A 230,686-nucleotide genomic window follows, 5' to 3' on the forward strand; every position below is an offset into this window, starting at 1 on the left:
GTACTTTTGTCTAAAGTCTAAAGTCTAAAGTCTAAAGTCTAAAGTCCAAAGTCCAAAGTCCAAAGTCCAAAGTCCAAAGTCCAAAGTCCAAATTTCTAGCTTTGTATGAGATAAAAGGGGTGCTATCGTTCTTTATAATAGTAGTTTGTTTGATTTAACACTCAACACTCAACACTCAACATTCAACATTCATAATTTATAATAGATTCATCTTTTCCTGAATTTTATCCAAGCTTTATATTATGCTTTATTTTATTTTTTACCTGTACTGTTTGTAGTTCTTGTTGTATTTAATGATGTGAAACTTTCCTCATTTGATAAGGTTTTAGCGGCCGGAGTTGCAATTTTTACAGGACTGTTTTTTTCGTTGTTATTGAATATTAGTTCAAGGATAAGGATTGAAAAGAGTAATATTAATATTGATGAAGATTCTTTTAGAAGGTATAAAAATAGCATGAAACAAATAGCAAATATTACCCTTTACATAATTTCTTTAGGAATATATGTAGTAATGCTGGTATTACTTAATTATTTGATAAGAGATTTTAACGAATATATTGAAACTATTATTACTTCGTTAGCTTTTTTCATTCTAACTAGATATTTATTGTCGATTTTATTCATGATACAAAGGTTTAAGTATATTATAAGGGATGAAATTGAAAATATTCTATAGTTCAATAAAATTATATTTTGAATAAGGGATATAAACTAAAAAAAGCAAGACCTATCTATTTAGAATCTTGCTCTTCTGCTAATAATGTACTTTTGTCTAAAGTCTAAAGTCTAAAGTCTAAAGTCTAAAGTCTAAAGTCTAAAGTCCAAAGTCCAAAGTCCAAAGTCCAAAGTCCAAAGTCCAAAGTCCAAAGTCCAAAGTCCAAATTTCTAGCTTTGTATGAGATAAAAGGGGTGCTATCGTTCTTTATAATAGTAGTTTGTTTGATTTAACACTCAACACTCAACACTCAACACTCAACATTCAACATTCATAATTTATAATAGATTCATCTTTTCCTGAATTTTATCCAAGCTTAAATTATGAATACTTCCTGAGTGACTATGTTTTTTAGAAGTATCGGGAACATAGGAACCATCTGAAACTTCACCACCTATTTTTTTATAAGCGTCTCTAAAACTCATACCTTTCTCTACTAGAGTATTGATATTATCAACCGTAAATAAATATTTATATTTATCATCATTCAGGTCAATATCTTTAACAATAATCTGTTGAATGGCATAATCAAAAATATCGAGTACATCTTTTAAATCTTCGAAAGCATACAAAATATTTTCTTTTAATAACTGATAATCTCTATGGTAACCACTTGGCAAATTATTCGTTAATAATAATGTTTCGGTATATAAAGCCTGAATTTTATTACACTTACCTCTAATCAACTCGAAAACATCAGGATTCTTTTTATGAGGCATAATGCTACTACCAGTGGTTAGTTCATCTGGAAAAGTGATAAAACCAAAATTCTGACTCATATACAAACAAACATCCATCGCAAAACGAGACAAGGTATTTGCTAATCCACCTAAAGCCATGGCTACTGTTCGCTCACTTTTTCCTCTGCTCAATTGTGCTGCTACTACATTGTATTTTAAGGAGTTAAAATTAAGTTCTTTTGTCGTAAACTCCCTGTCAATAGGAAAGGAGCTACCATAACCTGCTGCTGAACCTAAGGGGTTTTGATCCACTGTTTTTAAAGCTGCTTCCACCAAATATAAGTCGTCAATTAACAATTCGGCATAAGCCGAAAACCAAAGTCCAAAAGAGGAGGGCATAGCAACCTGTAAATGTGTATAACCAGGTAATAAATGATCTTTATACTGCTCAGCAAGTTGCAATAAGGTACCAAAAAGTGTTTTTGTTTTTTTAATAAGTATTTCAAGGTTATCCTTATAATACAATTGTAAAGCGACTAAAACCTGATCGTTCCTTGAACGAGCCGTATGTATTTTTTTACCCACCTCACCATATTGTTTGGTAAGCTCATATTCAATTTTCGAGTGTACATCTTCAAACTCAGAATCAATAATAAAAGTACCCTCTTTTATTTGCTGTTTCAATTTTTCAAGCCCTTCAATAAGCTGAGTTAATTCTTCTTTTGATAAAATGCCAATGCTGTTTAACATTTTGGCATGAGCCGAAGAAGCTTGTACATCATAAGAAGCAATAAATAGATCTATTTCTCTGTCATTTCCAACGGTAAAACTCTCTATTTTTTTATCGATGCTTACGCCTTTATCCCAAAGTTTCATATTTGTCTTTAGTTTTTAATGCGGATTATTTAGCTATGAATAACATAAATATCCAGTCTATAATGTAATTATTCATAAAGTTTCATTGTATTCAGTATCACGTTGGATTACTTCGACCCTGTACGAATAACTTACTTTTATTTTTTAAAAAGCATTAAACTTCGAATAGTTGTACTAATTGTGTTGTACCCTTCTAAAACAAACAAAATTCTATCTATTCTCCGTTTAATGCTTACACTAATTCAAGCATTAATGCAATATGAGTGTCTTTAATCGAACAAAGTTTTAATCATTTTTTTTCACTCATCATTGTATTAATATTTTTAATTCTTGTATTACTTTTCTGCTGTGTTTAAAGCAACAGCTTTTTCTTTTAGTACTTTACTTAATAGTTGAATATACAAATCAATACCCTCTTCGATTTCATTTACATATATAAATTCATCGGCAGTATGTGAACGTGTACTATCTCCAGGACCTAGTTTTAAAGATGGACAGCTCAGCACCGACTGATCTGATAAGGTAGGAGAGCCATAGGTTTCCCGACCAAGTTCAATTCCAGCCTGTACCAATTCATGTTCTTTCGGAATAGAAGAGGAGTTTAAATTTAATCCTCTTGGTGTAATTGAGCTGCATGGAGCGTTATTTTGTAAGTAATCGCTAATTTCTTGATTGGTATATTGATCATTTACACGAACATCAACTACTAAAGAGACATTGGCAGGTACTGCATTATGTTGTTTTCCAGCATTGATTTGTGTTACCGTTAATTTTACGTCACCTAGAGTCTCAGAAGTTTTATCAAAACGTACATTTTTAAACCATTCCAACACTTTAATAGTATTATAAATGGCATTATCTGTGTTTGGATGGGCAGCATGACTTGGTGTTCCTTTGACTTCAGCGTCGAAAACAACCAACCCTTTTTCGGCTATAGCTAATTGCATTAATGTTGGTTCTCCTACAATAGCAACATCAATTTTTGGTAATGTTTTTAATAAGCCATTTAGTCCATCAGGGCCACTACTTTCTTCCTCTGCTGTTCCGGCAAATACAAGATTATAAGACAAGTTACTTCGTTGGTAAAAATAGGTGTATGTAGCTAGTAAAGAAACCAAACAACCTCCCGCATCGTTACTTCCTAAGCCATAGAGTTTTCCATTCTCAACAATTGCCTTAAATGGGTCTTTTGTATATCCATTATTGGGTTTTACGGTGTCATGGTGTGAGTTCAATAATAGGGTAGGTTTCGAAGGGTCAAATTCCTTGTGAACAGACCAAACATTGTTTTGAGTTCGTGTATATGGAATCTCATAGTTTTTAAACCATGCTTCCAATAGTAAAGCAGTATTGTCTTCTTCGGAAGAGAAAGAAGGGGTTTCTATTAAGTTTTTTAATAGTTCAATTGCTTTTGTGGTGAGTTTTTGTATCATTATAATTGCAATAATGTATGTTTTGTTTGTTGATTAAATAGCATGTCGGTTTTTCCAATATGTACTTGATAAACGTTGTTTTTAAGTGCGTGAAAACAATTATCTAACTTCGGAATCATCCCTTCAAAAATCACCTGTTCACTTTTTAATGCTTGATAGGTGTTTAAATCGATTTCTTCAATAACAGAATCGGGGTTGTCAATATTTCTTAAAACACCATCTTTCTCAAAACAATAATAGAGTTCTGTACTATAATTTTGACCGAAAGCAATGGCTAATTCAGAAGCAATGGTGTCTGCGTTTGTATTCAATAGATTCCCTTCTATGTCATGAGTTATGGCACAGAAAACAGGAGTAATTCCATTATTTAATAATAACTCTAATGTTGAGGTGTTTACTTTCACTATATCGCCAGCATATCCGAAGTCAATAGGTTTTGAAGGTCTTTTTACGGAAACAATGGTTTGAGCATCGGCACCAGTAAATCCTAAAGCATTTACCTTATTAGCTTGTAATTTTGCTACAATGTTTTTGTTGATTTTTCCAGCATATACCATTGTAATAATGTCGAGTGTAGCTTCGTCAGTAACTCTTCTACCATCAATCATTTTTACAGGAACCTCCATTTTTTTAGCTAATTCAGAGGCTAGTTTTCCACCACCATGAACCAATACTTTAGGACCAGTAATTTTAGAAAAGTTCGCTATAAAGCTATCGAGCGCTTCGTTATTATTAATGATGTTTCCACCTATTTTTACGATCTTTATTGTTTCCACTCTATATGGTTTTAATTTTAAATTTTTAATTCTAAATTTTGAGTTTTAAGTAAAGAATTGAATCTTACAACACTCAACACTCAACACTCAACACTCAACACTCAACACTCAACACTCAACACTCAACACTCAACACTCAACACTCAACACTCAACACTCAACACTCAACACTCAACACTCAACACTCAACACTCAACACTCAACACTCAACACTCAACACTCAACACTCAACACTCAAAATTTATAAATTACTTCAACTGAGTTAATAATTCTTTTAATACTATCTGTGCCGCATAGGTTCTATTGTTCGCTTGTTCTATAACTAAAGAGTTATTTCCGTCTAAAACGGCATCTTCAGCAACAACATTTCTACGAATGGGCAGGCAGTGCATAAACTTGGCGTTTCCCAATTTTTCTTGCGTAATCATCCAGTCAGTATTGTTTTGGAGGATTTTACCATAATCAGAAAATGAGCTCCAATTTTTCGTATATATAAAATCAGCATTTTTAAAAGCTTCGTCTTGGTCGTATACAATTTGAGCGTTTTTGGTAACGTTAGGATCTAGTTCATACCCCGAGGGATGTGTAATTACAAAATCAACATCAACCTTATTCATTAAATGAACAAATCCATTGGCAACCGAATGCGGCAACGCCTTTGGATGAGGTGCCCATGACAATACTACTTTTGGCTTTTTTTTAGATTTCTGTTCTTCTAAAGTAATTCCGTCGGCCAGAGCTTGTAAAGGATGATCTGTGGCACTTTCCATGTTTACAATTGGAACTGTAGCATATTTTTTGAAACTATTGATAATTAATTCTGAAGTATCTTTTGCTTTATCCGTTAATGTTGGAAAAGCTCTTACAGCAATAATATTGCCATATTGAGATACTACTTCTGCCGCCTCTTTAATATGTTCCGAAGTATTTAAATTCATAACAGTACCATCTTCGAATTCCATGTTCCAAGCATGTGAAATATTTAAAACACTTACTTCCATACCCAGATTTTTTGCAGCTTTTTCAGTACTCAATCTTGTACGTAAACTAGCATTAAAGAAAAGCATTACTAAGGTTTTATTTTTACCTAAGTCATTATATTGAAAGGGATTCTTTTTTAATTGAATCGCTTTCTCAATAATTGAATCGAGGTTTTGAATATCATCTAGGCTAGTATAATGTTTCATAGGGTGACAGCTTTTAGTTCCTTTTGTAAGGCATTAATAAAAGTATCTACATGTTCTTTTTGTAAAGTCAATGAAGGGAGTAATCTCAATAAATTCGGATTTTTAGCACTTCCTGTAAAAATATGCTGATCAAATAATAGTGATTTTCTTAGCGATGCTATCGGGTAAGAAAACTCTATACCTAACATTAATCCTCTTCCTTTAATTGCTGTTACTTGCGGAATTTCTTTCAACTTTTCAATGAAATATGCTGATATCTCTTTTACGTTATTTATTAAGTTTTCTTCTTGTAAAACGTTTACAACTGCTAAAGAGGCTGCGCAGGCTAAGTGGTTTCCTCCAAAAGTAGTACCTAAAAGACCGAATGAGGCTTCAATTTTTGGATGGATCAAAATACCTCCAATAGGAAAACCATTCCCCATTCCTTTTGCCATTGAGATAATATCAGGAGTAATACCGTGCTTTTGGAAAGCAAAGAAGTCTCCAGTTCTTCCGAAACCAGATTGAATTTCGTCAGCAATTAATAAAGTATTGTATTCTTTACATAATCTTTCTAAACCTTGATAAAAATGAGTTGAAGCCTCGTCTAAACCACCAACTCCTTGAATAGTTTCTATAATAACAGCACAAACATCATTCGTTTGCAAAGCTTTTTCGACTCCTACTAAATCTTCAAATTCTAAAAAAGCGACCTCTTGTTGTGCATTAATAGGAGCCACAATTTTAGGATTGTCGGTTGCCGCTACTGCCGCGGAAGTTCTACCATGGAATGAATTTTTAAAAGCAATTACTTTCTTTTTATTCGTATGGAAAGAGGCTAATTTCAATGCATTTTCATTGGCTTCAGCTCCAGAGTTACATAAGAATAAATGATAGTCATGACAATTGGAAATTGAAGTAATTTTCTTGGCAAGTTCTACTTGTAAAGGATTTTGAATAGAATTACTATAAAACCCAAGAGCATTTACTTGGTCGGTAATAGCTTTTGTATAGTTAGGATGAGCATGACCGATTGAAATAACCGCATGACCTCCGTATAAATCTAAATATTTAGTATTGTCGGTATCGTAAACAAATACATCTTTTCCTTTTACAGGAGTTACATCGAAAAGAGGGTATACATTAAACAAACTCATATTTGTTCTTTTTTTATCGTGTTAATTTTGTTGAACGAGGCTACCATTCCTTGAATTAAAGCGGCGCTTAATCCTTTGTGTTCCATTTCATTTAAGCCTTCAATAGTGCAACCTTTAGGAGTGGTAACTTTGTCTATTTCTTCTTCTGGATGATTTCCAGAAGTAATTAAAAGATTGGCTGCACCTTCGCTAGTAAACATGGCTAATTCTTGTGCTTCTTTTGCATCAAAACCAAGTTGTATAGCGGCTTGTGTGGTGGCCCGTATCAAACGCATCCAAAAAGCGATTCCACTTGCACAAACTACAGTTGCGGCTTGCATTTGATTTTCTGGAATGACTAAACTATTTCCCAAAACATTAAAAATAGAGGTGGCAATTTTTACATGACCATTGGCGTGTGAATTACTACAAATGCAAGTCATAGATTTACCCACAGCTATCGCCGTATTTGGCATTGCTCTAAGAATATTGTTTTTCTCACCTATGGTATCTTCAATTTTCTGTATTGAAAACCCTGTTATGGTTGAAATGATAACGTGTTTTTCAGTAAGTACTGTTTGAATATTTTGTAGTATTTTTTCAAAATGTCTCGGTTGAACAGCAAAGATTAGTACGTCCGAATTTTTTACTGCCTTGAGGTTGTCGGTACCTAAGAAAACGTTTTTAGTATTGTTAAACTCCTGTAGTTCGTCTAAATTTCTTTTTGTTAAATAAAGACTCTCAAACGCATTATTCTTAATCAATCCTTTTGCAATTGATTTTCCTAAATTTCCCGTTCCTATAATGGCTATTTTCACTTGAGTATTTTTAGTTTGTTTATGTTTTGTATATCTATTCTCTAATAGATTTAGAAATAATTGGCTTTCAATTGTAATCCGGTTCCTTCAGGAAGGTCAAACAATAGATTCATGTTTTGAACAGCTTGGCCAGAAGCTCCTTTCAATAGATTATCAATAATACTGGTAATTAAAAGCTTGTTATTGTGTTTATGTAAATGGATTAAACATTTATTCGTATTCACTACTTGCTTTAAATGAATTGGTGTGTCAGAAACATGGGTGAAGGGTGCATCTTTATAAAAAGAAGTATACAATTCTTTAGCTTCTTCAATTGTTCCATTGAAATTAGTATACAATGAAGCAAATATTCCTCTTGAAAAATTACCTCTATTAGGTAAAAACAGGATATCCGATTTAAAATCTGATTGTAGTTCTTTTACCGTTTGGTTGATTTCTCCTAAATGTTGATGCGTAAAAGGTTTATAAAAAGAAAAGTTATTATCTCTCCAAGTAAAATGGGTAGTTGCTGATAAGGAGGTTCCTGCTCCGGTAGCCCCAGTAACCGCATTAATATGAATATCATTGCCTAACTTTTTAGCGTTGGCTAATGGTAAAAGAGCTAACTGAATGGCAGTAGCGAAGCAACCTGGATTCGCAATATAACTGCTCTTTTGAATAGTTTCTTTTTGGAATTCTGGTAAGCCGTAAACAAATTCCTTACCATCATGCATATGGTCTTGTGTTAACCTGAAATCGTTGCCTAAATCAATAATTTTGGTTTGTGAAGAAAAGCCGTTGCTGTTCAAAAACTTTTTCGAGTTTCCATGTCCTAAACACAAAAACAAAACGTCTATATTCTCATTGACTTCTTGAGTGAATTTTATATCGGTACTTCCTTCTAAATCCTGATGAATGTGTGAAACTTTATTACCTGCATTAGAGGTGCTATACACGAAATTGATGGTTGCATTTGGATGTTGCAATAACAATCTAATTAATTCTCCTGCTGTGTACCCAGCGCCTCCTATGATTCCTACTTGTATCATGTTGTTTTGTTAATTCTGATTTCGAATTATTAACTGATCATTGATAATTGATCACTGATAATTGCTACCTATTGATTTACTTGTTGGTATATTTTATTTTGATTCCCTAATAGTTTGATAAAACCCTTGGCTTCATCGGCAGTCCAACCTTTATTCATTTCGCCATAACTTCCGAATTTTGCATTCATTAAATCATGTGGTGATTGTACACCATCTAAAGAAAAGTGATACGGCTTTAATGTAACAAATACATCTCCAGTTACTTTTGATTGACTGGTTTCCAAGAAAGATTCAATATCTCTCATTACTGGGTCTAAATACAAACCTTCATGTAAATGCATTCCGTAAAAGTTTGCTAAATATTCTTTGTGTTGCAATTGCCATTTTGTTAGCGTATGTTTTTCTAACAAATGATGCGCTTTTATAGTTATTAATGCCGCAGCGGCTTCAAAACCAACTCTCCCTTTTATTCCAACAATCGTATCACCTACATGAATATCTCTACCAATTCCATATGCTGAAGCAATTGAGTTTAATGTTTCAATATTGGTAACAGGATCATTTCTAAAACCGTTAATAGCAGTAAATTCACCTTTTGTAAAACTTAATTTTATAGCTTCGGGCTCCGTTTTTGTTAATTGAGAGGGGTAGGCATGTTCGGGTAAAGCTTTTTCTGAAGTTAAAGTTTCCTCTCCACCAACACTTGTTCCCCAAAGCCCTTTATTAACAGAGTATTTTGCTTTCTCCCAAGAAAGATCTACACCGTTCGCTTTTAAATAATCGATTTCCTCTTGTCTTGAAAGTTTTAAATCTCTAATTGGAGTAATAATTTCAATCTCGGGAGCAATCGTTTGAAAAATCATATCGAACCTTACTTGATCATTTCCAGCTCCCGTGCTTCCATGAGCAATATATTTGGCATTAATACTTTTTGCATAAGTAATAATTTCTATAGCCTGAATAATTCTTTCAGCACTAACAGAAAGTGGGTAAGTATTGTTTTTTAATACGTTTCCAAAAACTAAATATTTAACTACTTTTTCGTAAAAATCATTAACAGCGTCGATGTTTTTGTAGGTTGTGACTCCCATGGTATAGGCATTTTCTTCAATTCTTTTAATTTCTTCTGAAGAAAACCCGCCAGTATTCACGCTTACAGCATGAATTTCATATCCTTGTTTTGCAAGACTAACGGCACAATATGATGTGTCTAAACCGCCGCTATATGCAATAACTAATTTTTCCATTTTTTTTATATTTTTAAGAGTTTTTCCATGTTATTTAACTAAGAATCCGTTTAAATGGAGTCTAATTATGAAAAAATGCTTCTATACGTTTGTTTTGAATTTCTTTGATTATCCTTTTTATTATTTTCAACCTTTTTCTTCTCCTTTTTTAAATACATTCCTTCTTTAATTCTCTTAAGTCTTTGAAAAACTTTTTCTTTAACTTTTGTTTTTTTAGATACAGCACTCTCAGGATCGTACAACATTCCAGTACATAAACACATTTTTCTTTCTGTTCTTTTTAAAACATCGTAGTTTATACAGGTTTGACATCCTTTCCAAAAGGATTCGTCTTCTGTTAATTCGCTAAAAGTTACTGGTTTGTATCCAAGATCACTATTCATTTTAATAACGGGTAACCCTGTGGTAATACTAAAGATTTTGGCTTCAGGAAACTTGGTTCTTGATAAATCAAAAATGTGTTTTTTAATTTTTTTTGCCAGCCCAATACCTCTATAATCTGGATGAACAATAAGACCAGAGTTTGCTACAAATTTTCCGTGTTCCCAAGATTCTATATAGCAAAATCCTGCAAACTTATCTCCATCTAAAGCAATTACAGCATTACTTTGTTCTATTTTAGAAATAACATAATTAGGGTTGCGTTTCGCAATTCCAGTACCTCTTTTTTGGGCAGCCTGCTCAATGGTGTTACAAATAATTGAAGCATATGAGCTATGTGATGCATTTGCAATAACAATTTTCATTGTACTAATATTTAGTGAAAATTATTTTTTCTTAACTTATTGGTTAAATTGATTCTGAGTTTTAAGAGAAGAGCCGGACTCACCTGAGCTCCATAATTAAGTGTCACCCTTACGGGCGAGGTCGGATAGGAAAGAAAGTGCGAGTTACTATGTCGTTCGAAACGACAATTTGTTTAACTACGATAAAAAAATATATGATTGATTTCAAAACTTGAAAATAAAATGATACAAAAACTCAGTTCACAAAAGCGAAGTAATAGTGTCGGTATTAGCACCGCACTAACAAACTGGGTATGATATTGTATATTCTATTTGTTTGCATAATATGGCAAATCTATAAATTAATTTTAAAAAACAAATATAAATCGTGTTTTTTTTAAGTTAAACATTTTTAGTAGGTTATAAGGACATGTAAAAAGTGGGTAAGAAAAATAAAAAATGGAAATAATTTGTAGAAATCGAAAAAAAATTAAATATTTGCCAATAGAATGAGTAAACAAGTATTAAATATTGTCTCTATTATTATTGTCATTGTGATTATTTCGCAAGGATAAGGGAAGTGATATTTATAATAAAAATATAAGAAAAGGCTTCCAATTTTGGAAGCCTTTTTTAGTTAGAATTAAAATGAATCAAGTTTTAAACATCGTAATTATCGTCATTATTAGCTCATCACCGAGTTGATACGGATAGCTATTACGTTGTAAAAGAGGCCTGTATCAATTGAGTGATACAGGCTTTTTTTTTGACATATGACTATCATGGATGGTTGAATTGTAAAATACTGAAAAACAATAGGTTATGTTAAAAATATGAGGATTGAGAATCATTTAATTCGAATCTATAGAAGAAAAACAATAAAACAATAAAATAATTTCGAAAATAAAAAGGGTAAAAGATGTATTACAAAGAAGAATCTGTAATTTTTTACAATGGAGAATTTGTTAAAGCCAAAGAGGCTTCAACAAGTACCTATGGGCAAACATTACACTATGGTAATGGGGTGTTTGAAGGTATTCGTTCTTATGGTACAACAGAAGGAACAAAAATCTTTAAATCTAAAGAACATTATGAGCGTTTAAAGTTTGGGGTTGAAGTCATGGATATTGATTTTGACTATTCTGTAGAAGAATTAACAGAGATCACGTATGAATTGCTTAGAAGAAATAATGTATCAGATGCTTATATAAGACCGATTGTACTTACGGGAGAAAACATGGGAGTTTTCTCAGCAAAGGGTTCTGATTTGATAATACAATGCTGGGAGTGGGGGAAACTAATGGGAGATAAACTTTTACGTGTAAAAACTTCTAAGTTTCAGCGTCCAAATCCGAAATCGTGTTTTGTGGAAGCAAAAGTGACAGGACACTATGTCAATTCCATCTTAGCAAGTAATGAAGTAAAAAAAGTAGGTTTTGATGAAGCTTTACTTTTAGATATGAATAATAATGTTGCCGAATGTTCTGGTGCCAATATATTTATGGAAAGGACAGGTGTACTGTACACACCTCCAAGAGGACATATAATGGCTGGAATAACAAGGGCTACTATTATTGAATTATGTAAAGAGGAAGGAATTCCAGTTCATGAAAAGCATTTTACACTAGATGAATTGAAATATGCAGATAGTGCCTTTTTTACTGGAACGGCTGCTGAGGTAGTTGGATTACAGTCGATTGATGAATATGAATTTCCTTTGGATTGGGAAAAGTCTCAGGGACAAAAATTAATGAAACTATACAAACAAGAAGTGTTAGGACTTCGTGAAAAATGCTTAACAAACTAACAAATGGAGCTAAATAAATTTAGTAAAAGAGTAACTCAAGACGATACCCAACCAGCAGCACAGGCCATGTTGCATGCCTTGGGATTAACTAACGAAGATTTAAAAAAGCCTTTCGTTGGAATCGCAAGTACAGGGTATGAAGGAAACCCGTGTAATATGCACCTGAACGATCTGGCAAAATTGGTGAAAGAAGGAACACAGAATGAAGATTTAATAGGATTGATATTTAATACTATTGGAGTTTCTGATGGAATATCAATGGGAACTCCTGGAATGCGATTTTCACTACCGTCAAGAGACGTTATTGCTGATTCAATGGAAACTGTAGTACAAGCCATGTCGTATGATGGCTTGGTAACTGTGGTTGGATGTGATAAGAATATGCCTGGTGCATTAATGGCAATGTTGCGTTTAGATAGGCCAGCAGTATTAGTATACGGAGGAACAATAGAGTCAGGCTGTCATGAAGGAAAGAAACTAGATGTGGTTTCGGCTTTTGAGGCTTGGGGAGAAAAAGTAGCAGGTAAAATAGATAATAAAGAATATCAAAGTGTTATCGAAAAAGCTTGCCCTGGAGCGGGCGCTTGTGGTGGTATGTATACTGCAAATACAATGGCTTCTGCTATTGAAGCTTTAGGAATGAGTTTGCCATACAATTCTTCAAATCCTGCAATTAGTGAAGATAAAAAAGAAGAAAGCGTTAGAGCTGGAGAGGCTTTACGCGTTTTGTTAGAGAAAGATATTAAACCTTCTGATATCGTGACGAAAAAATCGCTTGAAAACGCGGTACGATTGGTCACGGTGATGGGAGGTTCTACCAATGCAGTATTACACTTTTTAGCCATAGCGAAAGCGGCTAATGTGGTATTTACTTTAGAAGATTTTCAGAGAATATCAGACAATACCCCATTTTTGGCGGATTTGAAGCCAAGTGGTAAGTTTTTAATGGAAGATGTTCACCGAGTTGGAGGAATTCCGGCGGTATTAAAATATCTTTTAGAGAAAGGATTATTACATGGTGATTGTTTAACCGTTACAGGGAAAACATTAGCAGAAAACTTAATAGAAGTGCCTAGTTTAATCGAAGGACAAGAAGTTATAAAAGCTGTTGAGTCGCCAATTAAAAAAACGGGACATTTAAGAATGTTGTATGGAAATTTAGCAGAAGAAGGTTCAGTAGCGAAGATAACAGGAAAAGAAGGGCTAGTTTTTAAAGGAAAAGCAAAAGTATTTGAAGGTGAATACGAGGCTAATGATGGAATTAGAGACGGTAAGGTTGAAAAAGGTGATGTTGTTGTAATTCGATATGAAGGACCTAAAGGCGGACCAGGAATGCCCGAGATGTTAAAACCAACGGCAGCCATAATGGGAGCTGGATTAGGTAAAGACGTTGCATTGATTACAGATGGTCGTTTTTCGGGAGGAACTCATGGTTTCGTAGTTGGTCATATTACACCAGAAGCTCAAGAAGGAGGAGCAATAGCCTTAGTTAAGGATGGAGATATAATTTCTTTAAATGCTGAAACAAATACAATCAATGTAGAAATTTCAGAAAAGGAATTAGAAGAAAGAAGAAGAAACTGGCAAGCACCTCCGTTAAAGGTAAGCAGAGGAGTTTTGTATAAGTATGCGAAAACAGTTTCATCAGCATCAAATGGATGTGTTACAGATGAATTTTAGAAAGAAGATTAAACGAAAGCTAGCAAATAAATAGAATTAAAAATGGCAACAAAAACACAAGAAAAAATGCAAGATACTGTAAAGGTAAAAGAAACCATTACCGGAGCTGAGGCAGTGATTAAATGTTTGTTGGCAGAAGGTGTGGATGTTCTTTATGGATATCCTGGTGGAGCAATTATGCCGGTATATGATGAGTTTTATAAATACCAAGACAAGATTCATCATGTTTTAACCCGTCACGAACAAGGAGCAACACATGCTGCTCAAGGATATGCAAGAGTCTCTGGAAAAGTTGGAGTGGCAATAGCTACTTCTGGACCTGGAGCAACAAATTTAATTACCGGTATCGCAGATGCTCAAATCGACTCTACTCCTATGGTTTGTATTACGGGGCAGGTAGCTGAGCACTTATTAGGAACGGATGCTTTTCAGGAAACAGATATTGTTGGAATATCAACACCTGTTACAAAATGGAACTATCAAATTACGAAGGCTAGCGAAATTCCTGAGATAATGGCGAAGGCCTTTTATATAGCAAAATCGGGAAGACCAGGACCTGTGTTAATTGATATTACAAAAAACGCTCAGTTTGAAGAGTTCGATTTTGAATATAAAAAATGTACTTCGGTAAGAAGTTATGCGCCAAAAACTCCAGTTGTAAATGAGAAGTTGAAAGATGCTGCTGAATTAATAAATACAGCAAAAAAACCAATGGTGGTTTTTGGTCAAGGGGTTATTTTAGGAGAAGCGGAAGCTGAGTTCAAGGCTTTTATTGAAAAGGCTGGTTTACCATCTGCTTGGACAATTTTGGGATTATCTGCACTACCTACCTCTCATGAACTGAATGTTGGAATGGTGGGAATGCATGGAAACTATGGGCCTAATGTATTAACTAATGATTGTGATGTGTTAATTGCCGTAGGGATGCGTTTTGATGATCGTGTAACTGGTGATTTAAGTAGGTATGCCAAGCAGGCTAAAGTAGTTCATTTTGAAATAGACCCTGCTGAGGTAGATAAAAATGTTAAAACTGAAGTAGCCGTAATAGGAGATGCTAAGGATAGTTTAGCACAAATATTACCGTTGATCAATAAAAACTCTCACACAGAATGGTTAGAAGAATTTAGAAATCATGATGCTATTGAATATGATAAGGTCATAAAAGGAGTGTTGTATCCAGAAAAAGATGGATTAACCATGGGAGAGGTGATGAAAGAAATAAATAATGCTTCTGGTGGTGATGCTGTAATTGTTTCTGATGTTGGGCAACATCAAATGTTTGCTTGTCGTTATGCCGAATTCAATCAATCAAAAAGTAATATAACTTCTGGTGGTTTAGGAACCATGGGATTTGCTTTGCCTGCTGCTATTGGAGCAAAGATGGGAGCGCCTGAGCGAGAAGTGGTAGCGGTTATTGGTGACGGAGGATATCAAATGACAATTCAAGAACTTGGAACCATATTGCAAACAAAAACAGCGGTTAAAATTGTTGTTTTAAATAATGAGTTTTTAGGAATGGTGCGTCAATGGCAACAGTTATTTTTTGATAAACGATACGCGTCAACTGAGATGGTAAATCCAGATTTTGTTACGATTGCAAAAGGATATCAAATAGAAGCAAAAAGAGTTACTAAAAGGGAAGATTTAGCGAGTACTGTTCAAGAAATGATGCGGTCGAAAGACGCTTACTTTTTGGAAGTGTGCGTTGAAAAGGAAGATAATGTATTTCCTATGATACCAACAGGTTCATCAGTGTCAGAAATAAGATTAGAGTAATTATGGAAAATAAGCAAACATATACCATATCAATTTATACAGAAAACAACGTAGGGTTGTTAAATAGGATTTCTTCGATATTTCAAAGAAGACATATTAATATCGAAAGTGTTAATGTTTCGAAGTCAGAGATTAAAAGTGTTTCAAGATTTACGTTACTCGTGAAACTTTCAGAAGATCAGGTAAAGAAGATTTTGGGGCAACTTGAAAGACAAGTGGAAGTAATTAAGGCATATTACCATAGAGATGAAGAAACAATTTATCAAGAATCTTGTCTCTTTAAATTAAGTACCGACTTGTTAACAGACAACGACGAAATTCAGAATGTTATTAATGGTAGTAAGTCGCGTGTAATTAATATTAATAAGGACTTTTTCGTTTTAGAGAAATCAGGTTCAAAAGAAGAGTTGGAAGAATTGTATCATACTTTAGATAAGCATGGAATAATGCAGTTTGTTAGATCTGGAAGAATAGCAATTACTAAAACAGCAATGCCAGTTTCGCAAATGCTAAAAACTTGGGAGTAAAAAATAAACAACATAAACTTTATAATAAAAAAATGGAAAATTATTTTAACCAATTATCACTGAGAGAACAATTGGCTCAATTAGGAAAGTGTAGATTTATGGAGTCTTCAGAATTTGAAGATGGAATAAAGGCGTTAGAAGGAGCCAAGGTGGTAATCGTTGGGTGTGGAGCTCAAGGATTGAATCAAGGATTAAACATGCGCGATTCTGGTTTAGATATTTCTTATGCATTACGTCAATCAGCAATTACAGAAAAACGTCAATCATATAAAAACGCAACTGAAAATGGATTCAAAGTTGGGACTTACGAGGAGTTAATTCCAACAGCCGATTTAGTGTGTAATTTAACACCAGATAAGCAGCATACTCAAGTAGTAAGAGCTGTGATGCCATTAATGAAGGAAGGAGCAACTTTAGCCTATTCTCACGGATTTAATATTGTGGAGGAAGGAATGCAAGTTCGTAAAGATCTTACCGTAATTATGGTTGCACCTAAGTGTCCTGGTTCAGAAGTTAGAGAGGAGTACAAAAGAGGTTTTGGTGTTCCAACTTTAATTGCTGTTCACCCAGAAAACGATCCTCAAAGTAAAGGCTTAGCAGAAGCAAAAGCATATGCTTACGCAACTGGTGGACATAGAGCTGGAGTATTGGAGTCTTCTTTTGTAGCAGAAGTTAAATCTGACTTAATGGGAGAGCAAACTATTCTTTGTGGAGTTCTGCAAACGGGGTCTATTTTATCATTTAATAAAATGGTTGAAGAAGGAATTGAGCCTGCTTATGCTTCTAAATTAATTCAATATGGATGGGAAACCGTAACAGAAGCTTTAAAGCATGGAGGAATCACCAACATGATGGATCGATTATCAAATCCTGCAAAAATCAAAGCTTTTGAATTATCGGAAGAGTTAAAAGATATCATGCGTCCATTATTCCGCAAGCATATGGATGATATTATGTCTGGACATTTTTCGAAAACTATGATGGAAGATTGGGCAAATGATGATAAGAATCTATTAACATGGAGAGCAGAAACAGGAGAAACCGCTTTTGAAAAAACTGCAGCAACAAGTAAAGAAATTTCTGAACAAGAATATTTTGATCATGGTGCATTAATGGTTGCTTTTGTTAGAGCTGGTGTTGAATTGGCTTTTGAAACAATGACTGATGCAGGGATTATTGAAGCATCGGCATATTATGAATCTTTGCACGAAACACCATTGATTGCAAATACAATTGCTAGAAAGAAATTATTCGAAATGAATCGAATTATTTCTGATACAGCGGAGTACGGATGTTATTTATTTGATCATGCTTGTAGACCTTTATTAACGGATTTCATGAAAACTGTATCAACAGAGGTTATCGGAAAATCTTTTGGTACTTCAAATGGAGTTGATAATCAAACGTTAATTGCTGTTAATGACGCAATCAGAAATCATCCAGTTGAACAGTCAGGGAAGGTTTTACGTACTGCTATGACAGCAATGAAAATAGTAAAAACAGAGGCTAGTGAGCCTGTTTTAGCATAATAATGGAGGTAGATACAAAAACATATTATCCAAAATTAATAGATATAAAAAAGGCAGCAGCCACCTTGAAAGAGGTGGTCGCTGTTACACCTTTGTTGTCAAATTATACCTATTCTAAGAAGTATGGTGCTAACGTTTTTTTAAAGCGTGAAGATTTGCAACAAGTTCGCTCGTATAAAATTAGAGGGGCCTATAATAAAATTAGTTCTCTTTCTAAAGAAGAGCTTTCCAATGGTATTGTTTGTGCTAGTGCAGGAAATCATGCACAAGGAGTAGCTTTGGCTTGTAGTAAGAAGCAAATTTTCGGAACTATATTTATGCCAACTCCTACACCAAAACAAAAAGTAGAACAGGTAAGAATGTTTGGAGGTGAATTTGTGGATATTCAGTTGTCTGGAGATACTTTTGATGATGCCTATAATGCGGCTAAATATGTGAGTGATAGTTTAGGGAAAACCTTTGTACATCCTTTTAATGATGCAAAAATAATTGAAGGACAGGGCACTGTTGGTTTAGAGATTATTGAACAATCTGAGCAATCTATTGATTATGTTTTTGTTCCTGTTGGAGGAGGAGGTTTAGCTTCTGGCCTTTCATCAGTGTTTAAAATAATATCACCGGAAACCAAAGTAATTGGTGTAGAGCCTGAAGGTGCTCCATCTATGAAAACTGCGTTTGAGAAAGGTGATAATCTAAAATTGGAAAGCATTGACAAATTTGTTGATGGTGCCGCTGTGCAACAGGTTGGAGATCTTACTTATAAGATTTGTAAAGAGAATCTTACTGAAATGATAACCGTTCCTGAAGGTAAAGTATGTCAAACCATTTTAGATATGTATAACAAAGATGCTATTGTAGTTGAACCTGCGGGAGCACTTACATTGGCAGCATTAGATTTATATAGAGATAAGATTAAAGATAAAAATGTTGTTTGTGTGGTAAGTGGTAGTAATAACGATATTACGAGAACTGCAGAAATAAAAGAAAGAGCCTTATTATTTAATGGCTTAAAGCATTATTTTATCATTCGCTTTCCTCAAAGAGCTGGAGCATTAAAAGAATTTGTAATAGATGTTTTAGGAAAGAATGATGATATTACATTTTTTGAATATTCTAAAAAAACAAGTAGAGAAAATGGACCTGCTGTGGTGGGGGTAGAAATCGAAAGAGTGGAAGATTTACAGCCTTTAATTAACAGAATGAAAGAACGTAATTTCTATGGAGAATATTTAAATAACAAACCGAATTTATTTGAATTTTTAGTATAAATTCCAAAGCTATATATAGCTTTTGTTTTCTTTAAAATTAAGAACTCGAGCAAGTTATTGTTCGGGTTTTTTAGTGGTTTAATGAAATTAACGTGTTGAGATTGGATTTCTGGGGTACTTCCGTTAGGGAACATCTATTTGATTTCAGACTTTTTTAAACTCTCAATAATATTATTTAACCTCTCTAACGATTCAGTAAAATTTTTAGTGAGTAACTTTTTAGCAAAGAACAAGATTATCATCTTTTTGATGAAAGATTTTGGTTTCCAGTAAAACTCTACTTCTAGCTTCGTTTCATAATTTGAAATGGGAGTAATATTAAAGAATTGATAAAGCTCTTTAAATAATGGAGAATCAATGTTTTTTTCACCGTAGATGAGTTCGTCGTTTTCGTTTTTCTTGGTTACAACTTTAAAGTTAAGATGCTTTCCACCTATAACACAAGCATGTTCCGTTCCAAGTCGAGTAACCTCATTTATAGTAAACTTGATATCGTCAACACCTTCACTCCAAAAATTTCGGTATTTATAATTGGTAATTACTTCAAGGAGTTGGTTCGAAGTAGTTTTAAAAACTCTTTTAAAGGTCATATTAGGTCTCCTGTTGATTTCTAGATGACTTTCTTCAAGAAAAGGTTTTAGTGTTAGATTTTCGGTGTTAATTTCAGAAAAAACATAATGAATATTTTTACCGTCAGAGTCGCTTCCTTGTTGAAAATTAAAAAGTGAAGTTTTATAGGATAATGACATATGGAGTTCTTTCATTAAATCGTTACTTATCAAAACGTAATTGTCGCTTTTTACCTTATTTTTCAGCAGTCGGTGAACTTGAATAACGGACTCTCCAAAAGGTTTTCTGTTGTTTTGAACTTTTAAGAATTGTAAATCTCCAGCATGAGCCACAATTTTTAATTGAAGGTTTATAGCACTTGAACAAGCCATACAAGGACAGATTCTGTTTTTTTCCATCATTTTTAGATGCCCGTAAAATGAGGTATACATGGTTTCAATTTGTGCTAATAGCTTTTCTTGAGAAGGTACTTCATTTTCTTTATAAAAGAAAAGTGCATCTCCTTCAATTTCAGCTAACGATAATTTTTGCGTGTTGGCTGCAATAAGTACTTCTAATAATTCAGCAATTACATGTTGACTGTGTTCTACTTCAGTATTTTGTACAAAATGGGTAAAACCAGAGATGTCAGGAATAAAAAGTAAAGATTTAGCCATATGCAAATATAGGTAGGATAATCAATGAAAAAAATTGCTTAAGTTGATTACTTTTTTTGTGATATTGTATTTAGATATAAGGATGAAATTTTTTCTTGATTGATTATTGGTCTAACAAAACCGAAGTTTTTTCATAATTAAAAAGCCTAAACAAACGTGTTTAGGCTTTCAAGGTGGTGCCTCCAGGAATCGAACCAGGGACACAAGGATTTTCAGTCCTTTGCTCTACCAACTGAGCTAAGGCACCAGTTGCAAATCGAAGTAGCTTAAGTAAAATAAAACTCGCACGACTTATGCGAGCTTTATTTTTTGTGGTGCCTCCAGGAATCGAACCAGGGACACAAGGATTTTCAGTCCTTTGCTCTACCAACTGAGCTAAGGCACCAGTTAGCTACTTTCGCTAAGCGGATGCAAATATACAATCGTTTTTTAATTTACCAAAAGAAAAGAAATAAAAAAAGTATAGTAATTTTGAACTTTTCTAAAAATATAGAGATGAACTTAATTATTGATGTAGGTAATACAAGGGTTAAAGTAGCTGTTTTTGAGAGTGGTAAAATACTTGAGGTTTTCGTTTTTCAAAAAGAAAAATTACTGGAAAATTTAAATAAAATTCTTCAAGATTTTTCTGTAGAGCATACTATTGTTTCTTCTGTAGCTAGTTTCACGGATAAAGAAATTGAAAAAATAGATCAATTATTGAGTCCATTATTTTTGAACTCTGAAACGAAAGTGCCATTTAAAAATAATTACGATACTCCAAAAACATTGGGTGTGGATAGAATTGCTTTGGCGGCTGCAGCCGTAGATCAATATCCAAATGAGAATGTATTGGTAATCGATGCGGGTACTTGTATTACTTATGAATTTATAACAAAGAACAAGGAATATTTAGGCGGAGCTATTTCTCCAGGAATAAAAATGAGGTATAATGCGCTTCATACATTTACATCAAACTTACCGCTACTAAAATCGAGTCAAATAAACAGTTTTATTGGAACGAATACCAATAATTCTATTCATTCTGGCGTTGTAAATGGAGTATACAATGAAATAAAAGGACTTATTAATCAATATACAAGTGAATTTCAAGATTTAACAGTTGTTTTAACAGGAGGTGATACAAAATTCTTGGAAGAACAATTAAAAAGTGTCATATTTGCCCAACCGAATTTTATTTTGGAGGGATTACACACTATTTTGATTTATAATTTAGCGGATGATTAAGAGGTTTATATTAGGAATATTAACATTAGGAACAACAACAATAGTAGCACAGCGTAATAGCGCATCGCCATATTCTTATTTCGGAATAGGAGAAAATTTTGAACAGTTAACAGTCGAGCAATCTTCTATGGGTGGCATAGGAGTCGCTATGAAAGATCATTTCCACTTAAACTTTACAAATCCTGCTGCAAATGCTGATTTAAAAGTAGCAACATATGCAGTTGGAGGAAGTTTTAGCTATTTAACATTAAAGGAATCCAATGGATCGGCTTCTGGTAAATCAACAAGCTTAAGATACATAGCTTTAGGTTTACCCGTAGGAAAGAAAATGGGTATTACCGTAGGACTACAACCCTATTCATCGGTTGGATATGCCTTATTAAACAGCAGTTATTCTGGGGAAGAGTTATTAGAGATATCAAGATTCAGTGGAAGCGGAGGAACAAATAGATTATATGCTGGATTTGGAGCTTATATTTTTAAAGGTTTTTCTGTAGGAGCGGAAGCTAGTTTCATTTTTGGAAATTTAGAAAATAATATTTTTAATCAGAAAAATAACGTCTCTCTTGGAACCAAATACGAAGAAGAGGTGAATATTAGAGGAGGTCAGTTTAAGTTTGGTGCACAATATGAAACTGAACTAAAAAATAAATTAAAGTTCAACACAGGAGCTTCAGTTGTAATGGAGAGCGACTTATCTGCTACAGGTTCTGAAAGATTATACTCTTTAACCTTAGGTAGTTCGGGTATTGAGCAAGGAAGAGATACTTTGTATGCAAGAAGCATATCTGGAAATATAACAATGCCATATAAAGCTTCAGTTGGGGTTGGTTTAGGGAAAACTGATAAATGGTATGTTGGAATCAATCAAGAATTTAGAGAAGCAATTTCCACATCGAATGGAATTAATACAGCGGCTGACGGCTACCAATATGAAAGTGGAAGAAAATTTTCGATTGGAGGATTTTATATACCTAAAATAAACTCAATATCAAGTTATTGGGATAGAGTAACCTATAGAGCTGGTGTACGTGTTGAAAAGCTCGGAGTTTTAGTTGATGGGTTAGGTACAGGTCAAAATTTAACATCGATTGACGACTTTGGCATAAATATTGGATTCGGATTACCGTTACCAAAATTATTATCTAATGTAAACCTTGGTTTTGAATATGGTCAACGAGGAACAATTAGTAATAATTTAGTCAAAGAGAACTATTTTAATGTGAAGTTGAGTTTATCACTAAACAGTATAAATTGGTTCGTTAAAAGAAAGATAGATTAATATAAAACTGATAAATGATGAAAAAAATTACGTATTTACTAACAGGAGTACTTTTGTTTGTAGCCGTAAATGGGGTTAAGGCACAAGCAGGTCAAGAATGTAATATAAAATATAACCTGTTTAAAGGAGATGTTACGAATAAAAAATATGATGCGGCGAAAACCAATTTGGAATACTTATTAACCAATTGCCCTTCATTATCAGTTAATATTTATAAATATGGACAGAGGATAGCTGAGAATAATGGAGATCATGTTTTAGCAAAAAGAATATACGAAGGTAGGTTAGCTAACTTTCCTAAGAAAAGCCCAGCAAAGGTTCATGGAGATTACGCTAATTACATGTACAAGAATAAATTGGGGACTAATGATGAGATTTTTGGTATACTAGATAAAGCTTTTAAATTAGGTGCTAAGAATATGGGAGTAAAGAATATCTTAAGATATTTTGAACTTGTTGTTGAAAAGTATAAAGATACCGATCCTCAGAAAGTTTTTGATACGTATGATGAGGCTGTAGAGTCAGTACAGGAGAAGTTAGATGATTATGGTAAAAGACTTAAGGTTTTATTACCAAAAGAAGAGGCTGGTACTTTAGATTCTAAGGAGAAAAAGAAATTAAAAGTAGCTAGAGTAAATTCAAGTTCTTTAGGACAGGTTGAAGGTGGTTTGGATGCTTTAATATCAAAAATAGCCACTTGTGAAAGATTAATACCTATTTATACGAGAGATTTCGAAGCTAATAAAACCAATGGAGTTTGGTTAAGAAGAGCGGTGTCTCGTATGTACAACAAAGGATGTCAAGAAGATCCATTGTTTGAAAAATTAGCATCAGCTTATGCAGATGCAACACAATCAGCAGATGCATTTAACTTTGTTGCTGGAGTTTTGGAAAAGAATGGAGATAAAGCAGGAGCCGCTGATATGAGAAAAAAGGCCTTTGATTTAGAAACAGATCCATTAAAAAAGGCAAAACTTAAATTAAGAGAAGCTCAAGGAGTAAGAGGAAGTAGAGGTAGAGCTTTAGCATTAGAAGCATTAAAGTACGATCCTAACTATGGTAAGGCTTACTTATACATTGCAAGTTTATATCAAAAGAGTGCTAACTCTTGTGGTAGCGACGAATTTGAAAAGAGAATGGTATACGTAGCAGCGTTAAACAAAGCGCAAAAGGCTCAAAGAGTTGATCCGGGTTGTGGTGCTGGTAGATATATCAGAAGCTATAGAGCAAACATTCCTTCTAAGAAATTGGTTTTTCAAAAAGGTGTTGCTTCAGGTTCATCTCACAGAGTTGGATGTTGGATAGGAGAAACAGTTCGTGTTCCATAATATATGTTGAATACAAATAAAATATTGATAAAATGCATTGCTACCATTGGTTTGGTGGCAATGTTTTTTTCATGTACAAATACGAAGAAAGAGGTGCAAGATTTTCTTGCAGATAAAAACCTGCCAATTGCTGTAGGGAAAAATATAAATCATGTTTACAAAGACTCTGGTAAGGTAACTTCAAAGTTAATAACTCCAGTATTGCATGATTTTACAAATAGAAAAGAACATCCGTATAATGAGTTTCCTAATGGAATTGAAATAGTTTCTTACGAAAATAATGGAAAGGATTCGGTAACAATAACCGGAAACTATGCACGTACTTATGGTAAAACGAGTATTTCGGAAATTAGAGATAATGTGGTAATTATTAACCACAATGAAAACTCTAAGCTAGAAACGAATCAATTGTTTTGGGATCAAAAAGAAAAGTATTTTTTTACTGAAGATGGCTTTCGCTTAACAAATCCTACAGACACCATTAATGGCTATGGTTTTGAGTCTAAACAAGATTTAACAAAATGGATAGCCAAAGACATTACGGGTGAAATACAAACAAAAGAAGAAGAATTATAATGAATACACTTTGGAAATATTTACAGTATGGTTACTTAGTGGTAGCGGTTATTTTTTTGGTTGAAGGGATATTAAAAATAAATTCTGACCTTCCAGAGGCATTAATAATGTTTGGTTTTGCTATATTTATCCTACTAATTTTTTTATTTAAAAGGCGCTTTAGAAAAAAAGTTATTGATAGAAACAAGTAAAACTAACCCTACAAATGCAATTTGAAATTATTATTATTTTCTTTTCTGTGCTGTTTTCTGCATTTTTTTCAGGAATGGAAATAGCATTTGTGTCTGCAAATAAGCTTCATATTGAGTTAGAAAAAAAACGTGAGGGCTTTTTAGCTAAAGTTCTTAGAACTATCACAGAGAAATCATCAAGATTTATTACTACGATGCTTGTGGGTAATAATGTAGCTTTGGTGGTTTATAGTTATTTCATGGGAGAGCTTTTAATCGAATGGTTTCAAATGTTCTTACCTTCTGAATATGTAATTCTGAATTACCTATTGGTAGATGCTAAATTACTGACGCAAACATTAATTTCAACATTAGTGATTTTAGTAACCGCTGAGTTTTTACCAAAAGCGATTTTTAGAATTTATGCCAATGAAACGCTTAAAATTTTTGCAATTCCAGCCTACTTTTTCTATTATATATTTTTTATCCCAACATGGATTACTAGTAAGATATCGGATTTTTTTCTAAATGTTTTGTTTAAAACCAAAGAAGATTCAGAACAGAAGGAATTTAGTAAGGAAGAATTAGGAAATTATATATCTGAGCAGTTAGATGGAGGAAATAATGAAGAAGAGGTTGATTCTGAAATTCATATTTTCCAAAACGCGCTGGAGTTCTATAAAGTGAAGGCACGTGAAATTATGGTGCCAAGAACTGAAATAATAGCGGTCGACATACATAGCACGGTAACTTATTTAGGTGAGCTTTTTATTGAAACAGGACTTTCAAAAATAATTGTTTATAAAAATTCCTTAGACGAGATTTTAGGATATGTCAATGCTTTCGAGTTGTTTAAAAAACCTCGAAGTATTAAATCTATTTTACTTCCTGTAGAATTTGTTCCAGAATCAATGATTAGTAATGATATTTTAAATTCTTTGATAAAAAAACGAAGAAGTATAGCGGTAGTGGTTGATGAGTATGGAGGTACTGCGGGTATTATAACAGTGGAAGATATTGTGGAGGAGTTATTTGGTGAAATTGAAGATGAACATGATAGTATTGAACTTCTTGAAGAACAAATTGGTGATAAGGAATATCATTTTTCTGCTAGATTGGATGTCGATTACTTGAACGAAGAGTATGACTTGAATATTCCAGAGGAAGACGCTTATGAAACTTTAGGAGGATTTATTATAAATCATACCGAGAATATTCCTGAAAAAGACGAGGTTTTAATCATCGATAATTTTCAAATTAAAATACTGAAAGTTAGTGCATCCAAAATCGATACAATAAGTTTCGAAGTGTTAATAGAGGAATAAGCGCTATTATAAGAAAAACTACCTTAAAACAGCCAAAAAAACGTTGCATTATTAAATGTGAAATTGTATTTTCGCCCCTGTTAATTAAATAAAATGACGTATGGCAATTTTATCGAAGATTAGAGAACGCTCAATGTTCTTGATACTTGTTGTTGGTTTGGCGCTCTTTGCATTTGTGTTAGACCCATCTACTATTTCAGATTTTTTCAATTCAACCAAAGTAAATGATATTGGATCCGTGAACGGTGAAACAATATCACGTCAAGAGTTTTCTGACGCTTTAGAAGCATACAAGCAAAATTCAGGTGGTAGAGTTTCTGAAATGCAAGCAGCAAAAAATGTATGGAATAGCTTATTACGTCAAAAAATTTATGAAGCTCAATTAGAAAATGCAGGTATAACTGTTGGTGAAGCAGATATCATGAATGCTTTAATAGAGTCTTCTGGTGTTCAAAACCAAGAGAGATTTCAAACAGAAGGTATTTTTGATAGGTCTAAGTTCACTGAGTTTTTAGCAACTATCAAAGAAGCGAATGGAGACGAGTGGAGAGCTTGGCAAGGTTATATGGGATCTCTTAAAAGCAATTTAGAGAAAACAACATATGATAACTTGGTAACTTCTGGTTTAGGAGCTTCTTTGAAAGAAGGTGAAAACAAGTACCTTACTGAAAACACTAAAATTTCTGGTAAATATGTTTACGCTCCTTATACATTAATAGCGGATAGTTTAGTTACTGTAACGAAAGGCGATGTTAAGAAGTATATAGAATCACACGCTTCTGATTATGAAGTAGAGGCTTCAAGAGATGTTAAATTTGTGAAATTCGATATCAAACCTACTTCAGAAGATGAAGCAGTAATAGAAAAGAATGTTGCTTCATTTATTGAAGATTCTGAAAAGAATGGAATAAAAGCAATTGGATTAAAAAATACAACTGATTATTCTGAATTTTTCGACGAAAATGATTCGGATGTAGCTTATGATGATAAGTTCCAATTTAAAGTTCAAGTACCTCAGGTAATCGCGGATAAATTATTTGAAGGGAAACAGGGAGATGTATTTGGACCTTATAAAGATGGGAACTTCTTCAAATTATCAAAAATTACCGAAGTAACTCAATTACCTGATTCAGCTCAGGCAAGACATATTTTAGTTCCTTTCGTTGGAGCTTCAAGTGCTGATCCATCAATAACAAGAACCGAAGAAGAAGCTAAGGTATTAGCCGATAGTTTAATGGCAGCTGTAAAACAGTCTCCTTCGAAGTTTGCTGATTTAGCAAAGGATTTTTCTTCTGATAAAGGTTCGGCTTCTAAAGGTGGTTTTTACGATTGGTTCGGTTATAATAGAATGGTAACTGAATTTAGAGATTTCGTATTTAAAGGAAAGAAAAATGATATTGGTGTTGTAAAAACAGTTTTTGGTTTTCACGTGATTAGAACCGAAGATCAAAAGAACTTTCAACCTGTATTAAAATTAGCAACTTTCGGTAAAGAGATCGTAGCTTCTGAAGCAACAGAAAACACCATTTACCAAGGAGCGGAGTTATTTTCTCAGGATTTGGCAAACGGTAAGAGTTATGATGAAGTATTGAAAGAAAAGAGTTTAAAATCGTTACCAGCAGTTGGATTAAAGGCTTTAGACGAGAATGTTCCTGGTTTAGGAAATGAAAGAGATATCATCACTTGGGCATTTGAAAAGGATGTGAAAGTAGGAGATTACAAACGTTTTGATATAGAAGGAGGATATGCTGTTGCCGTTTTAACAAATAAAACATCAAAAGGATTAATGTCTGTAGATAAGGCTACTGCCTCAATAAGACCAATTTTAGTAAAAGAAAAGAAAGCTAAAATGTTAGAGGATAAAATGACCGGATCTACTTTAGAAGATATCGCTAAAAATGCTGGTCAGACAGTAAGAAATGCGAACAAAGTTAATTTGCAATCGCCTACATTAGCAGGAGTTGGTTATGAACCAAAGATTATTGGAGCTATGTTAAGCGCAAAAGAGAATACGATGTTTAACAATGTTGTTGGAGATAGAGGAGTGTTTGCTTTTTCTGTTGAATCAAAAGAATTACCAACGGCTTTACCGAATTACGATACGTATAGAAAGAGATTGGCTAACGATCGTAAGAATAAATCATTCCAAATTTTTGAGGCGATTAAGAAAGCTTCTGAAATTGAAGATAACGTAGGTAATTTCTACGGTATTCAGCAATAAGAAAGGAATTTAAAAGACCATATGAAGCAAAAAGCCCGAGAGTAATCTCGGGCTTTTTTTACACTAATTGTGATTCTAAACACTCTACTATTTATATCTTAAGTTTCTTTAAATTCTTAGTTTCGTAATAGTCAATGGCTTTTTAAATAGCTAAAATTATTGCTTAACTATTTTAAAGCTTTTTAGTTTTCCGTTTAAATCTACCTGTACGATATATAGTCCTGAATGTAATTCCTCAACATTAACCTCGAAATTTTTAGAACGAATTTCTTCAGTTCTTTCAATTACTTTCTGACCATTTAAGTTAAATACATTAATTCGATAATTAGTAGCTGTATTGTAATTCTCGAAGCCAGTGAGATTAAATTTCAAATAGTGTTCAACCAAAGTGTTCTGTAGTTGTAAAGTTAATTTATTGGTTGATTGTATGGTTGTTTTGTTGGCAAATGAGGAAATGTCTAACTTCCCTACGGTAAATCCTGATATAATATTTCTTTTAAAATCTTCATGATTAGCTGAAATATATACACTGTATGAACCGTTGTCGAAAACGGAAGTGTCAAGAACAAAGCTTTCGCTATTCTCATTATAATCTAATGTTTTTATAAAGGTATTGCCAGTTATTTTGTTGCCTGCTAAATCTGCTGTTTTCGATATTACAGCCGAAATGTTTGTTGCATGAATAGGGTTTTTTGTATTAACGAAATTTACCCTAATAAGGTTTGATGAGTGATCATGATTATAGATCATTTTAACGCCATTCGGTTGGTGTAAATAGGCAACATATTTAGAGTTCGAAGAAATATCAATCTTATTATTTTCTGATAAAAGATTGTAAGAACTAACATGATTATTAATATCGTTTGACTTCTTGGAACAAATGAATTTATTTTCTGAAAGAGAACTATTATTCGATTTTAGCTTAAATGAGCTCTTTTTACTGGGATGAAAAACAACTAAACGTGCTTTTGAATTATCTATATCTAATGTTAATTGATCATAACTGTTTTCTGAATGTACTATTTGATAGTCGCTTGATATTTCAGATTCTTTATGAGAGTTTCCTTTTCTATTAATAGCGTTTCTAGGCGAGTTTCCTGACAGAATGGGCTCTATATAGTTCCATACGTATTGACCCAAAGCAACGTCGATATGATCAAGCCTAAGTTCGTTTTTATTAAACAAAAAGTTACCATTTGGTCTTAGAGTACTATTGTAAGAGGCAACACCATCGTTTGTACCTTCTCTTGTATATAAAATAGCACCACTAGTAAACATTAAAGGAGCCAGAATCGTATGACCACTAGCAAATCCTGAACCTCCAATTATATAGAATTTATCGGGTTCGTTATTGGGGTGATTATCGAAATAGGGTCGAACAATATTTCTACAATAATAGGTTGTTGATGTGGCACTGCCTTCATTGAGGCCAGTATGACGCCATATCCAATTAAACCACCACTGTTGAGAGAGATCTGCTAAATAGGTTCCCCAGTAGGGAGTTCCTAAAGCAAATACTTTATTTACCTTATTACTTTTATTATATGCATACATAGCAACTTCACTGGCTTTACCACCATTACTATGTGCAACAATGTTCAGATTATTAACATTGTATTTATTACATATTATATCAATAGATTCGGCCAATAACTGTCCGTTTTTCCACATACCTTCTCCTCGAGTTGTGGCAACAAATACCACCTGATAGCCAGCATTATAAGCTTCTTGATAAAACGTATTATTCGTGAAGAAAAGTTGGTTTAAGTCTATATATCCATGATTGAATAGAATAACTTTTCCATTAAAGTTATTGGGAACTGCACCATAATGAATGGTAGAGTGTATTAAAGGACCAATAAATAATGAACTTAAATTGTCGGGAGTTGGAAGTTGTTTTTCATGAAAGTTTTGAGAAAACAATATATTCGAATAGAAAATAAGAATAAATAGTTTCAATAATTTTAATTTCATTGTAAGGAGGGTTTTTAATTGGAAATTAAATTATCGAAAAAAAACAGGACTAACCTTGTGAATTTTAAAGTTTTATGGTTTTTATTTTGATAATAATACAAAATGAAAAAGCGGCTCCAATTTCTGGAGCCGCTTTTAATATCATATAATGTCTGTTATTCTTAAGCGTTTAAAGGCTTTCCATCCCAAGCAGCTTTTGCCGCTTCTTTAATTGCTTCTGAATAAGTAGGATGTCCATGACATATTCTAGCAATATCTTCTGCAGAAGCTCTAAATTCCATCGCTACTGCCATTTCCATAATTAAGTCAGCAGCACGGGCTCCAACAATATGTACACCTAATACTTCATCAGTAGTTTTATCAGCCAAAACTTTTACAAAACCATCCAAATCTCCACTAGCACGAGATCTTCCTAACGCGCGCATTGAAAATTTACCAGCTTTATACTCGATCCCTGCATCTTTTAGCTCTTGTTCAGTTTTACCTACAGCGGCAACTTCAGGCCAAGTATATACAATACCAGGAATTAAATTATAATCAATATGAGGTTTTTGACCAGCTAAGTATTCAGCAACAACAACTCCTTCCTCTTCAGCTTTATGAGCTAACATTGCTCCTTTAACCACATCACCGATAGCATAAATAGTACTAACATTTGTTTGTAAGTGGTCGTTTACTTCTACTTGCCCTCTTTCAGATACTTTTACACCTGCCTTTTCAAGAGCCAATCCATCGGTATATGGGCGACGTCCAACAGCTACTAAACAGTAATCTCCGTTGAATGTAACTTCCTCACCTTTTTTATTTGTAGCTTTCACAATAACCTCGTCTCCATTTCTTTCAACAGAAGTTACTCCATGACTTACATTAAACTTAACACCTTGTTTCTTTAAAACTTTTGTCAATTCTTTAGAAACATCTTTATCCATTGTAGGAGTAATCGTAGGCGCATATTCAATTACGGTAACATTCGCTCCTAATCTTTTATAAACTGAACCTAATTCAAGTCCAATAACACCACCACCAATAACTAATAAATGTTTAGGAACTTCTTTTAATTTTAAAGCTTCAGTTGAAGTGATAATGCGTTCTTTATCAATGGTGATAAAAGGTAAAGAAGATGGTTTTGAACCAGTAGCAATTATAATATTGGTACCTTCAATAACTTCTGAAGATCCATCGGTTTTCGTAATTTTTACGTGAGTTGCATCTTCAAATGAACCAAGACCTTCATATACTTCAATGTTGTTCTTATCCATTAAGTATTTGATACCTCCAGTAGTTTGTTCAACTACAGAAGCTTTTCGTCCAACCATTTTTGAAAAATCGAAAGTAGGTTTCTCAACAGAAATTCCATGCTCTTCAAAATGATGAACTGCATCATAATAATGATGAGAAGAATCTAATAAAGCTTTTGAAGGAATACATCCAACATTTAAACAAGTTCCACCTAAAGTCGAATATTTTTCGATAATAGCAACTTTAGACCCTAATTGAGCAGCTCTGATTGCAGAAATATATCCACCAGGACCAGAACCAATAACGATTAAATCGTATTTCATTTTTATGCGTTTTTAAAAGCGTGCAGCTTAGATTATTTAGTTCTTTTTAAGAAGCACAAATGTACGATTATTTGTGATATTATACCTTTATACTAAAGAATTACTATTTTTAGAGAGCAAAAACAAACAGAATAAAATCGTCATGTTTAAAATCGTTATCATACCAGTTATTTCAATTGGTAAATGGTAGTATTAATATAAAGTAAACGTTATTTTAAACTTGAGGAATTAAAATTAAGTACGTAACAAAAATAATAGAGAAATGAGTATACTAAAAAAAGTAGGGGTAGTAGCACTAGGAGGGGTATTAATAGCACAGTTCTTTCAACCAGAGCAAAATTTAGGTGAGTATGAAAGTGTAAAAGTTTTTTTAGCGGAAACTAAAACGAGTGCAGAAGTGGAAACAATACTTAAAAAAGCATGTTTTGATTGCCACAGTGCGAAAACAAATTATCCATGGTATGGGAAAATTACACCTATAAATTATTGGATGGCGCATCATGTCGAAGAAGGAAGAGAACATCTTGATTTTTCTAACTGGAGCAATTATAGTTTAAAAAAGAAAGAACATAAAATGGATGAAGTTCATGAAGAGGTTGAAGAAAAGCATATGCCGTTAAAGTCATACACAATTACCCATGGAGACGCTAAGTTAACAGAGGAAGAAATTAAAACGTTGGTCAATTGGGGGAAAACAGTTCAGGGAGAATATAAAATGATTTTAGAGAAATAGTATCATTAAATATATTTTAGAGTTGTGGAAAACAAAGTACCTTTGATGTGTTATTTAAAGGTTCATAAAAAGGTGCTGTAGAACCAGGAGTTACCTTGGAATTCTTTAGGACCTTTAAATTAGAAAGGAATACGATAAATTTATATACGAAAGGTTATTGAAAAAGCACATTGTAATAATTGGGTATGTTTGGGTTGAACCCAATTCTTCAGCAGCAGGAAGCAGAATGCTTCAACTAATAGAAATATTTTTGAAGAATAAGTATTCTGTTACTTTTGCATGCCCCGCTCAAAAAACAGAACGATCAATAGATTTAAATGAATTAGGTGTAAAAGAGGAGGGAATTACGTTAAACTCCTCTTCTTTTGATAATTTTATTAAGGAAGAATCCCCTTCTATCGTAATGTTTGATAGGTTTATGATGGAAGAACAATTCGGATGGAGGGTAACTGAAAACTGCGCGAAATCCTTGAAAATTCTTGATACAGAAGATTTACATTGTTTAAGAAAAGTGCGTCATCAGGCTTTTAAAAAGCAAAGAGAATTTGAACTTTCAGAATTGTTAAGTTCAGATTTGGCTAAAAGAGAAATTGCTTCAATATTAAGATGTGATGTCTCATTGATTATTTCTGAGTACGAAATAAAACTACTAAAGGAAGTTTTCAAGATTGATGAAAAACTATATATCCATTTACCTTTTTTACTCAATAAACTTGAACCAAATCATGTAGATCATTGGCTTTCTTACAATAATAGAGTTGATTTTGTTTTTATTGGTAACTATTTACATGCTCCGAATGTGAATGCGGTTGTGGAATTAAAGAAGAGAATATGGCCTTTGATTAGAAAAGAGTTACAAAATGTGCAATTACATATTTATGGAGCTTATCCACCTGATCATATTTTACAAATGAATAATGCTAAAGAAGGCTTTATAGTAAAAGGAGCAGTTGACAATGCTTTAGCAGTAATTGAGAAAGCTAAAGTAATGTTGGCTCCGTTAATGTTTGGAGCGGGTATTAAAGGAAAACTAACAGATGCTATGTTAGTAGGAACTCCAAGTGTAACTACCGAGATAGGCGCAGAAGGGATGAGAGGGCATTTACCATGGAATGGATTCATTGAAAACGATAGTGCTGATTTTGCGATAAAGTCGGTGAAATTGTATACGGACAATCAATTATGGAAAGAAAAACAAGGGAATGCAATTGAGATTATAAATTCAATATACGATAAAGAAAAACTAGAAATAAGGTTTAGTGAAGAAATAGAGAATAGATTGTTACATCTTGATGCTTATAGGAACAACAATTTTATAGGGAGTCTTTTGAATTTTGAAACCATACGAGCAACCAAATACATGAGTAAATGGATTGAAGAGAAGAATAAATAAATAGTGGTTCTTTTTTAAAATAGTAATATATTTGCAACTTAGTTGCGTTAAAATATTATTATGATCCGGAAACTTACTATCGACTCTAATAACATTGGGATAATTAGTTCATCTTTATGTTTTGTACATTGTTTAGCTACACCATTTCTTTTTTTGGCAAAAACATGTTCAGTAACTTGTTGTGAGTCCAGCCCAGTATGGTGGAGATTAATTGATTTTTCATTTTTATTGGTTTCTTTTTATGCAGTGTATTCTGCATCTAAAAGTACGAGTAAAAACTGGATTAAAGTTGCTCTTTATTTAACATGGATTGTATTGTTTGCAATTATCTTAAATGAGTACTTTCATTTTATACCTTTATTTGAAGAGGCAATTTATTTACCATCTTTTTTATTAATAGGCTTGCATTTTCATAACAAAAAACATTGTAAAGATGATAATTGCAATGTTTAAGGAATTATTCACAATAAAAAAAACACCCGTTATTTGATTAACGGGTGTTTTCTATTTTAGAATCATTTTGAAGGTTATTTATTCCAAAGATTACATATGTATAATGGTACCTTTTTTCAATTTTAATTTAAAAGTAGATATACTAATTAGAATAATACCCAATGAAAAGATAAAAAGCGGAATTAGAGCTTTAGGAACTGAGGTTGATTTGGGACTACTAAAAGTAAATTGAGGTAAGTCCTTAAATTTCTCCGTTGAAAATTTTTCATTTTTATAAAGCATCGGAACAAAATAATTTCTCCACTCTTTAGCATACACACTTACTTGTTGCCTATAATTTTGATAATCTAAAGTAGAGGTTCCTGCAATAGAGTTAAATGCTTGTTGAAGTATAATCGCTGGCGAAAAGTATTGCCATTTTTTTACCCAGTTTTGCTGTTCTTTTAATTGTTCTTCATAGGTTTTAACTAAAGGAGCTAATTCATCCTCGATTATGTCTTGTGAAGCTAAATACTTATGCCAAAACGAATAATTTGTCCCGTTACCATTGTCGGCATACTCAGGATGATCTCTCAAGAAATTGTCCAAAATTTTATCCTGTTTTTTAGAAATTTCTTCTTTAAATTCACGTACCTCTGTTATTAACTTGGTTCGAGAAGGAACTGGGTATAATGAATTACCGAACTGACTTATCGTAGCCGGGATGATTAGAATGATTACTACCCATATGGCTAATAAAGACACCGCATTCTTTGCTGAGTTATTAACAAAAATATTAACTGAGAATACAATTGAAAACCAGAAAGTGATGTATGCGAAGATCAATAAAAACATTGAAATGAAACTAGAAAAGTTTTGAGCGAAATCAAAACCATTAATAGCAAATGTTACAATTAAAATGAGTAATGTAATAAAGACTAGCCATGCATAACGAATTCCTATTTTTTGGAGCGCCCATTGTATTACTGAGATTGGCTGAGATGCGATTAACTTTAAGGATCCAAATTCTTTTTCAGCTGAAAAAATATTAAAGCTAAATGCTATTATTATTAATGGGATAATGTAAATAATTACAAAGGCTAAATCAAAACTTCCAAACAATAACTGAACAGGGTTTGATAATTCAGAATAATTAAATAAAAAACTGTCTCCATAGGCTCTTGGTTGAACGTAATGAGTGAATAAATCGCTTTGTCCTTGAGAAATAAAACTTAATACCTTAGGAGGCATTGCAGCAACTCTAGGATTAGAATACCCAATAGTCATTGGTCTTTGAGGACTTTTCCATGAACTTATGTTCATTTCATGTCCTTTTTCCAAAGAGTCTAGAATTTGCAGTATTTTTTGATCCTTTTCTATGACAGTATTTTTGATCTTCTCAATATCAGCAGTACGCCTATTTACTTTTTGTTGACCATTATATCCCGCAAAGAAAATAACAATAAACATTGTAATAAAAAGTAATATTAACCACTTACTTCTTAATAATGTTTTTAATTCATATTTAAAATTGTGTGCAAACATTCTTAGTATTTTTTATTGGTTAATAATAAGATCAAACTTGAAACTCCAAACCATAATAAAAGAATTATAAATAGTGAAGAATTACTTGGAACCACCGTCGAAAATGAAGCTTTTTCGTATTCGAACTCTGGTAGTTTAGACCAAATATCACTTGAAGCCACATAGCGCTCACCATATTTAGAATTTCGCTCCTCAGTACCATTTAAAAAGCGTTGTGCTTCGACTCTATATTTTTCGGCAGCTTCTGCAAAATTTCTATGACTATTATAATCAGTTTGTGCAATTGCCATTGAAAGAAAACGGGTAGGTAAAAATGGAGAAATCACTGAAATAGTTTTATAAACTCCATGTTGATTTTGCGCTTGCTTTTTTATGTAATCATAATGCTTAGCATATACGGCAGCTTGGTATTCCTCACCTTTTTGCATTCTATAGGCACTAAAATTAAAAGGAAGTTTATGCAAGCTATCTACTCCATATTTTTCAAGGACTTCTTTCTCTAATTTTTGCGCTTGCTTATTCCATGGGTTATGTCCGTCTAATCCTTTTTTGTTTTCTTCCTCAATTCTTTTTGAAAATTCCTGATGTGTTGGGAATGGATATTGAGTTTCGGCTAAATTGCTAGCAATTTTAGGAGCAACAAAACAGGCTAACACCCAAAAGAATAAATTGATAACTAACGAGATACCTGATTTTTTTGCTAATGAAGAAATAAGCAGGACAATATTGGTAAAAACTATATAATAAAAACAATAAGTAAAAAACAAAGTTCCTAAAGCATATAAATTTAAAGAACCAAAGTCATCAATGCTTGTTAATAATATACCGCTAATTAAAAATAAAATGGTGGTAATAACTATTGGTGGAATTAATGTAGCAAACCACTTACCAATGAGTAATTTCCAACCTACAATACCTTGACTTTTTAGAATTTGAAAAGTATTACCTTCAATTTCTTTGGTAAAACTGTTATAACCAATAAGTATAATTATTAAAGGAAGTATGTATAGAAGAATGAAATCAATAGTGAGCTCACCAAAACGAGATAGTGCGGTTTGATCGGAAGCATTGCTAAATTGAGCCTCATTCCTTTTATGAGCTTCTAAAAAGATGGAAATTCCAGTATATTTATTAACTCCTTGATCAATTAGTGATAAGGGAGATTTAGGCTTGAAAACATAGTTCCCATAATGGGCAGCGGAGTGAGGCGTTTTTTCGCCTTGCGATTCCCAAGATTTTCGTTCCTTTTGTTTCGCTTCTTGATGTTGATTATTAACAGTTTTGTATTGATTGGATGTAATGAACAAAGCTGATATGGCTAGTAGTACGATTATCAGAGAAGCTATTTTAAACCGACCATCACGAAAAGTTTCTTTGAACTCTTTCTTTATTATGTGGCTTATCATAGGGCAGGTTCTTTTAAAATCATAGTATCTAAATACAATTCTTCTAATTCACGAAGAGAAATATTGTCAGAAGGTATATGATGTCTTAATGTACCTTCTTTCATAATTCCAATATTAGTTCCTATCTCTTTTGCTCTAAAAATATCGTGAGTGGCCATCAGAATAGCAACGCCTTCATCTCTCATTTTTTTTAGCAGTGCTCCAAATTCATTACTAGATTTTGGATCTAAACCAGAGGTTGGCTCGTCTAATAATAGTACTTTAGCTTCTTTTGCAATAGCCAGAGCAATGCCTACTTTTTGACGCATACCTTTTGAAAAAAACTGGACTCTTTTATGAAAAGCTTCATGTTGTAAACCAGCTTCTTCTAAATACAATTCTAAATCAGTTTTAGAAAATTTCTTACCGCTAATTCCTAAAAAATAATCTAGGTTTTCAACAGCGGTTAATGTAGGGTACAACATTAAATTTTCAGGAATATATGTTAAAAACGACTTTGATTGAGTCGCATTTTCAGTAACATCCAAACCATTAATATATGCTTTACCTGAAGTAGGAGCGATAAAGTTTAATAAAAGATTAATTGTTGTCGATTTTCCTGCTCCATTTGCACCAAGTAAACAAAGAATCTCTCCTTGTTCAACACTTAAGTTCAAATTTTGTAGAGCCGTAAAATCGCCATAATTTTTTGATAAGTCTTTAGTTAAAATCATAAGGCATGTCTTAATTAAGTTATTATTGAATTTTTATATCGATAGACGTTCTACTTTGCCACCCTGTAACGTCAATCACGGAAATTTGACAATGATAATCTCCAGAATCAATATCATTAGGAATGTTTATTTCCTGATTTATTTCGTATTCTTTAGGCGTATTTTCAATTGAAAAGTTTTGCATATAGATTAAGGGAGTTACAGGCGTTTTTATTGGGGCTAGTTCACATTGAGCTCCTTGATCGTCATGTGTATGATGATCAAAGTTGTGATGAATATCAATGGCATACGTGGCTAAAGCGATATTATCGGAAACTTTAACTTTAACAGTATATTGCTTTCCCTTTTCTAAAATATCACAAGATTTAGGAAAACCTGCATCATATTGAACAGTAATCGTTGGTTTCGTAGTATCTGGTTCGTCATTGTCGCTATTGCAGGCAATGGCTAATAATGTAAGTAAAAATAGTAGTCCTAATTTTTTCATTGTTTTCATTTTATTAAATGTGTTTCAAATTTAAATAGAATTAGATTAAATAAAAAAAAGAACTTGATATTATCAAGTTCTTTTTTTTATCGCTACTGTATTCTAAATGGCACCGACAGTTTTACGGCTTCACTTTCTCCACTTTCTTTAACATAAATGTTAAGCCAATATCCTCCAGCTGGTGATTCTGGAATCAGGTCATAATGATAATGAATTTCTGGATTTCTTACGTTTTCATATAAGTTGGCAGGTAGTATAGTGACTACGTTATCCCATTTTCCAACTTCAACATTTTGTCCTTCTCTCCATTCCTTAAACCATAATTGGTATTTAATTTCGGTAACAGTATTGTTTCCAGAAATATATTGGTATTCTGTATGAAGTTCATCTGCTCCTATCGCTACAACATTATTTTCACCAATTTCCATGTTTTTGAACTTTTTAATAATGTGAAGCTCTTTAGTTATTGCACTTTTCGATCCATCCTCATGCTCAACTGTAATTTTGAATTTATAAATACCTTCTGCAGGTCTAAATGAAGGTTCATATCTGTTTTCTTCATCAAAGTATACATGATAGTGAATATGCGGATTCAATTGTCCTTCATAGCTATCAACAGGTACTAAATGATCTTTTAATTCCCATGCAACTTCCCCCGCTTGAGGTGTTGAAATGTTATGAGGTTTTACATTGAAGTAAATTTTAGTAACCTTGCTTGTACCTAGATAATCGAATTCAGTATGCACGTCAATATTAGATTGAGGAAGAACTAGTTGCGAATTCCCTAGTTCAATCCCTGTAAATCTTTCTGTATTAATGTTTTCATCAAACGATGATGGTAGCGTTTCTTCATCACTACATGAAACCATGACAATACTTAATAATAGTAGGATTAGTGTTTTAAAATTGTTTTTCATGAATAAAAATTTAAAATGTTTGTATTAGTGTAATTGAAAAATTTCTTCCAGGTTGAGGAACTTCTATCAGCCTATAAAAACTTGTATGATCAAATGCTTTTCTATTGAAAAGGTTGTTTATTTTTCCTTGAATTTTGAGCGGATTTATTTTTGAAAATGCCAGTACATTGGTGCGTAAGCCTAAACTAAATAAAGAGTAGCCTTCAGTGGTTTTTTCTGGTGGAACGATCTCGTTCTGGTCTGAAGCAAATCTACCACTGGCAAAGAGATTAATATCATTAAAATAAGACCAAGGCTTTAGGGTATATTCTAAGGATAAAACTCCAGTAAGAGGTGGCGAAAAAGGTAACGTAAAGTTCTTTTTTCTACCGCTAAGTTGCTTAGCTTTTACATATTCTAAAGACCCTGACAAAGTAATCGAATTTGTAGGTCTATAATGCGCCAGAATTTCACCACCATATCTGAATACTTCACTTTGTTGATATTGGTATTTTTGTAATGTTTGATAATATTCTGAGGATGGACTCAAATAGATATAATTATCAAAATAGTTGACAAATGGTGTTAGTTGAAAATCTACTTTATTAAAGTTGGTTTTAAATTCAGCATCTATTTGATAAGAACTTTCGGGATCTAAATCCAAAGAGCCTTCTTCATAACGATACATATGGTAGTTTACGCCATCTGAAGCTAATTCATTAGCCAAAGGAATTCTGAAACTTTTGCCAATATTTATTTTATAAGAGGTGTTTTCTTTTATGTAGCTTATTCCTGCAGAGGCACTGAAATTGCTAAAGTTTAAATTTCTTTCTTCTGCACGTTGGAGTTTTTGTTGAGTAGTATTCCCATTTTGATCAATTACAGGAGAATAAAACCATTCATAATAAGGTTGTGTTTTAAGGGTACCGTAATCATATCTGATACCTCCATCAACATATAGGTTTTTATTTAGTTTTACTTGGTCGTAAACAAATGCACCAACTGTTAAACGATTATAAGCAGGAATTAAAAATCCCCATCCTGAAATATTATTATCTTGATATTCAAGGTTAATTCCCGTGGTTATGTTATGATTTTGAAAATAAGAGATTTGATCTTTAATATTTAGTGTATAGGTTGATTTCTCAAATAGACGCTCCATTGAATGATCGGGGGCTGGCATATAACCATGCGGAACTGGCTCAGAATGCTCTTCCCTATGGTTTTTTTGATATCCGAGTTCAATATCTAAACTGTTGTTTTCAAAAGATATATTTGTATTGTTTGTTATTTTGAAATGATTTACTTTATGAAAAGGCAAATCAATATCTCTATTACTTTCATCATAGTTAATACGGGAAGTTCGTACCTCTAGGCCATGGGCATTCGCAAAAAAGCCATTTTTCGCATTAATATTACTAAAGGTTGTAATAGAGGTTATATTGTGATGAACATATCCTAATGAAAAACCAATATTGTGATTGTATCCAGCGGTATTTCGAAGGTAATTCTTATGAAGATTAAAAATATAATTGTCGTAATTTATTTTAGTTGTAGGAACTTTAAAGTCGCCATAATCCTCGTGAGTTATTCTAGCCTTATAAAACCAATGATTATAACGTTGTTTTATACCTACAGAAATACCATAAAAATCGTTGTTACTTCTATTAGTTAAGTTGAGTTCACCAGAGAAACTATTAATATTTGGAATACTATTGTTTTTTAAATTAATGACTCCTGAAATTGCATCTGAACCATAAAGTAATGAAGAGGCTCCTTTAATAACTTCAATGTCTTCGACGTTATATTGATCTATTTCTAATCCATGATCTGCTCCCCATTGCTGTGCTTCGTGTTTTATTCCGTTCTCAACGACAACAACTCTATTGAAACCTAATCCTCGAATAGTTGGTTTAGATTGTCCGGAACCAATAGTAATAGCGTTTACTCCAGGGATGTCACGTAGTGTTTGCATTAAACTATTATCTCTGTTCTTTTCTAGATAATTATTATTGACTTTAGAGGTAATGGCAGAAACTTTACTCAGTTTTTTTCGTGATTTTTTTGAAATTACTACTTCACTTAAAGTTGCGTTATTTAGCGTAAGAGCAAGAATGATGATCTCTTTTGTTGGAATTGAAATACTTTTATTTAAAGTTGTATAACCAACATGTGTTACCACTACCTCTTTAGAGCCAAAGGGGATGTTAGAAAGAAAGACCTTACCGTTTGATTTGGCATAAGCATGTTTTTTACCAATACTAACATGAGCATAAGGAATTTCTTTCTTCGATTTGGAATCGATTATTTTAAGAGTAACATTTTGAGTGTTTTGACTATAACTTAATGTATAGAATAAGACACAAAATAAATAGCTTAAGCTTTTATTTATCATTTAAAATAGAATTATAAACAGTCTGGAGTAATCAAATAATACATACCTGATTGTGTTCCAATATTTTCCTAAGAGGACTTCTTAGAAATGATATTGAAGAGATGTTGTGATTAAATAGTTTTTGGAGGGGCTCGTAAATGTAGATTTGAGCCATAACAATCAAATAACCAGTTTGGTTGGTAGTTATTGATTACTACATTCAATATTACAAGAAGTAATACTAAATCAAATAATGGAAATGTTGGTAGTTGAAAAGTTGGTATAGAAAATGAACAAATATTACAATGATCAGCTGTTGATTGGTAAATTTGAGTTACTTCATTAGAAGAGTTATAAGAGCTGTCATCATGATGATGTATCGCCTTCAAAACAATAGTACCTAACAATAGCATCAGTAAAAATACTGATGTAGCTTTTAGTAGATTTTTTTTGTTTTGTGGAGTCATTTTAAATTATTGCAACCAGATGGCAAAAGTAAATTTAAAGTGACGTTTTGAGACCTGAATTTTGTTAATGTTTTCAAAAAATACTCTTAAAGAGATAGCCATGAATTAGGTTCAAAGTATTACCATATTATTGCAAGAGAACAATACTAATAATACCTTTTATTTTCTTAAACATTAACTCTATTTGCCAACGTTTTTTATAGAGATTTGCAATATTTTCAGCAGGTTCATCAAATAAATTGGTTAGAAAATAATAAGCCTTGTTCTTTTCTTGATACTAAAAGCTTACCAGCCTTAGTTCCACCTCTTTTTCTATAGGCTATATTCTATAAAATGACTTAATTAAATTGTGTTTTAGAGAAAACTATAAGCAATGATTCCACAAGATTTTTCAGATTATTTTCAAGGGCTTGATATTTTAGTGCGTAAGCAAATTGTAGACGAACTATTATTAATGATTTCATACTCATTAGGAGATAATAATTTACTGCTATCGAGTGTGAAATCAAAAACTTGTGTGAGTTGTCCCAATTGTGGCTGCAATGATGTTCGTGCTAACGGAAAACACAAAGAAGTACAGCGTTATGATTGTAAGACTTGTAAGAAATATTTCAGAGATACTACGGGTAAATTGGTTTTTGGTCTAAAGAAACCAGAACTCTTCCCTACCTATTTATATCATATGTTAATGGGTCTTTCCATTGAAAAGTGTGCAAAACAGACAGGTATTTGTGTACAGACTTCCTTTGATTGGCGGCATAAGGTATTAAGTTCTTTTGATCAGGCTTGTCCAGAAGGTTTTCAAGGAATTGTAGAGAGTGATGATATTTTCTTTTTGGAATCTGGAAAAGGCAGCAGGGATTTGGAGAGAAAAGCACGAAAATGAGGAGGTAAAGCCACCAAGCGAGGAATTAGCAATGAGCAAATTGCCGTTGTTGTAACTTGTGACAGAGCGGATAATAAAGAGTTAAGAGTAATTACAAGAGGACCTATAAGTAAGAAAGATTTGGATAAAGTGTTTGAAGGAAAACTCGATAAGATGGAAACCCTTTGCACAGATACCCATCGATCCTATACAGCTTTTGCTAAAAGCAAGGAAATAGATCATCAAAAATTTAACGCATCAAAGGGACACGCGTAAAAAACAAAGTGTATCATGTCCAAAACGTAAACAATACGGCAGCAAGGCTAAGAAAATGGATGAGCCCGTTTAATGGTTTAGCTACAAAATATTTGCAAAATTATATGAACTGGTTTATGGTTCTTGAACGCATAAAGCAAAACAATCAACGACTAAAAGCTTTTGCTAATTATGCCTTTGCAGGGAAATTCGCATGGGAAATATGGAAGAATGGAACTAATTCAGTCGTACTTTAGAATAAAGCCTTTCTATATCATCATCTTTATATTTTAAGCTACTTTGGCATCTCTCAAGATATTATCTGGTGTAGCTTCCTCTAAGTCAAATTCTTCTATAAAACGTTCTTTGGCATTGTTTTTTAAACGGATTACAAAACAAATATCATTATTGTTACACTTATCAAATAAAGCATAGTTATTGTAGGCTTTAGCAAACAGTAACACCTCCCCAGGGTGAGCAACACCCTGATGTTATATAAATAAAGAATCGTGTTCTTTGGCATCGCTATGATAAGCTTTAACAGCAATACCTGCCTGCATATCTAGTTTTTGATAACTTTTTATACCTCCTTTTCGTTTGCCGTTGCTTGGATTACGACCCACACATTTAAAAATAGGCTGAAACAAACTAATTGTGGTAGAATCTATACTATGTACTTTTTTGTCGATAACTAATTGTTGGTGGCTGTCCGATAAATCTGGATAATATATCCCTACCAAATCATAATAGATATCTTCAAACACTTTATAATCTCTTCTTTTATTTGCATCAGATAAAGTGCTTTTATTGGGCGTGTAATCAAATTTACAATGACTTATTTTGTCTCCATAACGTACTATGCGTGAACACAGTTCACGCATATATGTACAACCTGAAGTAACTCCGTAAAGTAACGTAATTAGATGCTGAAAGGTGCTGAATCGCTTACAATAACGGCCAGATTTATGAGTTTCTGATTGAGATTCTACTTTCTCTTTTGGTATCAAATTTATAAGCTGACTAAAAATGGGCTGTCCGAAAAAAGTTGTATTTCTACTCATGGTTGGTTTTTTGGTGACATATTAAACCAACTCTACGAAAAAAACCTAATTTTTGATGTTTTTTTATCGGACACTAATGAATTTAAAAATTAATAAAGGATCCAAACCTAATTCCTAAAGTACGCGTCTGAGTGTATTTTTTTATCTAGTTTTTTTGGATGTAACAAACTTATGTAAAAGGTTTATCGAAAGAGATGAATATAGAATAAACTAGTAAACTCGATAATTAGGTTTTTTAAGAGAATATTGAAGAAACCTTAGTTTTTGTGTTAAATAATTAATTATATTCCTAGTGTGTGTTGATGTGTTTGTTTTTTTTTTTTAAAAAAAGTGTAAAAACAAATAAATATTTCATGTTTTATATATATATTAGCAGCGACTAAGAGTTTTGCACAAACGCTTTTTGTGTCTGTTGTAAGATTTAAATCATATTTAACCGTATGGAGTAGTTTACCTAAAAAACCAAAAAAATAGCCAAAAAATAACTTGACCTAATAGTTAAGTTATTTATCTTCTTAAAATGTATGTGCCTTGGTAATATTTAATTATCAAGAATTAAATTGGATTAATGTTTTCCTCGTGGTAGGTCGGCTTTAATTTTTTTTACTTCGAATTTTGAAAACATACATCTTTTATCATAGTTTTTATAAAAGTCAAAACCAATTTTAACTGATTTCTAATAATGAAATTTTTTATTCACATGATTAATTGTGAGTTATTAGTGTGATTTAATTAAAAAAAAATGATGATAGGTATGTATAGAGGGATAAAGTGGGCTGAGGGAAAGTTATGGTACGTTTTTATAGGAGTTTTATTTAGTTATAATATGTATTCTCTTTCTGGAAAGGAAAATATTTATGAATTTTCTAATGAAATTTTTTACGTTGATACAGCACTGGAAGAGTCGCATCTACTGTTTAAAGAGATCAAGAGAAATTGTAGTAAAAAGAACGATAATGCCTGTTTATCAAAATCTAAGAGAGTACATGTTTTTAGTCATGCAAAACCAGGTATGCTCTTTTTAGAGGGAAGATGGATAGAAAAAGAAGAGATATCTGAATGGTTAGTGAAAAGTGGAGTGTTAGAATCTAATGTACGAGAGTTCGTTTTTTACGGATGTGAGTTTGCAAAAGGAAACAAAGGATTAGAGGTAATACAGTATTTAGAAGATGAATTTCAAATCGAAATTTTTGCATCTAAGGATATCACAGGAGGTTCTCACAATTGGATAATGGAGTATGGTCAAGGGCATGTGTTTTTTGAGTCTTCCGAGTATCCATATACTTTGCAGGGGTGTAAACAAACTGAAATTACCCCAGTCAGTGTTCAAAATATTCCTGGAGCTCCTTTTTTTATCGATTGTAATAATCAGGGAAATCTTAATCAATTAATAGACAATAACGAAGATACTTTTGGTAATGGATGTATTGATACCGATTGGAGAAACGACGACAACAATAAGGGCAATGGATTAAGATTTGATCTAGGTGAAGCTTATAGTGGGGTGTCCGATTTTTATTTGGTAAATGATGTGAATGTAACCGGAGGGCGAAATGATGGTATTAGAAATTTTGAAATAAAGTTATATGATCCAGCAGGAAACGTAATAGGAGTTGAAACTGGTTTTGAGGCTTCTTCTCAAGGAACCGCAAAAGAGGTATTCAAATTTTCAAAGAGTTATGAATGTGTTCTTTATTTTGATTTGGTCATAATCAATACATGGACAAGAAGACCATTGCAAATAAGAGAGGTCGCAATCGGAGGAGATCGAGTAGGAAAAGCTCCTAAAAAAACAATTTGTAGCAGAGGAGATTTAAATATTAATCTTCAAGATAATTTTGATGAAACAGGAATGTCGTTTCGATGGGTGGCAAGAGATCAACCTTTTGTAACAGGAGAAACATTAATCCTAACAAATTCTCCAATTATTGGAGATGAGCTCATAAATAGAAGTTCTGAGAAAAGAACCGTAATATATGATATTTCTCCTTTTTATTCGGATGGTTGTGAGGGAAATCCTCTTACTTACACAATTACGGTAAACCCAGAACCTGCTGGTCTCGAAACAAATAAAGCTATATGCGATGGTGATCGTTTATCGAAAGATTTAAATACGACTGTTGATTTAACGGGAGTTAGTTTTACTTGGCAGGCATCAGAAAATAGTAATGTTACAGGTGAAACTGTAATGACATCTACGAGTACTAATATCACAGATGTTTTAGTAAACACAACTGACATTGCTCAAGAGGTGGTGTATACAATTAGCCCTCGCAGTGCTTTAGGCTGTTTGGGTGAATCATATCGTTATGTAGTTACGGTAAATCCACAACCGGTAGGAACAGAAAGCACTGAAGTAATCTGTAGTGGTGATCGTTTATCCAAAGATTTATCAAGAGATGTTAATACATCAGGAGTTAGTTTTACTTGGGAGGCAACAGAAAATAGTAATGTAACAGGCGAAACCGTTAGTTCGACAAGTACTAATGAAATTACAGATACCTTAGTAAATACAAGCGGGGTAGTTCAAGAGGTAGTCTACACAATAATACCACGCATTGGTTCAGGATGTTTAGGTACTCCCTACCGCTATGTAGTTACAGTAAATCCAGAGCCAGTAGGAACAGAAACCACCGATGTTATCTGTAGTGGCGATCGTTTATCCAAAGATTTATTAAGAGATGTTTCTTTAACAGGAGTAAGTTTCACTTGGGAAGCAACAGAGAATAGTAATGTTACAGGTGAAACAGTTAGAGCAACAAGTACTAATGAAATTACCGATACACTGATAAATAAAAGTAGTACTGTTCAAGAGGTGGTGTATACGATTACCCCTCGCAGTGCTTTAGGTTGTTTGGGTGCCTCGTATCGTTATATCGTTACGGTAAATCCAGAGCCAGTAGGAACCGAAACCACTGAGGCCATTTGCAGCGGTGATCGTTTATCCAAAGATTTAACAACAACTATTGACTTGGCTGGAACAAGTTTTACTTGGCAAGCTATGGAAAATAGTGAAGTGATCGGTGAAACTATAATAGCAATGAGTACAGGAAACATCACGGATATTTTAAGTAACAAAAGTGGTGTTGTTCAAGAAGTGGTATACACTATAACACCTCGTAGTGCTTTAGGCTGTTTGGGTGAATCATATCGTTATGTAGTTATGGTAAATCCTGAACCTGTTGGAGTGGAAACCAGTGAGGTTATTTGTAGTGGTGATCGTTTATCCAAAGATTTAACAAGAGACGTTGATGTGTCAGGAGGTGATTTTACTTGGGAAGCTTCAGAAAATAGTAATGTCGAGGGAGAAACCGTTATTGCAACTGGTAGCAATGAAATTATGGATACTTTAATTAATAAAAGTGGTATTGTTCAAGAGGTGGTGTATACGATTACTATTCGCAGTGCTTCAGGCTGTTTAGGGGAATCGTATCGTTATGTAGTTACGGTAAATCCTGAGCCAGTTGGTGTAGAAACTACTGATGTTATTTGTAGTGGCGATCGTTTATCCAAAGATTTAACAAGAGATGTTGATCTAGCTGGAGTAAGCTTTACTTGGGAAGCAACAGAAAATAGTAACGTCACAGGAGCCACGGTTATTGCAGCAAGTACGAATGAAATTACCGATACACTCGTCAATAAAAGTGGTGTTGTTCAAGAGGTGGTGTATACGATTACTCCTCGTAGTGCTTTAGGTTGTTTAGGAGCATCGTATCGTTATATCGTTACGGTAAACCCTGAGCCTGTTGGAGTAGAAACTACTGAGGCTATCTGTAGTGGTGATCGTTTATTCAAAGATTTAACATCAACTATTGACTTGGCTGGAACAAGTTTTACTTGGGAAGCTTTAGAAAATAGTGATGTCATCGGTGAAACTGTAGTAGCGATGAGTGCAGGAAACATCACAGATACGTTAATTAATAAAAGTGGCGTTGTTCAAGAAGTCATATATACGATTACTCCTCGCAGTGCTCTAGGATGTTTAGGGGAATCGTACCGTTATGTAGTTACAGTAAATCCAGAGCCTGTAGGAATAGAAACCACAGATGTTATTTGTAGTGGTGAACGTTTATCCAAAGATTTAACAAGAGACGTTGATGTGTCAGGAGTTGATTTTACTTGGGAATCTTCAGAAAATAATAACGTCGAAGGAGAAACCGTTATTGCAACTGGTAGTAATGAAATTACGGATACTTTAATCAATAAAAGTGGTGCTGTTCAAGAGGTGGTGTATACGATCACTGCTCGCAGTGCTTCAGGTTGTTTAGGAGAATCGTATCGTTATGTAGTTACGGTAAATCCTGAACCAGTTGGAGTAGAAACTACTGATGTTGTTTGTAGTGGCGATCGTGTATCCAAAGATTTAACAAGAGATATTGATCTAACTGGAGTAAGCTTTACTTGGGAAGCAGCAGAAAATAGTAACGTTACAGGAACCACGGTTATTGCAACAAGTACGAATGAAATTACGGATACACTCGTCAATAAAAGTGGTGTTGTTCAAGAGGTCGTGTATACGATTACCCCTCGTAGTGCTTTAGGATGTTTAGGAGCATCGTATCGTTATATAGTTACGGTAAATCCTGAACCAGTTGGAGTAGAAACTACTGATGTTATTTGTAGTGGCGATCGTTTATCCAAAGATTTAACAACAACTGTTGATATATCAGGTACAACGTTTACTTGGCAGGCAATAGAAAATTTGAATGTGGTAGGAGAAACGATTACGGCAACAAGTACGAGTGAAATTACAGATACTTTAATTAATAAAAGTAGTATTGTTCAAGAGGTGGTGTATACGATTACCCCTCGCAGTGCTCTAGGCTGTTTGGGAGCATCGTATCGTTATGTAGTTACAGTAAATCCAGAGCCAGTAGGAATAGAAACCACAGATGTTATTTGTAGTGGCGATCGTTTATCCAAAGATTTAACGAGAGACGTTGATGTGTCAGGAGGTAGTTTTACTTGGCAGGCAATAGAAAATACAAATGTGATAGGAGAAACGACAACGACAATGAGTACCACAATTATTGCAGATACTTTGGTAAATACTAGTGGAGTCGTTCAAGAAGTGGTGTATACAATTACTCCTCGCAGTACTTTAGGCTGTTTGGGAGCATCGTATCGCTATGTAGTTACGGTAAATCCCGAACCTGTTGGAGTAGAAACCACGGATGTTATCTGTAGCGGCGATCGTTTATCGAAAGATTTAAGCGCAACAGTTGATTTATCAGGGGGTAGTTTTACTTGGGAAGCAGCGGAAAATAGTAACGTAACCGGAGCGATGATTATTGCAACAAGTACAAGTGAAATTACCGATACACTCGTCAATAAAAGTAGTACTGTACAAGAGGTAGTGTACACGATTACTCCTCGTAGTGCTTTAGGTTGTTTGGGAGTATCGTATCGTTATGTAATTACGGTAAATCCCGAGCCTGTTGGAGTAGAAACCACCGATATTATCTGTAGTGGCGATCGTTTATCAAAGGATTTAACAACAGCTGTTGATTTATCAGGAACAAGTTTTACTTGGCAGGCAATAGAAAATACAAATGTGACAGGAGAAACGACAACGACAATGAGTACCACAATTATTGCAGATACTTTGGTAAATACTAGTGGAGTCGTTCAAGAAGTGGTGTATACAATTACTCCTCGCAGTACTTTAGGTTGTTTGGGAGCATCGTATCGCTATGTGGTTACGGTAAACCCAGAGCCAGTAGGAGTAGAAACCACGGATGTTATTTGTAGTGGCGATCGTTTATCGAAAGATCTAACAAGAGATATTGATGTGTCAGGTGGAGATTTTACTTGGAAAGCACTAGAAAATAGTAACGTAACCGGAGCGACGATTATTGCAACAAGTACAAGTGAAATTACGGATACACTCGTCAATAAAAGTGGTACTGTTCAAGAGGTGGTGTATACGATCACTCCTCGCAGTGCTTTGGGATGTTTAGGCGCCTCGTATCGCTATGTGGTTACGGTAAATCCTGAACCGGTTGGAGTAGAAACCACGGATGTTATTTGTAGTGGCGATCGTTTATCCAAAGATTTAACAACAACTGTTGATATATCAGGCACAACGTTTACTTGGCAGGCGATAGAAAATTCGAATGTGGCAGGAGAAACGATAACGGCAACAAGTACGAGTGAAATTACGGATGCTTTAATTAATAAAAGTAGTATTGTTCAAGAGGTGGTGTATACGATTACCCCTCGCAGTGCTCTAGGCTGTTTGGGAGCATCGTATCGTTATGTAGTTACAGTAAATCCAGAGCCAGTAGGAAGAGAAACCACCGATGTTATTTGTAGTGGTGATCGTTTATCGAAAGATTTAACGAGAGACATTGATGTGTCAGGAGGTAGTTTTATTTGGGAAGCTTCAGAAAATAGTAACGTCGAGGGAGAAACCGTTATTGCAACTGGTAGCAATGAAATTACGGATACTTTAATTAATAAAAGTGGTGTTGTTCAAGAGGTGGTGTATACGATTACTCCTCGCAGTGCTTTAGGATGTTTAGGGGAATCGTATCGTTATGTTGTTGCGGTAAATCCTGAACCCGTTGGAGTAGAAACGACAGATATTATATGTAGCGGAGACCGTTTATCAAAAGATTTGTCACAAACAGTTGATTTGACGGGAGTAAGTTTTATCTGGCAAGCAGCTGAAAATAATAACGTAGAAGGTGAGAGTATAACAATAAATAATACGAATGAAATAAAGGATGCTTTAGTCAATAGAAGTGGTGTTATTCAACATGTTGTTTACACAGTTACCCCCAGAAGTAGCTCAGGGTGTGTAGGAGCACCCTACAGCTACACTGTAACCGTTAAAGCTGAACCCGTTGGAGTAGAAACGACAGATATTATATGTAGCGGAGACCGTTTGTCAAAAGATTTGTCACAAACAGTTGATTTGTCGGGAGTAAGTTTTATCTGGCAAGCAACTGAAAATAATAATTTAGAAGGTGAGAGTTTAACAACAAATAATTCCAATGAAATAAAGGATACTTTAGTCAATAGAAGTGGTGTTATTCAACATGTTGTTTACACAGTTACCCCCAGCGGTAGCTTAGGGTGTGTAGGAGCACCCTACAGCTACACTGTAACTGTGAAACCCGAACCTGTAGGAGTTGATACGAGTGAGGCAATATGTAGTGGCGATTCTTTATCAAAGGATTTAGCAAATGATATTGATTTATCAGGAGCAAGCTTTACTTGGGAGGCAGAAGATAATAGTAATATTGAAGGTATAACTCTAGGACAAACAACAACAGCTACCATCACAGATACTTTAATTAACAGTAGTGCGAGTATCCAGGAAGTTGTTTATCGTATTACGCCACAAAGTTCAGAAGGATGTATAGGAGCATCTTTTACCTATACGGTACAAGTTTCACCAGAGAATTATGTGACGGAAGTTTTGAATACAACGATATCCAATGGAGAGAATGTAAATTATGATTTGCTCTCAGATGTATTACCTGAAAATACTGAGTTTAGCTGGATTGCCGATAGTAACGATTTCGTTGAGGGTGAGAGCACTGAACTTATCGAAGGTAATATTATAACAGATATACTCACAAATACAACTACTAACAATCAGACTATTCGATATGTTATATATCCAAAAAGTAATTCGAACTGCCAAGGTACATCATATGTTTTGTTAGTAACTATTGAAACAGAATGTTTTACAATATATAATGAATTTAGCCCAGATCAGGATGGTCAGAACGATACATTTATTATTACTTGTATTGAGGATTATCCTAACAATACGCTTGAGGTTTTTAATCGTTGGGGAAATACAGTATATAAAAAACAAGGATATATGAATGAGTGGGATGGAAGTTCGGAAGGAAGGTCAACGATAGCGGCTGAATCAGGGTTGCCTTCGGGAACCTATTATTATATAATAGATTTAGGTAACGGTGATGATGCAAAAGTAGGATGGCTATACATAAATAGGAGATGATTTAAAGTGTAAGAGATAAAAAACTTAAAAGTCAGGAAAGGACTTAATTTTAGTAGAGAAGGGTTTGGCACATGCATAAAGCTAAATTAGGTCTAAAATTCCTGATGAATAAAAAAGAGTTTTGTTTAATTATTTAAAGATGAATAAATGATTTAGTATTAAGGTTTAGAAGAAAAAAAAATAAAAGTCAGGAAAGGATTTAATTATAGTAGAGAAGGTTTTGGCACATACATAATACTATATTAAGTCCTATGCTCCTGATTAATATTAGGTTGTTTGAGTTAGTTGTTATACGTATGGCATAGAATATAGGTTTAATTTTAATAAATAAAAGAATAATAAAATAAGGGAATAAGAGTGGCTAAAACTTAGTTTCTTAATTCGGTATTATAGTTTGAAATAAGGGAAGTAGTGGATTTATTATAAGATAAATGGTTTACTTAATAATAATGGAGATTGATATAAATAGTTTTAAATACGGAAATAAAGGGGTAAATATAGAAGAGGTAATAATGGGGGTATAAAATTTAAAGATTATAAGTAAGATACTATTATTTAAAAATAATAATATTAAGAGCCTCAAGTAGTGAGGGTTTAACCTATTTTATTTTTTGAAACAGGAGGGGCTTAAAAGTAGCAAAGGAAGATTTGGCACATACACAAAGCTATATTAAGTCTTACCCTCCTGTTAAAAAAAATAATAAAGTAAAGTTAAAACAAAATAACCAATGAAAATATTATGTTTTTTTGGTTTTTTGCAAAATATATTCTGTTTTCATGGATATATTGTGACCTTATTTGAGTTTTAGTGTCTTATAAATAAAACTTACTGGATCAATAATTTTGGTTTTTAGAGAATAAGCTCTGTCCTTCAAAAGAGTTAATAAAATACCAAATGATTCTATTCTTGATTTATCCAAAAACTATTAAATAGAACCTCCTAACGCTTGATGTTCTTGCAATTAATTTAAAAATCATTTTTAAAAGAAAAAAGGATTCATTTTTTATGTAAAAATGAAGTGATAAATGTTAAAATAAATATTTGAGTAATGGGTAAAAAAGTAAGGTTGAAGTTAATATTTAGTATTATTTATTGTGGGATTTTTTGTTTATCAAAGGTAGTAGGACAACAAGATCCTCAATATACTCAATACATGTTTAATACAATGAGTGTAAACCCTGCGTATACAGGGTCAAAAGGACATAAAGTTTTGAATTTTTTAATGAGAAGCCAATGGGTTGGTGTTGAGGGGGCTCCTTCGACTCAAACTTTTTCGTATGATTCTCCAATAGGTTATTCAGGTTTAGGGTTAGGAGTTAACTTAGTTAATGATGTCATAGGACCTGCACGTGAGGTATATTTTGATGTTAATAGTTCTTATAAGGTAAGAATGAGCGAAGAAGCAAATTTAGCATTCGGATTAAGGCTCGGAGGAAGGTTTTTTAGCGTTGATTGGAGTAAAGGTATATACAGAGACCAGGCTGATAATCAATTTTCGGAGAATATTAGTAAGATGTTACCAACAATTGGTTTAGGGATGTATTATTATACTGATAAATATTACTTTGGTTTGTCAGTACCTAACATATTAAGAACCGAGCATTATGACGATGTGTCAAATGGAGGAGAAGTGTCTGAAGAACGTTTACATTTCTTCTTGATAGCAGGGTATGTTTTCGACTTAAATCAAAATATAAAATTTAAACCAGCTTTTTTAACAAAAGTTGTTGCTGGTGCTCCTCTTTCAATTGATTTATCTGCAAATTTCTTGTTTAACGAGAAATTCAGGGCTGGTGTTTCATGGCGATGGGATGACTCTATAAGCGCCTTATTAGGGTTTCAAGTCAGTGAAACTTTCCAGATTGGCTACGCGTATGATTTAACTACGTCAAATTATAGTAATTATAATTCAGGATCACATGAATTAATGTTGAGGTATGAGTTGTTTAAAAAAGGAGTTATTACATCTCCAAGATTCTTTTAAAATTATTTTATTATGATAAAAAAAATACTATTTTTAATTTTAGTTTTATCCGTTTTTTGTTCGACCGTGGGTCAAAGGAAGTTTGCTGCGGATAAGTATTACGAAGAATATGCATTTTCTAAAAGTGCTAAATTATATCAGAAGTTAAGAGATAACGATGATACCTCCTATAAAGTCCTTCAAAGGTTAGCTGATTCATATTATTATAATTCAAACTTTGAAAAGGCTGAATCGGCATATAAAGATTTTTATAAGTATCACAAAGACTTTTTTACACCCGAACATATCTACAGGTACTCACAAGTACTTAAGAGTAATGGTAAAGTTAAGCAGTCTGATAAATGGTTGCTTAAGTTAAAAAATAAAGAAGTATATCAAAAATTAGTACATTCTTTAGAATTAAATAGAGGGTATTTTACTGATTATACGAATAGGGAAAAATCCTATATTAATGTCAATAGTTTTTCTATAAATAGCCCTAATTCCGATTTCGGAGGTTATATATTAAATGATACACTTTATTTCGCTTCATCTAGAGATTTTAAAAAGAATAAAGGGGTTTATAAAAGAACAAATCAACCATTTTTAAATGTATACAAAACTCCGATAATAGCAACAGATACTGCCTATATTACTAATGAAAATCCACAGATTGTAAAAGGAATGTTTTCAAGATATCATGAGTCTAATCCTATAATTACAAAAGATGGAAGCACGATGTACTTTACACGTGATAATGTCGATGGTAAAAAGTTAAAAAGTGATAAAAAGAAAACTACTCATTTGAAAATATACAGAGCAACAAAACTTGAAGATAATACATGGGGAAATATTGAAGACTTAAGTTTTAATAGTGAAGATTTTTCAAACGGTCATCCGGCATTGAGTACCGACGAGAAAACACTGTATTTTGTATCTAATAGAAAAGGAGGATATGGAAAAACTGATATTTACAGCATTAGTATAAATAATGATGGAACCTTTGGAGAGGTTCTAAATGCAGGTGAGAAAATAAACACTGAAGGAAGAGAAATGTTTCCATTTATATCAAAAAAAAGGAAAATGTTCTTTTCAAGTGACGGTCATCTTGGTTTAGGAGGATTAGATGTTTTTGAAGTTAATATACAAGAAGATGATTTTATAGAGCCAACGAATATCGGAACTCCGGTAAATAGTAGTGTAGATGATTTTGGTTTTTACGTAGATGAAGAAAAAAGATTAGGGCTAGTTTCATCAAATAGAGTAGGAGGTAAAGGTGATGACGATATTTATGCATTTAAATTATATACTTGTAAAACTCGCATACTGGGAAAAGTAACGGATGCCGTAACCAAAAAGGAAATAGTGAAGGCTACAGTCCATTTGATTAACGAAAGAGGAGATCGTGTTGCTGTTACAAAAACAAACAATCAAGGTGATTATTTATTTGATGATGTTTTATGTAATAAACAATATACACTGGCTGTGTTTAAAGACGATTATAGAGATAAAAATCAAAAACTAACAACAACTAATATAGATAATGTTGACAATCGTCAAGATTTTGAATTGGATCCTTTAATTCAGGAGAATCAGATTGTTATCAAACCTATTTATTTTGATTTTGACAAATCAAATATTAGAGAAGATGCTGAATATGAACTTGAGAATATAATTACGGTTTTAGAAGATTACCCTGATATGGTAATTAAAATAGAGTCTCATACCGATAGCAGAGGAAGTGCCCAGTATAATAGAAAACTTTCTGATCGACGTGCAAAATCAACAAGAGATTATTTGATTACGAGAGGGATAAATTCTAATAGAATTGAAAGTGCCATTGGTTATGGTGAGTCACAACTACTAAATCACTGTAAAAATGGGAATAAAAGTAATTGTTCCGAAGAAGAACATCAGTTAAATAGAAGATCATATTTCTATATTGTCAAAGGAGGGGGGGAAAATATAAAGGTTAATCAAGTTGAAAAATAGATAGGTAGTAGGTTAAATATATCTAAAATAGAGACAGTTCATTGCATAAGTAGAAATTTAGCTAGTTATTTCAATGAAGAAACAATCATAGACTTTTATTGAGACTAATAGAGAGACCCATGGATATGAGTTTCTGTAAAATTAAACACATAAAATTTAACGTAAAGACTTAACATCAGATGGCTTTATCTAACTTAAATATGGAGAAAAAAATACTAAGGAACGTTTTATTAATATTTCTATTCTTAACCGCAAGTAAGGCTTTTTCAAAAGTAGAAAGTGAATATAATTATTTGAGTTTTTTCAAGTCAGGAACGGACTTAATCATAGTAGACAAACAACTAACGGATGTTATAAATTATGTTAAGTCCGCTTTTCCTGTTCAAAATGAAATGCTCTTTCAACAATTACTTAAAGAAGTTGAATCTGTAGAAAATATCCAGGTATTTACACATGGTAGATCAGGAGAGCTATATATCAATAAGCACTGGGAAACTTCAGACTTTATCCTAAAGCTGATAAAAAAAATGAACTTTAAATCGTTAGAAAGTTTAAAGCTTTATGGCTGTAATTTTGGCAAAGGTATAAAAGGTAAAAATGCGGTAAGCACTTTAAGAAATGAATTAAATATTTCTGTCTCGGCTTCTAATAATATAACAGGCAATTTAGGTGATTGGGTTTTAGAAATAGGAGATTATTATGAATTAAAAAATTATCCGACAAATAATAATATTAATCTGCAAGTTTTTGAAGAAAGAACATTGATTGATATTTCTTCCATACCTATTAATACTTACTTAAGTAATCAGCTTGACAATACTTATGGCATTATGTTTTACTCGCTAAGTGGTTATTCTGGTGTTTTTAGATCGACTCATCAAGGGTTTTTAAATAATATAGCTTTAGGTGGAGTTAATTTTATTGGAGGTTTAAATTGGTCAGGAATAGGAATGTCTTTTAGCGAAAATATTAATTATGTCGAAATACATGGAGATCCTTCCGGAAATGGAGGGATTATATATTTTAATGTATATGATTCAGAAGGTAATCTGCTGCATTCTGATTTAGCTCCAGATGGAGGAACAGTTTTTAACTATGAACGGCCAAGTAACGAAATAGCTAAGGTTGAGATATATAAGAATAATAAGGATACACGACAAGATGCAGCGTTTGGAGATATTTATATAAAGAGGACTGCTCAAGACTCAGACAATGACGGTGTTTCGGATGCTGAGGATTTAGATGATGATAATGATGGAATATTTGATACTGTTGAATGTGAAAATGCTGTTACCAATTCGAATTTTGAAAATGGTTTTGGTGGTTGGACTCAAAGTGGTGCTAATGGGTGGAGAGTGGTTAATGGTCAGGCAAGAAATGAACAAGACAACGGAATACATAATTTAAATCAAGTGATTAATGTAGTTCCCAACGAACCCAATATTTTGGCTTTTGATGTAGGTGGATTAAATACGAATCCAAGAAACGCAACCCTGAATGTATTTGCGGAAGGTGTTATGTTATATTCTCAAGTTGTCGAAAATATAGTCAATGAGGCTGGCGGAAGATATACGATGATAAGTAAAGAACTGCAATTTACACCAACTTCTGATACAATTACAATAACATTTAGTTTTAATCCAACGGGTGGGGTATGTGATGATGTTGCTGTTGATAACATATTCGTTTACGGTTTGGGTAATGATACTGATGGTGATGGGATTTTAAATTGTTTTGATACAGATAGCGATAATGATGGCTGTTTTGATGCCATTGAAGGTGCTGGAAATGTTGACGAATCAAATTTATTGGGAAATGGAAGTATTAAATTTTCGAATACAGGTGATGTGGATGCAGATGGTGTTCCTAATCTTGTTAATGCAGATGGGGGAGCAGATATTGATGGAGCACAAGCACAGGACTCAAGTAATGAAATAGTACCTACAAAAGTTGAAGTAGTAGAGGATCCTACAAATCAAATAATTTGTGAAAAATCGGATGCTGTTTTTAAAGGAAGAGCATTGTCATATACAACCAATGAATATAAAGGAACAGCACCTGATACAGAGCCTGATTATAGTAATTCAACACCTAATACAAATGGATTATTATATCAATGGCAGGAGAAAATATCAGGAGCTAATACATGGAATAATTTATCGGATAATGCCGTATATAAGAATACAGGTACAAACCAACTAACGGTAAAACAACCTAATATTGCATTGTCGGGTAATAGGTATCGATTAGTCGTTACGAGTACGCAAAATGAGTGTGTTGAAATTTTTAGTGCAGCAGCACTATTAACAATAAATCCAGGTCCTGTAGGTATTGATATAAATGAAACGATTTGTAGTGGAGATCGTTTATCAATGAATTTGAATACGACTGTAAATGTTACTGGAGGAAGTTTTACGTGGAGTGCTAATGATAATCCAAACATATCAGGAGAAACAACATCGTTAACGAGTACGAATAGAATTAATGATGTATTAGTTAATAAAAGTGGAGCTCCTCGAAATGTTACCTATATCATAACTCCTCGCAGTTCTTCAGGGTGTATAGGAGAATCTTACCGATATGTTGTTCGGGTAAATCCAGAACCAGTGGGGGTTGAAGCTAATGAAACAATATGTAGCGGAGAGCGTTTATCAAAAGATTTAAGTGATGATATAGATTTAGGAGGTGTAAACTTTACTTGGCAAGGAACTACAAATGATCGTGTTTTAGGAATCACAAATACAGTTTCAAGTACGAGTGAAATTACCGATACACTAGTAAATAAAAGTGGCGTTGCTCAAGAGGTAGTGTATACGATTACCCCTCGCAGTTCTTTGGGCTGTTTGGGCGAATCATATCGTTATGCAGTTACAGTGAATCCAGAACCTGTAGGAGTCGATACGAGTGAAACCATTTGTAGTGGCGATCGTTTATCAAAAGATTTAGCAAGGGATGTTGATGTCTCAGGAGGTAGTTTTACCTGGCGGGCATTGGAAAATCAAAATGTTACTGGGGAGACAGTTACGTCAACAAGTACCAGTGAAATTACCGATGTTTTGGTAAATACAAGTGGGGGTGTTCAAGAGGTGGTGTATACGATTACTCCTCTCAGTGTTTTGGGGTGTTTAGGGGAATCATTTCGCTATGTGGTTATGGTGAACCCAGAACCAGTTGGAGTTGAAACTACCGATGTTATTTGTAGTGGCGACCGTTTATTCAAAGATTTAAGTACAACTGTTGATTTAACGGGAATAAGTTTTACCTGGGAGGCATCTGAAAATAGTAATGTTGAGGGAGAAACCATTATTGGAACAAGTACGAGTGAAATTACCGATACACTCGTCAATAAAAGTAGTACCGTTCAAGAGGTGGTGTATACCATTACCCCGCGCAGTGCTTTAGGCTGTCTTGGAGCATCGTATCGCTATGTAGTTAGAGTGAATCCAGAACCTGTAGGGGTCGATACGAATGAAACCATTTGTAGTGGTGATCGCTTATCAAAAGATTTAAGTACAACCGTTGATGTAGTAGGAACAAATTTTACCTGGCAGGCGGCAGAAAATACGAACGTAACAGGGGAAACGATAACGGCAATGAGTACAGCAAACATTGCTGATACTTTAGTAAATACAAGTGGCGTTGCTCAAGAGATAGTGTATACGATTACTCCTCGCAGTGCTTTAGGTTGTTTGGGAGCATCGTATCGTTATGTAGTTACAGTAAATCCTGAACCTGTTGGAGTAGAAACTACTGAAGTTATTTGTAGCGGGGATTCTTTATCGAAAGATTTAAGTGGTACCGTTGATTTAGCAGGAGCTAGTTTTACTTGGGAAGCGGCAGAAAATAGAAATGTAACAGGAGAAACGATAACGACAAAGAGTACGAATGAAATTACGGATACGCTCGTCAATAAAAGTAGTACTGTTCAAGAGGTGGTGTATACGATTACTCCTCGCAGTGCTTTGGGTTGTTTGGGCGCCTCGTATCGCTATGTGGTTACGGTAAATCCTGAACCTGTAGGAGCAGAAACCACGGATGTTATCTGTAGCGGTGACCGTTTATCTAAAGATTTAAATGCAACTATTGATTTACTAGGAGCAAGTTTTACTTGGCAGGCAGCAGAAAATAATGATGTGATAGGAGTTACAGTTGAAACAACAACCAGTAGTGAAATTAGCGATACGTTAGTAAACACAAGTGGTATTGTTCAAGAGGTGGTGTATACGATTACTCCTCGTAGTGCTTTAGGGTGTTTAGGCGCCTCGTATCGTTATGTGGTTACCGTAAATCCTGAGCCTGTAGGAATAGAAACTACGGATGTTACCTGTAGCGGCGATCGTTTATCGAAAGATTTAAGTATAACTGTTGATCTGGCAGGAGCGAGTTTTACATGGGAAGCAGCAGAAAATAGTAACGTCTTAGGTGCGACGGTTATTGCTACAAGTAGTAATGAAATTACGGATGCTTTGATAAATAGAAGTGGAGTTGTTCAAGAGGTAGTATATACGATTACTCCTCGCAGTGCTTTGGGTTGTTTGGGTGCCTCGTATCGTTATGTGGTTGCGGTAAACCCCGAACCCGTAGGAGTGGAAACTACGGATGTTATCTGTAGTGGCGATCGTTTATCGAAAGATTTAAATGCAACGATTGATTTAACAGGAGTAAGTTTTACATGGGAAGCAGCAGAAAATACGAATGTCACAGGAGAAACGATTACTGCAACAAGTACGAGTGAAATTACGGATACGCTCGTCAACAAAAGTAGTACTGTTCAAGAGGTGGTGTATACGATTACTCCTCGGAGTGCTTTGGGTTGTTTGGGTGACTCGTATCGCTATGTGGTTACGGTAAATCCTGAACCTGTAGGAGTAGAAACCACGGATGTTATCTGTAGCGGAGATCGTTTATCGAAAGATTTAAGTGGTACCGTTGATTTAGCAGGAGCAAGTTTTACTTGGAAAGCAGCAGAAAATAGCAATGTTACAGGAGAAACGCTTACAGCAATAAGTGCTACTGAAATTACGGATACATTAGTCAATAAAAGTGGTACTGTTCAAGAGGTGGTATATACCATTACCCCTCGCAGTGCTTTAGGTTGTTTGGGTGCCTCGTATCGTTATGTGGTTATGGTAAACCCTGAACCTGTAGGAGAGGAAACCACGGATGTTATCTGTAGTGGCGACCGTTTATCGAAAGGTTTAACAAGAGATGTCGATCTAACAGGAGTAAGTTTTACTTGGCAGGCAGCAGAAAATAGTAACGTTACAGGAGCAACGATTATTACAACAAGTACTAACGAAATTACGGATACGCTTGTCAATAAAAGTGGAGTCGTTCAAGAGGTGGTATATACGATTACTCCTCGCAGTGCTTTGGGGTGTTTGGGTGCCTCGTATCGCTATGTGATTACGGTAAACCCCGAACCCGTAGGAGAGGAAACCGCGGATGTTATCTGTAGTGGCGATCGCTTATCTAACGATTTAGATACAGCTATTGATTTAACGGGAGTAAGTTTTATTTGGGAAGCAGCAGAAAATAGTAATGTTGAGGGAGAAACCGTTATTGGAACAAGTACGAGTGAAATTACGGATACGCTCGTCAACAAAAGTAGTACTGTTCAAGAGGTGGTATATACCATTACTCCTCGCAGTGCTTTGGGTTGTTTGGGTGTCTCGTATCGTTATGTGGTTACGGTAAACCCCGAACCTGTAGGATTGGAAACCACGGATGTTATCTGTAGTGGAGATTCTTTATCGAAAGATTTAAGCGCAACGGTTGATTTGGCAGGAGCAAGTTTTACTTGGGAAGCAGCAGAGAATAGTAATGTCACAGGAGAAACGCTTACAGCAACAAGTACGATTGAAATTACGGACACGCTCGTCAATAAAAGTGGTACTGTTCAAGAGGTGGTGTATACCATTACCCCTCGCAGTGCTTTGGGCTGCTTGGGTGCTTCGTATCGTTATGTGGTTACAGTAAACCCGGAACCTGTAGGAGTTGACACGACTCAAGCAATATGTAGTGGCGATTCTTTATTAAAGGATTTAGCAAATGATATTGATTTATCAGGAGCAAGCCTTACCTGGGAGGCAGAAGATAATAGTAATATTGAAGGTATAACTCTAGGACAAACAACAACAGCTACCATCACAGATACTTTAATTAACAGCAGTGCGAGTATCCAGGAAGTTATTTATCGTATTACGCCACAAAATTCAGAAGGATGTATAGGAGTATCTTTTACCTATACGGTACAAGTTTCACCAGAGAATTATGTGACGGAAGTTTTGAATACAACGATATCCAATGGAGAGGATGTAAATTACGATTTATTGTCAGACGTATTGCCAGAAGATACGGAGTTCAGTTGGGTTGCGGATAGTAATGATTTTATAGAAGGTGAAAGTACTGATCTAATGGAGGGGAATATGATTACAGATACACTGACTAACACATCCACTAACGATCAGGTTGTACGCTATGTAATTCATCCAAAAAGTAGCATTGGTTGCGAGGGAGTATCTTATGTTTTATTAGTAACGATAAAGACAAAATGTTTTACGATATACAATGAGTTTAGTCCAGATCAAGATGGTCAAAACGATACATTTACCATTACCTGTATTGAAGAATATCCAAACAATACTTTGGAAGTATTCAATCGTTGGGGAAATACCGTTTACAAAAAACAAGGCTATAAGAATGAGTGGAATGGAAGCTCAGAGGGAAGGTCAACAATAGCTGCTGAATCAGGATTACCCGCAGGAACGTATTACTATGTAATAGATTTAGGGAATGGAGAGGATGCAAAAGTAGGTTGGCTTTATATAAATAGAAAATAAGTTTCTTTAATACACATACACTAAATGCTTCATATGTTAATTACACAAAGAAATATAGTATGTAAAATACTAACAAAAGTTTTATTCTTGTTGTTACTTTTTAATATTGATAACGTTTATTCAAAGGTCGAACAAGAAGATAGTTACTTGAGTTTTTTTAAGTCAGGGACCGATTTAATTATCGTGGATAAAGAGTTAATGCATATTAAAAACTATGTAAAGTCTGCTTTTCCTGATGAAGAAGAAATATCATTAGAACAATTGTTTAAACAAGATTTAGATATTAAAAATATCCAACTGTTTTCGCATGGTAAGTCAGGTGAACTTTATCTAAATAGAGAATGGAAGAGTTCGGGTTATATAGCGAAACTCATAAAAAAAATGAACTTAGAGTCGTTACAAGGGGTTCGAATTTATGGCTGTAATTTTGGTGAAAATTTAAAAGGAAATTCAGCTGTTAACTTCTTAAGTAATGAATTAAATGTTTTAGTTTCGGCTTCAAGCAATATAACAGGGGCATTAGGAGATTGGGTTTTAGAAGTAGGAGATTATTACGAGTTAAAAAATTATCCGAAAAATACAGCGATAAATTTGCAGTTGCAATTACAAGATAGTGATAATGATGGTGTAGCAGATGTTTTTGATGATGATGATGATAATGATGGTATTTATGATTGTGTAGAACGACAAATTAGTAACAGTAATCTTGAAAGTCTATTTAAGTTTAATGGAAGCGCTGTAAGAAATTCTGATACCGAATTTATTTTAACACCTGATGAATTCAATCAAGCAGGAAGTGCAATGTCTTTTGAAAAAATTGATTTCAGTAATGATTTCAATGTTCAGTTCAAAGCTTACATGGGAGACAAAGACGCTACAGGAGCAGATGGCGTCGCAATAATTTTTCATAATGACCCTAATGGTGTTGATGCCTTTGGTACTCGAGGGGAGGGATTGGCGCTGCAGGTATTGAGTTTGGAATAGTTTTGGAAATTGATACCTATCCTAATGGAGCTAGAGTGGGGGATATTGCCGATGATCATGCCAGTATTTGGCCTAGTAATGATCAAACAAGAATGTTGAGTGGAGCTTTTTCATTAGGGAATATTGAAGACGCTTTATATCATGATGTAAGTATTATTTGGTCATCACAAACCAATACAATTTTTTATGAAATTGATGGTGTGGAAGTTGGAAGATATCAAGGAGATTTGGTAAATGAAATTTTTGGAGGGCAAAATTTAGTGTTTTTTGGTTATACATCATCAACAGGAGGTAATACAAATCTACAAAAGGTGCTGTTTGAACAGCCTCTTTGTGATAATTTACCTTTTGTGGTAGATACTGATTCGGATGGTATTCCAGACCATCTTGATAGTGATTCTGATAATGATGGATGTCCTGATTCTATTGAATCTGGAGGTGTTGATAATAATAATGATGGTGTTATTGACGGAGTAGGAGTAAATCCCTCTGGTGAAGTATCGTTCCATGAGGGAGGATATGATGGAGCATCAGGTAAGGAAATTAATCCTTCAAAAATGGAAATAACCAAGCAACCTAATAATAAAGAGGTTTGTGAAGAAGTTACTAATGTTACTTTTGAGGTAAATGCTCTTATTTCAAGGACTACTGAATATCAAGGGCTAGCGCCTAATACAACTCCCGATTATTCAAAAGGAACTCAAGATGCATCTGGTTTTAGCTATCAATGGCAGTTAAAAAGTAGTAATGCTTCTGATTGGGTGAACCTCAATAATGATGCTGTTTACACTGGTGTTAAATCTAATAGTCTTAAGCTAAAAAATGTCACTATTGATCTAAATAATAGTCTATATAGAGTTGTAATAACCAATTCAAATCACAGTTGTCCAGAAATAAGTAATGAAGCTTCGTTAAAGGTAAACCTTTTGCCTATTGGAGAAGATGCCTTGGATGAAATTTGTAGCGGTGATCGTTTATCAAAGAACTTAATTCCAATGGTTGACCAAGTAGGCGTAAGCTTTACGTGGATAGCTAATGACAATCCAAACACTACTGGCGAAATGTTGTCAGAAACAAATACGAATAGTATTAATGATATTATAGTCAATAAAAGTGGAGCTGCCCATATCGTAACCTATAGAATTACTCCAATAAGTGCTTCTGGATGTGTCGGAGATCCATTTAGATATAGAGTTCGTGTTAATCATGAGCCAGAGGGGAGTGATTCGTCTATTTCAATATGTAGTGGAGAAGTATTAAATTATAATCTTTTGGATCAAGTTAATGCTACTGGGTCGAACTTTTTTTGGACGGTTGAAGATAATGTAAATATAGAAGGAGAAACTATAGGGGTTGGTGCAGGAACTATAATAGAGGATAGGTTAAGAAATATTAGTTTGCTCGATCAAGAAGTCGTTTATGCTATTACTCCAAGAGGTAGCTCAGGTTGTATAGGTACTCCTTTCAATTATACAGTGAATGTAAAAGCTGAACCCATTGGAGTTGATACAAGTGAAATTATTTGCAGTGGCGATCGTTTATCAAAAGATTTAACAGAAGATGTCGGTTTAACGGGAGTAAGTTTTACATGGCAAGCAACCGAAAATCCTAATGTTTCGGGAGAAACTATTAGTGCTATGAATAGCAATGAAATTTCAGACACTTTAGTAAATAAAAGCGGTATGGTTCAAGAGGTTGTTTATACGATAACAACAAGCAGTGGATCGGGATGTTTAGGAGAGTCTTATCGTTATGTGGTTACCGTGAATCCAGAACCTTTAGGAATAGAAACCACAGATGTTATTTGTAGTGGTAATCGTTTAACGAAAGATTTAAGTGCGACTGTGGATCTAGCAGGAACAAGTTTTACCTGGGAGGCAGCGGAAAATAGTAACGTCACAGGAGCTACTGTGATACCAACAAGTAGTAGTGATATATCTGACATTTTGGTAAATAAAAGTGGTGCGGTACAAGAGATTGTTTATACAATAACACCGCGCAGTAATTCTGGATGTTTAGGAGCGTCTTATCGCTATACGGTAACTGTTAATCCTGAGCCTGTTGGAGTAGAAAGTAGTGATGTTATTTGTAGTGGTGATCGTTTATCCAAAGACTTAACAAGAGATGTTGATATGGCTGGAATAAACTTTACTTGGGAAGCGGCAGAAAATAGTAATGTAAAGGGAGCAACGGTAAGTGCAACAAGTGCCACTGAAATTTCAGACACTTTAGTCAATAAAAGTGGTACTGTCCAAGAGGTGGTGTATACGATTACTCCTCGCAGTGCTTTAGGCTGTTTGGGTGCCTCGTATCGTTATGTAGTTGCGGTAAATCCTGAACCTGTAGGAGAGGAAACCACGGATGTTATTTGTAGTGGCGATCGTTTATCGAAAGATTTAAGTGGTACCGTTGATTTAGTAGGAGTGAGTTTTACTTGGGAAGCGGCAGGAAATAGTAATGTAACAGGAGAAACTACATCAGCAATGAGCACAAGCGAAATTACGGATACGCTAGTTAATAAAAGTAGTACTGTTCAAGAAGTGGTGTATACGATTACTCCTCGCAGTACTCTAGGCTGTTTGGGTGCCTCGTATCGCTATGTGGTTACCGTAAATCCCGAGCCTGTAGGTGTGGAAACCACGGATGTTATTTGTAGTAGTGATCGTTTATCAAAAGATTTAAATGAAACGGTTGATTTAACAGGAGTGAGCTTTACTTGGCAAGCATCAGAAAATAGTAATGTTGAGGGAGAAACTGTTATTGGAACAAGTACGAGTGAAATCACGGATACGCTCGTCAATAAAAGTGGTACTGTCCAAGAGGTGGTATATACGATTACTCCTCGCAGTGCCTCAGGATGTTTAGGGACATCGTATCGCTATGTAGTTACAGTAAATCCAGAACCCGTTGGAGTAGAAACCACGGATGTTGTCTGTAGTGGAACTCGTTTATCGAAAGATTTAAATGAAACGATTGATTTAACAGGAGTAAGTTTTGTTTGGGAAGCAGCAGAAAATAGTAACGTCACAGGAGAAACAGTTACTGCAATAAGTACCACTGAAATTACCGATATATTAGTCAATAAAAGTAGTACGGTTCAAGAGGTGGTGTATACGATTACTCCTCGCAGTACTTTGGGTTGTTTGGGTGCCTCGTATCGTTATGTGGTTACCGTGAACCCCGAACCTGTTGGAGTAGAAACTGCTGATGTTCTCTGTAGTGGTGATCGTTTATCAAAAGACTTGAATATAACTATTGATTTAGCTGGAGTAGGTTTTGTTTGGGAAGCAGCAGAAGATATGAATGTGACAGGAGAAACGATTACTGCAACAAGTGCCACTGAAATCACCGATACACTAGTCAACAAAAGTAGTACTGTTCAGGAGGTGGTATATACAATTACTCCTCGCAGTGCTTTAGGGTGTTTGGGAGAGTCCTATCGTTACATCGTTACCGTGAATCCCGAACCTGTAGCAATAGAAACCGCGGATGTTATTTGTAGTGGCGACCGTTTATCGAAAGATTTAACAACAACTATTGATCTGGTAGAAGCGAGTTTTACTTGGCAAGCGTCAGAAAATACTAATGTTGAGGGAGAAACTGTTATTGGAACAAGTACGAGTGAAATCACGGATACGCTCGTCAATAAAAGTGGTACTGTCCAAGAGGTGGTATATACGATTACTCCTCGCAGTGCCTCAGGATGTTTAGGGACATCGTATCGCTATGTAGTTACAGTAAATCCAGAACCCGTTGGAGTAGAAACCACGGATGTTGTCTGTAGTGGAACTCGTTTATCGAAAGATTTAAATGAAACGATTGATTTAACAGGAGTAAGTTTTGTTTGGGAAGCAGCAGAAAATAGTAACGTCACAGGAGAAACAGTTACTGCAATAAGTACCACTGAAATTACCGATATATTAGTCAATAAAAGTAGTACTGTTCAAGAGGTGGTGTATACGATTACTCCTCGCAGTACTTTGGGTTGTTTGGGTGCCTCGTATCGTTATGTGGTTACCGTGAACCCCGAACCTGTTGGAGTAGAAACTGCTGATGTTATCTGTAGTGGCGATCGTTTATCGAGAGATTTAAATGCAACGATTGATTTGACAGGAGTAGGCTTTACTTGGGAAGCAGCAGAAAATATGAATGTGACAGGAGAAACGATTACTGCAACAAGTGCCACTGAAATCACCGATACACTAGTTAATAAAAGTAGTACTGTTCAGGAGGTGGTGTATACAATTACTCCTCGCAGTGTTTTAGGGTGTTTGGGAGAGTCCTATCGTTACATCGTTACCGTGAATCCCGAACCTGTAGCAGTAGAAATCACGGATGTTATTTGTAGTGGCGACCGTTTATCGAAAGATTTAACAACAACTATTGATCTGGTAGGAGCGAGTTTTACTTGGCAAGCATCAGAAAATACGAATGTTGAGGGAGAAACAATTATTGGAACAAGTACGAGTGAAATTACCGATACGCTCGTCAATAAAAGTGGTACTGTCCAAGAGATAGTATATACGATTACTCCGCGTAGTGCTGTAGGGTGTTTGGGAGCCTCCTATCGTTATGTGGTTACGGTAAACCCTGAACCCGTTGGAGTAGAAACCACGGATGTTATCTGTAGTGGAACTCGTTTATCGAAAGATTTAAATGGTACCGTTGATTTAGCAGGAGCTAGTTTTACTTGGCAAGCAGCAGAGAATAGTAGCGTCACAGGAGAAACGGTCACAGCAACAAGTGCTACTGAAATTACGGATACGTTAATCAATAAGAGTGGTACTGTTCAAGAGCTGGTATATACGATTACTCCTCGCAGTGCTTTAGGCTGCTTGGGAGCCTCGTATCGTTATGTAGTTACGGTAAATCCTGAACCTGTAGGAGACGAAACCACGGATGTTATTTGTAGTGGCGCCCGTTTATCAAAAGACTTGAATTCAACTATTGATTTATCAGATGTAAGTTTTACTTGGGAAGCAGCAGAAAATAGTAATGTTGAAGGAGAAACCATTATTGGAACAAGTACGAGTGAAATTACGGATATGCTAGTCAATATAAGTAGTACTGTACAAGAGGTCGTGTATACGATTACTCTTCGTAGTGCTTTAGGCTGTTTAGGAGACTCGTATCGCTATGTGGTTACTGTGAACCCTGAACCTGTAGGAGTAGAAACTACGGGTATTATCTGTAGTGGTGATCGTTTATCGAAAGATTTAACGTTGACAGTTGATTTGGTAGGAGTAAGTTTTACCTGGGAAGCACACGATAATAATAATGTAACAGGAGAAACAATTATACCAACAAGTACTAATGAAATTACCGATACATTAATTAATAAAAGCGGGGTTGTTCAAGAGGTGGTGTATACGATTACTCCTCGCAGTGCCCTAGGTTGTTTAGGTGAATCATACCGACATGTAGTTACCGTGAACCCTGAGCCTATAGGTGTTGATAGCCGAGATGTAATATGTAGTGGAGACCTTTTATCAAAAGACTTAAATTCAACTGTTGATTTAACAGAAGTAAGTTTTACCTGGAGGGCAGACGATAATACCAATGTAGAAGGAGTAACTATAGAGCAAACTACAACTGAATTGATAACAGATACTTTGATTAATAGAAGTAATGTTGAACAGGAAGTAGTATATCATATAGCACCTAGGAGTGCAGATGGATGTATAGGGGCTTCTTATACCTATACCGTGCAGGTGTCTCCTGAAAGTTATGTGACAGAAATTTTAAATATCACCATACCCAATGGAGAGAGTGTAAATTATGATGTGTTTTCAGATGTATTAGAAGGAAATACTGAGTTTAGTTGGATTGCTGATAATAACGATTTGGTTGAAGGGGAAAGCACTACTTTAATCGAAGGAAATGTGATTACAGATACACTCACTAATACAACTACAAATGATCAAGTTGTCCGCTATACTATTTATCCAAAGAGCAATGCAGGTTGTGAAGGAACACCATACATTTTATTAGTAACCGTAGCTACAAATTGTTTTACGATATACAATGAATTTAGCCCAGATCAAGACGGTCAAAACGACACATTTATCATTACCTGTATCGAAAATTATCCAAACAACACTTTAGAAGTTTTTAATCGTTGGGGAAATACCGTTTATAAAAAACAAGGCTACAAGAATGAGTGGGATGGAAATTCAGAAGGAAGGTCAACAATAGCAGCTGAATCAGGATTGCCTGCAGGAACGTATTACTATGTAATAGATTTAGGAAATGGAGAGGATGCAAAAGTAGGTTGGCTTTATATAAATAGAAAATAAGTCTCTTTAATAAACACGAATTAAATGTTTTATATGATAATTGAAAAAAGAATTACCGGACAAAAAATACAAAGTATTGTTTTGTTCTTGTTGCTGTTTTTAAGCGTTAATAATGTTTATTCAAAAGTAGAAAAGCAATATAATCATTTGAATTTTTATACATCAGGAACGGACTTGATCATAGTAGCTAAGGGGTTAGTGAATATAAATAACTATGTTGAGTCCGATATTCCTGATAAACAAAAGATATCGTACCATCAGTTACTTCAGAATACTAGCGGAATTAAAACAATACAATTGTTTACTCATGGTAAATCAGGAGAACTGTATGTGAACAATAAATGGGTAACGTCTAGTTGGTTGATAGATTTTGTAAGAAGCATACCATTTGATTCTCTGAATCATTTAAATATTTTAGGTTGTAATTTTGGTAAAGGAAATAAAGGTATTACTGCGGTTCATTTATTAAAAGAAAAGTTAAATATTTCTGTTTCAGCTTCAAGTAATATAACAGGGGCATTAGGAGATTGGGTTTTAGAAGTAGGAGATTATTACGAGTTAAAAAATTATCCGAAAAATACAGCGATAAATTTACAAGATACAGATAACGATGGGATTTTGGATGAGGATGATTTAGATGATGATAACGATGGGATTCTTGATACTGTTGAAGGTACATTATGTAATTTTGAAAATGGATCTAGATCACTTGGTCATAATGTTAGAGAAGGTGCTGAGCCTTATGGAAACGGTTGTCAGAGTGGAAATGGTAGAACTAATCAATGGGATACAGGTTTTTATTCAGAAAATGATAGAAATGAGGTGTTTTCGGCTTTTTGGGAGATAAATGTATCGCCGGGAACTCCATTTACGATAACAGCAAGGGTTGAATCTGCAAGCCCATCATTGGCAAACAATGGTATTTCAAGAGGAACTTTTCAAATAGTTAATGATCCTGCGAGTAATTTATTTGTAAACAATACTGGAAATAATTTTGGAGGGGCTACAGGTACTGAAACGTTTATTCCAACGGTTAATACCTTAACTCTCAGGTTCGATTTTACCATGCAAAGGACTAATTTTGATTGCGGTGCTCGAGACTTACCTGAAATTCGATGTAGTTTTAATTTTGAAAGACAACTAGTGCCAGGAACCTGTCCTGAATATGATTTTGATCAGGATGGGATTCCTAATCACTTAGATTTAGATAGCGATAATGATGGGTGTAATGATGTTGTTGAATCAGGGGGAGTCGATGTAAATATGGATGGTGTTTTAGATGGTGTTAGGTTTGATAATAAAGGACGTGTAATTGGCGGTACTGGTGGGTATGATGGAGCCTCAGGAGATGAAAAAAAGGCAACATTAATCCGTATAAAGGAACAACCTAAAAATGCTACGGTTTGTGAAGAACAAAACACAAGTTTTAACCTAGAGACGGCTTTGTTGCATACAACTACATATAGAGGGACAGCACCCAATACTTTTCCTGATTATTCAGCCAGTAATGAGATAACGACAGGATTTAGTTATCAATGGCAAGTTCAGGAGTCAGGGAGCGGTGATTGGCTCGATCTTTCAAATAATGCCGTTTATTCAGGAGTAACCTCAAAAAAACTAAGTTTATCTAGTACCAGTTTGGAACTTAATAACAACAAATACCGAGCAAAAATTCGTAATGTTGATTTTTATTGTGAAGAGATTAGTTCGGAAGCTAGATTATTGGTGCGTCGAAACCCAAAGGGAATGGAAACTAATGAAATTATCTGTAGTGGCGATCGTTTGTCAAAAAATTTGAATACTACTGTTGATTTATCGGGAGTTAGTTTTTCATGGCAAGGGAATGATAATGTTAATGTTACAGGGGAAACTTTAGAGACTACCAATACAAATAGTATAAACGATGTATTAATAAACAAAAGCGGGGCTCCTCGAAATGTAAGATACACAATTACACCAACAAGTGCTTCGGGATGTGTTGGAGAATCGTATCGCTATGTGGTTACAGTAAATCCAGAACCAGTAGGAGTAGAAACAACCGATGTTATTTGTAGTGGAGACCGTTTATCGAAGAATTTAAATGCAACTGTAGATGTATCAGGAGTAAGTTTTACTTGGGAGGCATCGGAAAATAGTAATGTTACGGGAGAGACTCTCGTTTCAACAAGTGCTAATGAAATAACGGATACCATAGTAAATAAAAGTGGAGTTGTTCAAGAAGTGGTGTATACAATTACACCCCGCAGTAATTTAGGATGTGTAGGTGAATCATACCGCTATGTGGTTAGGGTGAATCCAGAACCAGTAGGAGTAGAAACAACCGATATTATTTGTAGTGGTGACCGTTTATCAAAAGATTTAAGTACAACTGTTGATTTAACAGGAGGTAGTTTTACTTGGGAAGCAGCAGAAAATAATGATGTTACAGGTGAAACTACAACAGCAATGAGTGCAGCAAATATTACAGATACTTTAGTAAATAAAAGTGGAGTTGTTCAAGAAATTGTTTATACCATAACCCCCCGTAGTGCTATAGGATGTTTAGGTGAATCCTATCGCTATGTAGTTACGGTAAATCCAGAACCAGTAGGAGTAGAAACAACCGACATTATTTGTAGTGGTGATCGTTTATCAAAAGATTTAACAAGAGATGTTGATTTAACAGGAGTAAGTTTTACTTGGCAAGCATCAGAAAATGATGATGTAACAGGTGAAACTACAACAGTAATGAGTACAACAAATATTACAGATACTTTGGTGAATACAAGTGGAGTTATTCAAGAGGTAACTTATACCATAACCCCTCGCAGTGCTTTGGGTTGTTTGGGCGCCTCGTATCGCTATGTGGTTACGGTAAATCCTGAACCTGTAGGATTAGAAACCACGGATGTTATCTGTAGCAGCGATCCTTTATCGAAAGATTTAAGTGGTACCGTTGATTTAGCAGGGGCTAGTTTTACTTGGGAAGCAGCAGAAAATAGTAATGTAACAGGAGAAACGATAACGACAAAGAGTACAAGTGAAATTACGGATACGCTCGTCAATAAAAGTGGTATTGTTCAAGCGGTGGTGTATACGATTACCCCTCGCAGTGCTTTGGGTTGTTTGGGCGCCTCGTATCGTTATGTGGTTACGGTAAATCCTGAACCTGTAGGAGTAGAAACCACGGATGTTATTTGTAGTGGCGACCGTTTATCGAAAGATTTAAGTGGTACCGTTGATTTAGCAGGAGCTAGTTTTACTTGGGAAGCAGTAGAAAACACGAATGTGACAGGAGAAACGGTCAATGCAATAAGTGCCAATGAAATTACGGATACGCTCGTCAATAAAAGTGGAGTTGTTCAAGAGGTGGCGTATACGATTACTCCTCGCAGTGCTTTAGGCTGTTTGGGTGCCTCGTATCGTTATGTGGTTACGGTAAACCCTGAACCTGTAGGAGAGGAAACCACGGATGTTATTTGTAGTGGCGATCGTTTATCGAAAGATTTAAGTGAAAGCGTTGATCTGTCAGGAGCGAGTTTTACTTGGGAAGCGGCAGAAAATAGTAATGTAACAGGAGAAACGATAACGACAAAGAGTACGAGTGAAATTACGGATACGCTCGTCAATAAAAGTAGTACTGTTCAAGAGGTGGCGTATACGATTACTCCTCGCAGTGCTTTGGGGTGTTTGGGCGCCTCGTATCGCTATGTGGTTACGGTAAATCCTGAACCTGTAGGAGCAGAAACCACAGATGTTATCTGTAGCGGGGATCCTTTATCGAAAGATTTAAGCGGTACCGTTGATTTAGCAGGGGCTAGTTTTACTTGGGAAGCAGCAGAAAATAGTAACGTAACTGGAGAAACGGTTACTGCAATAGGCACGAGTGAAATTGCGGATACATTAGTTAATACAAGTGGTATTGTTCAAGAGGTGGTGTATACGATTATCCCGCGCAGTGCTTTAGGTTGTTTGGGTGCCTCGTATCGTTATGTGGTTACGGTAAATCCTGAGCCTGTAGGAGAGGAAACTACGGATGTTACCTGTAGCGGCGATCGTTTATCGAAAGATTTAAGTACGACTGTTGATCTAGCAGGAGCGAGTTTTACATGGGAAGCAGCAGAAAACACGAATGTGACAGGAGAAACAGTCAGTGCAATAAGTGCCAATGAAATTACGGATACGCTCGTTAACAAAAGTGGTACTGTCCAAGAGGTGGTGTATACGATTACTCCTCGCAGTGCTCTAGGCTGTTTGGGTGCCTCGTATCGTTATGTGGTTACGGTAAATCCCGAACCTGTAGGAGAGGAAACCACGGATGTTATCTGTAGTGGCGATCGCTTATCTAACGATTTAAATACAGCTATTGATTTAACAGGAGTAAGTTTTACATGGGAAGCAGCAGAAAATAGTAATGTAGCTGGAGAAACTACATCAGCAACAAGTACGAGTGAAATTACGGATACGCTCGTTAATAAAAGTGGTATTATTCAAGAGGTGGTGTATACGATTACTCCTCGCAGTGCTTTGGGTTGTTTGGGTGCCTCGTATCGCTATGTGGTTACGGTAAATCCTGAACCTGTAGGAGTAGAAACCACGGATGTTATCTGTAGCGGGGATCCTTTATCGAAAGATTTAAGCGGTACCGTTGATTTAGCAGGGGCTAGTTTTACTTGGGAAGCAGCAGAAAATAGTAACGTAACTGGAGAAACGGTTACTGCAATAGGCACGAGTGAAATTACGGATACATTAGTTAATACAAGTGGTATTGTTCAAGAGGTGGTGTATACGATTATCCCTCGTAGTGCTTTGGGCTGCTTGGGTGCCTCGTATCGTTATGTGGTTACGGTAAATCCCGAACCTGTAGGAGAGGAAATCATGGATGTTATTTGTAGTGGCGACCGTTTATCGAAAGGTTTAAGTGGTACCGTTGATTTAGCAGGAGCAAGTTTTACTTGGGAAGTAGCAGAAAATACGAATGTGACAGGAGAAACGGTTAGTTCAATAAGTACCAATGAAATTACGGATACGCTCGTCAATAAAAGTGGAGTCGTTCAAGAGATGGTATATACGATTACCCCTCGCAGTGCTTTGGGTTGTTTGGGTGCTTCGTATCGTTATGTGGTTACGGTAAATCCCGAACCTGTAGGAGAGGAAACCACGGATGTTATCTGTAGTGGCGATCGCTTATCTAACGATTTAAATACAGCCATTGATTTAACAGGAGTAAGTTTTATTTGGGAAGCAGCAGAAAATACGAATGTCACAGGAGAAACGATTACTGCAACAAGTACGAGTGAAATTACGGATACGCTCGTCAACAAAAGTAGTACTGTTCAAGAGGTGGTGTATACGATTACTCCTCGCAGTGCTTTGGGTTGTTTGGGCGCCTCGTATCGCTATGTGGTTACGGTAAACCCCGAACCTGTAGGATTGGAAACCACGGATGTTATCTGTAGTGGAGATTCTTTATCGAAAGATTTAAGCGCAACCGTTGATTTAGCAGGAGCAAGTTTTACTTGGGAAGCAGCAGAGAATAGTAACGTCACAGGAGAAACGCCTACTGCAACAAGTGGTACTGAAATTACGGATACACTAGTCAATAAAAGTGGAGTTGTTCAAGAGGTGGTATATACCATTACCCCTCGCAGTGCTTTGGGCTGCTTGGGCGTCTCGTATCGTTATGTGGTTACGGTAAATCCCGAACCTGTAGGAGTTGATACGACTGAAGCAATATGTAGTGGCGATTCTTTATCAAAGGATTTAGCAAATGATATTGATTTGTCAGGAGCAAGCTTTACTTGGGAGGCAGAAGATAATAGTAATATTGAAGGTATAACTCTAGGACAAACAACAACAGCTACCATCACAGATACTTTAATTAACAGCAGTGCGAGTATCCAGGAAGTTATTTATCGTATTACGCCACAAAGTTCAGAAGGATGTATAGGAGCATCTTTTACCTATACGGTACAAGTTTCACCAGAGAATTATGTCACGGAAGTTTTGAATACAACGATATCCAATGGAGAGAATGTAAATTATGATTTGTTGTCAGACGTATTGCCAGAAGATACGGAGTTCAGTTGGGTTGCGGATAGTAATGATTTTATAGAAGGTGAAAGTACTGATCTAATGGAGGGGAATATGATTACAGATACACTGACTAACACATCCACTAACGATCAGGTTGTACGCTATGTAATTCATCCAAAGAGCAGCATTGGTTGTGAGGGAGTATCTTATGTTTTATTAGTAACGATAAAGACAAAATGTTTTACGATATACAATGAGTTTAGTCCAGATCAAGATGGTCAAAACGATACATTCACCATTACCTGTATTGAAGAATATCCAAACAATACTTTGGAAGTATTCAATCGTTGGGGAAATACCGTTTACAAAAAACAAGGCTATAAGAATGAGTGGGATGGAAGCTCAGAGGGAAGGTCAACAATAGCTGCTGAATCAGGATTACCCGCAGGAACGTATTACTATGTAATAGATTTAGGGAATGGAGAGGATGCAAAAGTAGGATGGCTTTATGTAAATAGAAAATAATAAGTTTAATTTTAATTGAAGTAAAAATGAGAAAATTAATAAAAGGAGTTTTTATTGTAGTTCTGGTAAGTTTTTTTGCATGTAGTAAAGATGATTCAAGTACACAAGTAAATGAAACGAGTACTAAAAATTATTTACCACTAAATATGGATAATTCATGGAGTTATACATTTAGTCGAAATTTAAATGGTATTGATTCTGTTGGGGTTGAAAATACTCAAATAATTAGTCATACGGATGAAACATATAATTGGGAGCAAGGAGGAAATATGTATTTGCAGCCCGACCAAGATATTGCAATACAAAAAAATGGGGATCAATATTTTACTGATATCCTAATTCCTATGGAATTATTTGATGTTGGGTCAGAAGATTTTGGTCTTCAGGATTTTATGTTTTTACATGAAGATGTGAACATAGGAGAGGAGTTTTACAGTGATGAGTTCGTCTATGAAAGTGATCCAGAGCTTATAGATGATCCGGAAACTGGGTTTTCAGGAAATATTATTTTCAAGATAAAATTAACAGGTAAGAACCAATTGAATAATAAAATACAATCTAAAACAGTATTAAGTGAAAGTTTTGAAGATATTCTTGAAACTAGAGCAGATTTTTCTGTTGAAGTGAGTATAAGTATTCAGGGAAGTATTCCCGTGTCTGGAATTACAATACCCGTTAACCTAACTCATATGCTCATAGAAGAACAAAAAGTTGGAGATTTAACACAGTTTTACGCCAATAACATAGGGTTAATTGAGTCAGTTTCAGATTTTGATTTCAGAAATTTAGAAATTGATACAACAATTGATATAGCTCCAGGTGTGCCACCTGTTGATATCAATACATTCATGGATGACGAGATAGAAACAGATTATTTTTCTATTGAGATGTTTCAATTAAATGAAGGGTTTTCAATTGTGAATTAATTGTGTAAATGTTTCTAATGGAAAAAAAATAGTGATATTATAATTTGATTGACTTTTCTTAATTAGTGATAGGTATGTCTTCGTGATATTTTCAGTGTCCTCAATAAATATTCTTTTCAGCCTGCCATTTACATTAAAATCAAAAAAGTTACGAAAATTTGTAGTGATAATGTGAGCATTGGTAAACAGTATTAACAAAAGTGTTACAACGTTAATTTTTCGTTGCTTTATACCATTTTTTAAAAGGGTATGTGGTAAGTTAAAAAGAGTATCAATGTTAATTTATTTAAAATTATATAATAGTTTAATTTCTTTCGTTAAAAAAATGATTTTTTGAGAGTTTTTGTTTTTTTAACTGTTTAATATAACGAGGGATAAAATAGAGTAAAATGGGTAATAGAAGTTTAATAGTTCTATTGAGTGTGTTTCTTACCATTGGAATGTACTCGCAGGAAACTTGGAATTGTAGTTCTAAAGAAATTTTAGAGTTGGAAAAGAAAAAAAATCCATCATTGGTTGAAAATTTAAAACATTATGAGGGATTAGTAAATTCAAATATAAATACCAACAGAACGTTGGCAAAGTTAGAAGGTAACATTATAAAACTACCGGTAGTTATTCATGTTTTGTATAATAATGATTTAGAGAACATAAGTTATGAGCAAATATTATCTCAATTAGAAGTTTTAAATGAAGATTTTCGAAGAACGAATCCCGATAGGAATGATAGATGGCCTCAAGCAGGAGATATGGAAATTGAGTTTTACCTTACTGAGGTAGATCCCGATGGTAACACTAGTTCTGGTATTACAAGAACTTTTTCCTCAAAAGCTAAATGGACATGGGATGATATGCAAAACCATCGCATGAAGAAGTCTTCTCAGGGAGGTGTTGATCCTTGGGATGCAACCGAATTTTTAAATATTTGGATATGTGATATTGATGATAATTATGGGGGGTATGCCACCTATCCTGGAGGAGATCCAAGCGTTGATGGTGTTGTATGTAACCCCAATAATTGGGGAAGTAAAGATAAAGGAACTGGTTTCTATTTACAAAATGGGTATGATAAAGGGAGAACTGCAACACATGAAATGGGACATTTCTTGAATTTACTACATGTATGGGGTGATGGAGGTTGTGAGTCTGATGATTTCGTGGAAGATACACCTTTAGCTAGTGAAAGACATTCTATATGCTCAACATCTACAAGCACCTGTGGGTCATTGGATATGGTTGAAAACTATATGGATTATACACAAGATGCTTGCAAGAATTTATTTACTGAAGGTCAAAAGACCAGAATGAGAGCTGTACTTGAATTAGGAGGGCCTAGGTATGAACTTGCTATTTCTGATAAAACATTAAATCCTGAATGTACAGCTACAGTTCCAATGAATATGGCTGTCTTCGATATTACTAATTCAGAAGTAACATTAAGATGGATTCATGTGCCAGGGGCTGCTTCGTATGATGTTAGGTATCGCGAAATAGGTACAGATGAATGGGTAGTGGAAAATGCAACAACAAAAAACCCAACCATCTCAGGACTCAGTGGTTTCACACAATACGAAATTCAAGTAAGAAGCAATTGTCCTAATGGAGAGTCGTCAGAATATAGCGAAAGTGAGGAGTTTACTACGTTGTTTGATCCTTGTACAGTTAGTGTTCCTCAAAATATAACCATTGCCAATATTACAACAAATGAAGCATTGGTTTCATGGAACAGTATTTCAGGTGCGGGTTATCAGTTAAGATATAGGGAAGTCAATACAGCAAACTGGATTGAACAAAATGTACAAGAAAACACTAAAATTTTAAACACATTATTTTCTGAAACAACGTACGAGGTGCAAGTGAGAAGTATATGTCCCGATGGAACAACTTCTAATTATTCTAATGTAAAAACGTTTACAACATTAACGTCATGTATTGCAACAATACCAAATACCTTCAGTGTTACGGATGTTTCTCCAAGTTCAGTAAAAGTTGACTGGAACCCTGTAGCTAATGTAACGTTTGAAATTAGATATAAGGCTGTTGAAGATTCTAATTGGATCGTTAAAACATCAGCTACAAACTCCATAGTATTAATTAATTTATTATCGTCAACACAATATGAATATGAGGTAAGAAGTATTTGTGAAAATGGAGGTGCTTCTAATTTTAGTAATACGAATACATTTATAACGGGCTATGCCGAATGTCAAGCTATTATTCCTGCTGGGATACAAGTAAGTGATATAACCCATACGGAAGCGTTGCTTAGTTGGAATATCGTTTCTGAGGCTGTATATGAAGTTCGATATAGAAAACAAGGAGCTTTGGATTGGGTTATTGTATCAACACAAGACAATTTTTTAAATCTACAAGGTTTAGAGAGTTCAACGGATTATGAATTTAAGGTGAAAAGTAAGTGTGCCAATGGAGAAGTATCTGATTTCAGCGGCAATACTGAGTTTACTACTTTAGCACCACCGTGTATTATAGTGGTTCCTAGTAATATTGTTTCACTTAATATATCAGCGACTACAGCTACTGTGAAATGGGAAGAAATTCCTAGCGCAACATATTTTTTTAGATATAGAGTTCTAGGTGAAACAAGCTGGGAAACTCAAAATGTTGCGACCAATGAAGTTAATTTGGTAGAACTTTTACCAGCTACTCAATATGAGTTTCAAGTCAGAAGTATTTGTGCAAATCAAGGGCAATCTGCTTTTAGTAGCATTGATAATTTGATGACGTTGGAGTTAGTAGTAGAATATTGTGAGTCTAAAGGGAATAATAGCTCGATAGAGTATATCGAGGATATTACTGTTAATGATACTAGTTTTAATTCAAGTGATGATAATGGTTATGCTGATAACACATCCATCATTATGAATCTTAGTAAAGAATATTCAAATACTTTAAAAATAACGCCTAAATGGACTAGTGCTATTTGGGAAGAGGGATATGGTGTGTTTATTGATTATAATGGAGATGGTGATTTTGAAGATTCTAATGAAACTGTAAAGGTGGTACAACCAACTAAAGATGCTAAAATAGAAGTTGAGTTTACGGTTCCAGAATGGGTTTCTATTGCAGCAACTCGAATGAGAGTTGTAATGAGATACAATAGAATTCCGAGTGCTTGTGGTGAATATAATTTTGGAGAAACTGAGGATTATACTGTGAATATAAATAGTGGAGATATTGACAATGAACCACCTACACCACCTACCCTAAGTTTAGAATTCGCAGGTACAACTTCAGTACAGTTAAAATGGGAAGGAGCTACTGATAACTTTGCAGTAGCTACGTATGATATTTTCAAAAATGCAGTGTTGATCGGTACAACATCTGCTAAATCATGGACAGTTCAAGATTTGGAACCTGATACAGAGTACTTTTTTGAGGTAAAAGCTAAAGATGCAGCTGGAAATGTTTCTGAATTTAGTAATAAATTATTTGTAATTACTTTAAGCGAAGTGGGCTATTGTAGTTCTGAGAGCAAAACAAGTTCTTATGAATGGATTGATTATGTTTCTTTTGGAGGAATGACTAATACAACTATAAGTGATAATGGTTATGGTGATTATACGAATAAAATAGCTAGTGTTAGCAGAGGCTCTTCGTACCCAATTGTTTTTAGTGCTGGTTATAGAACCTATGAATATTTAGAATATTGGATGGTATGGATTGATTTTAATCAGGATGGTGTTTTTTCCAATACAGAAAAGGTAGTTCAAGGCTCTTCGCGATCTAGTGATTTTATTTCAAGTGATATAAACATCCCTGAAACAGCTATGCTAGGAACTACACGTATAAGAGTATCCATGAAATGGAATGAAGAAGCAGAACCATGCGAACAATTTATTTATGGTGAGGTTGAAGATTATACAGTGAATATATCCCAGCTGGGAGGTAGAACATCGTATTTTAAGCATCAGAATTATGATGTTTTAGAAAAATCGAATACGTTGAAAGATTTTGAAATTTATGAAAATCCTGTTTCAGATATTATCAATGTGAACATATTTAAAAACACTTCAAGTGAAGTTAGTGGCAGTTATAAATTAATAAACTCAATAGGGAAAATAGTTAAATCAGGTTTGTTAAGTTCACAAATAGATGTACAGCATTTGGCCTCAGGAGTTTATTTTCTGAAAATAGATGATGGTCAAAAACAAACAACTGAAAAAATAATAAAAAAATAATGATGATATCGTTAAAACGAAAACATAGAGTCTTTTATTTAAAAAAATAAAAAGAGATAAAAATAATTTTATTCACATCCCTGTGAATACTGTATTCGCAGGGATTATGCTTCTCCTACAAGTAACAATAAAAGGAATTAAACGACTCCTACCATTTATTTCTAATGTGTTAATTCCTAGTTTACTGGCATGTCAAAAAAATTTAGTGATAATCAAAGCTTATCGAACATTCTTAGTAACAGGATGTTTCATAATGTTTGTGATACCAAATAAATATTCAAATGACACAAAAAACAAGAGGTTGCTTTTTTCTTGTTCAAAGTGTTAAAACGCTTGTGTAACCTTTGTTTCGGAGTTCTTTTGTGATAAAAAAAGAATTGATAAACAGGTATATAGTGTTTTAGGTTTGTTTAGTGCTAAACTTTGGTATTAGAATAAGAAGTAGTAATGTTCTTTAAAACTTCATTCCGATAAAGCATAAGTTTTATAAGGATGAAACAAAAGAACCAATTTTAAAAGAATTGAAAAAAAACAAAAAAAGATATTCTAATTTTTTTTTTAAGTAGAATGAAGTAAAGTAATTGATTAATAGTAGAAAGCAACCTTTTCTTTAACCAAGAGCGATAACAATTAATTAAAACATTAAAACATTAAAACATTAAAACATGAAAAAAATTATTTTATTAGTAATTACTTTTATCTGTTTTCAGCACGGGTATGGGCAAAAAAATCTGAGTTTTGAAAAAGTTCGGAAGCACTATGATTTTAAAAAACTGGAGTCACTTGGAGAAAAGTACCAGTTGAAGCAAAAAAAGAACAAAGAAAAAGCGATTGCTATAGCAGAGCAAAAGGGGTGGCCTGTATCCTATACTAAAAATGGTCAGTATGTTGAATTAATGGGGGTTAAAAATGGCTACCCGATCTACTATACAACCCAAAATACTAATGCTGCGAGATCAACTCGTACTAATCATTTATACACTGGTGGTTCGCTTGGTTTAAATTTGTTAGGACAAGGAATGACGATAAATATTTGGGATGGAGGATTAACTCGACGAGGCCATACTGAATTTATCGGTACCAATGGACAAAGTAGGGTAACTATATTCGATAATAATGAAAATCTTGGAGGAGACTCAGGAAACCATACAACGCATGTTTTAGGAACTATGATAGCTCGAGGAGTAAATCCAAGTGCTAAAGGGATGGCTCCTCAGGCAAAGGGAAGAGCAGCTGAATGGAATAATGATATTTCAGAGATGGTTTCTGAGGTTTCACAAGGTATGCTTGTGAGTAATCATTCTTATGGGCAAGGATTCAGAAATCAAATTGGATTGGTTGTGCAACCACAGCACGCTTTTGGATCCTATGGAGAGCGAGCGAGAGATTTTGATGAAATAGCTTTCAATTCACCCTATTATTTGTCGGTTCATTCTGCAGGTAATGATGGGCAGGATAATACAGCCAATACAAATTCTAACAGTGGGTATGGTTGGGATAAATTTATAGGTAAAGATACTGCAAAAAATAATTTATTAGTTGCTGCCGCGGAGGATGCAGCGATAGATGATAATGGTAACTTGATTTCGGTTTCAATTTGGGAATATAGTAGTCAGGGACCTACTGATGATTATAGAATAAAGCCTGATATTACAGGGAATGGAGTAAATGTGTTTTCTTCAATTGCGTCTAGTAATACTTCTTATGATGAATATTCTGGAACTTCCATGGCTTCACCAAATGTGGCAGGATCTTTATTGTTATTGCAACAGCATTATAAAAATATAAGAAACAACGATTTAATGCGTGCTGCTACATTAAAAGGGTTGGCATTACATACAGCCGATGATGCAGGAGCGGTAGGACCAGATGCTAATTTTGGCTGGGGTTTATTAAATGCTCAAAGAGCAGCAGAGGTAATATCAAATGAGGGAGCGACTTCAATAATAAAAGAGTTAACATTAGCTTCTGGTGAAAGTTATACTCTTCAAGTTAAATCAGACGATGTAAATGCTTTAATGGCATCAATATCATGGACAGATCGACCTGGAGCGGTAAATACACAGTTAAATTCGACAACACCAGCGTTAGTAAATGATTTAGATATAAGAGTTGCTCAAGCTGGAACAACTAGTTTTCCATACAAATTAACGAGTCCAACAACAAGTGCGAAACAAGATAATAATGTAGACCCTTTTGAAAGAGTCGATATAGAGAATGCTGCTGGAATTTATACAATAAAAGTTACTCATAAAGGTACTTTGGTGGGAAATAGCCAAAACTATTCTTTAATTGTAACAGGAGTAACGGAAATGTTAGATATTTGTGTAGATATTGAAGTACCAACGAATATTCAAATAAATAATTTGAGTACCAATAGTGCTCAAGTAGCCTGGGAAGAGATAGATGAAGTTACTTATGAAGTACGTTATAAAAAGGTGGGCAATACAACTTGGAGTACTGTTGTAACTGAAGAAAATAGTCTTTTTTTAACGGAATTAGAAGCATCAACAGAATATGAAGTACAAGTAAGAAGTAAGTGTAGCGATGGTAATTATTCTGATTATTCCAATTCGTCGTTTTTTACAACGGAAGATGAGTTTGTAGATGAAGAAGCACCTACTGCTCCAGTATTGTCGGTATCAACAGTAACGACAACAAGTGTGTTATTAACATGGAGTGGCTCCACAGACAATGTAGGGGTTGTTAGCTATGATATTTACCAAGACAATGTTTTTGTAGCGAATGTAACAACAGAGAATTACAATGTTACTGGCTTAACACCTAGTACTACTTATATGTTCACGGTTAAAGCAAAAGACGCAGCAGGCAATGAATCAGTATTTAGTAATACAGTATCGGCAACAACGGAAGATGAGTTTGTAGATGAAGAAGCACCTACCGCTCCAGTATTGTCGGTTTCATCTGTAAGTGCAACAAGCGTATCATTAACATGGAATGGCTCAACAGATAATGTAGGAGTTGTTAGCTATGATGTTTACCAAGACAATGTTTTTGTAGCTAATGTAACTACTGAGAGCTATACTGTAACAGGTTTAGAGCCTAGTAGTACTTATACGTTCACGGTTAAAGCAAAAGATGCAGCAGGCAATGAATCAGTATTTAGTAATACAGTATCGGCAACAACAGACGCAGTAGTTGTATCGTATTGTGAGTCTTCAGGAAACAATAATGATGAAAGTATACAAAAGGTACAAATAGAGAGTTCAACAGGACTTTTACTGGAAAATTCCTCAGCTGGAGGGAGTGGGTATTCTGATTTTACAAATGTAGTAGTTACTTTAAAAAAGGGCGTTGAAAATACGATTACCATAACACCTGAATGGCAGGGTACTGTTTATAATGAGGGGTATGCGGTATTTATAGATTATAATCAAGATGGAGACTTTTTAGACGGAGGTGAAAAAGTATGGTCAAAATCCCCATCTCAAGATACATCAATTCAAGGAACGTTTACAGTATCTGAAACAGTAGGTTCAGGGCCAACAAGAATGCGTGTTATAATGAGGTACAATTCCAATCCTTCTCCATGTGGTGTTTATGATTATGGAGAAACAGAAGATTACGGTGTAAATATCATAAGTTCAGATGGGGTTGTAGATGAAGAAGCTCCAACAGCGCCTTTATTGTCTGTATCTACAGTAAGCTCAACAAGTGTCTTATTAACATGGAATGGAGCTACCGATAATGTAGGCATAGGTAGTTATGATGTTTATCAAGATAATGTTTTTATAGCTAACGTAACAACGGAGACTTATAATGTAACAGGTTTAACACCGAACACCACATATACTTTTAGAGTAAAGGCAAAAGATACCTCAGGCAATGAATCGAGCTTTAGTGATTCAGTTACGGCAACCACAGAAGAGGAAGATGGTATATTGGTAACTTATTGTGAGTCAAAGGGTAATAATTCAGGTGAGAGCATTCAACGTGTAAAGGTAGAGAATGTAACAGGCTTGTTACTGGAGAATTCTTCAGCAGGAGGTTCAGGTTATTCAGATTTCACCAATTTAACCTTGAATTTAACCAAAGGGCTTGAAAACACCATAACCATTACCCCTAAATGGGAAGGTACTGTTTATAATGAGGGGTATGCGGTATTTATAGATTATAATAAAGATGGAGATTTTTCTGATTCAGGCGAAAGAGTATGGTCAAAATCACCCTCAAAAGACACTTCCGTTCAAGGAACGTTTACGGTACCCGAAACAGTAGGGGCAGGACAAACAAGAATGCGTGTTATTATGAGATACAATGCAACCCCAGCCCCATGTGGAGATTATAATTATGGAGAAACAGAAGATTATGGCGTACAGCTTATAGATTCAGAACCAGATACAGAAAATCCAACAGCGCCAGTTTTAACAGGATCAGGAGTAACAACAAATAGTGTTTTGTTAATTTGGAGTGGAGCTACCGATAATATAGGTATCGAGAGTTATGATGTTTATCAAGATAATACATACATCGCAACCGTATCAGGAGAGAGTTATGAAGTAGTTGGTCTTTCACCCAATACTACTTACAGTTTTACAGTGAAAGCGAAAGATTTTTCAGGGAACGAATCGTCTGTAAGCAACACGGTTTCGATCACAACATTAGAGAATAGTGTTGTTGAGCTAGATTATTGTGAATCTAAAAGTACCAACTCAACTTTTGAATGGATTGACTACGTGTCATTTGGAGGTATGACCAATGTTTCGGGCAGTGATAATGGATATGGGGATTATACTCAAAATATAGCGACAGTTTCAAGAGGGACATTCAATGATTTAATTTTAAGTGCAGGTTTTAAGTCAACGAACTATAATGAGATTTGGAGTGTTTGGATAGATTATAATCAAAACGGAGAATTTACAATAGATGAACAAGTTGCTTTGGGTTCATCAAGCTCTTCTTCCAATATAACTAATGTTGTTGCCGTGCCACTTGGGGCCAAATTGGGAACAACTCGTATGAGAGTTTCGATGAAATGGAATGCTTTACAAGCACCTTGCGAAACCTTTACTTACGGCGAGGTAGAAGATTATACGGTAAACATAGTAGAGTTTGCTCTTCCATTTTCAGCTTCCCTTCAAGGAAAGTCTGACAGTGCAACTGAAACGTTACGTAGTGTAATCATTAGCGATTTTGAAGTGTATCCAAATCCAGTAAGTAGTTATGTACAATTCAAGTTTGGATTTAGAGCAGAAGGAGCTACGTATCGTTTAGCAAATGCTTTAGGGAAAGTAGTTAAGTCGGGAGCAGTTGAAAACACGGTTAATTTGTCTAATTTAAGTAAAGGAGTTTATCTTCTAACGGTAAACGATGGACAAAAGATAATGACTAAGAAAATTGTTAAAAAATAGTTTTAAAAAATAGTTTTAAAAAGTAGCTTTAACTACGGCCTTTTTAGGCTTTTTATGGTAAATCGTCAAAGTAACCTGTTTTGACGATTTACTTTTTCTTAATGAAGTCTTCATTGTTAATAAAATCATTTAAAAAAAAAAATACAAGTCTTCTGCACGATACTAATTTAAAATATCCATTGGGGTACTTGAAGTTTATAACATTTGTTCATTATTTTTGAATATAATTTTGATCTTGCCTCTTTGATGAAATTATCTTTACTTTTAATAGAGGTCTAACTGCGTCATAGCAAATGTGGTTATGGGAATAAAATTTATTTTACTCTGGAAAATATGAGAATAATAAAAAGTTGAGAAAATTTAATATAAAATGAAGTATAATAGATTGTTCTATCTTTTTTGTTTCCAGATATATCCAGCCATAAAAACATCCTGCAAAGATAGCCATGATAACATTTAAAACACCAGTATTAATATAAATAAGGCCGTATAATAAAGCGCCTACAAATATACTAATATAAGGACTGAACGCATTCTTAAAAAAATGAGCAATCTCTTTTTGTATAAAACCACGAAACAGAACCTCTTCTGTTAAACATGTGAAAAATAAATTACTGATTAACCAAATAGATAAAAAGTTCAATAATTTTTTGTCATAAAGAGTTATATTAAGTAAGACTCCCCATAAAACATAAATTGTAGCAATAAAAAATAAAGATTTAGCAATGGCATTGATTAGCTTTTCATTGTCCATTAATCTGTTTTTCATTCCTAATGAAATAATGACTATTCCTATAAGAGTTTTGTTAATATTAAGTCCAATGTTAAGAGGGGTTAAGTTGCTGTCTACAATTATGTTATGTGCGTGTTTGTAGCTTCTGAAACCAAGAAAGGGCATTGAGAATAATAAAGGTATGGTTAAAAATAATACAATTAAAAAAAGTACAATTGATTTTTTTTTGTAGTAAAAATAAATAGAGGAACTAAAGATTAGGGTATAAAAAATTGACAGGAGAGAAATTTTTTTTAAAATGAAAGCAAATAAAAAAGAAAGAAATAAAAAAAACAACCAATATGGTATTTTGTAGAATAACTTTATTTTTGTCCATAAAGAAATAACACTTAAACTTAAAAAAAGGTAGATTAACAAATTATCTATATTCATTTAAAACAATATTAAAAATTCTATTTTAGATCTAATATACTTAATGTAAAGGGATTTAATAGAAAAGGAGTACAGAAGAATGAGAAAATACAAGTCTTATAAAGAAATGATACCAATCATAATTATTATTTGTTTTTTGTACATTTCGTTATGTAAGCCTCCGAATTTTCCTTAAAGGGAGCTTATAGCTTTTTAAAAGAATCAATGATATTAAAATAAAAATTTTGCGAAATAGCATCGAAAGAAAGAAGAAGCCATCTACTTTTTTTAAATAGGAACTATCATAAAATAGCTAAACCCTTGTTTTTAAGAGGGTTTTGTTGTATCTTATATTTATAATAAACCCCGAAAATCACCAAAAAAGGTAAAAAACGGGGTTTCCATTTGTGTAATTATGAAAATACGAAGAATTTCTGAAATGCAATACCGCATTTCAATTTTTTTCCCTCAGTGAGAATTATGATGCTCATTATACACTCTTTTTAGAGGGAGATTTGGGCAAAATCTATTCTGCTATTGGTTGGGATGACTTGGTTACTACTTTAAATATTACTGAACAAAAAAAAGCGCCTAAGGGCAGTCATGGTCGGAAGATTTTTCTTCCGACTTTTTTTGTTTCTAAGAAATAAAAAAAAATTATTTTAACCTGCTGTTTTTCAGTTGTTTAACTTGTTTTTGAGTATTGTTTTTTGTATCTTATATACTGATAATTAAGCTATTATGTCAGTATTTAAAGATCATAAAATATCCGTAAAAGAATTATTAGGTATTATTCCAGAAGCTCTTTTATCTAAATTATCATCCACAACTAATGTGGATTATTACACCAAAGTACTTCATGGTAAAAAAATGTTTTATTTGTTGCTTTATGGTATTGTAGAAAACGAAAAATTAAGTCAACGTACCTTAGAAGATACTTTTAATGATTCTCTGTTTAAAACTCTTTTCAATTTAGATAAATCAGAATCCATCAGAAGAAGTTCTATCTCAGAAAGGTTATCTAAAATTGATTCCGATTATTTCGCTCAAATATATCAATGCATTTATAGCCAGTTTCACGATGCTTATCCAATGACTTCTAATAACGAAAAACATCAATTAGTTCATGTGGATAGCTCGATGGTTAGTGAAGCTGCTAGTAAATTATTAGAAGGAATTGATCATAAAAATGGTAAGAAATCTGTTAAATATACTATTACCTTTGATGGTTTATTGCCTTGTGAGTTTAAAGTGTTTACAGAACCTAAGTATTCCAGTGAAGATATGGCTTTGCCTGAAGTTATAATGGATCATGTAAAACAACACAAAAATCATAAAAATATTTACGTCATTGATAGAGGTCTTCAATCTACCAGAACCATGAAAGATTTTAGTGGTAATGATATTTATTTTATTGCTAGAGCAAAAGAAAATAGAAAATATGTAGAATTGGAATCTTTACTCGATAAAAATCAAAACTCTGACCTAGGAGAGTTAAGCCTTATAAAAGATAGTAAAGTATATCTGTATACTGGTAAAGCTATAAATAATAAGAGAGGAAATATTCACTATAAACAAGAGTTAGTAAAGACTCCTTTACGTTTGATTGTTGCAAAAACAAAAACTGAAGATCACAAAGAATTTTGTTTTATTTCTAATCAATTTGATCTCTCTGCTAAGGAAATTACGCAAGCCTATAGAAAGAGATGGGATATTGAGGTCTTTTTTCGCTTTATAAAGCAAGAACTAAATGTAAGTCACTTAGTATCTTTGAATAAAAACGGAATCAAAGTAGTTCTATATATGACTTTAATTGTAGCAATGTTAATAGCAATCTATAAAAAAGCTAACAATATTGGGTATAAAACGGCTAAAAGAAGGTTTAAAATGGAACTCAGAAATTTAGCCATTGCTATGATTGTGGTAATTTGTGATGGAAATTTAGATCATTTTGAAACTTAAAAATAAATGGTCGGAATTTCTTCCGACCATGACTGCGTAACTTGGACTACCTACAAAAATTGGTAGAATTTTTGTAGGTAGTCCATACCGATTCAATTTATCTTTTTTTTTGTACCAAAACTTCCCTGTAGTCTCACTGAAGTTTTTCTTGCAACCATTACAAACATAACGCTGAATACCTTTAAGTTTACGGTTAGCGCGTATCTGCTTACCTGAACAATTAGGACAAGTAACTGTTTATTATCATTGCTGTCTTTTACTTGTGCTTCCTGTATAGACAACGATAGTAATGATGAAACGATTTCTTACTGTGCTAAAGATGAACTACTAACAAAAAAATCTCTAAAGTCTGATGGAATCATAAAATATCATTTTAAACTAAGATAACACATATCTAAATTAGAACTTAGCCTTTTTAAATAATGTATTTAATATTAAGAGCCCATTTGAATTTACTAAATGCTAAGAAAAGAATAAAAGAGTCCTTATTTTTATAAAAATAAGGACTTCCTATTTTAAGTTAAAGTTGAAACTCAATATGAACTTAATTTTTTATTTAGAAATTAATCCAGCTCGCTTTAGTAACGCATCTGAATTAGGTTCTTTCCCTCTAAACCTTTTGTATAATTTCATCGGTTTTTCTGTTCCTCCTTTAGAAAGAACGTTTTCTTGAAACTTATTTGCTACTTCAGAATTAAATATTCCTTCTTCCTGAAAGTATTCAAAAGCATCTGCATCCAATACTTCCGCCCATTTATATGAATAGTATCCAGAAGAATATCCTCCTTGAAAAATGTGAGAAAAAGAAGTACTCATGCAGTTTTCTGGTACATCAGGATATAATTTGGTATTTAAAAATGATTTTGATTCAAACTCTTTAACAGAAGTAACAGATTCTGGAGATGCTCCTGCGTGCCAACTCATATCGAGTAATCCAAAACTTAATTGCCTTAAGGTTTGCATTCCTTCATGAAAACTAGCTGATTCTTTAATTTTTTCAACATACTCCATCGGAATTGTTTCGCCTGTTTCGTAATGCTTTGCAAACAACTCGAGCGCCTCTTTTTCATAACACCAGTTTTCTAATACCTGACTTGGAAGTTCAACAAAATCCCAAGGAACTGAAGTTCCAGATAAACTGCCGTAAGTTGTATTTGCTAACATACCATGTAACGCATGTCCAAATTCATGAAATAAGGTGGTAACTTCATTAAAAGTTAATAAAGAAGGCTTTGTTTCTGTTGGTTTTGTAAAATTACATACAATTGAAACCTGCGGACGCTCGTTATTACCATCTAAAATTTGTTGAGATTTATAGGAGGTCATCCATGCACCATTTCTTTTACCTGGCCTTGGGTGAAAGTCAGCATAAAAATGAGAGATAAAATTACCGTTATTGTCGGAAACCAAATACGTTTTAACATCTTCATGGTATTTATCAATGGTATCAATCTCTTCAAAATTTAAGTTGAATAATCGATTGGCTATTTCAAAAACACCATTGATAACATTCTCCAACTTGAAGTATGGTTTTAGCAATTCTTGATCAAGAGAAAATAATTTTTTCTTTAATTTTTCTGAATAATAAGCACTATCCCATTTTTGAAGTTGATCAATATTGTCGAGTTTCTTTGCATAATTTTCAAGATTCTCAAACTCACGTTGAGCGGCCGGCTTTGCTTTTTCAAGTAAATCGTTTAAAAACTCCAATACGTTTTCAGGTTTTTCCGCCATACGTTCTTCCAAAACAAAATTTGCATGCGTTTTGTAACCTAGTAAATTGGCTCTTTTGTGACGAAGTTTTGTGATTTTTAAAACAATAGCCTCGTTATTATAGTCATTTTGTTGAAACCCTTTTTTACCAAATGCTATGGAAAGCTCTTTTCTCAACTCTCTATTATCGGCATAAGTCATAAAAGGGATATAACTCGGATAATCCAAGGTAACTACCCAACCTTCTTTATTACGTTGCTTGGCTAAAATGTTAGCGGCTTCTTTTGCACTTTCAGGAAGCCCAGTTAAATCATTTTCATTGGTAATATGCATTTCGAAATTATTCGTTTCAGCAAGTACATGTTCACCAAATTGTAATGAAAGTTTTGAAAGTTCAGCATCAATTTTACGAAGCTCCAGTTTATCTTCTTCGTTTAGGTTCGCACCATTTCGAGCAAAGCCTTTATATTGCTTGTCTAAAAGTGTTTCTTGTTCAGGAGTTAATTCTAAATCACTTAATTGGTCATAAACTTTCTTCACACGAGCAAAAAGAGCTTCATTTAAGGTAATGTCGTTTCTAAACTCACTTAACCAAGGTGAAACATCTTTTGCTATTTTTTGAATTTCTTCATTTGTTTCAGCGGAATTCAAGTTAAAAAATATAGAGGTGATTCGATCCAATTTTTGACCAGTATTATCAAGTGCTACCGTTGTGTTTTCAAAAGTTGGTTCATCTATATTCGAAACAATAAGCTCAATTTCTTTTTTGGCAAGAGTAATGGCTTCTTGAATAGCTGGTTTATAATCTTTTTCTTGAATTTTAGAAAAAGGAGCTGTATCGAAATCTTGTAAAAGTGGATTCATTTTCTGATTCTTTTAAAGTCAGTTTAAATTTTTAGAGATACTAATATAGGTATTATCTTATTTATATAAATAAAAAGAACCTCATAGATTTTGGAGCTATGAGGTTAGTTGTTTTTTTATTGAAAGATGATTATTTTCTAACTCTTTCTGAGGCTTTTTCAACCTTTAATTTTAGTCCTTCTTTGTAGGCAACTATTTTGTCTAAAACACATTTGTCAGAAGCTCCAATAATTTGAGCTGCTAGGATACCTGCGTTTTTTGCGCCATCTAAAGCTACAGTAGCTACAGGAACACCTCCAGGCATTTGAAGAATTGATAGTACAGAATCCCATCCATCGATAGAGTTTCTACTTTTTACTGGTACTCCAATTACTGGTAACGGACTCATACTTGCTACCATACCTGGTAAGTGAGCAGCACCACCGGCACCAGCTACAATAACCTGAACCCCTCTTTTATGAGCATTGTTAGCGTAATCGAATAATTTTTCAGGAGTTCTATGAGCGGAAACAATATCAACCTCTACTTTAATATCAAAACTCTCTAAAACTTCAATAGCTTCTTGCATTATCGGAAGATCAGAATCACTTCCCATTATAATTCCTACCATAATTTTTATTTAGCGATAACTTTTATAGTTTCTTTTACTTGTTGCGCAATTTCACGCGCTTTATTAACATCAGTATTTACAATTGTTACATGTCCCATCTTTCTAAATGGTTTGGTGTGTTTTTTACCGTATAAATGAGGTGTAACTCCTTCAATTTTCAATACTTCTTCAATATTCTCGTAAATTACATCACCTGTGTGCCCTTCTGCTCCAACAAGATTCACCATAATTCCTGCAACTTTACTGTCTGTATTTCCTAAAGGTAAATTTAAAATACTTCGAAGATGTTGTTCGAATTGATTCGTATAACTAGCCTCAATAGAGTAATGTCCTGAGTTATGTGTTCTTGGAGCAGCTTCATTTACAAGTATATTGTCATCTTCAGTTTGAAACATTTCAACGGCCAATAAGCCCACAAAGCCAAAAGCATCGGCAACTTCTAATGCAATTTCACGTGCTTTATTTGCTACCGTTTCATCGATTCTAGCAGGACAGATTACATACTCAACCTGGTTTGCTTCTGGGTGGAATTCCATTTCAACAACAGGATATGTTTTGATATCTCCTTTTTTATTTCTTGCTACGATTACGGCTAGTTCATTTTTAAAAGGAATTAACTTTTCGGCAATGCATTCTCCAGATGGTAGGTTTTGTAAGTCGTCAATAGATTTTACAATTTTTACACCATTCCCATCATAACCAAAACGAGCAGATTTCCAAACAAAAGGAGTCTCTACAGTTTTTTCATGTATTGCTTTTTCTAAATCTTCCTTCGAAGCAAATCTTGTAAAATCTGCAGTAGGAATAGCTTGCTCATCATAAAAAACTTTTTGTAGAGCTTTATTTTGTATGGTCCTTAAGTTTTTTGGTTTTGGAAAGATCGTAAGACCTTCCTCTTCCAATTTGTCTAAGGCATCAATATTTACATTTTCAATTTCTATGGTTAGCAAGTCAACTTGCTTTCCGAAATTATATACAGTGTCGAAATCTAGTAGATCTCCTTGATGAAACTCATTACATATTTGAGCACATGGAGCATTAGAATTGGCATCTAAAATTACAGTGTAAATATCTAGTTTTTGCGTTTCAGTAAGTAACATTCTTCCTAATTGACCGCCACCGAGAACGCCCAATCTAAAATCTGAAGAGAAATAATTTTTCACGTTAAATCTGTTAGTTATGTTGTTGTCGCTGCAAAAATAAGAATCTATTTGGTAGTAATTTGAAATTAATTACTTATTTGTAAAGTACTACCACTTTGAGTTACCGTATACACTCGAGCTCCACCAGCACAACTAATATCACCAGAAATTAGGCTACCGTCTAACATACTATACTTGGTGCCATCACAAGGGCATTCTAAAATAGGAGGATTTACTACCATGGGTGTACCACAATCTCTATTAGGAGATTGTCTATCTATAGCAACATACGGAGAAAAAGAACCTCCCGTTCCTTTATTAAACAGAACAATACCGTTAATACCTCCATTTACTGTGGCACTTCCATTTGGAGTAAGTAATCCATTTAGTTGTGGGTTGTTTAAATCAAAATTAAGAGATTGAATAGAGTTGTTAAAACAGCTATTTTCAACCACATTACCACCGCAGCTAACAAAAGCTCCAAAGAAAAGTGTAAAAAGAATTTTTTTCATTTGTTAAGTATATAGATGAAGACATAACGTTACAAATTTACGAAAATTTTGTACATTTGTAATACAATCTCATCCCAAAGGGTATGAGATTTTTAAATTTAAAGAAGTTATGAGCGACGTATCTTATTATACAGAAGAAGGACTTAAAAAGTTAAAAGATGAATTAGCACACTTAGAGCAGGTAGAAAGACCTCGTGTGTCGCAAGAAATAGCAGATGCAAGAGATAAAGGAGATTTAAGTGAAAATGCTGAATACCATGCTGCAAAAGAGGAGCAATCATTGTTAGAAACCAAGATTGCAAAACTAAGGAATGTTGTGGCAAGTGCTAGAATTATAGATGAAAGTGAACTTGACACTTCTAAGGTTTTAATCCATTCAATTGTAAAGATTAAAAATACAGTGAATAATATGGAATTTACGTACACCTTAGTTGCAGATAGTGAAAGTGATATAAAGAATGGAAAACTATCTGTTAACTCACCAATAGGTAAAGGTTTATTAGGTAAACAAGTTGGAGATTCGGCTGAGATAAAAGTTCCAAATGGTATTATGAAATTTGAAATTATGGATATCTCTCGTTAGAAGAAATTATAATAGAAAATTAATGTGAAAATCGGGTTTTAGGAGACTAAAACTCGATTTCTTTTTTAACTTTACACTGATTGAATTCAGTATAGTAAATCAATATTGTTCTTAACCAGTTTACTTAGAGTTAAGAATAAAAAGAAATTAAACTTAAAACGAATATGGCTAGTATATTTACAAAAATTATTCAGGGAGAAATTCCATCGTATAAAATTGCGGAAGATGATAACTTTTTCGCTTTTCTTGATATTAATCCAAATGCTCCAGGACATACCTTGGTTATTCCTAAAAGAGAAGAAAATAAGCTATTCGATTTATCGGAAGAGGAATACAGTGGGCTAATGGCTTTTTCTTACCGTGTGGCAAAAGCAATTGAAAAAAGTGTGGATTGTGAACGAGTAGGAATGAGTGTGATTGGTTTAGAAGTTCCTCATGTACACGTGCATTTAATTCCTATTAATAAAATGGATGATATGCGCTTTATTTCAAAAGCAAAACTAACTACCGATGAGTTTTTTATTATTGCAGGAAAAATAGCAAGTAATTTTCAATAAAAGATAATACGGTTAAATAAAACAAAGGGTATTTACTTAGACTTTATTTAACTGTATTTCAAAAGTCGTTCCCTTTCCGAGCTCTGATTTCTGAACAAAAATTCTTCCTTTATGATAACTTTCAACAATTCTTTTGGATAATGAAAGTCCCAATCCCCATCCTCTTTTTTTAGTTGTAAACCCAGGCTTAAAAACATTCGAAAATTGAGATTTGGGTATTCCTTTTCCAGTATCGGATACACGAATAATAACGTTTCTGGAAGTTTCATTAACACTTACCTTTATCTCTCCTTTACCTGACATGGCATCAATGGCATTTTTGATCAAATTTTCAATCACCCAACCAAATAATTCAACACTAATTTGAGATACAATAGCTGAATTAGGCGCATTAAATATAAAATGAACTTGTTTTGAACTACGAGACTCTAAATAAGTAAATACTTGCTTAGTTTCGCAAACAATATTTTGTTCTTTTAAACTCGGTAAAGACCCAATTTTTGAAAATCTATTTGCAATAATATTGAGGCGATCGACATCTTTTTCAATTTCTTCCACATACATTTCGTTAACTTCCTCAGCACGCAAAATTTCTATCCAACCTAGCAGAGAAGATAAAGGCGTACCAATTTGATGAGCGGTCTCCTTAGCCATACCAGTCCAAAGTTTATTTTGTTCTGCAATTTTATTCGATTTAAAAACCATATAAATAATGGTTAAGAACAAAGCTAAAATTAAAAGTAAGGCTAGGGGATAATATTTCAACTTATAAAGTAAGTCAGAATTTCGATAATAGACATATCTCTTTTGGGTGTTTTTATAGCTTACTTCAATTGGTTTGTTTTGACTTTTCATTAAAGTCAGTTGATTTTTGAGATATAGCGAATCCAAACTTTTTATACTATCCAGATTATTACTACTTAAAATATCTCCATTTGAATCGGTAAGAATAGCAGGGATGTTTTTGTTATTATCTATAATCTTCATTAATAGAGTAATATCTGTATCAAGATCTGAATTGTTTAATTCTTGATTAGCAGAGGCGTACAATTCCATTTTCATACGCTCTTCTTCCTTAAACTTCTGAAAGAAAATATACGTATTCCATAGAATTAATAAAACAATGATAAATGAAGCAAAAACCGCAATTCGTTTAAGCCAAAAGTTATTGTAAAAAAAACTCATAGGTCAAATATAAACTATTCTTAGGTATAACTTCTTTTTGGAAACTGTAGTATATTTACACTAAAATAAAAGAATAATGTTATCCATAGATCCTAAAAATATTCCAACACAAAAATTACACGGGTATTTACTTGGAGCAGTCGCTCCAAGGCCTATTGCTTTTGCAAGTACCATTGATGAAAATGGGGTTCCAAATTTATCTCCTTTTAGTTTTTTTAATGTTTTTGGAGCAAATCCTCCAATAATGATTTTCTCTCCAGCAAGGAGTGTTCGAGCAAATACAACAAAACACACTTTAGATAATGCCGAAGCAACAAAAGAGGTGGTGATAAATATTGTAAATTATGACATTGTACAACAAATGTCTTTAAGCAGTACAATGTATCCAAAAGGAGTTAATGAGTTTGAAAAAGCTGGTTTAACAATGTTACCGTCTGACGAAGTAAAACCATTCAGGGTGGCCGAATCTCCTGTACAGTTTGAATGTAAGGTAAATGATGTTATTTATACAGGAAGTGAAGGAGGAGCAGGGAATTTAATTGTTTGCGAGGTGGTTAAGCTACATATTAATGAAGATGTATTGGCAGAGGATGGAAGCATTGATCAGTACAAAATAGATTTAGTGGCCAGAGCAGGAGGAAGTTTCTATAGTAGAGCAAGAGATGGTTTTTTTGAAATTCCTAAGCCCTTATCCACTTTAGGTATTGGTGTCGATCGAATTCCTTTTGAAATTAGAAACAGTAAGGTGTTAACTGGGAATAATTTGGGGATGCTAGGGAATATAGAGCAACTCCCAACAGAAAATGATGTTAATAACTTTGCTAAAGAACAGCAGCGATTTGTTGGTGTATCTGAAGAAAAAAAGCATATTTTTGCACAAGAGTATTTAGAAAATAATGATGTAGAAAGTGCTTGGAAAGTACTTTTATTAAAATAGAAAAGTAATGGAAGTAATTGGTAAAATTAAATTAGTCAACGAAACACAAACCTTTGGGAGTAACGGATTTAGAAAGCGTGAATTGGTAGTAACTACAGATGAGCAGTATCCTCAAATGATTATGATTGAGTTCATTCAAGATAAATGTGATTTATTAGATAGTTATCAAGTAGGGCAAGATGTGAAGGTTTCGATTAATTTAAGAGGACGAGAGTGGATTAACCCGCAAGGAGAGGCAAAATACTTTAATTCTGTGCAAGGTTGGAGGATTGAGAATTTAGCGCAAGCAGCATCTCAAAATATTCCACCAGCGGACAGTTTTGCTCCAGCTCCGGATTTATCTTCAGATAATGAGCCAGATGATTTACCATTCTAAGTAAAGCATATATAAGAAAATTTAAAAAAGAGCGATAATCGCTCTTTTTTTTGTGAAAAAATTAAGGGTTTCCGCGGAAAATTACATTTTATTTAACGGAAAACACATTTTTTAACAAGATAACGCTACTTATATTTGTAGTATTATTTCTCATCTAATGAGGATTAATTTAAGGGGAAACAAACCTTCTAGGATAAAAACTAGGAGGTTTTAGCTAAAATCGACTTTTAGAAGGGTATATATATATAAAACACCGTAATTGACTAAAAAATCAATTGCGGTGTTTTTTTATAGTGTAAGGTTATCTTTAGCTAACCATGCTAAAAATAGCCCATGCATAAATAGCGAAACGTAAGAAACGGAAAAGACCAAAAACAACAACTCCCTTCAATGGATATTTAATCATTCCAGCCGTCATACAGCTAATTGAAAATGGAAGAGGTAAAAGTGCACCGACTAAGATTAAAAAACCACCCCATTTACTGGTGTTCTTTAAATGCTTTGCCATTTTTACTTCTAAATATTGTTTTACAGACTTTATTTTAAGAGCCGACCTACCAATAAAATAAGAGATGATACCTCCCGAATATGACAAAAAAGCCAATATGGAAAGATTTATAACAGGCTCGGAAGTCTTTTTTGACCAAGCAATAAAAATCTCAGGAGGAATTAATCCTAATATTGTTTCAGAAATGAAAAATGTAATTAAAACACCAACTCGAGAAAAAGTTTCAGTCATAGCCTGAAGCCCATCGTTAATATTATAAACATATTTATTGAAAAGTACTAATCCAACAACTACAGCAACAATTGGCCAAAAAGCCTTTTTTAAACTTTCCCAAATAAACATATAAAACCCCGTTCGTTTATAGTAGATGTGAAGTCTTTTAGCTTTGGGTGATTTATTCTTCTTTTTTCTTTTTTTATTATTTTCCATCCGATACCTTTTTCACTCTGTTCTTAGAGGGGGCAAAAATACGAGGTAATCGCAGATAAATCAAACAAATAATGTTATAATTATAATATTTGAGAGGCAGCTTCAGCACAACGTTCACCGTCCATTGCTGCAGAAATAATACCACCAGCATAGCCACCGCCTTCACCACATGGAAACAAGCCTTTAATTTGAGGGTGTTCCAAGTTTTCTTTTCTTGGAATATTAACAGGAGATGATGTGCGAGACTCTACACCAACAATATTAGCTTCAGATGTATAATATCCATGCATTTTTTTCCCAAATGCAGCAAACCCTTTTCTAAGTCTACTTCCAATTATTTTAGGAAGCAGTGAATGAAGTGGAGAGGAATTTAATCCTGGTTGATACGATGTCTCATTCAGACTTGTTGATAGTCTTCCTTCAACAAAATCAGTGAGTCTTTGAGCGGGTGCTACTTGACTTTTCCCCCCAGCATCAAAAGCTAGTTTTTCTAAATCTCTTTGAAACTGAAGCCCTTTGAAAACACCAAACTCTTCATATTTCTTAAGATCCTTGTCTACATTTATTTCAACTACAATTCCAGAATTAGCGAATTTGTTATTTCTTCTTGAAGGCGACATTCCATTTACAACTACTTCTCCATTTGCCGTGGCTGCAGGAACTATAAAGCCTCCTGGGCACATACAAAATGAATAAACACCTCTATTATTTGCTTGATGAACTAAGCTATAAGCAGCAGCTGGTAAAAGCTCATCTCGTTGACCAGAGCAACTATACTGAATTTGATCGATTAGTTCTTGAGGATGTTCAACACGAACTCCCATGGCAAAAGATTTTGCTTTTAAGAGAATATTATTTCTATTTAAAAGTTCGTAGATATCTCTCGCAGAATGTCCCGTGGCTAGAATTAAAGCATTTACAGCTAATTCTTTATTGTTTTGAAGGTGTACGGCTTTTATCTCATTATTTTTTATAATAAAATTGGTAACACGTGATTCAAAATGAACTTCACCTCCAAATTTTAAGATAGTTTCGCGGATGTTCGTAATAATTTTAGGAAGCTTGTTCGTTCCAATATGTGGATGTGCATCAATTAGAATTTGTTCAGTGGCCCCATGATATACAAGATTTTCAAAAATACGCCTTACATCTCCTCGTTTTAGGCTTCGAGTATATAGTTTTCCATCAGAGTAAGTACCTGCACCTCCTTCACCAAAACAGTAATTCGAATCTTCATTTACTTCATGAAACTGATTTATAGCTCTAAGATCTCTTCTTCTGTCCTGAACATTTTTACCTCTTTCAAGTACAATAGGTTTATAACCTAATTCAATACATCGAAGAGCAGCGTACATCCCAGCAGGGCCAAAGCCAATGATATGTATTTCTTTGGCATTTGAAACATCTTTGTAGTTAAATTCGTATTCGGTATTTTCTGGACCGGGTTCATTAATGTAGGCAGCTACTTTATAATTGAAAACAACTTCTTTTTTACGTGCATCAATTGATTTACGAAGTACTTTAATTTGGTTGATATTACTTGTAGGTATACTTAATTTTTTAGCGGCTTTCTTTTTAAGAATATCCTCTATTCGTTCCTCTCTTAAATTTACACGTAGTTGAAGTTCTTTCATCATCTTGCAAAACTAGTTAAAACAATTTAGTCTATTTGATTATTTTTATCAAATCAAACTTTATCGCATGAAGATTACTCAACTTATAGAAAAAGCATTTAAAAAATATTTACCTTCTCCTTTTACCATTGCTATACTACTTACATTGATAACCTTTGTTTTGGGGATTTTTTTTACGAAGCCTGAAAATAGTACGTTGTCGACATATTCACTAGAGGTTTTATCTTTTTGGGAGAAAGGAATTTGGACGAATGGTTTGTTGGTTTTTGCTTACCAAATGATGTTGATTTTAGTCTTGGGTCATGTATTGGTACTAAGTAAACCTGTAAGTAATTTAATTCTTCATGTTACAAAATACTGCACAAATACGGCAACTAGTGCTGCGGTTGTTAGCTGTACAACAATGTTAGTGGCATTTTTTAATTGGGGTTTGGGATTAATTTTTGGAGCATTACTGGCAAGGAAAGTAGCTGAGTATGCCCAATCTAAAAACATCCCCTTAAATTATCCAATAATAGGGGCTGCAGGTTATGTGGGATTAATGGTATGGCATGGAGGTATCTCTGGGTCGGCTCCTATTAAAATTAATGAACCTGGTCATATTAAAAGTATTATGAAGTCAGTATCGTCAGAACAAGTTTTAAAACAAATCCCCGAGTTAATTAGTTATTCTGAAACTGTTTTTAGTTGGTGGAATTTACTTACTTTTTTATTGGTGTTAGTAGGAGTTACTTTAACGTTTTATTTTTTAGGAAAGAAGTCAAAAGCTACGTTAATTAATTTGCCCGAGTATAAATTTTCTAAAGAGCTAAAAGGGACGACACATGCTGAAAAATTGGATAATTCTAAATGGTTAGCGTATGTTTTTGGATTATTAATTTTAGTGGCATTTATATATAGATATACTGAAGATATGATAGCATTAAAGATAACACCTAATTTAATTAATTTTTTTATGCTGGGATTGGGGATTATACTTCATGGGAGTTTTAAAAATTTCACAAATGCGGTAGGTGAATCTATAAGCGATGTGTCAGGAATTTTAATTCAATTTCCTTTGTATTTTGGCATTATGGGAATTATGAAAAGTACGGGAATGGTTACTTTAATTTCGGGTTTCTTTGTTTCAGTTTCAACGGCTACAACCTTACCAATATTTACGTTTTTTAGCGCGGGGTTGGTAAATGTTTTTGTTCCAAGTGGAGGAGGGCAATGGGTTGTGCAAGGTCCAATAGTTGTTGAAAGTGCTTTACAATTAGGTGTGCCCTTGCCGAAAGCTATCATGGCAATGGCTTATGGAGATCAGGTAACTAATATGTTACAACCATTTTGGGCTTTACCTTTGTTAGGGATCACAAAGTTAAAGGCTCGAGAAATATTGCCATATACATTAGTAGCGATGGTGGTTGGTAGCGCTATATATGTATTAGGACTTCTGATTTTTTAATAGTAGGAATAATTTAGAGGCTAATTTTCTTATGATGATATTGAAGGTTTTAAAAATGGTTTTAACTAGATGCTCTTTATAGTTCTGCCTAATAAGTTCATTTAACGCGAAGACTTATGAATTATAGGTACTATACTTAAGAAAACCCATACCACATGGTAATTACATTAAGATCTTTTTAGAGGAGTAGTTTTTGCTTTAACATAGCTTTGTAATACAGAACTCAAGAGTTTTATTCATATGGACGTTTTAATACGCATTTGGAGTAAATTGGGGTAATTACAAAACGCAATGATTGGAGATTTTGACTTTTTCATCTTTTGATAGAAAGATATAAACTCAACTATCATTGAAAAGTGGTATTTTTAACGCTTGAATGTAGGTAACAAGGTGTATAATGATTTGGTTAGGTAAAGAGATTTCGTTTCCTCCGAATAGTATAGCTTCTGAAGAAGGTATTATTGCGTTGGGAGGAGATTTGTCGGTCGAAAGACTAAAGTATGCATATGAAAGAGGAATTTTTCCATGGTTTAATGAAGGAGAACCTATTGTTTGGTATAATCCGCATGAAAGGATGGTGCTTTTTCCTGAAGAGGTTAGAATCTCGAAATCAATGAAGCAAATTCAAAGGAAAAACGATTTTATAATTACTGAAAACAAGGCTTTTGCTGAAGTTATTTTCAATTGTAAGTATATTAATAGATCTGATCAATTTGGAACGTGGATAACTGATGACATGCAAGAGGCTTATTTGGAATTACATAGAGCTGGATTAGCAAAGTCTATAGAAGTTTGGCGTAATCATAAAATGGTTGGAGGCTTGTATGGAGTAGATACAGGAAATGGTGTGTTTTGTGGAGAGAGTATGTTTAGTAAGGAAAGCAACATGAGTAAAATAGCTTTTATACATTTAGCAAAAAACTGTAATTACAAAATGATCGACTGTCAGGTTTATAATGATCATTTGGCAAGTTTAGGAGCTAGGGAAATATCTCGTGATGACTTTTTGAAATTACTTTAGTAATTCTTTACATAGAACGAATAAAAATATACAATTTGGCTTGCTCAAAAATCTTCATTTTCGTTACCATCATTTCAAACATCAACTGATACAAATACAATCGTAATAGTATCGATACATATAGAAAAATTCAAGATATAGCCGAAACTATTCTTGAATTTTAGTATGATTTTGTATTCTTTTTTTTTAATTAGAAAAACCTCTATTTCTTGAATTGCTATTTTTATTATTAGGCTTTTTCGAACTTTTAGAACCTCTATTATCTCTATCTCTATCTCTATCTCTATTTCTATTTCCGTTTCTATTGCGAGATCGTGGTTTTTTTTGAGTACTAGAACGTTCTTTTTTCTCTCTTTGAACAGGTGTAGATGTTTCTTCAATTTCCTGAGTATCCTGCATAAAAGGATGGTCTCCAAGATTAGGAACTTTCTGTTTTATTAATTTTTCTATATCTTTTAAATAAGGTCTTTCTTCACCCATACAAAAAGAAATAGCAGTTCCACTGGCATTCGCTCTACCCGTTCTTCCAATACGATGAACATAGGTTTCGGGGACATTAGGTAAATCGTGATTTATTACTAGTGATAATTCATCGACATCAATACCTCTTGCAGCAATATCTGTAGCCACTAAAACTTTAAGTTTTCCTTCTTTAAATGCACTAAGTGCTTTTTGACGAGCGGCTTGTGATTTATTACCATGAATAGCGGCAGCTTTAATATCAGCTTTTTCTAGTTTCTTGACAATTTTATTGGCACCATGCTTCGTTCTCGAAAAAACAAGAACTGATTTGTCTTTTGCTTCATTTAAAAGGTGCACGAGTAATTTAGGTTTATTTTGTTTACTAACAAAGTAAATACCCTGTGTTACTTTTTCAGCTGTGGCTTGTTGTGGCTTTATGGTTACTCTTTCGAAATCACCTAACATCTTTTTAGAAAGCTCAACTATTGATTTAGGCATCGTAGCTGAGAAAAAAAGAGATTGTCTTTTTGCAGGTAATTTTGCGATTATTTTTTTGATATCATGAATAAACCCCATATCAAGCATTTGATCGGCTTCATCCAATACAACATGCTTCAAATCTTTAAAAGAAATATGTCCTAGATCCATTAAATCAAGTAATCGACCAGGAGTAGCGATAAGAATATCTACTCCATATTGCAAGGTTTTAATTTGTTGCACAGGTTTTACTCCACCAAAAATCATAGCGGTTTTTAAGTTCGTATACTTAATGTATGCATTAAAGTTATCACCTATCTGTATAGCGAGTTCTCTTGTTGGTGCAATAATCAAAGCTTTTACTTTACGTTTACCTTTGATTTTTATCGTGTCCTTTATTAAATTATTTAATATAGGAATCCCGAAGGCTGCTGTTTTCCCAGTACCTGTTTGAGCGACTCCTAATAGGTCTTTACCTTCAAGTAAAATTGGAATAGATTGTTGTTGTATTGGTGTTGGTTGTTTGTATCCCTGTTCTTCAAGAGCTTTTAGCAATGGTGCTTCTAGCCCTAATTCTTTAAATGTCATATATTAGTATAAGGGGCAAAAATAAGCTTATATTTTTCAGCAGAGGGAGTTGTTCTGAGAAATGTTAATATATTATCAGAATCTATGATGGTTTTTGTATATGAAAATTATAAATAGTAGTTCAAAAACTATAAGAATATTATAATTGTAAAAATTTTATATAGTTGTTCAATGTATCTGGATAGAAATTTTTTAAGACAATGGCAACTAGAATTAAAATTACTGCAACGATTATAAGGGTAATAATGAAAACAATAAACAACATTACAAAAAATCTAATAAGCTTTAAAAGTGTTTGCTTAAAATTAAGATTGTACAGACGTTTAAAGGTATATAAATAGTAAAAAACCGATAGTACAGTACTATAAAAGAATAAAGATGGATGAATAAAAACGGTCATTAAAAAAAGAATACAAGAAAAGAACATGGTTGTTCCTGCTAAATAAGAATTTATAATAATGTGTTCCCCGTAGTTATGAGGTTTTTTAAATGTCCATTTGCTTATGAGTGCATAAACAGGAATAGAAAGAAAAGTTATGATGTTGAAAAACTTTAAGAAGTAACTAATGTATGATTCAGTAAATTTTAAACGAGCTTTTGCTTTGTTTTTTTGTTTCTTTTGTTTTGATAACTCTTCAGGACTTACATTTTTTATATTCGATAAATCTTTAGTGGCTATCTTTTGTAATTGTTCAATTTCAGTTTTATTAAAAACAAACTGAGTTTTTGAAAAACTACTGTAAAAGATATTAAATATAATAATTGATGCAGCAGCACCTACTGCGAGATAAGCAAAAGGGTTTACATATTTTTTTCGGACCCCGTTTAAATACTCATTTAAGACTTTTTGAGGACGAATAAGGAGTTCTTTTAGGGTTTTAAAAAACAAACTATCTAAGCCTAGCATAGCAAAAAGTTCGACCATTAAAAAGTGAAAGGTGATTCGCGATTTTATGATTTTTGCTCCGCAATTATCACAAAATAGAGCATCGTCTTCAAGCCCGTTGTTGCAGTTCTTACAAGTCATTTTAGTTGTTAGTTTGTTTTCTCACGGCAAAAGTATACAAAAAAAAGTAATGCCTCTTGTCGTTTTTTGAATCAAAAAAACCTCAGCAATATTGCTGAGGTTTTAACATAACAAAAGTTTGTTTTTTACTTTAATATGGTAAATTCAATACTTGAATCCGTGAAAACAGAATGAGTCTGATTTTTAAAATCATCTTCATTCGCTTTATATATATTTTCCACATAGGTTTGCGGATTTAAATCAATTAAAGGAAACCAAGTACTTTGAACCTGAATATGTATTTTATGTCCTTTCTTAAACGTATGGAAAACATCTTGAAGTTCTATATTAACATCGGTTTTCTTATTAGGAATAAAAGGTTCTGGCTTTGCAAAACTATTTCTAAACCTACCACGTAATACTTCACTTCTTACCATTAAGTGATAGTTACTTAATTTCAAATGCCCTTGCATTTCTTCATTGTCGTTTTTTAAGTCATGAGGGTGTACATCAATAACTTTTACAATCCAATCGGCAGCGTTACCAGTCGTAGCAACCTTTAACTTTGCTAAAATGTCACCAGCCAAAGTAATATCATTGTCTAAAATTTCTGTTTCAAAAACTAAAGCATCAGGTCTTCTAGCGGCAAAACGTTGATCATCTGTCATGTATTTACGAGGGGTAAATACTGTTTTAATATCTTCTGAATAGGGTACAGGATGTTTAATATCACTAACAAAACTAATTTTATTGTTCGATAGTTTTGAAGAACTCAACTTTTCATCCTCAGAAAGGAAAAAAGTTTGTTTACTTGCATTCTTAGGAGGCCAAACATCATAAGATTGCCATTCTTTTTTTCCTGTATCAAAAACATAAGCTTCAGGTAACCCCGAATTATTAGATCCATCTTCTTTTAAGAAATGATTAAAAAACTTCGTTTCAATTTCTTTTTGAAAATTCAAAGAAATAGAATCTCCAAAGTAATAGTTACCAACCGTGTTTTTTACTTTATTTCTAGACCATCCTCCATGATCCCAAGGACCAAATACCATGGTGTTGTAATTGTTAGGTTGGTGTTTTTCAATTCCTTTGTAAGTCTCTAAAGGACCATACAAATCTTCGGCATCAAACCAGCCTCCAACAATCATTGTAGCCACTGATGAAGGTACTTTATTTAAGTGCTGTATAATTCCTTTGCTTTGCCAAACAGAATCATAATTAGGATGTTCAACAATCTCTTTCCAGAAGAAGTCGTCAATACGGTTTTTTGAGTTTGTAACCTTAGTATCTAACTTGTCATACTGAAAATATTCATTTAAGTTTTTAAGAGGTCCTTTATCCAAGAAAAACTGATATTGATCTTGAGTGTTCATTTCAGGGAAAGAATACCAAGCAGAATCAGTGGGTTGATCTTTATAAGTTCCAAATAAGGAAACAGCTCTGAAATAACTTAATAAAAAAGCTCCATTATGATGAAAATCATCAAAAAAGAAATCTCCAATACAGGCTTGAGGAGAAGCTGCTTTTAAAGCAGGGTGTGCATCAATGGTCGATACTGTTGCATAATGTCCTGGGTAAGAAATTCCCCATGTACCAACATTTCCATTATTATTAGATACATTTTTTACCAACCAATCGATAGTATCATAGGTATCTGTAGTTTCATCTGTTTCTTTTTCTTGCTTGTTTGGAATATAGGCACGCATATTATCATAAACACCTTCACTCATCCATCTACCGCGAACATCTTCGTAAACAATAATATTGCCTTCTTTCATAAGAATAGGATTAGGGCCTATTTTGTTTTTGAATGTACCATCTCCATAAGGTTGGCAGCTATATGGAGTTCTCTGAAGTAAAATGGGATATGTTTTAGAAGTGTCTTTTGGAGAATAAATTGTTGCGTGAAGTTTTACCCCATCTCGCATTGTTATTTTTACTTCCTTTTTATTGTAATGGTTTTGAACATAGTTTTGTTCTTGCTTTTTGTTAGCTGAAGATTGGTTTTTCTTCGCACAACTAGCCGACAGTAGGAGTGTAAGCAGAACGAAATATAATTGTTTTTTCATCTGTTTGTAAATTATTTTTTCGTGGTCGGATGTAACCATGTATGTTTTTAATTAAAGTGTTCAGTAGGTTGATTAACTATTATTCTTAACATAACGGCTTCATTCTGTAGTTTGTTTGTTAATATTAATTGAAAGTTCTCGAAATTAAATAAATGATTTTGTATGAATCTTAATAAAATGTTAAAGCCGAGAACAATAATTTAATATATACTGTTTAAAAAGTAGTATTTTTAGAAAATAATTAAAATCAAAAGATGAAACGTTTTTACTTGCTGCTATTTATTGTTGTTATATCGTGTGGGGAAACTAAAACGGAATCAAAGAAAAATACGGCAATAAAACAAAAAGTATTTCCAGAGCTTAAACCGAATAGATACAATGTTGCTTTTTTGATTATGGATGGTACTTATAATACCGAACTAACGGCTCCTTATGATATTTTTCAACATACGATATTCAGAAAAGGAATCAAAGCAATGAATGTTTTTACAGTTGCTGATCGAGATAAGTATATTCGTACGTTTGAGGGAATGAGGATTTTACCTGATTACAACTACTTAAAAGATAGTTTACCAAGAATAGATATTTTAGTAGTTCCTAGCGCTGAGCATCATTTGGATTCGGATCTTGAAAATAAATCATTGATTGATTTTGTTAAAAAAACGGGTAAAGAAGCGCAGTTTGTAACTTCTCATTGTGATGGGGCTTTTGTTTTGGCAAAAGCAGGGTTATTAAATGAAAAGGTAAGCACAACCTTTCCATCTGATATTGATAAAATGAAAGAAATGTTTCCAGAATTGGATATTCGAAAAGAAGTGTTATTTGTTCATGATGGTAAGTATATAACTTCGGCAGGAGGAGCAAAGTCATTTGAAGCTGCTTTGTATTTGTGTGAATATTTATATGGTGAAGAAATAGCCAAGAGTTTGGCTGGTGGTTTAGTGATTGATTGGAAACTTAGGGAAGTACCGCATTTAATTGTTAAATAAAAGTGAGTATCTCAATAAATAAATAGTAATATGTAACAATTGTTACAGTGCAAAATTCTGTTTTTTAACAGATTTGAAAGATAAATTAGTACCATATTTAATAATATTGCATGTTATTAGGACAATCAGCATTCGAAATCATGCGAATAAACAATGTTTAATATATGAAATGAGTCAAAAGGCGCCTTATGATTTTAAGAACTTTTGACGAATGACATCTTATAAAGAACAAAAGCAAAATAAACAAATGAAACCAATTGTAAATTTTTCCCTTAAAAGTGTATTACAATATGTAGTTGTTTTTTTACTATGTATAACTTCCAATCAAGTTTTTTCTCAAATTTATGAACCAGTAAAATGGTCAACTTCTGTAGAAAAAATTTCAGAGACGGAGTATAACCTAATTGCTACAGCGATTATAGAATCTGAATGGCATATATATTCTCAAAATGTTGAACCAGGCGGTCCAATTCCTACAACCTTTTATTTTACCGAAAATGAAACCTTTAGTTTGGTAGGGAAGGTAATTGAAGAAGAAGGACATACCAAACAAGATGAAACCTTTAATATGAAGGTGAAATCATTTGATAAAAGAGCAAAGTTTGAACAACAAGTAAAAGTTAAAGAAGGAACAAAGAAGGTTGAAGGATCTGTTGAGTTTATGGTATGTAAAGATACCCGTTGCTTACCTCCAACTGAAGTCGATTTAGTTTTTGATTTAACAAAAGCAAAAAAGGTAAAAAAAAAAGTAGAAAATAAATCGGAAGACGAAAAATCTAAAAAGGGTTTATTAGCCATTTTCTTTATAGCTTTCCTATCTGGGTTTGCAGCATTGTTAACACCTTGTGTGTTTCCAATGATTCCTATGACAGTTAGCTTTTTTACCAAGCAAAGCAAAAATAAATCTCAAGGAATACGTAATGCAATTATTTATGGAATTTCAATTGTTGTAATCTATGTGGTTTTAGGATCAATTGTAACTGGAGCATTTGGAGCTGATTCATTAAATGCGTTGTCTACAAATGTATGGTTTAACCTAATATTTTTCTTTTTATTAGTTGTTTTTGCTGTTTCTTTTCTTGGAGCTTTTGAACTCACCTTACCGAGTTCTTGGGGAACTAAAATAGATGCTCAAGCAGATAGAGGAGGACTTGTTGGAATATTTTTTATGGCATTAGCCTTGGCAATTGTTTCTTTTTCATGTACTGGTCCTATTGTTGGAACTTTATTAGTTGAATCAGCTTCAAAAGGAGGTATCGCACCTATTATCGGTATGTTAGGTTTTTCAATGGCAATTGCATTACCTTTTACATTGTTTGCTATTTTCCCTGGATGGATGAATTCTTTACCAAAATCGGGAGGTTGGTTAAATACAGTGAAGGTTGTTTTAGGATTCTTAGAATTGGCCTTAGCATTTAAGTTTTTATCAAATGCCGATTTAGTATTACAGCTACATTTCTTAGAAAGAGAGGTGTTTTTAGCAATATGGATTGCTATTTTTGGAACCCTAGCCTTATATTTATTTGGTAAAATTAGATTGCCACACGACTCACCACTAACTCATATTTCGGTAGGGAGGTTGAGTTTAGGTTTAATTTCTTTGTCGTTTACTATTTATATGTTACCCGGTTTATGGGGAGCACCTTTAAATTTAATAAGTGCTTTTCCACCTGCGCAGCATTATAGCGAGTCTCCATACGGAGTAGGCTATCAAAAAGCAAGTACAGTTGTGGCTTTAGAAGGAAATGATTCTCATGCTGGTTTACCAGATGGAGCCCATTTAATGCCTCCTCATAATATTTTAGCATTTAATGATTATGATAAAGGGCTGGCTTATGCAAAGGAAGTTAATAAACCTGTTTTAATTGACTTTACGGGCCATGCTTGCGTTAATTGTAGAAAAATGGAGCAGAATGTATGGGCGAAAGATAAGGTGTTATCGGTATTGAAGAATGAGGTGGTTTTAATTTCTCTTTACGTAGATGATAAACGAGCCTTGGAAGAAAACGAAGTGGTAGAGTCTAAATTACGTCCAGGTAAAAAATTACGATATATTGGACAAAAATGGAGCGAGCTACAAACGATAAAATATAAAACAAACTCACAACCATACTACGTGTTGATGGATACCAATGAAGAAAACTTAATTGATCCTGTAGCCTATACACCTGATGTGGATGAATATTATAATTGGTTACAAGAAGGAGTTACATCTTTTAAATAATACCAATTATTATTTAAAACCAATACTATATAATTTTGAATCCCTCTTTATTATCAAGAGGGATTTTTTTATTGAGTTTATTTTTTAATTAAAAAGTATAAACACGAAATTAAAGCAAAAGACCGTACCTTTGCGCTGGCATGAGAATTAGACGACTTTCAGATTGGTTACCTACAACAAATAAAGAGGTAAAGTTAAGAGGATGGGATGAATTGGATGTAATTCTATTCAGTGGTGATGCATATGTAGATCACCCAGCATTTGGACCCGCGGTTATTGGACGTATTTTAGAGAGCTACGGACTTCGAGTAGCAATTGTTCCGCAACCAAGTGTTAATGATAATTTACAAGACTTTACTAAGTTAGGTACACCGAAGTTGTTTTTTGCGGTAACCGCTGGCTGTATGGATTCAATGGTAAGTAATTATACAGCAAGTAAACGAAGGAGAGATAAAGATGCTTATACTCCTAATGGAGATAAAGGCTTTAGGCCTGATTATGCTACTTCAGTCTATACCAAAATATTAAAAGAGAAGTTCCCTGATGTTCCGGTATTAATTGGTGGAATTGAGGCTTCTTTGCGTAGGGTTACTCATTATGACTATTGGTCAAATAAGTTAATGCCTTCAATATTAGAAAGCTCTGGAGCAGATATGTTGGTATATGGAATGGGAGAACAGCCTTTGAGAGAATTAGTTGAATTACTTCAGAAAGGAGTGCCTTTTTCAAGTTTGAATACTATAAAGCAAACGGCGGTTCTATTAGAAGACGGAGAGAGAGTTCCTAAAAATAAGAATTGGGATGATGTTGAAATTACTTCTCATGAAATATGTTTAAGAGATAAGAAGGCTTATGCTTCTAATTTCAAAATAATTGAGCAGGAATCTAACAAGTTATATGCAAGAAGAATATTTCAAGCTGTTGGAGATAAAATGTTGATGATTAACCCGCCATTTCCTACAATGACAGAGAAGGAAATTGATGGTTCATTTGACTTGCCTTATACTAGAATGCCTCACCCTAAATACAATAAGCGTGGAGCCATCCCAGCTTATGAAATGATTAAATTTTCGGTAAACGTTCATAGAGGTTGTTTTGGAGGGTGTAGTTTCTGTACCATTTCGGCACATCAAGGAAAGTTCATAGCCAGTAGGAGCAAGGAGTCTGTTTTAAAAGAAGTGGATGAATTGACTCAAATGGAAGATTTTAAAGGATATCTTTCTGATATTGGTGGACCATCGGCCAATATGTATCAAATGAAGGGGAAAGTACAAGCTATTTGTGACAAATGTGTTGCTCCTTCCTGTATTTCACCCGTTATTTGTAGTAATTTAGATACTTCGCATAAACCATTAACCGAATTGTATCAAGCGGTTGATGAACATCCTAAAATAAAGAAATCGTTTATTGGAAGTGGAATTCGTCATGATATGTTGGTTCCTGAGTTTAATAAAAATGCAGACCCAAAGGAATTAGATGCTTATACAGAGGAAGTAATGACAAAACATGTTTCTGGACGATTAAAAGTGGCTCCAGAACATACATCTGATCCTGTATTAAAATTAATGAGAAAACCATCATTTTCATACTTTCATAAGTTTAAAGATAGGTTTGATAAAATCAATAAAAAGAGAAAATTAAATCTTCAATTAATACCGTATTTTATATCAAGTCACCCTGCTTGTGAGCCCGAGGATATGGCAAATTTAGCTGCTGAGACAAAAGATATGGGATTCCAGTTGGAGCAAGTGCAAGATTTTACGCCTACTCCTATGACGGTAGCCACTGTTATTTATTATAGCGGATATCATCCATATACTTTAAAAGAAGTTAAGACTCCAAAAACAAAGGAAGAAAAGTTAGATCAGCATAAGTTTTTCTTTTGGTATAAAAAGGAAAATAGAAAGTGGATTAAAGATAAACTAACAAAAGTTGGTCGTACTGATTTGTTAAAAAAATTACTTCCTGAAGATGCTTCATGGAGAAAGAACAAACCAGGGAAAGCAAAGAATACTTTTGATGATGCCGTAACTTTTAAAGAGAAATCAAAATCACCTAGAAACAAATCAAGAAAATTTAAGAAGAAAAGAAGGTAGAATTAAAAAGACTAACTTTTTAGCAGAGTGAAAAAGTTTAAAAGAGTTCACTATGTAATGTTTCAATATCTGTATTCATTTTGTTATTTTAGAGGAACGAAAAAATTGATGAACTTTTATTTTATGAAAACATTATTTCCTCTTTTAGTATGTGTTTTGTATCCTTTTATAACTTATTCTCAGGAAGATGGTAAAGGAACAATTGATGCCCAAAGACCTACCTTAACAGAGTCATTTTCTATTGTACTACCCAATATGCTTCAATTTGAAAGTGGACTCGATTATTTCAATGATAGCTCTGATGTTACTTTTAATACCTTTTTGAGAGGATCGGTAACGAAGAGAATTGAATTAAGAGCTTCTACTGATTATAAAACATTGAATACTGTTGGCGCAAAGTTTGTGGTAATGACTCCGGAAAAAACGGCTCTTGGTATTGGTACATCTTTTATTTATAATAGAGACTTGGTGAATAATTCTAATGATTTCAAACTGGCAATGTCTAAAAGTTTTGAAAAGTTCTTCGTAACATACAATATTGGATATACCGAAAACTTTTATAACATATTTTTAATTGGGACTTCGATAGGGAATCAGTTTAATTATTTTATTGAGTATTATAATGATAACTTCTTAAATCGAATTCATACAGGAGTGACATGGATTCCTCATAGAGATATTCAACTAGATATTAATGGAGGTTGGATGGATTCTGATACTTGGTATACAGGTTTAGGTGTTTCGTTTCGACTGCGATAAGATTTCATTAAATATCATGAATAGCAAGCATAACTTTATTACAAACTTCTGTTATTAAATAGAAAAGATATTAACTCATGAACAAACTACTTTCTACATTATTCGTTTTATTTTTTAGTTTAAATATAATCTCTCAAAATTCAGGAAGTACTGAAATTGGAGGAAATTTAGGAGTAAGCTTTACAAAGCAAATTGCTAGCGGCGGTGGAGGTGGAATTGGAACGAATTCAAATACTCGAGTCCGATTTAATTTGGCAGCAATAGCTGAATTTTACATTTCTGATGCTTTTAGTGTTAAAACGAAATTAGTTTATGACCAAAAAGGCTGGAACAATGGAAGAATTACCGATACTAACAATAATGTTCGTAATACAGGGATAGAGCTTGATTATATTACGCTACCGATTCAAGCTAATTGGTATTTTGAAGGAACTAGAAATTGGTTTATAGGGTTGGGGTTTTATGGAGGTTATTTACTCCAAGGTAAAGGAGATAATGCGATAACGGTTACTGAGATAACAGATAGTTTTCACAAAGGAGATTTTGGTTATTCAGTGTCTTTTGGGCGAAAATGGTGGTTAAACGATAGTTTGCGTTTGTTGGTTGAATTAGATGGTCAGGGTGGATTTAACTCTGTTGTAAAAAACGATCTGGGTGCTATTATCAATAACAATCGTTTGGCTGTGAATATTGGACTTTTGTATCATTTACAAAAATAAATCACACCCAAAATAGGTTTAGAACTTATAGGTATTGTAACAATACCAATTAAACACAAAAGTAACACATATAAATTGTTTGTTTTAATTTCTCATTTAAAACAAAACGTGAGAGTGTTTTTTACCTAAAGTAATTTCAAATGGTATTAATACAATTCATCTTATCTATATCTCATTCCGAAGTTCAATGAGTATAAGGCTATGTGGTTATAATACATCTATTTTATAATTTTAATATATATAAACTAACAGATCATTTATCGAAATGGTTTATTTTATAGTATGTCGAAGTTGGAGTGTATGATAATAGAGAAGTTGTCATTGTTTTCTAAAGTGCTGCTGTATATCTAGTATAACCGTTATACGTTTATCGGAGGTCTTTATTGAAAGTTTGAAAGGCCTTATAAATAAAGGGTTTTAGGCGTAGTTTACCTTGTTTTCTATATTTTTTTTGACGCCTGTTACATACAGGTGTAATATCGTGTAATATATTTTTCGAATATATCACGTCATCTTTGTACCACAATCTGGAAGTAACAATTCTTAAAGAATTTTTCAGAAACAAAGAATAAGAGTTTAATAAAAAAGAGATAAAAATGGAAAATAAAGTGGATCAACTAGCGGTAGAATTAGTATGTTTTGGAATTGGTTTTTTAACTGTTGCATTTATTACACTAACTTTTCTTTATGCGGGTTCAATAGGACTTATGTTAGCTCCGCTTTCTGGCTTTGTTTCGGCCTTTATGGGATATTATTTATACAAAGACGTTGTAGAATTTTTAAAAATTAAGGGAATGATAAAATAAAATTTAAGTTTAAGAAAAAATTATTTCTTAGGGGGAACTAAGAAATATACTAAGGGGAATTAAACGGTCGGAATCATAGGTAACTTTGATTATGACCGTTTTTCATTTGTAGTTATATCATATTCGTTTTTTAGAAGTTTACAAGAGGACTTCATTAAAAGATTGAAAAACCTTATAAATAAAGGATTCTGAGCCTAGTTTACGTTGTTTTATACATTTTTTTTTGCAACTAGTTATAGACAGGTGTAATATCGTGTAATATATTTTATGAATATATCACGTCATCTTTGCATCACAATCTGGAAGTAATAATTCTTAAAGAATTTTTCAGAAACAAAGAACAAGAGTCTAATAAAAAGGAGATAAAAATGGAAAATAAAGTGGATCAACTAGCGGTAGAATTAGTATGTTTTGGAATTGGTTTTTTAACTGTTGCATTTATTACACTTACTTTTCTTTATGCGGGTTCAATAGGACTTATGTTAGCTCCGCTTTCCGGTTTTGTTTCGGCTTTTATGGGATACTATTTATATAAAGACGTTGTAGAATTTTTAAAAATTAAGGGGATGATAAAATAAAATTTAAGTTTAATAAAAAATTATTTCTTAGGGGGAACTAAGAAATATACTAAGGGGAATAAAACGGTCAAAATCATTAGATGATTTGACCGTTTTTGTTTTGTGTTATTTTTCTGTTTTTTAGGGTATCTCCTAATGTCTTGATATATTATGATATATTTTTTCTGAACCTTTTATTTGATATTCGTAGTATAATTTAAAAAAATACGATGAGTGATATTGTAAAAAATAAAGTAGAAACCAACGTGAATTTTGATATTGATCCAATTCAATTAATCAAAGATATATTTGGAAGTGATAAAGATAGAAATAATCTCGCGGTTGCGATCGAGAATGGAACAAATAAGGAATGGAAAGTTGAATGGAACAATGATGTAGGTCATGGTGATTTTCATGATTCTAAAGGAAATAGCAAATTGAAAGCTATAAATCCATATACTAGTAAAGCTGTAAAATCTGAAGATTTTGAATTAGGCTTTAAAGCAGTTGGAGCAGGTTGCAATGTTGCTATTAAAATTAAACTAAATGATAAATCTGATAGTTATTTTGGTATAATGGCTGCTACACCTGTAAATAAAACTAATTATGTAAAAGCTAAATATTATGAAAAGAATATGTCTTTTGAAAAGCTATGGGATGACTTAGATGATATGGATAAGCATTACGGTAGCGAAGGAGCTTTGAATGTTAAAAACAAAACTAAAACTGTAAATGCAGAAATAACAATCGAAGAGACGAGTCCAGCAGCTTGTATAATTAAATTGGAGATGGTTTAAAGATAGTTGAATAAAACTTAAACGACAATATCAAAATTGTCTGCAGATTAAGTCTTGTACATTAGTACATTACATAAAAATAATTTGGTCAAAATCACTATTTTTTTAGTTGATTTTGACCGTTTTTATTATTAAATACGATAGATTTAATTACTTTGAATAAATTCGCCAGAAAAACTCTTAACTCTCTTTCTAATCTCACTTAATTTCTCATCAACCAATAGTTTTCCGTCTCTAAACACTTCTTTTAATTCACCTTGCTGTTCTTCTTCCCAAGTCACTTGATCGTGTAATTGGTATTCGCCATTTTCTAAGGTGATTTTTAATAAACCTTTTGCAGATTTTTTTGTTCCGTCATCAGTAATAGGATCTTTAAAAATCTCTCTTCCTTCTCCATCAACTTCACCATAGGTAGCTTTCATGGCGAAACCAAACGTATCACGAGTATTGTATTGATAGGTAAAAGAACCAATTCCTAATACCACATTGGTAGAAGCGAATCCATTCTGCATTAGACGTTCACAGATTTGAGTTGCTCTTTCAATGGTAATACTGTCTCCATAAATAGCTCCAATATGAGGATCTAACTCCTTATACCCTTTACTATTGGTAATTCCACCAAAGGTTTCCCAAAGTAATTCAATAACTCCTTTTCGTTCATTCTCAGTTTTTCCATTAGGATTTCCACAAATAATGTTTACTGGATCACCACTGTCTGGTCTAATAACCACTTTACCATCTCTTGCTAAAACTTCTTCTTTTAAATTAGGGAGATATTCAGTCAATACTTTCCATAAATCCCAAGTGTCAGAAACAATAGAAACAATTCCTTTTGGATATACTTCAGTAATTAAACGTTTGAAAGTTTCTTCTTCGCCACTAGTTGTACCCATGCACATCACAGAATGTTCAGTGGCGGCAACAGATCCACCGATTAATTCTTTATCAGAATCAGCATTGTAATATTTTTCTAAGAAATCAATAACAGGAATGGTATCCGTTCCAGTAAAACTTAATAAATGTCCGGCGGCACTTAACTCAGCAGCCTCCAAACCAGCCATTCCACGCATAGAGAAATCGTGGCCTTGCCAATCTACAAATTCTGTCATAGAAGAAGTTTCGTGTGCATATTGATCCAAAATTTTTCTGTATTGCTTGGCAATGGTTGCAGAATTACAGGGTAACCAAACCGTGGTAGATAATATGGTTTCAAAATAATTTGTTAGCCAAAAGAATTCAGGTAAGGTATTGTACATGGTAAACATTGGCACTCTTATAGGAACTTCAACGCCTTCTGGAAGAGCTTTAATAGTCATAGGGATAAAACCTAAATCATGTAAGGCTTCAATATGTTTAATTCCTACTTGATTCTCTCCTAAATAATTATTAATACGTCTACTATATTGTTTACAAACTTCTTCTTTTGATTTATTGAAGAAATTATTCTGGAACTCTTCAATGATATATTTCTTGATAAAATATTGTAATCCGAAGAAAACAACTTTATCGATTCCTTTAATTCTACTTTTTCTGGGAGTCCAATTTGAATATACCAAGGTAGTTTGATTAGGATATTGTCTTCTGTGATCTACTTTGTAACCGTCTGTATATAATAATGGATTCATAGTTGAATGATTTTGTTTGCGTCAAAAATACGCAAATTAAATTATTTGTACAAGTTATTTTTGATTTTATTCTTTTCTATACTTTAAATCAACAATATGTTTGCCAGAAATAACTTTATTATTTCTGGTTCGTATGGTTATTTTGAAGTACCAAATAATTTCGAAATCATCATTTTTAATGGATATAGGTAATGTTTTTTCTGGAAAAGAAATGGTGTCCGTGACTGAAAGTCCTTGAGGAAGAATCCGATGAGGTTTACTGTTATAGAAAAAAGCTTTTGATGTAGCTCTGTTTTTTCCACTCTGGTAAGTAACTTTCTCTTGGCCTATTAATTGACAACGAATTTCTTTAATATTTATAGTCCGCTTTTTGAATTTTAAATTGACTTCATAGGAGTTGTCTATTAAGTTTTGTAGTTTAAAATTAATAGGACCTATAGAATTAGAAGGTCCAATTTTATAATGATAGATTGCAGCGACCAGAATAGCGTAAATAGATCCTATTAATAACAAAGAGTCAATACTTTTTGTGTTTACATAAAATAGAATACCAATAACGATAGCTGCGATTCCGCTAATAACTAGTATTGAATTTCCTTTTTTCATTCCTGGATGGATGTATCCAGAAGCATTTTTTAATTCATAATTCGTATTTCCTTTGGCTATTATAATATTGGTTTCATCATAAAAATCTGGTGTAAAAAGACCTTTAACATATCCTCCGAGTTTAAAGCTGGAGAGTTTTTCATTTCTTAATAATTTCTCACACTCTTTGGTAATATCAACTTTCGTCACAATAAGTGTCGATTGAGTTACATTTTTACCTTCAAAGGTGATATTATAAGCTGGTGGTAAAGAAAAATTAATTTTAATGATTTGTTTTCTTGAAAGCCGTTTATATTCATAATTCTTTTGAGAACTTAAATTGATACTGTCAGTATTATTTTTTCCATAGTGTTTTAGAGTGAGCGAAATCTTAATGTTTTCTAATTCAAGATCTATTGGACTATCATTTCTTACAGTAATTGTTCCTGTAATTTCTTCATTAGCATAGAATTCTTCTTTGTCGAATGTTGTATTTATATTTACAAAATCTTTATAGCTCATAGTTCTTTTTATTTATTTTGCGAGAAATCTTAGGTCTTTATTCTGTTTGAATCTGATCTCTCACCTCCATCAAAGCATAGCCTAAAAGATTGTGTCCTTTCCATAAACTCGGATTGGTTACATCTGGATGATCTGCCGCCATTCCAATTCCCCAAATAGGATCTAAAGGACTTGCTTCTACAATGATTCGATCTTTGGTATTCAGTAAAAATTTTTTTAGCTCCGAGTTCTGAGAGAACTTCGCGCGATTGGCTTGCATAACAACATTGAATTTATGTTGATCCCATAGGTCAGGAGTGAAATTCTTTACTTTTCTTCCTAGTTTTTTTACATCATTTGGATGAGTAACTTTCAATATTTCCTGTAATATTTCGTCGTCCTTAAATAATCTGGCTTTTCCAGCCATCATATAATGTTCAGCAGTTGGGTAGGTAACTCCATCAATTTCAAACGAAGCTTTCCACCATTGACTAAAACAGCTTTTACCAATACTTCCATCTTTGTTGGGTTGGTGTCCCCAAAAGAATAAGAATTTTAAAGTTTCGTTATTGTTAAAGCGTTCAATTATGTTGTCGTTATTATATCTCATACAGATAAATTTAAGGGAGTGTTTTGATTTTTAAGTCTTAATGTGGTAATAAAAAATCATTGGCCAAACGATATTTTATTTTACTTTATTCATTTCGTTTTGTGCTTGCGATTATCTTGTTTTAAAAAAAAATTCTAAGAGCGTTTCATGTTTCCTTTTTTAAATGTTGTATTCCTTTTTCTAATTCAGTGAACAAAGCAGCATTATACTTTTTAGCGATTGTTTTTATATATCGGTATTGATAAAAAATTTCTGGACAACAAATAATCAATTTATTGGATTTTGCATACAACCCAAGCTCAACCATAGAAATTGGTGATTTCGATTCAGGTAAAAGATTCATGAAAATGATATCTGAGAGTTCGAGTCCTTCTAATTCCCAATTGATATGTTTTTCCATTTGAGAGGTGTTCAATAAAACATAATTATCATTTGTTGGGTCGATAAAATCGAAATTAGTAGAATAACTATTTACAAGTGTGTTTCTCCAATTATCTATTTTATCAATACTCAGACTACCAGCTAAAAAAACAAGTTTTTTGCTATTAGACTTTTGTGGCAAATTTTTATCAGATTTGTACACCATAGTTGATCTGATTTATTTTTTTTTAATTAAGCGATAAGGATTTGAATTTCTTCCTATTTCGTTAGGGTATAAACTATCTACGCGATCGCTTTGCCAGAATTCCTTCGTATTAATATTTATAATGGTTAGAGGCCCTGTGAAAGCGGCTCCAGTATCAATATTCCATACATTGGCGGCATTCATCGGTTCCAATTTATTGTATCGAATGGTAGGCGTATGACCAATAAATATTTCCTTATAATGCTTTAATCTGTCTGGGTAAACATCAGCTTCTTTTTCAATTCTATCACCAGTAACCAAAGCTGTTTCCCATAGCGTTCTATCAAAGAAATAGTTCTTGGTATATTTTTCTTGTTCTACACCGTGCATAGAAGTAAAACCAGCATGCAAGAATAAACGATTTTCCTCATCGATATGGTAAGGTTTCATATATTCGAAAAATCGAAGATGCTTTTCTTTTTGTTCTATTGTAAAATTGCGATAACTGTTAACGGTTTCTTGACCACCATGAGCTAACCAAACCGGTTCACCTTCTTCAGTTCTTAACCAATCTTCACACCATAAGTCGTGATTCCCTTTAACAAAAATGCAATGATGCGTTTTTGATAACTCAATTAAAAAGTCAATAACCTGAGCGGATTCACTCCAGCCATCTACATAATCTCCTAAAAAGATCAATTTATCGTCTTTTGTTACGTGCGCTTTTTTTAGTACTTGTGGAATAGCCTTGAGTCCCCATGAATATCTCCGATAACAAATGTTTTCATTTTATATTTTTATAAACTTCCAATATAGAAGTTTCTTATTGATTTAATGTTAAATTATTGGTACTAAACATAGTCGAGTTAATGTTGTTTAATCTAAACTTGTCGTATGGATTGATTTCTCAATCGTTGTTACTCTTTGGAAATGACTGTATTTTTAATTTTCAGTCATTTCGACTGGAAGGAGAAATCTAAAGCTTGTTTTTATGATTACAAGCTTTATTACCCTCTTAAATATGAATACCAGTTACTGTTGTATTTTTTTTCAAAATTCTCTTTACTATCGAGATGAATACGAAAAGAACCTTTTTTGAAATATCTAAATTCATCATGTTCTTTTAAAATATTAAAATATTGATTATTCCATTTTTTATGAATGTTTGAATCTCTACATTCTTTAACTTTTTGATTTGTATCCAAGAAATAAATCACAGAAGATGATATAGGAACAATATCCCAAATACCTTCATTCTGCAAGGAAAGTTTTAAATCTTCAATTTTTTCTTTTGGAATGTTTTCGTTCGCTTCTATTTTTGCTATTGATTCAAAATCTGTAAAATGTACATATAGGTTAGTCATATTGTATCTAAAACCAAATATTTTATGTATCCAATTTGATCTCTTCGAAATATTTTCGATATCAACTAATTCAGTAAACTTATTTTTAATTTCTTTTTGTTTGTTTTTATTCCAGTTAAATGTTCGATTATTCATAAAACTTCCTTTGTCTTTTGAAAACTCGAGGCATATTTGAAGACGTGGACACGATATTTTATTATCTATATAGTCGAAAATAATATTTAAAGTTTTGACCTTATATTTATTATCAATCCATTTCGCAAGTAGTTTAAACTCTTCTTTTATTTTGGTATTCCCAAGTTTAATGGCTTTTGCGGTTTTATAACTTTTATCGGATGTAAAAATCATAATATCAATCTTTAAATTCAATAAACTCTGGTGGTACATGATCCGTTAACCAAACTCCATTTTCAGATAGATAGAATTTATATCCATTTTTAAACATATCACCAGAGCGAACAGAAAGTAGTATTGGTTTCCCTCTTCTGCTACCAACTTTAATAGCAGTTTCTTTGTCCAGACTTAAATGCACATGCTGCCTACTCATTTTTTGCAAACCAGTTTCTTTTATTGAAGCCATAAACTTGGCAACAGTGCCATGATTCAAAAATGGAGGAGGAGTGCTCGTTTCTGTTAACACTACCACATTCTTTAGAGAATGTCCTTGATTAGCTCTAATTTTGCTATGGTCTTCGTTAAAAGAAAATCGTTGTTTGTCGTTATCTCTAACAACTTGTTCTAAAATACTCTTTGAAAAAGTAATACCATTACTTTTCGACTTTGTGATGAGTTCCTCAACAGAGGCCCATCCGTTATTATCTAGATTTAACTTTATTTTTTCAGGCTGATGCCTTAAAATCAGACTTAAAAATTTACTGATTCGTTTTGTCTCTTTTTCATTCATTGTTTCTAATTTATTTATTCAAAATCATATACAGTGGTTGAAATAGAATTTTCAATTAACTCGTTTAGAATTAAAGGTTCTATGTTTTGCCACTTTCCACCTGCAAGCCCACATCCAATTCTTGGCATATGAACAGAAGCGTTCAATTCTGTTGCTTTTGTTTTTATTTTGATTAATCCTTTTTCTATAGCATTATACCTAATAGGAGCGTTTCCGTTTTCGTCTTTTCTAATTTTGTGCTGTCCAATGAGATTTGCAATCCATAAATCTTCCTCAACTTGAACAAATTGAACTTCTCCTAGTTCGAAATTGTTTTGATTAGCATACCAATCTCTATAGGCTTTTTCTGGCGCTTTCCATCTTTTGGAAATAGCCATAACAAAACCTTTTCCCCAACCTCCAATATCATTGCATATATGGACAATAATTTTATTTCCATTTTGTTTTGGTTGGGTTGCATCTCCCTTTACATAGTTAATTGTGCTCATTGTTTACTAGTTTTTTATAAATTTCATAGTTCTCGTCATCAAAACAAACAAAAACTACTTCATTAAGTATTGGGTTGTTTTTGATAGCCGAAATAGCTACTTCAGCTGCTACCTGCTTAGGAAACCGATAAATCCCTGTACTGATGCACGGAAAAGCAATAGATTGTATATCGTTTTCCTTAGCAAGTAACATACTGTTTTCATAACAGTTGGTTAATAATTCTTTTTCTTTTTCATTATTTTTCCCTTTTTGGTACACCGGACCAACTGTATGAATAACTTTTTTAGCTGGTAAATTACCTCCTGTTGTTATAACAGCTTCACCAATATTACATTTACCTTGCCTATTTCGTATTTGTCTACATGCTTCTAAAACGGCATTACCTCCAGCTTTATGAATAGCTCCGTCAACACCGCTTCCTCCTAGTAAACTGGTGTTAGCGGCATTTACGATAGCATCGACATGAACCGTTGTAATATCTCCTTTTAGAACTTTAATTTTCATCTGTTTATTTTTATTATTTTACATAAGGTAGATGTAATTCGTCAATAATTATCTCGTTGGGTATCAAGGTTTGTTATGGCACATTTCATAACCATATTTTTTAGCGAATCGATTGCTTAAATAAAAAATATCCTCTTTTTTCACTAGTGATTCAATCCATTCTTTAGGAATTTCATTTAAACCATAGTATAGTCCTGCAATAGCGCCTACAACCGTTGCCGTTGTGTCGGTGTCATCTCCTAAGTTCACTGCTTTTAAAACGGCTTCGGAATAACTATTTGTATTTAGTAAACACCATAACGAAGCTTCTAAAGTATGCACTACATATCCTCCTGAGTTGACACTACTCTCTTTTAACTCCTTTATATTTTTATCTAAAATTCTAGAAAAATGATTTCGTTCGTATTCGGATATTTTTCGATCCTTAAGGAATTTTGAAATTTTAGTTTTCATTTTTACATATGCCTCCTTAATTGAATTTCCATTTAAAATATGTTCTGCAAAATTCAAATAAATGAGACATCCTATTGCTGATCTAATATGCGGATGGGTTAGAGATGAAACATGCCAAATAGTTTCGAATTGATCTAAAATGGACTTTCCTTTCAAAATAAATAATAACGGAATAATTCGCATTAATGAGCCATTCCCATTTGTATACTCATTGTCGTTGTACTTTAAAAGTTTTAGATCCTCATATTCTTTGGTGTTTATAATATCAATTAACTGATAAATAGCTTTTCTTGTTTGAATACCAATATCGAAAACATATCCATGGGGTGTCCATATTTGTTCTCCCATCCATTGAATAAACTTTATCGAAATATCCTTTAAATCGTAACCATTGCATAAACTTTCAGCCAAACAAAAAGTAAGAGAGCTATCATCAGACCATGTGCCTTTTGGTTGTTCATGCGTGCCAAATGACCGCATGTCAACAACTGGGTTTAGTTTTAAGGATTCTCTACTTCTAAATTCCACAGGAACTCCTAAGGCATCGCCTACGGCCAATCCAATAAAAGTTGATGTGATACAATTATTTTTCATGAGGTAAAGTTTCTATCATTAATCTTTTCTTTACATCCGAATTGAATGGAATGTATGGTTTCTCGTCAGGGATTATTAATTGATCCAGATTCTTATTCAATACATGAGTGTATTGCTCTTTTACAAACTCGGAGATATCTTCTATTTCTATAATATCGTGTTTTGCGTATTGAATAATCTCTTCATTTCTAATGCCAATTTGTATAGCACGTCTTTCCAGTTTAGCCCCAAACGGATCATGATCGGGATCCCATTGTAATCTTATTGACGAGTTTTTTACTTCTTCTTGCCAAGAATCCCAGTTTTCATAAAGATCATTTTTAAAGCTAGAGTATACGGCTTGGTTTAAATAGCGTTCAAAGGCTTCTCTTTTTAAGTGAATTGCCAATACGACTTCCTGACCTTCTTTTGTTCCCCAACCATTTCGATACATCATCCATAAAAAGTTTGGTTTTATCCATGTCATTCTAGTATATCTAAAAGGCCCTCCGAAAAACTGGTTTTTCATAGCAAAATTCCCTATCTCTGGACGATACGATTGATATACAATTACTTTTTCATCATCATATTGTGCCATTATATGATGTCCTTTTTCAGGCCATTCTTTTAATTGTTCTTTATATAGCTTTGTTTTTAGTTTCATAGTGTTTTATTTAATCGTTCTATAATTTCTTTAGTAATTTGTGAGGTCGCTTTTTTAAAACTAGAGCCTATATAAACCTTAAATACATCTATTTTTCCTACAATAGAATTATTGAAAGTTTCAAGCTCTTCTGCAGGTACCCATAATTCATTATGTATTGTCCCTCCAACATTTTGAATTTTGTACTTGCTAAATTCAGCCTGAGATACTTGGAATTTTGTAACAAAACCTAAGTAATTTCCGAACTCATCTCTTGTATTCCATTTCGAAGCAATTTCGCAAGCATATTCTTCATTTAAAACAGGATAGAATATTGGTTGCCAATCTAGCCTAGTAGGAAATGAAGTGAAATCATTCTCAGCAATTAATAGCAACTCCTTTTCACCAATGGGCCTGTAAAGTGTTACTGTTTTCATAACTTAATTTTTTAATATTTCTTTTAATTTAATTTGAACACAATGTTCGTTATCAATGTTTTTAAAACTATCTGTGGTATAAATTTTGGCGAAGGTTTTTCCTAACTCGTCAAATCCTTTGCTGAAAATTCCGTGACTGACCGCTAAATACAATTTCCCTGCATTTTTAGCTTGTAATTCTTTAGCTAAACCTAAAAATGTTCCACCACCATCACAAATATCATCCACAATTAAGCAGTCCCTTCCTTGTAAGTCATCAGCATAAACTTTAAAACCTGTTAACTGACCTGTTTTTACGTTTCTACTTTTCGAACCTTCTACAACTTCATAATTCTGTAGGTGAGCAGCTACTTTATATATTTTCTTCAAAGCACCTCCATCAGGAGAAACTAATAAAACGTCCTTAGATAATTGTTTCACTACGCTTTCAATAAAAGTGAAGTTGTCTATTATTTTACAGTTGTTCAACAAGGCAGGTGTAACCTCTGAATGTGGGTCAAATATGGTTACTGAAAAATACCCTTGTTGATTAATAATATCAGCATAAACTTTCACTGACAAAGGCTCTCCCGAGACCATCAATCTATCTTGTCTCGCGGCTGGGAAATAGGGGAGTACTAGATGTAATTTTTGAACTCCCATGTTTCTTAATGCATTTGTTGCTAGTAATAAAGTTCCCATATCATTGAACGATTGAATACGATGTGTAATGGTAACTTGTAATACATCTGTTAAATCCGTAATGATTTTAATATGTGGTTCGCCTCCTGAAAAGGTGAAAAAACTATATTCTATTGAACTGTTAGTGTCGTGAGGAGTAAACTGTGTATCTAAATTTAAAATCATATTGCGTAATTTTAACGCAAAAATAGAAAAGTTTTATAGATAGAAAAAGTTTTTTGTGTTTTTTTTACGCAAACTTAATTTCGAAGTGGAAACCGTTCTCTTCGAGTTCCTTATATTTTTTAGTGTTAAATTTAAAGAGTTTTGCAGGTCTACCGCTGGAAGGCTGATGGATTTTATCGGTTTCAGTTAGGATTCCAAAACTTAGAATTTTTTTTCTAAAGTTTCGTCGATCAATTTTTTTGTTAAGAATTGTTTGGTATAAATTCTCTAAATCAGAAAAAGGAAATTCTTTCTTTAATAATTCAAATCCAATAGGTTGGTAGTTGATTTTGTTTTTTAGCCTTTCAAGTGCCATTGCAAGAATACGGTCATGATCAAAGGCAAGATCTGGTAATTTATTTATTGAAAACCATGCTACATCATCGGCATCAGTATCGGCACTAATTTTAAAGTGATTTGGACTTACTAAACCGAAATAGGTAACTGAAACCACTCTGTTTCTTGGATCTCTCTCTGGTATTCCGAAGGTATATAGCTGTTCTAAATAATCGATAGTAACGCCTGTTTCTTCTTGAAGTTCTCTCTGTACGGCATGCTCAAGTGATTCATCTTCTAAAACGAGTCCACCTGGAAGTGCCCAACTTCCTTTAAAAGGTTCAACACCTCTTTTGATTAGTAATATAGAAAGTTCTTTTTGTTCATAGCCAAAAACAACAGCATCAACAGCAACTCTTATATTTTGTGGTTTCTTCATTTAGTGTCTATTTTACACAAAATTACAAAAGATTCGTTTATCAGCTATGTTTTATTTTTTAGAGAATTATTATTGTGTTTGTTTTCTTGGAATATCTCCTAAATTTAAGATTAGGGATTTAAGTAAGAACTCCCTATTTAGACCAATAAGGAGTTCTGTTGCTTTATTATTTATTGCTTGTCTAACCAAGATTTTAGAGCATCCACTGCTTCATTTGTATAATCAGTAAACAATCCGTCAACGCCTGCATCAAAGAATAGGTGGTATTCTTTTTCTGGGTTTCCATTGCTCCATTGTGTGTTTTCATTTCTAAAAGTATACGGGTGTACTTGAAGATTATTTTCATGTGCTAGTTTAACAAAATTTGTTGGAGGTAATACTATTTTCTCACCATTACTTTTGGTTTTGTAAGAAATAATAAATGGTTTCCAAGGTCCAATTCCATCAGCGTATGTTGCGGTGAATTTCATTCCTTCTTCAGAAGTGAAATATTCATAAGTTCTGGAATCACCTTTTTTGTAAAAATCATATGGAGCTCCGTAAGAAATAAAATCTCCTTGAGGAACATTAAAATCTAAAGAACCATCTTCTTTAATAGTATATGTTGAAATTAATTGAACTAGTTTTACAGATAATTTTGTGTTTAGATATTGTAAGGGTTCAACCTCAAAACATTGCACGAATATTGAAGCCTCAGATGTGTTGAGGTTATGTTTTTGTAGAAGTTTTATGAGTTCGTTTTCCATGAAATGATTTTCGAAAATTTCATTATGAAAATAAGGGTGTTTTATTTCAGGATATATACCTATTGATTTAGATTCGTCTTTAACTAACTCTATAACTTCTTCGAAAGTTGGAATAGAAAACTGATTATCATAATTTGTAGGCCTACCTTGATAAGCTTGTTTGGCTTTTAACCTTTTAATTTGTTCTAAGGTAAAATCGGTAGCGAACCAATCTGTGATTAACTTTCCATCAACGTTTTTTGTTGTTTTTAACTGATCGAATTCCGTCATTTCAGATACGTTGGTTGTTCCTGAAAGCATCGGCTCGTGCCTCACGATTAAATAACCATCTTTTGTAAGTACTAAATCTGGTTCAATATAGTCGGCTCCCATTTCTATTGCTTTTTTGTAAGCTTCTAGAGTATGCTCGGGAAGTATCGATTGAGCACCACGATGTGCTATGATTAAAGGTTTTTTGGGAGATGGATTATTGACATCGTCTTGCACACTGCATGCAGTAAGTAGTAATAAACTTAAACATGAAAATAGAAAATAATTTTTCATAAAGGGTTGATTTTAATTTCGGTAAAAGAATCAAATCAATATCACTTTATTGTAAACATAGTTTTATTTAATTACAAATTTTACAATCATCCTTGTCTTGAATTTCACCAATAAGTTTTCCATTTTCGTTCATCACAAACCCGCAACAATCCATAAAACCTTGAGCTATTAACTTCCTAGCCCTTTGTATTTGTGATTTTGTTGTGGATAAGCTTTGTTTTAATTGATCGGCAACTTCTTGTTGTTTTAGACCTTTAATATCGGATAAAAAAAGAGGGTCGCGATATTTTTTAGGTAGGTTTTTTAAAATACCTCTTAAGCAATCTTGTTCGGTATGTGAAGAATCATAGTCTTCAGTATTTTCTCCAAAAATTGCAATATCAAATGTTTGATTTGTGGTCTTGAAATAATCAATGATTGAATTTCGGGCAATACTAAAAATCCATGGTTTTAATTTGGTAATATCCTTTAAGGTATGAAGTTTTGTATGAATTTTTATAAAAGTATTTTGAAGAATGTCCTCCGCAGCGGTTTGATTTCTCACTTTACTAATTATAAAATACTTTAAATCATCTGAATACTTGCTCCAAACTTGTTTTGTTGTCATTCTACAAATTTAAAAAAAATGCCGCTTATCAATGTTATAGAAACTTGATAAACGACACCTTAGTTTAACAATTACAATTATTGCATGTACAATTTGTACAAGTACAATTTTTACAGTTTCCGCTAGCGCATCCATCACAGGTGCAAGTACATTGAGTTTTATAAGTCATTATGATTATTTTTAATGTTCATATAATAGACTCTAGTTTTATTAAAAAGATGCATTTTGAATTAAAAATATTTCTGAAGTTCTTTTCTTATCGGTATCGGTTTTAAAGGGGAAATATTTGAACCTCCTGTGTTTCCCTTTGGTACCCAAATTAATGTAAAAAATATTGAAGCCATAATTCGAAAGAATTGACCTGCTATTTCTTTATGATTTTTTGATTTTATCCCTAAGAGAAGCATCCAAAAATGAGATAAGGTATGGCGGTATACATTTTTTTGCCCCAAAATATGGGCATTTTCAAAATGATAAAATGACGTTTTAAAGTTAGAACTTTTAAACGCCTTTTTTCCTAATAATAATTGTTCGTAAAATGCTGTTTTTCGTTGAAGCGTTGTCATGATACTTTTGATTTATTAGTAGACAAAGTTTCTTTAGAAAAGATGCAATTATTTTACTTTTTCACCATTGATGTATGTAGATATAACTTTTGTACTAGGAATTTTAGAACCGTCAATTTTCATAATATCTTGATCGAGAATAATAAAATCTGCTACTTTCCCAATTTCAATGCTGCCTTTTTCATTCTCTTCAAAATTTCCATAAGCATTCCAAATAGTCATTCCTTTTAGCGTGTTTTCTCTTGATAAAGCATTATTCATTTGAAAACCACTTTCTGGATAACCTTTTAAGTCTTTTCGTATGGCTGCCGCATAAAAAGTATAGAAGGGGTTTACTTTTTCAACCGGAAAGTCTGTTCCTAAAGCTACTTTTCCATATTGATTTAATAAGTCGTTATAAGCATAGGCACCTTGAATTCTTTTTTCTCCAACACGATCTTCTGCCCAGTACATATCTGAAGTAGCATGTGTCGGTTGAATAGAAGGAAGTACTTTTTTAAACAAGTCAAAATCTTTTAAATCTACCAGTTGGGCATGTTCAATTCTCCAACGTCGATCGTTTTTGTTAATCAATGCTTCGTGATATGTTTTTAGCATGACATAATTTGCAGAATCACCAATGGCATGTGTATTCATTTGATAATCTGAATGCGCTATTCTTTGTGCTAACTTTTGAAGATGATCGAACGAATTTACAAAAGCCCCAAAATGTCCCTTTTTATCAGCATATTCATCTTTTAATGCAGCACCTCTTGAACCTAAAGCACCATCGGCATATACTTTTACTGATCGAACGTGAAGCCTATCAGTTTTTACAATACCTTTATTTAAATAATAATCGAGGTTCTTTTTGTTGTTTGAAATCATTGCATATATCCGCATTTTCAAATCACCAGAGTTTTGTAAGCTATCAATAAGTTCAATAACCTCTTTGTCTAATCCAGCGTCATCAACAGTTGTAAGTCCGAGGTCAAAACAAATTTTTTGAGCATCTTTTAAGGCTTGAATTTGTTCTTTTTTAGAAGGAAGAGGTGTTTTGATAAAGTTCATAGCATTGTCTATTAAAACTCCCGTTAGTTTTCCGTCTTTTTTTATAAATTCTCCACCATCAACTTGAGACTCTAGTGAGATACTAGCTAAATTAATAGCAGCCTGATTTACAAGCATGGCATGACCATCAACTCTAGTAATGGCTACAGGTGTTTTTGGGAACAATGTATCAAGCTTCTTTTTTGTTGGAAATTCTGTGATTTCCCAATCGTTTTGATCCCAGCCTCTACCTGTAATAAAAGAACTGTTTTTTTCTTTTTGGAATGTAACGAGTTTTTGTAATACATCTTCAATGCTTTTCGTGCCTACTAAGTCTACCTTTTGCTGTGTAAGACCTAAACCATAAAAATGACAGTGTCCATCGATAAATCCGGGGTAAATGGGATTTCCTTTAGCATCAATAACTTGTTTAGCTTTATAGATGTTTTGTAACTCCTCAGAACTTCCAACTGCAATGAATTTGCCGTCTTTTATGGCGAAACTTTCAGCTATTTCGAAACTTGAATTAACGGTATAGGTTTTGGAGTTAATAATTATGAGGTCTGCCTGTAATTGTTTTTTGCAAGACAGAAAAGCGCTGAGGATAAAAAGCGAAAGAATTATGTTTTTCATGTTGGGTTTGTTTCAAATAAAAAAGCGGAATACTAAAGTAATTCCGCTTTTGATTGTTAAGGTTTTAATGTGTCTTCGGTATATAAATACTTGTCCATTAAATATATGATACTCGCCATGGAGGCACTTCCTAATTCAAGTTCACGTTTGTTTACCTTATCGAAGGTATCCGTTTCTGTATGGTGGTAATCAAAGTAACGTTGTGAATCGGGTCTGTAACCTACTAGGGTAACATGGTCATCTTTTAAAGGGCCAATATCGGCGCCTGCACCTCCTTTTAGTAAATCGTGCAATCCGTATGGAGCTAATAATTTTTTCCAACTTTGTACTAAGTCAACATTTTTTTCATTAGCATCAATAGAAAATCCTCTTGGGGTATGTCCACCTGCATCTGATTCTAAAGCGCCAATATGTATTTCGTTATTTTCCTTGGCAAGTCTATTGTATTCAGTCGCCCCACGAAGTCCGTTCTCTTCGTTCATAAAAAACACAACTCTTATCGTGTTTTTAGGTTTTATTCCATTCTTTTTTAATAAATAAGCAACTTCAAGTGATTGCACAACTCCAGCTCCGTCATCATGTGCACCATCTCCTAAATCCCATGAATCTAAATGACCACCTACAACCATTATTTTATCTGGATTTTCTGAACCATTGATTTGCCCTACAACATTAAAAGAAGGTGCATCTGGTAAAGTTTTACAACTTTGTTTAAAGTAAAACTTTAAATTCGGGTTTTCTTTTAAATGTTTGCTTAGGTTTTCTGCAGCTCTTGAACTAATTGCCGCGGCAGGAATGTATTGATTTTCTGGTAAATCTTTATAACTCATAGAGCCTGTATGAGGGTAGTCGTTAATACCATTAGTCATTGAGCGAACAATCATACCAACTGCACCAAATTTTCCTACAGTAGCCGCTCCAGCAAAACGCTGTCCAACACAACCTCCATAAGCATGAAATGTGTTAATTAAAGTATTGTCAAAAGCACCGTTGAAAAAAACAATCTTACCTTTTGCCTTTTCACCTAAAGATTCGGCTTCTTTCAAGTTTTTAACTTCAATTACGTCAGCTGTTATTCCATTAGATGGAGTTGCAATGGAAAATCCAAGAGCACAAAGAGGAACATTTATTTTTTCTCCATGAAACATGTAGTTTGCTACTTCTTTTTCACCACGAACCCAATGAGGTACCATTACAGGTTGTAACCATACGGAATCTAAACCGACTTCTTTCATTACTTTTTCACCCCAAACAACGGCTTTAGCGGCTTCCTCAGATCCTGAAAGTCTTCCACCAATGGAGGTTAAATCTCTTAACCATTCGTAAGATTTTCCTTCGGTAAGAGCAGTATTAAATAGGTGTTTAATGTTTGTAGAGTCTTTTTTTTCTTCAACAGAAACTTCATTAGAGCTTCCTTTCTTTTGAGTAGTGTTATTTTCTTTTTTACAGGAAATAGCAAGAATACTAGCCATTACCAGTGAAAGTACCGTTAGTTTTTTCATTTGTAAATAAATCATTTAATTTATGCAGTTTATAAAACTACGTAAAATAATTATGATAAGGAAGTCCTGACAGAAGCAGGGTTTAAAAGAAAAAATAATTATAGTCGAACGGTGTAGTCTTATTTTATTTCTTTTTTGCTTCTTTTTGTATTTGTTTCTTTGATTTTAACAAATATGAGTTTGTGCCTATTTTTATGATTTACTCTTTGTTCAATTTCAAATTTATCAATTGATTTTATTAAAGGTGTGAGTTTTTCGTATCCATAATTTCTTGAATCAAAATTAGGGCGTTTTTTCAATAATAAACTCCCTACATCTCCTAGAAAAGCCCACCCATCGTCATCAGATACATCATTAATAGTGGATGATATTAAGTTTATGACTTTTCTCGTTATTTTGTCAACATTAGGTTGCTCTACATCTTTATTTTCAATTTTTTCTTCGGACTGTTTCTTTAAAATTTCAATATAAATAAACTTATCACAGGCTACGATGAAAGGATTTGGAGTTTTTTTCTCTCCAATTCCTATAACTGTCATACCAGCTTCTCTTAACCGAGTAGCTAGTCTAGTAAAATCACTATCACTCGAAACCAAGCAAAAACCATCAACTTTTCTACTATATAAAATATCCATAGCATCAATAATCATAGCAGAATCGGTGGCATTTTTTCCAGTAGTATATCCATATTGCTGAATAGGAGTAATGGCATTTTCAAGAAGTAAGTTTTTCCATTTAGTTAAACCTGGTCTTGTCCAGTCACCATATATTCGTTTTATAGTTGGATTACCATATTTTGCAATTTCCTCCATCATTTCTTTTACATTGGCAGAAGGTATATTGTCTCCGTCAATTAAAACGGCTAAGTTTATATTTTGGTTCATTTACGATGGCTCTTTTTAAAATAATAAAGATGTTTTTTTGTTGGAAGTTAAACGTTTTAACTGAAACCTTTTGATCTTTAAATATATGCTTATTATTTTTTTAAAACGTTCCAATATACTGAACTCTTTTCGTTTTAAGTTTTGGAGTGATTGATTTCTGTCATAGATGCTTGTGATATAAATGAAATCCTTTTAGTTTTTTGTAGTATAATACGATGATTTTCGAGCATAAAATACCTGCAATTTTGCTATTTGTTTAGCTAAAGACGGTTCTGTTTTTTGTGTATGAGTAAGTAAATGCTTGATTTATAGGTGAACTAATGAAAAATAATGGGATGGACCTTTTTATAATTCAAATTAAGATGGAAACAAGATGTTTTTTTAGGGTGTTTTTCCCCTTAAGTTCTTAGTAAATTATTGGTTATCTTGGTTTTAATATTAACCAAAACTTAGTTTTATGACTACTTTAACCCCCACGCTTGTAAAGGATGAATTATCTTTACAAGAAATAATTAAATTAGCTTCAGATCAGTTTCAAGTTGACAATGCAACAGAAGTTATAGCTCCTGTTCACGATTTAGAAGATGTTTTTGCTCCGCCACATCATGGACCCAAAAATATACCTATTCATGCAACACCAGTTGATCATGGAGATAATTTTACACATTTTCCTATTGTAAATTCAGGGACGTACTACCTTTTTTTAAAAGAAGGTAAGGATGAGATAGAGGTATATGATATGCATTATAATGGACCATCTCAGCAAAAACCTCCGTATTTTCATATTGAACTTAAAGAACTAGACCCAGAGCAATTAAAGGGAACTCCTTTTAAACAAGCTTATAAAACAGAGTCTACGGTAATCTTTAATCAAGGCGATCCTCAACCTATTGCAATACATTTTAGTGTTAAAGATGAAGATGTAGAGTTGAGATATATTGTGGCAGGCGTCAATGCTCACTAAAATATAAATAAAAGTATTTATAAAATCCGCTGTGTAGTTCAGCGGATTTTTTATTTTTTAGAGACACTTTATATTTTAAAATGAAACTTATTGATTTTTAAATATAATTTCGTGGGGGAAGAATTCAGTTTCAATATAGTTTGTAATTTCCCCATCGAAATTTATTTCAAGAACACCTCCTTGGGTAAACTCATAGTTTTTTGAAAAGCAACAATAAATTCTTTTAGATTTGAGATCTGTGAAATATCTACCTACGAATGCCGTATAACTGAATAAATCTTTTAGTTTATTCATATGGATATCGAGAAGAAAACCTTTCTTGATTTCAACTAGATTACCCGTGTTGAGATCTATGAGTGCGGGTTCGTTAGATACATCAGCGGGAGCAGGGTAAGGTAAGGATATTAACATTTTGTTATCTTTTACTTGACTTTTAAACCATCTTGGTCCTGGAATCAGATAATTGTTAAACTCTTCTGAGTTTAACAACTGTAGATTCGAAAAATCATATGTATTCATTTTATCATTTACGAAAATATAAATGGTGTTATTGGCAATTGTCCCGCTAAATCTGGAGTTTGGGATTGATATCTCTTTTTCAGTTATTCCAGAATTAATGTTGATTTTAGAAATTGTTGTTGTTTCAGTATTAATTCTTTGACTTACAATTAAGTAATTTTCATGAACGGTCGCGGATATATTGTCACGAGGATAAATTAGATTAGAAAGAAATATTGTTTGACAGCTTTTTGTTATTTTGTTATATAATTTAATAAAGTTTTTGGTAGTTCCATTGGTAAATTTTGCAGTAAACAAGATAAAGTGATTTTCGGAGTTTAACTGAAAAGCTCTTATACCATGTAATTCAAAATTAATATCACAAACTTTATCATTTATTGGAGGAGAATCAGTTTCAATATTTTTTTGGAAAAAATAAACATTTCCATCTCCTTGACCTAGCCAAGTAATAGTGAAGTTGTTCGATATTTTTTCTAACATATTATAATGTTGAGGTACATTATAATTACTCGTTAAGTTAATGTCTTCAAAATTATTTCCATTATCAGTAACATTGGTTTGATATAGACCGTTATCACGCTTAGATAGTAAGATCATATCAGGGAATGTTTTTTGTGGGACGGTTTCATTTTCAGAGCAACTGAAGAATGCTATAAAAGACAAACAAATAAGTAGTGCTTTTTTCATAAGATAATTAACATTTCAAAATTAAAAAAGGAAAAGCCTTTACCTATTGATTAAATGAATAGGGAAATATGAGCAATTTGTATTTAGTTTTCACAGTAGAGCAAAATTAGTGTTTTTCCATAAAAAATAGATTAAGGAGCGTTATTAAATTTTATCTTGAAAAAAATTAAACAATAATATGCCATCAAATATTTTTCAAGAGACCGATTATAGAGAGATTGTTTTACGATTAGAAGAATTACATGCTCATAATCAAAGAAAGTGGGGTACTATGAATACAACCGAAATGTTAAAACATTGCAGTAAGCAATTGGAATTAGCTTTAGGGAAAATAGAACAGAACGGAGTGGAAGGTAGTTTTGTAATGAGGACAAGTTTTGGCAAATGGATTGGCTTATATGGTTTGCCGTGGTTTCGAGGTTTGTCTACACCAGAAAAAATGAATGTTAAAAAAAGTAATGATGAAATAGCTAGTTTTGCTATAGAAAAAAGTTTGTTATTATCTTTATTAAAAGAAGTGTTAGAGAATAGAAGTTTAAACCCACATCCATTTTTTGGTTCATTATCTCAAAAAGATTGGGGAAGACTTATTTGGAAGCATTTAGATCATCATTTAAGGCAGTTTAATGGGTAAACAAGAAGAATGAGCATTGTTGCTTTGAATCTATTGTTATGAGCCAAGTTTACTGGAGAAAAATAATCCTTTACTCATTCAAATTGTCATTTCACCTCAAATACATAGTTGTTCTCTCAATTCTAATTTAAATCTCTTTATAGAAAGACTAAGTTTGAGTATCAAAATGTCAACTATGAAGAATTTAATACTTATCTACTTATTTTTAGTAACAGCCTTAACTTATTCTCAGGGAACTCCGGAACTTATTACAGGGAACTCCAACAAACTAAGACTTTCAAGTTTAAAAGTTGAAGTAAATGTTATTGGTAATTACGCCACCACGACTTACGATATGGAATTTTATAATGAGTTGGATAGAACACTGGAAGGAGAATTGATGTTTCCTTTAGGTGAAGGGCAAACTGTATTTAAATTTGCTATGGAAATCAATGGAAAGTTACGTGAATCGGTTATTGTTGAGAAAGAACTGGCGCGAACCGCATTTGAAAGTACGATCAGGCAAAGAATTGATCCTGCTCTATTAGAGAAAACTTCAGGAAACAATTATAAAGCTAGGGTATATCCCATATTACCGAATAGCCATAAAAGAATTGTTTTGACGTATGAAGAAAAGTTGATCACAAAGAATAAGAGAATGGCTTATCAGCTTCCATTAGGAATCGATAAGAAAATTGAAAATTTTTCGGTAGATATCTTTGTTTTCGGAGAATTCACCAAGGCTTTAGTGAAAAGTAAACAGTTTGGTACTACTGATTTTATACGAAAAGGGAATTTGTATAGTGCTTATGTTTACGAGAAGAACGTTACGCCTAACAAAGCTATTGATGTTATACTTGAAAAAAGTGTGACGAGAAATGAAGTTTTATTTGATAGAGATTATTTCTATGCTTCGGTGCCTATTCAATTAGAAACAAGGGAAAAGGTAAGGCCTGATAAAATAACCATACTTTGGGATGTTTCTTCATCCATGCGAAATAGAGATCTGAAAAGTGAATATTCTCTTTTGGATAAATATTTTAGATATTTAAACAATGTAGAAGTTGAGTTAATAACTTTCAATAATACCATCAATAGCGAATTTAATTATAAGATTAGAAATGGTAATTGGACAAAATTGAGGTCTGAATTAGATAAGCAACATTATGATGGAGGAACTAATTTTGATGTGTTAAAGCAAATAAAACTAAGGTCAAATGAAGTTCTATTGTTCTCTGATGGGTTGAGTAATTTAGGAAGTATAAAAGAGTTGGATAATGCTTCCGTTTACACAATAAACTCATTACCATCAGCAGACCATTTCAAACTAAATAGAATTGCAGAGGAAAGGGGAGGAGTGTATCTTAACTTAAGTAAAATCAATATTAAAAGTGCTCAATATTTACTAACGAATCAAAAACTTCAGTTTTTAGGCATTGAAAATGGCTCAAGAAACCTTCAAGTTTATCCGAAAAACAAAAAATACATCAAAGGAGACTTTGTTATTACAGGGAAACTATCAAAAAAAGAAAATTTAAAACTAAAGTTTGGCTATCAAAATAAAGTAACTAAAAGGATTGTTGTTGATCTAAACAATGGAGTAAAATCGAAAAGAGTAAAACGACTTTGGGCAAAAGAAAGATTGAAACATTTAATGAGAGATAAAGAAATTAATAAAAACGAAATAATCTCATTAGCAAAAGAGTATCACTTAATAACGGACTACACTTCTATGTTAATTTTAGATAGGATTGAAGATTACGTTCGTTATAAAATTGAACCTCCTGTTGAATTAAAACGTGAGTACAAAAGACTTTTAAAGGAAGAGGAGAAGGAAAAAGAATCAACTACCGAATGGATTAACAAAGGAAAAGAAGAACTGTTAGGAAATTACCAAACCGTCAAAGATTGGTACCTCACTAATTTTTCTAACAAAAACAAAAGAGAAAAAGAAACTTTATCAAATTTAAGTCAATCGGACACTATTTCGAGAAATACTGATCAGGATGAAACTGTAATCAATAACAGCCAAAATTTAAGAGAAAATTCTGGTCAAGATAATATATCTATTAATACTATTCCAGATGAAACAAATAATGAGGTAATAAATAAACAAGAGCCTATTGATTATTCGAAAAGAGTGGTGTCAGGAACAGTAAAAGATGAGAGCGGACCTCTTCCAGGAGTTATGGTTTTAATTAAAGGAACTACGCATGGAACAGAAACCGATTTTGATGGTAATTTTAGTATCAATGCAAACGAAAATGACACACTAGTTTTTTCTTTTGTCGGAATGAAATCAATTGAGAAAAAGGCCGAATCTTCGTCGGAAAATATTGTTATGATGGAGAGTGATAATTTGTTAGAGGAGGTAGTTGTAGTAGGTTATGGAACAACAAGAAAAACATATGTCACTGGTAGTGCTGTTTCAAGTATTACTAGTAATATGTTAGAAGGTAAAGTTTCGGGTGTTATGAATGTCGATACTTCAAATGAGAATAGTAATGTGGTCATTAGAGGTACGTCTTCTATAGCGTTAGCATCAAATAACCCGTTATACATAATTGACGGTATTGTAGTGACGGAAACTGATGTTAAAAAACTTAACAAAGAAAGTATTTATTCAATCGAAGTCCTTAAATCAATTGATGCCGTGAAGCTTTATGGTGAAAGGGGCAAGTTTGGTGTGATAATTATTACGACCAAAGAAGGAATAGAAGAAAATAAAAAAGAGATAGAAGAATTTAACTTAAAAATTGAAGAGGAATTAGAGTTAAAAGGATGGAATCCTGAAATGGAATACTTAGATGTTCTATCAAAAGAAAAATCTATAAAAAGAGTTTATGAAAAGTACTTAAAAATTAGAGATCATTATTCTAATAGTCCAACATTTTACTTGGATGTCGCTGATTTTTTTATGAATAGAAAAGAAAAAGATTTAGCAATTAGAATATTAACGAATCTTGCTGAAATAGAATTAGATAATTACGAACTTTTAAAAGCCCTAGCTTATAAATTAGAATATTTTGAAGAGTATGATATGGCTAAAGTTGTTTATGAAAAGATATTAGACTTAAGACCTGAAGAACCTCAGTCTTATAGAGATTTAGCTCTAGTTTATGGATTGTTAGGGGAATATCAGACAAGTTTTGATTTACTATATAAAATATATAATGGAGAGCTATTGGTAAAAGATAAAGAAAGAAGATTTGAAGGAATAGAGTCGATAGCATTTGTTGAACTTTGTAAGTTAGTGAACGCACAAGGAAGTCATATAAAGTTAACTGAAGAGCAGAAAGAGTTGTTTAGAAATATTGCAGTAGATATTCGAGTAGTTGTGGATTGGAACCATAATGATACCGATCTTGATCTTTGGATTACCGATCCTTTAGGTGAAGAGGCTTCTTATAAAAACAAAAAAACAAAAATAGGAGGAAGAATGTCGTTTGACATGACTGATGGCTATGGTCCAGAAGAATTCATGCTTAGAGAAGCTAAAAGAGGAACATATAAAATTAAAATCGATTATTACTCGGATGCGATTCAGAAAATATCGGGGCCTACGATATTGAAGATCAATGTTTATAAAAATTATGGTAGTAAGCTTGAATCAAAGAAAACGGTAGTTGTAAAACTAGATAAAAAAGAAGGAAGTTTTGAAGTAGACAAACTCGTTTGGGAGTAAAATGACCTACTTCACCTGAAGATGTATATGATCATCGTGTCTTACAGCTTTACAACCATGAAATCGAATTTTAGTTGATGTTAATTGTAATCTAGTTTTTAAGTGAGGTTCAATAAATATTTTTGAAACAGATTTTTGTTTTGATAATATGTTCAATAAAATTCGATTTTCTTTTGGAGCAAAGAATAAGTGGCCTGTGCTACCAAGTGTCAAGTATTTAGTGAAGTCATATTGCCAATAGCCCTTTTTATTACATAAAATAGGAGTGTCTTGCTCTTGTTTTTTTGGATATTCAAAAATACCGTAACCAGACCGAGAGGGTTTATTATTGGTGAGAGAACCTGATTCAGTTTTATAAATAAATGATAAATCAATTTTTTTGCCATCATTATGACTTAAATGGGGGAGCAAAGGGAATCCATTTAAAAAAGGAAAATTAGCATCCAAATAAACTAATTGAATTCCAGGTTTATTTTCATAAAATTGTTTGCCTACTTTTTCAATAATACCGTTTAGCTCAGGTGTAACATAGTTGCGATTGCATAGAACTGTTAAGAAGTTGTGATGTACGACAAATTTTGAATTTTGAATTTTTTGCCTTCCATATAGCGGAGCAATTTTAGGTATAATTAGAAAGGTAGTGAACGAGTAGATTGTTAGAAAGCAAGCAAGTTGTTTAAGCCTCTTGTATGATTGTTTCCTGAAAAAGAAAGTTGACAGTATATAAATAATACCGCCAACTTGTGTTATGACTGTTAATATTATAAATAGTAGTATGTGTACTACGAATTTAAACATTAAAAAAGTGTGTCAAATTTCCAAGAAATCCCAGCCATGGCTTGAAACCCTTGAACTTGAAAATTAGTGAAACGTTGATAATTATTACTTAGTACATTTTTAAGGTTTAGGAATACCGAAAAATCATCATGAAATTGATATCCGCCGTTAAAATTAATATCCATATAACTTTCTAAATCAATTGTTGTAAAAGGACTGGCATTGTTACTTGCATATTGAATACCTTTTCGTTCACCAACAAAAAAGATGTTCGCCCCAGCATACCATTTTTCAACTTTGTATAAACCAAAAACTTCACCTTTAACTTGAGGGGCATTCCAAGGATGTTCGATGTTCGTTAAAGTAAACTGATTAAACTCCATATTTGCGCCAAGAGCCAAATCTTTAATGCCTTCAAAAGTCACTTCTCCGAAAATTCTCATCATCTTAATGTCATCATAAACTGTTCTAAACGAATTTCCATATTCATAACCAGATAAGAAAAAGGCATTTGTATCGGTAGTTCTTGTACCGTCTGATTTTGAGTGGTTTAAAGTGAAAAATGGCTGATCCTCAATGTCAGAATAACTTCCTTTTAAGTTATACCCAAATTGCTGCCCCATTTTACCACGAATTCCTGCAAACGCATTATACTTCTCATTGGTTTGAGTAATATTCAATGTAGGTGATACGAATGGATTGTTATCAGTAAAGCTTTTATGACTGTTGTTATATAATCCACCAGAAGCTCCAAGATAAACATTGGCAAAGTCCTTTACAATAGGGTACGACAATTCTACATCTGGATATACTAAGAGATGATTAATACTTTTTTCGGTATCTAGAGCAAAATATCCTTTAGCTCCAAGTTTAACTTCTAAGTCTTTAACAGCGAATTCGTAGGAAGGATTTAAGCCAAACGTTAAAAAACCATAGTTTATATTATCTTGACTTTCATAGGCTTTATCAAATTTTCCACCTAGATAATTTACAGTTGTTTTTAAGGATAAATCATTTAAGTTTCTATGAATTCTGTCTAAAGGGAAGTTGAAGTTTGCTCCTAGATCAATGTTAAATTCAGCACTGCTAAAACCATCTGCAAAGAAAGAAATCGCTCCGTTAGCAGAGTCAATATAAGAGTCGTCAAAATCGATATTTCCATAGAGTTTATAATAACCATGGGTTTGACTTTCTTCGATAGCGTCAATTACACGTTCAGTAAAATCAATGTTGGTAGGTAAACCGTACCAACTATACTTATTTCGTTCAAGTTCTAAACCTGCTTTCCATGTAAAATAGCGCTCAGTTTGTTGATGGTAAAGATCAAGGTCAAAATTGTAAAAAGTACTACTTAATTTAGTGTTTTCAACAGGGTCTAATGACAGGAAAAACCTAGCATACCCTCCTAATTCACTATCGTAATTTACACTTCTTCTAAAAGAACCTTCTAAAAAAGGAGCCACCATGTTTCCAAAACCGGCAGAAAGGTAATTAGCATATAAACGTTCACGTTTACCTAAATTAATTTTCTTTAAGGTTCCGCTTTTCGGAATGAAAGTAGAGGCAACAGGAACTGAAAAGATTTGATATTCAAGTTTCTTTTTTTCAGTTTCTTTAGTATGAGATATTGTTGGTTTTTGTTTTATTTTAAAAGCATCAGTAATTTTAGGTACATATGAGGTAACCACCTTAACGACTTCAGTTTTTACTGAATCTTTAGCTTTTGTTGTCTTTTCTTGAGCATTTACAATAGTTATTGCAAACATAACAAGTAACCATACGTGCTTTTTCATTGTTTTCAAGTATTTCGCTTTAAGTTGTAACAATTATTAATTTTGTTTAGTTACTGATTCGTTGGTTTTTGCTTCTTTGTTCTTTATTGTATTCAATTCGTTTTGAGCTTCTTCCATAACATCAGGAAATTGTTTAAAGTTCTTAACGATGTTCTCTAAAATATAGGTAGCCTGATAAGCATCTTTTAAAGCATAATAGTTTTTTGCCATAATTACATAGCTTTTCACTCCCCAATATTTATAATTTGAATAATTAGCAATCAAGTTTTGAACAGCTTGATTTGAATCTTCATAAGCCTTTTCATCATTTAGGAAAAAAGCATTATAGTATAAACATTCTGCTTTTAATTTCCCTGTAGCACTTTGCCCGACTTCATGGAAAAACTCTCTAGCCATTTCATAGTCATTTGTTTTAAAAGAAGAACGCGCAATAATAATGTTAGCATCTTCACTTACCTTTTTATCTACTTTTGGATTTTCTAAAACTTTCTCGGCATATTTTATGGCATTTACATATTCTTCACTTTCATAATATCCTTTCATTAAGTTGCTTTGAGCAAATACAATGTTTTGAGGATAGTTTGCTTCATTTTCAAGTTTATGAAGAGTTGCAATTCCGTTTTTCCAATTGTCATTATCTAAATAAAATTGAGCCAGTTTAGCTAATGACTCTTCTGTATATTCATTTTTAGGTTGCTCAGTTACATATTTATAATGTGGGGCTGCCACATCGTTTTTACCAACCTTACTTAATGATTGAGCCAAATAGAAGTTTGCCTTTAAAGTGTTTAATCCATTAGGGAAGCGTTGTAAATAATCCGAGAATCCTGCAATTGCTCTTTGAGTATTATTATCTAAAAATTTGTTTTCTGCCGATTGGAATGTGGCATCATCCAACTCTGCATTTGAAACATTTACAAATTTCACATTTTTAACCCAGTTGGCATATTCATCTACTTTTCCTAAATCAATATATACATTTTTTACATTGGTAACAGCTTGTCTTGCTTCTGGTGAATTCGGGAATTTAGAAACCACTGTTTTATATTTTTCTAACGCTTTGTTGTTGTTATTGCTGTTATAATACAGAAGTCCTTGTCTTAATAAAACGTTAGGAACATAACTACTTTTAGGATGTTTTTTTAGAAGTCTGTTATAACTTCCTTGCGCACTATTAGAATCGCCTTTCGAAGTAAAGGTATTTGCAACCTGATAGAGTGCGTCGTCCTTTAATTGAGAATTTTCATATTGATTACCTACCTTTTGAAGATTGGCGATTTTTTCATCGCTTTTACCTAAAAAGCCATAGCTCATACCTGTTTGGTATTGCGCATAATCAGCTCCTGCACCTCCTTCTTCTATAACCTTACCGTAGGCTTCAATAGCTTCCGTATAATTTTTTGAGGCATAATACGAATCTCCAAGTCTATTTGACGCATCATCGTTTAAATCGGTATCATCAACCTTTTTATTTAAAAACGATTTAAAGTATTTTGCTGCCTCAGGATACTTTTTTACTTTGAAGAAAGTATAAGCAATATTATAATCTAATTGATCGAATTCGACACCTTCATTTTCAGATACAAGAGAGAAATGTGTTAATGCATTTTTATAGTCTCCTGTCAAATATGATGTTTCAGCCAACCAATAGTTAGCCTTATTTACAGTTTTAGTATTTTCAGCTTTTGTGGCATTATAGAAAAATGGATTTGACTCAACTATTTTTTGCTCATTGAACAACTGAATACCTCTATATAATGATACTTCATTAGCTAATTTTTCATTCTCAGGAGATTTGTTTGCATTTAAATATTCCAAAGCTCCAGTATAATCTTGCTGATGTAAATAAGAAGTAATTAGCAATTCTTTTATACCTGCTGTTTCTGGTGATAAGGGATATTTTTCAAGATATTCTTTCAGAACTTCAGGCACACTTTTATAAGGGTTTCCTTGGTCATAACTCAATTTTGCATAGTTTAACCATGAACTCTCTGTAATTTGAGAATCAAAATCCATTTCACTAGCGTTCTTAAAAGCATTTAAAGCTTCTACTTTTTTATCTAGTTCCAAGTAACATTCACCTAAATGATAATAGGCATTTTGAGCTACTTTATTCGTTCCTCCTATAATTTTATTGAAGTTATTAATGGCAGATTCATAATCTTTTTGCTTGTAATAAGCGTATCCTAAATAATAATAATCTGTGTTCGTCCATTTTCCGCCTTTTCCTTTATATTTTTTTAAATAAGGCATGGCTTTTTCGTACTCTTTCAGGTTAAAATAACTTTCTCCAATTATTTTAGAAATTTGAGATCGCTCATTTTTATCTTTCGAAGATTTTAATAATTTTTCTCCAATTTGAACAGATTTGTCAAAACGTCCAGCTTTAAAACTAATATCTAAAATATAGTAATTTGCCTTTGATTGGTATGTGGCGTCATCAGCTAGTTGACTTAAGTTATCTTCTGCTTCACCAAAATTTTCTTGTTTATAAGCTATATAACCATAATAGTAACGGGCATCGTTTCCATATACTGGATTTCCTAATAGCCTTTTAAATCTCTCTTTAGAATCCTTTAGATAATTAGAGACCAAAAGACAGTATCCCATCTTGTAATTCAACTCATCCTTTTCTTGTTGATTCAGTAGCTTCTCATTTACTTTTTGATACCAACGTAGCGCATGCGAAGCCTTTCTATTGGCAAAGTAATAGTTACCAACATTTAAAAAAGCATTTTCTTTTTTATTGTGGTAAGGGTGGTTTTTTACAAAGTCTAATACTTTATCATTAGCATCATCTTGGCCGAGTTTAATGGCGCACATAGCATCATAATAGTCGGCGTTTCCTTTAAGTGTTGTATTCGAAGGAGTTTCCTCCGAAGTGGCAATAAATAACTTTTGAGCTGGAGCATAAGCCTTGTTATTATATAGCTCTATTGCCTTGTAATAGTCCGAACTATTACTTACATTTAGTGCAGTTTTTTGTGCAATCCCTTTACTAGCTATTGCTAGTAATAGCATAAAGAAAACTTTCTTTCTAAAACAATTAAATCTCATATTTTTTAGTTATCTAGAAACTATAACGTTCGTTTTTTGTTTTTGTTGGAAGAATAAACATCAAAAGTAAGAAATGTTGTAGAATTACATAATAAAATTTTAGTTTTGTAAAAACAATTAATGTTTATGAGCACACCGGTTTTACATTTTGAGAATGCCGATATTTATCAAAGAGATAATTTAGTTTTATCGAAAGTTAATTTTACTCTGAATAAAGGAGATTTTTATTACTTAATTGGTAAAACAGGAAGTGGTAAGAGTAGTTTGTTAAAAACCTTATATGGTGATTTAAGATTACAGCGTGGTTTGGGAAGTATTGTAGGTTTCGATCTTAAAAAAATGAAAGAAAAAGAAATTCCTTTTTTAAGAAGAAAGTTAGGGATCGTTTTCCAAGATTTTAAGCTATTGAACGACAGGAATGTTTTTGAAAATTTAGAATTTGTTCTGAAGGCTACTGGATGGAAGAATAAAAATGATATGAAAGAGAAGATTTATGAGGTGCTTAATAAGGTTGGAATGAAGGAAAAGTATTACAAAAAGACATTTGAACTTTCTGGGGGAGAGCAGCAGCGTGTTGCTATTGCCAGAGCATTATTAAATGATCCTGAATTAATACTTGCTGATGAACCAACTGGAAATTTGGATCCAAAAACTTCTTTAGAAGTGATGGAGTTGTTAAACGAAATTCACCAAAGTGGTAAAACTATTTTAATGGCGACTCACGACTATCAGCTTATTGTAAAATTCAAACAAAACACGGTTAAGTGCGAAGGAGGAGAGTTGTTTGAAGTAGTTCAACAATCGGTTTAAGATGATTTCTGTGCTAATCCCAACGTATAATTGGGATGTTTATCAATTAGTTTCAAGTTTACACAAGCAGTTGTTGCTAGCTAATGTTGTATTTGAAATAATCGTTGTTGATGATGCTTCAAGTAGTTTGTTCTCAGGTAATAGCAGATTAAATGAATTGTCAAAAACTTCTTTTGAAATTTTTAGAGAGAATAAAGGTAGAAGTGCCATACGAAATTATTTAGCTGAAAAGGCAAATTATTCTTGGTTGCTATTCTTGGATTGCGACGCTATTGTAGATGATTTGTTTATGGAGAAATATATTAATGCAATAAAAATAGGCTCTTTAAATGTTGTAACAGGAGGTATGGTTTATAATTTATACAATCAAAATCTTAGGTACAAGTTTGGAAAGAAAAGAGAGGAGATAGATGAAAAAGAACGAAATAGGTTTCCAGAAAAGTATTTTTTTTCAGCAAACTTTATGATAAGAAAAGAAGTGTTTAGTCTTGTTAAATTTGATGGGACTTTAAAAGGATATGGATATGAAGATTTATGCTTTGCAAAGGAATTAAATAAAAACACTTATAATATAAAGCATATTGAAAACCCGATTCTTCACGCCGAAATAGACGATAATAATGTTTTTTTAGCTAAAACAAAACAAGCCTTGTTGAATCTCAAGAATTTAATAGTTGATGGGAAGTTAGAGTTTTCGGATACAAGAATTTCTATAATGTATCGAAGGTTTTATCTATTGGTTGCGGGGTTAAAATATTTTAATGTTTTTTTTGAAAAACTAGCCGTTAGAAGGTCGTCGCTATTTTTTTTTGATTTATTCAGAATTACTTATCTATGCAAGATGTTTAAAGATGAAAATTAAAACTTGTTCTTCATTTTCCCAAGTCAGTTCTGTTTTTGCTTTTTCTAGATTTTTTGAATAGTCTTTTTTTAAGGCATGTTTAATTTTTATCGCAAACGATTCAGGAGTTCTATTCTCTAAAACTTCACCAATAGAATATTGAGATACAATGTTTTTCATTTCTGGAAGATTTGAAGTGATTACAGGTATTTTAGCTTGTATATAGTCAAATAGTTTATTAGGTAAAGCATAGCGATAACTTAAGCCTAAATCTTCTTCAATACTTAACCCTAAATGAGCGTTCGGTGTAATTTTTCTTAATTCTTCAGGAGATAATTTACCTAAAAAAATTACTTGTGCATTTAGATTTTTTTGATCCACAAATTCTTTCAGGTTTTGAAAAATGTCTCCATCACCAACAATTAAAAAAATACAATTATCAAGATTACTAATGGTTTCAATCATCAATTTAAGACCTCTGCCAAGATTAACAGCTCCTTGATACAAGATAACTTTTTTACCCTTAATATTAAAAGGGAGGTTTGTGATTTTATTGGTTTTTACTTTTTTAGGTACATTTCGAACTACATCAAAATGTGTGTTGTATTTCTCTTGATAGTAGTCTGCAATACTTTGACTTACAGTATAACAATTTTTTAACCGAGGAAGTAATAGATTTTCAAGGGATTCCCATATTTTTTTTGTTTTAGGACGTTTTACAAGCTCAGGAATTTCAGGAAATAATTCATGACTGTCATATACTAGTTTCTTACCTTTTAGTTTACTTACAATAAAATTGGGAAGCAATGTATCTAAATCATTCGATAGTAAAATGTCACTTTTGGAAAATAGTAGATAAAAAAACAATCGAATATTGAATTCGGCATAGAATAAAAAACCGTTGTTAAATAATAAACGAAATCGCTTTGTTTTATAGTTTCTATGAAGAGGTTGGCTAGTAGGTAATTTTCTGCCGACTAAAATTATGTTGAAATTTAGATTATAAAGAGTATCGCACACTTTGGAAACTCTCTGATCATTTGAGATATCATTAGTTACTGAAACTATTATTTTTTTCAATGAAAGTAATTTAGAGCGAAAGATAAAAAACAAAACCCACTTCTAGAAAGAAGTGGGAAAATTGCTATGAAAAACTATGAAAAAGAAACATAAGCTATGTTTCCTCGATTAGGTAGACGAGCAATTATTTATAAACTTACAAGTTCATATAAAGTTTAACACTTTTTAAGAAAAAAAGCCTTGCGAATGTCTATTCGCAAGGCTTCAAATATGTTGTAATCTTTCTTTTTTAGAAAGTTAAAGCTTCATTATTTTTCTTTACAGCAGCAGCTGAGTCAGCTAGGTGTTGTTTTTCGGCATCACTTAGGTTGATCTCTACAACTTTTTCGATACCGTTTTTACCTAATACTACAGGTACACCAATACATAAACCAGATAAACCGTATTCTCCTTCTAATAAAGTAGAACAAGGGAAGATTTTCTTTTGGTCACAAGCAATTGCCTGAACTAATCCAGAAACAGCGGCTCCTGGAGCATACCATGCAGAAGTACCTAATAATTTAGTTAAAGTAGCTCCTCCAACTTTCGTATCTTCTTTTACTTGATTTAATCTCTCTTCTGATAAGAATTCTGTAACAGGAACAGAATTTCTTGTCGCTAAACGAGTTAAAGGAACCATTCCTTTATCTGAGTGCCCACCGATAACCATTCCATCAACATCAGAAATAGGAGCTTCCAAAGCTTCTGCTAATCTATACTTGAAACGAGCAGAATCTAAAGCACCACCCATACCGATAATTCTATTTTTAGGTAATCCAGTAGTTTTATGAACCAAATAAGTCATTGTATCCATTGGATTTGATACTACAATAATAATTGTATTTGGAGAGTGTTCTATTAAACTTGCAGAAACAGATTTTACGATACCAGCATTAATACCTAATAACTCATCACGAGACATTCCTGGTTTACGAGCGATACCAGAGGTAATTACACAAATATCAGAATCAGCAGTTTTGCTATAATCTCCAGTGGTTCCAGTAATTTTAGTGTCAAATCCGTTTAACGAAGCAGTTTGCATTAAATCCATTGCTTTACCTTCAGCAAAACCTTCTTTGATGTCTACTAAAACAACTTCTGAAGCAAAATCTTTAATAGCAATGTACTCAGCACAACTCGCACCTACAGCACCTGCTCCTACAACTGTTACTTTCATTTTTTATATTATTTAGTTAAGATAATTTATTAATAAGATGCACAAAAATAGCGATTTGCCTATGGATAAAAAAGTAAAAGCTTCCTGAAAATTTCAGAAAGCTTTTAATTAACATTTTTATAGAATATTGTTTAAATAAACCTTAAAATTTATGTGCCGAGATTAGGCGATTTTTCTCATTTACAAAAACGAGGTTATCTACTTTGTCAATTACATAATTTGGAGTTTTATCTAATAACTCTATCTCTTTATCAATAGAACCAGTTTTCTTATTAATCATTATTATTTTATGAGTTGAAGGTTGACCTTCTCTCTTTATTTTTGTAACAATGAATTGATTTCCTTTACTACGTTTTGAGTTGTAAAATCTCTTTGTAGAAATATTAATGATCTCAGTATTATTTACAGAGGCACTAAATATGTTTGACGAAGTTACAGTGGCGTCAGTTTGATCGACAGAAGTTCGATATGCTCCGTTGGATAAACTAGAAAGCATTTCAATATTATCAAGTGACCCCTGAATGTCTAAATCGACACCAGCTACATTTAAACCTAATTGAGCTAGTTTTTTTAACCCTTCAGTAGTTGAAGGAGGTTTATAGTAACTACTATATTTTATAGTTCCATCAGAATTTAATACAGACATATGTTGATCGGTATATAGTAAATATCCAATTCCTTCTAAATATTCAGCAAGTAAAGGTGTTTTTCTTTTAACTTGTTCAAGTTTTATGTCTTCGGCGAACATGTCGATTTCTCCTGAATTCAAATCAAACTTGTAGCCTTTTTTATTTTCAAATAGAATAACCTTGTTAAGCTCTTTGTCGAAAGTTACAGCAGGTATAGATTTAAATTTAACATCTCTTTTCCAAACATCTTTTCCTTTATTGTAGTCCAAAATGTTAGATCTTTCAGTAGATATATATAGAATACCGTTGTCCGTAGGAGTTGCATAATAAGCATAACCGTCAATATTGGTATCCCAGATTTTCTTTCCTTCGTTTGAAACTAAAGCAATAGATCCGTCTTTTTCGTCTTTTCCAATAGCTATAAACCCTTTTTCTTGTGGAATAACTTCATTCAGGTGATCTATTTTAAAACTTTTTTTCCATTTAAATAGGTTCGTTTTTGGATCAATAATATTGAATCCTTCCGTTTCAACCAATATTAGGTCTCCATTAGTTGTGGATGTTACGTCAATTAATTCCCCTCTAAGTTTTAATTTCCCAGGAGTGATATCATCACCATTATCAGGATTAAGTACTAAAAGTTTGCTTGATTTTTTAATACCAACATAAAGATTGTTGTTTTTCTCAGAGTACACTAGAGCATTAACTTTTTTCTTAGTTTTATGTTTCCAGTTTATGTTCCCGTCAGCAAAGTTTATTGAGAATATTTGATCTTTAATGGCAACAACCAAATTATTTTCAGAAGGGAAATATGGACCGTGGTTTATAAATGAATTACCAAGTAGTTTACTAAATAGACCTCCAACTTCTCCAAGGTCTGCAATCCAGTTTACTTGACTGTTTCCAAGGCCGAAGCTCATTAATTTTCTTTTTTTATCTTCCAATAATTCAAACAGAATAATTCCTTTATCTTTAAGTAGTGTGTAGTTTTTAATTCGATATCCTTTATCTTTTGTATCGAAAACTATATCTCCATTACTAGAATTAAGAATAATACCTCTTGTTTTTCCAACAACTGGAGAATATTCTATATAGAAAAAAGGAAGACCGTCAATGTTAAGAAATGTGTTCTTGTCAATGGCTTTTAATTCTTTGTTTTTCCATAAAACATCACCTGTAGTATGGTTCATAGCAATTAAACCTTTTGCTCCTGATGCAATAATGTTTCCTTCACTAGATTGCTTAATCCAGCCTACTTGATATAAATCTTCTTTTAAGTCTTTTGTCCAGACTTTATCTTGAGCATTTACCATAAAACTGGTTAAAAAAAAGGCGAGTAAAACTCTTGTTTTCATAATCTTTGATTTTTGTTAATGGGTAAAAATAGTCAAAATAAAACCTCACCGAATTTTCAACGAGGTTTTTAGTTTTTGCATTAAATGAAAATAGAGATTATCTAAAGCTGAAGGCGATCCCTGCATTTAAGGTGTTGTATTCTTGTAATGTATAACTTCCATATAATTTAAAGAAGCCAAGACTCAATCTAGCTCCAATGGTAGCATTCATACTTCCTGAATTTGTTTTTAACGAGATAGGGTCGGTAATTGATTCTTCAACATTTGGAGCGCCATTAATAGCAGGATCGTAGCTTAGAGTGTAAGTGCCTAACATATTAAGTTTAACATTACCCGCATTATATCCGACACCTCCATAAACATTAATTATAGGGAAATTTAAAGAAGCAATTGCCTGAACGGTATAGGTGTTCAAATCAAACTCAGTTGAAGCATTTTGAGTAGAAACATCGCCACTTACATTTCCAATTTCATAGTCAACACTCATATTTGAGTATGCAGCCAATAAAGATATATGAAGAGGTAATTTGTCTAACGGACCAAACCATTCCGTAATTTCTTTTTTAATTCCTAAACCAAAAAGACCAACTTTTACATTATCTACTCCAATTTTTGGAACATAACGAACGATAGCGTCTAATTTATAGGGAAGCCCAACACCTACTTGAATTGCTGGAGCGGGAATGGCACTTGTAGGAAGATCTTCCTTGATCCCCTTAGGCATTGTAAAATTGGCAGTTACATTTTGACCTTCTATTTGAGTAGAATATTGAAATTGAGCTGGAGTAGTTGATTCACCTCCAGCAACAGTTGGTGAGGTAGAAACACCATTAGTAACGGTTGTATTATTAGATAAACCTAGTTCAGCTATAGAAAATATCTCATCTTGAGATGGAACAGCTGCTGCATTTGCCCCAATTGAAATGTCAAAGCCAAATTTTTTATGAACTTTGGCGGTATGATACCAACCGTTGTTCATAGCGAACATTAGTCCTTTAAATGAAGGAGCGAGGTATGCTTTTGTTAATTTTGTTGCATCATCTTTGGCTAAGAGGATGGTTTCTAATTCTTGAGATTGCAATTTTGAAAAACAAAATATTGCAGTGAAAATGCTAATTGCTTTTAATACTTTCATTTTTGTTAGATTAAAAAGTATACATCTATAATAGATAGATGTTTCTTATATTAATCAAAATTATAAAAAATATTGATTAAACAAATAGGGTAATTCCCTAAATAAAAAAACCTCAACAATTGTTGAGGTTCTATTTCGAAAAAATACTGATTAGGCATCAATATTAGCATATTTTGCATTTCTTTCAATGAAATCCCTCCTTGGAGGAACGTCGTCTCCCATTAACATTGAGAAAACTCTATCAGCTTCAGTGAGGCTATCAATAGTAACTTGTCGAAGCGTTCTAAATTCAGGGTTCATTGTTGTGTCCCATAATTGTTCTGCATTCATCTCTCCAAGACCTTTATAACGTTGTATACTTGCAGCACCACCCATTTTTTGAACAATTAAGTCACGTTGATTGTCATCCCAAGCATACTCTTTTTTCTGTCCTTTTTTTACAAGGTATAATGGAGGAGTGGCGATATAAATATATCCTTGTTCAACCATTTCTCTCATATAACGGAAAAAGAATGTTAAAATTAAGGTAGCAATATGCGAACCATCTACATCGGCATCACACATAATCACTACTTTATGGTAACGAAGCTTTGATAAATTCAAGGCTCTTGGGTCTTCTTCGGTACCTATACTAATTCCTAATGCGGTAAACATGTTTTTGATTTCTTCATTTTCAAAAACCTTATGCTGCATTGCTTTTTCTACGTTTAAAATTTTACCACGTAAAGGTAATATAGCTTGGAAGTTTCTATCACGTCCTTGTTTTGCAGTTCCACCTGCTGAATCTCCCTCAACTAGGAATATTTCGCAAACGGCAGGATCAGTTTCAGAACAGTCAGAAAGTTTACCAGGAAGCCCTCCGATACTCATAACAGTTTTACGCTGAACCATTTCACGAGCTTTTTTAGCTGCATGCCTTGCTTGTGCCGCTAAAATTACTTTTTGAACAATAGTTTTAGCATCATTTGGGTTTTCTTCCAAGAAATCATTAAGCATCTCAGCTACCGCTTGTGAAACTGCCGATGTAACATCTCTGTTTCCTAACTTAGTTTTTGTTTGACCTTCAAATTGAGGTTCCGCCACTTTTACAGAAACAATAGCGGTTAAACCTTCACGAAAATCATCTCCTGAAATTTCAAACTTAACATTTTTTAATAAACCTGACTCATCAGCATATTTTTTTAATGTATGTGTTAACCCACGACGGAATCCAGATAAGTGCGTACCTCCTTCATGAGTGTTAATATTATTCACATACGAATGTAAGTTTTCAGAATAAGAGGTGTTATATACCATAGCGACTTCAACAGGAATCCCGTTTTTCTCACCCTCCATTGAAATAACATCAGAAGTTAATTGCTCACGAGTACCATCTAAATATTTAATAAATTCAGGAAGTCCTTCAGTAGAGTAAAATGTTTCATTAATAAAATTACCTTCATCATCTGTATTACGTTTATCAGTTAAAGTGATAGTAATACCTTTGTTTAGGTAAGCTAGTTCACGTAAACGAGCAGATAAAGTATCATAATTATATTCTGTAGTTTGTGCAAATATTGATTTGTCTGGTAAAAACGTAACGATGGTTCCAGTAAAGTCAGTTTCTCCAATTGTTTTAACAGGGTATAGTGTTTTACCTTTAGCGTACTCTTGTTGCCAAATTTTACCTTCCTTATGTACCGTTGCAGTTAAGTGATCGGATAAAGCGTTAACACAACTTACACCAACACCGTGTAAACCACCAGAAACCTTATAAGAATCTTTGTCAAATTTTCCTCCAGCTCCAATTTTAGTCATTACAACTTGTAATGCAGAAACACCTTCTTTTTTATGAATCCCAACAGGAATTCCACGACCATTATCTTTGGTTGTTATTGAATTATCTTCATTAATAGTAACTTCAATAGAATCACAATGTCCTCCCATTGCTTCATCAATAGAGTTATCTACTACTTCATATACTAAATGGTGTAAACCACGAACTCCGACATCACCAATATACATGGATGGACGCATACGAACATGCTCCATTCCTTCAAGTGCCTGAATACTGTCGGCGGAATAATTGTGCTTTTTTTCTTCGCTCATACTATTGAGTTTTGTTTGTGTTCTTTACGTTATGTTTTTAGGATATTAATCAACAGAAAATAAGTTAAGTTATTTTCTAATAGAATGTTAAAAGATTAGTGATCCCCCAAAAAAATAATCGCACGTGTGCGATCATTCTTACTATACAAATTTACGTTTTTTTAACCTTAAAATAAAGTTTTTAAGAGGTTTTGTTAATAAAAAATGAAAAAAACTACATATTTGTAAAAGTGCCTTAAATTGCTTAAAAAGACTTAAAACGATGGTTTTTGTGTTTTTGTTATAGCTTTCTCCTTGTCAAATTTAAACAACGCCTTAAAATCGATTATTTAAAAGGAGTTTTGAGTGATACAAGGTTTAAATAAAAGAGAAGTTAGCAAAAAAACATTGTGCTGTAATTTTTAAGAATAGATAATCTCAGTGAGAGCCCATAATACATGATTTGTGGACGTTTTTATGTGGGTTTATTCATTATTTAACTATTTTTATTAGTTTAATTTATAAAATTAACATTTATTATTGTTTTTGTTGAGGTTTTAATATATTGCTGCTAAAATTTTATTAACCTAAATATTTATAACAATGAAAACCTTTCAATTTTTGTATAGAAGCCTTTTGGTTTCTCTGTTAATTATTAGTTGTACAGATTCAGCTGAATTATTACAACAAGAAGAACTATTAAATACTACAGATGTAAATAAAAAAGAAATAGCACTAGAGTTCATTGATTTAATGAAAAACAAGAAATTTAAAAAAAGAACATTAGAGTTGTTAAAGAATGAAAAGGTTGGTGTTTTACTATCAGAAATTCTGAATAAAAATTCTTCCCATATCAATGATCAAAGCGCATTCATAAAACTATCCAAAAAATCAGCAGAATTAGAAAGAAAGGCCATTTCTGAAGAGGCACCAGAAAAAATTGAAATTTTAGAAATATGGTTGCATAATCCAAAAGGAGATACTGATTTTTCAAACTTGTTGTTTTCCTTTGCACCCAAAGGAAATGAAAAGGATTGGGGTTCTGTTATTGCTTACGATATGGATAAGAACACAATTGTATTGGATGCAAAAACAAGTCCAAATCGACCCATAATTGTTATAGAAGAAAATGGAATAGAAGCATTAAAAAAAGAAGTGGACCAGATGAATAGACTTCTAAGAAATAGTGGTTTACAGAAATCAAGTTTTGATCCGAAAAAAGCTGATGAAAACATAAGAGCTAGTCAAACAGGGGGATTAGAAACAACTAAACTTGATAAAATTAGATTGAATCATGATGAAGAATCTTGGATTTTGGGAGCCGCGGAAGTCTATGCAATTACATCAGGAATAAGAAGTGAAGATAACAGCCCAGAGATTAAAGTTATTACAATGGAATATCTTGATCATGAAGGAACTGATTATTATCCAAATCAAATTTTACTTTTTTGGGATGATTATCAGTATCAAGCTGCAAATATTCAATTTTTTGAAAAAGATGATAGTGGAAATTATAAAGAATTAACGCAAACAATTATAAACGGTGTATTTCAAATTTTAGGAACTGTTGCGACTCAACCATGGGTTAATGTTTTAGGGCAAGTTGCAGGAGCTATACTTGAAGCTATGCCAGAGGAATGGTTTAGAAATGATGATGATTATGTCGATTCATTATATACAATAGAAAAGAATAAATCGTATACAAATTATTTTGGTGCTAGAGGAAATGCGAAAGTAAATTTATCTCCTTTTTATGTAGCTCCAAACTAATTATAATAAGCAGATCAATCAAAGGATAAAAAATCTTAGAAGAATTTTCTTGTAAGATTTTTTCATGTAATTACTGTTTTAGATACTACAAAACTGCTTGGTTTTATTTGTAATATTTAATTATTTAATAGAAGATATTTCTTTTTTCTGTTTCTATACGTAGTTACTTTTGCTTCAAGAATTATTAAAAATAATGATTCCGAAAACTTCGGTTTCGACGGTTATATAATCATCTATTCTCATTGTATTAGATGTGATATTAAAGAGATTAATAAGATCTTGTTTAAACGAAAAAAGAAAGGGATGCTCATGAGTTTTGTGTAGCTTATAAAGCATGACCCTTTTACCTAAAACTTTTCGGGAAGTAGTTTCAATAAATTTTTAAGAATTATTTATTACAAAAAGTCAATAAAGATCTAAATGACTTTTTTCAACTTAATTTAGTGTTAACCCCAAACCAATTTAATCTTTGCGTGTTTTCTCTTTAAGAGAATACTAATACTATATTCAATTAGAATTTCAGACTTTAATACTAATGTTTTAACCATAAAAATTAATATTAAAATTTAAAATTATGAAATCAAACAAACGAAGTTTGTTAGTCTTGGTATGTGCAACCTTGTTGTTTTTATCTTGTAAAGAAGAAGATGTTTTTAATCCGGAAAAACAAGTCAGTTTATCTCCAGAAACTACATCAAATATAGAAGTGGCTTTTCCAGGAGAGAAAGGGGAAGTGAAGAAAGGTTATTATTTGGGAACCGAAATAACTTATGAAGTTATCAATGGACAATGTGTTGCCGGAGGAGATATGTTGCTTAAAAAAGAATTAATAAAGGATAGCCTTGATGATTATCTTTATGAAGGTGACGTTTCTAGAGGAAGCAGAAGTGTTGGAAGAACCAACGGAAAATGGCCTAATAATACCGTATATTATTCCGTAGCTGCAAATTTACCGAATCAGGAAAGAGTTACCGATGCTATTGCTCATTGGGAAGAGAATACTAATATTAGGTTTGTGAGAAGAGCCTATGAAAGTAACTTTATTTTGTTTCGGGTTGATTCTAAAGGAAATTGTTCGGCAGACCTTGGGATGCAGGGAGGAATGCAAACAGTTAATTTAGGAATACATTGTACAAAAGGTATAGTAATCCATGAAATAGGTCATTCGCTAGGCTTATTTCACGAGCAAAGTAGGTCCGATAGAGATAACTATATAAGAATAAATTGGAGTTATATTGATGACGGGATGGATTATAACTTTTATACATATGGACAACAAAATATGAGTGGGGCAAATTATACCAATTCACTTGACTTTAACTCAATAATGCTTTATGGTTCTTATGCTTTCGCAAAATATGGGAATGGATATCCTACTATTACAAAATTGGACGGTACTACATTTAATGGGCAAAGAGAAGGTTTATCTCAAGGAGACATCGCTGGAATAAATATTATGTATCCAGCAATTGACAATGGAGGTGGTCAATATCAAAATGGAACGAATTATACAATTAACGGGATTCAGGTTTTTAGAGACCAAAACCTATGGTGGTATTCAACTACAATTAATAGAAGAGTTACTTATATTCAAGTCGAAAACATTAACAATAAGTGGGAATGGAAGGTTAATGGGAATATATACACCAACAGCAAAGATTTCATTGTAGATGGCAGAAAGGTTAGAAGACATGATCTTAAGTGGTGGTACTCACATCAAAATAAATGGTATGAGATGGAGTATGTCAATGGCATTTGGAAATATGTAGGTCAAGGTCCAGGGACTGGAGGAAATCAGTATCAAAACGGAACCAATTATACGATTAACGGAATTCAGGTTTTCAGAGATCAAGATTTATGGTGGTATTTAACTGAAATTAATGGAACGGCAACATACATCAAGGTTAAAAATGTAAATAACAAATGGGTATGGGAAGTTGATGAGAATGTATACCAACATAATACTAGTTATAATGTAGACACCAGACAGGTTACAAGGTATAGCGGAAAATGGTGGTATTCTTATCAGAATACATGGTATGAAATGGACTATATTAATGGGAAATGGGAATATTTATAAAATAAAATTTTTTAGTGTTGTAAAACATAATAAAATATATAGTTACCTCATAGCCTCTTAATGTTTTTAAGGGGCTTTTTTGTAGCTGTATTTATTATATAATGCAATTTTTTTATTAAGATTTTGTGATATTTAATAGTTTTTGGCGCGATATATTTTTTTTTAATCTATTGAGGGTTATAAATTTGCGCTCCAATCTTCATATGTGAGGATTTTGTGGACTTCGGTTCATCGGTTATTAATCATCCGATTGTGAAAATTGGATGTTAGGGTGAGATCTTCGAGATCATAAATGAGTGAAAACAAGAAAGATGCTTAATTTAGTTTAACTAGGAGTTTCTTTAAATGTTTAGTTTAAGAACATTACATTCTTGTATCATTGTTTAACCATTTCTACTAACTACTTCTGCAATATTACTTAATGTCTATTATGCGTAGCTAAAAAATACTAACAGAGCTACAAAGTATTAGATAAAAACCCAAACTATATTCAATTTTTTGATGAGCGAAAGCTAGCCACACAATTACTTTTAAATTTTAATTGTTACGTTTTAACCAACATTATTAACATTAAATTTTAAATTATGAAATTAAACGTAAAATTGGTAATGCTAATTTTCGTTACCCTTCTATTTCTATCGTGTAACAATGAAGAAGTATTGGAAAACGATCAGGTAGCTTCAGAAACCTCAGAAACAAATGAAACAAATGCATTTAGTGCTTTTCCTGGTGAAAGAGGAGAGGTAAAAGAAGGCTATTATTTTGGGAAAAAAGTTACCTATGAAATTATTAATGGTGAGTATGTTTTTGGAGGAGATATGTTGTTACATAAAGAGTTGCTGAAGGATACCTATGAGGAATCGATGGAGGCAGCTGGATATGGTGATGAGCATTCAAATACTAGAGGTGTGGGGCTTAAATCCCAAGGCTTATGGCCTAATAATACCGTTCCTTATTCAATATCGTCAAATCTTAGTTATTACAGAGGGTTGATTGAGGATGCAATGAGAGAGTTAGAGAATAAAACGAACCTAAAATTTGTAAGAAGATCTGGACAGCAACAGTACGTCTATATCGATTCAGGGCAAGGGTGTTCTAGCTTTATAGGGACGTCAAATTACGGTGCAACGAGAATGTCTTTGGGGCAAGGTTGCTTGGTAAAACATATAATTATACATGAGCTGGGGCATGCCATTGGTTTACATCATGAGCAAAATCGCTCTGACAGAGATCAGTATGTAGATATTTATTGGAATAATGTACAAAGAGGGCAAGAACATAATTTTAGTAAAGCAACAGGTTGGAACTATAGAGATTATGGAGCTTATGATTTTAACTCAATCATGCATTATTCTTCTTATGGGTTTTCTGCAAATGGACAACCTACTATTAGAAAAAAGAATGGAGGTATAATTCAAAGTAGTACAAGTTTATCAAGTGGAGATATAAGTGCTATTAATACCATGTACCCAGGCGATAATGACGGAGGCGATGATGGCGGAGATGACGGCGACGGTGGAGATGACGGCGACGACGGAGAGTATCAAGATAATACATATTACACAATCCATGGAGTAACTGTTAAAAGAAGATGGGGTAAATGGTGGTATTATGTTGACTATGATAGCAGATTTTATGAGGTTTTAGAAGTAAATCAAACTTGGGTATTGAATGGAACGGCATTTGCAAACAACCAACATCATGTTATAGACGGGGTTCGAGTTCGTAGAGAGCATAACAAATGGTGGTATGGAGATTATTATAATAACTACGAAGTAGATTATATAAACGGACGCTGGGTGTACATATAGTCATTTAATGATTTAGATTACATTTAGTTCATTTTATTTGAATTAGGAAAAGCTGGCTTTTGATTTTTCAAGCCAGCTTTTTTAATAGCAGCAATTTCCCCTAAAATGGATGAATAATCCATTTGTGCAACGATGAATGTTTTTTTGGTTTTAACTATTTAGGAGTTTATGTTTTGTTATTTTTTTTCCTTTCCTGAGTAAATATGCATGGTAAGAACTAGGTATATCATGCGTCCATTTTGGAAGAATTAAAATGATAAGTATGACGTCAATATGAGCGATGAGCCCAATAACTATAGCTAGATAAAATGGAAAACCGGCCTGTTGGAAACCTATTAAAGAAGTGAATGCTATAAGTAATGTAAGTCCCCAGATTTTTGATAAAAAAGCATGGGTACAAGTTTCTTTTCCAAACTTTAGAAAACTAATTACATAACACATGGCTTCCATGACTAAAATAGCCCAAATTGCATATGAGTTATCACGTATTAATTCAGGATATAGTATATAGGAACTAAAACCAATAGAGAGCCAGAAAATCATATCGGTTTGACTATCGAGTCTTCTTAGTTTTTCAGTGGAAACACCTTGTTTTCGAGCAATAATGCCATCTAGAATATCAGAAACTAACCCTAAATACATTAAAGTAATTATTATCAAGTTTGATTTCTCTTTGAGTAAAATAGCCAAGAGTATTATGATTGGTGAAAGTATGAACCTGAATAGAATCAAACTTACAGGTATGTTTAATGTTTTCATAGTAACTCGATTGATTTAAAAATTCCAGTTTATTAAAGGAAAGGATCTCTTTTTGTTTTTATTCCATAGACCAATTTGAAAACCTTTCAGATTTTTGGCTTTGTTAAAAATTCCAATTTGGATTCCTTTTATTTGTTTAACTTTATTAAAGCCTCCAATTTGAAGTCCATTGATGTATTTTGCGGTTGTTCCAACAACGGCAACAGAAGCACCATTTGTTAGATAGGTGTCATTTCCAAAAATACCTATCGAAATACCATTTTGTTTTTGAATAAGATTTCCAAATCCAGCGATGCTTATACCGTTCATTTTTATAAAGTATTGACCGATAAGAGCTATTGATATTCCATAAATTTGAGTTTCAGATACTGACCCAGAAGATATGTTTAATCCATAAACCTTTTCTACAGGAATTGATTCTAAGCTCTTGTAAAAGGCTTCATCATTTGTTGAAATAGGTGACCTTGGAATTAAAGGCATTAAAAAACCAAGGCCTGGTGCTTCAATTCTTATACCATAGGTTCTAGTAAGTGTAGTGTCCTTAAAAATAGGTTTTGGTAATAATCCTAATGATAGCCCTATAATGTCCGTGCTTTCTGAATGAGTAATCCATGCAGGAAACCTTAATTTCCTTTTTTGAGAAAAGCAAGAGGATAAAAACAAGAATATCATCGAGAACGATAAATAGGTTTTCATTTTCATCACAGCTTAAATTTGTATCCTATGTTTAGTTGGTAAATTACTGGGCTATGTCCATGTTCGAAAATAAACCCTACCATTTCAGTTTTTGCTCCTGCAATTCCAAAAACTTCTCCTGATAAATAAATACTTGATTTATTATTGATAGAATATGATATTCCACCACCTGCATTTATATTTAAATAGGTGTGATTTTCACGTATTTCAATATCATTGAGTATCTCATAGTTTTCTTTTAAGGTAAAGTTCAATGAAGGCCCTGTGTGTAGGTGAAAAAATGTGTTTTTGAAAAAGAAGCTGTTTTCAAATTTGAGTGTGATAGGAACATTGATAATTGAACTTTCATATTTAACCAATCCTTCTGTACTCGAATTTGCGTGGCCATATTTGACTCTAGCTATAACACTAAATTGTTCGGAAACATAACGTTCTATTCCAATACCAAAGTTAATAAAGTCTTTCCCATCTGTGTTTTCATAACCGGTTTCTAATAAAAGATGTGTTGTATTCTTATTTTGCGCTTGTAAAGAAATGCCAAGCATAAAAAGTATATAATAGAAATTTTTAAGTTTCATAAGGTTTTATTTTAATGTTTAATAATTGTATTGCCCGATAATAATTCAAAGGAAATATGAGTTTACTGTACCTTCTTTCATTTCTTGGGATTTAGATGTTCTAATGGATCTAAAGAGATTATTAAAATGGCAAGCTTTTTTAATGTCGGTTTTCATTAAAGAGTTCTATGAGTTTATCTCGCTCTCTTTGTTTTTTCTCGGCAGCATTCCATAAGGGAATTGATACTCCCGCTTTAACAATTCCAAGACTCATTACCCCAATGCCCAAATGTTTAGTGAATTTCTCTCTATAAGCTACTCCTATAATACCAGTAGTAATGCAAATAGCTGATAATGATGTTAGAATGACTCCTGCAGTTTTATTGGTTTTTCTTCCTTTTTCGAGTGTTATAATCCTATTTAATTTTTTTTGAATATTGGAGTCGTTTAAATTTAACGGTTCCGTTTTAAGGTCTAATCTGTTTAAAATAGAAATTTTCTTTTCTGTTAATTCCTGAGAGACTCCATGGAGAAAGGAAAGCAGGAAGGTTAATAAGATTAATTTTTTCATTCTATTATGTTTTTTATTGGTGTAAAATTATTGTGGTATATCAGTTTTGGGTAAGCTTAATCACAACCATAATTGCTTTTTTTTGTGATTATCGCAAAAGACAGTATCTTTAGCCATGTTTCAAAAACTTCTATTTGCTAAAATCCAAGAGGGTTTACAATCTAAATCGCTCAATGAAGAAATTGCAAAAGTGTTAGATATAAGCTATGATGCGGCTCATCGAAGAACAAGTATGAAGAGTAAAATTTCGTTAGATGAAGCGGTTTTATTAGCAAATTACTTCGACCTGTCATTAGACTCTCTAACCGGGGAAGCATATTCAGGTTATGTTTCTATGGAAAAAACATCTGAAATAAATAACGAAATGAATTTAGAGGAGTATTTCAGGAATTCCTATGAAGCGTTGGCATCAATTGTAAATAATATTGGTTTTCAAATATTGTACTCAGCAAAAGATATTCCTCTTTTTCACTTATTAAGGTCGGAGGAGTTATGTCGTTTTAAAATTTATGTATGGCTTAAATTACTTGATAAGAATTTTAGAAATAAGTCTTTTAATGAGTTCTACCCTAAACTTTCTACAATACAGTCAGCTAATAAGTTGGCAGATATTTATAATCATGTATCTGTTTCTGAAATTTGGGATGTTACCACAGTTAATAGTACGTTAAAGCAAATTCATTTTTACTATAAAGCAAGTCAAATAAACTACGAAGAAGCTATTAAATTATGTGATTCTTTGAAGGAATTAATTGATGAAATATCAACAAGGGTGGTTTCTAAAAAGCAAGAGTTTAATGTGTATTATAATGAGTTATTACTGATGAACAATAATGTGTTAGTTTTTAACGAAAACCAACAAATGTTGTTTGTTCCTAATACAATGCTTTCCTATTTTAAAATAAGTGATAAAGAAACATGTATGGAGGCAAAGAAGTATTTCGATAAGCAAATTATGCATTCAAAGTTATTAAATGCCTCAGGAGAAAAAGAACAAAATCAGTTTTATAATAAAGTAATGAAAAAGATTGAGGCTTTAGCTCAACTAATAAAGGCAGAAAATGTTTTAGATTTCGAATAAAAAAAACCTTGCGTAGCAAGGTTTTTTACAACTAAAAATTTAAAAGAAACTAATAATATTAATAAGCATCTTCATGAACTGCGGCGATAGCGCGGCCACTAGGTTCGTTTACATTTTGAAAACTAGCATCCCATGCTAAAGCAGTTGGGGTACTACATGCAATCGAAGGTACCGAAGGAACAGTTAATGCAGCTGCATCACTTGGGAAATGCTCTTCGAAAATAGCACGGTAGTAATATTCTTCTTTCGCTCTAGGTGTTTGACTAGGGAAACGATGTTCGGCACTGTCCATCATTTCGTCTGTTACAGCGGTGTCAACAACTTCTTTTAAAGTATCAATCCAACTATAACCCACACCATCAGAAAATTGTTCTTTTTGTCTCCAAGCTACACTCTCAGGTAAGTAGCTTTCAAAGGCCTTTCTTAAAACCCATTTCTCCATTCTCTCACCATTAATCATTTTATCTTCAGGGTTAATTGTCATGGCAAAATCCATAAACTCTTTATCCAAAAACGGAACTCTACCTTCAATTCCCCAAGCCATTAAGCTTTTGTTAGCTCTTAAGCAGTCATATTGATATAGTTTATCAAGTTTACGAACATTCTCGTCGTGGAATTCTTTGGCGTTCGGAGCTTTATGGAAGTATAAGTATCCTCCAAATATTTCATCAGCCCCTTCACCAGATAATACCATTTTAATTCCCATCGACTTAATAACTCTTGCCATTAAATACATTGGAGTAGAGGCACGAATAGTTGTGATATCATACGTTTCCAGATGATAAATAACATCTTTAATAGCATCTAAACCTTCTTGTATAGTGAATGTAATTTCATGATGAATCGTTCCAATGTGCTTAGATACTTTTTTAGCGGCAATCAAATCTGGAGATCCTTCTAAACCTATCGAAAAAGAGTGAAGTTGAGGATACCAAGCTTCATCTTTATCGTCAGACTCTACTCTTTTCGCTGCATATTTCTTAGCGATTGCAGAGGTGATTGAAGAATCTAAACCTCCTGATAGTAAAACACCATAAGGCACATCACTCATCAACTGTCTGTGTACAGCAGCCTCTAAAGCGTCACGTAATTCATCAATACTTGTTTGGTTGTTTTTTACAGCTTCATATTCCATCCAATCTCTAGAATACCATTTCTGTAAACCACCTTCTCTGGTGTAATAGTGTCCCGGAGGAAATACTTCGATTTTGTTACATTGTCCTTCTAAAGCTTTTAATTCAGAGGCCACGTAAAAAGTTCCTTTTTTATCCCAGCCCATATATAAAGGAATAATTCCCATATGATCACGAGCAACTAAATATTCATCTGTTGCTGTGTCATAAACAGCAAAACCAAAAATTCCATTTAAATCATCTAAGAAATGTTCTCCTTTTTCTTTATATAAAGCTAATATAACTTCACAATCTGATTTAGTTAAAAATTCGTGATCACCTTTCAATTGTTTTCTAATCTCTTGGTGGTTATATATTTCTCCATTTGCGGCTAAAACAAATCTTCTGTCTTTACTGAATAAAGGTTGCTGTCCAGAGGTTGGATCTACAATGGCTAAACGTTCATGAGCCATGATACTTTTTTTGTCGCTATATATTCCACTCCAATCCGGACCTCTATGTCTAATTTTTTTAGCCATTTCTAATACTTGAGGTCTTAAAACCTCAGACCCTTCTTTTAAATCGAAAGCACAAACAATTCCACACATATATCTTTTAAATTTTTTATTTCTAATGAATGATTAAATAGTAACTTATGAAAGATTTTCATTTAATTTGCTGATACAAACTAACAGTCTTTGTTTGTTTTTGTAAACGTATCTTGGTATAATGCTTTTAATTTTAAACTTTAAATTTGTTTTTTGTTTAAAAGTGTAACTGTTTTTTGTGTTTGTAATGAGTTTTGTACTCATATTGTAGCCTTGTAATGTTTTAAGTCGATCAAATCATTGTGAGAGGCTTATAAAGATTGTTTTCTAAAATAAAACCCTCTAAAAGTTTGCATTCTAAAAAATCTATTTTAAATTTGCTGTATCATGTTAACGCAAAACAACATATGGTGGTGGAACTCTCTTAGCAAAAATTAAGTGAGCGATACCCTATAAAAAAATATAAAGAAAAAGGCTTATCTCACGATAAGCCTTTTTTGTTTTTAAACAATACGACTAAAACTAAAATGGAAAAAATTAAGTTTACTACAGTTTCAAAAAAAAGACTATCCGATACTGTAACTCCTGTAGGTTTATATCTTCGGTTAAGAGATAAGTTTTCAAATACGTTATTATTAGAAAGTTCAGATTATCATAGTAAAGAAGAAAGCTACTCTTTTATCTGTGTTGATCCTATTATAGGAATGAAAGCAGACAAAGATCAATTTTCTATCACACGAAAAGGAGAAGAAATTAGCACAAGTGTAATTGGCAAAAACTTCAATCAATTGTTTAATGATTTTGCTTCTTCAATTGAACTTGAATGTGATCCACACTTAAAGTCTTTTAACGGTTTATATGGATATACAACTTATGATAGTGTTCAATATTTTGAAACCATAAAATTAAATGTAAAAGAAGCTCCATCGGCTATACCAATGATGCAATATAGTTTCTATAAGTACATTATTGCTATTAATCATTTTAATGACGAGTTGATTTTAATTGAGAATATTGAAGAAGGAGAGGATTCTGGAATTCATGAAATTGAAACAATAATAGAAGCTCAGGCATTTAATACGCAAAAATTTGAAATTGTTGGTGAGGAAACTTCAAACTGCACCAATGAAGATTTCAAAGAGTATGTGAAAAATGCAAAAGCTCATTGTAAAAGAGGCGATGTTTTTCAATTGGTATTATCTAGACAGTTTCAACAAGAGTTTAAAGGTGACGAGTTTAATGTTTACAGAGCATTAAGATCAATAAACCCTTCGCCTTATCTTTTTTATTTTGATTATGGAAGTTTTAAATTAATGGGGTCATCTCCAGAAGCTCAAATAAAAATAAATGAAGGCAAGGCAATTATAAACCCTATTGCAGGAACTTTTCGAAGGACTGGAAATATGGCGGAAGATTTAAAGTTGGGAAAAAAGCTTTCCGAAGATAAAAAGGAAACAGCAGAGCACGTAATGTTGGTTGATTTGGCAAGAAACGATTTGAGTAAACATGCGGATAATGTAAAGGTTGAGGTATTTAAAGAAGTGCAGTATTTCAGTCATGTTATTCATTTAGTATCTACGGTACAAGGTCAAATAAAAGGAAACCCTGTTAAAATAGTTGGAGATACTTTTCCCGCTGGAACCTTAAGTGGAGCGCCAAAATATAAGGCAATGCAATTAATAGATACCTACGAAAATCAATCTAGAGGATTTTATGGAGGTGCAGTTGGAATTATAGGGCTCGATGGCTCGGTGAATCTTGCTATTGCTATTCGTTCATTTGTAAGTAAGAAAAACGTATTGTATTATCAAGCGGGTGCAGGAATTGTAATTCATTCAAGTGAAGAAGGAGAGTTACAAGAAGTGAATAACAAGTTAGCAGCTTTGAAAAAGGCGTTAATTTTAGCAGAAAATGTATAAAAGTTAATTAAAGATATTAGAATTGAGAAGCTCTCAATACTAAACCCTCAATACTAAAAAAATGAAAATTTTAATTTTAGATAACTACGATTCCTTTACCTACAACCTAGTGCACATGGTTGAAAAAATAACGGATACTTATCCAGATGTCTATCGAAACGATGAAATATCACTAGAGGATGTTGGAAGATATGATTTAATTATTCTTTCGCCTGGGCCTGGAATTCCTAACGAAGCAGGAATTTTAAAAGAAGTGATAAGAACATATGCGGGAAAACTTCCAATTTTTGGAGTTTGCTTGGGACTACAAGCGATAACCGAAGTTTTTGGTGGAAAGATTATGAATATGAATGAGGTTTTTCACGGGGTAGCAACAGATATGAAGGTGTTGGAAAAAGAAGCAATTATATTTAAAGATATTCCTCAAACTTTTCCTGCAGCTCGATACCATTCATGGATTGCATCCAAGGAAGATTTACCAGAGTCTTTGGAAGTAACAGCCATTGACGAAGATGGTGGTATCATGGCTGTTCGTCATAGGGAATTTCATATAAGTGCGGTTCAGTTTCATCCAGAAAGTATTTTAACAGAAGTAGGAGAACAACTCGTTAGAAACTTTATAACTAGTGTAAAAAATAAATTAGTAGCCTAACATCAATAATAAGAATGATGAAAGAAACCCTCGAAAAATTATATCAACATAAAAGGCTAACAAAGTCTGAAGCTAAAAGTATGTTGATTAATATAGCTCAAGAGAAATATAATGAAGCTCATTTAGCTTCTTTCTTAACCGTTTTTATGATGCGCCCTATAACTGCAAATGAATTGGCAGGTTTTAGAGAAGCATTGTTAGAGTTGGCGATAAAAGTGGATTTGTCGGAATATAATACCATTGATATTGTTGGTACAGGAGGTGATGGTAAAGATACTTTTAATATCTCAACATTAACATCTTTTGTAGTTGCAGGAACAGGACAAAAAGTAGCGAAACATGGTAATTATTCGGTGTCTTCAAAATCAGGTTCTTCAGATATGTTAGAAAGTTTCGGTTATGAATTTACCAATGATGAGGCGACATTAAAATCTCATTTAGAAAAAGCTAACATTTGTTTTTTACATGCACCTAAATTTCACCCAGCAATGAAAGCAGTGGGGCCGGTTAGGAAAGCATTAAAATTAAAAACGTTTTTTAATATGTTAGGGCCTTTAGTAAATCCAAGTTCTCCTCAAAATCAATTGTTAGGAACTTTTAATTTGGAGGTGGCTAGATTGTATAATTATATTTTGCAAGAAGAAAATTCAAATTATGGTATTGTTCATGCGTTAGATGGATATGATGAAATTTCTTTAACAGGGGCGTTTAAATTGTTTTCAAAAGAAGGGGAAGAATTAATAACTCCAGGTGATTTGCAAATGAAAACTTTAAAACAATCTGATATTTACGGAGGTAATTCTGTGGCCGATGCAGCTAAAGTATTTAAGACTATTTTAAATGGTGAAGGAACTGAAGCACAAAACAATGTGGTGTTAACAAATGCCGCGTATGCCCTGAAAATTATTGATCAAAATAAATCTTTTGAAGAAGCGTTCGAAGAAGCTAAAAATTCACTATTTGGATTAAAAGCAAAAGATTGCCTGAATAGATTAATTACGAATTAACAATTAGGAATTCACGATTCGTAATGCGTAATTCATAATTAACAATTAACAATTAGGAATTAGTAATTAACAATTCATAATTAAAAAATATGACAATACTAGAAAAAATAATAGCATTTAAAAAGAAAGAAGTAGCTAAAATAAAAGCTGAGATTCCTGTGAAAAAATTGGTAGAAAGTCCAAATTTTAAAAAATCAAGATTCTCATTAAAAGAAGCTCTTACTAATGAGTATTCAACAGGAATTATAGCTGAATTTAAAAGACAATCACCATCAAAGGGAATTATTAATGATAGTGCTTCTATTGTAGAGGTAACAGAAGGGTATTTAGAAGCAAAAGTGGCCGCTCAGTCAATTTTAACAGATACTTCTTTTTTTGGCGGAACGATGGCGGATTTAATGGAGGCTAGGACCATTAATCAACAAACACCAATTTTACGAAAGGATTTTGTTGTTGATGGTTTTCAAATTGTTGAAGCGAAGGCAATAGGTGCTGATGCGGTACTTTTAATTGCTACATGTTTGTCAGCAAAAGAACTAAAGGATTACGGGCAATTGGCTTCTGATTTAGGCTTGGAAGTTTTATATGAAATTCACACGCAGGAAGATTTAGATAAAATTTCAGATTTAGACAATAAAATTATAGGCATAAACAATCGAAATTTAAAAACTTTTGAAGTGGATTTAGAACATTCTATAGCCTTAGCGAATCAGATACCCAATAGTGCTGTGAAAGTTTCAGAGAGTGGTATTTCTGACCCGAGAATTATAACGGGATTAAAAGAATACGGTTTTCAAGGTTTCCTAATCGGAGAAAACTTTATGAAAACTAAAAACCCAGGATTGGCTTGCCAAGAGTTTATTAGTCAAATTAGATAGGTGGAGAAATGATAGTAGAAGATTATATTTTATTTGATTGGGAAGAAACTGAAACAGGTGTTGTATTAGATGAAAACGAGAATTGGATTCTTATTAAATCAATTCCAGTAGACTTTCAAATAGATGGTTATAAACTCATTAATAAAAAGTATATAGAAAATAGGTTTTCTAACAATAATGAGAGTTTAAAAAAGGTTCTTAAGTTGAGAAAATCAGTATTTGAAAAACCTCAAGGATTTGAGTATAATAATGATGTGATTGAGATTTTTAAACAGATTGAAACTCAATATGGTTGTTTCGAATTTCAGGATGAAATGGAGGATGAATTATTTTATGGCGTTTTAAACGAAATTAATAAAGATGGGTTTTATATTGATTCAATAAAGTCCGATGGTGTGGTAGATTTGGATTTCGACGTTGAATTCTCTAAAGATAGCATAAGAATAATTTCTTTTGGATCAGATTATTTTAAGGCCATTTGTTTACTATTCAATGATCAAAAAAATAGATAAAATGAAGCTGAAGATTTGCGGAATGAAGTATATAGAAAATATAAAGCAAGTAGCTGATTTAAAACCAGATTACTTAGGATTTATTTTCTATGAAAAGTCAAAAAGAAATTTTGAAGGAATTATCCCTGAAATACCTAAGAGTATTAAAAAAGTTGGGGTTTTTGTAAATGAATATTTGGAAATCGTTGTGTCTTTGGCTCAAGAATATCAATTATCTATGTTGCAGTTACATGGAGATGAATCACCAGAATATATAAAAGAATTAAAGGATCATTTACCAAATGTGGAAATGATAAAGGTTTTTGGAATAAGAGACTCTTTTGATTTTGATAAGTTAAAACCTTTTGAAGGCAAAGCAGACTATTTTCTATTTGATACGAAGGGGAAAGAAAGAGGAGGAAATGGAGTGACCTTCGACTGGAAGTTATTAGAAAAATATAATTCAAATACTCCTTATTTTTTAAGTGGGGGAATAGGTTTAGAAGAAATAAATTCGGTAAAAGAATTTATGAGAACATCTTATGCGAAACAATGTATAGCGCTTGATGTTAATAGTCGATTTGAAACCGAACCAGGGAAAAAGTCGATAAAAAAGTTAAAAAAGTTTACAACAATATTTATAAAATAAATACTGATTATGAAATTTCAACCAGATAGTAATGGGTATTATGGACAGTTCGGAGGAGCATTTATCCCAGAACTATTATATCCAAACGTAAAGGAATTAGAAGATAATTATATTCAAATTATTAATTCATCAGCATTTCAAAAAGAATACAAAGATTTACTAAAGCATTACGTGGGTAGACCTAGTCCTTTGTATTTAGCAAAACGTCTTTCAGAAAAATATGGAGCTACCATTTATCTGAAACGAGAAGATTTAAACCATACTGGTGCTCATAAAGTAAACAATACCATAGGGCAAATTTTAATAGCTAAACATTTAGGCAAAACCAAGGTGATTGCTGAAACTGGAGCTGGTCAACATGGTGTAGCTTCGGCTACGGTTTGCGCGTTAATGGGACTAGAATGTATTGTTTTTATGGGAGAAACGGATATCAAACGCCAAGCTCCTAATGTGGCACGAATGAAAATGTTAGGTGCTAAAGTCGTCCCTGCAACAAGTGGTAGTAAAACATTAAAGGATGCAACAAATGAAGCTATACGTTATTGGATTCAAAATCCAGATACTTATTATTTAATAGGATCTGTCGTTGGCCCGCATCCATACCCTGACATGGTTGCTCGTTTACAAGCAGTTATTTCTGAAGAAATGAAAGTTCAACTTAAGGAGCAAACAGGAAAAGAGAATCCTGATGCTATTATTGCTTGTGTTGGAGGTGGAAGTAATGCAGCAGGAGCATTTTATCATTATTTAGATGATGAAGAAGTAGAGTTAATTGCTGTAGAAGCTGCTGGATTGGGCGTTAATTCTGGTGAAAGCGCGGCTACTTCTCAATTAGGTGAAGTAGGTGTTATTCATGGAAGTAAAACCATTTTGATGCAAGATGAATATGGTCAAATTGTTGAGCCTTATTCTATTTCTGCAGGATTAGATTATCCAGGAGTAGGTCCATTACATGCTTTCTTACATGAAAGTAAACGTGCTACCTTTATGAATGCTACGGATAAAGAAGCCTTAGCCGCGGCTTATGAATTAACGAAAATTGAAGGTATTATTCCAGCTTTAGAAACAGCACATGCTCTGGCCGTACTTCCAAAAATGGATTTAAGCAAAGACCAAACGATTGTAATTAATTTGTCTGGTAGAGGAGACAAAGACCTAGAAACATATATTAAACATTTAGAAAGTTAAAAAAGAATATAGAAATGAATTCATTACAGAAATTATTTGGTCAGAAAGACAACAATTTATTGTCTATATTTTTTACAGCGGGTTTCCCTGATTTAAATGGAACTGAAACCATTATTAGTGAATTAAGTAAAGCTGGAGTAGATTTCATCGAAGTAGGATTGCCATATTCAGATCCACTAGCAGACGGACCAACAATTCAGCATAGTAGTTCTGTAGCTTTAAAAAATGGAATGAATCTAGATGTTGTATTTGAGCAATTGATCTCCATAAAAGAAAAAAATCCAACACCCTTAGTTTTGATGGGATATTTAAATCAAATTATTAAGTATGGAGAAGAAGCTTTTTGTGAAAAGGTTAAACAATGTGGTATTGATACTATTATCATTCCAGATTTACCAATGGTAGAATATGAGAGTCATTACAAACCTCTTTTTGATAAGTATGGAATAAGTAATGTTTTTTTGATAACTCCTCATACTTCTGATGAAAGAATACGTAAAATTGATAGCTTAACGAGTACTTTTATTTATGTTGTAGCTTCGGCGTCAATTACAGGAGCAAAAGGGGAAGTATCGCAACAGCAAATCGAATACTTCGAAAGAATTAAATCAATGAATTTAAATAGTAAATTAATTGTTGGTTTTGGGATTTCGGATCATCAGACATTTTCTACAGCGTGTACTTACGCAAATGGAACAATAATTGGGTCGGCTTACATAAAATACCTCGATAAGAATGGAGTGTTAAAATCCAATGAATTTGTGAAATCAATTATTAAAGGATAAAAAAATAAGATTATTACAATATATGTATTGATTTTTATGGATGAAATAAGATTACTACTAGTAATCTTATTTTTTTTATGCTATGAGTTAAATATGTTAAATTTTTGATTAAAATTAATGATTTTGTGAATTATTATGATTTTCTGTTTGTTGGGACATAATGTCATTTTTTTTCAGTTCACCGTTATACTTTTTAGATTACTTTGCGCCGCTTAACCAAAATAATCATAAAAACCACTAATTATGGTGAAAAAACTTAAACTACTGTTAGTTTTCTTATCGTGTACTTATATTTCTTCGTACGCACAGGAATACCAAAAAATGATTTCCGAAAATAGCCATAGGCTATCTGAAATTCAAGAGGAAGCCGAAAAGTATTTCGAAGTTAACGGAATAGGAAAAGGTACTGGTTACAAACAGTACAAACGTTGGGAGTATTTTGCAATGAAGCAATTGGATGTTAATGGATTCGTAAAAGATTCAAACTATTTATTCAACGAACTTCAAGCTCAAAACCAAAGAAGAAATGCAAATTCATTAGAGGAAGTTCTCGATAACGGTGCCAGCTGGTCAGAATTGGGCCCAACGTATTTTAATGAAACTACTGGGTGGAATCCAGGTGTGGGAAGAATATCAAGTTTTGCTGTAGAAAACAAGAATCATAATCACATTATCATAGGATCTATTGGTGGTGGTATTTGGAAAACCACCGACAAAGGAAATACATGGAATTCGTTAACAGATAACCATGGAAATATGTATACCTATTCTTTGACAATAGAACAATCAAATACTCAAGTATATTATTGGGGTTCTAGCTTTGGGCATGTATATAAGTCATTAAATGCTGGGGCTACATGGGAACAGATTGGAAACGCAGGAATAGGAAACGTTCTAAAGATTTTAATTCATCCAACAAATCCGAATGTATTATTTGCTTGTAATCAAACTAGTGGCTTATACAAATCTTTGAATGGCGGTGAGTCATGGGAGTTAGTTGTTCAAGGCCGATTTTATGATATAGAGTTTGACCCAAATAATACTGATGTACTATTCGCATCCTCATATGGAATTTATGGGAGTAACGGTGGATTCTTCAGATCTACTGATGGAGGTAATAGTTTTATTGAGAATAAAACGTTTCCTTATGGCGCTAAAATGATTGGAGTATCTAAAGCCGATTCTAATATTGTGTATGTACTTGAGGAAAATAGAGGTCGTTTTGGCGCTTTCTACAAATCAGTAGATAATGGAGTTACCTTTCAGAAATTAGATCATAGTAATAAAAATTACTTTGGTTATGATAATAAGGCGTCAGATAACAGAGGGCAAGCTCCAAGAGATATGGGAATAGCTGTTTCTCCAACGAACCCAGATGAGGTCCATATTGCTGGAATTAACACTTGGAGATCTATGGATGGTGGCGTGTCATTCTCGAATTCTTCACAATGGACAATTGGAGGAGCTAAAAATTTAGATATAGGTTATTGCCATGCCGATGTAGATGATTTAGAGTTTGTAGGTAACGACCTATTTGTTGTTACCGATGGAGGTATCTTTTTAAGTGAAGATACTACCAATCTTACTGCAGAATATTATAAAGATTTAACAGGTGGTTTGGGAATTAGACAGTTTTATAAATTAGGTGTTTCTCAAACAAATCCGGTAGTTATAACTGCAGGTTCTCAAGATAACGGATCGTCTATTTACCGAGGAGGTCGTGAAGCAAAAGATGCTTGGATTGATTGGCTTGGAGCTGACGGTATGGAAGGTTTAGTCGATATTAACAACCCAATGGTTGTATATGGAACAAGTCAGTTTGGAGGATTGTACAAAACAACAACACAAGGTAATGATGCGTTTTGGTGGCGAATGAGAAGAAATAGTCCAGGTGGTAATTGGGTAACACCATTAGAACAAGATCAAAATGGAGATTTATATTATGGTTCTAGAAGTGTTTATAAATCTGCTGATGGGGCCGATTCGTGGGAGCAAATCTCTCAAGATTTGGGTAGAAATGTTACACATGTTAAAATAGCTCCATCAAATCCTGATATTGTTTATGCTTGTATTTATTATGGTAATGGTTGGTATATTCCAGAAGAGTTAAGAGGAAGAACGAAAATTTACCGAACTTTAAATGGAGGAGCAACTCAAGAATGGGCGAAATTAAAAGGTTTTAAAGGAGAAGTAAATAGTATTGCAATTCATCCTACAGATCCAAATAAAATAGCCGTAGCTCTTTCAGGCGCTGAAGAGAAAGTTATCATTAGTACAGATGGAGGAGGAAGCTGGATTCATTATAGTAAAGGTTTGCCGAATTTTTCACCATATGCTCTTGAATGGGATGATAACAAAAGAGATGGTTTATATCTAGGAATGGATTATGGAGTTTACTACAGAGATATGAATATGCAAGAATGGGAATCATTTGCAAACAATTTACCAAATGTAAAGGTAAATGAGCTTGAAATAAATTATGCTGATGGTCATTTATATGCTGCAACTTATGGTAGAGGAATTTGGAAATCTCCAATAGCTACATATGATGATTCTTCGGATGACCATGGAGATTATTTAGATAATATTCAAATCTACCCAAATCCAGTAAAAGGAGAATATCTTTATATAAAAGGAGATAAAGAAGAAACGGTTGCAATTAGATTATTTGACTCTCGAGGGCATATATTACGCTATTTTAACGGTGTTGCTTTAAAAAATGAAGCGTATCGCATGTCTATAGCTTATTTACCAAAAGGGATTTATTTTGTAAGAATCAATAGTAAAGATATGGTAACTACAAAGAAGATAGTTATTGAATAAATATTGATAAAATTGAACTTAGAGGGGCCGCTTATTTTTTAGCGGCTTTTTTTATGCTGTGATATGAATGAGTAGAATAAAGAATATTGTGCTTAGAACTGTTAATAATTGTTAATATAATGCTAAATTTTATCGAGACTCCGTTGCAATAAAGTAATTTAGTAGCATAAATAAAATAAAATGCAATTAAAAAATATAGTTTTAGTTTTTCTATTCATGTTTGGAGGGCATGTATTTAGTCAAACATTAATTCGTCAACCGAAAATTAGTCCAGATGGATCTCATATTGCGTTCAGTTATCATGGAGATATTTGGATATATAATATTGCTAACCAAAAAGCAAAAAGAATAACGATTCATCAAGCCTATGAAGTTGATCCAATATGGAATTCAGAGGGTAGTGAGTTGGCATTTTCGTCAAATAGAAAAGGTAATAAGAATATATTTACAGTTCCTGTAGAAGGAGGAGTTCCAAAACAATTGACTTATTACCCAACAAACAATATACCTAGTGATTGGAGTGGTGAGAATATTGTTTTTACAACCGAAAGAGTTTTTAAAGGGCCTGAATGGGACAATCAAATTTATGTGGTAAATGAAAATGGCGGAACTCCTGAAAGATTAATTACCGCTTATGGATTTGCGGCTTCGATTTCCTCTGATAAAAATATGGTGTCTTATACAAAAGGAGCATGTCGAATAGCTCGTGAAGACTATTCAGGTTCTGCTCAAAGAGATATTTGGGTTTATAATAAAAAAACTAATAAATACAATCAGATAACTGTAAGTGCAAAAAATGATCATTCGTCTCTTTGGGATGGACAAGATAATCTGTATTATATTGGAGCAAAAAGTGGACGATATAATATCTATAAACAAGCTATTTCTAGCACTGGAGAAAAAGTTGGAGAGGCAACACAATTAACTTTTCAAAAAGTTGATGGAGTAAGGTCTTTTTCTGTAAGTAAAAAAGGAACAATCGTTTATACTTCTGGAATAGATACTTATATTTTAGAGAATGGCAATGCAAGAAAGCTAGCATTAAACATTCCTTCGGACAATCGTTTCGATATTGAAGAAACAAAAACGACCTCGTCAAAAGTTAGAAATTATGCAATTTCTCCTGATGGGAGTTTAACCGCTATAGAAATTTCGGGTGAAATTTTCGTGAAAGAAAATGATAAAGAAAAGAAAAATTCAAATAATATAAGTAATCACTTTTTTAAAGATAAGCAGCCTCAATGGATAGATGATAAAACGGTGATTTACCTTTCTGATAGAAATGGGTATTACAATGTTTATAGTGCCGTTTCATCGGATACTTTGGTAAAGCTATCGAGAAGTTTAACCGTTAAAACTGAAAAATTAACGAATGCTAAGATTGATATTAATAACATCATTGTTTCTCCTGATAAAAAGAAAATAGCCTATACAGAAGGAAGAAGTAAGCTAATTATTGCTGATATTAAAGAAGGGGAAATTAAAAATCCAAAAACATTTTCAGACACATGGGCTTCAGCTGATGGGCTTTCTTGGAGTCCAGACAGCAAGTATATCGCGTATTCTCAAGAAGATTTAAATTTTGATAGTGAAATATACATTCAATCAACAGAAGATAGTAAGCAGAAGTTTAATGTAAGTATGCATCCAAGAGGAGATAGAAGCCCTGTTTGGAGTGCCGATGGTAAGAAACTAGCATTTCTATCAAACAGAAGTGGAATAAACTATGATGTATGGATGGTATGGCTTCAGAAAGAAGATTGGGAGAAAACGAAGAGAGATCATGAGGAAGGTGATTATTATGTAAAGAAAGAAGAGAAGAAAAAGGGAAAAAAGAAAGGGAAAAAGGATAAGAAAAAAGAAGTAGTTGTTAAGGTAGATGAAGCCAATATCTATGATCGATTAGTTCAAGTAACATCTTTATCTGACGATGAGTACAGTTTAGCATTCAATCCAGATAGCGAATTTTTGTATTTTTCTGCTACAAACCCAGCTACTAAAAGAAGAAGTTTGTATAAGGTGAAATGGAATGGAAGCGATCCTAAAGAAGTAAAGGGAGTGAAATGGGCAGGAGATTTTTCAGAGGTAAAAGGGAAGTTATATTTCTTATCTTCTGGAGGAGTGAAGATGTTAAAAGGAAAGTCAGATAAAGTAGAAAGCTTTCCTCACAAGGCAACATACACCGTTAACTATAAAGAAGAAAGAAAACAAGTTTTTGAGGAAGGAATCAGAGCATTAACCGCTGGATTTTATGACCCTGAATTTCATGGGTATGATTGGAAAACTTTGGTTAAAAAATATAGACCTTGGGTGTTATCAGCGTCTACGCAGCAAGATTATAGTTATATGTTTAATCTGTTGTTAGGACAATTAAACGCCAGTCATATGGGATATAGAGGAGGTAATCCTGAAAAAGTGAAAAATGAAAACATTGGATTGTTGGGATTAGAAGTTTCGGATACCAATACGGGAGTAAAAGTAGACTATGTTTTAACAAATTCTGTTGCTGATAAATCTATGAGTAAGTTAAATGTTGGAGACGTTATAACAGCAGTAAACGGTAAAAACATTAAAGAAGGAACTAACTTTTATAGTTTACTAAAGAACTCAAGAGGGAATGAAACCTTGGTTACGTTATCAACAGGAAAAAATATTATTTTAAGACCGCAGCACTCTCTTAAAACTTTAAAGTATGAAGAGTGGGTGAGTTCAAGAAAAAAATTGGTTGAAGAATATTCAAATGGACAGTTAGGGTATATTCATATACAAGGAATGAATTTAACTAGTTTTGAAAGATTTGAAAGAGAATTAAAAGCTAGTGGGTATGGTAAAAAAGGAATTGTAGTTGATGTTCGTTATAACGGAGGTGGATGGACTACAGATCGACTAATGGCAGTACTAAACGTTACTCAACATGCATATACAATTCCTAGAGGAGCTACCAAAAGTTTAAAAAATCATAAAGATTTTTCAGGTAATTATCCATTTAATGAAAGAGCAATACTATCGGTAAATACTAAGCCTTTGGTCGCGTTATGTAATGAAAATAGTTATTCAAATGCTGAAATTTTTTCTCATGCTTTTAAGAATTTGAAACTTGGAAAATTAGTAGGACAACCGACTTTTGGAGCAGTAATTTCAACAGGAGGTCAAAGTTTACAAAACGGATACATTCGTATGCCATTTAGAGCATGGTATGTAAAGAATTCAGGGGAAAATATGGAGAATGATGCTCCAGCTACTCCTGATTACTTGATAAAGAACTTCCCAGGCTGGAAGAGCCGTGGAGAAGATGAGCAGCTAAAGAAAGCTGTTGAAGTATTATTGAAAGATATTAATTAATAATACTAAGCCTACTACTATTAAGCGAAGATGAGAAATCATCTTCGCTTTTTTTTGTTATCGTCTTTGATGATTTATGCGCGAAATTCTAATTTTTAAATATGATGAATCGACTTTAGTTTATGAAGTAATTTTATGTCTATTTACTTATTTTTGCTTTATGGTAGAGATTGAGGAAAAAGAATTGTTATCGAAATTAAAGACCAGCTTTGGGTACGATAGTTTTAGACTTGAACAACAGCAAATAATAGAGAATATCTTAGCGAAGAAAGATACTTTGGTAATTATGCCAACAGGAGGAGGTAAATCCATTTGTTATCAGTTGCCAGCTCTTTTTTTAAAAGGGATTACATTGGTAATATCGCCTTTAATTGCTTTGATGAAGGATCAGGTAGATAGTCTAAAAGCTAATGGTATTTCGTCAGCCTTTTTTAATAGTAGCCAATCATCTGAAGAACACGAACAGGTTTTTGAAGGTGTTGCGAGTGGAGATATTAGGTTGTTGTATGTGGCTCCTGAAAGTTTACCTTTATTGCAAAATATACTTAATCAAAACTATATTAGTTGCATTGCAATTGATGAAGCTCACTGTATTTCCTCATGGGGGCATGACTTTAGACCTTCGTATAAACAATTGGCATTTTTAAAGAAATCATTGCCTGACGTGCCCGTTGTGGCGTTAACTGCAACAGCGGACAAAGCAACACAAGAAGATATTGTTGATCAATTGGCAATTCCTCATGCCAAAAGGTTTATAAGTTCTTTTAATAGAGAAAATATAACATTAGAGGTTCGTCCTGCAAATGATAGAGTGAAACAGATTCTACGTTTTATTCAAGATAGACCCAACCAATGTGGTATTATTTATTGTTTAAGCAGAAAAACTACAGAACAGTTGGCAAGCAAACTACAAAAAAGCAATGTTTCTGCAGTGGCTTATCATGCTGGACTTTCATTTGATGAGAGATCATCGGCACAAGAAGCATTTATCAAAGATGATGTTGAAGTGGTTTGCGCGACAGTAGCCTTTGGAATGGGAATTGATAAATCGAATGTCCGATGGGTCATTCATTATAACATGCCTAAAAATATTGAAGGCTATTATCAAGAAATAGGGCGATCAGGAAGAGATGGTTTACCTTCTAAAGCATTGCTTTTTCATAGTTATGCAGATGTAATTCAACTTAGACAATTTATAGAAAATACTGGGAATAAAGAGGTGCAAGAGGCCAAGTTGGAGCGAATGAAACAATTTGCCGAAGCAACCGATTGTAGACGAAAAATTTTATTGAGTTACTTTGGAGAACTTATAGAAGAAAATTGCGGTAATTGTGATGTGTGTAAAAATCCACCGAAGTTTTTTGATGGAACTGTTATTGCGCAAAAAGCCCTATCTGCTGTTTATAGATTACAAGGAAAAGAGGCAATGGGAACTATAATTGATGTATTAAGAGGTGCTCAGAATGCAGCCGTTTTGGATAAAAATTATCAATCACTTAAAACGTATGGAGTTGGAAATGATATTTCCTGGAGAGACTGGCAACATTATTTAATTCAGCTAATGAATCAGGGATACTGTCAAATTGCATTTCATTTAAATAATTCATTACAGCTAACCGAGTTTTCGAAAAAGGTGCTTTTTGAAGGAGAAAAGGTTAAACTTACGAGTCCGGTTGAAGTGAAAAAGGAAGAAAAACTTGTCAAAAAGAAAACAAAAGAACGTTCAAATAATACATTGTTTGAAAGACTTAGAAAGCTTCGATATCGTATAGCGAAAGAAGAAGATATTGCGGCTTATTTGGTTTTTAACGATGCTACATTAAGAGAAATCGAGAAAGAGAGACCGACAACTGATAGCGAGTTTTTATCAATTAGCGGAGTCGGAGAGAGGAAACTAGAAGTATATGGAGGAGAGTTTATGGAGGAAATTAAAAACTTTTTAAGCGAAAAGAAAAGGAATAAAAAAGATACTACCTTAGAAACCTATAAACTTTATAAAGACGGTTTAACAATAGAGGAAATAGCGGAATCTAGAAATCTAAAATCAACCACTATTTTTTCACATTTGTCGAAGTTGTATTTAGAAGGAAAAGACATTAGTCTGGATAAGTTCATAACTCCTGATATTCTGAAAGAAATAGCCAATGCTAAAAAAGTTTTAAAAGGAGAGGTAGCGCTAAAACCTTATTTCGAGTTTTTAGGAGAGAAAATATCTTATGAACATATTAGAATAGGGCTTACAATATTGCAAAAAAAACGCTAGTAATAATACCAGCGCTTTTTAGCAATGAATGTTTTGAAATTCATGTGAGATTAATTCTTTAATGTTTCCATTTCAGTAATGATATCATCTAATTTTGAAAAAAGTGTACCATATACCAGTTGTGTTGAGATGGCATAAACAGCATTACAAATAATTGAAATTATTACGGCTATAATCAGTCCAATACTGAATGCTTGTAAAAAGCTCATGTCTTCCGAGATATATTTAGATAAAAAACTCTGCTCTTTCATAAAGAAAGCAATTACAAAAATTGATAAGACGGCTAATGGCAAAATAAATACAAAAAGTTTTTTCGTAGCCTTTGTTATGGATACTGTAATACTTCGGTATTCTTTTAAATATGTTAAGGTATCCGATTTGATATCTAATGTTTTGAATCGACTTAACAGTTTTTTGTTGAAAAAATAGAGCCCCAAAATTAGTAAGGCACTATAGGCACCGATTACAACTTCCGAAATAACTGTTAAGAATACAAAAGTAAGAACAGCCATTGGAATTAATCCTTTATTATCAAATTCATAAATTCTTCGAATACGATGAATTATTGATTTTGATTTTTGATTATATAGATTATTGACTTTAGGGGCTATTAAGGATTTCTCACTGATAAATGATTCGTCCCAAATGTTTTTAATTGATTTTTCCATCTAATAATATTTTTAATTGTTTTTTAATTCTATTTACACGTACGGCTATGTTATTTGGGCTAGTACCAATGATCGAAGCAATTTCTTTATTAGGGTTTTCTTCCAGATATAATAAAATAATTGCTCTATCGACTTCTGATAACTTCTTAATAGCATCATACAATAAATTCAATTCTTCATTTTGAAAAGCTCGGTTTTCTTCTGAGTTTTCTGGTAGAATCGAATAATCTGAATTTGTTCTTGTTTTTTTCTTTATTAAGGTTAAACAAACATTTAAAGTGATTCTATAAATCCATGTCGACCATTTTGATTTATTTTTAAATGCTTTACGACTCTTCCATATTTGTAAACAAACTTCTTGGTAATAGTCCTCAAAGTCTGGTTCTGAATCGGTATAGGCCCTACATATTTTAATAATAATTCCTGCATGAGGTAAAATGGATGTATTATAAAAGTCGTTGCTCAAAATGGTTGTTTTAATATAGTTGGTTATATAATAGTTACGTGGTAATTGTAAGTTATATTTTCATGTTTAAAGTATGGATTATCGATTGTTTATTTTGTTAGTACTTTGAAAAACTTAAATATTACATGGAATATTAAATATTTTATTTTCAATAATTATTGAAATTTTAAAAATAGTTGTATATTTGACATATGAACTTAGAAGACGCAAAATTAAAATACATTCATACATGGGGCAGTTTAGCAACGAGTTGGGGAATTAATAAAACCATGGCGCAGGTACATGCATTATTATTGTCATCTACAAAACCATTGTCTGCGGATGAAATTATGGATATTCTGAAAATTTCAAGAGGAAATGTGAATATGAATGTAAGGGCACTTATTGACTGGGGAATTGTTCGTAAAGAAATTATCGTGGGAGAGCGTAAGGAATTTTTTGTAGCGGACAAAGATATCTGGGAGTTGTTTAAGCAGGTAACAAAGGAAAGAAAGAGAAGAGAAATTGAACCGGTATTAAAAGTTCTTGAAGAATTAAAAGAAGGGGTAGAAGAGAGTTCAGAAGAAGCAGCACAATTTAAAAAGCTAATGAAGGATTTGTCAAGTGTAACCAATACAGTAAATAATATTTTAGATAAGGCCATAAAAGCTGATGAACACTGGTTATTATCCAATTTAACCAAAATAGTAAAAAAATAAAAAAATTTACAATCAAACTTTCAATAATTTCTGAAAATATGGAAAATATAATTAAAATATTTACTTATATCAATAGGTTTTTGATGATTACAATGTTTATACTCTTTTTAACAATCTATCTTGGGTTTTGTATGGAGTTTGTGTTGGGGTTATTCCATATGGGAAGTAGCTTAGTTCTTGCTCTTTTATGGGAAAAACTAGATGAAACTGCAAGAAGACATCTTTTAAAATATTGGACTCTATTATTTCTGTATATTTTTTCTTATTTGATCATAATACATTTTGAGTTATTGGAAGATAATCAAGTTTCAATACTATTTGGGGTCGTTGTTATTCCAATGAGCTTAGCGTTGTATTATTCATTTATACTTGAAAATTTAAAGAAACGTATGTTATGACAAATATTACTTATATTATTTATCTAATGTTGTCGTTTCTAATGGTCCTTTATATTGGAAATGAATGTTATCAAAACGGTAAGATTTATATAAACAATTATTTTCCCCAAAATGCGTCATTAGCAAATGCAATCAATAACACTTTACTTGTTTCATATTACTGTTTGAATCTAGGTTTATCCGTATGGAATTTAGGTAATATAAATGAAGTGTTTACTATTGAAAACGTACTACTAGAGATAAGTTTAAAGCTTAGCACAATTATCTTAATCGTAGGAGTGTTACATCACTTTAATCTCTATGCAATCTATCGAATACATAAATACTTTAAAACTTATAAAAGATGAAGCTAAACATACAAGAACAATGGTCTCAAATTAAAGAGCAAATAAAAAAGAATAGGCGAAAAAACATGTTCGTATCAATCGCTTCGGTGAATGCAGACAATGAACCAACAGTAACACCGATAGGTTCGTTATTTCTGAATAATGATTTTACAGGATTTTACTTTGAAAAGTTTGCTTCGAAACTAGGAAAGAATAGTCTTAATAATAAAAAAATATGCGTGCTTTCGGTAAATAATGGAAAATGGTTTTGGTTAAAAAGTTTGTTTAAAGGAAGATTCAATTCTTTTCCTGGTATTAAGTTATATGGAGAGTTAGGTGAAAAGAGGGAAGCAACAGAAAAAGAAAAGAGAGCGATGCAAAAACGAGTGAGTGCAGCAAAAGGCTTAAAAGGGTATGATTATTTATGGAAAGATATGAGTCAAATACGAGAAATAGTTTTTACCAAAGCCGAAGCCATTAATCTGGCAAGAATGACAAGAAATTTAAAATAACAATAAATCGTAATATTATGAATACTTCATTAGAATTAATAGCCTATTTAGTTTATTTACCTGTATCTATAGGGTTAACTACTTTTGTTTCTCAACAATTATTTAAGAATAGCAAAATATTTATGCTTGATATTTTTCATCAAAAAGAGGAAATAGCTTTAGCGACGAATAAATTATTTAAAATTGGTTTTTATTTATTGAATATTGGTTTTGCATTACGCATTATTCATGTATACAATATTTCCAGCTATAAATTTCTCGTAGAAACATTAAGCGAAAAAATAGGTGGTTTTTCAATATACCTGGGAATTACAATGATATTTTTTATCGTATTCTTTTTGAAAGGTCGTAAAGCGAGTAAAAATCAATTAGAGCGAACAATACAAGATTAATTGCTATGAAAATTATAATCGCGGGAGGTACTGGATATTTGGGGAAATTGCTAATTGAATACTACAGAAAAGATGAAGAAAATCAAATTTATGTTTTAACAAGATCTCATATTTTGAATAAAGGTAATGTTCACTATTTATATTGGGATGGAGCTACGATAGGGTATTGGGTTTCATTTTTAGAAAATTCGGATGTACTGATTAATTTGTCGGGAAAATCTGTGAACTGTAGATATACTACATCAAATAAGAGAGATATATATGATAGTAGATTATTGTCTACCGACCTGTTATGTCGTACTGTTAAACATCTTGATTGTCCGCCGAAAGTATTTATCCAGTCCTCTTCAGCGACTATATACAAGCACTCTGAAAAAAAGTTTATGACAGAATTGGATGGAGATATAGGAATTGACTTTTCCATGGATGTGTGCAAAAAATGGGAGCAGGTTTTTAATAGTCATCATTTACCTAAAACCAAAAAGATTATAACAAGAACTTCAATAGTTTTAGGAAATAAAGGAGGGGCTTTTCCTTTGATGAAGAAACTTGTTAAGGCAGGGTTAGGAGGAATACAGGGAAAGGGAACGCAGTATGTTAGTTGGATATCAGAAGGAGACTATGTAAAGGCAATTGATTTTTTGTTAGATAAGGAAGAAGGCGTATATAATCTATGTGTTCCAAACCCTATTCCAAATAATACATTTCAGAAGATCCTTCGTAAAAAATTAAATGTTCTTTTCGGTTTAAATCTTCCAAAAATATTGTTGAAAATAGGAGCCAGCATAATAGGGACGGAAACTGAGTTATTATTAAAAAGCAGAAAAGTATACCCTGAGAGACTGTTAAATATGGGATATAATTTTGAAACGACCACATTCAATAAACTTAAAATATAAAAGATGGCTATCATCAAATTGTTAACTAAAATAAATGCAGATCGATCAATTGTTTTCAATCTTTCAAGAAGTATTGAGTTACATTTAATTTCATCAAGAAAAAGTTATGAAAAGGTAGTTGGGGGAAGAAGAGAAGGTTTGATAGAGATGGGAGAAACAGTAACATGGAGGGCGAAGCATATTGGGGTATATCAGAATTTTACTTCAGAAGTTATTGGATGCGAATCAGATGAATACTTTGCAGATAAAATGATTTCAGGGGCTTTTAAGAATTTCAAGCACGAACATTATTTTTTACGAAAAGGAAACGATACATTATTGATTGATGTTTTGGAGTTTAGATCTCCATTAGGTTTTTTGGGAAGGTTAGCAGATTTTCTTTTTCTAAAAAAGTATATGACTAATTTTTTAAAAGAAAGAAATGAAACCATTAAACAATACGCTGAGAGTGAAAAATGGAAAGAAATATTAATAAGAAATTAAAATTATAATATGAGTTTTTTAAAGGCAGAATGGAGAAAGTTAGGCATGGTTAATTATAAGGTAACCTCTGAATTATTGAAACCATATGTTCCAGAAGGTACAGAGCTCGATTTTTATCAAGATAACTGTTATGTTAGTTTAATAGGGTTTATGTTTAAAAATACTAGATTACTTGGAATGAAAATTCCGTTTCATATTAATTTTGAAGAAGTAAACCTACGGTTTTACGTAAGAAGGAAAGAGGAAGGTGTTTGGAAAAGGGGAGTGGTATTCATTAAAGAAATAGTACCTAAACCAACAATAACGTTTATAGCCAATACTATTTACAATGAAAATTATGAAACTCTTCCAATGGAGCATTCGTGGAAAATTGAAGATGATAAGATTACAGTGGACTATCAATGGAAAACAAAAAGCAAATGGAATAAGATATCAGTTTTAGCAGAAAATGAAATGATAGATATGGAACCAAATTCAGAAATAGAGTTTATTGCAGAACATTATTGGGGATACGCAAAGAACGGATTAAAAACAACTGAGTATGAAGTCACCCATCCATCATGGAAATATTATCCAGTAATAGAGTATAAAATTGATGTAAATTTTGAAGAAACCTACGGAACTAAGTTTAATATATTACACGAAACTATTCCATGTTCTGTATTCTTACTAGAAGGATCTGAAATATCAGTAGAAAGTAAAATTGAAATGACTTAGGTCATTTCAATTTTTAAGTTAAAAAGTTTCAACGATAATTACTCCGTTTGCCCCTCTAGAACCATATGTCGCAGTCTCTGGACCTTTTAACACACGAATTTGCTTAATTGTAGTAGGAACAACATCTCCGAAAACGGATTGATCTACTGCCGTATTATTAAGAATGAAAAGGGGAGTTATACTTCCGTTAACACTATTATAACCTCTGATATTAATAGTATTTGCACCTGAAACATTTACTCCAGGAACTTTACCTCTAAGGTAGTCATAAATACTTTTGAATTGAACCGTATTATCTGATTTTGACAGCGGAGTCGCCCCATATAAATATCATTTTTCTCGCGAATTGTAATAGAAATGTTCTTTTTACCGGTATAAGCTACCTTTTGAACTCCTACTTTAGGAGAGAAAGCACATATTTCCTTAGGGGTTTTATCTAATTTAGCTTTAAAAACGCCTTTAGAATTAGTCCATCTTTTCTGCCTTACATCGTCAAAAAGAATAATTGCACCTGGTATTGGTTTATTTTTTGCATCTTTTACGGTAATGGTAATTTTAACACCAGTATCACTCTGACCAAGCAGATTTGTTTTGGGAATAATTGCTATTAAAATAAATGTTAGTAGTAGTCTTTTCATCACGTTATGTTTTATGTTACTAATATACTAAAAAAAGCAAGAAATCTTTGAGTATAAATGAATGTGTTGATTCTACTAATCATTTATCTTTGTATCTTTTGTTTGAAAGCATTTGAAACCATTCTTCTAACGATTATTTGATGGAATGGTTTTATGATTGACATATATATTTTTCCTTTCAAATTATTATATTGAACTAATGTAGTTACCTTTATGTTATAGTAGTTGGATGTTTCTTTGGTTATTATAACTCGAAAGTTTAAATGGGAATCATTTACCCCCAGGATGCACTCGGAATCTCCACAATTATAAATTTTAAAGAAACCGACATAACCTCCTGTTCTGAATTCGTTATTGTAATCCTTCGGTATTTCATTCTTCAGACCAATAAAAGAAGCAATTCTATTTCTTATATTAAATAGTACGTCAATCCATTTTGGCGTATAATTGAAAATTGATTGAGCAATTACTTTTATGGAGTCTTGGTGATTGGTCGTTGAAAATGTATCTGTAAAATCAATTGGATTCAGTAAGTTTTGATGGTGCTTTTTTAGTAGTAATTTTTCTTCAATAACTTTTTTCATTGATATGTGGATTTATCGAAAGATGTTTTCTAGTTGTTTTTGATTAATGTACTTAGGCGTTAATTTTAGGAATGAGTTTCGTAACATTATGGAGAAAGAGTTGGAGATATGTGCTAATTTTCCTAGTTTCCAACTAATTTTTACAATAGAGTTGGCTTTTGCATAACGTTGTTTTTGAAATTTAGAAAAAGATTGTTGAATATTATCTGGATTTAAGGTTTCGGAAAGGACATAAGCATCTTCAATAGCTTGACAAGCACCTTGTCCCATATTGGGAGTAGCAGCGTGAGCTGCGTCACCAAGTAAACATATAGAGTTTTTATACCATTGTTTAATTGGAAACAGATCTTCTATATGAGAAAAATGGATGGTATTTTTTGGTGTGGATTCGATGAGTTCAATAACTAGAGGATTAAAAGATTGAAACATCGTGTTAAAATCAAAAGTTTGTTCTTTTGTCGAACTCATTGTTTTCAAAGCATACCAGTAAATGTATTCTTCATTTATTGGAACGAATCCAAAGCGAACATCTTTTCCCCAAGCTTCTATTAAGCTGTTTTTAATATATGGGGTAGTTTTAAAAGAAGTTACTCCTCTCCAACACCATTGCTTACTATCTCTTAGGTTTGAATTAGGGAATAAATAATTTCTTACTTTAGAATGTATTCCGTCTGCTCCGAACAGAATTTTTCTATGTATTATTTCTCCGTTTTCGAAATGTAATTCGTAGGTGTTATTTTGTTTTTTTATGGATATGAGTTTGTAATTAAGATGAATTTTGGTTGTTTTTAAATTGGAAAGCAAAATTTTTTGAAGTTCACCTCTATGAATTGCAATGGTTTTCGTTTGAAATTTCTTTTTTAAGTCTGAAAAATTTGATGTTGATAAGGTGTTAAAATTAGGTTTTGTAATCGTCATTTCTGATAATTCTATTCCCGCTGCTTCTATTTGTTTGTGAAGACCTAAATGAGTATAAACTTTCATCGCATTAATGGCTAAAATAATTCCGGCACCAATGGGTTTAAATGATTCAGACTGCTCATATATTTCAGAAGTAAACCCTTTTTGTTCGAGCAGAAGAGCTAAGGTTAACCCTCCAATACCTCCTCCAATGATTGTGTGTTGCATAGTACTGGCTTAAATTAGGTCAAAGTTACTAAAAAAATAATTACTAGGTCAATTCTACTAATTTTTATATTTGCAGTATGGGAAGAACAAAAGATAGAATTATAGAAACAGCAATATCCCTTTTCAATGAGCATGGGTTATCCAAAATAACTTTAAGAACAATTGCTAAAGAGATGGGGATTAGCCAAGGAAATTTAAACTACCATTTTAAGAAAAGAGAAGACATTATAGAAAGTATTTATTTTCAAATGGTAGATTGCATCAATAATGAAATTCTTGAGTTAGTGAATGGAAAAATTAAACTTAACTTATTAATTAGACTTAATAGTACGATTGCTAATATTTTTTACGAATTCCGGTTTTTTATGCTTGATTTTACTCAAATAATGAGAGAGCATGCTAAAATAAAAGAACATTATATTATGTTGACTGACATAAGACAGGAGCAATTTCATGAAATATTAAAGGTATTTATAGTGAATGGTATAATTAGGCGAGAGGAACTTGTGAACGAATATTTGAACTTGTATAAGCGAATTCAAATTATTGGTGATTTCTGGTTTTCTCATGCGAGTATTGAAAAAGAGTTGTCAAAAAATGATCTTAAAGATAATAATGAACTAATCATGCAGTCTTTGTATCCTTATCTAACAGATAAAGGAAAGGAAGAGTTTTTTAGTTTGAAAGTATCGAAGCTTTAGAGGGACAAGATAGATGTGTTTTTATTAAATACTGGTGTATAGAACCGAATATAGATGTAAATGATTATTTCTCTTTTTTGAGAAAAGTAGTATGTTCGCAGCCGAAATAATCTAACCAAATTCTATACGATTTATGAAAATTATAGCCTTACCATTTGCAGGAGGAAGTAAATATAGTTTCAAAGAACTAGAAAAGTGTATTCCAAACTCTTTAGAATGGATAACATTGGAATTACCTGGAAGGGGAAATAGATTTGGCGAGGAAATTTTAGAAGATATTGATTCCATGGTGAATGACTTGTTTTTACAGATAAATAATCTTATTTCTAAAGAACCATATATGATTTATGGACATAGTTTAGGAACGCTTTTAGGCTATGAATTAGCTAAAAAATTAGTTGAGTCAAATAGCGAACTTCCTAAATGTTTGTATTTTACAGGAAAAGGAGCTCCAGGTACTGAGAGAAATGAAAAAAGATCAGAGCTACCTAAAGATAAATTTTGGAAACGAGTTGAGGAAATGGGAGGTTTACCAAAAGAGGTTCTAGCACATCAAGAATTACTAGATTTACATTACCCTATTTTGAAAGCAGATTTTAAAGCACTAGAAGAGTATATTTTTACTCCAATGAAAAACCTTTTTGAAATTCCAATATTCGTCTGTATGGGAGAAGATGAGATTGGAGAAGGAGAGGACAAGGTTTCAATTACCTCAATAAAAGGTTGGAATAATGAAACAAAATTCCCTCGAGAAATTGGAATTATACCTGGTAAACATTTTTTTATATTGGAATATTCGAAGCAAATAGTGTCAAAAATAGTAGATGCATTTGAATCTTCAGTAAATTTTGAGAAAGTTGATGTTTAATGCATAATTGATATCATTTGAATATAAGCGTATCGCTATGAAGAGAAAAATTAATGAAATTTTAGTTTTAATAATTGGTTCGTTGTTTTTAATATCATGTGGACCAACTAAGCATTATGTGAGTCACATTCTAAATAAAGAAGATATAAATAGGTTAAAATCTAAGAAAACTATTATTAAAGCTTCTGATAATGTAGACTTAGATGAGTTCGTAACTACTTTCAATAAGATGTTTACGAGTAAGGCGGATTTTTCTGAGAAATTTAAGAAGACCTTTCGAAGTAAATTGAAAAACAGTGTTTTATTTTCAAATGTTGAGGTAGGAGAGATCAACACTTTCGATTTATTAAGGGAGAAATCACGTTCGGATTATCTTATTTACCTTTCAAATTTTGAGGTGACCAATAGAATAGAAATGAGGAATTCGCCCGCTACTGTGGGACCAAATAATTTTGGAACCATGCACACAACTTCAGTGGAGTACTGTGTTATAAATGTTAAGGTTAATATTTATGATTTAAAAACAAAGAGAAAAGTTCACGAATTCACGGCTATTGGAGAAAGCTCAGTCTTTCTATTCAATTTTAAGAATACTTTAAACAAAGCTAAGGAAAGAGCTATAACCCATATTATAAACTATCTTAATTCTGGTAAAACACTTTATAAACAATACTAAAAAAGGTTTGAATATTACCCAATGAATGACAATAAGGTATAAACCGCTAATATTGGGTAAATAACGATACCGGCATATATTTGATAATTCTTATCTTCTTTATTAATTAGTGATATAATTAAGAACGAGATTCCGATAATCAGTGTAATTATATTTACTGCTGATAATATTTGAAGATTCCTAGAAAAAACATTTTGATCATAGCTTATTGAATTATAAATAGCAATTAAGTAAGATAATCCAACTTGAGTTATAATTGTATAAATAAGAAATCTAAAACTCCATTTTTTAAATTTGAAAGAGGTGTTTTCCATAACTAATAATTGAAGAAAAGAGCACCAAAGCTGGTGCTCTTTTTATTTGGTTACATATTTCTTCTATATTGACCACCTACTTCAAACAAAGCAGAGGTAATCTCTCCTAATGAACAAACTTTGGTTGCATCCATTAGTTTTTCAAAGATATTTTCATTCTGAACGGCTGCTTCTTGAATAGACTTTAATTGGTTGATAACCTCTTGCTTATTCGCTTCATTCAGGTTTTCTTTCGTTTTAATTTGGAACTGTTTTTCTTCTTCAGTAGCTCTAATTACTTCTTGTGGAGTAACCGTTGGAGAACCTTTAGAACTTAAGAAGGTGTTTACACCAATAATAGGGAATTCTCCCGTATGCTTTAATGTTTCATAGTATAAACTTTCTTCTTGGATTTTAGAACGTTGATACATGGTTTCCATTGCACCTAACACACCGCCACGTTCAGTAATTCTATCAAATTCAGTAAGAACCGCTTCTTCAACTAAGTCAGTTAGTTCTTCTATAATAAATGAACCTTGAATTGGATTTTCATTTTTAGCTAAACCAAGTTCCTTGTTTATGATCAATTGAATAGCCATGGCACGACGCACAGACTCTTCCGTTGGTGTTGTAATCGCTTCATCATATGCATTTGTATGAAGTGAGTTACAATTATCGTAAATGGCATATAAGGCTTGTAATGTAGTTCTAATATCGTTAAAGTCAATTTCCTGAGCATGTAATGAGCGTCCAGAAGTTTGAATATGATATTTTAACATTTGAGCTCTTGGGTTTGCACCGTATTTATATTTTAATGCTTTTGCCCAAATTTTACGAGCAACTCTACCAATTACGGCATATTCTGGATCAATTCCATTTGAGAAGAAGAAAGATAAATTTGGTCCAAATTTATTAATATCCATTCCTCTTGATAAGTAATACTCTACATAGGTAAATCCGTTAGCTAAAGTTAATGCTAACTGAGTAATTGGATTCGCACCAGCTTCTGCAATATGGTATCCAGAAATAGAAACAGAATAAAAGTTTCTCACATTTTTCTCAATAAAATACTGCTGAACATCTCCCATTAATCGAAGAGCGAATTCAGTAGAGAAAATACAAGTATTTTGAGCTTGATCTTCTTTTAATATATCAGCTTGTACCGTTCCACGGACTTGGGCGAGCGTAGCTGTTTTAATTTCATGATAAACCTCAGTCGGTAAAACTTGATCTCCAGTAAGTCCTAAAAGCAATAATCCTAATCCGTCATTTCCTTCAGGAAGCTCTCCATTATATTGCGGTCTGTCAACTCCTTTATCATCATATAATTCTTGAAGTTTAGTTTCTACATCCGCTTCAAGGCTATGTTCTTTAATATATTTTTCACAATTCTGATCAATAGCTGCATTCATAAAGAAACCTAACAGCATTGGTGCAGGACCATTAATAGTCATTGAAACAGAAGTCATAGCATGACTAAGGTCAAAACCAGAATAAAGTTTCTTCGCATCATCTAAACAGCAAATAGAAACACCAGCATTTCCAATCTTCCCGTAAATATCTGGTCTATGTCCTGGATCATTACCATACAAAGTAACAGAATCAAAAGCTGTAGATAATCGCTTGGCGGGCATTCCTAAACTTACGTAATGAAAACGTCTGTTAGTACGTTCTGGACCACCTTCTCCAGCAAACATTCTCGTAGGGTCTTCACCAGTTCTCTTAAACGGATACAAACCTGAAGCATAAGGAAATTCACCAGGAACATTTTCTTGTAAATTCCATCGAAGTAAATCGCCCCAAGCTTTATATTTTGGTAAGGCTACTTTTGGTATATCTGAATGAGAAAGAGACTTCGTATGTGTTTCAATCTTTATTTCCTTATCACGAACTTTAAATGTGTATACTGGATCTTTATATTTTTTTACTTTAGTATCCCAATTTAAAATGATTTCCCAATTGTAAGGATCTAAATTCATTTTAACTCGATCAAACTCTTTAATCAATAAAGACAAAAATTGTTTATCGTCATCATTTTTAGCATAGGCTAAAATTTCTTCTTCATTAATTCCAGATTTATCAATGTAAGATGTGTTCGTTTGATTGATATTACCAACTGAAAAAATTGTTTGATAAATTCCATAAAGCTTTTGAGCTACTTTTTCTTGATCATCAACTTTTTTGTCATAAGCTCTATTATTTTCAGCAATTTCAGATAAATATCGTGTTCTAGCTGGAGGAATTACGAAGATTTTTTCAGACATTTCTTTCGTAATTTCAAAAGTAGATTGTAAATCTACTCCTGTTTTTTCAACCACCTTGTCCATAATCGCTTTATATAGCGAGTTCATTCCAGGATCATTGAATTGAGAGGCAATAGTTCCAAATACAGGCATTTCATCCATGGGAATATCCCAAAGATTATTATTACGCATGTATTGTTTTTTAACATCTCTTAAAGCATCTAGCGCACCTCTTTTATCGAATTTATTAATAGCTACTAAGTCTGCAAAATCTAGCATATCAATCTTCTCTAACTGCGTAGCTGCACCAAATTCTGGTGTCATTACATATAACGACGCGTCAGAATGTTCAATGATCTCTGTATCAGATTGGCCAATACCAGAAGTTTCTAGGATTATTAAATCAAACTCGGCAGCTTTTAATACTTCAACAGCTTCATTTACATATTTAGATAAAGCTAAATTAGATTGACGTGTCGCAAGAGATCGCATATAAACACGAGAATCATTAATAGCGTTCATACGAATACGATCACCTAATAACGCTCCTCCAGTTTTACGTTTTGAAGGGTCAACCGAAACTAATCCGACAGTTTTATTAGGAAAGTCTACTAAAAAACGTCTTACTAATTCATCAACAAGACTAGACTTACCAGCTCCACCGGTACCTGTAATTCCTAATACTGGAGTTTTTGAGTTTTTATTTTTTTCATGAATTGTATCAAGAGTCGGCTTGGCTATTTCAGGAAAGTTTTCGGCTGAAGATATAATTCGAGCAATACTTCCTATTTCTTTTTTATCAAGAGAATCAATTTCACCATTTAAAGTATCACCTATAGGAAAGTCAGATCTTTGAACCAAATCATTAATCATTCCTTGTAAACCTAAGGAGCGACCGTCATCCGGAGAGTATATACGAGTAATTCCATATTCCATTAATTCTTTGATCTCTTCAGGAAGAATTACTCCACCTCCACCACCGAAAATCTTAATATGCTCTGCTCCTTTTTCTTTCAGCAAATCATACATATATTTAAAATACTCATTATGTCCACCTTGATAAGATGTTAGCGCAATGGCATTAGCATCTTCTTGAATTGCGCAATTCACAACTTCTTCAACACTTCTATCATGTCCAAGATGAATTACTTCAACCCCAGTTGATTGAATAATTCTTCTCATAATATTAATAGCTGCGTCGTGGCCATCAAATAAAGATGCCGCAGTTACAATTCTTACTTTGTATTTAGGTTTATAAGGAGTTATTTGTTCCATTCGTAATTTAGGTTGAATAATAGGTCTGCAATTTACGGAAAACTTAAAAAAAAACAGGTTTTTATGAAAATTATATATAATTAATAAAAGACCAAAATTTTCTGTTATTCAGGTAATTAAGATTTCCTTCGTTTAAATAAGCTTCTTTTTCAAAACTTATATTCTTGTAAGCCAATGCAGTATTTTGGTATTTAACTAATTTAAAAAACCATTCTAAAACATAGAAAACAAAGAAAAAAACGACTAAGGTTTCTTGTTGCTGTTTTAAATGAATTTGTTCATGGTTAATCAGAAAAATATCTTTCTTTAGTTCATCTTTCTTTAAAAAAATAAAGGGATAGATAGCAAGACCAACAAAACCGTTGGGTACAAGATATTTTGAAATAAGTATCACGCGCCAAAAGTACTTATAATTTGCGAGTAATGTGATTCTTAAACATTAAAATTTCCGTTGAATTAAGTAAATAATGGAACAATCATGAAATTATTTTTTTGGCATGTTTATTGATGTGTTTTTAGTGCATTTAAACGTTCTTTTTTTTGGTTTTTATCAAGAAATGATTGTTTTGTTGTATATTATGTAAAAGAAGTTGTTGTGTAGGAAAATTTGTGTTTTTAAATACCTGCTACGAAAGACTTCCGAAATTAGATCAATGATTGTCTAACAGTTTCTGATGAAGTTTGTGTAATTAATTGAGAATTTTCAATCAGAAACCCTTTAAATATATAAAAGATGAAACTATTAAAGTTACTTTTCATACCGGTTATAGCATTGCTGTTTACTTCATGCAGTACAGTAAGAGTATCTACTGATTACGATACCAAAGCAGACTTTTCAAGATATAAAACATTTGCATTTTATAAAACAGGAATTGATAAGGCTCCAATTAATGATTTGGATAAAAAACGAATTTTAAGAGCAGTAGAAGCAGAATTGTTAGCTAAAGGAATGACGAAATCGTCAGCTCCTGATGTGTTAATAAGCTTATTTACGAAATCAAGAGAAAGAATTAATGTTAACGATAACAGGTTTGGAGGTTTTTGGTACCCTTGGTATTATGGTGCGAATCCAGTGACAGTATCTCAATATACTGAAGGTACTTTGTTTATAGATTTGTTGGATGCCGGAAACAAAGAGTTAGTTTGGCAAGGTGTTGGAACAGGTGCACTTACTATGAGAAATGTCGAGAAAAGAGAAGAAAGAATCAAAGAATTTGTAAATAAAATAATGGCTAAATATCCTCCAGGGAGCCAACAACGATAATGTGTTTTTTTATATAAGGGGATGAAAGAGGGGTTATGACTAAGGTCAGACTCCTCTTTCCGTTTATAAAGAAACCATCTCGTATTGTTGAAAGAAACTAAACGAAGTTGATATAGATTTTTATACGTTCTCTAAAATCCATTCTTTTAAATCTTGAATATTCTTAAAGATTAAGTTTATAGAATAATCAACAGAGTCAATATGTATTTCAGAATACCTATTAGCCATTACTGCAATGAATTTTCCTTTTGTTGGGTGGGTGAAATTATAATGCATTGCGTTTAGGAACGAATCATAACCAATGTTTTCAAACGATAATTTTTTTAAGGTTAAATCAGTAATCATAACTATATATTTTTAATTAATTATTTAAGGGGTATTATTTTAAACTATAGAATAGTTTATAGAAAATGAACATACATCAAAGTTACTATTATTCTTAATGAAAAAAGCAGCAGCATAGATGAAGACTCCTCGTTCGTAAGTTTATTGAAGGAGTTTTATAGATAACAAGTTTAACGGTATCTAAATGAGGTGATTAGTATAGAATAATATAAAAACTAAGTTTATAGAGAAAAGAGCCCGATATTAAATCGGGCTCTAAACATGTACTTTAAGTAATTATATATTAAAAGTCTTCCCCAGGCGCTTCTGGACTTTGGGCTTGAGCTTTTTTAGGACTCAGTAAAATATAGGTTCCTAATGCCGTAAGAGCAGTGTATTTACTGTAAATGCCTATTTTCTTTAAGGCTTCTTTTCGTGATATATTTTTGTTGTCTTCTTGTTTCATTTTCATTCAATTAATTAATAACTATTTTCTTGTTAATTTTTTCAGATGGAGAGTTTATTTCTATTAAGTAAACACCTGTTGATAGTTTGGGAATAGAAATTATTGAATTTCCATTGGAGCTAAACTTAGAACTCATAATTTTTTTTCCAACAATAGAGTAGATGGTTAATGAAGCTTTTTCTACTTGCAATCCGTTAATAGTAATGGAATTATTTGCAGACTTGTAAATACTAATATTATTCAACGATTCGGATGAGTTAATACCTAATACATCTCTTGACGTATGAACGTAAAATTGTCCGATTCCATGAGCGTTTTCGTTTAAAACAACTGAATAACTTTGTTCAGATAAATCTGTTAAAACCTCATTAACTCTATCCTCCAATATTATTTTAACATCTGTTGGAAAGTTTAATGTATTGGCAGAAAAAGTAATATTTCCCGTCTGGAAATTAAGACCAACAGGAATTACTATGGTTTCATAACTGTTATTAGGTAAGGTTTGAATGGCTAATTGTTTTCCTTCATTATCAGAAACTAGCTGAGTGAAAACTGCCATATCAGAAGAATCTTCGCTAAACATTGAGGAATCATATCCATTGTCAAAACCTGTAGTTTTATCATCTATATAAAAAACCTTCGTAGATTTTTGCTTACCATGTCCATTAATGAATAGCTCAAAAGCGGGAAGGAGAGATTCGGAACTTCTCATAAAAGTATCAGTGGTTTGATGGCTTTGATTTGAAGAACTAAATATTACGGAGCCATTTCTCGAGGCTTCAAGAAAGAAACCTTGACCAGGTGCTAATTCAATTGGAGAGGCCGCATTATAAGTTATGTATTGAGTTCCATCCCACAACCATATTGTTTCTTCTGATAATATTCCTGAATTCTCAGTAGTAAATGTTGCTGAATTTACATAAGAAGTGAAAGGGTTGCCAACTAGGTTAAAATTACTTGTATTTTGAGTAATAGGATAACTTATATTATCTACGTTTAGGCTCCCTGTAAAGGAAATAAATCCTGAAGAATTAAGTTTTACAGAAATACCTTGACCTGATACTAAACCTCCAGTAGAAGAGGAAGTTTGGTAGTCCCATGCCGTTCCATCATTGTTATATGGAGCTATACCTATATTGGTGCCTGTTCCAGAAGCAAATGAGTTATTGCTAATTAAATCTTCAATGGTTTCTCCTGAAACAGGTGGGGAAACTAAATGCCAGTTTGTGTTGGGTAAATTTCTTTTATAGGTAATAAGTCCAGTAACAGGGGCGTTGGCTATTAATGAGGTGCCAGAACTCATCTGTATTGAACTTACCGTTACTTCAGTTGATATTGTTGGATAATTAGTTAGTCCTTCAGGTATTATAACATTCGAAATTGAATTAGGAATACTGTCATCGAGCCAGTTGGAGGAAGTATTCCAATCATTATTCGTAGCTCCGATCCATTTTATATTTGGTGAAAAAGAGATGTTAGTTGTGTTATCTCGTCCTGGAGAGAAAAGAATTGGATTTGTAGAAATATGAGAATGATCTACGAAGGTTCCGTTGATATCATCATTTCTTGCGATTGATTGGTTATTACCAGCGGAAGAATATATTTCTGTAAGTATGAGAGTATCATTTTCGTCCCTAATAGTAATAGTATCTCCGCTATTATTTAAACTTAAAAAACCACTTGAAGCAACCTGAACCAAACCAGGAACCGTTACAGGAGTTCCCGCTCCAAAAACGACAATGGTTTGTTCTTTTGGAATAATAGTTCCATAAGGAAAGGTATGTCGAACTTTCGTAGCATCGGCCAGAATCCAATTAGATATATCTAAATCAGACCCGCTAGTATTGTATATCTCCACGAATTCATCATCTGCCGTATCTATTTGTCCATCACCGTTAGCGTCTCCATTTGAGGAATCAGGATCTGCATGAATTTCATTTATGACCAATGCTTGATCGTCATCCAATAAGGATATGGTATGTTGAGAAATTGAAACATCGGCATTTCCATCAGAAATAGTTAGACTTAAAACAATGGTTTCATTTTCTATGTCTGTATCATTATTAATATCAATGGAAACATTTTGAGTACTATTACTGTTAAAAGTTAAGGAAGTTGTGTTTAATGAATAGTCGTTAGTTTCCGCAGTGCTGCTTTCATGAACCGATATGTCTATTATTATAGTTGAAGTGTAATTAATCATACTAATTGGTACAACGGTGTTAAATGAAGTATTAATTTCTGTTTCTGAACTGAGACTGGAATCAAAACCAATTGTTGGATTTGTGGAAGAGTGAGAAGTCCAAATAATATCGTCAATAGCAATACGGTTATCTCCTCCATTGTTATCTCCTCCTGTTTCGTTGGCAATACGAAGAATAAAATCTCCAGAGACATTAATATTGTTAATTGAAGCGGTTGTAGAGGACGAGTTTTCATCTCCATTATAAGTTACCATTCCAACCTCTGAATTATTTACATAAATGGTTAATGTACCCGTATCACTTCCAGAGAAAAATTGTTTGAAAGTTAAGGTAATAGATCCAATACCTTTTGAAATTGTGCCCGATTCAACATAGGTGTTTGCAACATCGTCGTTCAGACCAATGGCCGTTCCGTTAATATCAGCTCCCGATGTTCGAGAGTTTGTGGCTGTCCAAATAGAGCCGTCATTACCTGTCCAGGTTCTTGTTTTATACCGAGTAGAAGAACTAGTATCGGTGTTATCGAAGGTTTCTTGACCTTGTCCGTAAGATGAGCGCATGCATAAAACTGTTAGCATAGCACATAAAATCATCTTATAAAAATAGATTTTTTTCATAGACTTTTTTTATGAGATTTTTAAATAAAAATATGTGTTGGAGTGTTTAATTTACCTTTAGAAAAAAGATAAAGTATTCAAATCCATAGCATTGCTTAAAAGTATAAAAAAAATCTATTATAAAATGGTTTTTTTAGTTTTTTTTTTGAGTTTTAAGTTCAGATAATCAAGGGTTTATATGAGGTTTTTAATCACAAATCGTATTAAATGTAAAAACCTCAAGATTTCTCTTGAGGTTTTTGCGTTTTATGAAGTCAGTATTTAGAAGTCTTCTCCTGGTGCTTCAGGGCTTTGTGCCTGTGCTTTTTTAGGATTTAATAATAAATACGTACCTAATGCGGTTAACGCGGTGTATTTACCATAATTCCCGATTTTTTTAAGAGCTTCTTTACGTGAAATATCTGTATTGTTGCTTTGTTTTTTCATCTGTACTTAAAATTGTAATTACTCAATAATAATTTTCTTACTTACTTTTCCTAAATCAGAACCAACTTCTACTAAATAAATTCCAGTTGGTAAATTCGGGATAGAAACATTCGTAGTTCCATTAGAACTAAACTTAGTGTTCATAATTTTCTTTCCAACAACTGAATATAAAACTAAACTTCCTTTTTCAGTTTGTAATCCAGCAACAGTAATAGTACTATTAGAAGACTTGTAAACACTTACATTGTTTAATGATTGTGTTGGGTCATTACTTAAAACTTGACGGGTAGTATGTATATAAAATTGCCCAATTCCATCAATACTTTCGTTTAAAGTAATTGAATAATCTTGTTCAGATAAATCAGTGAAAGTTTCATTAACTCTATCTTCTAAGAAAACTTTAATATCAGTAGGAAGGTTTAATGCATTTGCAGAGAACGTTATGTCTCCATCTTTTGCTTTGACCCCGATAGGAATAATCATAGTTTCAAAATCACTATTAGGTAATGTTTGAATCGCTAATTTATTTCCTTCGTTATTGGTAATTAATTCAGTATATATTTTTAAATCAGATGTATCTTCACTAAATAGTTTAGAATCATAACCGTTGTCAAAAGAAGTAGTCTTTCCATCTACATAAAATACTTTAGTAGATTTTTTCTCGTTTTGTCTGTCAACAAATAACTCAAAAGTTGGATGAGAGCTTTCAGAGCTTCTCATAAAAGTATCAGTTGTTTGATGACTCTGGTTTGAAGTAGCAAATGTTACATTAGCATTTCCTGAAGCTTCAACAAAAAATCCTTGACCTGGAGCTAACTCAATAGGAGATACAGCATTATATGTAGTATATTGAGTTCCATCCCATAGCCATAAAGTCTCTTCGGTAAGTACACTTGTGTTCGTTGAAGCAAACGTTGAAGAGTTCACAAAAGAGGTAAATGGGTTTCCTAATAAGTTGAAACTAGTTCTTGTACCTGTAGTAATTGGAGTAACTACATTTGAGGTATTTAATGTTCCTGTAGTTGTTAAGTCACCAGAAGCAGCCAATTTAACTGAAATACCAATCCCATTTGCAATGGTTCCTGTTTGTCCTGCTTGTGCGTAAAGCCAAGCTGGTCCTGTAACATTACTATAGTATCCTAAGCCTAAATTCGGACCAGTACCGGTAGCGAACGTATGATTTGCTAGCACGTCTTCAAGAGTTTCTCCAGAAACAGGAGAAGAAACTAAATACCAATTCGTAGTTGGCAGGTTTCTGTTATAAGTAATACTACCAGTTACAGAAGCTTGAGCAATAAAAGAGGCACCGTTATTAAGGGTTATACTATTAACTGTTACCGCTGATGTAGCTGTCGGATAATTCATTAAACCGTTAGGGATAGTTATATCTCCTCCAGTGTGAGGAACTATATTATTGTTCCAGTTAGAAGCATTACTCCAGTTATTATCAACATTTCCAGTCCAAGTGTAAGTGCCATAAAATATTTCTATATTAAAAGTTGATGAATTTGGACAAGTTCCTGAAGTAGTATATGTAACCGTATAGGTTCCTGGAGTCGAAGCTGAAACATCGATAGCTCCAGTACCCGCATTAATACTTAACCCAGCCGTTGAAGAGAATGAACCTCCTGCAAGACCAGTAATATTAGGTGTTGGATCGGTATCTTCTGTGGTATATGCAGCAGCACTATAATTAAAAGAAGCATCATCTAAAGCATTAATGGTAACGCTAGTTGTAGATGAGTTCGGACAAGTTCCTGTCGTTGTATATGTAACTGTATAGGTTCCTGGAGTCGAAGCTGAAACATCGATAGCTCCAGTACCCGCGTTAATACTTAATCCAGCCGTTGAAGAGAATGAACCTCCAGCTAAACCTGTAATATTTGGAGTTGGATCAGAAGCGTCAACACAATATGCAGCGGCACTATAGTTAAAAGAAGCATCATCTAAAGCATTAATGGTAACGCTAGCAGTCGATGAGTTCGGACAAGTTCCTGCCGTTGTATATGTAACGGTATAGGTTCCAGGAGTAGAAGCTGAAACATCGATAGCTCCAGTACCCGCGTTAATACTTAATCCAGCCGTTGAAGAGAATGAACCTCCAGCTAAACCAGTAATTGTTGGAGAAGGATCAGAGGCATCTACGCAATAAGCTGAAGCACTATAGTTGAATGAAGCGTCATCTAAAGCATTAATAGTAACACTAGCGGTCGATGAATTCGGACATGTTCCAGCGGTTGTATATGTAACCGTATAGGTTCCTGGAGTCGAAGCTGAAACATCAATAGTTCCATTCGAAGCAATGCTTAAACCAGCAGTTGAAGAGAATGAACCTCCAGCTAAACCAGTAATAGTTGGCGAAGGATTAGAAGCGTCAACACAATAAGCAGCCGCACTATAGTTAAAAGAAGCATCATCTAAAGCATTAATAGTAATGCTAGCAGTTGATGAGTTCGGACAAGTTCCTGTCGTTGTATATGTAACCGTATAAGTTCCTGGAGTAGAAGCAGAAACATCGATAGCTCCAGTACCCGCATTAATACTTAATCCAGCTGTAGATGAGAATGAACCTCCTGCTAAACCAGTAATAGTTGGCGAAGGATCAGAAGCATCTGTACAATATGCAGCAGCACTATAGTTAAAAGAAGCATCATCTAAAGCATTAATAGTAACACTAGTTGTTGATGAGTTCGGACAAGTTCCTGTCGTTGTATATGTAACCGTATAGGTTCCTGGAGTAGAAGCAGAAACATCGATAGCTCCAGTACCCGCATTAATACTTAATCCAGCTGTAGATGAGAATGAACCTCCTGCTAAACCAGTAATAGTTGGCGAAGGATCAGAAGCATCTGTACAATATGCAGCAGCACTATAGTTAAAAGAAGCATCATCTAAAGCATTAATAGTAACACTAGTTGTTGATGAGTTCGGACAAGTTCCTGTCGTTGTATATGTAACCGTATAGGTTCCTGGAGTCGAAGCTGAAACATCGATAGCTCCAGTACCCGCGTTAATACTTAATCCAGCCGTTGAAGAGAATGAACCTCCAGCTAAACCATTAATAGTTGGCGAAGGATCAGAAGCGTCAATACAATATGCAGCCGCACTATAGTTAAAAGAAGCATCATCTAAAGCATTAATAGTAACACTAGTTGTTGATGAGTTCGGACAAGTTCCTGTCGTTGTATATGTTACGGTATAAGTACCTGGAGTAGAAGCTGAAACATCGATAGCTCCAGTACCCGCATTAATACTTAATCCAGCTGTAGATGAGAATGAACCTCCTGCTAAACCAGTAATAGTTGGTGAAGGGTCAGCAGCATTCACACAATAACTTGAAGCACTATAGTTAAATGAAGCATCGTCTAAATTATTTACGGTAACCGTTACCGTACCACAACTCCCAGGAGTTACACAGCCACCCTCACCACGGATATAATAAGTCGTAGTGGTTGTTGGACTTACATTAAAAGTACCTGTTGCAGTTGTTCCTATTTGTGTTCCTCCACATGATCCTGTATAAATATGCCAATTGGTAGCGTCATTGAGGCTACCTGTAATATTTAAGTTGGTGTTTCCTCCAGTACAAATAGGTGAAGTTGTTGCAGCGACCGTTGGTACGTCAGGATCGGTACAGGTAGGAGCTACATCCCATCTAAATGCATCAAGAGCCAAATATTCAGCATTATTAGTTGTTTGTATCGTAATTTCATCAACTGCTGTATTCGAATTGTCGCTTCCACCTTCAGTGGTTAAATCGATTAGTGTAAAACCATTATTTGGAGTAATAGTAACAATATTGGAGAAACCTGAACTTTTATTAACAGTATAAACAGTTCCTCCATTTTTTTTCCCCGTAACGGTAAGGGTAGTTGTTGGATTTGCATTTACTTGTACATTAGAAACAAATAAATAAAAGCTTTTAACGGTGATATCTGTTCCATCAGTAGTTTTTACTGTGAATGAAGAACCATTTCCAGTGGCACTTACGTCAGAGTTATCGATGAACTTATGATCTGAAGTAGAACCATTCCATCCAGCGTTTGTAGCATTAAAAATGTCGTAAATATGCCCTGATCCATCGACTATAGTAAATTGTTGACCATTATTGGTAAAAGTTTTGGTACCAACTGTTTCGTCCTCGAAATCCTCTGTTGTCTGTGATACACAGGGGAGTGTAAATAAACAGAGTATTGCCAAAAAGGCTATTCTAAACCTTTTTGAATAGTAAAAATAAGTAGTTTTTTGTTTCATGATATTTCAGTTAAGTTTGAAATCAAATATAGCTTAAATATGACAAAATTAGACTCTTAAGTTTTATCTATAAAAGTAGATGTCATGAGCGCATGAATATTGTGCATTAGAGTAATAGATTTAGGAATAAAATTAGTTTTAAAACCTTAATTTCGTAAAAAAAAGTAATGTTAAATAATATAGTGTCGAGCATCTTAAGCGCTAAAACGGCTGAGGAATCCGAAATAGCAGCAACGAATTTATATGTCTTTTATGAACAGCTTGCAGAAGAGCTTTTGTTGGATCCAAATATAAATACCCCTACTGAAGTAGGAGGAGGTTTAGCATTATCTCCAGAACATGCTATAGACTGTATTTTGGATTATATTAGAACCGTGAAGTTTCTAAAGGGGATCTATACTTCGGTTTTAGATTTGGGAGAAAAATTTAAAGGTGAGGTGATCGAAATATTATACGCTGGAAGTGGTCCATATGGAACATTAATAGTTCCGCTATTGTCAAAGTTTACGAATAAAGAGATAAGTGTTACGGTTGTAGATATTCATGAAAACTCAATAAATTCATTAAAACGAATTGTTGAGTATTTAGGCTTCGAGCAACATATAAAAGAATATGTAATTGATGACGCAACGAAGATGGAGGTTGATAAAAAGTGGCATATAATTATTTCGGAGACTATGGATAAGGCACTTACAAAGGAACCACAAGTGGCAATTACTTGTAATTTGGTTAAGCAACTTGTTGATGGAGGGGTTTTTATACCGGAAAGAATTTCATTGGCTGGAGGAACTTCTTTTTTAGCAGAAGAAAAGCAATTTGGAAGATTAAAAAGAAAGGAAGAACGAGAAGTGAAATTTGATGACAAGGAATTTTTATTTTGTATAGATAAAAATATTCTTGGAAAAAATAAGAAGTTTGCTTATGAATCAGAATGGATATCTGTTGAAGATAACTATGTAAGAAACCCTGATATTTGTATTTATACTGAAATAAATGTATATAATGGCATAACGATAAATAGTGGTGAGTCATTTATCACTAATCCTTATTGTGTAAAATCATTATACGCAGTAAAAGGGAATAATTATAAGTTGTTTTATAAAGGGATTGAAAAAGTGCCATTTTGGACTATAAAAGATTCATCCAATTAAAATTCCTTTATAATTGGATGAATTAAGTTGTTAATTTCTACTTGGGTATTCACCAAAAAGGGCAATAATATAATTTATAGCGAGAAAAGGTTGTCTGTTCTCGTGCGATAAATTACCTCCTGTATTGCCTATAGTTACAGAACTTTGATTTAAAGTTGTATCTGGAGTAATTTGATTAAAACCAAAGGTAGTATTAAAAGAACGTCCACTTGGAGCTCCCGGAGTAGCAATAGAACTGCTCTGGGTGGCTTGTGCTTGAGTTGCGTCTTCTGAACTTACCCTTAGTGCATTGGCATGTGTATGACTAGGTATTTGAAGTACATTCAATGTAACGGTTTCAACTCCACCTCTTTGTCCTAGTTGGTAGTTTGATAAACCAGGGCCGTTTCTTGGGCCTATTGGTGCTCTACCTCTTAAATCTGGTAAGCCAAAACTTGATCTTCCATCTCCTCCATAGGTGGTTCCTAAAATTGAAAATAACGCTGTGTTTGATGAAATAGCTAATAATTGTCCATCACAGAAAGCCCAACCTCTTGGGGCAAAGTTTCCTGCGAACATCATAATTTGTCCTATTAGTGGATTCATTATTTTAAGATTTTATGTTAATTTAGTTTCTGCTAGGAAAAATACCTTGCATTGCAATTATATAATTCAAAGCTAAAAGCGGTTGTCTGTTTTCATGAGCTTGACTTCCTCCAGTATTACCAATAATAACAGAATTTGTATTTAAGTTTGTGTCTGGAGTAGTTTGATTAAAGCCATAGGTTGAATTAAAACTACGACCGCTAGGCGCTCCTGGGGTACCAATAGAAGTTCCTTGAGTAGCTTGTGCCTGTGTGGCATTCTCTGAACTTACTCGGAGTGCATTTGTATGAGTGTGACTTGGTATTTCCGTTGTGTTTAATGTAACAGTTTCAAGCCCGGCTCTTTGTCCTAGTCTATAATTTGATAGCCCAGGGCCGTTTCTTGGGCCTATTGGTGCTCTACCTCTTAAATCTGGTAAAGCAAAAGTACTTCTTCCGTCGCCACCATAAGTGGTTCCTAAAAGAGAAAATAAAGCTTGATTAGAAGCAATTGGCAAAAGTTGTCCGTCGCAAAATGCCCAACCCCTTGGGGCAAAGTTGCCTGCAAATAAAATTATTTGCGCTAACATTGGATCCATAATTATTAGATTTAGTAGTTATTGTTTTGAATTTTGGTTATCAGTAAATTAATACTCTTGTGGATGTTAAAAATATTAACTACGTCAAAAAATATTTTGTTTTCTTACGTACAAAGTTACTTTTTTTGAGCAAGGGAGAGCCTTATTTTAGCATGAGCGCGTTGTTTTTAGGTGTGAGTGTATCTTTTCTTGGAACGAAAGTTGGTTTTTGTGTCTAAAGTACTGGTAGTCAGTTTAGTTTTTTCTCCAGAAGAAAGGGGTTAACAGAATTAAAACAGTGAATAATTCTAAACGACCAATAAGCATTAAAAATGAACAAAACCATTTGGCTCCAGTGGATAAATGAGAGAAGTTGTCTACTGGACTAACGCTTCCAATAGCAGGACCAATATTTCCTAAGGAAGAAGCACAAGCGCCTAGAGCAGATTTAATATCAAGACCGAAAAAAGCCAAAATGACGGTACCAACTATAAAGATTAGCATGTATAAAATAAAAAAGGAAAGTATATTAAATACAATAGATTGACTTACTGCTTTCCCATCATATCTTACGGGAATAATGGCGTTCGGGTGTAAAGATTTTTTGAATTCTAAAAAACTGTTTTTTAGCATCACAATATGTCTTACTATTTTTACTCCACCAGAAGTTGATCCAGCCGAACCACCTACAAAAAATAATGAAAAAAAGATACCCGTAACAAAGAAGCTCCACATGGTAAAGTCTGCTGAGACAAAACCAGTAGTAGTAACCACAGAGATAACAGAAAATAGAGAATGTCTAACAGCACTTTCCATTTTTCCATAAATCATGGGATGGTGTATTGAGGTTTGTAAATTAGTATCAGGAAAGAAAATAATGGCAACAGCAATAATCAATGAAATACCAAGAATACTGAACATATAATATTTAAATTCTTCATTGCGCAACACTTTATTTACTTCACCTTTGAGTGCATAATAGGTTAGTACGAAGTTAGTACCAGCAACGAACATGAAAAAGATAATAATATATTGAATGAAAGGCATACCATTCCAGTGTGCAATACTTGCATTTTTCGTAGAGAAACCACCGGTACTTACAGTTGCCATGGAATGATTGATGGCATCAAACCAAGTCATACCAGCCAATTTTAACAATAAAAATTCAACTACAGTTAAAAGGACATAGATTAACCACAGTCTTTTTGCGGTATCCGTGATTCTAGGGTGTAGTTTGTCGGCCGAAGGTCCTGGGGCTTCCGCCATAAAAAGTTGCATCCCTCCAATACCTAATAAAGGTAAAATTGCAATGGTTAAAACAATAATTCCCATTCCCCCAATCCAGTGAGTGGCACTACGCCAAAAAAGAATTCCTTTAGGCATAGACTCAATGTCTTTCAAAATAGAAGAGCCTGTAGTAGAGTACCCAGAAATAGTTTCAAAGAAAGCGTCAGTCACTGAAGGAATTGAACCCGTTAGTAAATAAGGAAGCATTCCTGTTGAGGTTAGCATAAGCCAACCGAGAGTAACGATTAAGTATCCTTCTTTGGTTTGAATATTTTTAGAAGTTGGTTTATTAAAGAAAAATAACAAAGCTCCTAAAGTAATGGTAATAATACCCGCATTTAAAATACCTAGAGCTTGGTCTTCTTCAAAGTATACACTAAAAGGAACAGCCATCCACATGAATAAACCGTTTAAAATAGCCGTAATTCCTAAAAAGCGGTAAATGATTTTAAAATTTAGATTTTCCATCTAATTAAATAAGTCTTCAACAGTTGATATTGCTTCAGGTAAACAGAAAACGATGGCTTTATCTCCACTTTGTAATTGAAAATCGCCAAAAGACATTAACGCTTTTCCGTCTCTAATTACACCTCCAATAATAGCTTCTCTTGGGAATTTTAATTCTTTTATAATTTTTCTTGTAACTTTTGCGTTAGGTTGAACTTCAAATTCGAATACTTCCGCATCAACATTATGTAGGTTTGCTAATGCAAGGATTTCACCCTTACGGATGTGACGGAAAATATTACTTGCAGCAATTAATTTTTTATTGATTAAGGTGTCAATACCAATGGTTTGCGATATATTGATATAATCCATGTTTTCAACAAGCGCCACTGTCTTTTTTACACCTTTAGATTTAGCAACTAAACAAGACATTATATTCGTTTCAGAATCGCCTGTAACAGCAACAAAGGCATCCATTTCACGGATGTTTTCTTCTTCAAGTAATTCCAAATCTCTTCCATCTCCATAAATTACAAGAGTATGTCGTAATTCTTCTGCTAGTTGAAAAGCTTTCTCTTTATTTTTTTCAATAAGTTTTACCTTGAAGTCGTCCTTGCAAAGCTTCCTAGCCGTTTTTCTTCCAACTCTACTACCACCAAGAATCATTACGTTTTTTATATCGATATGTTCTTTACCAATAATTTCATATAGCTTGTTAATGCTATAACTAGGTACAGAAAAATAAACTTGATCATTTAATTTGTAAGTAGAATCCCCTCTTGGAATAATTGTTTGAGCAACACCTTCACGCTTAATGGCGATGGTAATGAAATCGACTAAACAAAATTTATCCTTTGCTTCTTTAACCGTTAAATCTAAAATAGGAGATTTATAGCCTAAGGTTGTTCCCATAACATTGAAAACCCCATTTTCAAAGGCAACAGTGTCATTAAAAGAAGATTGATTCAATAATAGTTTAATTTCTTTGGCAGCCAACTCTTCCGGTGAAATCATAAAATCGACCCCAAAACCTTTAAAATTGACAATTTCATTACTTAAAAATTCAGGGTTACTAATTCGAGCAATGGTTTTTTTAGCACCCAAAGCTTTTCCTATAACCGAGATCGTAAAATTGGTGTTTTGACTGTCGGTAACCGCCAAGAGCAGGTCTGTGTTGTCAATTCCAATTTCTTTTAAGAGGTTTATAGAAGTTGCATCGCCTTTTTTGGCAATAACATCTAAATGATTGTTTATGTAATTAAGTTTATCTCCATCGAAATCGATGATGTACGTATCTTGCGACTCGTAAGATAACAATTTAGCCAAATGAAAGCCTACATCTCCGGCTCCGGCTATGATTATTTTCATATCAAAAAATAAAAAAAGATAGCATACAAAGATACTGGACTTGTTTCGGTTGTGCAAAAAATGAGTTATATTTATGAAAAATTAAATGAATTGCATAAATGGAAAAGGTATCTATAAAATCATGGGCACTTGATGACAGGCCTCGTGAAAAAATGTTGTTAAAAGGTAAAGAATCTCTTTCTGATGCTGAACTTATAGCCATCTTAATAGGTTCTGGAAATAGAGAAGAAAGTGCTGTAGATTTAGCCAAAAGAATTTTAAGGTATGTCAATAATAATTTGAATAAACTTACAAAGCTATCAATAGAAGAACTGATGCAGTTTAAGGGAATTGGAAATGTAAAAGCCATAACTATCGTTACTGCCCTTGAATTTGGGAAAAGAAGACAGTTTGAAGATAAACAAGTATTATCTAAAATAACAAGTTCCAGCGAAGTAATGTCAATAATGAGTCCAGTATTATATGATTTAGATCATGAGGAGTTTTGGGTATTGTATTTAAATAATGCCAATAAAGTTATTTCTAAGCAGCAAGTAAGTAAGGGAGGTTTAACAGCAACATTGGTGGACGTTCGTATTATATTCAAAAAAGCTATGGAGTTAAATTCAGTTGGAATTATTCTCTGTCATAATCATCCTTCAGGAAAACTGAAACCAAGTAAAGCAGATATTGAATTGACTAACAAAGTTAAAATGGCATCTTCAACTCTCGATATAAAACTACTCGACCATTTAATAATAAGTGAAAAAACGTATTTTAGCTTTGCAGATGAAGGAATCCTATAGGTTTCTTACTTAGATAAAAACGACGATGCTTTTAATATATACTCATAAATTAACTCCAAGAATCCGATATATATTCAAACATATATTGACAAGGACGTTACAAATTCCTATTGATTTTACAATGAAAGTGGAAGAATTTGTAGCCCACAATGGTCCCAAGTTTTCATATACAAAGGTGGCTTTAGGTAAGGAGTTTTTTGTGAAAAGTCACGAATTACTGTTTCAACAAGGAATTAAAGACATTGAAGTAACAATGGGGAAATGGAAGGTAGCTCCATGTTTTTTTTTACAAGGAGAAAAGTCTGATATTCCTTTTGATATATTTTCGGCGAGCTTTTATCTAATATCAAGATATGAAGAGTATCTGCCTCACATTAAGGATAAATTTGGGCGATTTAGGGCTGAAGAGAGTCTTGCGCATAAAAACGGTTTTTTAGAGAAACCCGTTATTGATATCTGGGCATATCAGTTTTTAGCTGAGTTAAAAAATAGGTTTCCTGATTATGACTATAAGAAACGTTCTTATCAATACATTTCTACTGTTGATGTAGATAATGCGTATGCTTATAAATACAAAAGTTTTGTTAGAACCGTTGGAGGTTTTCTAAAAGATGCGTACCAAGTAAAGATTTTTAATTTATGGGATCGATTTGCAGTTCGATTTAATATTAAAAAAGATCCTTTTGATACGTTTCAAAAGATTATTGACTTCAAAAAAGAACTGGATGTAAGAACCATTTTTTTCTTTTTAATAGGAGACTACACGTCTTATGACACGAACGTTTCTGCATCTAAATCAAAGTTTAAATTGTTGATAAAAGATATGGTCGATTATGCTAGGGTAGGACTGCACCCTTCTTATTACACCATGAAAAATGCAGAAATGTTGAAAAAAGAAAAAGAACGATTGGAAGCAATAACCAACATTCCGGTCATTCGATCTCGTCAGCATTATTTACGATTTACCTTACCAGATACTTATCAGAAGTTAATTGATTTAGAAATTGCTGAAGACTACTCTATGGGATACGCCAGTATGGCAGGTTTTAGGGCAAGTACTTGCACACCTTTTTATTTTTATGATATTGATTTTGAAATTCAAACACCTCTAAAAGTATTTCCGTTTGCTGTTATGGATACTACTCTTAACGATTATATGAAACTAACACCCAAGAGAGCATTGGGTAAAATTAGAGACTTAAAAAATGAAGTAAAAAGAGTTAATGGAGTGTTTATTACTCTATTTCATAATGAAAGTTTAAGTGGTTATCAGCGATGGCGGGGATGGAGTAGATTGTATGGTTCGATGTTAAAAATTGTAAAGGGTTGATGATATCTTATTTAGAAAGAGGAGACTTAAATTTAGAGAAATATGATGATTGTATTGAAAATGCTATTCAATATAATGTTTTTGGGTATTCTTGGTATTTAGATGTTATATGCGAGCAATGGGGAGCATATGTTTTAAATGATTATGAGGCGGTGATGCCAATACCATGGAGAAGGAAAATGTTTGTTAAATATGTTCATCCTCCTCTTTGGTTAATTCATCTCGGAATTTATTCAAAGCAAATTGAAGATGAAAATGAATTTTTAATAGAGGTTTTTGATGATTTTAGATTTGTTGAATTGAGAATGAATAGTAAAAATTCATTTAATATGTTTGAGAAGTTTCAGAAGGAAAAACAAGTTCAAATTTTATCACTTAAAGACGATTATGAAATTATTAGAAGTAGGTATAATAGAAATCGGAAAAGAGAACTTCAAAAATCAATAGACTTCGATTTAACAGAAAATTGGGGAGGTAATACTTCAAAGTTTATTGAATTGTTTAGGAATAATGTGGGAAAGAGAGTTTATAAAATAAAAGAATCTGATTATCAGAATTTAGATATATTGATGCAGATATGTATTCAAAAAAAAGTGGGTGAATTACTGCTGATTTATGATAAGAGCAATAATTTGGTGTCTGGAGCCTTCTTTTTAAAACAAAAAAATAGAGTGACTGAATTAGTGTGTTCTTCAGATTTTAAGAATAGAAAAAACGGAGCTAACACATTTATGAATGATAGAGCCATTTATAAATATCAGAAAAACTTTGATGTTTTTGATTTTGGAGGATCATCAATGAAAAATATTGCTACGTATTATAAAAGTTTTGGAGCAAAAGATGAAAACTATATTCAATTGGTATATAATAACTTGCCAAAACTTTTAAAACTATTTAAAGGCTAGTATACTTTTTGTAAAAATGGAAAAAACCTATACATGAGGCGATACCTGTGAACCAAAGTAAGGTTGCAGAGGTAATGGCAGCACCTTTAATACCTAATATTGGAATTAATAAATAGTTTGACGCTATATTTAAAATAATAGCAATTACCATTATGTAATAGTTGAATTTAGCTTTTCCTATTGATGATAACAAGTTTCCAAAAAGACCTCTTAATATTAAAATACCAATAATACCAATGCTTACTATAGTGAAGCTATCAGTGTAAATTGTGAATGAAGAGTGAAAAAAATTGAGTAAACTTTCACCTAAAGAAATAACAATAAAAATAAAAAGAAGGCTAACAATTGTAAATAAAAGAATATAGCTTTTTATATAGCTGAAAACATAATCTTTATCCCTAATGTTTTCTGTTAATGAAACAAAATCCGTGGCAATAAACACTCTTGGTAAAAAAAGAATACTATATGGAATGAGAGTAATATATCGAAATGCCGTCACCTTTTCGGGTAATTCCATAATGTTCCCGATAAGTAAAATATCTATAGAAAATAATAGGAGCGTAGCCACATTTGAAAGCCCTGCAAAAAAACCATATTTCCAAAATTCTCTGTTAATGAAATGAGGGCGAGTGTTAGTATTGCCTGTAAAAAAGGTGTTTAAGTAAAATAATAAGAGTAGTGTTGGAGTAATAATTAAGGCTAGTATATAACCGATTTCTTGAAGAAAGTAGCTTAGAGAAACGACGATTAGTATGAGTGAAAAATTGTAGCTAATATCAATGAATGCGTACGATTTATTTTTATGAGCTAGCCTTGCTTTCGTTTTTAAAGCTTCAATTAAAAAGGAAGGGGCAAAGACCAATGACATAATACTTATATATATTCCTGAATTATTGAATTCGAAAGGAATAATAAAACCACAAATAGCAGTAATTAAAGTTAAAATAAACGATGCTATCAACCCTTTTTTAATAATATAAGAAAATAGAAAATCACCATTAGAAGAGTTTTCTGGAAGTGCACCATATCGAATATAACTTTGATGCAATCCTAATCCTATGAGAGGCATAAGAAAAGAAATTATATTCCAAGAATATAATACTTCTCCCAGTTCTTTATTTGGGATTAGTTGTAAGGTAATCCAAGAAGTAAGGAACGATAAGACACGGGAAAATATTGTGGCGAAAAAAATATAACCTCCTGATCTATTTAAAAACCCCGATATGTAGTTTTTAAGATAGTCCATTTATTGCTTTTCGGTAAAGTAAATCAAATTGATTTGCAATGCTTTTTTTACTGAAATTATTGACTGCATAGTTATGCATGCTATTTTTATCGGATGGAAACGAATCATAAACTCTGAGTAAAGCATTTGTTAAAGATTCTATATCTTTAGGTTTTATGAGTACGCCAAAATCTTTGGGGAAATATTCAGATATTCCGCCAACATTAGTACTAATTACTGGTGTGCCGCATGAAAAACTTTCTAAAATTACACAAGGCAAATTTTCATAATTACTGAAAAGAACAAATACATGCGCTTTGCTTATTTGTAAAGCAATTTCTTTATGAGTTTGATGACCCAAAAGCTTTACATTTTGAGTCAATTCTAAATTTTCTATTTCTTCTTTATATTGCACCGAATTATCACCGATTAATAAAAATTGAAATTTATGAACCTTTAAAGAAAACTCTTTAATCGCATTTAAAATTCCTGAGATATTCTTGTGAGCGTTATTCATACTAGATGCGTGAATAATTGTAAAAATTTCTTGTTTTTGTCTATCCGGTTTAAATATGCCACAGTCAACCACATTCGGAACTTTATAATAATTTCCTTTAAAGCCCAAGGAAATCATGGAATCTTGTAAATTATCAGAAACAGGACATATAAAACTTGCTTTTTTAGCGATATGTTTTGAGAAGTAACGTTCAATTTTACTGATATTAATGGCTAAAGCAGAATGATACCCAGTCCAATGCTCTGAAATGATATAGGGCTTTTTTAAAAACATTTTTAAGTACAGGGCAAAAAGTCCAAAAGGATAGAGTTTATTTACATGAACGACATCATAGTTACCAATTTTATGTAATAACAACTTGAAAGCTTTTTTAAATAGAAATACTTTTTTTATTGGGTTTTTGACTGTTTTTAAATAAGCTATGTGAGTTTCAATATTATTGATAGTTGTTGTTTTTATTTCGATATCCTTTTTAAGTGAATCATCAGAAATAATATGTAAAACAGAGACAGCGTTATATTCTCCTACTGCTTCGGCATGGCGTTGAATAAAGTCGCCATTATTCGGTAAAATTCGTGAGGGGTACCAACCACATAGAAATAGTATATGAAGCTTCTTTTTTACCAATAGTTTATATTAAATTTATGCTAAAATAGCTTTTTAAATTATAAAAACTTTAAATTTGACGCATGACTAATGTAAAACATCTTTTTTTTGATTTAGACCATACTTTATGGGATTTTGAAACAAATTCTGAGTTAACATTTAAGCAAATATTTAAAGAACAAAATATTGCTATTGGTTTTTCAGAGTTTTTTAAAATCTACTCGCCAATAAACATGAAGTATTGGAGATCATACAGAGATAATAATATTAGTAAAGAAGAGTTACGATATAAAAGATTAAGAGAAACTTTTGATAATTTAGATTTTGAAATTTCCGATGAATTGATAAATATTATAGCCAAAGATTATATTGATTATTTACCTAATTATAGCAATCTACTAGAAGGAGCAATAGAAGTTTTGGAATATTTGAAATCGAAATATGTACTTCATATTATTACCAATGGATTTGAAGAGGTTCAAAGGCAAAAACTTGAAAAATCTGAGATATCACATTATTTTGATGTTATCGTAACTTCCGAATGTGTTGGAGTTAAAAAACCAAACCCAAAAGTATTTGAATATGCTATGGAAAAAGCGAAGGCTGGAGCTAACGAATCTGTTATGATTGGTGATAGTTTTGAAGCAGATGTACTTGGGGCTATGCAAGTAGGAATGAAGGCGATTCATCTTGTAGAGGGAAAAAACGATTCAACTGAATTTATTGCTGTGAAATCATTACATGAAATAAAACAATATTTGTAGAATATCGTTAACTTATAGGGGAGAAATAGAATTTTAGGGGAGAAATACGTTCAAACTTGTTTATAATTTAAATAAGTTAGTTAATAAAAGAAGAAACCTTAAGTATATGTACATAAATATGAAATGTAAAATTGTTAGTATTGTTTTTTGTATTGTCATCTTTGTCGTTTTGTCTTCTTGTGTAGAAGATTTAGACTTTAACCAAGCAGATGACATAGAGTTGACCCCTACTTATATTGGATCATTGATTTATTCAAACTTACCACAAACCTCTTTAGTAAGTCCTACCGGTATAGAAGTTAGTAGGATTTCAGACGTAACGCGAGTAGAGATTTTTGAAAATTCGGTGACCGATCGATTGAAAAAAGTAGATATTGATTTTGAAATAACAAATCCTTTTGATAGACGATTCACCATTGATTTTAGATTTTTAAATCAGGCGAATGATGAAACGTATCGAATTCCCCAAATTGAAGTCAATCAAAACGTATCTAAATACAAAGTTAAGGAGGAAATAATACTGTCGGATAATAGTGCTATTTTAAACTCAACTAAAATTGAAGTTACTGTAGAGTTACTTCCTAGCGCGGATGGTTCAATAATTGATATCAACGACGATAAAACTTTTATATTTAAATCAGCAGGAACATTTTATTTCGGAATAAATTAATGAAAAAGTTAATAGTTATTATGATATTTCTTTTAGGAATATCGAAAACATCTGTGGCTCAGAATAAGCAGGTGTTGTATGAATTTGATCAAATCCCTCAGGCATTATTACTAAATCCAGGAAGCAAAGTAAATTATAAATATTCAGTAGGGATTCCGTTGTTATCGGGAATCTCGTTTCAAGCTGGAATTACTGGAATTACGGTTGCTGATATTTTTAGGAATGATGGAATAGATCCGAACATAAAGTTTAGAAATGCGCTCAATAGAATCTCTGCCGATGATTATTTACAGTTTAATTCTCAAATAGAAGTAGTTAGTGGTGGATTTAGATTGGATGAGAAGAATTTTATTTCCGCTGGTTTTTATACTGAAATAGATGTTTTTGGAAACGCACCTAAAGATATTTTTACATTGTTAAATGAAGGGAATGCGGCTTACTTGAATAAAAAGTTTTCCCTGTCACAGGGAAACTTTAAAGCAGAAGCATTGGGAGTTCTTCATTTTGGACTATCTAGAAAGGTTAGCGAAAAATTGAATATCGGAGCCAGATTAAAGATATATTCTGGAGTTGCTAACGTTATGACAACGAACAATACTGGTAGCTTTACGACAAGATTGGGACAGGATAATATCTATAGACATTTTTTGAATAATGTAAATGTAACGGGGTATAGTTCGGGAATTTATGATGAGAATGATGAGACGATAGATGCTAGTACCTTGTTAGGACGTTCTTTTTTGGGAGGAAATTTAGGGCTAGGAATAGATTTTGGTTTTACTTATAAGTTAGATGAAAGCACTGAGTTAACCGCAAGTTTGCTTGATATTGGTTTCGTAGGTTATTCAGAAGATGTAAAAAATGCAAATATTAATGGAAGTTATTCGTTTTCAGGAATAGAATTTCAATACGATGGGAATAATACCAATTACTGGGAAGATTTAAGTAATGATTTTAAATCGAAGGTTCCAACCGAAGAAAATAATGATTCATATTCTGTTATGAGACCGATAAAGTTCAATGCTTCGGTAAAACATGTTTGGGGTAAAACAAGAAAAGAAAAAAATTGTTATGATATGAGTTATAATGATTATTATGACAATGGAGTAGGGGCTCAAATATTTTCAGTATTTAGACCTACAGGACCGAGATTGGCACTAACAGGTTTTTATGAACGAAGATTTTTAAAAGGTTTAATGGGAAAGTTTACATATACTATTGATGATTTCTCCTCTACAAATATAGGCGCTGGTTTGTCAGCTAAGATTGGAAAAGTAAATGTTTATGGTATTGTTGACAATATCTTTGGTTTGTCAAATTTAGCAGATACCAATACAGCATCGTTCCAATTAGGGGTAAATTTAATTTTTAGATAAATTAAATTGCAAATATTCTTATATTCATCATTGAAAAAAATAAAAGTAATCGATGAAAATTAACAAAATGTTTTTTGTCATTTTCTGCATATTTACGTTAGCAGGATATGGCCAGAAAAAAATTAATAATTATAAATATATCGTTGTGCCAACGAGGTTTGATTTTTTGAAAAAAGATGATCAATATCAAACGAGTTCATTAACTAAGTTCTTATTTAAAAAACATGGTTTTAAGGTTTACTTGGAAAATGAAGAGTTACCTGATGATTTAAGTAGAAATAGATGCTTAGCGTTAACAGGAGTGATTAAAGATGCGTCTAGTATGTTTACAACAAAGAACTTTGTAGAACTAAAAGATTGTAATAATAGAATAGTTTTTACCTCTGACGAAGGTGCAAGTAAATTAAAAGATTATAAAAAGGCTTATCACGCTTCTATAAGAAGTGCGTTTGTTTCTATTAAGAATTTAAAGTATAAGTATGTACCATTAACAAATGAAAATGTCAAGAATGATAAGGCTATTGTAAACTCTGTAAATTCGACACCTGAAGTTATGGAAGGTGTGAAACTTAAAGCAAATGTTGAGTTGAAGTTACTATATGCGCAATCATTGAATAATGGGTTTCAGCTTGTGGATAGTCAACCACAGAAGGTTTTTATTGTTCTTAAGTCGGAATTAAAAAATGTGTTTATTTTAAAAAATAAGAAAGGAATTATTTACAAGATAAACGATTTTTGGAAGGCTGAGTATTATGAAGGAGAAGAGAAAATAACGAGATTTTATAATATAAAGTTTTAGAGTATTATCTATTAAAAAAAAAATGAGGTGTTTGTTAGAACACCTTATTTTTTTGTTTTAATAATTGTATTTATTTTTCCAGCGTTGTTTCAAGGTTTCTCGGAATTGATTTTCGCGAGAATTATTACCAGGCTCGTATAATTTGGTGTTTTGAACTTCGTCAGGCATGTATTCCTGATTAACAAAATTTCCTTGATAATTATGAGAATACAAATAGTCTTTTCCGTAATCAAGATCTCTCATTAATTTAGTAGGAGCATTTCTTAAGTGTAAAGGTATAGGTAAATCCCCTGTTTTTTTAACTAGACTCTGAGCTTCGTTTATAGCCATATAAGAGGCATTGCTTTTAGGGGAGTTAGCTAAATATACTGCGCACTGACTTAATAGTATTCTTGATTCTGGGTTACCTATTACAGATACCGCTTGAAACGTATTATTCGCCAATATTAAAGCGGTAGGATTTGCATTTCCTATATCTTCAGAAGCCGAAATTAGTAACCTACGTGCAATAAATTTCACATCTTCTCCTCCTTCGATCATTCTTGCCAACCAATATACAGCAGCATTTGGGTCACTTCCACGTATAGATTTTATAAAAGCAGAAATTATATCATAATGCTGTTCTCCCGTTTTGTCATATCGCGCTGGAGACTTTTGAATTTTTTTTAATACCAGTTCGTTGGTTATTGTAATTTTATCTTCTGTATTAACGAGTAATTCAAATGTATTTAATAGTTTTCTAGCATCTCCACCTGAAACTCGTAATAAAGCGTCAGTTTCCTTTAATATTATTCCTTTTTTCGAAATTATTTCGTCTTTTTCTATTGCTCGATTTAAAAGTGCGATTAAATCTTCTTTATCAAATGAATTTAGAATGTAAACTTGACATCTTGATAAGAGGGCGGGAATAACTTCAAAACTGGGGTTTTCCGTAGTTGCTCCAATTAAGGTAACCCAACCTCGTTCTACCGCTCCAAGAAGAGAGTCTTGTTGCGATTTACTAAACCTGTGAATTTCATCAATGAATAGAATAGGATTCTTCTGTGTAAATAGGCCACTACTTTTTTTTGCTTTCTCAATAACCTCTCTAACGTCTTTTACTCCAGAACTAATTGCACTTAAGGTGTAAAATGGACGTTCCGATTCTTTTGCAATAATATTAGCGAGTGTTGTCTTACCAATTCCAGGTGGCCCCCATAAGATTAGTGAGGGGATTATTCCCTGTTTAATATGATTTGTTAAGATTCCGTTAGGTCCAACTAAATGTTGTTGACTTATATAGTCTTGTAACGATTTTGGTCGTATTCTTTCCGCTAAAGGTTGGCTCATTTTAAAGAGTGTATTATAAGTCAAAGTTACTAATTATTTTGACTAAATTTAAGTACATAAAATATGACAAAATAGCATAGTTTTTTTTTGGATTTATTTTTGATATTAAAATGTTATGAGTGAAAAGTATGATCTTAAGTTTTCGGATAGAATGATTATGATACCATTCATTATGGTGTTTGTAATATGGTTTGTTTATTGGTTAGAAATTAAATTTGGACTAAATTTTAATGAATATGGACTTTATCCAAGATCATTTACTGGGCTGAGAGGAATATTATTTTCACCATTTATACATAGTGGTGTTAGTCATTTATTTAACAATTCTATACCATTATTCGTTTTAACCAGTATATTGCTTTATTTCTATAGAGATGTTTCTAAAAATATCTTAATTTATGGAGGAATTGTGACGGGTACTTTGACTTGGATAATAGGAAGAGAATCTCATCATATAGGAGCGAGCGGAATAGTATACTTACTCTTTAGTTTTGTTTTTTTTAGTGGAATATTAAAAAAACATTTTAGATTAGTTGCGGTGTCTCTAGTTGTAATTTTTTTATATGGAAGTATGGTGTGGTATGTTTTTCCTTTAAAAGAAGGAATTTCTTGGGAAGGACATTTGTCGGGATTTATAGTTGGAATAACACTTGCTTTTATTTTTAAAAATAAAGGCATTACTAAGGAGGAATTTGTCTTTAGTAGGAATGATTTTGATGATATGTTTGATAATGAGGGTAATTACATTCCTCCAGTTGAAGAAACTGAAGAAGAGATAATTAATACAATTACTTATAAGTATATTTATAAAGAAGATCCAGAGTAAAACTGAATCTTCTTTTTGTTTTATAAAGAACGTTGTCTTACGGTTTCATATAAGAAAGCTCCACAAGCAACTGAAACGTTAAGAGATTCTATTTCTCCTAATAACGGTAATTTTGCTTTATAATCTGATAACTTCAAAACAGAATTACTAACTCCTTTATGTTCTGATCCTACTACAATCGCGATTGGTTGATTAAAATTAACATCATAAATTAAATCTTCCGTTTTTTCTGTAGCCGAAACTAATTTTATATCTACCGATTTTAAATGGAATATGGCATCTTTAATATGGTCAACTTTACATATTGGAATTTTAAATGCTGCTCCAGCTGATGTTTTAATTGTTTCTGCATTAACAGGAGCACTTCCACTTTTAGGAATAATAATCCCGTTCACTCCAGTACATTCAGCAGTTCTAATAATAGCTCCGAAATTACGAACATCAGAAACTTGATCTAAAAGTAGAAAGAGCGGGGTTTCGCTGTTTTCTATAGTATTATTGATTAGGGTTTCAAGATCACTGAACTCGATAGGAGCAATTTTAGCAACAGCACCTTGATGATTATTATGTTTTGACAATCTATCAAGTTTTTCCGCAGGAACTAAACTTATTGAAATTTTATTCTTTTTAGTGAGTTTTTCTAGTTGATAAAATAGGTCACCTCTCAGGCCTTTCTGTAAATAAACCTTATTAATTGAAGAACCGCTTTCAATGGCTTCAATTATAGCTCTAATACCGAAAATTATTGTGTTTTCTTGCATGCTGCAAAGTTAATAGAATTATCATAATAGTATACAATTAAAATCTAATCTATTATGTATTTATTTTTAGTTTTCTATTTTAATTTATTCGGCCCCAGATTATATCTTATAAATTGTGGTTCTTTAAACGAATAGATGTTGTAACCGTAAAAAACACTCATTTAACAGGCTATTATAAATCAAAAAGTCAGAGAATAATTTCTCTGACTTATAAGTGTTGTTTTTTGTTTCTATTGAACAGTAAATGTGGAAGAAGTGTAGGATCCATAATTACCGGAAGCTGTAAAAACATTCGCCCCGTTCAATGTTAAAACGTATCCTGTACCTCCATCTCCATATGCGTCATATATTTGTATAACATAGTCACCAGGACTAAGACATATTGCAGAGGAGAGGCTACCAGTCATACCTGCGTAGGCTCCATAACTAGGAGTGGCTGCACTTGCGAGTACAACTTCTCCTGTAGATGTATTAGTGATAGACCAATACGCTTCTTCGGGCCAATCGTCAAAGTCTAAAGTTACTTTGGCTTTAGACATTCCAGAGTTACAAACTTTGGAAACGTTAAGCGTAATTTTTTCACCAACATAAAAGTCATCACTACCTTTTAAATTTAAAACTAATATTTTATCCGTTGCAATGTCCAAACCTTCATCTTTGAACGTAATGTCCAAAGAGGCACTATTAGTGTTGGCAGGGATCGTTATACTACTAGGAATAGAATAAGCAGATGCGCTAATCGTCGATTCGTCTTCATCGATTATTATCTCAATGCTTCTATCATTTCCTACGATATTACCGGTATAAATGATAATACTTTCAACAATCTCACTGTTAGGAGGTACTCCGACATCGGATGAGTTTTTTTCGAAAGTGGCGTAGTTAGTAAACTCGACTTCGTCGTTACAACTGATAGTAATAAGTAATAAAGCTAACATGGTAAATACTCTGTAAGTAATTTTCTTCATGGTTAAATAAATTGATTAATTAAATAAAAAACAGAGATAGTTAGTATGTAAACTTAGATTGATTAGTAGTTATAATTTAAGATTATAATATTAATGTTTAAAATTAGGTATACACTTAAGTTATTTGTAAATACCCTACAGTATTTACTCATTAATAAATAAAAGTGGAGTTATTATAGGTCTTGGTTAAAGAAGAAGAGAGAGTGCCTATAATTTGTAGTGATAATTATTTATTTAAATAATTTACTTTTACTATTAATAAATAACAAACCTCTGCAACGTGAGCAGAGGTTTGAAATTAAACTATTATAAGTTTTGATCCGTAATGAAGGGGTTGTTTTGAATTTCATCTAATGGAATTTCAAAAGTAAACCTTTCATCATTATATTGAATTGGCGTACCAACTAGAGACAAGTGATTTGATCCTCTTGTAACGGTGGCTTTATTACGCTTCATTGCTAAATAACTTTTACCTTCACCCCAAAATTCAATACGAGTTTGCAAGTAAATTTCATCTAACAAAGCCTGTCCTGATAAAGCATCAATATAAGTCACATCAGGTACACGTCTAGATACTAATGCTTTTAGGCTTGTCCTAGCGGCGCCTTCAGCACCTGCTTTCGCATTAGCTTCTGCATTTAATAAATACATTTCTTCAATTCTCATGTAAACATAATCAGCAGAAACAACTGTAGAAGTACCACCTATGCTTCCAGAAGCATAAAATTTAAATAACGGTTGTAAATGTCTACCATTAGTAGGGTTATTAAAAAATTGTGCTTTACGTGCATCATTGGCTGGAATAGCGTCAAAAAGAGATTGATCGATAGACTTGTTATCTCCGTAAGCAGCATAACTAAATGACCAAGCATCTATTTGACCCCACCAAGAGACTAATCCAATTTCATTTGTCTCGGTTATATCAATACCCCACATCCAGCTAGATGTATTAACGTCTGCAAAACCATTTGTTACCTCTGAAGAAGCTAACATTGAATGGTTTCCAGCGTTAATTACTTCTTGAGTTAATGTTGCAACTCTAGAATCCTCTCCACCTTTAGCTCCAAGGACATAGGCTAAAAAACCTTTAGCAACATCTAAATTAACAGAACTTTTTGCACTTCTATTAAATCCAGATAGTAAAGAAATAGCATCAGTTAAATCTTTTTCCATCTGAGTATAAACTTCTCCAGCTGTTGATTTAGGTAAGTTAACACCGATCGGTTCTATATATAATGGTAAAATAGGTTCTGAAGCATTATATTCTTTTTGATAATATTGAGTTAAATAGAAATAAGAGTGAGCTCTCATCGCTTTTGCTTGCCCCATATTATGCTTTCCTTCTTCAGTAGAAGGTGTCGCATCGTTACCACCTAAATTTTCAATCACCGTATTAGCAGAACGAATAATACGATAATAATATCTCCATATTTGGCGGTTATCACCAAAAGTAAAATCTTCACAAGCTTGTAATTCAGTAATGCTTGCTCTATACCATCCATAAGTACTTGTACTTAGTGCCATATCTCCAGATACCATATCTCCAAAAACATCATACGATTTATGTCCAAAATCATCATGACCTTCTGTTCCTCCCGATCCAAACTGGATCATTTGCGCATACATTCCTGTAACGAATGCCGCGGGAATATCTAGGTTCGTTTTAGCACCTTGCTCTAATTGTGCCGAGGTTAAAAATTGCGTTGGCTGACTTTCACCTGAAGTGCCGTCATTATTTAATAGTTCATCACTACAACTAAAGGCGAGCCCTAAAAATGCTGTAAGTAATGATATTTTTATTATTTTTTTCATAATATCTACTAGTTTATAAAATTAAAACTTAACTCTTACACCGAAAGTTATGGTTGTAGCAGGAGCATAAATTCTACGTCCAGAATTACCTGTCTCACGTATTGAAGGGTTAAATCCTTTTCTGGCAGATTCAATAAATAAGTTATCTCCAGAAACCCATAAGTTAATTAAGTCTATACCAGAATTCGGCATAAAAGAACTAGGTACTGTATATCCAATTCTGGCATTATTTAAAGCAATAAAGTCAGTGCTAGTAATGAAACGGTCAGAGGTAGAGTTTTGCTCCAATCCATCAGCTAACCTTGGAACATCCGTCACATCACCTGGCTGTGACCATCTGTTTCTAATATCAACATGGTAGTTTGTAGAAGCCGCACCAAAGCGATCAGTCATTAATTCTTGATATTGAGCGTCAAACGCATATCCACCTATACTATAAGTAAATTGAGTTGAGAAATCAAAATTCTTGAATTTCCCTGACAATCTGAAAGCTCCTCTTAAATCTGGAATAAAAGATTTATCTATAAAAACTTGGGTAGCATCTCCATAAACCTTTGTGGTAGTTCTTTTAATATTAGCTCCTGAAACTCTTTGCTGATATTCGAAAAGAGAAGAAGTCGTACTTGTGTTTATACCATTTTCTTCTATAGCAAAATCACCTTCACCAGCATCTAAAACACCATTGTCATTTTTATCATCATAATATTGATACCACATAGGTGTACCATCAGCAGGGTCTACACCTGCTGATTCTCTTAAATAGAAATCAAACATTGATCTACCAGCAGCAAAAGCGAAAAGCCCACTATCCTCACTTGAACCAGCGTCTAAGATTTTAGGTAGCCCAGTCGATGCATCTAATGGCATGGTAACAAACTCATTGGTTAACATTTCACCGTTAACACTTAAATCAAGCTTAAAGTCTTCCGTATTAACAATATGACCCGTTAGATCAAATTCAAAACCTTGATTTAAAATTTCTCCATCATTAACGCGAATAGAAGAGAAACCTACAGATGGACCTCTTCGAGCATTAAAAAACAAATTGTCAGTATTTTTTCTGTAGAAATCAAAATTAGCATCCAAGTATTGCCCAAAACCACTTTCTATTCCCACTTGAAACATTTTAGATGTTTCCCATGTTAAATTTTCATCTCCAGGAATTCTTTCAGATAAAGCCAATTCACCACCAACAGAGTCAGCGTTGAAAGTATTGTACCCTCGCCAAGTTTCCGCGCCATCCTGATCACCAGTAACACCATACGAAGTTTTTAGTTTTAGAAAGGAAACAAAACTATTGGACATAAAATCTTCTTCGCTAATAATCCATGCAGCACCAATAGAACCAAATACTCCCCATTTATCTTTTACGAAACGTGAAGAGCCATCGGTTCTTAAAGAACCAGTTAAGAAGTATTTATTGGCAAAGTTATAATTCACTTGACCAAAGTAAGATTCTATAGCAGATGCATTTTGATAACCTGAAGTAGGTGATGTAGTAAGAAGATAATTGTTAGGTACATATAAACCAGGAACAACTACACTTTGCTTAGATACATTAGATTGAGCAAAGCTACGTTCAAAAGTTTCATGTGCAGCTAAAGCCTCAAATGAATGGTCACCAAAAGATTTGTTAAATCTTAATAACTGCAAAAATGTTTTAGACCATCTAATACGATCTCTAATTCCTAAAGTACCACCAGATCCTTCTGAAGTTCCATATACATGGTTACCAGCATCTACTCGTTTTTCATAAGAATATTGACCTCCAAATTGGGTTTCGAAGGTTAGGTCATCAGTAAGCTTAAAATTAGCAGAAACATTTCCATTTAAACCATGTGTATCCGCGCCTAAAAAATCAAGTACAGCCGAACCAATTGCATTTAAGTTATTAGCATTAGGTCTGTTTCTATCAAAACCAAAATTATTAATTATTGAGGTTTGAGCTCCATAGTCATATTGAGAACCACCATAAATTGGATCTGGAATTAAGTCTCCAGTACCTGGATATCTCGCGAAAACGGGGTATATAGGAGCCATTTTATCAGCAAATTCAAAAACATTTTCAGACCCTTCTATTTGTCCGTTATTAGTGCTTTCTGAGTAAGAATACCCCATATTTACGCCAACTGTCAACCAATCTTTTACATCTGAATTAACGTTTAATCTTGTCGAATATCTTCTGTAATCAGAATTAACTGTATACCCGCTGTCATCTAAGTATCCTACTGAAAAGAAGTATTTTGATTTTTCAGAACCACCTCCAATTCTAAGGTTGGCCTCAGATCTTATTCCTGTGCCAAAAGCTATATCCCCATATCTTTCAGGGGTAAATAATCTTTGCACCCCAGGTCTTACGGTTCTAGTGGTAGGGTCGATTAAAGACGCTGCATCAGTAACATTCCATAAATTGTAACCTTGACCGATACCATCATTACCGAATAAAGTGTTATTGGCGAAAGCTTCCGGATCAGGCTGTGCAGGGTCTCCAAATACTCCACGATTATATAAACCTTCCCAAACTAAACCAATAAACTCTTCAGGTGAAGAAAGAACTTCGTAACGAGGAATTATTTGTTGATTAATACCTGTCTTAACGTCTACTTCAATATAACCTTTTTCTGATTTAGATCCAGATTTAGTTGTTATTAAAACAACACCATTCGCTCCACGTGAACCATAAATAGCCGTTGCTGTAGCATCTTTTAATACGGTAGTAGTTTTAATATCTGCAGGGTTAACTGAATTCAAATCGAAGTTACCAGCAAATGGTACACCATCAACAACATAAAGAGGACTACGATTTCCTAAAGGAGACCCATAACCTCTAATACGAACTGTACCAATACTTCCTGGTTGACCTGAAGTGTTAATAACAGTAACACCCGCAACCTCTCCTGCTAACGCTTGAGAAACATTCGAAAATGATTTGGCCTCAAGGTTTTCAGTTTGAATAGTTGCAGCGGTACCGGCATAAGCTTTTTTTGTAGTTGTACCATACCCAACAACAACAACCTCTTCAAGTAAGTTGTCATTTTCCATAAGCACATTAATTTGATTAGCACCGTTAACCGTTTTTTGAGCTGATTTCATCCCAACAAAACTAAATACAAGTACATCCCCTGATTTAGCCTTTAAAGAGTAGTTTCCGTCAAAGTCAGTTTCAGTACCCTGTGTTGTGCCCTTTTTCAAGACTGTAACCCCAGGTAATGGACCTGATTCGTCAGAAACGGTACCTGAAATTGTTCGGTCTTGCGCAAAGGAAATTTGCACAACCAACGCCAGTAATAGCGTTAAAATTCCATTAAACTTTGTTCTCATTATATAATTATTTGAATTAATTAGTTGCTAAAATCTTAAATAAATCTTAAAGAAGCAATTTTTTAACAAAAAAAATGAAGTAAAAATGCCTTAAAAATAAAGGAATAGGCTCTTATTAAGAAATAATCACTAATTTTCAATATGTTAAATATTTCTAAAACAAAAAGGAAATTATTACAAATAATTTAATAAAATAAGGAGTTTGAAGCTATTCTTCTATAAATTGGAAAGCTCCAATATCTATTGAAGTGGTTCTTGAATTTCCTTCAATGTCTTCTGTTAGTGGAGTGA

General features: G+C 33.1%; 172 protein-coding genes, 2 tRNA genes and 2 pseudogenes (1 of these 176 only partly in view). 82 read left to right on the forward strand and 94 right to left on the reverse strand.

Annotated features, from left to right (window positions below; translation table 11 throughout):
* Positions 1 to 993 precede the first annotated feature (993 nt).
* From argH to BLW23_RS17585, 9 genes are all read right to left on the reverse strand, one after another.
* Positions 994 to 2,271: an argininosuccinate lyase gene (gene argH / locus BLW23_RS17540; protein WP_093672302.1), complete on the reverse strand. Its 1,278-nt coding sequence runs from the start codon at positions 2,269 to 2,271 to the stop codon at positions 994 to 996.
* Between the two features lie 335 nt (positions 2,272 to 2,606).
* Positions 2,607 to 3,704, reverse strand: coding sequence for a M20 family metallo-hydrolase (locus BLW23_RS17545; RefSeq protein ID WP_093672304.1), 1,098 nt, complete (start codon positions 3,702 to 3,704; stop codon positions 2,607 to 2,609).
* Complete coding sequence (gene argB, locus BLW23_RS17550; RefSeq protein ID WP_093672306.1) at positions 3,704 to 4,480, reverse strand: acetylglutamate kinase; 777 nt, start codon at positions 4,478 to 4,480, stop codon at positions 3,704 to 3,706. Before argB ends, BLW23_RS17545 begins: the two co-directional genes overlap by 1 nt.
* Before the next feature lie 248 nt (positions 4,481 to 4,728).
* Positions 4,729 to 5,667, reverse strand: coding sequence for an N-acetylornithine carbamoyltransferase (locus BLW23_RS17560; RefSeq protein ID WP_093672308.1), 939 nt, complete (start codon positions 5,665 to 5,667; stop codon positions 4,729 to 4,731).
* Complete coding sequence (locus BLW23_RS17565; protein ID WP_093672310.1) at positions 5,664 to 6,803, reverse strand: aspartate aminotransferase family protein; 1,140 nt, start codon at positions 6,801 to 6,803, stop codon at positions 5,664 to 5,666. The genes BLW23_RS17560 and BLW23_RS17565 overlap by 4 nt, the downstream gene beginning before the upstream one ends.
* Positions 6,800 to 7,600 (reverse strand): pyrroline-5-carboxylate reductase, encoded by an 801-nt coding sequence (proC, locus tag BLW23_RS17570; protein WP_093672312.1) that lies wholly within the window; start codon positions 7,598 to 7,600, stop codon positions 6,800 to 6,802. The genes BLW23_RS17565 and proC overlap by 4 nt, the downstream gene beginning before the upstream one ends.
* Positions 7,601 to 7,650: 50 nt before the next feature.
* Entirely contained in the window at positions 7,651 to 8,628 is a 978-nt protein-coding gene (gene argC, locus BLW23_RS17575) for an N-acetyl-gamma-glutamyl-phosphate reductase (RefSeq protein WP_093672314.1), read from the reverse strand.
* Between the two features lie 68 nt (positions 8,629 to 8,696).
* Positions 8,697 to 9,875, reverse strand: a complete 1,179-nt coding sequence (gene argG / locus BLW23_RS17580; RefSeq protein WP_093672316.1) for an argininosuccinate synthase — start codon at positions 9,873 to 9,875, stop codon at positions 8,697 to 8,699.
* Positions 9,876 to 9,940: 65 nt separating this feature from the next.
* Complete coding sequence (locus BLW23_RS17585; protein WP_093672318.1) at positions 9,941 to 10,621, reverse strand: GNAT family N-acetyltransferase; 681 nt, start codon at positions 10,619 to 10,621, stop codon at positions 9,941 to 9,943.
* An 898-nt stretch (positions 10,622 to 11,519) separates the two neighbouring features.
* Between BLW23_RS17585 and BLW23_RS17590 the strand changes: the two genes are divergently transcribed.
* Genes BLW23_RS17590 through ilvA form a run of 6 tightly spaced genes read left to right on the forward strand, consistent with a single transcriptional unit; the run spans position 11,520 to position 19,187 of the window.
* Positions 11,520 to 12,407, forward strand: a complete 888-nt coding sequence (locus tag BLW23_RS17590; RefSeq protein WP_093672321.1) for a branched-chain amino acid transaminase — start codon at positions 11,520 to 11,522, stop codon at positions 12,405 to 12,407.
* 3 nt (positions 12,408 to 12,410) lie between these two features.
* On the forward strand, positions 12,411 to 14,087 hold the full coding sequence (ilvD, locus tag BLW23_RS17595) for a dihydroxy-acid dehydratase (RefSeq protein ID WP_093672323.1): 1,677 nt from the start codon (positions 12,411 to 12,413) through the stop codon (positions 14,085 to 14,087).
* A 42-nt stretch (positions 14,088 to 14,129) separates the two neighbouring features.
* Positions 14,130 to 15,863 carry a biosynthetic-type acetolactate synthase large subunit gene (gene ilvB, locus BLW23_RS17600; protein WP_093672325.1) on the forward strand — a complete coding sequence of 578 codons (1,734 nt, stop codon included), beginning with the start codon at positions 14,130 to 14,132 and terminating at the stop codon, positions 15,861 to 15,863.
* 2 nt (positions 15,864 to 15,865) lie between these two features.
* Complete coding sequence (gene ilvN / locus BLW23_RS17605; protein WP_176829869.1) at positions 15,866 to 16,390, forward strand: acetolactate synthase small subunit; 525 nt, start codon at positions 15,866 to 15,868, stop codon at positions 16,388 to 16,390.
* A 32-nt stretch (positions 16,391 to 16,422) separates the two neighbouring features.
* A complete protein-coding gene (gene ilvC / locus BLW23_RS17610) occupies positions 16,423 to 17,919 on the forward strand; it encodes a ketol-acid reductoisomerase (protein WP_093673171.1) in 1,497 nt (498 codons plus the stop codon).
* Positions 17,920 to 17,921: 2 nt separating this feature from the next.
* Positions 17,922 to 19,187 (forward strand): threonine ammonia-lyase IlvA, encoded by a 1,266-nt coding sequence (gene ilvA, locus BLW23_RS17615; RefSeq protein ID WP_093672329.1) that lies wholly within the window; start codon positions 17,922 to 17,924, stop codon positions 19,185 to 19,187.
* A gap of 134 nt (positions 19,188 to 19,321) precedes the next feature.
* Here the strand turns inward: ilvA and BLW23_RS17620 are convergent, their stop codons facing one another.
* From BLW23_RS17620 to BLW23_RS17630, 3 genes are all read right to left on the reverse strand, one after another.
* A complete protein-coding gene (locus tag BLW23_RS17620; protein ID WP_093672331.1) occupies positions 19,322 to 20,413 on the reverse strand; it encodes a DUF2652 domain-containing protein in 1,092 nt (363 codons plus the stop codon).
* A gap of 174 nt (positions 20,414 to 20,587) precedes the next feature.
* Positions 20,588 to 20,660 (reverse strand) — tRNA-Phe (locus BLW23_RS17625).
* Between the two features lie 65 nt (positions 20,661 to 20,725).
* Positions 20,726 to 20,798 (reverse strand) — tRNA-Phe (locus BLW23_RS17630).
* Positions 20,799 to 20,908: 110 nt separating this feature from the next.
* Here BLW23_RS17630 and BLW23_RS17635 point away from each other — a divergent pair.
* The 6 genes from BLW23_RS17635 to BLW23_RS17665 all read left to right on the forward strand — a co-directional run bounded on the left by BLW23_RS17635 (position 20,909) and on the right by BLW23_RS17665 (position 28,542).
* Complete coding sequence (locus BLW23_RS17635; protein WP_093673173.1) at positions 20,909 to 21,640, forward strand: type III pantothenate kinase; 732 nt, start codon at positions 20,909 to 20,911, stop codon at positions 21,638 to 21,640.
* The gene (locus BLW23_RS17640; protein WP_093672333.1) at positions 21,633 to 22,922 is read left to right on the forward strand and encodes a hypothetical protein; all 1,290 of its coding nucleotides are present in this window, start codon (positions 21,633 to 21,635) and stop codon (positions 22,920 to 22,922) included. Before BLW23_RS17635 ends, BLW23_RS17640 begins: the two co-directional genes overlap by 8 nt.
* A 14-nt stretch (positions 22,923 to 22,936) precedes the next feature.
* Entirely contained in the window at positions 22,937 to 24,250 is a 1,314-nt protein-coding gene (locus BLW23_RS17645) for a hypothetical protein (protein ID WP_255362826.1), read from the forward strand.
* A gap of 3 nt (positions 24,251 to 24,253) precedes the next feature.
* Positions 24,254 to 24,826: an LPS export ABC transporter periplasmic protein LptC gene (lptC, locus tag BLW23_RS17650; RefSeq protein WP_093672335.1), complete on the forward strand. Its 573-nt coding sequence runs from the start codon at positions 24,254 to 24,256 to the stop codon at positions 24,824 to 24,826.
* Positions 24,827 to 25,031: 205 nt separating this feature from the next.
* On the forward strand, positions 25,032 to 26,321 hold the full coding sequence (locus BLW23_RS17660; RefSeq protein ID WP_093672339.1) for a hemolysin family protein: 1,290 nt from the start codon (positions 25,032 to 25,034) through the stop codon (positions 26,319 to 26,321).
* A 100-nt stretch (positions 26,322 to 26,421) separates the two neighbouring features.
* The gene (locus BLW23_RS17665) at positions 26,422 to 28,542 is read left to right on the forward strand and encodes a peptidylprolyl isomerase (protein WP_093672341.1); all 2,121 of its coding nucleotides are present in this window, start codon (positions 26,422 to 26,424) and stop codon (positions 28,540 to 28,542) included.
* 156 nt (positions 28,543 to 28,698) lie between these two features.
* On the opposite strand, the gene BLW23_RS17670 is transcribed toward BLW23_RS17665, so the two are convergent.
* Complete coding sequence (locus BLW23_RS17670; RefSeq protein ID WP_093672343.1) at positions 28,699 to 30,516, reverse strand: T9SS type A sorting domain-containing protein; 1,818 nt, start codon at positions 30,514 to 30,516, stop codon at positions 28,699 to 28,701.
* A 161-nt stretch (positions 30,517 to 30,677) separates the two neighbouring features.
* Positions 30,678 to 32,078 carry a dihydrolipoyl dehydrogenase gene (lpdA, locus tag BLW23_RS17675; protein ID WP_093672345.1) on the reverse strand — a complete coding sequence of 467 codons (1,401 nt, stop codon included), beginning with the start codon at positions 32,076 to 32,078 and terminating at the stop codon, positions 30,678 to 30,680.
* A 262-nt stretch (positions 32,079 to 32,340) separates the two neighbouring features.
* On the opposite strand from lpdA, the gene BLW23_RS17680 reads away from it, so the two are divergent.
* From BLW23_RS17680 to BLW23_RS17690, 3 genes are all read left to right on the forward strand, one after another.
* Positions 32,341 to 32,811, forward strand: coding sequence for a heme-binding domain-containing protein (locus BLW23_RS17680; protein WP_093672347.1), 471 nt, complete (start codon positions 32,341 to 32,343; stop codon positions 32,809 to 32,811).
* A gap of 157 nt (positions 32,812 to 32,968) precedes the next feature.
* A complete protein-coding gene (locus BLW23_RS17685) occupies positions 32,969 to 34,204 on the forward strand; it encodes a glycosyltransferase (protein WP_255362827.1) in 1,236 nt (411 codons plus the stop codon).
* Between the two features lie 60 nt (positions 34,205 to 34,264).
* A complete protein-coding gene (locus BLW23_RS17690) occupies positions 34,265 to 34,657 on the forward strand; it encodes a MerC domain-containing protein (RefSeq protein WP_093672349.1) in 393 nt (130 codons plus the stop codon).
* Positions 34,658 to 34,747: 90 nt separating this feature from the next.
* On the opposite strand, the gene BLW23_RS17695 is transcribed toward BLW23_RS17690, so the two are convergent.
* The 8 genes and pseudogenes from BLW23_RS17695 to BLW23_RS23530 form a co-directional block, all read right to left on the reverse strand.
* A complete protein-coding gene (locus BLW23_RS17695; protein WP_093672351.1) occupies positions 34,748 to 36,181 on the reverse strand; it encodes a DUF3526 domain-containing protein in 1,434 nt (477 codons plus the stop codon).
* Between the two features lie 2 nt (positions 36,182 to 36,183).
* Positions 36,184 to 37,587 (reverse strand): ABC transporter permease, encoded by a 1,404-nt coding sequence (locus BLW23_RS17700; protein ID WP_093672353.1) that lies wholly within the window; start codon positions 37,585 to 37,587, stop codon positions 36,184 to 36,186.
* Positions 37,584 to 38,300 carry an ABC transporter ATP-binding protein gene (locus tag BLW23_RS17705; protein ID WP_093672355.1) on the reverse strand — a complete coding sequence of 239 codons (717 nt, stop codon included), beginning with the start codon at positions 38,298 to 38,300 and terminating at the stop codon, positions 37,584 to 37,586. The genes BLW23_RS17700 and BLW23_RS17705 overlap by 4 nt, the downstream gene beginning before the upstream one ends.
* Positions 38,301 to 38,322: 22 nt before the next feature.
* Positions 38,323 to 38,787, reverse strand: coding sequence for a DUF4625 domain-containing protein (locus BLW23_RS17710; RefSeq protein WP_093673179.1), 465 nt, complete (start codon positions 38,785 to 38,787; stop codon positions 38,323 to 38,325).
* A 92-nt stretch (positions 38,788 to 38,879) separates the two neighbouring features.
* A complete protein-coding gene (locus BLW23_RS17715; protein WP_143032221.1) occupies positions 38,880 to 39,704 on the reverse strand; it encodes a hypothetical protein in 825 nt (274 codons plus the stop codon).
* A gap of 10 nt (positions 39,705 to 39,714) precedes the next feature.
* Positions 39,715 to 42,078 carry a TonB-dependent receptor gene (locus tag BLW23_RS17720; RefSeq protein WP_093672359.1) on the reverse strand — a complete coding sequence of 788 codons (2,364 nt, stop codon included), beginning with the start codon at positions 42,076 to 42,078 and terminating at the stop codon, positions 39,715 to 39,717.
* Between the two features lie 110 nt (positions 42,079 to 42,188).
* Entirely contained in the window at positions 42,189 to 42,524 is a 336-nt protein-coding gene (locus BLW23_RS17725; protein ID WP_093672361.1) for a hypothetical protein, read from the reverse strand.
* Positions 42,525 to 42,681: 157 nt separating this feature from the next.
* A pseudogene (locus tag BLW23_RS23530) lies at positions 42,682 to 42,789 on the reverse strand (transposase); the annotation flags it as partial.
* A 108-nt stretch (positions 42,790 to 42,897) separates the two neighbouring features.
* Between BLW23_RS23530 and BLW23_RS17735 the strand changes: the two are divergent.
* A complete protein-coding gene (locus BLW23_RS17735) occupies positions 42,898 to 43,410 on the forward strand; it encodes an IS1/IS1595 family N-terminal zinc-binding domain-containing protein (RefSeq protein WP_093672363.1) in 513 nt (170 codons plus the stop codon).
* A 263-nt stretch (positions 43,411 to 43,673) separates the two neighbouring features.
* Positions 43,674 to 43,901, forward strand: a complete 228-nt coding sequence (locus tag BLW23_RS23325; RefSeq protein WP_093672365.1) for a hypothetical protein — start codon at positions 43,674 to 43,676, stop codon at positions 43,899 to 43,901.
* 33 nt (positions 43,902 to 43,934) lie between these two features.
* On the opposite strand, the gene BLW23_RS23330 is transcribed toward BLW23_RS23325, so the two are convergent.
* Positions 43,935 to 44,108 carry a hypothetical protein gene (locus BLW23_RS23330; protein ID WP_176829871.1) on the reverse strand — a complete coding sequence of 58 codons (174 nt, stop codon included), beginning with the start codon at positions 44,106 to 44,108 and terminating at the stop codon, positions 43,935 to 43,937.
* Between the two features lie 27 nt (positions 44,109 to 44,135).
* Entirely contained in the window at positions 44,136 to 44,705 is a 570-nt protein-coding gene (locus BLW23_RS17745) for a DUF4372 domain-containing protein (RefSeq protein WP_093672367.1), read from the reverse strand.
* Positions 44,706 to 45,459: 754 nt separating this feature from the next.
* Here BLW23_RS17745 and BLW23_RS17750 point away from each other — a divergent pair.
* The 10 genes and pseudogenes from BLW23_RS17750 (at position 45,460) to BLW23_RS17795 (ending at position 87,801) form a co-directional block, all read left to right on the forward strand.
* On the forward strand, positions 45,460 to 52,686 hold the full coding sequence (locus BLW23_RS17750; protein WP_176829872.1) for a PKD-like domain-containing protein: 7,227 nt from the start codon (positions 45,460 to 45,462) through the stop codon (positions 52,684 to 52,686).
* Positions 52,687 to 53,735: 1,049 nt separating this feature from the next.
* A complete protein-coding gene (locus tag BLW23_RS17755; protein WP_093672371.1) occupies positions 53,736 to 54,671 on the forward strand; it encodes a PorP/SprF family type IX secretion system membrane protein in 936 nt (311 codons plus the stop codon).
* Between the two features lie 12 nt (positions 54,672 to 54,683).
* Entirely contained in the window at positions 54,684 to 56,642 is a 1,959-nt protein-coding gene (locus BLW23_RS17760; protein WP_093672373.1) for an OmpA family protein, read from the forward strand.
* 200 nt (positions 56,643 to 56,842) lie between these two features.
* Entirely contained in the window at positions 56,843 to 63,484 is a 6,642-nt protein-coding gene (locus BLW23_RS17765; RefSeq protein WP_176829873.1) for a PKD-like domain-containing protein, read from the forward strand.
* A 198-nt stretch (positions 63,485 to 63,682) separates the two neighbouring features.
* Positions 63,683 to 64,731 (forward strand): annotated as a pseudogene (locus tag BLW23_RS17770) (lectin-like domain-containing protein); the annotation flags it as partial.
* A gap of 294 nt (positions 64,732 to 65,025) precedes the next feature.
* Positions 65,026 to 70,764 carry a PKD-like domain-containing protein gene (locus tag BLW23_RS17775; RefSeq protein WP_255362847.1) on the forward strand — a complete coding sequence of 1,913 codons (5,739 nt, stop codon included), beginning with the start codon at positions 65,026 to 65,028 and terminating at the stop codon, positions 70,762 to 70,764.
* 33 nt (positions 70,765 to 70,797) lie between these two features.
* On the forward strand, positions 70,798 to 77,304 hold the full coding sequence (locus BLW23_RS17780) for a PKD-like domain-containing protein (RefSeq protein ID WP_176829875.1): 6,507 nt from the start codon (positions 70,798 to 70,800) through the stop codon (positions 77,302 to 77,304).
* Between the two features lie 26 nt (positions 77,305 to 77,330).
* Positions 77,331 to 78,230 carry a hypothetical protein gene (locus tag BLW23_RS17785; RefSeq protein ID WP_093672383.1) on the forward strand — a complete coding sequence of 300 codons (900 nt, stop codon included), beginning with the start codon at positions 77,331 to 77,333 and terminating at the stop codon, positions 78,228 to 78,230.
* A gap of 389 nt (positions 78,231 to 78,619) precedes the next feature.
* On the forward strand, positions 78,620 to 82,429 hold the full coding sequence (locus tag BLW23_RS17790; RefSeq protein ID WP_093672385.1) for a fibronectin type III domain-containing protein: 3,810 nt from the start codon (positions 78,620 to 78,622) through the stop codon (positions 82,427 to 82,429).
* Between the two features lie 665 nt (positions 82,430 to 83,094).
* The gene (locus tag BLW23_RS17795; RefSeq protein WP_093672387.1) at positions 83,095 to 87,801 is read left to right on the forward strand and encodes a GEVED domain-containing protein; all 4,707 of its coding nucleotides are present in this window, start codon (positions 83,095 to 83,097) and stop codon (positions 87,799 to 87,801) included.
* Between the two features lie 319 nt (positions 87,802 to 88,120).
* On the opposite strand, the gene BLW23_RS17800 is transcribed toward BLW23_RS17795, so the two are convergent.
* Entirely contained in the window at positions 88,121 to 88,966 is an 846-nt protein-coding gene (locus BLW23_RS17800; RefSeq protein ID WP_093672389.1) for a CPBP family intramembrane glutamic endopeptidase, read from the reverse strand.
* 720 nt (positions 88,967 to 89,686) lie between these two features.
* On the opposite strand from BLW23_RS17800, the gene BLW23_RS17805 reads away from it, so the two are divergent.
* Positions 89,687 to 90,907 carry an IS4 family transposase gene (locus tag BLW23_RS17805; protein WP_093667314.1) on the forward strand — a complete coding sequence of 407 codons (1,221 nt, stop codon included), beginning with the start codon at positions 89,687 to 89,689 and terminating at the stop codon, positions 90,905 to 90,907.
* Between the two features lie 552 nt (positions 90,908 to 91,459).
* Here BLW23_RS17805 and BLW23_RS17815 read toward each other — a convergent pair.
* The 4 genes from BLW23_RS17815 to BLW23_RS17830 all read right to left on the reverse strand — a co-directional run bounded on the left by BLW23_RS17815 (position 91,460) and on the right by BLW23_RS17830 (position 95,748).
* The gene (locus BLW23_RS17815; RefSeq protein WP_093672393.1) at positions 91,460 to 93,484 is read right to left on the reverse strand and encodes a M3 family metallopeptidase; all 2,025 of its coding nucleotides are present in this window, start codon (positions 93,482 to 93,484) and stop codon (positions 91,460 to 91,462) included.
* Between the two features lie 130 nt (positions 93,485 to 93,614).
* On the reverse strand, positions 93,615 to 94,094 hold the full coding sequence (purE, locus tag BLW23_RS17820; RefSeq protein WP_093672395.1) for a 5-(carboxyamino)imidazole ribonucleotide mutase: 480 nt from the start codon (positions 94,092 to 94,094) through the stop codon (positions 93,615 to 93,617).
* 5 nt (positions 94,095 to 94,099) lie between these two features.
* Positions 94,100 to 95,257, reverse strand: coding sequence for a 5-(carboxyamino)imidazole ribonucleotide synthase (locus BLW23_RS17825; protein ID WP_093672397.1), 1,158 nt, complete (start codon positions 95,255 to 95,257; stop codon positions 94,100 to 94,102).
* A 65-nt stretch (positions 95,258 to 95,322) separates the two neighbouring features.
* Entirely contained in the window at positions 95,323 to 95,748 is a 426-nt protein-coding gene (locus BLW23_RS17830) for a Rieske (2Fe-2S) protein (RefSeq protein WP_093672399.1), read from the reverse strand.
* Positions 95,749 to 95,857: 109 nt separating this feature from the next.
* Between BLW23_RS17830 and greA the strand changes: the two genes are divergently transcribed.
* The gene (gene greA / locus BLW23_RS17835) at positions 95,858 to 96,331 is read left to right on the forward strand and encodes a transcription elongation factor GreA (protein ID WP_093672401.1); all 474 of its coding nucleotides are present in this window, start codon (positions 95,858 to 95,860) and stop codon (positions 96,329 to 96,331) included.
* 164 nt (positions 96,332 to 96,495) lie between these two features.
* A complete protein-coding gene (locus BLW23_RS17840; protein ID WP_093672403.1) occupies positions 96,496 to 96,888 on the forward strand; it encodes an HIT family protein in 393 nt (130 codons plus the stop codon).
* Positions 96,889 to 96,924: 36 nt separating this feature from the next.
* On the opposite strand, the gene BLW23_RS17845 is transcribed toward BLW23_RS17840, so the two are convergent.
* Entirely contained in the window at positions 96,925 to 98,073 is a 1,149-nt protein-coding gene (locus BLW23_RS17845; RefSeq protein ID WP_093672405.1) for a sensor histidine kinase, read from the reverse strand.
* Positions 98,074 to 98,149: 76 nt separating this feature from the next.
* Here BLW23_RS17845 and BLW23_RS17850 point away from each other — a divergent pair, with 76 nt between their 5' ends.
* A complete protein-coding gene (locus BLW23_RS17850) occupies positions 98,150 to 99,010 on the forward strand; it encodes a flavin reductase family protein (protein WP_093672407.1) in 861 nt (286 codons plus the stop codon).
* 7 nt (positions 99,011 to 99,017) lie between these two features.
* The gene (locus BLW23_RS17855; RefSeq protein WP_093672409.1) at positions 99,018 to 99,386 is read left to right on the forward strand and encodes a DUF3127 domain-containing protein; all 369 of its coding nucleotides are present in this window, start codon (positions 99,018 to 99,020) and stop codon (positions 99,384 to 99,386) included.
* 307 nt (positions 99,387 to 99,693) lie between these two features.
* On the opposite strand, the gene BLW23_RS17860 is transcribed toward BLW23_RS17855, so the two are convergent.
* Together BLW23_RS17860 and BLW23_RS17865 are read right to left on the reverse strand one after the other, a co-directional pair.
* A complete protein-coding gene (locus BLW23_RS17860; protein WP_093672411.1) occupies positions 99,694 to 100,323 on the reverse strand; it encodes a YqaA family protein in 630 nt (209 codons plus the stop codon).
* A gap of 80 nt (positions 100,324 to 100,403) precedes the next feature.
* Positions 100,404 to 101,960: an NAD(P)/FAD-dependent oxidoreductase gene (locus tag BLW23_RS17865; protein WP_093672413.1), complete on the reverse strand. Its 1,557-nt coding sequence runs from the start codon at positions 101,958 to 101,960 to the stop codon at positions 100,404 to 100,406.
* A gap of 64 nt (positions 101,961 to 102,024) precedes the next feature.
* Between BLW23_RS17865 and BLW23_RS17870 the strand changes: the two genes are divergently transcribed.
* Together BLW23_RS17870 and aat are read left to right on the forward strand one after the other, a co-directional pair.
* Positions 102,025 to 103,404, forward strand: coding sequence for a short-chain fatty acid transporter (locus tag BLW23_RS17870; RefSeq protein ID WP_093672415.1), 1,380 nt, complete (start codon positions 102,025 to 102,027; stop codon positions 103,402 to 103,404).
* A gap of 397 nt (positions 103,405 to 103,801) precedes the next feature.
* Positions 103,802 to 104,425: a leucyl/phenylalanyl-tRNA--protein transferase gene (aat, locus tag BLW23_RS17875; protein WP_093672417.1), complete on the forward strand. Its 624-nt coding sequence runs from the start codon at positions 103,802 to 103,804 to the stop codon at positions 104,423 to 104,425.
* Between the two features lie 186 nt (positions 104,426 to 104,611).
* Here aat and BLW23_RS17880 read toward each other — a convergent pair whose 3' ends face one another.
* The 3 genes from BLW23_RS17880 to BLW23_RS17890 form a co-directional block, all read right to left on the reverse strand.
* Positions 104,612 to 105,952 carry a DEAD/DEAH box helicase gene (locus BLW23_RS17880; protein ID WP_093672419.1) on the reverse strand — a complete coding sequence of 447 codons (1,341 nt, stop codon included), beginning with the start codon at positions 105,950 to 105,952 and terminating at the stop codon, positions 104,612 to 104,614.
* A gap of 139 nt (positions 105,953 to 106,091) precedes the next feature.
* Complete coding sequence (locus BLW23_RS17885) at positions 106,092 to 106,979, reverse strand: DUF3667 domain-containing protein (RefSeq protein ID WP_093672421.1); 888 nt, start codon at positions 106,977 to 106,979, stop codon at positions 106,092 to 106,094.
* A 125-nt stretch (positions 106,980 to 107,104) separates the two neighbouring features.
* On the reverse strand, positions 107,105 to 109,027 hold the full coding sequence (locus BLW23_RS17890; RefSeq protein WP_093672423.1) for a CocE/NonD family hydrolase: 1,923 nt from the start codon (positions 109,025 to 109,027) through the stop codon (positions 107,105 to 107,107).
* A 254-nt stretch (positions 109,028 to 109,281) separates the two neighbouring features.
* On the opposite strand from BLW23_RS17890, the gene BLW23_RS17895 reads away from it, so the two are divergent.
* The 8 genes from BLW23_RS17895 (at position 109,282) to BLW23_RS17930 (ending at position 117,974) form a co-directional block, all read left to right on the forward strand.
* Positions 109,282 to 110,016, forward strand: coding sequence for a DJ-1/PfpI family protein (locus BLW23_RS17895; RefSeq protein WP_093672425.1), 735 nt, complete (start codon positions 109,282 to 109,284; stop codon positions 110,014 to 110,016).
* A 247-nt stretch (positions 110,017 to 110,263) separates the two neighbouring features.
* Positions 110,264 to 112,240, forward strand: a complete 1,977-nt coding sequence (locus tag BLW23_RS17900) for a protein-disulfide reductase DsbD family protein (RefSeq protein ID WP_093673181.1) — start codon at positions 110,264 to 110,266, stop codon at positions 112,238 to 112,240.
* Positions 112,241 to 112,380: 140 nt separating this feature from the next.
* Entirely contained in the window at positions 112,381 to 114,336 is a 1,956-nt protein-coding gene (locus BLW23_RS17905; protein ID WP_093672427.1) for a YgiQ family radical SAM protein, read from the forward strand.
* A 123-nt stretch (positions 114,337 to 114,459) separates the two neighbouring features.
* Complete coding sequence (locus BLW23_RS17910; RefSeq protein ID WP_143032222.1) at positions 114,460 to 115,095, forward strand: hypothetical protein; 636 nt, start codon at positions 114,460 to 114,462, stop codon at positions 115,093 to 115,095.
* A 77-nt stretch (positions 115,096 to 115,172) separates the two neighbouring features.
* A complete protein-coding gene (locus tag BLW23_RS17915) occupies positions 115,173 to 115,814 on the forward strand; it encodes a porin family protein (protein ID WP_093672431.1) in 642 nt (213 codons plus the stop codon).
* Between the two features lie 596 nt (positions 115,815 to 116,410).
* Complete coding sequence (locus BLW23_RS17920; protein ID WP_093672433.1) at positions 116,411 to 116,620, forward strand: hypothetical protein; 210 nt, start codon at positions 116,411 to 116,413, stop codon at positions 116,618 to 116,620.
* Between the two features lie 368 nt (positions 116,621 to 116,988).
* On the forward strand, positions 116,989 to 117,198 hold the full coding sequence (locus tag BLW23_RS17925; protein ID WP_093672433.1) for a hypothetical protein: 210 nt from the start codon (positions 116,989 to 116,991) through the stop codon (positions 117,196 to 117,198).
* Between the two features lie 209 nt (positions 117,199 to 117,407).
* Positions 117,408 to 117,974 (forward strand): hypothetical protein, encoded by a 567-nt coding sequence (locus tag BLW23_RS17930; RefSeq protein WP_093672437.1) that lies wholly within the window; start codon positions 117,408 to 117,410, stop codon positions 117,972 to 117,974.
* A 146-nt stretch (positions 117,975 to 118,120) separates the two neighbouring features.
* Here BLW23_RS17930 and BLW23_RS17935 read toward each other — a convergent pair whose 3' ends face one another.
* The 20 genes from BLW23_RS17935 to BLW23_RS18030 all read right to left on the reverse strand — a co-directional run bounded on the left by BLW23_RS17935 (position 118,121) and on the right by BLW23_RS18030 (position 135,337).
* On the reverse strand, positions 118,121 to 119,599 hold the full coding sequence (locus tag BLW23_RS17935; RefSeq protein ID WP_093672439.1) for a nicotinate phosphoribosyltransferase: 1,479 nt from the start codon (positions 119,597 to 119,599) through the stop codon (positions 118,121 to 118,123).
* A gap of 66 nt (positions 119,600 to 119,665) precedes the next feature.
* Positions 119,666 to 120,706: a hypothetical protein gene (locus tag BLW23_RS17940; RefSeq protein WP_093672441.1), complete on the reverse strand. Its 1,041-nt coding sequence runs from the start codon at positions 120,704 to 120,706 to the stop codon at positions 119,666 to 119,668.
* A gap of 37 nt (positions 120,707 to 120,743) precedes the next feature.
* On the reverse strand, positions 120,744 to 121,295 hold the full coding sequence (locus BLW23_RS17945) for an NADAR family protein (RefSeq protein ID WP_093672443.1): 552 nt from the start codon (positions 121,293 to 121,295) through the stop codon (positions 120,744 to 120,746).
* Positions 121,296 to 121,440: 145 nt separating this feature from the next.
* Positions 121,441 to 121,881 carry a nucleoside 2-deoxyribosyltransferase domain-containing protein gene (locus tag BLW23_RS17950; RefSeq protein WP_093672445.1) on the reverse strand — a complete coding sequence of 147 codons (441 nt, stop codon included), beginning with the start codon at positions 121,879 to 121,881 and terminating at the stop codon, positions 121,441 to 121,443.
* Positions 121,882 to 121,893: 12 nt separating this feature from the next.
* The gene (locus tag BLW23_RS17955; RefSeq protein ID WP_317039334.1) at positions 121,894 to 122,559 is read right to left on the reverse strand and encodes a metallophosphoesterase; all 666 of its coding nucleotides are present in this window, start codon (positions 122,557 to 122,559) and stop codon (positions 121,894 to 121,896) included.
* A gap of 308 nt (positions 122,560 to 122,867) precedes the next feature.
* Positions 122,868 to 123,572: a hypothetical protein gene (locus BLW23_RS17960; RefSeq protein ID WP_093673183.1), complete on the reverse strand. Its 705-nt coding sequence runs from the start codon at positions 123,570 to 123,572 to the stop codon at positions 122,868 to 122,870.
* 4 nt (positions 123,573 to 123,576) lie between these two features.
* Positions 123,577 to 124,128, reverse strand: a complete 552-nt coding sequence (locus tag BLW23_RS17965; RefSeq protein WP_093672447.1) for an RNA 2'-phosphotransferase — start codon at positions 124,126 to 124,128, stop codon at positions 123,577 to 123,579.
* A gap of 14 nt (positions 124,129 to 124,142) precedes the next feature.
* Complete coding sequence (locus tag BLW23_RS17970; RefSeq protein ID WP_093672449.1) at positions 124,143 to 124,616, reverse strand: macro domain-containing protein; 474 nt, start codon at positions 124,614 to 124,616, stop codon at positions 124,143 to 124,145.
* Positions 124,603 to 125,121: an O-acetyl-ADP-ribose deacetylase gene (locus BLW23_RS17975; protein WP_093672451.1), complete on the reverse strand. Its 519-nt coding sequence runs from the start codon at positions 125,119 to 125,121 to the stop codon at positions 124,603 to 124,605. The genes BLW23_RS17970 and BLW23_RS17975 overlap by 14 nt, the downstream gene beginning before the upstream one ends.
* 63 nt (positions 125,122 to 125,184) lie before the next feature.
* Positions 125,185 to 126,168 (reverse strand): ADP-ribosylglycohydrolase family protein, encoded by a 984-nt coding sequence (locus tag BLW23_RS17980; protein WP_093672453.1) that lies wholly within the window; start codon positions 126,166 to 126,168, stop codon positions 125,185 to 125,187.
* Positions 126,158 to 126,811, reverse strand: coding sequence for a DUF4291 domain-containing protein (locus BLW23_RS17985; RefSeq protein ID WP_093672455.1), 654 nt, complete (start codon positions 126,809 to 126,811; stop codon positions 126,158 to 126,160). The genes BLW23_RS17980 and BLW23_RS17985 overlap by 11 nt, the downstream gene beginning before the upstream one ends.
* Entirely contained in the window at positions 126,808 to 127,227 is a 420-nt protein-coding gene (locus tag BLW23_RS17990) for an ADP-ribosylation/crystallin J1 (protein ID WP_093672457.1), read from the reverse strand. Before BLW23_RS17990 ends, BLW23_RS17985 begins: the two co-directional genes overlap by 4 nt.
* Before the next feature lie 3 nt (positions 127,228 to 127,230).
* Positions 127,231 to 128,073: a ribose-phosphate diphosphokinase gene (gene prs / locus BLW23_RS17995; RefSeq protein WP_093672459.1), complete on the reverse strand. Its 843-nt coding sequence runs from the start codon at positions 128,071 to 128,073 to the stop codon at positions 127,231 to 127,233.
* Positions 128,074 to 128,137: 64 nt separating this feature from the next.
* The gene (locus BLW23_RS18000) at positions 128,138 to 128,827 is read right to left on the reverse strand and encodes an NUDIX hydrolase (protein ID WP_093672461.1); all 690 of its coding nucleotides are present in this window, start codon (positions 128,825 to 128,827) and stop codon (positions 128,138 to 128,140) included.
* Positions 128,828 to 128,997: 170 nt separating this feature from the next.
* A complete protein-coding gene (locus BLW23_RS18005; protein ID WP_093672463.1) occupies positions 128,998 to 130,116 on the reverse strand; it encodes a glycerophosphodiester phosphodiesterase in 1,119 nt (372 codons plus the stop codon).
* 67 nt (positions 130,117 to 130,183) lie between these two features.
* The gene (locus tag BLW23_RS18010) at positions 130,184 to 130,723 is read right to left on the reverse strand and encodes a sigma-70 family RNA polymerase sigma factor (RefSeq protein WP_093672465.1); all 540 of its coding nucleotides are present in this window, start codon (positions 130,721 to 130,723) and stop codon (positions 130,184 to 130,186) included.
* A gap of 230 nt (positions 130,724 to 130,953) precedes the next feature.
* A complete protein-coding gene (locus tag BLW23_RS18015; RefSeq protein ID WP_093672467.1) occupies positions 130,954 to 131,289 on the reverse strand; it encodes a DUF3703 domain-containing protein in 336 nt (111 codons plus the stop codon).
* A gap of 48 nt (positions 131,290 to 131,337) precedes the next feature.
* Positions 131,338 to 132,951, reverse strand: coding sequence for an amidohydrolase (locus BLW23_RS18020; protein ID WP_093672469.1), 1,614 nt, complete (start codon positions 132,949 to 132,951; stop codon positions 131,338 to 131,340).
* A gap of 56 nt (positions 132,952 to 133,007) precedes the next feature.
* Entirely contained in the window at positions 133,008 to 134,453 is a 1,446-nt protein-coding gene (locus tag BLW23_RS18025; RefSeq protein WP_093673185.1) for a M20/M25/M40 family metallo-hydrolase, read from the reverse strand.
* 119 nt (positions 134,454 to 134,572) lie between these two features.
* Positions 134,573 to 135,337: an NYN domain-containing protein gene (locus tag BLW23_RS18030; protein WP_093672471.1), complete on the reverse strand. Its 765-nt coding sequence runs from the start codon at positions 135,335 to 135,337 to the stop codon at positions 134,573 to 134,575.
* A 457-nt stretch (positions 135,338 to 135,794) separates the two neighbouring features.
* Here BLW23_RS18030 and BLW23_RS18035 point away from each other — a divergent pair, with 457 nt between their 5' ends.
* Entirely contained in the window at positions 135,795 to 136,301 is a 507-nt protein-coding gene (locus BLW23_RS18035) for a hypothetical protein (protein WP_093672473.1), read from the forward strand.
* 87 nt (positions 136,302 to 136,388) lie between these two features.
* Here the strand turns inward: BLW23_RS18035 and BLW23_RS18040 are convergent, their stop codons facing one another.
* Entirely contained in the window at positions 136,389 to 137,507 is a 1,119-nt protein-coding gene (locus BLW23_RS18040) for a hypothetical protein (RefSeq protein ID WP_093672475.1), read from the reverse strand.
* Between the two features lie 178 nt (positions 137,508 to 137,685).
* Here BLW23_RS18040 and BLW23_RS18045 point away from each other — a divergent pair, with 178 nt between their 5' ends.
* Complete coding sequence (locus BLW23_RS18045) at positions 137,686 to 138,141, forward strand: DUF1569 domain-containing protein (RefSeq protein ID WP_093672477.1); 456 nt, start codon at positions 137,686 to 137,688, stop codon at positions 138,139 to 138,141.
* Between the two features lie 175 nt (positions 138,142 to 138,316).
* Positions 138,317 to 141,805 (forward strand): VIT domain-containing protein, encoded by a 3,489-nt coding sequence (locus BLW23_RS18050; RefSeq protein WP_176829876.1) that lies wholly within the window; start codon positions 138,317 to 138,319, stop codon positions 141,803 to 141,805.
* Between the two features lie 6 nt (positions 141,806 to 141,811).
* On the opposite strand, the gene BLW23_RS18055 is transcribed toward BLW23_RS18050, so the two are convergent.
* Genes BLW23_RS18055 through BLW23_RS18065 form a run of 3 tightly spaced genes read right to left on the reverse strand, consistent with a single transcriptional unit; the run spans position 141,812 to position 147,396 of the window.
* The gene (locus BLW23_RS18055) at positions 141,812 to 142,603 is read right to left on the reverse strand and encodes a hypothetical protein (protein ID WP_093672482.1); all 792 of its coding nucleotides are present in this window, start codon (positions 142,601 to 142,603) and stop codon (positions 141,812 to 141,814) included.
* Positions 142,603 to 144,375, reverse strand: a complete 1,773-nt coding sequence (locus BLW23_RS18060; protein WP_093672484.1) for a porin family protein — start codon at positions 144,373 to 144,375, stop codon at positions 142,603 to 142,605. The genes BLW23_RS18055 and BLW23_RS18060 overlap by 1 nt, the downstream gene beginning before the upstream one ends.
* Before the next feature lie 36 nt (positions 144,376 to 144,411).
* On the reverse strand, positions 144,412 to 147,396 hold the full coding sequence (locus tag BLW23_RS18065; RefSeq protein WP_093672486.1) for a tetratricopeptide repeat protein: 2,985 nt from the start codon (positions 147,394 to 147,396) through the stop codon (positions 144,412 to 144,414).
* 162 nt (positions 147,397 to 147,558) lie between these two features.
* On the opposite strand from BLW23_RS18065, the gene BLW23_RS18070 reads away from it, so the two are divergent.
* Both BLW23_RS18070 and BLW23_RS18075 read left to right on the forward strand, forming a co-directional pair.
* A complete protein-coding gene (locus BLW23_RS18070) occupies positions 147,559 to 148,242 on the forward strand; it encodes a cell division ATP-binding protein FtsE (RefSeq protein ID WP_093672488.1) in 684 nt (227 codons plus the stop codon).
* A gap of 1 nt (position 148,243) precedes the next feature.
* The gene (locus tag BLW23_RS18075; RefSeq protein ID WP_093672490.1) at positions 148,244 to 149,104 is read left to right on the forward strand and encodes a glycosyltransferase family 2 protein; all 861 of its coding nucleotides are present in this window, start codon (positions 148,244 to 148,246) and stop codon (positions 149,102 to 149,104) included.
* On the opposite strand, the gene BLW23_RS18080 is transcribed toward BLW23_RS18075, so the two are convergent.
* The 5 genes from BLW23_RS18080 to gyrB form a co-directional block, all read right to left on the reverse strand.
* A complete protein-coding gene (locus BLW23_RS18080; RefSeq protein ID WP_176829877.1) occupies positions 149,075 to 150,163 on the reverse strand; it encodes a glycosyltransferase in 1,089 nt (362 codons plus the stop codon). The genes BLW23_RS18075 and BLW23_RS18080 overlap by 30 nt on opposite strands.
* Positions 150,164 to 150,392: 229 nt before the next feature.
* Positions 150,393 to 151,319: a malate dehydrogenase gene (mdh, locus tag BLW23_RS18085; protein WP_093672494.1), complete on the reverse strand. Its 927-nt coding sequence runs from the start codon at positions 151,317 to 151,319 to the stop codon at positions 150,393 to 150,395.
* 142 nt (positions 151,320 to 151,461) lie between these two features.
* Entirely contained in the window at positions 151,462 to 153,303 is a 1,842-nt protein-coding gene (locus BLW23_RS18090; protein WP_093672496.1) for a PQQ-binding-like beta-propeller repeat protein, read from the reverse strand.
* A gap of 97 nt (positions 153,304 to 153,400) precedes the next feature.
* A complete protein-coding gene (locus BLW23_RS18095; RefSeq protein WP_093672498.1) occupies positions 153,401 to 154,438 on the reverse strand; it encodes a DUF6588 family protein in 1,038 nt (345 codons plus the stop codon).
* A 150-nt stretch (positions 154,439 to 154,588) separates the two neighbouring features.
* On the reverse strand, positions 154,589 to 156,526 hold the full coding sequence (gene gyrB, locus BLW23_RS18100; protein ID WP_093672500.1) for a DNA topoisomerase (ATP-hydrolyzing) subunit B: 1,938 nt from the start codon (positions 156,524 to 156,526) through the stop codon (positions 154,589 to 154,591).
* A 582-nt stretch (positions 156,527 to 157,108) separates the two neighbouring features.
* On the opposite strand from gyrB, the gene BLW23_RS18105 reads away from it, so the two are divergent.
* The 3 genes from BLW23_RS18105 to BLW23_RS18115 all read left to right on the forward strand — a co-directional run bounded on the left by BLW23_RS18105 (position 157,109) and on the right by BLW23_RS18115 (position 162,166).
* Complete coding sequence (locus BLW23_RS18105) at positions 157,109 to 158,275, forward strand: DUF3103 family protein (protein ID WP_093672502.1); 1,167 nt, start codon at positions 157,109 to 157,111, stop codon at positions 158,273 to 158,275.
* A gap of 574 nt (positions 158,276 to 158,849) precedes the next feature.
* Positions 158,850 to 160,355 carry a M12 family metallopeptidase gene (locus BLW23_RS18110; protein ID WP_093672504.1) on the forward strand — a complete coding sequence of 502 codons (1,506 nt, stop codon included), beginning with the start codon at positions 158,850 to 158,852 and terminating at the stop codon, positions 160,353 to 160,355.
* Between the two features lie 584 nt (positions 160,356 to 160,939).
* Positions 160,940 to 162,166: a M12 family metallopeptidase gene (locus tag BLW23_RS18115; protein WP_093672506.1), complete on the forward strand. Its 1,227-nt coding sequence runs from the start codon at positions 160,940 to 160,942 to the stop codon at positions 162,164 to 162,166.
* 150 nt (positions 162,167 to 162,316) lie between these two features.
* Here BLW23_RS18115 and BLW23_RS18120 read toward each other — a convergent pair whose 3' ends face one another.
* The 4 genes from BLW23_RS18120 to BLW23_RS18135 all read right to left on the reverse strand — a co-directional run bounded on the left by BLW23_RS18120 (position 162,317) and on the right by BLW23_RS18135 (position 164,749).
* On the reverse strand, positions 162,317 to 162,925 hold the full coding sequence (locus BLW23_RS18120; RefSeq protein ID WP_093672508.1) for a CDP-alcohol phosphatidyltransferase family protein: 609 nt from the start codon (positions 162,923 to 162,925) through the stop codon (positions 162,317 to 162,319).
* Positions 162,926 to 162,940: 15 nt separating this feature from the next.
* Entirely contained in the window at positions 162,941 to 163,621 is a 681-nt protein-coding gene (locus BLW23_RS18125) for an LA_2272 family surface repeat-containing protein (RefSeq protein ID WP_143032223.1), read from the reverse strand.
* Positions 163,622 to 163,626: 5 nt separating this feature from the next.
* Complete coding sequence (locus BLW23_RS18130) at positions 163,627 to 164,199, reverse strand: hypothetical protein (protein ID WP_143032224.1); 573 nt, start codon at positions 164,197 to 164,199, stop codon at positions 163,627 to 163,629.
* Between the two features lie 139 nt (positions 164,200 to 164,338).
* Entirely contained in the window at positions 164,339 to 164,749 is a 411-nt protein-coding gene (locus BLW23_RS18135) for a hypothetical protein (RefSeq protein ID WP_093672514.1), read from the reverse strand.
* Positions 164,750 to 164,864: 115 nt separating this feature from the next.
* On the opposite strand from BLW23_RS18135, the gene BLW23_RS18140 reads away from it, so the two are divergent.
* A complete protein-coding gene (locus BLW23_RS18140; protein WP_093672516.1) occupies positions 164,865 to 165,830 on the forward strand; it encodes a hypothetical protein in 966 nt (321 codons plus the stop codon).
* Between the two features lie 58 nt (positions 165,831 to 165,888).
* Here the strand turns inward: BLW23_RS18140 and asnB are convergent, their stop codons facing one another.
* Positions 165,889 to 167,550 carry an asparagine synthase B gene (gene asnB / locus BLW23_RS18145; RefSeq protein ID WP_093672518.1) on the reverse strand — a complete coding sequence of 554 codons (1,662 nt, stop codon included), beginning with the start codon at positions 167,548 to 167,550 and terminating at the stop codon, positions 165,889 to 165,891.
* Positions 167,551 to 168,017: 467 nt separating this feature from the next.
* Here asnB and BLW23_RS18150 point away from each other — a divergent pair, with 467 nt between their 5' ends.
* The 11 genes from BLW23_RS18150 to recQ all read left to right on the forward strand — a co-directional run bounded on the left by BLW23_RS18150 (position 168,018) and on the right by recQ (position 183,487).
* Positions 168,018 to 169,409 carry an anthranilate synthase component I family protein gene (locus BLW23_RS18150; RefSeq protein WP_093672520.1) on the forward strand — a complete coding sequence of 464 codons (1,392 nt, stop codon included), beginning with the start codon at positions 168,018 to 168,020 and terminating at the stop codon, positions 169,407 to 169,409.
* Between the two features lie 61 nt (positions 169,410 to 169,470).
* Positions 169,471 to 170,061 (forward strand): anthranilate synthase component II, encoded by a 591-nt coding sequence (locus tag BLW23_RS18155; protein WP_093672522.1) that lies wholly within the window; start codon positions 169,471 to 169,473, stop codon positions 170,059 to 170,061.
* A 17-nt stretch (positions 170,062 to 170,078) separates the two neighbouring features.
* A complete protein-coding gene (gene trpD, locus BLW23_RS18160; protein WP_093672524.1) occupies positions 170,079 to 171,068 on the forward strand; it encodes an anthranilate phosphoribosyltransferase in 990 nt (329 codons plus the stop codon).
* An 89-nt stretch (positions 171,069 to 171,157) separates the two neighbouring features.
* Entirely contained in the window at positions 171,158 to 171,946 is a 789-nt protein-coding gene (trpC, locus tag BLW23_RS18165; protein ID WP_093672526.1) for an indole-3-glycerol phosphate synthase TrpC, read from the forward strand.
* Positions 171,947 to 171,954: 8 nt separating this feature from the next.
* On the forward strand, positions 171,955 to 172,458 hold the full coding sequence (locus BLW23_RS18170) for a hypothetical protein (protein ID WP_093672528.1): 504 nt from the start codon (positions 171,955 to 171,957) through the stop codon (positions 172,456 to 172,458).
* 1 nt (position 172,459) lies between these two features.
* Positions 172,460 to 173,086 (forward strand): phosphoribosylanthranilate isomerase, encoded by a 627-nt coding sequence (locus tag BLW23_RS18175; protein WP_093673187.1) that lies wholly within the window; start codon positions 172,460 to 172,462, stop codon positions 173,084 to 173,086.
* Positions 173,087 to 173,095: 9 nt separating this feature from the next.
* Entirely contained in the window at positions 173,096 to 174,274 is a 1,179-nt protein-coding gene (trpB, locus tag BLW23_RS18180; RefSeq protein WP_176829878.1) for a tryptophan synthase subunit beta, read from the forward strand.
* A gap of 14 nt (positions 174,275 to 174,288) precedes the next feature.
* Positions 174,289 to 175,059: a tryptophan synthase subunit alpha gene (gene trpA, locus BLW23_RS18185; RefSeq protein WP_093672532.1), complete on the forward strand. Its 771-nt coding sequence runs from the start codon at positions 174,289 to 174,291 to the stop codon at positions 175,057 to 175,059.
* Positions 175,060 to 175,302: 243 nt separating this feature from the next.
* Positions 175,303 to 177,882 carry a T9SS type A sorting domain-containing protein gene (locus BLW23_RS18190; protein ID WP_093672534.1) on the forward strand — a complete coding sequence of 860 codons (2,580 nt, stop codon included), beginning with the start codon at positions 175,303 to 175,305 and terminating at the stop codon, positions 177,880 to 177,882.
* 180 nt (positions 177,883 to 178,062) lie between these two features.
* Positions 178,063 to 181,224: a S41 family peptidase gene (locus BLW23_RS18195; protein ID WP_093672536.1), complete on the forward strand. Its 3,162-nt coding sequence runs from the start codon at positions 178,063 to 178,065 to the stop codon at positions 181,222 to 181,224.
* Between the two features lie 160 nt (positions 181,225 to 181,384).
* Positions 181,385 to 183,487: a DNA helicase RecQ gene (gene recQ, locus BLW23_RS18200; protein WP_093672538.1), complete on the forward strand. Its 2,103-nt coding sequence runs from the start codon at positions 181,385 to 181,387 to the stop codon at positions 183,485 to 183,487.
* Between the two features lie 50 nt (positions 183,488 to 183,537).
* Here the strand turns inward: recQ and BLW23_RS18205 are convergent, their stop codons facing one another.
* Positions 183,538 to 184,155 (reverse strand): hypothetical protein, encoded by a 618-nt coding sequence (locus tag BLW23_RS18205; protein WP_093672540.1) that lies wholly within the window; start codon positions 184,153 to 184,155, stop codon positions 183,538 to 183,540.
* Complete coding sequence (locus BLW23_RS18210) at positions 184,139 to 184,621, reverse strand: RNA polymerase sigma factor (protein ID WP_093672542.1); 483 nt, start codon at positions 184,619 to 184,621, stop codon at positions 184,139 to 184,141. The genes BLW23_RS18205 and BLW23_RS18210 overlap by 17 nt, the downstream gene beginning before the upstream one ends.
* A 191-nt stretch (positions 184,622 to 184,812) precedes the next feature.
* On the opposite strand from BLW23_RS18210, the gene BLW23_RS18215 reads away from it, so the two are divergent.
* The 7 genes from BLW23_RS18215 to BLW23_RS18250 all read left to right on the forward strand — a co-directional run bounded on the left by BLW23_RS18215 (position 184,813) and on the right by BLW23_RS18250 (position 189,046).
* Positions 184,813 to 185,319, forward strand: coding sequence for a GbsR/MarR family transcriptional regulator (locus BLW23_RS18215; protein WP_093672544.1), 507 nt, complete (start codon positions 184,813 to 184,815; stop codon positions 185,317 to 185,319).
* A 38-nt stretch (positions 185,320 to 185,357) separates the two neighbouring features.
* On the forward strand, positions 185,358 to 185,717 hold the full coding sequence (locus BLW23_RS18220) for a hypothetical protein (protein WP_093672546.1): 360 nt from the start codon (positions 185,358 to 185,360) through the stop codon (positions 185,715 to 185,717).
* 343 nt (positions 185,718 to 186,060) lie between these two features.
* Positions 186,061 to 186,555 carry a pyridoxamine 5'-phosphate oxidase family protein gene (locus BLW23_RS18230; protein ID WP_093672550.1) on the forward strand — a complete coding sequence of 165 codons (495 nt, stop codon included), beginning with the start codon at positions 186,061 to 186,063 and terminating at the stop codon, positions 186,553 to 186,555.
* A 17-nt stretch (positions 186,556 to 186,572) separates the two neighbouring features.
* Positions 186,573 to 186,947: a hypothetical protein gene (locus BLW23_RS18235; RefSeq protein WP_093672552.1), complete on the forward strand. Its 375-nt coding sequence runs from the start codon at positions 186,573 to 186,575 to the stop codon at positions 186,945 to 186,947.
* Positions 186,948 to 186,952: 5 nt separating this feature from the next.
* The gene (locus tag BLW23_RS18240; protein ID WP_093672554.1) at positions 186,953 to 187,846 is read left to right on the forward strand and encodes a TIGR01777 family oxidoreductase; all 894 of its coding nucleotides are present in this window, start codon (positions 186,953 to 186,955) and stop codon (positions 187,844 to 187,846) included.
* Between the two features lie 3 nt (positions 187,847 to 187,849).
* Positions 187,850 to 188,329, forward strand: coding sequence for an SRPBCC family protein (locus BLW23_RS18245; protein WP_093672556.1), 480 nt, complete (start codon positions 187,850 to 187,852; stop codon positions 188,327 to 188,329).
* Positions 188,330 to 188,338: 9 nt separating this feature from the next.
* Positions 188,339 to 189,046: a YqjF family protein gene (locus BLW23_RS18250; protein ID WP_093672558.1), complete on the forward strand. Its 708-nt coding sequence runs from the start codon at positions 188,339 to 188,341 to the stop codon at positions 189,044 to 189,046.
* 18 nt (positions 189,047 to 189,064) lie between these two features.
* Here the strand turns inward: BLW23_RS18250 and BLW23_RS23935 are convergent, their stop codons facing one another.
* The 4 genes from BLW23_RS23935 to BLW23_RS18270 all read right to left on the reverse strand — a co-directional run bounded on the left by BLW23_RS23935 (position 189,065) and on the right by BLW23_RS18270 (position 191,396).
* A complete protein-coding gene (locus BLW23_RS23935; RefSeq protein WP_093673189.1) occupies positions 189,065 to 189,355 on the reverse strand; it encodes a TonB-dependent receptor plug domain-containing protein in 291 nt (96 codons plus the stop codon).
* Positions 189,283 to 189,684 (reverse strand): hypothetical protein, encoded by a 402-nt coding sequence (locus tag BLW23_RS18260; RefSeq protein ID WP_093672560.1) that lies wholly within the window; start codon positions 189,682 to 189,684, stop codon positions 189,283 to 189,285. The genes BLW23_RS23935 and BLW23_RS18260 overlap by 73 nt, the downstream gene beginning before the upstream one ends.
* Positions 189,685 to 189,767: 83 nt before the next feature.
* Positions 189,768 to 190,268 (reverse strand): DUF2867 domain-containing protein, encoded by a 501-nt coding sequence (locus BLW23_RS18265; RefSeq protein ID WP_093672562.1) that lies wholly within the window; start codon positions 190,266 to 190,268, stop codon positions 189,768 to 189,770.
* 12 nt (positions 190,269 to 190,280) lie between these two features.
* Positions 190,281 to 191,396, reverse strand: a complete 1,116-nt coding sequence (locus BLW23_RS18270; RefSeq protein ID WP_093672564.1) for an FAD-dependent monooxygenase — start codon at positions 191,394 to 191,396, stop codon at positions 190,281 to 190,283.
* A gap of 77 nt (positions 191,397 to 191,473) precedes the next feature.
* Here BLW23_RS18270 and BLW23_RS18275 point away from each other — a divergent pair, with 77 nt between their 5' ends.
* The 3 genes from BLW23_RS18275 to BLW23_RS18285 all read left to right on the forward strand — a co-directional run bounded on the left by BLW23_RS18275 (position 191,474) and on the right by BLW23_RS18285 (position 193,641).
* Positions 191,474 to 192,097 (forward strand): TetR/AcrR family transcriptional regulator, encoded by a 624-nt coding sequence (locus BLW23_RS18275; RefSeq protein ID WP_093672566.1) that lies wholly within the window; start codon positions 191,474 to 191,476, stop codon positions 192,095 to 192,097.
* Positions 192,098 to 192,230: 133 nt separating this feature from the next.
* Complete coding sequence (locus tag BLW23_RS18280; RefSeq protein ID WP_093672567.1) at positions 192,231 to 192,965, forward strand: thioesterase II family protein; 735 nt, start codon at positions 192,231 to 192,233, stop codon at positions 192,963 to 192,965.
* Between the two features lie 37 nt (positions 192,966 to 193,002).
* Positions 193,003 to 193,641 (forward strand): hypothetical protein, encoded by a 639-nt coding sequence (locus BLW23_RS18285; RefSeq protein WP_093672569.1) that lies wholly within the window; start codon positions 193,003 to 193,005, stop codon positions 193,639 to 193,641.
* A gap of 14 nt (positions 193,642 to 193,655) precedes the next feature.
* On the opposite strand, the gene BLW23_RS18290 is transcribed toward BLW23_RS18285, so the two are convergent.
* Positions 193,656 to 193,955 carry a hypothetical protein gene (locus BLW23_RS18290; protein WP_093672571.1) on the reverse strand — a complete coding sequence of 100 codons (300 nt, stop codon included), beginning with the start codon at positions 193,953 to 193,955 and terminating at the stop codon, positions 193,656 to 193,658.
* A 50-nt stretch (positions 193,956 to 194,005) separates the two neighbouring features.
* A complete protein-coding gene (locus BLW23_RS18295) occupies positions 194,006 to 197,452 on the reverse strand; it encodes a methylmalonyl-CoA mutase family protein (protein ID WP_093672573.1) in 3,447 nt (1,148 codons plus the stop codon).
* Positions 197,453 to 198,185: 733 nt separating this feature from the next.
* Between BLW23_RS18295 and BLW23_RS18305 the strand changes: the two genes are divergently transcribed.
* Positions 198,186 to 198,716 (forward strand): DUF4136 domain-containing protein, encoded by a 531-nt coding sequence (locus tag BLW23_RS18305; RefSeq protein WP_093672577.1) that lies wholly within the window; start codon positions 198,186 to 198,188, stop codon positions 198,714 to 198,716.
* 120 nt (positions 198,717 to 198,836) lie between these two features.
* On the opposite strand, the gene BLW23_RS18310 is transcribed toward BLW23_RS18305, so the two are convergent.
* The 5 genes from BLW23_RS18310 to BLW23_RS18320 form a co-directional block, all read right to left on the reverse strand.
* On the reverse strand, positions 198,837 to 199,061 hold the full coding sequence (locus tag BLW23_RS18310) for a hypothetical protein (RefSeq protein ID WP_093672579.1): 225 nt from the start codon (positions 199,059 to 199,061) through the stop codon (positions 198,837 to 198,839).
* A gap of 283 nt (positions 199,062 to 199,344) precedes the next feature.
* Entirely contained in the window at positions 199,345 to 199,506 is a 162-nt protein-coding gene (locus tag BLW23_RS23335) for a hypothetical protein (protein WP_176829866.1), read from the reverse strand.
* A gap of 10 nt (positions 199,507 to 199,516) precedes the next feature.
* Positions 199,517 to 202,327, reverse strand: a complete 2,811-nt coding sequence (locus tag BLW23_RS18315; protein WP_093672581.1) for a lamin tail domain-containing protein — start codon at positions 202,325 to 202,327, stop codon at positions 199,517 to 199,519.
* Positions 202,328 to 202,588: 261 nt separating this feature from the next.
* The gene (locus BLW23_RS23340) at positions 202,589 to 202,753 is read right to left on the reverse strand and encodes a hypothetical protein (RefSeq protein ID WP_176829879.1); all 165 of its coding nucleotides are present in this window, start codon (positions 202,751 to 202,753) and stop codon (positions 202,589 to 202,591) included.
* 18 nt (positions 202,754 to 202,771) lie between these two features.
* Positions 202,772 to 207,007 (reverse strand): T9SS type A sorting domain-containing protein, encoded by a 4,236-nt coding sequence (locus BLW23_RS18320; RefSeq protein ID WP_093672583.1) that lies wholly within the window; start codon positions 207,005 to 207,007, stop codon positions 202,772 to 202,774.
* Positions 207,008 to 207,174: 167 nt separating this feature from the next.
* Between BLW23_RS18320 and BLW23_RS18325 the strand changes: the two genes are divergently transcribed.
* Positions 207,175 to 208,158, forward strand: coding sequence for an SAM-dependent methyltransferase (locus BLW23_RS18325; RefSeq protein ID WP_093672585.1), 984 nt, complete (start codon positions 207,175 to 207,177; stop codon positions 208,156 to 208,158).
* A 30-nt stretch (positions 208,159 to 208,188) separates the two neighbouring features.
* Here BLW23_RS18325 and BLW23_RS18330 read toward each other — a convergent pair whose 3' ends face one another.
* The 4 genes from BLW23_RS18330 to trkA all read right to left on the reverse strand — a co-directional run bounded on the left by BLW23_RS18330 (position 208,189) and on the right by trkA (position 212,401).
* On the reverse strand, positions 208,189 to 208,743 hold the full coding sequence (locus tag BLW23_RS18330) for a phage tail protein (protein WP_176829880.1): 555 nt from the start codon (positions 208,741 to 208,743) through the stop codon (positions 208,189 to 208,191).
* 22 nt (positions 208,744 to 208,765) lie between these two features.
* The gene (locus BLW23_RS18335; RefSeq protein WP_093672589.1) at positions 208,766 to 209,320 is read right to left on the reverse strand and encodes a phage tail protein; all 555 of its coding nucleotides are present in this window, start codon (positions 209,318 to 209,320) and stop codon (positions 208,766 to 208,768) included.
* 234 nt (positions 209,321 to 209,554) lie between these two features.
* Positions 209,555 to 211,054: a TrkH family potassium uptake protein gene (locus BLW23_RS18340; protein ID WP_093672591.1), complete on the reverse strand. Its 1,500-nt coding sequence runs from the start codon at positions 211,052 to 211,054 to the stop codon at positions 209,555 to 209,557.
* Positions 211,055 to 212,401 carry a Trk system potassium transporter TrkA gene (gene trkA, locus BLW23_RS18345; RefSeq protein WP_093672593.1) on the reverse strand — a complete coding sequence of 449 codons (1,347 nt, stop codon included), beginning with the start codon at positions 212,399 to 212,401 and terminating at the stop codon, positions 211,055 to 211,057. It lies immediately after the preceding gene.
* A gap of 98 nt (positions 212,402 to 212,499) precedes the next feature.
* Here trkA and radC point away from each other — a divergent pair, with 98 nt between their 5' ends.
* The 3 genes from radC to BLW23_RS18360 all read left to right on the forward strand — a co-directional run bounded on the left by radC (position 212,500) and on the right by BLW23_RS18360 (position 215,421).
* Entirely contained in the window at positions 212,500 to 213,186 is a 687-nt protein-coding gene (gene radC, locus BLW23_RS18350) for a RadC family protein (protein ID WP_093672595.1), read from the forward strand.
* 85 nt (positions 213,187 to 213,271) lie between these two features.
* Entirely contained in the window at positions 213,272 to 214,516 is a 1,245-nt protein-coding gene (locus tag BLW23_RS18355) for a polysaccharide deacetylase family protein (protein ID WP_255362828.1), read from the forward strand.
* Complete coding sequence (locus BLW23_RS18360) at positions 214,516 to 215,421, forward strand: hypothetical protein (RefSeq protein WP_093672599.1); 906 nt, start codon at positions 214,516 to 214,518, stop codon at positions 215,419 to 215,421. Before BLW23_RS18355 ends, BLW23_RS18360 begins: the two co-directional genes overlap by 1 nt.
* Here BLW23_RS18360 and BLW23_RS18365 read toward each other — a convergent pair.
* Together BLW23_RS18365 and BLW23_RS18370 are read right to left on the reverse strand one after the other, a co-directional pair.
* The gene (locus tag BLW23_RS18365; RefSeq protein WP_093672601.1) at positions 215,411 to 216,667 is read right to left on the reverse strand and encodes an MATE family efflux transporter; all 1,257 of its coding nucleotides are present in this window, start codon (positions 216,665 to 216,667) and stop codon (positions 215,411 to 215,413) included. The two genes, BLW23_RS18360 and BLW23_RS18365, sit on opposite strands and share 11 nt — an antisense overlap.
* The gene (locus BLW23_RS18370) at positions 216,654 to 217,790 is read right to left on the reverse strand and encodes a glycosyltransferase family 4 protein (RefSeq protein WP_093672603.1); all 1,137 of its coding nucleotides are present in this window, start codon (positions 217,788 to 217,790) and stop codon (positions 216,654 to 216,656) included. Before BLW23_RS18370 ends, BLW23_RS18365 begins: the two co-directional genes overlap by 14 nt.
* 62 nt (positions 217,791 to 217,852) lie before the next feature.
* Here BLW23_RS18370 and BLW23_RS18375 point away from each other — a divergent pair, with 62 nt between their 5' ends.
* The 4 genes from BLW23_RS18375 to BLW23_RS18390 all read left to right on the forward strand — a co-directional run bounded on the left by BLW23_RS18375 (position 217,853) and on the right by BLW23_RS18390 (position 221,378).
* A complete protein-coding gene (locus BLW23_RS18375; protein WP_093672605.1) occupies positions 217,853 to 218,533 on the forward strand; it encodes a YjjG family noncanonical pyrimidine nucleotidase in 681 nt (226 codons plus the stop codon).
* A gap of 118 nt (positions 218,534 to 218,651) precedes the next feature.
* Positions 218,652 to 219,203, forward strand: coding sequence for a hypothetical protein (locus tag BLW23_RS18380; protein ID WP_143032225.1), 552 nt, complete (start codon positions 218,652 to 218,654; stop codon positions 219,201 to 219,203).
* Entirely contained in the window at positions 219,203 to 220,579 is a 1,377-nt protein-coding gene (locus BLW23_RS18385) for a DUF5723 family protein (protein ID WP_093672609.1), read from the forward strand. The genes BLW23_RS18380 and BLW23_RS18385 overlap by 1 nt, the downstream gene beginning before the upstream one ends.
* Before the next feature lie 52 nt (positions 220,580 to 220,631).
* Complete coding sequence (locus tag BLW23_RS18390) at positions 220,632 to 221,378, forward strand: hypothetical protein (protein WP_093672611.1); 747 nt, start codon at positions 220,632 to 220,634, stop codon at positions 221,376 to 221,378.
* Between the two features lie 57 nt (positions 221,379 to 221,435).
* Here BLW23_RS18390 and BLW23_RS18395 read toward each other — a convergent pair whose 3' ends face one another.
* On the reverse strand, positions 221,436 to 222,707 hold the full coding sequence (locus tag BLW23_RS18395; RefSeq protein ID WP_093672613.1) for a replication-associated recombination protein A: 1,272 nt from the start codon (positions 222,705 to 222,707) through the stop codon (positions 221,436 to 221,438).
* A 115-nt stretch (positions 222,708 to 222,822) separates the two neighbouring features.
* Between BLW23_RS18395 and BLW23_RS18400 the strand changes: the two genes are divergently transcribed.
* Positions 222,823 to 223,533, forward strand: coding sequence for a rhomboid family intramembrane serine protease (locus BLW23_RS18400; protein ID WP_093672615.1), 711 nt, complete (start codon positions 222,823 to 222,825; stop codon positions 223,531 to 223,533).
* 20 nt (positions 223,534 to 223,553) lie between these two features.
* Here BLW23_RS18400 and rlmB read toward each other — a convergent pair whose 3' ends face one another.
* From rlmB to BLW23_RS18425, 5 genes are all read right to left on the reverse strand, one after another.
* Entirely contained in the window at positions 223,554 to 224,294 is a 741-nt protein-coding gene (rlmB, locus tag BLW23_RS18405; protein WP_093672617.1) for a 23S rRNA (guanosine(2251)-2'-O)-methyltransferase RlmB, read from the reverse strand.
* Positions 224,295 to 224,524: 230 nt separating this feature from the next.
* Positions 224,525 to 225,262: a DUF4843 domain-containing protein gene (locus tag BLW23_RS18410; protein ID WP_093672619.1), complete on the reverse strand. Its 738-nt coding sequence runs from the start codon at positions 225,260 to 225,262 to the stop codon at positions 224,525 to 224,527.
* Between the two features lie 306 nt (positions 225,263 to 225,568).
* Positions 225,569 to 227,074, reverse strand: a complete 1,506-nt coding sequence (locus tag BLW23_RS18415) for a RagB/SusD family nutrient uptake outer membrane protein (RefSeq protein ID WP_093672621.1) — start codon at positions 227,072 to 227,074, stop codon at positions 225,569 to 225,571.
* Between the two features lie 21 nt (positions 227,075 to 227,095).
* The gene (locus BLW23_RS18420) at positions 227,096 to 230,395 is read right to left on the reverse strand and encodes a SusC/RagA family TonB-linked outer membrane protein (RefSeq protein WP_093672623.1); all 3,300 of its coding nucleotides are present in this window, start codon (positions 230,393 to 230,395) and stop codon (positions 227,096 to 227,098) included.
* A gap of 208 nt (positions 230,396 to 230,603) precedes the next feature.
* Positions 230,604 to 230,686: the end of a hypothetical protein gene (locus BLW23_RS18425; protein ID WP_093672625.1), read on the reverse strand. It continues 1,414 nt past the right edge of the window; the window shows 83 of its 1,497 coding nt (coding positions 1,415–1,497); its start codon lies beyond the right edge, outside the window; the stop codon is at positions 230,604 to 230,606.

The organism is Tenacibaculum sp. MAR_2009_124, from assembly GCF_900105455.1.
Lineage (GTDB): Bacteria > Bacteroidota > Bacteroidia > Flavobacteriales > Flavobacteriaceae > Polaribacter.

What these genes read in the sequence shown, in the direction of transcription:
- trpA (WP_093672532.1), top strand. Translation starts at nt 174,289, where the DNA reads ATGAATTCATTACAGAAATTATTTGGTCAGAAAGACAACAATTTATTG.
- BLW23_RS17545 (WP_093672304.1), bottom strand. Translation starts at nt 3,704, where the DNA reads ATGATACAAAAACTCACCACAAAAGCAATTGAACTATTAAAAAACTTA.
- BLW23_RS18130 (WP_143032224.1), bottom strand. Translation starts at nt 164,199, where the DNA reads ATGAAACTTAAAAATTTCTATTATATACTTTTTATGCTTGGCATTTCT.
- BLW23_RS17905 (WP_093672427.1), top strand. Translation starts at nt 112,381, where the DNA reads ATGAGAATTAGACGACTTTCAGATTGGTTACCTACAACAAATAAAGAG.
- BLW23_RS18390 (WP_093672611.1), top strand. Translation starts at nt 220,632, where the DNA reads ATGAAAATTAACAAAATGTTTTTTGTCATTTTCTGCATATTTACGTTA.
- BLW23_RS18105 (WP_093672502.1), top strand. Translation starts at nt 157,109, where the DNA reads ATGAAAACCTTTCAATTTTTGTATAGAAGCCTTTTGGTTTCTCTGTTA.
- BLW23_RS17565 (WP_093672310.1), bottom strand. Translation starts at nt 6,803, where the DNA reads ATGAGTTTGTTTAATGTATACCCTCTTTTCGATGTAACTCCTGTAAAA.
- BLW23_RS18060 (WP_093672484.1), bottom strand. Translation starts at nt 144,375, where the DNA reads ATGAAAAAGCACGTATGGTTACTTGTTATGTTTGCAATAACTATTGTA.
- BLW23_RS18030 (WP_093672471.1), bottom strand. Translation starts at nt 135,337, where the DNA reads ATGAACCAAAATATAAACTTAGCCGTTTTAATTGACGGAGACAATATA.
- BLW23_RS17660 (WP_093672339.1), top strand. Translation starts at nt 25,032, where the DNA reads ATGCAATTTGAAATTATTATTATTTTCTTTTCTGTGCTGTTTTCTGCA.
- BLW23_RS17925 (WP_093672433.1), top strand. Translation starts at nt 116,989, where the DNA reads ATGGAAAATAAAGTGGATCAACTAGCGGTAGAATTAGTATGTTTTGGA.
- BLW23_RS18365 (WP_093672601.1), bottom strand. Translation starts at nt 216,667, where the DNA reads ATGGACTATCTTAAAAACTACATATCGGGGTTTTTAAATAGATCAGGA.
- BLW23_RS17715 (WP_143032221.1), bottom strand. Translation starts at nt 39,704, where the DNA reads ATGAAAAACAATTTTAAAACACTAATCCTACTATTATTAAGTATTGTC.
- BLW23_RS17950 (WP_093672445.1), bottom strand. Translation starts at nt 121,881, where the DNA reads ATGGTGTACAAATCTGATAAAAATTTGCCACAAAAGTCTAATAGCAAA.
- BLW23_RS17705 (WP_093672355.1), bottom strand. Translation starts at nt 38,300, where the DNA reads ATGATTTTAACTAAAGACTTATCAAAAAATTATGGCGATTTTACGGCT.
- BLW23_RS18280 (WP_093672567.1), top strand. Translation starts at nt 192,231, where the DNA reads ATGAAAATTATAGCCTTACCATTTGCAGGAGGAAGTAAATATAGTTTC.
- BLW23_RS18330 (WP_176829880.1), bottom strand. Translation starts at nt 208,743, where the DNA reads ATGAATCCACTAATAGGACAAATTATGATGTTCGCAGGAAACTTTGCC.
- BLW23_RS17765 (WP_176829873.1), top strand. Translation starts at nt 56,843, where the DNA reads ATGGAGAAAAAAATACTAAGGAACGTTTTATTAATATTTCTATTCTTA.
- BLW23_RS18295 (WP_093672573.1), bottom strand. Translation starts at nt 197,452, where the DNA reads ATGGAACAAATAACTCCTTATAAACCTAAATACAAAGTAAGAATTGTA.
- trpB (WP_176829878.1), top strand. Translation starts at nt 173,096, where the DNA reads ATGAAATTTCAACCAGATAGTAATGGGTATTATGGACAGTTCGGAGGA.
- BLW23_RS18380 (WP_143032225.1), top strand. Translation starts at nt 218,652, where the DNA reads ATGAAATGTAAAATTGTTAGTATTGTTTTTTGTATTGTCATCTTTGTC.
- BLW23_RS17885 (WP_093672421.1), bottom strand. Translation starts at nt 106,979, where the DNA reads ATGACTTGTAAGAACTGCAACAACGGGCTTGAAGACGATGCTCTATTT.
- BLW23_RS18260 (WP_093672560.1), bottom strand. Translation starts at nt 189,684, where the DNA reads ATGAAAAGACTACTACTAACATTTATTTTAATAGCAATTATTCCCAAA.
- prs (WP_093672459.1), bottom strand. Translation starts at nt 128,073, where the DNA reads ATGATTTTAAATTTAGATACACAGTTTACTCCTCACGACACTAACAGT.
- BLW23_RS18385 (WP_093672609.1), top strand. Translation starts at nt 219,203, where the DNA reads ATGAAAAAGTTAATAGTTATTATGATATTTCTTTTAGGAATATCGAAA.
- BLW23_RS17795 (WP_093672387.1), top strand. Translation starts at nt 83,095, where the DNA reads ATGAAAAAAATTATTTTATTAGTAATTACTTTTATCTGTTTTCAGCAC.
- BLW23_RS17940 (WP_093672441.1), bottom strand. Translation starts at nt 120,706, where the DNA reads ATGAGCTATAAAGATTTTGTAAATATAAATACAACATTCGACAAAGAA.
- BLW23_RS18245 (WP_093672556.1), top strand. Translation starts at nt 187,850, where the DNA reads ATGGCTATCATCAAATTGTTAACTAAAATAAATGCAGATCGATCAATT.
- BLW23_RS18065 (WP_093672486.1), bottom strand. Translation starts at nt 147,396, where the DNA reads ATGCTATTACTAGCAATAGCTAGTAAAGGGATTGCACAAAAAACTGCA.
- BLW23_RS18045 (WP_093672477.1), top strand. Translation starts at nt 137,686, where the DNA reads ATGCCATCAAATATTTTTCAAGAGACCGATTATAGAGAGATTGTTTTA.
- BLW23_RS18120 (WP_093672508.1), bottom strand. Translation starts at nt 162,925, where the DNA reads ATGAAAACATTAAACATACCTGTAAGTTTGATTCTATTCAGGTTCATA.
- lpdA (WP_093672345.1), bottom strand. Translation starts at nt 32,078, where the DNA reads ATGAAATACGATTTAATCGTTATTGGTTCTGGTCCTGGTGGATATATT.
- BLW23_RS17755 (WP_093672371.1), top strand. Translation starts at nt 53,736, where the DNA reads ATGGGTAAAAAAGTAAGGTTGAAGTTAATATTTAGTATTATTTATTGT.
- BLW23_RS17860 (WP_093672411.1), bottom strand. Translation starts at nt 100,323, where the DNA reads ATGGAAAATAATAAAAAAAGAAAAAAGAAGAATAAATCACCCAAAGCT.
- mdh (WP_093672494.1), bottom strand. Translation starts at nt 151,319, where the DNA reads ATGAAAGTAACAGTTGTAGGAGCAGGTGCTGTAGGTGCGAGTTGTGCT.
- trkA (WP_093672593.1), bottom strand. Translation starts at nt 212,401, where the DNA reads ATGAAAATAATCATAGCCGGAGCCGGAGATGTAGGCTTTCATTTGGCT.
- BLW23_RS17990 (WP_093672457.1), bottom strand. Translation starts at nt 127,227, where the DNA reads ATGAAAACAGTAACACTTTACAGGCCCATTGGTGAAAAGGAGTTGCTA.
- BLW23_RS17865 (WP_093672413.1), bottom strand. Translation starts at nt 101,960, where the DNA reads ATGATGAAAGAACTTCAACTACGTGTAAATTTAAGAGAGGAACGAATA.
- BLW23_RS18005 (WP_093672463.1), bottom strand. Translation starts at nt 130,116, where the DNA reads ATGAAAAATTATTTTCTATTTTCATGTTTAAGTTTATTACTACTTACT.
- ilvA (WP_093672329.1), top strand. Translation starts at nt 17,922, where the DNA reads ATGGAGGTAGATACAAAAACATATTATCCAAAATTAATAGATATAAAA.
- BLW23_RS17945 (WP_093672443.1), bottom strand. Translation starts at nt 121,295, where the DNA reads ATGAGATATAATAACGACAACATAATTGAACGCTTTAACAATAACGAA.
- BLW23_RS18050 (WP_176829876.1), top strand. Translation starts at nt 138,317, where the DNA reads ATGAAGAATTTAATACTTATCTACTTATTTTTAGTAACAGCCTTAACT.
- BLW23_RS17560 (WP_093672308.1), bottom strand. Translation starts at nt 5,667, where the DNA reads ATGAAACATTATACTAGCCTAGATGATATTCAAAACCTCGATTCAATT.
- BLW23_RS17845 (WP_093672405.1), bottom strand. Translation starts at nt 98,073, where the DNA reads ATGAGTTTTTTTTACAATAACTTTTGGCTTAAACGAATTGCGGTTTTT.
- BLW23_RS18285 (WP_093672569.1), top strand. Translation starts at nt 193,003, where the DNA reads ATGAAGAGAAAAATTAATGAAATTTTAGTTTTAATAATTGGTTCGTTG.
- BLW23_RS18010 (WP_093672465.1), bottom strand. Translation starts at nt 130,723, where the DNA reads ATGACAACAAAACAAGTTTGGAGCAAGTATTCAGATGATTTAAAGTAT.
- BLW23_RS17645 (WP_255362826.1), top strand. Translation starts at nt 22,937, where the DNA reads ATGATGAAAAAAATTACGTATTTACTAACAGGAGTACTTTTGTTTGTA.
- BLW23_RS17585 (WP_093672318.1), bottom strand. Translation starts at nt 10,621, where the DNA reads ATGAAAATTGTTATTGCAAATGCATCACATAGCTCATATGCTTCAATT.
- BLW23_RS17700 (WP_093672353.1), bottom strand. Translation starts at nt 37,587, where the DNA reads ATGATAAGCCACATAATAAAGAAAGAGTTCAAAGAAACTTTTCGTGAT.
- ilvD (WP_093672323.1), top strand. Translation starts at nt 12,411, where the DNA reads ATGGAGCTAAATAAATTTAGTAAAAGAGTAACTCAAGACGATACCCAA.
- BLW23_RS18290 (WP_093672571.1), bottom strand. Translation starts at nt 193,955, where the DNA reads ATGGAAAACACCTCTTTCAAATTTAAAAAATGGAGTTTTAGATTTCTT.
- BLW23_RS17900 (WP_093673181.1), top strand. Translation starts at nt 110,264, where the DNA reads ATGAAACCAATTGTAAATTTTTCCCTTAAAAGTGTATTACAATATGTA.
- aat (WP_093672417.1), top strand. Translation starts at nt 103,802, where the DNA reads ATGATTTGGTTAGGTAAAGAGATTTCGTTTCCTCCGAATAGTATAGCT.
- BLW23_RS17910 (WP_143032222.1), top strand. Translation starts at nt 114,460, where the DNA reads ATGAAAACATTATTTCCTCTTTTAGTATGTGTTTTGTATCCTTTTATA.
- ilvN (WP_176829869.1), top strand. Translation starts at nt 15,866, where the DNA reads ATGGAAAATAAGCAAACATATACCATATCAATTTATACAGAAAACAAC.
- recQ (WP_093672538.1), top strand. Translation starts at nt 181,385, where the DNA reads ATGGTAGAGATTGAGGAAAAAGAATTGTTATCGAAATTAAAGACCAGC.
- BLW23_RS17780 (WP_176829875.1), top strand. Translation starts at nt 70,798, where the DNA reads ATGATAATTGAAAAAAGAATTACCGGACAAAAAATACAAAGTATTGTT.
- BLW23_RS18205 (WP_093672540.1), bottom strand. Translation starts at nt 184,155, where the DNA reads ATGGAAAAATCAATTAAAAACATTTGGGACGAATCATTTATCAGTGAG.
- radC (WP_093672595.1), top strand. Translation starts at nt 212,500, where the DNA reads ATGGAAAAGGTATCTATAAAATCATGGGCACTTGATGACAGGCCTCGT.
- argC (WP_093672314.1), bottom strand. Translation starts at nt 8,628, where the DNA reads ATGATACAAGTAGGAATCATAGGAGGCGCTGGGTACACAGCAGGAGAA.
- BLW23_RS17720 (WP_093672359.1), bottom strand. Translation starts at nt 42,078, where the DNA reads ATGATAAATAAAAGCTTAAGCTATTTATTTTGTGTCTTATTCTATACA.
- ilvB (WP_093672325.1), top strand. Translation starts at nt 14,130, where the DNA reads ATGGCAACAAAAACACAAGAAAAAATGCAAGATACTGTAAAGGTAAAA.
- BLW23_RS17980 (WP_093672453.1), bottom strand. Translation starts at nt 126,168, where the DNA reads ATGAAAAATAATTGTATCACATCAACTTTTATTGGATTGGCCGTAGGC.
- BLW23_RS17915 (WP_093672431.1), top strand. Translation starts at nt 115,173, where the DNA reads ATGAACAAACTACTTTCTACATTATTCGTTTTATTTTTTAGTTTAAAT.
- BLW23_RS23335 (WP_176829866.1), bottom strand. Translation starts at nt 199,506, where the DNA reads ATGAAACAAGAAGACAACAAAAATATATCACGAAAAGAAGCCTTAAAG.
- BLW23_RS17690 (WP_093672349.1), top strand. Translation starts at nt 34,265, where the DNA reads ATGATCCGGAAACTTACTATCGACTCTAATAACATTGGGATAATTAGT.
- BLW23_RS18175 (WP_093673187.1), top strand. Translation starts at nt 172,460, where the DNA reads ATGAAGCTGAAGATTTGCGGAATGAAGTATATAGAAAATATAAAGCAA.
- BLW23_RS18220 (WP_093672546.1), top strand. Translation starts at nt 185,358, where the DNA reads ATGGAAAATATAATTAAAATATTTACTTATATCAATAGGTTTTTGATG.
- BLW23_RS18190 (WP_093672534.1), top strand. Translation starts at nt 175,303, where the DNA reads ATGGTGAAAAAACTTAAACTACTGTTAGTTTTCTTATCGTGTACTTAT.
- BLW23_RS17895 (WP_093672425.1), top strand. Translation starts at nt 109,282, where the DNA reads ATGAAACGTTTTTACTTGCTGCTATTTATTGTTGTTATATCGTGTGGG.
- BLW23_RS17735 (WP_093672363.1), top strand. Translation starts at nt 42,898, where the DNA reads ATGATTCCACAAGATTTTTCAGATTATTTTCAAGGGCTTGATATTTTA.
- BLW23_RS17855 (WP_093672409.1), top strand. Translation starts at nt 99,018, where the DNA reads ATGGAAGTAATTGGTAAAATTAAATTAGTCAACGAAACACAAACCTTT.
- BLW23_RS17785 (WP_093672383.1), top strand. Translation starts at nt 77,331, where the DNA reads ATGAGAAAATTAATAAAAGGAGTTTTTATTGTAGTTCTGGTAAGTTTT.
- trpD (WP_093672524.1), top strand. Translation starts at nt 170,079, where the DNA reads ATGAAAGAAACCCTCGAAAAATTATATCAACATAAAAGGCTAACAAAG.
- BLW23_RS17985 (WP_093672455.1), bottom strand. Translation starts at nt 126,811, where the DNA reads ATGAAACTAAAAACAAAGCTATATAAAGAACAATTAAAAGAATGGCCT.
- BLW23_RS18305 (WP_093672577.1), top strand. Translation starts at nt 198,186, where the DNA reads ATGAAACTATTAAAGTTACTTTTCATACCGGTTATAGCATTGCTGTTT.
- asnB (WP_093672518.1), bottom strand. Translation starts at nt 167,550, where the DNA reads ATGTGTGGAATTGTTTGTGCTTTCGATTTAAAAGAAGGGTCTGAGGTT.
- BLW23_RS18335 (WP_093672589.1), bottom strand. Translation starts at nt 209,320, where the DNA reads ATGGATCCAATGTTAGCGCAAATAATTTTATTTGCAGGCAACTTTGCC.
- ilvC (WP_093673171.1), top strand. Translation starts at nt 16,423, where the DNA reads ATGGAAAATTATTTTAACCAATTATCACTGAGAGAACAATTGGCTCAA.
- BLW23_RS18155 (WP_093672522.1), top strand. Translation starts at nt 169,471, where the DNA reads ATGAAAATTTTAATTTTAGATAACTACGATTCCTTTACCTACAACCTA.
- BLW23_RS17695 (WP_093672351.1), bottom strand. Translation starts at nt 36,181, where the DNA reads ATGTTTGCACACAATTTTAAATATGAATTAAAAACATTATTAAGAAGT.
- BLW23_RS17840 (WP_093672403.1), top strand. Translation starts at nt 96,496, where the DNA reads ATGGCTAGTATATTTACAAAAATTATTCAGGGAGAAATTCCATCGTAT.
- BLW23_RS17745 (WP_093672367.1), bottom strand. Translation starts at nt 44,705, where the DNA reads ATGAGTAGAAATACAACTTTTTTCGGACAGCCCATTTTTAGTCAGCTT.
- BLW23_RS18395 (WP_093672613.1), bottom strand. Translation starts at nt 222,707, where the DNA reads ATGAGCCAACCTTTAGCGGAAAGAATACGACCAAAATCGTTACAAGAC.
- BLW23_RS18230 (WP_093672550.1), top strand. Translation starts at nt 186,061, where the DNA reads ATGAAGCTAAACATACAAGAACAATGGTCTCAAATTAAAGAGCAAATA.
- BLW23_RS17800 (WP_093672389.1), bottom strand. Translation starts at nt 88,966, where the DNA reads ATGAATATAGATAATTTGTTAATCTACCTTTTTTTAAGTTTAAGTGTT.
- BLW23_RS18235 (WP_093672552.1), top strand. Translation starts at nt 186,573, where the DNA reads ATGAATACTTCATTAGAATTAATAGCCTATTTAGTTTATTTACCTGTA.
- BLW23_RS17790 (WP_093672385.1), top strand. Translation starts at nt 78,620, where the DNA reads ATGGGTAATAGAAGTTTAATAGTTCTATTGAGTGTGTTTCTTACCATT.
- BLW23_RS18150 (WP_093672520.1), top strand. Translation starts at nt 168,018, where the DNA reads ATGGAAAAAATTAAGTTTACTACAGTTTCAAAAAAAAGACTATCCGAT.
- BLW23_RS18140 (WP_093672516.1), top strand. Translation starts at nt 164,865, where the DNA reads ATGTTTCAAAAACTTCTATTTGCTAAAATCCAAGAGGGTTTACAATCT.
- BLW23_RS18375 (WP_093672605.1), top strand. Translation starts at nt 217,853, where the DNA reads ATGACTAATGTAAAACATCTTTTTTTTGATTTAGACCATACTTTATGG.
- BLW23_RS17680 (WP_093672347.1), top strand. Translation starts at nt 32,341, where the DNA reads ATGAGTATACTAAAAAAAGTAGGGGTAGTAGCACTAGGAGGGGTATTA.
- BLW23_RS17975 (WP_093672451.1), bottom strand. Translation starts at nt 125,121, where the DNA reads ATGAAAATTAAAGTTCTAAAAGGAGATATTACAACGGTTCATGTCGAT.
- BLW23_RS18250 (WP_093672558.1), top strand. Translation starts at nt 188,339, where the DNA reads ATGAGTTTTTTAAAGGCAGAATGGAGAAAGTTAGGCATGGTTAATTAT.
- argH (WP_093672302.1), bottom strand. Translation starts at nt 2,271, where the DNA reads ATGAAACTTTGGGATAAAGGCGTAAGCATCGATAAAAAAATAGAGAGT.
- BLW23_RS18415 (WP_093672621.1), bottom strand. Translation starts at nt 227,074, where the DNA reads ATGAAAAAAATAATAAAAATATCATTACTTACAGCATTTTTAGGGCTC.
- BLW23_RS18270 (WP_093672564.1), bottom strand. Translation starts at nt 191,396, where the DNA reads ATGCAACACACAATCATTGGAGGAGGTATTGGAGGGTTAACCTTAGCT.
- gyrB (WP_093672500.1), bottom strand. Translation starts at nt 156,526, where the DNA reads ATGAGCGAAGAAAAAAAGCACAATTATTCCGCCGACAGTATTCAGGCA.
- BLW23_RS18020 (WP_093672469.1), bottom strand. Translation starts at nt 132,951, where the DNA reads ATGAAAAACATAATTCTTTCGCTTTTTATCCTCAGCGCTTTTCTGTCT.
- BLW23_RS17815 (WP_093672393.1), bottom strand. Translation starts at nt 93,484, where the DNA reads ATGAATCCACTTTTACAAGATTTCGATACAGCTCCTTTTTCTAAAATT.
- BLW23_RS18040 (WP_093672475.1), bottom strand. Translation starts at nt 137,507, where the DNA reads ATGAAAAAAGCACTACTTATTTGTTTGTCTTTTATAGCATTCTTCAGT.
- BLW23_RS17640 (WP_093672333.1), top strand. Translation starts at nt 21,633, where the DNA reads ATGATTAAGAGGTTTATATTAGGAATATTAACATTAGGAACAACAACA.
- rlmB (WP_093672617.1), bottom strand. Translation starts at nt 224,294, where the DNA reads ATGCAAGAAAACACAATAATTTTCGGTATTAGAGCTATAATTGAAGCC.
- BLW23_RS18075 (WP_093672490.1), top strand. Translation starts at nt 148,244, where the DNA reads ATGATTTCTGTGCTAATCCCAACGTATAATTGGGATGTTTATCAATTA.
- BLW23_RS18015 (WP_093672467.1), bottom strand. Translation starts at nt 131,289, where the DNA reads ATGACAACGCTTCAACGAAAAACAGCATTTTACGAACAATTATTATTA.
- BLW23_RS17935 (WP_093672439.1), bottom strand. Translation starts at nt 119,599, where the DNA reads ATGAATCCATTATTATATACAGACGGTTACAAAGTAGATCACAGAAGA.
- BLW23_RS17710 (WP_093673179.1), bottom strand. Translation starts at nt 38,787, where the DNA reads ATGAAAAAATTAGGACTACTATTTTTACTTACATTATTAGCCATTGCC.
- BLW23_RS18025 (WP_093673185.1), bottom strand. Translation starts at nt 134,453, where the DNA reads ATGAAAAAACTAACGGTACTTTCACTGGTAATGGCTAGTATTCTTGCT.
- BLW23_RS17725 (WP_093672361.1), bottom strand. Translation starts at nt 42,524, where the DNA reads ATGACTCCACAAAACAAAAAAAATCTACTAAAAGCTACATCAGTATTT.
- purE (WP_093672395.1), bottom strand. Translation starts at nt 94,094, where the DNA reads ATGGTAGGAATTATAATGGGAAGTGATTCTGATCTTCCGATAATGCAA.
- BLW23_RS18240 (WP_093672554.1), top strand. Translation starts at nt 186,953, where the DNA reads ATGAAAATTATAATCGCGGGAGGTACTGGATATTTGGGGAAATTGCTA.
- BLW23_RS18275 (WP_093672566.1), top strand. Translation starts at nt 191,474, where the DNA reads ATGGGAAGAACAAAAGATAGAATTATAGAAACAGCAATATCCCTTTTC.
- lptC (WP_093672335.1), top strand. Translation starts at nt 24,254, where the DNA reads ATGTTGAATACAAATAAAATATTGATAAAATGCATTGCTACCATTGGT.
- BLW23_RS17890 (WP_093672423.1), bottom strand. Translation starts at nt 109,027, where the DNA reads ATGAAAAAACAATTATATTTCGTTCTGCTTACACTCCTACTGTCGGCT.
- BLW23_RS18265 (WP_093672562.1), bottom strand. Translation starts at nt 190,268, where the DNA reads ATGAAAAAAGTTATTGAAGAAAAATTACTACTAAAAAAGCACCATCAA.
- BLW23_RS18055 (WP_093672482.1), bottom strand. Translation starts at nt 142,603, where the DNA reads ATGTTTAAATTCGTAGTACACATACTACTATTTATAATATTAACAGTC.
- BLW23_RS18420 (WP_093672623.1), bottom strand. Translation starts at nt 230,395, where the DNA reads ATGAGAACAAAGTTTAATGGAATTTTAACGCTATTACTGGCGTTGGTT.
- greA (WP_093672401.1), top strand. Translation starts at nt 95,858, where the DNA reads ATGAGCGACGTATCTTATTATACAGAAGAAGGACTTAAAAAGTTAAAA.
- BLW23_RS17775 (WP_255362847.1), top strand. Translation starts at nt 65,026, where the DNA reads ATGGAAATAACCAAGCAACCTAATAATAAAGAGGTTTGTGAAGAAGTT.
- BLW23_RS18215 (WP_093672544.1), top strand. Translation starts at nt 184,813, where the DNA reads ATGAACTTAGAAGACGCAAAATTAAAATACATTCATACATGGGGCAGT.
- BLW23_RS18135 (WP_093672514.1), bottom strand. Translation starts at nt 164,749, where the DNA reads ATGAAAAAATTAATCTTATTAACCTTCCTGCTTTCCTTTCTCCATGGA.
- BLW23_RS18360 (WP_093672599.1), top strand. Translation starts at nt 214,516, where the DNA reads ATGATATCTTATTTAGAAAGAGGAGACTTAAATTTAGAGAAATATGAT.
- BLW23_RS17830 (WP_093672399.1), bottom strand. Translation starts at nt 95,748, where the DNA reads ATGAAAAAAATTCTTTTTACACTTTTCTTTGGAGCTTTTGTTAGCTGC.
- BLW23_RS17970 (WP_093672449.1), bottom strand. Translation starts at nt 124,616, where the DNA reads ATGAGCACAATTAACTATGTAAAGGGAGATGCAACCCAACCAAAACAA.
- BLW23_RS18095 (WP_093672498.1), bottom strand. Translation starts at nt 154,438, where the DNA reads ATGAAAGTATTAAAAGCAATTAGCATTTTCACTGCAATATTTTGTTTT.
- BLW23_RS18125 (WP_143032223.1), bottom strand. Translation starts at nt 163,621, where the DNA reads ATGAAAACCTATTTATCGTTCTCGATGATATTCTTGTTTTTATCCTCT.
- BLW23_RS18315 (WP_093672581.1), bottom strand. Translation starts at nt 202,327, where the DNA reads ATGAAAAAAATCTATTTTTATAAGATGATTTTATGTGCTATGCTAACA.
- BLW23_RS17965 (WP_093672447.1), bottom strand. Translation starts at nt 124,128, where the DNA reads ATGAATGAAAAAGAGACAAAACGAATCAGTAAATTTTTAAGTCTGATT.
- BLW23_RS18035 (WP_093672473.1), top strand. Translation starts at nt 135,795, where the DNA reads ATGACTACTTTAACCCCCACGCTTGTAAAGGATGAATTATCTTTACAA.
- BLW23_RS18320 (WP_093672583.1), bottom strand. Translation starts at nt 207,007, where the DNA reads ATGAAACAAAAAACTACTTATTTTTACTATTCAAAAAGGTTTAGAATA.
- BLW23_RS18170 (WP_093672528.1), top strand. Translation starts at nt 171,955, where the DNA reads ATGATAGTAGAAGATTATATTTTATTTGATTGGGAAGAAACTGAAACA.
- BLW23_RS18115 (WP_093672506.1), top strand. Translation starts at nt 160,940, where the DNA reads ATGAAATTAAACGTAAAATTGGTAATGCTAATTTTCGTTACCCTTCTA.
- trpC (WP_093672526.1), top strand. Translation starts at nt 171,158, where the DNA reads ATGACAATACTAGAAAAAATAATAGCATTTAAAAAGAAAGAAGTAGCT.
- BLW23_RS17960 (WP_093673183.1), bottom strand. Translation starts at nt 123,572, where the DNA reads ATGATTTTTACATCCGATAAAAGTTATAAAACCGCAAAAGCCATTAAA.
- BLW23_RS18325 (WP_093672585.1), top strand. Translation starts at nt 207,175, where the DNA reads ATGTTAAATAATATAGTGTCGAGCATCTTAAGCGCTAAAACGGCTGAG.
- argG (WP_093672316.1), bottom strand. Translation starts at nt 9,875, where the DNA reads ATGGAAAAATTAGTTATTGCATATAGCGGCGGTTTAGACACATCATAT.
- BLW23_RS18070 (WP_093672488.1), top strand. Translation starts at nt 147,559, where the DNA reads ATGAGCACACCGGTTTTACATTTTGAGAATGCCGATATTTATCAAAGA.
- BLW23_RS17620 (WP_093672331.1), bottom strand. Translation starts at nt 20,413, where the DNA reads ATGGCTAAATCTTTACTTTTTATTCCTGACATCTCTGGTTTTACCCAT.
- BLW23_RS18340 (WP_093672591.1), bottom strand. Translation starts at nt 211,054, where the DNA reads ATGGAAAATCTAAATTTTAAAATCATTTACCGCTTTTTAGGAATTACG.
- BLW23_RS17880 (WP_093672419.1), bottom strand. Translation starts at nt 105,952, where the DNA reads ATGACATTTAAAGAATTAGGGCTAGAAGCACCATTGCTAAAAGCTCTT.
- BLW23_RS17665 (WP_093672341.1), top strand. Translation starts at nt 26,422, where the DNA reads ATGGCAATTTTATCGAAGATTAGAGAACGCTCAATGTTCTTGATACTT.
- BLW23_RS23340 (WP_176829879.1), bottom strand. Translation starts at nt 202,753, where the DNA reads ATGAAAAAACAAAGCAACAATACAGATATTTCACGTAAAGAAGCTCTT.
- BLW23_RS18195 (WP_093672536.1), top strand. Translation starts at nt 178,063, where the DNA reads ATGCAATTAAAAAATATAGTTTTAGTTTTTCTATTCATGTTTGGAGGG.
- BLW23_RS18310 (WP_093672579.1), bottom strand. Translation starts at nt 199,061, where the DNA reads ATGATTACTGATTTAACCTTAAAAAAATTATCGTTTGAAAACATTGGT.
- BLW23_RS17670 (WP_093672343.1), bottom strand. Translation starts at nt 30,516, where the DNA reads ATGAAATTAAAATTATTGAAACTATTTATTCTTATTTTCTATTCGAAT.
- BLW23_RS17750 (WP_176829872.1), top strand. Translation starts at nt 45,460, where the DNA reads ATGTATAGAGGGATAAAGTGGGCTGAGGGAAAGTTATGGTACGTTTTT.
- BLW23_RS18110 (WP_093672504.1), top strand. Translation starts at nt 158,850, where the DNA reads ATGAAATCAAACAAACGAAGTTTGTTAGTCTTGGTATGTGCAACCTTG.
- BLW23_RS18400 (WP_093672615.1), top strand. Translation starts at nt 222,823, where the DNA reads ATGAGTGAAAAGTATGATCTTAAGTTTTCGGATAGAATGATTATGATA.
- BLW23_RS17870 (WP_093672415.1), top strand. Translation starts at nt 102,025, where the DNA reads ATGAAGATTACTCAACTTATAGAAAAAGCATTTAAAAAATATTTACCT.
- BLW23_RS17920 (WP_093672433.1), top strand. Translation starts at nt 116,411, where the DNA reads ATGGAAAATAAAGTGGATCAACTAGCGGTAGAATTAGTATGTTTTGGA.
- BLW23_RS18410 (WP_093672619.1), bottom strand. Translation starts at nt 225,262, where the DNA reads ATGAAGAAAATTACTTACAGAGTATTTACCATGTTAGCTTTATTACTT.
- BLW23_RS17590 (WP_093672321.1), top strand. Translation starts at nt 11,520, where the DNA reads ATGTATTACAAAGAAGAATCTGTAATTTTTTACAATGGAGAATTTGTT.
- BLW23_RS17760 (WP_093672373.1), top strand. Translation starts at nt 54,684, where the DNA reads ATGATAAAAAAAATACTATTTTTAATTTTAGTTTTATCCGTTTTTTGT.
- BLW23_RS17930 (WP_093672437.1), top strand. Translation starts at nt 117,408, where the DNA reads ATGAGTGATATTGTAAAAAATAAAGTAGAAACCAACGTGAATTTTGAT.
- BLW23_RS18000 (WP_093672461.1), bottom strand. Translation starts at nt 128,827, where the DNA reads ATGAAGAAACCACAAAATATAAGAGTTGCTGTTGATGCTGTTGTTTTT.
- BLW23_RS17805 (WP_093667314.1), top strand. Translation starts at nt 89,687, where the DNA reads ATGTCAGTATTTAAAGATCATAAAATATCCGTAAAAGAATTATTAGGT.
- BLW23_RS17850 (WP_093672407.1), top strand. Translation starts at nt 98,150, where the DNA reads ATGTTATCCATAGATCCTAAAAATATTCCAACACAAAAATTACACGGG.
- BLW23_RS17635 (WP_093673173.1), top strand. Translation starts at nt 20,909, where the DNA reads ATGAACTTAATTATTGATGTAGGTAATACAAGGGTTAAAGTAGCTGTT.
- BLW23_RS18090 (WP_093672496.1), bottom strand. Translation starts at nt 153,303, where the DNA reads ATGAAAACAAGAGTTTTACTCGCCTTTTTTTTAACCAGTTTTATGGTA.